Source organism: Levilactobacillus brevis ATCC 14869 = DSM 20054, assembly GCF_001433855.1.
Taxonomy (GTDB): domain Bacteria; phylum Bacillota; class Bacilli; order Lactobacillales; family Lactobacillaceae; genus Levilactobacillus; species Levilactobacillus brevis.
Genome location: NZ_AZCP01000002.1, coordinates 288,358 through 502,081 on the forward strand (window position 1 = coordinate 288,358; position 213,724 = coordinate 502,081).

General features: G+C 45.7%; 220 protein-coding genes, 2 tRNA genes and 3 riboswitches (1 of these 225 cut by a window edge). Of the genes, 78 read left to right on the forward strand and 144 right to left on the reverse strand.

The annotated features are described in order from the left end of the window. From FC61_RS04715 to FC61_RS04725, 3 genes are all read right to left on the reverse strand, one after another. Positions 1 to 801, reverse strand: the 5' portion of a protein-coding gene (locus FC61_RS04715) for an alpha/beta hydrolase (RefSeq protein WP_021741531.1). 15 nt of this gene lie to the left of the window's left edge; the window shows 801 of its 816 coding nt (coding positions 1-801); its start codon is at positions 799 to 801; its stop codon lies beyond the left edge, outside the window. Further along, entirely contained in the window at positions 798 to 2,075 is a 1,278-nt protein-coding gene (locus tag FC61_RS04720) for a PTS transporter subunit EIIC (RefSeq protein WP_021741530.1), read from the reverse strand. The genes FC61_RS04715 and FC61_RS04720 overlap by 4 nt, the downstream gene beginning before the upstream one ends. An 83-nt stretch (positions 2,076 to 2,158) precedes the next feature. Then, a complete protein-coding gene (locus FC61_RS04725; protein WP_035464410.1) occupies positions 2,159 to 2,980 on the reverse strand; it encodes an HAD-IIB family hydrolase in 822 nt (273 codons plus the stop codon). A 176-nt stretch (positions 2,981 to 3,156) separates the two neighbouring features. Here FC61_RS04725 and FC61_RS04730 point away from each other — a divergent pair, with 176 nt between their 5' ends. Genes FC61_RS04730 through FC61_RS04740 form a run of 3 tightly spaced genes read left to right on the forward strand, consistent with a single transcriptional unit; the run spans position 3,157 to position 4,919 of the window. Then, entirely contained in the window at positions 3,157 to 3,915 is a 759-nt protein-coding gene (locus FC61_RS04730) for a DUF2087 domain-containing protein (RefSeq protein WP_035464408.1), read from the forward strand. Beyond that, a complete protein-coding gene (locus FC61_RS04735) occupies positions 3,912 to 4,241 on the forward strand; it encodes a GIY-YIG nuclease family protein (protein ID WP_021741527.1) in 330 nt (109 codons plus the stop codon). The genes FC61_RS04730 and FC61_RS04735 overlap by 4 nt, the downstream gene beginning before the upstream one ends. Before the next feature lie 9 nt (positions 4,242 to 4,250). Then, entirely contained in the window at positions 4,251 to 4,919 is a 669-nt protein-coding gene (locus tag FC61_RS04740) for a chloramphenicol acetyltransferase (RefSeq protein WP_021741526.1), read from the forward strand. A gap of 45 nt (positions 4,920 to 4,964) precedes the next feature. Here FC61_RS04740 and FC61_RS04745 read toward each other — a convergent pair whose 3' ends face one another. Continuing rightward, positions 4,965 to 6,143, reverse strand: coding sequence for a serine hydrolase (locus FC61_RS04745; RefSeq protein ID WP_035464406.1), 1,179 nt, complete (start codon positions 6,141 to 6,143; stop codon positions 4,965 to 4,967). 221 nt (positions 6,144 to 6,364) lie between these two features. Further along, positions 6,365 to 7,288 (reverse strand): serine hydrolase, encoded by a 924-nt coding sequence (locus FC61_RS04750; RefSeq protein ID WP_035464404.1) that lies wholly within the window; start codon positions 7,286 to 7,288, stop codon positions 6,365 to 6,367. Positions 7,289 to 7,485: 197 nt separating this feature from the next. Continuing rightward, positions 7,486 to 7,577: riboswitch (TPP riboswitch) on the forward strand. An 89-nt stretch (positions 7,578 to 7,666) separates the two neighbouring features. On the opposite strand from FC61_RS04750, the gene FC61_RS04755 reads away from it, so the two are divergent. The 6 genes from FC61_RS04755 to FC61_RS04780 all read left to right on the forward strand — a co-directional run bounded on the left by FC61_RS04755 (position 7,667) and on the right by FC61_RS04780 (position 12,329). After that, a complete protein-coding gene (locus FC61_RS04755) occupies positions 7,667 to 8,230 on the forward strand; it encodes an ECF transporter S component (RefSeq protein ID WP_011668443.1) in 564 nt (187 codons plus the stop codon). Between the two features lie 24 nt (positions 8,231 to 8,254). Further along, on the forward strand, positions 8,255 to 9,664 hold the full coding sequence (locus FC61_RS04760) for an ABC transporter ATP-binding protein (RefSeq protein ID WP_021741523.1): 1,410 nt from the start codon (positions 8,255 to 8,257) through the stop codon (positions 9,662 to 9,664). Then, complete coding sequence (locus FC61_RS04765; RefSeq protein ID WP_021741522.1) at positions 9,661 to 10,314, forward strand: energy-coupling factor transporter transmembrane component T family protein; 654 nt, start codon at positions 9,661 to 9,663, stop codon at positions 10,312 to 10,314. Before FC61_RS04760 ends, FC61_RS04765 begins: the two co-directional genes overlap by 4 nt. Positions 10,315 to 10,338: 24 nt before the next feature. Next, entirely contained in the window at positions 10,339 to 10,992 is a 654-nt protein-coding gene (tenA, locus tag FC61_RS04770; RefSeq protein WP_021741521.1) for a thiaminase II, read from the forward strand. A 78-nt stretch (positions 10,993 to 11,070) separates the two neighbouring features. Further along, entirely contained in the window at positions 11,071 to 11,436 is a 366-nt protein-coding gene (locus tag FC61_RS04775) for a hypothetical protein (protein ID WP_011668447.1), read from the forward strand. A 701-nt stretch (positions 11,437 to 12,137) separates the two neighbouring features. Then, positions 12,138 to 12,329 carry an LBP_cg2779 family protein gene (locus tag FC61_RS04780; RefSeq protein WP_021741520.1) on the forward strand — a complete coding sequence of 64 codons (192 nt, stop codon included), beginning with the start codon at positions 12,138 to 12,140 and terminating at the stop codon, positions 12,327 to 12,329. A gap of 80 nt (positions 12,330 to 12,409) precedes the next feature. Here the strand turns inward: FC61_RS04780 and FC61_RS04785 are convergent, their stop codons facing one another. From FC61_RS04785 to FC61_RS04800, 4 genes are all read right to left on the reverse strand, one after another. Continuing rightward, a complete protein-coding gene (locus tag FC61_RS04785) occupies positions 12,410 to 12,652 on the reverse strand; it encodes a zinc-ribbon domain-containing protein (RefSeq protein WP_021741519.1) in 243 nt (80 codons plus the stop codon). Between the two features lie 15 nt (positions 12,653 to 12,667). Next, a complete protein-coding gene (locus FC61_RS04790) occupies positions 12,668 to 13,012 on the reverse strand; it encodes a hypothetical protein (RefSeq protein WP_011668449.1) in 345 nt (114 codons plus the stop codon). 54 nt (positions 13,013 to 13,066) lie between these two features. Continuing rightward, positions 13,067 to 14,230, reverse strand: a complete 1,164-nt coding sequence (locus tag FC61_RS04795) for a hypothetical protein (protein WP_035464402.1) — start codon at positions 14,228 to 14,230, stop codon at positions 13,067 to 13,069. A gap of 81 nt (positions 14,231 to 14,311) precedes the next feature. Further along, positions 14,312 to 15,295, reverse strand: coding sequence for an asparaginase (locus tag FC61_RS04800; RefSeq protein WP_275452875.1), 984 nt, complete (start codon positions 15,293 to 15,295; stop codon positions 14,312 to 14,314). 82 nt (positions 15,296 to 15,377) lie between these two features. Between FC61_RS04800 and FC61_RS12380 the strand changes: the two genes are divergently transcribed. From FC61_RS12380 to FC61_RS04820, 5 genes are all read left to right on the forward strand, one after another. Then, positions 15,378 to 15,533 (forward strand): hypothetical protein, encoded by a 156-nt coding sequence (locus FC61_RS12380; protein WP_011668452.1) that lies wholly within the window; start codon positions 15,378 to 15,380, stop codon positions 15,531 to 15,533. A 52-nt stretch (positions 15,534 to 15,585) separates the two neighbouring features. Further along, positions 15,586 to 15,684: riboswitch (purine riboswitch) on the forward strand. 128 nt (positions 15,685 to 15,812) lie between these two features. After that, on the forward strand, positions 15,813 to 17,186 hold the full coding sequence (locus FC61_RS04805) for a nucleobase:cation symporter-2 family protein (RefSeq protein ID WP_024526466.1): 1,374 nt from the start codon (positions 15,813 to 15,815) through the stop codon (positions 17,184 to 17,186). 117 nt (positions 17,187 to 17,303) lie between these two features. Beyond that, entirely contained in the window at positions 17,304 to 18,197 is an 894-nt protein-coding gene (locus FC61_RS04810; RefSeq protein ID WP_011668454.1) for an ABC transporter ATP-binding protein, read from the forward strand. After that, entirely contained in the window at positions 18,194 to 19,414 is a 1,221-nt protein-coding gene (locus FC61_RS04815) for an ABC transporter permease (RefSeq protein WP_021741514.1), read from the forward strand. Before FC61_RS04810 ends, FC61_RS04815 begins: the two co-directional genes overlap by 4 nt. Before the next feature lie 59 nt (positions 19,415 to 19,473). Next, a tRNA-Ala gene (locus FC61_RS04820) sits at positions 19,474 to 19,546 on the forward strand. Positions 19,547 to 19,877: 331 nt separating this feature from the next. Here the strand turns inward: FC61_RS04820 and FC61_RS04825 are convergent. After that, positions 19,878 to 21,227, reverse strand: a complete 1,350-nt coding sequence (locus tag FC61_RS04825; RefSeq protein WP_021741513.1) for a threonine/serine exporter family protein — start codon at positions 21,225 to 21,227, stop codon at positions 19,878 to 19,880. A gap of 102 nt (positions 21,228 to 21,329) precedes the next feature. Then, on the reverse strand, positions 21,330 to 22,196 hold the full coding sequence (locus FC61_RS04830) for a DegV family protein (RefSeq protein WP_021741512.1): 867 nt from the start codon (positions 22,194 to 22,196) through the stop codon (positions 21,330 to 21,332). Between the two features lie 216 nt (positions 22,197 to 22,412). Between FC61_RS04830 and FC61_RS04835 the strand changes: the two genes are divergently transcribed. The 4 genes from FC61_RS04835 to gad all read left to right on the forward strand — a co-directional run bounded on the left by FC61_RS04835 (position 22,413) and on the right by gad (position 25,628). Then, positions 22,413 to 23,219 carry an aldo/keto reductase gene (locus FC61_RS04835; RefSeq protein WP_035464400.1) on the forward strand — a complete coding sequence of 269 codons (807 nt, stop codon included), beginning with the start codon at positions 22,413 to 22,415 and terminating at the stop codon, positions 23,217 to 23,219. Positions 23,220 to 23,390: 171 nt separating this feature from the next. Next, positions 23,391 to 23,759 (forward strand): YbgA family protein, encoded by a 369-nt coding sequence (locus FC61_RS04840; RefSeq protein ID WP_024526462.1) that lies wholly within the window; start codon positions 23,391 to 23,393, stop codon positions 23,757 to 23,759. 11 nt (positions 23,760 to 23,770) lie between these two features. Beyond that, entirely contained in the window at positions 23,771 to 24,133 is a 363-nt protein-coding gene (locus FC61_RS04845; protein WP_021741509.1) for a TIGR02328 family protein, read from the forward strand. A gap of 94 nt (positions 24,134 to 24,227) precedes the next feature. Continuing rightward, complete coding sequence (gene gad / locus FC61_RS04850) at positions 24,228 to 25,628, forward strand: glutamate decarboxylase (RefSeq protein ID WP_042516765.1); 1,401 nt, start codon at positions 24,228 to 24,230, stop codon at positions 25,626 to 25,628. 90 nt (positions 25,629 to 25,718) lie between these two features. On the opposite strand, the gene FC61_RS04855 is transcribed toward gad, so the two are convergent. Continuing rightward, positions 25,719 to 26,405, reverse strand: coding sequence for a Crp/Fnr family transcriptional regulator (locus FC61_RS04855; protein ID WP_024855474.1), 687 nt, complete (start codon positions 26,403 to 26,405; stop codon positions 25,719 to 25,721). A gap of 205 nt (positions 26,406 to 26,610) precedes the next feature. Between FC61_RS04855 and larA the strand changes: the two genes are divergently transcribed. The 12 genes from larA to FC61_RS04920 all read left to right on the forward strand — a co-directional run bounded on the left by larA (position 26,611) and on the right by FC61_RS04920 (position 38,897). Continuing rightward, positions 26,611 to 27,891: a nickel-dependent lactate racemase gene (larA, locus tag FC61_RS04860; RefSeq protein WP_021742931.1), complete on the forward strand. Its 1,281-nt coding sequence runs from the start codon at positions 26,611 to 26,613 to the stop codon at positions 27,889 to 27,891. A 2-nt stretch (positions 27,892 to 27,893) separates the two neighbouring features. After that, on the forward strand, positions 27,894 to 28,655 hold the full coding sequence (gene larB, locus FC61_RS04865; protein WP_021742930.1) for a nickel pincer cofactor biosynthesis protein LarB: 762 nt from the start codon (positions 27,894 to 27,896) through the stop codon (positions 28,653 to 28,655). Beyond that, positions 28,652 to 29,884, forward strand: coding sequence for a nickel pincer cofactor biosynthesis protein LarC (larC, locus tag FC61_RS04870; RefSeq protein ID WP_021742929.1), 1,233 nt, complete (start codon positions 28,652 to 28,654; stop codon positions 29,882 to 29,884). Before larB ends, larC begins: the two co-directional genes overlap by 4 nt. 6 nt (positions 29,885 to 29,890) lie before the next feature. After that, positions 29,891 to 30,727 carry an ATP-dependent sacrificial sulfur transferase LarE gene (gene larE / locus FC61_RS04875; protein ID WP_021742928.1) on the forward strand — a complete coding sequence of 279 codons (837 nt, stop codon included), beginning with the start codon at positions 29,891 to 29,893 and terminating at the stop codon, positions 30,725 to 30,727. A 7-nt stretch (positions 30,728 to 30,734) separates the two neighbouring features. Beyond that, on the forward strand, positions 30,735 to 31,457 hold the full coding sequence (locus FC61_RS04880; protein ID WP_015639560.1) for an MIP/aquaporin family protein: 723 nt from the start codon (positions 30,735 to 30,737) through the stop codon (positions 31,455 to 31,457). Between the two features lie 86 nt (positions 31,458 to 31,543). Then, the gene (locus FC61_RS04885) at positions 31,544 to 32,527 is read left to right on the forward strand and encodes a HoxN/HupN/NixA family nickel/cobalt transporter (protein ID WP_021742927.1); all 984 of its coding nucleotides are present in this window, start codon (positions 31,544 to 31,546) and stop codon (positions 32,525 to 32,527) included. A gap of 141 nt (positions 32,528 to 32,668) precedes the next feature. Next, positions 32,669 to 33,415 (forward strand): alpha/beta hydrolase, encoded by a 747-nt coding sequence (locus FC61_RS04890; RefSeq protein ID WP_039106016.1) that lies wholly within the window; start codon positions 32,669 to 32,671, stop codon positions 33,413 to 33,415. Positions 33,416 to 33,591: 176 nt separating this feature from the next. Beyond that, positions 33,592 to 34,011 carry a GNAT family N-acetyltransferase gene (locus FC61_RS04895; RefSeq protein WP_021740899.1) on the forward strand — a complete coding sequence of 140 codons (420 nt, stop codon included), beginning with the start codon at positions 33,592 to 33,594 and terminating at the stop codon, positions 34,009 to 34,011. Between the two features lie 1,104 nt (positions 34,012 to 35,115). Then, entirely contained in the window at positions 35,116 to 36,228 is a 1,113-nt protein-coding gene (locus FC61_RS04905; RefSeq protein WP_011668542.1) for an ABC transporter ATP-binding protein, read from the forward strand. Further along, on the forward strand, positions 36,206 to 37,030 hold the full coding sequence (locus FC61_RS04910; RefSeq protein WP_021740902.1) for an ABC transporter permease: 825 nt from the start codon (positions 36,206 to 36,208) through the stop codon (positions 37,028 to 37,030). Before FC61_RS04905 ends, FC61_RS04910 begins: the two co-directional genes overlap by 23 nt. Then, positions 37,027 to 37,830, forward strand: a complete 804-nt coding sequence (locus FC61_RS04915) for an ABC transporter permease (protein WP_021740903.1) — start codon at positions 37,027 to 37,029, stop codon at positions 37,828 to 37,830. The genes FC61_RS04910 and FC61_RS04915 overlap by 4 nt, the downstream gene beginning before the upstream one ends. Next, on the forward strand, positions 37,827 to 38,897 hold the full coding sequence (locus FC61_RS04920; protein ID WP_021740904.1) for an ABC transporter substrate-binding protein: 1,071 nt from the start codon (positions 37,827 to 37,829) through the stop codon (positions 38,895 to 38,897). The genes FC61_RS04915 and FC61_RS04920 overlap by 4 nt, the downstream gene beginning before the upstream one ends. A gap of 42 nt (positions 38,898 to 38,939) precedes the next feature. Here FC61_RS04920 and pstB read toward each other — a convergent pair whose 3' ends face one another. The 4 genes from pstB to FC61_RS04940 form a co-directional block, all read right to left on the reverse strand. Continuing rightward, positions 38,940 to 39,743: a phosphate ABC transporter ATP-binding protein PstB gene (gene pstB / locus FC61_RS04925; protein WP_021740905.1), complete on the reverse strand. Its 804-nt coding sequence runs from the start codon at positions 39,741 to 39,743 to the stop codon at positions 38,940 to 38,942. A gap of 12 nt (positions 39,744 to 39,755) precedes the next feature. Then, a complete protein-coding gene (gene pstA, locus FC61_RS04930; RefSeq protein WP_021740906.1) occupies positions 39,756 to 40,646 on the reverse strand; it encodes a phosphate ABC transporter permease PstA in 891 nt (296 codons plus the stop codon). Beyond that, positions 40,636 to 41,589: a phosphate ABC transporter permease subunit PstC gene (gene pstC, locus FC61_RS04935; RefSeq protein ID WP_011668548.1), complete on the reverse strand. Its 954-nt coding sequence runs from the start codon at positions 41,587 to 41,589 to the stop codon at positions 40,636 to 40,638. Before pstC ends, pstA begins: the two co-directional genes overlap by 11 nt. Before the next feature lie 68 nt (positions 41,590 to 41,657). Then, positions 41,658 to 42,548, reverse strand: coding sequence for a phosphate ABC transporter substrate-binding protein PstS family protein (locus tag FC61_RS04940; RefSeq protein WP_011668549.1), 891 nt, complete (start codon positions 42,546 to 42,548; stop codon positions 41,658 to 41,660). 280 nt (positions 42,549 to 42,828) lie between these two features. Here FC61_RS04940 and FC61_RS04945 point away from each other — a divergent pair, with 280 nt between their 5' ends. Next, on the forward strand, positions 42,829 to 43,179 hold the full coding sequence (locus FC61_RS04945; protein ID WP_024526442.1) for a hypothetical protein: 351 nt from the start codon (positions 42,829 to 42,831) through the stop codon (positions 43,177 to 43,179). Between the two features lie 56 nt (positions 43,180 to 43,235). On the opposite strand, the gene FC61_RS04950 is transcribed toward FC61_RS04945, so the two are convergent. Continuing rightward, complete coding sequence (locus FC61_RS04950; protein WP_021741780.1) at positions 43,236 to 43,439, reverse strand: hypothetical protein; 204 nt, start codon at positions 43,437 to 43,439, stop codon at positions 43,236 to 43,238. Positions 43,440 to 43,509: 70 nt separating this feature from the next. Then, positions 43,510 to 43,773, reverse strand: a complete 264-nt coding sequence (locus FC61_RS04955; RefSeq protein WP_011668552.1) for an HPr family phosphocarrier protein — start codon at positions 43,771 to 43,773, stop codon at positions 43,510 to 43,512. Positions 43,774 to 43,925: 152 nt separating this feature from the next. On the opposite strand from FC61_RS04955, the gene FC61_RS04960 reads away from it, so the two are divergent. The 3 genes from FC61_RS04960 to FC61_RS04970 are packed head-to-tail and all read left to right on the forward strand — an operon-like array spanning position 43,926 to position 47,895. Continuing rightward, entirely contained in the window at positions 43,926 to 46,292 is a 2,367-nt protein-coding gene (locus tag FC61_RS04960; RefSeq protein WP_021741779.1) for an ATP-dependent DNA helicase, read from the forward strand. Continuing rightward, the gene (locus FC61_RS04965; protein WP_021741778.1) at positions 46,289 to 46,981 is read left to right on the forward strand and encodes a hypothetical protein; all 693 of its coding nucleotides are present in this window, start codon (positions 46,289 to 46,291) and stop codon (positions 46,979 to 46,981) included. Before FC61_RS04960 ends, FC61_RS04965 begins: the two co-directional genes overlap by 4 nt. Then, the gene (locus tag FC61_RS04970; RefSeq protein ID WP_021741777.1) at positions 46,978 to 47,895 is read left to right on the forward strand and encodes a sce7725 family protein; all 918 of its coding nucleotides are present in this window, start codon (positions 46,978 to 46,980) and stop codon (positions 47,893 to 47,895) included. Before FC61_RS04965 ends, FC61_RS04970 begins: the two co-directional genes overlap by 4 nt. A gap of 123 nt (positions 47,896 to 48,018) precedes the next feature. Here the strand turns inward: FC61_RS04970 and FC61_RS04975 are convergent, their stop codons facing one another. After that, on the reverse strand, positions 48,019 to 49,062 hold the full coding sequence (locus FC61_RS04975) for a lactonase family protein (protein WP_021741776.1): 1,044 nt from the start codon (positions 49,060 to 49,062) through the stop codon (positions 48,019 to 48,021). A gap of 143 nt (positions 49,063 to 49,205) precedes the next feature. On the opposite strand from FC61_RS04975, the gene FC61_RS04980 reads away from it, so the two are divergent. Continuing rightward, positions 49,206 to 49,652, forward strand: coding sequence for a GNAT family N-acetyltransferase (locus tag FC61_RS04980; protein WP_021741775.1), 447 nt, complete (start codon positions 49,206 to 49,208; stop codon positions 49,650 to 49,652). Positions 49,653 to 49,712: 60 nt separating this feature from the next. On the opposite strand, the gene FC61_RS04985 is transcribed toward FC61_RS04980, so the two are convergent. The 3 genes from FC61_RS04985 to FC61_RS04995 form a co-directional block, all read right to left on the reverse strand. Further along, a complete protein-coding gene (locus FC61_RS04985) occupies positions 49,713 to 51,302 on the reverse strand; it encodes an APC family permease (RefSeq protein ID WP_024526439.1) in 1,590 nt (529 codons plus the stop codon). Positions 51,303 to 51,386: 84 nt separating this feature from the next. Continuing rightward, on the reverse strand, positions 51,387 to 52,094 hold the full coding sequence (locus tag FC61_RS04990; RefSeq protein ID WP_021741773.1) for a VIT1/CCC1 transporter family protein: 708 nt from the start codon (positions 52,092 to 52,094) through the stop codon (positions 51,387 to 51,389). An 11-nt stretch (positions 52,095 to 52,105) separates the two neighbouring features. Then, positions 52,106 to 52,795, reverse strand: coding sequence for a VIT1/CCC1 transporter family protein (locus FC61_RS04995; protein ID WP_021741772.1), 690 nt, complete (start codon positions 52,793 to 52,795; stop codon positions 52,106 to 52,108). 269 nt (positions 52,796 to 53,064) lie between these two features. On the opposite strand from FC61_RS04995, the gene FC61_RS05000 reads away from it, so the two are divergent. Together FC61_RS05000 and FC61_RS05005 are read left to right on the forward strand one after the other, a co-directional pair. Continuing rightward, positions 53,065 to 53,556, forward strand: a complete 492-nt coding sequence (locus FC61_RS05000; protein ID WP_011668564.1) for a Fur family transcriptional regulator — start codon at positions 53,065 to 53,067, stop codon at positions 53,554 to 53,556. A 327-nt stretch (positions 53,557 to 53,883) separates the two neighbouring features. Then, positions 53,884 to 54,963: a peptidoglycan recognition protein family protein gene (locus FC61_RS05005; RefSeq protein ID WP_035464542.1), complete on the forward strand. Its 1,080-nt coding sequence runs from the start codon at positions 53,884 to 53,886 to the stop codon at positions 54,961 to 54,963. Positions 54,964 to 55,088: 125 nt separating this feature from the next. Here FC61_RS05005 and FC61_RS05010 read toward each other — a convergent pair whose 3' ends face one another. The 4 genes from FC61_RS05010 to FC61_RS05025 all read right to left on the reverse strand — a co-directional run bounded on the left by FC61_RS05010 (position 55,089) and on the right by FC61_RS05025 (position 58,601). Further along, positions 55,089 to 55,838: a hypothetical protein gene (locus FC61_RS05010; RefSeq protein ID WP_035464529.1), complete on the reverse strand. Its 750-nt coding sequence runs from the start codon at positions 55,836 to 55,838 to the stop codon at positions 55,089 to 55,091. A gap of 29 nt (positions 55,839 to 55,867) precedes the next feature. Beyond that, positions 55,868 to 56,650: a YibE/F family protein gene (locus tag FC61_RS05015; RefSeq protein ID WP_011668567.1), complete on the reverse strand. Its 783-nt coding sequence runs from the start codon at positions 56,648 to 56,650 to the stop codon at positions 55,868 to 55,870. Then, positions 56,647 to 57,762, reverse strand: coding sequence for a YibE/F family protein (locus tag FC61_RS05020; RefSeq protein ID WP_035464525.1), 1,116 nt, complete (start codon positions 57,760 to 57,762; stop codon positions 56,647 to 56,649). The genes FC61_RS05015 and FC61_RS05020 overlap by 4 nt, the downstream gene beginning before the upstream one ends. A gap of 413 nt (positions 57,763 to 58,175) precedes the next feature. Further along, complete coding sequence (locus tag FC61_RS05025) at positions 58,176 to 58,601, reverse strand: universal stress protein (RefSeq protein ID WP_024526433.1); 426 nt, start codon at positions 58,599 to 58,601, stop codon at positions 58,176 to 58,178. Positions 58,602 to 58,818: 217 nt separating this feature from the next. On the opposite strand from FC61_RS05025, the gene FC61_RS05030 reads away from it, so the two are divergent. From FC61_RS05030 to FC61_RS05045, 4 genes are all read left to right on the forward strand, one after another. Further along, positions 58,819 to 59,703 (forward strand): hypothetical protein, encoded by an 885-nt coding sequence (locus FC61_RS05030; RefSeq protein ID WP_021741768.1) that lies wholly within the window; start codon positions 58,819 to 58,821, stop codon positions 59,701 to 59,703. 285 nt (positions 59,704 to 59,988) lie between these two features. Then, on the forward strand, positions 59,989 to 60,621 hold the full coding sequence (locus tag FC61_RS12610) for a CPBP family intramembrane glutamic endopeptidase (RefSeq protein ID WP_420890109.1): 633 nt from the start codon (positions 59,989 to 59,991) through the stop codon (positions 60,619 to 60,621). Between the two features lie 275 nt (positions 60,622 to 60,896). Next, the gene (locus FC61_RS05040) at positions 60,897 to 61,400 is read left to right on the forward strand and encodes a MarR family transcriptional regulator (RefSeq protein ID WP_015474214.1); all 504 of its coding nucleotides are present in this window, start codon (positions 60,897 to 60,899) and stop codon (positions 61,398 to 61,400) included. Between the two features lie 136 nt (positions 61,401 to 61,536). Then, positions 61,537 to 63,492 (forward strand): M13 family metallopeptidase, encoded by a 1,956-nt coding sequence (locus FC61_RS05045; RefSeq protein ID WP_021741766.1) that lies wholly within the window; start codon positions 61,537 to 61,539, stop codon positions 63,490 to 63,492. Positions 63,493 to 64,453: 961 nt separating this feature from the next. Here FC61_RS05045 and FC61_RS05055 read toward each other — a convergent pair. Further along, the gene (locus FC61_RS05055) at positions 64,454 to 64,987 is read right to left on the reverse strand and encodes a cob(I)yrinic acid a,c-diamide adenosyltransferase (RefSeq protein WP_011668578.1); all 534 of its coding nucleotides are present in this window, start codon (positions 64,985 to 64,987) and stop codon (positions 64,454 to 64,456) included. 386 nt (positions 64,988 to 65,373) lie between these two features. Between FC61_RS05055 and FC61_RS05060 the strand changes: the two genes are divergently transcribed. The 4 genes from FC61_RS05060 to FC61_RS05070 are packed head-to-tail and all read left to right on the forward strand — an operon-like array spanning position 65,374 to position 67,984. After that, positions 65,374 to 66,165 carry a hypothetical protein gene (locus FC61_RS05060; protein WP_021741763.1) on the forward strand — a complete coding sequence of 264 codons (792 nt, stop codon included), beginning with the start codon at positions 65,374 to 65,376 and terminating at the stop codon, positions 66,163 to 66,165. Further along, positions 66,155 to 66,844, forward strand: a complete 690-nt coding sequence (locus FC61_RS12385; RefSeq protein ID WP_021741762.1) for a hypothetical protein — start codon at positions 66,155 to 66,157, stop codon at positions 66,842 to 66,844. The genes FC61_RS05060 and FC61_RS12385 overlap by 11 nt, the downstream gene beginning before the upstream one ends. A gap of 10 nt (positions 66,845 to 66,854) precedes the next feature. Then, positions 66,855 to 67,547 (forward strand): ATP-binding cassette domain-containing protein, encoded by a 693-nt coding sequence (locus FC61_RS05065; protein WP_021741761.1) that lies wholly within the window; start codon positions 66,855 to 66,857, stop codon positions 67,545 to 67,547. After that, positions 67,514 to 67,984: a hypothetical protein gene (locus FC61_RS05070; RefSeq protein WP_021741760.1), complete on the forward strand. Its 471-nt coding sequence runs from the start codon at positions 67,514 to 67,516 to the stop codon at positions 67,982 to 67,984. The genes FC61_RS05065 and FC61_RS05070 overlap by 34 nt, the downstream gene beginning before the upstream one ends. A 104-nt stretch (positions 67,985 to 68,088) precedes the next feature. On the opposite strand, the gene nrdJ is transcribed toward FC61_RS05070, so the two are convergent. The 10 genes from nrdJ to FC61_RS05125 form a co-directional block, all read right to left on the reverse strand. After that, complete coding sequence (gene nrdJ / locus FC61_RS05075) at positions 68,089 to 70,338, reverse strand: ribonucleoside-triphosphate reductase, adenosylcobalamin-dependent (protein ID WP_024526426.1); 2,250 nt, start codon at positions 70,336 to 70,338, stop codon at positions 68,089 to 68,091. Between the two features lie 471 nt (positions 70,339 to 70,809). Further along, on the reverse strand, positions 70,810 to 70,995 hold the full coding sequence (locus FC61_RS05080; protein WP_024526425.1) for a hypothetical protein: 186 nt from the start codon (positions 70,993 to 70,995) through the stop codon (positions 70,810 to 70,812). A gap of 1,047 nt (positions 70,996 to 72,042) precedes the next feature. After that, on the reverse strand, positions 72,043 to 73,053 hold the full coding sequence (locus FC61_RS05090) for a LacI family DNA-binding transcriptional regulator (RefSeq protein ID WP_111705399.1): 1,011 nt from the start codon (positions 73,051 to 73,053) through the stop codon (positions 72,043 to 72,045). A 22-nt stretch (positions 73,054 to 73,075) separates the two neighbouring features. Then, positions 73,076 to 74,539 (reverse strand): UDP-glucose--hexose-1-phosphate uridylyltransferase, encoded by a 1,464-nt coding sequence (locus FC61_RS05095; RefSeq protein ID WP_021741753.1) that lies wholly within the window; start codon positions 74,537 to 74,539, stop codon positions 73,076 to 73,078. A 3-nt stretch (positions 74,540 to 74,542) separates the two neighbouring features. Beyond that, positions 74,543 to 75,547 carry a UDP-glucose 4-epimerase GalE gene (galE, locus tag FC61_RS05100; protein WP_021741752.1) on the reverse strand — a complete coding sequence of 335 codons (1,005 nt, stop codon included), beginning with the start codon at positions 75,545 to 75,547 and terminating at the stop codon, positions 74,543 to 74,545. A gap of 77 nt (positions 75,548 to 75,624) precedes the next feature. Continuing rightward, positions 75,625 to 76,794 (reverse strand): galactokinase, encoded by a 1,170-nt coding sequence (locus tag FC61_RS05105; RefSeq protein ID WP_021741751.1) that lies wholly within the window; start codon positions 76,792 to 76,794, stop codon positions 75,625 to 75,627. Positions 76,795 to 76,953: 159 nt separating this feature from the next. Then, on the reverse strand, positions 76,954 to 78,378 hold the full coding sequence (locus FC61_RS05110; protein WP_021741750.1) for a glycoside-pentoside-hexuronide (GPH):cation symporter: 1,425 nt from the start codon (positions 78,376 to 78,378) through the stop codon (positions 76,954 to 76,956). Between the two features lie 51 nt (positions 78,379 to 78,429). Beyond that, the gene (locus FC61_RS05115; RefSeq protein ID WP_021741749.1) at positions 78,430 to 78,675 is read right to left on the reverse strand and encodes a hypothetical protein; all 246 of its coding nucleotides are present in this window, start codon (positions 78,673 to 78,675) and stop codon (positions 78,430 to 78,432) included. A gap of 288 nt (positions 78,676 to 78,963) precedes the next feature. Continuing rightward, positions 78,964 to 80,694: a phospho-sugar mutase gene (locus tag FC61_RS05120; RefSeq protein ID WP_011668588.1), complete on the reverse strand. Its 1,731-nt coding sequence runs from the start codon at positions 80,692 to 80,694 to the stop codon at positions 78,964 to 78,966. A 21-nt stretch (positions 80,695 to 80,715) separates the two neighbouring features. Continuing rightward, positions 80,716 to 81,738, reverse strand: coding sequence for an aldose epimerase family protein (locus FC61_RS05125; RefSeq protein ID WP_021741748.1), 1,023 nt, complete (start codon positions 81,736 to 81,738; stop codon positions 80,716 to 80,718). A 332-nt stretch (positions 81,739 to 82,070) separates the two neighbouring features. On the opposite strand from FC61_RS05125, the gene FC61_RS05130 reads away from it, so the two are divergent. Genes FC61_RS05130 through FC61_RS05140 form a run of 3 tightly spaced genes read left to right on the forward strand, consistent with a single transcriptional unit; the run spans position 82,071 to position 84,972 of the window. Further along, a complete protein-coding gene (locus tag FC61_RS05130; protein WP_011668590.1) occupies positions 82,071 to 83,189 on the forward strand; it encodes an acyl-CoA dehydrogenase family protein in 1,119 nt (372 codons plus the stop codon). A gap of 9 nt (positions 83,190 to 83,198) precedes the next feature. After that, a complete protein-coding gene (locus FC61_RS05135) occupies positions 83,199 to 83,993 on the forward strand; it encodes an electron transfer flavoprotein subunit beta/FixA family protein (protein WP_021741746.1) in 795 nt (264 codons plus the stop codon). Positions 83,994 to 84,006: 13 nt separating this feature from the next. Beyond that, on the forward strand, positions 84,007 to 84,972 hold the full coding sequence (locus FC61_RS05140) for an electron transfer flavoprotein subunit alpha/FixB family protein (RefSeq protein ID WP_021741745.1): 966 nt from the start codon (positions 84,007 to 84,009) through the stop codon (positions 84,970 to 84,972). A gap of 72 nt (positions 84,973 to 85,044) precedes the next feature. On the opposite strand, the gene FC61_RS05145 is transcribed toward FC61_RS05140, so the two are convergent. Then, positions 85,045 to 86,058: an NADP-dependent oxidoreductase gene (locus FC61_RS05145; RefSeq protein WP_021741744.1), complete on the reverse strand. Its 1,014-nt coding sequence runs from the start codon at positions 86,056 to 86,058 to the stop codon at positions 85,045 to 85,047. Positions 86,059 to 86,218: 160 nt separating this feature from the next. Between FC61_RS05145 and FC61_RS05150 the strand changes: the two genes are divergently transcribed. Both FC61_RS05150 and FC61_RS05155 read left to right on the forward strand, forming a co-directional pair. Then, entirely contained in the window at positions 86,219 to 86,557 is a 339-nt protein-coding gene (locus FC61_RS05150; RefSeq protein WP_021741743.1) for an ArsR/SmtB family transcription factor, read from the forward strand. Continuing rightward, the gene (locus FC61_RS05155) at positions 86,554 to 87,231 is read left to right on the forward strand and encodes a type 1 glutamine amidotransferase domain-containing protein (RefSeq protein WP_021741742.1); all 678 of its coding nucleotides are present in this window, start codon (positions 86,554 to 86,556) and stop codon (positions 87,229 to 87,231) included. Before FC61_RS05150 ends, FC61_RS05155 begins: the two co-directional genes overlap by 4 nt. 58 nt (positions 87,232 to 87,289) lie before the next feature. Here FC61_RS05155 and FC61_RS05160 read toward each other — a convergent pair whose 3' ends face one another. Together FC61_RS05160 and FC61_RS05165 are read right to left on the reverse strand one after the other, a co-directional pair. Further along, positions 87,290 to 89,008 carry a phosphoenolpyruvate carboxykinase (ATP) gene (locus tag FC61_RS05160; RefSeq protein ID WP_021741741.1) on the reverse strand — a complete coding sequence of 573 codons (1,719 nt, stop codon included), beginning with the start codon at positions 89,006 to 89,008 and terminating at the stop codon, positions 87,290 to 87,292. A 52-nt stretch (positions 89,009 to 89,060) separates the two neighbouring features. Further along, positions 89,061 to 89,963, reverse strand: a complete 903-nt coding sequence (locus tag FC61_RS05165; protein WP_021741740.1) for a LysR family transcriptional regulator — start codon at positions 89,961 to 89,963, stop codon at positions 89,061 to 89,063. A gap of 156 nt (positions 89,964 to 90,119) precedes the next feature. Between FC61_RS05165 and FC61_RS05170 the strand changes: the two genes are divergently transcribed. The 4 genes from FC61_RS05170 to FC61_RS05185 all read left to right on the forward strand — a co-directional run bounded on the left by FC61_RS05170 (position 90,120) and on the right by FC61_RS05185 (position 93,586). Next, positions 90,120 to 91,343 carry an MFS transporter gene (locus FC61_RS05170; protein ID WP_021741739.1) on the forward strand — a complete coding sequence of 408 codons (1,224 nt, stop codon included), beginning with the start codon at positions 90,120 to 90,122 and terminating at the stop codon, positions 91,341 to 91,343. Positions 91,344 to 91,362: 19 nt separating this feature from the next. Beyond that, positions 91,363 to 92,223, forward strand: a complete 861-nt coding sequence (locus FC61_RS05175) for a shikimate dehydrogenase (protein WP_042516718.1) — start codon at positions 91,363 to 91,365, stop codon at positions 92,221 to 92,223. Positions 92,224 to 92,237: 14 nt separating this feature from the next. Next, positions 92,238 to 93,056 (forward strand): SDR family NAD(P)-dependent oxidoreductase, encoded by an 819-nt coding sequence (locus FC61_RS05180; protein ID WP_035464462.1) that lies wholly within the window; start codon positions 92,238 to 92,240, stop codon positions 93,054 to 93,056. 86 nt (positions 93,057 to 93,142) lie between these two features. Beyond that, entirely contained in the window at positions 93,143 to 93,586 is a 444-nt protein-coding gene (locus FC61_RS05185; protein ID WP_021741633.1) for an ASCH domain-containing protein, read from the forward strand. Positions 93,587 to 93,654: 68 nt separating this feature from the next. On the opposite strand, the gene FC61_RS05190 is transcribed toward FC61_RS05185, so the two are convergent. Further along, the gene (locus tag FC61_RS05190) at positions 93,655 to 95,067 is read right to left on the reverse strand and encodes an MFS transporter (RefSeq protein WP_011668598.1); all 1,413 of its coding nucleotides are present in this window, start codon (positions 95,065 to 95,067) and stop codon (positions 93,655 to 93,657) included. Positions 95,068 to 95,246: 179 nt separating this feature from the next. Here FC61_RS05190 and FC61_RS12465 point away from each other — a divergent pair, with 179 nt between their 5' ends. From FC61_RS12465 to FC61_RS05200, 3 genes are all read left to right on the forward strand, one after another. Beyond that, on the forward strand, positions 95,247 to 95,420 hold the full coding sequence (locus FC61_RS12465; RefSeq protein WP_011668599.1) for a hypothetical protein: 174 nt from the start codon (positions 95,247 to 95,249) through the stop codon (positions 95,418 to 95,420). Between the two features lie 128 nt (positions 95,421 to 95,548). Continuing rightward, positions 95,549 to 96,346: a type I methionyl aminopeptidase gene (gene map, locus FC61_RS05195; RefSeq protein WP_011668600.1), complete on the forward strand. Its 798-nt coding sequence runs from the start codon at positions 95,549 to 95,551 to the stop codon at positions 96,344 to 96,346. 15 nt (positions 96,347 to 96,361) lie between these two features. Continuing rightward, the gene (locus FC61_RS05200; RefSeq protein WP_021742422.1) at positions 96,362 to 97,078 is read left to right on the forward strand and encodes a demethylmenaquinone methyltransferase; all 717 of its coding nucleotides are present in this window, start codon (positions 96,362 to 96,364) and stop codon (positions 97,076 to 97,078) included. A 506-nt stretch (positions 97,079 to 97,584) separates the two neighbouring features. Here FC61_RS05200 and FC61_RS05205 read toward each other — a convergent pair. Then, complete coding sequence (locus tag FC61_RS05205) at positions 97,585 to 98,439, reverse strand: helix-turn-helix domain-containing protein (protein WP_035464999.1); 855 nt, start codon at positions 98,437 to 98,439, stop codon at positions 97,585 to 97,587. Between the two features lie 53 nt (positions 98,440 to 98,492). Further along, the gene (locus tag FC61_RS05210) at positions 98,493 to 99,125 is read right to left on the reverse strand and encodes a DNA-3-methyladenine glycosylase (protein WP_015474233.1); all 633 of its coding nucleotides are present in this window, start codon (positions 99,123 to 99,125) and stop codon (positions 98,493 to 98,495) included. A 61-nt stretch (positions 99,126 to 99,186) separates the two neighbouring features. On the opposite strand from FC61_RS05210, the gene FC61_RS05215 reads away from it, so the two are divergent. Then, positions 99,187 to 99,579, forward strand: a complete 393-nt coding sequence (locus FC61_RS05215; RefSeq protein WP_015474234.1) for a DUF488 domain-containing protein — start codon at positions 99,187 to 99,189, stop codon at positions 99,577 to 99,579. Here FC61_RS05215 and FC61_RS05220 read toward each other — a convergent pair. From FC61_RS05220 to FC61_RS05245, 6 genes are all read right to left on the reverse strand, one after another. Beyond that, entirely contained in the window at positions 99,518 to 100,210 is a 693-nt protein-coding gene (locus FC61_RS05220) for a beta-phosphoglucomutase family hydrolase (RefSeq protein ID WP_035465000.1), read from the reverse strand. The two genes, FC61_RS05215 and FC61_RS05220, sit on opposite strands and share 62 nt — an antisense overlap. Positions 100,211 to 100,345: 135 nt before the next feature. Further along, positions 100,346 to 100,804, reverse strand: coding sequence for a universal stress protein (locus FC61_RS05225; RefSeq protein WP_021742650.1), 459 nt, complete (start codon positions 100,802 to 100,804; stop codon positions 100,346 to 100,348). 110 nt (positions 100,805 to 100,914) lie between these two features. Then, positions 100,915 to 102,495 (reverse strand): BCCT family transporter, encoded by a 1,581-nt coding sequence (locus FC61_RS05230; protein ID WP_011668608.1) that lies wholly within the window; start codon positions 102,493 to 102,495, stop codon positions 100,915 to 100,917. 401 nt (positions 102,496 to 102,896) lie between these two features. Continuing rightward, complete coding sequence (locus FC61_RS05235) at positions 102,897 to 103,505, reverse strand: sugar O-acetyltransferase (RefSeq protein WP_021742651.1); 609 nt, start codon at positions 103,503 to 103,505, stop codon at positions 102,897 to 102,899. 83 nt (positions 103,506 to 103,588) lie between these two features. Next, positions 103,589 to 104,068 (reverse strand): VOC family protein, encoded by a 480-nt coding sequence (locus FC61_RS05240; protein WP_021742652.1) that lies wholly within the window; start codon positions 104,066 to 104,068, stop codon positions 103,589 to 103,591. Positions 104,069 to 104,181: 113 nt separating this feature from the next. After that, the gene (locus FC61_RS05245; protein WP_021742653.1) at positions 104,182 to 104,976 is read right to left on the reverse strand and encodes a ribonuclease H family protein; all 795 of its coding nucleotides are present in this window, start codon (positions 104,974 to 104,976) and stop codon (positions 104,182 to 104,184) included. A gap of 273 nt (positions 104,977 to 105,249) precedes the next feature. Between FC61_RS05245 and FC61_RS05250 the strand changes: the two genes are divergently transcribed. Beyond that, entirely contained in the window at positions 105,250 to 105,729 is a 480-nt protein-coding gene (locus tag FC61_RS05250; RefSeq protein WP_011668612.1) for a hypothetical protein, read from the forward strand. A 43-nt stretch (positions 105,730 to 105,772) separates the two neighbouring features. On the opposite strand, the gene codA is transcribed toward FC61_RS05250, so the two are convergent. Together codA and FC61_RS05260 are read right to left on the reverse strand one after the other, a co-directional pair. Continuing rightward, positions 105,773 to 107,011: a cytosine deaminase gene (gene codA / locus FC61_RS05255; protein WP_021742654.1), complete on the reverse strand. Its 1,239-nt coding sequence runs from the start codon at positions 107,009 to 107,011 to the stop codon at positions 105,773 to 105,775. Between the two features lie 29 nt (positions 107,012 to 107,040). After that, positions 107,041 to 107,337 (reverse strand): hypothetical protein, encoded by a 297-nt coding sequence (locus FC61_RS05260; protein ID WP_024526399.1) that lies wholly within the window; start codon positions 107,335 to 107,337, stop codon positions 107,041 to 107,043. A gap of 208 nt (positions 107,338 to 107,545) precedes the next feature. Here FC61_RS05260 and thiD point away from each other — a divergent pair, with 208 nt between their 5' ends. Further along, positions 107,546 to 108,361 carry a bifunctional hydroxymethylpyrimidine kinase/phosphomethylpyrimidine kinase gene (gene thiD, locus FC61_RS05265; RefSeq protein WP_024526398.1) on the forward strand — a complete coding sequence of 272 codons (816 nt, stop codon included), beginning with the start codon at positions 107,546 to 107,548 and terminating at the stop codon, positions 108,359 to 108,361. A 105-nt stretch (positions 108,362 to 108,466) separates the two neighbouring features. Here thiD and FC61_RS05270 read toward each other — a convergent pair whose 3' ends face one another. From FC61_RS05270 to FC61_RS05280, 3 genes are all read right to left on the reverse strand, one after another. Continuing rightward, the gene (locus tag FC61_RS05270) at positions 108,467 to 108,646 is read right to left on the reverse strand and encodes a hypothetical protein (RefSeq protein ID WP_011668616.1); all 180 of its coding nucleotides are present in this window, start codon (positions 108,644 to 108,646) and stop codon (positions 108,467 to 108,469) included. Continuing rightward, complete coding sequence (locus tag FC61_RS05275) at positions 108,639 to 109,331, reverse strand: NAD(P)H-dependent oxidoreductase (protein ID WP_021742658.1); 693 nt, start codon at positions 109,329 to 109,331, stop codon at positions 108,639 to 108,641. The genes FC61_RS05270 and FC61_RS05275 overlap by 8 nt, the downstream gene beginning before the upstream one ends. 136 nt (positions 109,332 to 109,467) lie before the next feature. After that, positions 109,468 to 109,541: transfer RNA gene (locus FC61_RS05280), tRNA-Arg, on the reverse strand. A gap of 134 nt (positions 109,542 to 109,675) precedes the next feature. Here FC61_RS05280 and FC61_RS05285 point away from each other — a divergent pair. Next, on the forward strand, positions 109,676 to 109,993 hold the full coding sequence (locus FC61_RS05285; RefSeq protein ID WP_035465003.1) for a hypothetical protein: 318 nt from the start codon (positions 109,676 to 109,678) through the stop codon (positions 109,991 to 109,993). A 108-nt stretch (positions 109,994 to 110,101) separates the two neighbouring features. Then, complete coding sequence (locus FC61_RS12470) at positions 110,102 to 110,251, forward strand: hypothetical protein (protein WP_011668619.1); 150 nt, start codon at positions 110,102 to 110,104, stop codon at positions 110,249 to 110,251. A gap of 87 nt (positions 110,252 to 110,338) precedes the next feature. Here FC61_RS12470 and FC61_RS05290 read toward each other — a convergent pair whose 3' ends face one another. The 5 genes from FC61_RS05290 to mutY all read right to left on the reverse strand — a co-directional run bounded on the left by FC61_RS05290 (position 110,339) and on the right by mutY (position 113,495). Continuing rightward, positions 110,339 to 110,578, reverse strand: coding sequence for a cytochrome b5 domain-containing protein (locus FC61_RS05290; RefSeq protein WP_035465004.1), 240 nt, complete (start codon positions 110,576 to 110,578; stop codon positions 110,339 to 110,341). 381 nt (positions 110,579 to 110,959) lie between these two features. Next, positions 110,960 to 111,163 (reverse strand): cold-shock protein, encoded by a 204-nt coding sequence (locus FC61_RS05295; protein WP_011668621.1) that lies wholly within the window; start codon positions 111,161 to 111,163, stop codon positions 110,960 to 110,962. 189 nt (positions 111,164 to 111,352) lie between these two features. Beyond that, complete coding sequence (locus FC61_RS05300; RefSeq protein ID WP_042516717.1) at positions 111,353 to 111,961, reverse strand: alpha/beta hydrolase; 609 nt, start codon at positions 111,959 to 111,961, stop codon at positions 111,353 to 111,355. A 12-nt stretch (positions 111,962 to 111,973) separates the two neighbouring features. After that, a complete protein-coding gene (locus FC61_RS05305) occupies positions 111,974 to 112,294 on the reverse strand; it encodes a hypothetical protein (protein ID WP_011668623.1) in 321 nt (106 codons plus the stop codon). 61 nt (positions 112,295 to 112,355) lie between these two features. Continuing rightward, the gene (gene mutY, locus FC61_RS05310; protein WP_021741015.1) at positions 112,356 to 113,495 is read right to left on the reverse strand and encodes an A/G-specific adenine glycosylase; all 1,140 of its coding nucleotides are present in this window, start codon (positions 113,493 to 113,495) and stop codon (positions 112,356 to 112,358) included. A gap of 134 nt (positions 113,496 to 113,629) precedes the next feature. On the opposite strand from mutY, the gene FC61_RS05315 reads away from it, so the two are divergent. Then, complete coding sequence (locus tag FC61_RS05315; RefSeq protein ID WP_225366106.1) at positions 113,630 to 115,285, forward strand: peptide ABC transporter substrate-binding protein; 1,656 nt, start codon at positions 113,630 to 113,632, stop codon at positions 115,283 to 115,285. 50 nt (positions 115,286 to 115,335) lie between these two features. On the opposite strand, the gene FC61_RS05320 is transcribed toward FC61_RS05315, so the two are convergent. The 3 genes from FC61_RS05320 to FC61_RS05330 all read right to left on the reverse strand — a co-directional run bounded on the left by FC61_RS05320 (position 115,336) and on the right by FC61_RS05330 (position 120,511). After that, entirely contained in the window at positions 115,336 to 118,686 is a 3,351-nt protein-coding gene (locus FC61_RS05320) for a mucin-binding protein (RefSeq protein WP_042516716.1), read from the reverse strand. Between the two features lie 483 nt (positions 118,687 to 119,169). Beyond that, positions 119,170 to 119,481: a DUF7671 family protein gene (locus FC61_RS05325; RefSeq protein WP_021741615.1), complete on the reverse strand. Its 312-nt coding sequence runs from the start codon at positions 119,479 to 119,481 to the stop codon at positions 119,170 to 119,172. Continuing rightward, complete coding sequence (locus FC61_RS05330) at positions 119,471 to 120,511, reverse strand: lipoate--protein ligase (RefSeq protein WP_021741616.1); 1,041 nt, start codon at positions 120,509 to 120,511, stop codon at positions 119,471 to 119,473. The genes FC61_RS05325 and FC61_RS05330 overlap by 11 nt, the downstream gene beginning before the upstream one ends. A gap of 145 nt (positions 120,512 to 120,656) precedes the next feature. Between FC61_RS05330 and FC61_RS05335 the strand changes: the two genes are divergently transcribed. Then, positions 120,657 to 121,031, forward strand: coding sequence for a glycine cleavage system H family protein (locus FC61_RS05335; protein ID WP_021741617.1), 375 nt, complete (start codon positions 120,657 to 120,659; stop codon positions 121,029 to 121,031). A 102-nt stretch (positions 121,032 to 121,133) separates the two neighbouring features. Here the strand turns inward: FC61_RS05335 and FC61_RS05340 are convergent, their stop codons facing one another. Continuing rightward, positions 121,134 to 122,117 (reverse strand): aldo/keto reductase, encoded by a 984-nt coding sequence (locus FC61_RS05340; RefSeq protein ID WP_035464451.1) that lies wholly within the window; start codon positions 122,115 to 122,117, stop codon positions 121,134 to 121,136. Positions 122,118 to 122,321: 204 nt separating this feature from the next. Here FC61_RS05340 and FC61_RS05345 point away from each other — a divergent pair, with 204 nt between their 5' ends. Further along, a complete protein-coding gene (locus tag FC61_RS05345) occupies positions 122,322 to 122,537 on the forward strand; it encodes a P8 family protein (protein ID WP_011668632.1) in 216 nt (71 codons plus the stop codon). Positions 122,538 to 122,594: 57 nt separating this feature from the next. Here the strand turns inward: FC61_RS05345 and FC61_RS05350 are convergent, their stop codons facing one another. From FC61_RS05350 to FC61_RS05375, 6 genes are all read right to left on the reverse strand, one after another. After that, positions 122,595 to 123,581 (reverse strand): DMT family transporter, encoded by a 987-nt coding sequence (locus FC61_RS05350; protein WP_011668633.1) that lies wholly within the window; start codon positions 123,579 to 123,581, stop codon positions 122,595 to 122,597. A gap of 533 nt (positions 123,582 to 124,114) precedes the next feature. Beyond that, positions 124,115 to 124,756: a methionine ABC transporter permease gene (locus FC61_RS05355; RefSeq protein ID WP_176552748.1), complete on the reverse strand. Its 642-nt coding sequence runs from the start codon at positions 124,754 to 124,756 to the stop codon at positions 124,115 to 124,117. 39 nt (positions 124,757 to 124,795) lie between these two features. After that, on the reverse strand, positions 124,796 to 125,860 hold the full coding sequence (locus FC61_RS05360) for a methionine ABC transporter ATP-binding protein (RefSeq protein WP_035464453.1): 1,065 nt from the start codon (positions 125,858 to 125,860) through the stop codon (positions 124,796 to 124,798). A 64-nt stretch (positions 125,861 to 125,924) separates the two neighbouring features. Further along, positions 125,925 to 126,728, reverse strand: a complete 804-nt coding sequence (locus FC61_RS05365; protein ID WP_021741624.1) for a MetQ/NlpA family ABC transporter substrate-binding protein — start codon at positions 126,726 to 126,728, stop codon at positions 125,925 to 125,927. A 507-nt stretch (positions 126,729 to 127,235) separates the two neighbouring features. Beyond that, positions 127,236 to 127,784 carry a DNA-3-methyladenine glycosylase I gene (locus FC61_RS05370; RefSeq protein ID WP_035464455.1) on the reverse strand — a complete coding sequence of 183 codons (549 nt, stop codon included), beginning with the start codon at positions 127,782 to 127,784 and terminating at the stop codon, positions 127,236 to 127,238. Positions 127,785 to 127,871: 87 nt separating this feature from the next. After that, positions 127,872 to 129,512 (reverse strand): peptide ABC transporter substrate-binding protein, encoded by a 1,641-nt coding sequence (locus tag FC61_RS05375; protein WP_021741627.1) that lies wholly within the window; start codon positions 129,510 to 129,512, stop codon positions 127,872 to 127,874. Between the two features lie 497 nt (positions 129,513 to 130,009). Between FC61_RS05375 and FC61_RS05380 the strand changes: the two genes are divergently transcribed. Then, on the forward strand, positions 130,010 to 132,265 hold the full coding sequence (locus FC61_RS05380) for a glycoside hydrolase family 3 C-terminal domain-containing protein (RefSeq protein WP_021741628.1): 2,256 nt from the start codon (positions 130,010 to 130,012) through the stop codon (positions 132,263 to 132,265). Between the two features lie 47 nt (positions 132,266 to 132,312). On the opposite strand, the gene FC61_RS05385 is transcribed toward FC61_RS05380, so the two are convergent. From FC61_RS05385 to FC61_RS05400, 4 genes are all read right to left on the reverse strand, one after another. After that, positions 132,313 to 133,296 carry a choloylglycine hydrolase family protein gene (locus FC61_RS05385; RefSeq protein ID WP_035464457.1) on the reverse strand — a complete coding sequence of 328 codons (984 nt, stop codon included), beginning with the start codon at positions 133,294 to 133,296 and terminating at the stop codon, positions 132,313 to 132,315. 493 nt (positions 133,297 to 133,789) lie between these two features. Further along, positions 133,790 to 136,939 carry an AAA family ATPase gene (locus tag FC61_RS05390; RefSeq protein WP_042516715.1) on the reverse strand — a complete coding sequence of 1,050 codons (3,150 nt, stop codon included), beginning with the start codon at positions 136,937 to 136,939 and terminating at the stop codon, positions 133,790 to 133,792. Beyond that, positions 136,936 to 138,069, reverse strand: coding sequence for an exonuclease SbcCD subunit D (locus FC61_RS05395; RefSeq protein ID WP_021741989.1), 1,134 nt, complete (start codon positions 138,067 to 138,069; stop codon positions 136,936 to 136,938). Before FC61_RS05395 ends, FC61_RS05390 begins: the two co-directional genes overlap by 4 nt. 11 nt (positions 138,070 to 138,080) lie before the next feature. After that, the gene (locus FC61_RS05400; RefSeq protein ID WP_021741988.1) at positions 138,081 to 138,641 is read right to left on the reverse strand and encodes a DNA-3-methyladenine glycosylase I; all 561 of its coding nucleotides are present in this window, start codon (positions 138,639 to 138,641) and stop codon (positions 138,081 to 138,083) included. A 223-nt stretch (positions 138,642 to 138,864) separates the two neighbouring features. Here FC61_RS05400 and FC61_RS05405 point away from each other — a divergent pair, with 223 nt between their 5' ends. Next, a complete protein-coding gene (locus FC61_RS05405) occupies positions 138,865 to 139,791 on the forward strand; it encodes a matrixin family metalloprotease (RefSeq protein ID WP_021741987.1) in 927 nt (308 codons plus the stop codon). 144 nt (positions 139,792 to 139,935) lie between these two features. Beyond that, positions 139,936 to 140,886 (forward strand): GH25 family lysozyme, encoded by a 951-nt coding sequence (locus tag FC61_RS05410; protein WP_191976678.1) that lies wholly within the window; start codon positions 139,936 to 139,938, stop codon positions 140,884 to 140,886. 61 nt (positions 140,887 to 140,947) lie between these two features. Here the strand turns inward: FC61_RS05410 and FC61_RS05415 are convergent, their stop codons facing one another. From FC61_RS05415 to FC61_RS05470, 12 genes are all read right to left on the reverse strand, one after another. Next, a complete protein-coding gene (locus tag FC61_RS05415; protein ID WP_080664800.1) occupies positions 140,948 to 142,072 on the reverse strand; it encodes a family 8 glycosyl hydrolase in 1,125 nt (374 codons plus the stop codon). Positions 142,073 to 142,206: 134 nt separating this feature from the next. Further along, positions 142,207 to 142,527, reverse strand: coding sequence for a carboxymuconolactone decarboxylase family protein (locus FC61_RS05420; protein ID WP_021741984.1), 321 nt, complete (start codon positions 142,525 to 142,527; stop codon positions 142,207 to 142,209). Beyond that, positions 142,527 to 142,949: a cupin domain-containing protein gene (locus FC61_RS05425; protein WP_024526377.1), complete on the reverse strand. Its 423-nt coding sequence runs from the start codon at positions 142,947 to 142,949 to the stop codon at positions 142,527 to 142,529. Before FC61_RS05425 ends, FC61_RS05420 begins: the two co-directional genes overlap by 1 nt. Positions 142,950 to 142,954: 5 nt before the next feature. Further along, a complete protein-coding gene (locus FC61_RS05430; protein WP_021741982.1) occupies positions 142,955 to 143,383 on the reverse strand; it encodes a MerR family transcriptional regulator in 429 nt (142 codons plus the stop codon). 179 nt (positions 143,384 to 143,562) lie between these two features. Then, complete coding sequence (locus tag FC61_RS05435) at positions 143,563 to 144,132, reverse strand: TetR/AcrR family transcriptional regulator (RefSeq protein ID WP_021741981.1); 570 nt, start codon at positions 144,130 to 144,132, stop codon at positions 143,563 to 143,565. A gap of 433 nt (positions 144,133 to 144,565) precedes the next feature. Further along, positions 144,566 to 144,967, reverse strand: a complete 402-nt coding sequence (locus FC61_RS05440) for a MarR family winged helix-turn-helix transcriptional regulator (protein WP_021741980.1) — start codon at positions 144,965 to 144,967, stop codon at positions 144,566 to 144,568. A 362-nt stretch (positions 144,968 to 145,329) separates the two neighbouring features. Next, positions 145,330 to 146,571, reverse strand: coding sequence for a hypothetical protein (locus tag FC61_RS05445; RefSeq protein ID WP_035464679.1), 1,242 nt, complete (start codon positions 146,569 to 146,571; stop codon positions 145,330 to 145,332). A 361-nt stretch (positions 146,572 to 146,932) separates the two neighbouring features. Beyond that, positions 146,933 to 147,775: an aldo/keto reductase gene (locus FC61_RS05450; RefSeq protein ID WP_021741978.1), complete on the reverse strand. Its 843-nt coding sequence runs from the start codon at positions 147,773 to 147,775 to the stop codon at positions 146,933 to 146,935. Between the two features lie 59 nt (positions 147,776 to 147,834). After that, positions 147,835 to 149,019, reverse strand: a complete 1,185-nt coding sequence (locus FC61_RS05455; RefSeq protein WP_021741977.1) for an MFS transporter — start codon at positions 149,017 to 149,019, stop codon at positions 147,835 to 147,837. Between the two features lie 25 nt (positions 149,020 to 149,044). Then, positions 149,045 to 150,238, reverse strand: a complete 1,194-nt coding sequence (locus tag FC61_RS05460; protein ID WP_035464699.1) for an MFS transporter — start codon at positions 150,236 to 150,238, stop codon at positions 149,045 to 149,047. A 185-nt stretch (positions 150,239 to 150,423) separates the two neighbouring features. Next, on the reverse strand, positions 150,424 to 151,392 hold the full coding sequence (locus FC61_RS05465; RefSeq protein ID WP_225366107.1) for an oxidoreductase: 969 nt from the start codon (positions 151,390 to 151,392) through the stop codon (positions 150,424 to 150,426). A 24-nt stretch (positions 151,393 to 151,416) separates the two neighbouring features. Beyond that, on the reverse strand, positions 151,417 to 151,683 hold the full coding sequence (locus tag FC61_RS05470; RefSeq protein WP_021741974.1) for a EutN/CcmL family microcompartment protein: 267 nt from the start codon (positions 151,681 to 151,683) through the stop codon (positions 151,417 to 151,419). A 277-nt stretch (positions 151,684 to 151,960) separates the two neighbouring features. Here FC61_RS05470 and FC61_RS05475 point away from each other — a divergent pair, with 277 nt between their 5' ends. Then, complete coding sequence (locus FC61_RS05475) at positions 151,961 to 152,884, forward strand: helix-turn-helix transcriptional regulator (RefSeq protein WP_021741973.1); 924 nt, start codon at positions 151,961 to 151,963, stop codon at positions 152,882 to 152,884. A gap of 80 nt (positions 152,885 to 152,964) precedes the next feature. On the opposite strand, the gene FC61_RS05480 is transcribed toward FC61_RS05475, so the two are convergent. The 8 genes from FC61_RS05480 to FC61_RS05515 form a co-directional block, all read right to left on the reverse strand. Further along, positions 152,965 to 153,672: a DUF4430 domain-containing protein gene (locus FC61_RS05480; RefSeq protein ID WP_021741972.1), complete on the reverse strand. Its 708-nt coding sequence runs from the start codon at positions 153,670 to 153,672 to the stop codon at positions 152,965 to 152,967. 25 nt (positions 153,673 to 153,697) lie between these two features. Next, entirely contained in the window at positions 153,698 to 154,747 is a 1,050-nt protein-coding gene (locus tag FC61_RS05485; protein ID WP_021741971.1) for a hypothetical protein, read from the reverse strand. Between the two features lie 14 nt (positions 154,748 to 154,761). Continuing rightward, positions 154,762 to 155,400 carry an ECF transporter S component gene (locus FC61_RS05490; protein WP_021741970.1) on the reverse strand — a complete coding sequence of 213 codons (639 nt, stop codon included), beginning with the start codon at positions 155,398 to 155,400 and terminating at the stop codon, positions 154,762 to 154,764. 59 nt (positions 155,401 to 155,459) lie between these two features. Further along, positions 155,460 to 157,112 (reverse strand): ABC transporter ATP-binding protein, encoded by a 1,653-nt coding sequence (locus FC61_RS05495; RefSeq protein WP_021741969.1) that lies wholly within the window; start codon positions 157,110 to 157,112, stop codon positions 155,460 to 155,462. Next, entirely contained in the window at positions 157,100 to 157,993 is an 894-nt protein-coding gene (locus tag FC61_RS05500) for an energy-coupling factor transporter transmembrane component T (RefSeq protein WP_021741968.1), read from the reverse strand. Before FC61_RS05500 ends, FC61_RS05495 begins: the two co-directional genes overlap by 13 nt. A 412-nt stretch (positions 157,994 to 158,405) precedes the next feature. After that, positions 158,406 to 158,816, reverse strand: coding sequence for a prenylated flavin chaperone LpdD (lpdD, locus tag FC61_RS05505; protein WP_035464674.1), 411 nt, complete (start codon positions 158,814 to 158,816; stop codon positions 158,406 to 158,408). Positions 158,817 to 158,818: 2 nt separating this feature from the next. Then, positions 158,819 to 159,382 (reverse strand): UbiX family flavin prenyltransferase, encoded by a 564-nt coding sequence (locus tag FC61_RS05510; RefSeq protein WP_021741966.1) that lies wholly within the window; start codon positions 159,380 to 159,382, stop codon positions 158,819 to 158,821. 14 nt (positions 159,383 to 159,396) lie between these two features. Continuing rightward, entirely contained in the window at positions 159,397 to 160,863 is a 1,467-nt protein-coding gene (locus FC61_RS05515) for a UbiD family decarboxylase (RefSeq protein WP_021741965.1), read from the reverse strand. A gap of 117 nt (positions 160,864 to 160,980) precedes the next feature. Here FC61_RS05515 and FC61_RS05520 point away from each other — a divergent pair, with 117 nt between their 5' ends. The 4 genes from FC61_RS05520 (at position 160,981) to FC61_RS05535 (ending at position 164,844) form a co-directional block, all read left to right on the forward strand. Continuing rightward, positions 160,981 to 161,862, forward strand: a complete 882-nt coding sequence (locus FC61_RS05520; RefSeq protein WP_011668667.1) for a LysR family transcriptional regulator — start codon at positions 160,981 to 160,983, stop codon at positions 161,860 to 161,862. 91 nt (positions 161,863 to 161,953) lie between these two features. Next, a complete protein-coding gene (locus FC61_RS05525) occupies positions 161,954 to 162,364 on the forward strand; it encodes a peptide deformylase (protein WP_021741964.1) in 411 nt (136 codons plus the stop codon). Between the two features lie 270 nt (positions 162,365 to 162,634). After that, the gene (locus FC61_RS05530; RefSeq protein ID WP_021741963.1) at positions 162,635 to 164,359 is read left to right on the forward strand and encodes a phosphatase PAP2 family protein; all 1,725 of its coding nucleotides are present in this window, start codon (positions 162,635 to 162,637) and stop codon (positions 164,357 to 164,359) included. Between the two features lie 140 nt (positions 164,360 to 164,499). Then, positions 164,500 to 164,844, forward strand: coding sequence for an iron chaperone (locus tag FC61_RS05535; RefSeq protein ID WP_021741962.1), 345 nt, complete (start codon positions 164,500 to 164,502; stop codon positions 164,842 to 164,844). Positions 164,845 to 164,928: 84 nt separating this feature from the next. Here FC61_RS05535 and FC61_RS05540 read toward each other — a convergent pair whose 3' ends face one another. The 25 genes from FC61_RS05540 to FC61_RS05660 all read right to left on the reverse strand — a co-directional run bounded on the left by FC61_RS05540 (position 164,929) and on the right by FC61_RS05660 (position 186,697). Continuing rightward, positions 164,929 to 165,717 (reverse strand): tyrosine-protein phosphatase, encoded by a 789-nt coding sequence (locus FC61_RS05540; protein ID WP_021741961.1) that lies wholly within the window; start codon positions 165,715 to 165,717, stop codon positions 164,929 to 164,931. An 18-nt stretch (positions 165,718 to 165,735) separates the two neighbouring features. Beyond that, on the reverse strand, positions 165,736 to 166,179 hold the full coding sequence (locus FC61_RS05545; protein ID WP_035464671.1) for a EutP/PduV family microcompartment system protein: 444 nt from the start codon (positions 166,177 to 166,179) through the stop codon (positions 165,736 to 165,738). A 14-nt stretch (positions 166,180 to 166,193) separates the two neighbouring features. Continuing rightward, a complete protein-coding gene (gene eutJ, locus FC61_RS05550; RefSeq protein WP_021741959.1) occupies positions 166,194 to 167,039 on the reverse strand; it encodes an ethanolamine utilization protein EutJ in 846 nt (281 codons plus the stop codon). A gap of 49 nt (positions 167,040 to 167,088) precedes the next feature. Beyond that, positions 167,089 to 167,412, reverse strand: coding sequence for a BMC domain-containing protein (locus FC61_RS05555; protein ID WP_197712737.1), 324 nt, complete (start codon positions 167,410 to 167,412; stop codon positions 167,089 to 167,091). Between the two features lie 74 nt (positions 167,413 to 167,486). Next, complete coding sequence (locus tag FC61_RS05560) at positions 167,487 to 167,930, reverse strand: cupin domain-containing protein (RefSeq protein ID WP_021741957.1); 444 nt, start codon at positions 167,928 to 167,930, stop codon at positions 167,487 to 167,489. Next, entirely contained in the window at positions 167,920 to 169,056 is a 1,137-nt protein-coding gene (gene eutH, locus FC61_RS05565; protein ID WP_021741956.1) for an ethanolamine utilization protein EutH, read from the reverse strand. The genes FC61_RS05560 and eutH overlap by 11 nt, the downstream gene beginning before the upstream one ends. 31 nt (positions 169,057 to 169,087) lie before the next feature. Continuing rightward, positions 169,088 to 169,363 (reverse strand): EutN/CcmL family microcompartment protein, encoded by a 276-nt coding sequence (locus tag FC61_RS05570; protein ID WP_021741955.1) that lies wholly within the window; start codon positions 169,361 to 169,363, stop codon positions 169,088 to 169,090. Positions 169,364 to 169,384: 21 nt separating this feature from the next. Beyond that, positions 169,385 to 169,996, reverse strand: a complete 612-nt coding sequence (locus FC61_RS05575) for an ethanolamine utilization protein (RefSeq protein ID WP_021741954.1) — start codon at positions 169,994 to 169,996, stop codon at positions 169,385 to 169,387. 9 nt (positions 169,997 to 170,005) lie between these two features. Beyond that, a complete protein-coding gene (gene pduL / locus FC61_RS05580) occupies positions 170,006 to 170,641 on the reverse strand; it encodes a phosphate propanoyltransferase (RefSeq protein WP_021741953.1) in 636 nt (211 codons plus the stop codon). Next, a complete protein-coding gene (locus FC61_RS05585) occupies positions 170,642 to 171,292 on the reverse strand; it encodes a hypothetical protein (RefSeq protein ID WP_035464668.1) in 651 nt (216 codons plus the stop codon). A 38-nt stretch (positions 171,293 to 171,330) separates the two neighbouring features. Then, complete coding sequence (locus FC61_RS05590; RefSeq protein ID WP_021741951.1) at positions 171,331 to 171,639, reverse strand: BMC domain-containing protein; 309 nt, start codon at positions 171,637 to 171,639, stop codon at positions 171,331 to 171,333. A gap of 28 nt (positions 171,640 to 171,667) precedes the next feature. Then, complete coding sequence (locus FC61_RS05595) at positions 171,668 to 173,143, reverse strand: acetaldehyde dehydrogenase (acetylating) (RefSeq protein WP_021741950.1); 1,476 nt, start codon at positions 173,141 to 173,143, stop codon at positions 171,668 to 171,670. Continuing rightward, a complete protein-coding gene (locus FC61_RS05600; protein ID WP_021741949.1) occupies positions 173,140 to 173,733 on the reverse strand; it encodes a BMC domain-containing protein in 594 nt (197 codons plus the stop codon). The genes FC61_RS05595 and FC61_RS05600 overlap by 4 nt, the downstream gene beginning before the upstream one ends. A gap of 14 nt (positions 173,734 to 173,747) precedes the next feature. Continuing rightward, complete coding sequence (eutL, locus tag FC61_RS05605; protein WP_021741948.1) at positions 173,748 to 174,401, reverse strand: ethanolamine utilization microcompartment protein EutL; 654 nt, start codon at positions 174,399 to 174,401, stop codon at positions 173,748 to 173,750. A 35-nt stretch (positions 174,402 to 174,436) separates the two neighbouring features. Then, entirely contained in the window at positions 174,437 to 175,360 is a 924-nt protein-coding gene (eutC, locus tag FC61_RS05610; protein ID WP_021741947.1) for an ethanolamine ammonia-lyase subunit EutC, read from the reverse strand. A gap of 16 nt (positions 175,361 to 175,376) precedes the next feature. Beyond that, positions 175,377 to 176,741, reverse strand: coding sequence for an ethanolamine ammonia-lyase subunit EutB (locus FC61_RS05615; protein WP_021741946.1), 1,365 nt, complete (start codon positions 176,739 to 176,741; stop codon positions 175,377 to 175,379). Between the two features lie 32 nt (positions 176,742 to 176,773). Continuing rightward, complete coding sequence (gene eutA, locus FC61_RS05620; protein ID WP_021741945.1) at positions 176,774 to 178,207, reverse strand: ethanolamine ammonia-lyase reactivating factor EutA; 1,434 nt, start codon at positions 178,205 to 178,207, stop codon at positions 176,774 to 176,776. Positions 178,208 to 178,323: 116 nt separating this feature from the next. After that, positions 178,324 to 179,763 carry a sensor histidine kinase gene (locus FC61_RS05625; RefSeq protein WP_021741944.1) on the reverse strand — a complete coding sequence of 480 codons (1,440 nt, stop codon included), beginning with the start codon at positions 179,761 to 179,763 and terminating at the stop codon, positions 178,324 to 178,326. Beyond that, entirely contained in the window at positions 179,763 to 180,332 is a 570-nt protein-coding gene (locus FC61_RS05630; RefSeq protein ID WP_021741943.1) for an ANTAR domain-containing response regulator, read from the reverse strand. Before FC61_RS05630 ends, FC61_RS05625 begins: the two co-directional genes overlap by 1 nt. 118 nt (positions 180,333 to 180,450) lie before the next feature. Beyond that, positions 180,451 to 181,587 carry a 1-propanol dehydrogenase PduQ gene (locus FC61_RS05635; RefSeq protein WP_035464665.1) on the reverse strand — a complete coding sequence of 379 codons (1,137 nt, stop codon included), beginning with the start codon at positions 181,585 to 181,587 and terminating at the stop codon, positions 180,451 to 180,453. A gap of 259 nt (positions 181,588 to 181,846) precedes the next feature. Next, positions 181,847 to 181,998: riboswitch (adenosylcobalamin (AdoCbl) riboswitch) on the reverse strand. A gap of 39 nt (positions 181,999 to 182,037) precedes the next feature. Continuing rightward, the gene (locus FC61_RS05640; protein ID WP_035464662.1) at positions 182,038 to 182,598 is read right to left on the reverse strand and encodes a cob(I)yrinic acid a,c-diamide adenosyltransferase; all 561 of its coding nucleotides are present in this window, start codon (positions 182,596 to 182,598) and stop codon (positions 182,038 to 182,040) included. Positions 182,599 to 182,777: 179 nt separating this feature from the next. Continuing rightward, positions 182,778 to 183,428 carry an MIP/aquaporin family protein gene (locus FC61_RS05645; protein WP_011668671.1) on the reverse strand — a complete coding sequence of 217 codons (651 nt, stop codon included), beginning with the start codon at positions 183,426 to 183,428 and terminating at the stop codon, positions 182,778 to 182,780. Between the two features lie 230 nt (positions 183,429 to 183,658). Continuing rightward, entirely contained in the window at positions 183,659 to 184,273 is a 615-nt protein-coding gene (pcp, locus tag FC61_RS05650) for a pyroglutamyl-peptidase I (RefSeq protein WP_021741940.1), read from the reverse strand. Between the two features lie 93 nt (positions 184,274 to 184,366). Then, positions 184,367 to 186,136, reverse strand: coding sequence for an ABC transporter ATP-binding protein (locus FC61_RS05655; protein WP_035464660.1), 1,770 nt, complete (start codon positions 186,134 to 186,136; stop codon positions 184,367 to 184,369). A gap of 27 nt (positions 186,137 to 186,163) precedes the next feature. Beyond that, positions 186,164 to 186,697, reverse strand: coding sequence for a MarR family winged helix-turn-helix transcriptional regulator (locus tag FC61_RS05660; protein ID WP_021741938.1), 534 nt, complete (start codon positions 186,695 to 186,697; stop codon positions 186,164 to 186,166). A 307-nt stretch (positions 186,698 to 187,004) separates the two neighbouring features. On the opposite strand from FC61_RS05660, the gene FC61_RS05665 reads away from it, so the two are divergent. Beyond that, positions 187,005 to 187,718, forward strand: coding sequence for a sulfite exporter TauE/SafE family protein (locus FC61_RS05665; RefSeq protein ID WP_035464657.1), 714 nt, complete (start codon positions 187,005 to 187,007; stop codon positions 187,716 to 187,718). Between the two features lie 65 nt (positions 187,719 to 187,783). Here FC61_RS05665 and FC61_RS05670 read toward each other — a convergent pair whose 3' ends face one another. The 4 genes from FC61_RS05670 to FC61_RS05685 form a co-directional block, all read right to left on the reverse strand. Continuing rightward, the gene (locus tag FC61_RS05670) at positions 187,784 to 188,566 is read right to left on the reverse strand and encodes a tyrosine-protein phosphatase (protein WP_021741936.1); all 783 of its coding nucleotides are present in this window, start codon (positions 188,564 to 188,566) and stop codon (positions 187,784 to 187,786) included. Between the two features lie 165 nt (positions 188,567 to 188,731). Then, complete coding sequence (locus FC61_RS05675) at positions 188,732 to 189,487, reverse strand: hypothetical protein (protein WP_021741935.1); 756 nt, start codon at positions 189,485 to 189,487, stop codon at positions 188,732 to 188,734. Beyond that, positions 189,480 to 190,190: an ATP-binding cassette domain-containing protein gene (locus FC61_RS05680; protein ID WP_021741934.1), complete on the reverse strand. Its 711-nt coding sequence runs from the start codon at positions 190,188 to 190,190 to the stop codon at positions 189,480 to 189,482. Before FC61_RS05680 ends, FC61_RS05675 begins: the two co-directional genes overlap by 8 nt. Continuing rightward, positions 190,183 to 190,557 carry a GntR family transcriptional regulator gene (locus tag FC61_RS05685; protein WP_011668679.1) on the reverse strand — a complete coding sequence of 125 codons (375 nt, stop codon included), beginning with the start codon at positions 190,555 to 190,557 and terminating at the stop codon, positions 190,183 to 190,185. Before FC61_RS05685 ends, FC61_RS05680 begins: the two co-directional genes overlap by 8 nt. Positions 190,558 to 190,768: 211 nt before the next feature. Here FC61_RS05685 and FC61_RS05690 point away from each other — a divergent pair, with 211 nt between their 5' ends. Beyond that, a complete protein-coding gene (locus FC61_RS05690; RefSeq protein ID WP_021741933.1) occupies positions 190,769 to 191,731 on the forward strand; it encodes a serine hydrolase in 963 nt (320 codons plus the stop codon). Positions 191,732 to 191,796: 65 nt separating this feature from the next. On the opposite strand, the gene FC61_RS05695 is transcribed toward FC61_RS05690, so the two are convergent. From FC61_RS05695 to FC61_RS05725, 7 genes are all read right to left on the reverse strand, one after another. Next, on the reverse strand, positions 191,797 to 192,270 hold the full coding sequence (locus FC61_RS05695; RefSeq protein ID WP_035464654.1) for a glutathione peroxidase: 474 nt from the start codon (positions 192,268 to 192,270) through the stop codon (positions 191,797 to 191,799). Between the two features lie 88 nt (positions 192,271 to 192,358). After that, positions 192,359 to 193,111 carry an HAD-IIB family hydrolase gene (locus FC61_RS05700; RefSeq protein ID WP_021741931.1) on the reverse strand — a complete coding sequence of 251 codons (753 nt, stop codon included), beginning with the start codon at positions 193,109 to 193,111 and terminating at the stop codon, positions 192,359 to 192,361. Between the two features lie 73 nt (positions 193,112 to 193,184). Further along, the gene (locus FC61_RS05705; protein ID WP_035464651.1) at positions 193,185 to 194,360 is read right to left on the reverse strand and encodes a multidrug effflux MFS transporter; all 1,176 of its coding nucleotides are present in this window, start codon (positions 194,358 to 194,360) and stop codon (positions 193,185 to 193,187) included. A 217-nt stretch (positions 194,361 to 194,577) separates the two neighbouring features. Beyond that, complete coding sequence (locus tag FC61_RS05710) at positions 194,578 to 195,384, reverse strand: Cof-type HAD-IIB family hydrolase (protein WP_024526348.1); 807 nt, start codon at positions 195,382 to 195,384, stop codon at positions 194,578 to 194,580. A 120-nt stretch (positions 195,385 to 195,504) separates the two neighbouring features. Continuing rightward, complete coding sequence (gene map / locus FC61_RS05715) at positions 195,505 to 196,293, reverse strand: type I methionyl aminopeptidase (protein ID WP_024526347.1); 789 nt, start codon at positions 196,291 to 196,293, stop codon at positions 195,505 to 195,507. A 141-nt stretch (positions 196,294 to 196,434) separates the two neighbouring features. Next, on the reverse strand, positions 196,435 to 197,139 hold the full coding sequence (locus FC61_RS05720) for a hypothetical protein (RefSeq protein ID WP_021741927.1): 705 nt from the start codon (positions 197,137 to 197,139) through the stop codon (positions 196,435 to 196,437). A gap of 537 nt (positions 197,140 to 197,676) precedes the next feature. Further along, positions 197,677 to 198,405 (reverse strand): SDR family oxidoreductase, encoded by a 729-nt coding sequence (locus tag FC61_RS05725; RefSeq protein WP_021741923.1) that lies wholly within the window; start codon positions 198,403 to 198,405, stop codon positions 197,677 to 197,679. Between the two features lie 135 nt (positions 198,406 to 198,540). On the opposite strand from FC61_RS05725, the gene FC61_RS05730 reads away from it, so the two are divergent. Continuing rightward, positions 198,541 to 198,903: a winged helix-turn-helix transcriptional regulator gene (locus FC61_RS05730; protein ID WP_021741922.1), complete on the forward strand. Its 363-nt coding sequence runs from the start codon at positions 198,541 to 198,543 to the stop codon at positions 198,901 to 198,903. A gap of 110 nt (positions 198,904 to 199,013) precedes the next feature. On the opposite strand, the gene FC61_RS05735 is transcribed toward FC61_RS05730, so the two are convergent. The 5 genes from FC61_RS05735 to FC61_RS05755 are packed head-to-tail and all read right to left on the reverse strand — an operon-like array spanning position 199,014 to position 200,883. Next, positions 199,014 to 199,424 (reverse strand): Asp23/Gls24 family envelope stress response protein, encoded by a 411-nt coding sequence (locus FC61_RS05735; protein WP_021741921.1) that lies wholly within the window; start codon positions 199,422 to 199,424, stop codon positions 199,014 to 199,016. Positions 199,425 to 199,435: 11 nt separating this feature from the next. Further along, positions 199,436 to 199,855, reverse strand: a complete 420-nt coding sequence (locus FC61_RS05740; RefSeq protein ID WP_015474303.1) for an Asp23/Gls24 family envelope stress response protein — start codon at positions 199,853 to 199,855, stop codon at positions 199,436 to 199,438. A gap of 16 nt (positions 199,856 to 199,871) precedes the next feature. Further along, a complete protein-coding gene (locus FC61_RS05745; protein WP_021741920.1) occupies positions 199,872 to 200,054 on the reverse strand; it encodes a hypothetical protein in 183 nt (60 codons plus the stop codon). Between the two features lie 13 nt (positions 200,055 to 200,067). Then, on the reverse strand, positions 200,068 to 200,613 hold the full coding sequence (gene amaP / locus FC61_RS05750; protein WP_015474304.1) for an alkaline shock response membrane anchor protein AmaP: 546 nt from the start codon (positions 200,611 to 200,613) through the stop codon (positions 200,068 to 200,070). Positions 200,614 to 200,625: 12 nt separating this feature from the next. Continuing rightward, positions 200,626 to 200,883, reverse strand: a complete 258-nt coding sequence (locus tag FC61_RS05755) for a GlsB/YeaQ/YmgE family stress response membrane protein (protein ID WP_024526342.1) — start codon at positions 200,881 to 200,883, stop codon at positions 200,626 to 200,628. 253 nt (positions 200,884 to 201,136) lie between these two features. On the opposite strand from FC61_RS05755, the gene FC61_RS05760 reads away from it, so the two are divergent. After that, the gene (locus FC61_RS05760) at positions 201,137 to 202,051 is read left to right on the forward strand and encodes a hypothetical protein (RefSeq protein ID WP_021741919.1); all 915 of its coding nucleotides are present in this window, start codon (positions 201,137 to 201,139) and stop codon (positions 202,049 to 202,051) included. 94 nt (positions 202,052 to 202,145) lie between these two features. Here FC61_RS05760 and asnS read toward each other — a convergent pair whose 3' ends face one another. From asnS to FC61_RS05775, 3 genes are all read right to left on the reverse strand, one after another. Further along, positions 202,146 to 203,537: an asparagine--tRNA ligase gene (asnS, locus tag FC61_RS05765; RefSeq protein WP_024526340.1), complete on the reverse strand. Its 1,392-nt coding sequence runs from the start codon at positions 203,535 to 203,537 to the stop codon at positions 202,146 to 202,148. Between the two features lie 377 nt (positions 203,538 to 203,914). Continuing rightward, positions 203,915 to 205,456, reverse strand: a complete 1,542-nt coding sequence (locus FC61_RS05770; protein WP_021741917.1) for an MFS transporter — start codon at positions 205,454 to 205,456, stop codon at positions 203,915 to 203,917. Further along, positions 205,453 to 206,019 carry a helix-turn-helix transcriptional regulator gene (locus tag FC61_RS05775; RefSeq protein ID WP_021741916.1) on the reverse strand — a complete coding sequence of 189 codons (567 nt, stop codon included), beginning with the start codon at positions 206,017 to 206,019 and terminating at the stop codon, positions 205,453 to 205,455. The genes FC61_RS05770 and FC61_RS05775 overlap by 4 nt, the downstream gene beginning before the upstream one ends. A gap of 222 nt (positions 206,020 to 206,241) precedes the next feature. Between FC61_RS05775 and FC61_RS05780 the strand changes: the two genes are divergently transcribed. Then, entirely contained in the window at positions 206,242 to 206,643 is a 402-nt protein-coding gene (locus FC61_RS05780; protein WP_021741915.1) for an aggregation-promoting factor C-terminal-like domain-containing protein, read from the forward strand. A 97-nt stretch (positions 206,644 to 206,740) separates the two neighbouring features. Here the strand turns inward: FC61_RS05780 and FC61_RS05785 are convergent, their stop codons facing one another. The 7 genes from FC61_RS05785 to FC61_RS05815 form a co-directional block, all read right to left on the reverse strand. Further along, complete coding sequence (locus tag FC61_RS05785) at positions 206,741 to 207,451, reverse strand: B3/B4 domain-containing protein (RefSeq protein ID WP_035464683.1); 711 nt, start codon at positions 207,449 to 207,451, stop codon at positions 206,741 to 206,743. Between the two features lie 93 nt (positions 207,452 to 207,544). Continuing rightward, on the reverse strand, positions 207,545 to 208,225 hold the full coding sequence (locus FC61_RS05790; RefSeq protein WP_024526337.1) for a Crp/Fnr family transcriptional regulator: 681 nt from the start codon (positions 208,223 to 208,225) through the stop codon (positions 207,545 to 207,547). Between the two features lie 76 nt (positions 208,226 to 208,301). Then, a complete protein-coding gene (gene arcC / locus FC61_RS05795) occupies positions 208,302 to 209,246 on the reverse strand; it encodes a carbamate kinase (RefSeq protein WP_021741912.1) in 945 nt (314 codons plus the stop codon). Positions 209,247 to 209,273: 27 nt separating this feature from the next. Further along, the gene (locus FC61_RS05800) at positions 209,274 to 210,383 is read right to left on the reverse strand and encodes an aminotransferase (RefSeq protein WP_011668701.1); all 1,110 of its coding nucleotides are present in this window, start codon (positions 210,381 to 210,383) and stop codon (positions 209,274 to 209,276) included. A gap of 10 nt (positions 210,384 to 210,393) precedes the next feature. Next, complete coding sequence (arcD, locus tag FC61_RS05805; RefSeq protein WP_011668702.1) at positions 210,394 to 211,806, reverse strand: arginine-ornithine antiporter; 1,413 nt, start codon at positions 211,804 to 211,806, stop codon at positions 210,394 to 210,396. Between the two features lie 76 nt (positions 211,807 to 211,882). After that, on the reverse strand, positions 211,883 to 212,914 hold the full coding sequence (gene argF, locus FC61_RS05810; RefSeq protein WP_011668703.1) for an ornithine carbamoyltransferase: 1,032 nt from the start codon (positions 212,912 to 212,914) through the stop codon (positions 211,883 to 211,885). 42 nt (positions 212,915 to 212,956) lie between these two features. Next, the coding region (locus tag FC61_RS05815) for an arginine deiminase (RefSeq protein ID WP_235803830.1) at positions 212,957 to 213,724 on the reverse strand (768 nt) is incomplete at its 5' end.

Genomic DNA, 213,724 nt, shown 5'->3' on the forward strand with positions numbered 1-213,724 from the left:
TTGGCGAATGAGGCCGACAATTTGTTTGTTCTCAGGCAGATCTGCATGATTGGCGTTAGCGCCCGTCACCGTGATCTGCGTAAAGTTTTTCACGCGCCCCTGAAAAATAAATTTTCCACGGTTCACGCTATCAAACGGCACAATGCCATCGCCAGCAAAGGTTTGACTACCCGCAATCGAGTAGACCAATAAGCGCTTGGGGAGCTGGTCACGCTTAGCCACCAATTGTTTAAATAACGGTGTATCAACTTCTGCATCGGACTCCTCTAAATTGAATGGCGAGGCAATCGTCATTAACCGGTCGGCCTTAGCCTTAGTCGCCGCTAGGTCTTGTTCCATAAATAGCGTCAAAATCAACCCACCATTAGAATGCCCCATCGCCGAAAAGTGATTAAATTGATACGTTTTCTGCAGTGCCTTAAAGGCGATCGTAAACCATTGCGCTTGCTTTAAAATATTGGCATACCCGTCATGATGATTTTCAAACCCCACCACAATAAAGGGACGATTATCACCGTGGCGCAAATGACCACTATAGTGTAAATGCCCATTCGTTAATACTTCCACGCGAATCAGGCTATGAGGCTTAGGCGTTTCGTGATTCAGTTCTTTCACTAAGGCGTTGAATCGATTCTGCGTGGCACTCGATCCCGGTACCAAGAACACAGGGGCTAAGGCACTTTGATAATGCGCACGGACACTCGCTGCTTGGTGAGGTTGCCACCAAAAGCCTGGTATGCACAATAGGACCAACAACCCAACGATTAGAAGAACGGGTGACCCCTGCAATCGTCGCTTCATTTCTCATCGCCTCCCTGTGCTTCAGCCAGCCATAACCATTTCAAGAAAGGCCAATAGATGGCGGTACTAATCGCCAAGTCGACTAGTGCTAACGCGAACGCTCGCCAATTACCACCGGTCCCTAAATAGGCTAACAGTGGTGCTAGTGTCCCAGCAGCCAATGGATAAGCAACTGCCGGAACCCAGTTTAAGTGTAAGCATATCCAGCTCACTGTAATCGTCGCTAATGGTGCTAATAAAAAGGGAATGCCTAATAATGGATCTAAAATTACCGGTAGCCCCGTCATCAATGGTGCATTTAAATTGCCTAAAGTCGGCAACACACTTAACCAGCCAATTCGCCGTTGTGCTCGCGGCGGCCGCGTCAGGAACAAAGCCAATAATAACCCTAGCACCATCCCTGAACCGCCAAAATTCGCATAAACACTGATTACCGTATGGACTGTCAGTGGATAAGGCAGCTGCCAACCATGATGTAATAACACCGCCGCCAAATTTTGGGCCGTCTCAACGGTTTGACCAGTGGTCGCTAATAGCCCCAACATGCCTAACCACGCAAACACTCCGGTAAGGGCACTGAACCCCCACAGCCCAACAATAAAATGTGACAGCCTAAAAGGCCAACGCAGTAATCCGATAAGGGTCGCATTAAAACTCACCGTCTGCGCACTAACCCACAACAATCCCACCGCGGCCGTTCCTAGGGTCCAAATACTGGTTAGCCACAACGACTGAGTTAACTGTTCTTCTTGCGTGGTCCGCCGTTGAACCACCCAACGAAAACTATTGCCAACTAAGACCCCCATTAAGATTCCCAATAAAATCCCCGATAAGCCTAAGTTGTTAGCCGACCACTTGATGGATTGTACCTGTAAGACGGTTCCGCGATCGACATTAAAAAATTTCATCCCAATAACCGCTGTCACACCGGCTAATAACCGGTCAGTAGGATGCGCCGTTTTGTCTGCAACTAAATAATAACTGACCGCAAACGCCACCATGATTCCCGAAAACCCTAAGGTACCCGCACTAACTAGCCGAACATAACGCTTCAATAACGTTAGTTGCAACAACCAATGGTTAACGTGAAGGGTTTGATAATAGTAGCCCGTTGTTTGTAGCCACGCTTGGTCAATAAACGTGGCGAGACTCCCCAAGAAAACGAGTGGAAAGGTTAATCGTAACGCGTGCCGAATTGCCCGAACTTGTTGGTGTCGTTGCCAAGCCAGCTCAAATTTTACAAGCCGCTGGCCCCAAACTGTTAAACTTGGCATGACTCTCGCCCCCTATTTCCCACCATTGTAAGCCCAACGGCCACCAGAACAGGTCTAAACTATTCGGTTGGAAAAACCATTGCTCAAACCAGCCAGGTCGCGATCTGTGTCAAAACAGCGGCTTGATTATTTGTTCTCGATAACGGCCATGTTACCTGACGTCTTACGATTGGATTGGCATTGGCAACTGCAAAATCTTGCCCGACAAAGGTCAGCATCGTTCGGTCATTACCGTCATTGCCAAACGCGGCCATTTGTTGTGGCGTAATCTGCCAGCGACGCCCCAAGCTCTGCAATGCCGTCGCTTTATTGACCTGCGGCAGGGTGATATTCATGCCACCCATTCCAGCATCCGTCGCTTGTAATTGGCCCGCAAATTGGTCATTAAAGTGCTGCACCAATCCTGCCACATTTGTATGCGAATCAGTCCACGTAACGTCAAGCTTTAGTATTGGCGTCTTGATCTGGTTGAATTGCTTAATTGTCCGTAAGCTCGGGTAAAACTGTTGCGATGCTTGAAAACGGTTGGTGGTTGCTAATAAGGTTGTATAAGCCCGCTGGCGACCGCAGGCAATGATGAAGCCATTCCTCAACTGCGGCGTTCGCTGAATCCACTGAATCGCTGCTTGCCACAACATAACTGGTATCGCCGAACTTTGCAGGACGTGACCACTTGCCGTACAAATTAAGGCGCCGTCCTCGACGATATACGTTAATCGCTGGCGCTGCTTAAGCGGTGCAAACAAGTGTTGCACATAATCTAACGGATCACCGGTGGCAATAACGACGCGAATCTGCCGTTCCCACAGCGCGGCCAGCTGCTGATCAAAGCGTTGCTCCTCGTATTTACCTGCATCATCTAGTAGCGTCCCATCTAAATCGGTCGCAATTAATCGCGGTATCACTTTTTCATCCCCCACTCTGCTTAACTGGTCTCATCATACTTGGCGTCATTTAGACAGACAACGAATTTGACTTACAAATTTTTAAATGAAAAATGTTTATTTTATAGAGACACTAAAAAAATAATGTTGACTGTTTCAGTAAACAAATGTACACTGTTGCTATTGGAGGTTATCCCATGACGCAAATTGATCTAACACTTACCGAATTAGAGCAAGGCTGGCATCAATCAGCCGGCTACTTTAGCTGTAATTACTGCGATGCGCACTTTGCTTGCGATCAAGTCTTTCCAGTAGACGACGCTTTTTATCCAGCTGAGCGGATGATTCAACACCACTTACAAACGGCCCATCCTGATGCTACTCATTTATTAATCCAAACTAAAAGTAAATATAACACCCTCACGGCCAAACAACAGGATTTACTTGCGGCATTCAGCCAAGGAACCAAAGATGCTGAAATTGCCAAACAAATGGGGGTCGCCGCTGCAACCATCCGCCATCAAAAATTTACATTTCGCGAAAAGGCTAAACAGGCCAAACTTTATCTGGCCATTTACAACCGTGTCTTCCAGACGACACCCGCTGCAGAGACGTTTATTTCTTTACCTGAACAGACCGGGGCAGTCGATGATCGTTTTGCCATCACGACTCGGGACTACCAACAACTAACTGCCAAATATTTCACCAGTACGACCCCCTTACGACTGGCCCGTTGGCCTAAGCAACAAAAAGCAATTTTAGTGGTTCTAAAACAAGTTGTCGCGGTCTTACCTGCCGATCAACACTTCGATGAAGCGACGTTAACCCAATATCTCAAGCCAATTTACACCGATGTTCCTCGCTTGCGGCGCTATCTCGTGGACTACAATTTCTTAAAACGTACGGCCGATGGTCGCGACTACTGGCGCAACCCCAACTATAAGGAGCTCTCATGAACAAAAAGGATCTCATCCAACAATACAAACTAACGCCAACATTCTATGGCGTGATTCAAATTAAAAATAACCAGACTGGTCAAACATTTATTGATGCCGTTCCCAACATTCACAATCGTTGGGGGTATTATCAGGCGAACTTGAACAATCATTTTTATCACGATACCGCCCTACAAGCTGATTGGGACCGTTTAGGCGCTGATGCTTTTAGTTACAGTGTCCTCTGGAAAAAGGACACTACTGACGTCATCAACCTGCGCCACAAGCTCAAGGATTTAAAACAAGAATGGCTGGAAAAATCCCAGCCTGCTTATAACCAGAATTAGGAGAATAAAATGACTGAATTAAATACCCAGGCCACCCCGATCGATCAAGCAACTTGGGCTCGACGTGAATACTTTTACTACTTTACAAAAATGATGCCCACCGGTTTCACCTTGAATGTCGATATCGATATTACAGCTACCAAAGCATGGCTCACAAAACACGACCGCAAATTTAACCCAGCCTACTTGTACCTGGTAACTAAATTGATAACCAAACACCCTGAATTTCGGGTGGGACAGGTAGACGGTCAACTGGTCGAATACGATGTATTACATCCATCGTATTCAATCTTTCACGGCGATGATCTATCCATCTCTAGCTTATGGACCGCTTATGATCCTAGCTTCGAGCAGTTTTATCAAAACTACCTCGCTGATCAGACAACCTATGGCGATCACCATACCCCCATGCCCAAAGCGCCACAAAGTGCCAACACCTATATGATTGGCAGTATTCCGTGGACACATTTCACCAGCTATACCCCACTGCCCTTTACGCCATTAAATACGTTCTTCCCCGTGATTCAAGCCGGACGTTTTACCTTTAAGGACGGTCAATGGCTCATGCCCCTATCCTTTACCATTCACCACGCGGTAGCAGACGGCTATCACGTCAGTCAGTTTTTTAACGAACTTCAGCGGGTCTTTGACCACCCTGAATTGTGGTTGACTGCTTAAGGCTAAGTAAAAAGGCTCGCCGCTTAATTGCGACGAGCCTTTTACTTAGTTGTTCATACTGCTGTAAGTGTACGCGTGATTCATTAATGAACGTGTTTCCGTGAATTCATTGATGTCATGTAAGACCACCGTGATGACCCGATGCTTACCTGACTTTTGCCCAGTCCCCACAAAACAGTACCCGGCTAGTGGCGTATAACCGGTCTTCAAACCATTGACCTTCAGGGATGACTGATAGTACTTCCGGCCCTTCAACAGGTTATTGTAGTTATAGCATAGTTGACCGTCCACGTTCTTAGAACCAACGGCACCATCAGTCAGAATTCGAGGATAATCCTTGATCAAATGGCGGGCAATCAAGGCAACATCTTTAGCCGATACCATGTTGGCATTTTTACTCCCGTAGGCGTAGCCGAACGCTTTTAGATCATCATTTTCGAGTCCGGACGCCGAAACAAAGCTGGCCTTACCCAGGTTCCAACTCTTAGCCTGCGCATTCATCTGCTTAATAAATTTCGCATTACTACCGGCTACCCACTTACCCAATGCAATGGCCGCGTTATTTGAGGAGTCTAGCAAGGCTGCATCATAAAGTTCCTTGACCGTGTACTTGTGTCCGGTCTTAAACAGGAAGCCACCACAAGCTGAACTCTTGCCCATCGCAATTAAGCCCTTACTACTGGTATCAACGACCTGATTCCATTTCGTAGCGCTCCCATCAACCTTCTTCAATACGAGGTATAGCGTCATCAGCTTTGAAACGGACGCAATTGGTCGCGCAGTATTCGCGCTCTTTGACCACACGGCTTTACCCGTTGTATAATCCAATGCAATCGCATTCTTCGCATACTTCAACCCAAATGGCGCTTTCCCCTTTTTCAGGTAGCCATGCCAAATCCAGCCCTTGACCGAGCCTGACTTATTCTTAACGTAATAGTAAATGCCCTTTGAGTTACTATGCTTTAATGTCGCTTGCTTGGTCGCATACCAGGTGGTGTTGGGGTAAGTTTTTAGTGCGGCCACCTTCTTGGTATGTGTCTGATTATAAAGCGCACCAGCCGTACTCTTTTTGTGATAAGCGGTCTTCGTCAACGTCTTCGTGGAAACCGTTTTGTACGCCGTTGCCGCCTGTGCCGTAGCTTGTGTGCCAACCAACACACCACTACCAATCGCCGCCGTCAATGCCACTGCCATGATTGCGCGTTTGGCTTTCTTCAATCCCATAATTACATTGTCCTCTTTTCTCAGATTAAATCTTCCAAGGATTACCCTAACACGGACAACAATGACCAAACAAGGATAGCCATCGTTTTGTAACTTGCTTGTTGGGGACGTAACGGTATCGTAATCCATCGTTTCTAGGCTTAACTAACTTGTTGACGAAGGACAATTTCCACAAAAAAAGACGCCACTAACCCGTATTCGTTAGTGACGACCTCGATTCATTAAGCATCCATACCGGCTAACTGATAGGCATAATTCATCAGAGAACGCGTCTCCGTAAATTCATCCTCATCATGCAAGACAACTGTGATGATCCGGTGTTTACCCGCCATCTGACCGGTTCCAACAAAACAGTAACCGGCTAATGGTGTATAACCGGTTTTCAAGCCATCAACATTTAGACTAGCCTGATAATACTTCCGGCCGGCCAAGAGGTTGTTGTAGTTGTAACACAACTGACCAGCAACCTTTTTCGATCCTACTTGTCCATCCGTTAAAACCCGGGGATAGTCCGTGATTAAGTGCCGGGCAATCAACGCGACATCCTTGGCAGAAACCATATTGGCATTCGCCGTACCATAGCGATAACCGTAATATTGCAAGTCGCTATTTTCAAGACCTGAGGCGGAAACAAAATGGGCTTTCCCCAATTTCCACGCTTTAGCTTGGGTGTTCATTTTCTTAATGAACTTCGCATTGCTGCCACTAACCCATTGACCTAAAGCAATCGCGGCATTATTCGATGAATCCAAGAAAGCTGCATCATACAACTGTTTAACCGTGTATTTATGACCCAGCTTAAACTTAAATCCGCCGCAGGCTGCACTTCGGCTCATTGAGACCAACCCGCGGCTAGTGATCTTAACCTTATGGTTCCAGTTACTTTGCTTCCCATTAACCTTAGCTAAAGTTAGATAAAGGGTCATAATCTTGCTCACAGAAGCAATCGGTCGGGCTGTATTTCCAGCCTTAGACCACACCACTTTCCCCGTATCTGCATTCATGGCAACCGCTGCTTTGGCCTTAGCCAGTTTAAACGTTGCTGCGTGTGCCTGTACTGGCGCAGTAACCGCTGTTGTCACACCGCTTAGTGAGATCGTCGCCATCACCAGCAGGCCCCACCGTTTTAACTTCATTTTTTTCATTCCGCCGCTTCTTTCTACATAATTAAAATAACCTATGAATTTTAGCATAGGTGATCCCCACTGGTCAAAACTATCTGGTTACTGATTAACCCGTCTTTTCCCTGAATGGTTGTGCCCCGTGACCGGTCATCCTTTGGTTACGATTATTCTCGGTAACGGTTGCAATTTCTGAACAAATTGGTTAGGCTAAAGTTAATCACATATGACTGGGGTGCCATTATGGCTGAGATTAAACCCATTGAACCTGCTCTGGTTAGAACCAGCGAAGGGAACGCGTCTAATTTAGACTTATCAATGAACCCCACTAGGCATGACTTAGTGGGGATTTTTTTGTCATTTGGTCGCCACAGTTAATGAATTTTTAGGAGGTTTCATCTCATGAAAAACTGGCATTTACGCGATATTATCTTGGTTACCATTCTGGCAATCTTTATGGGCGTTATTTTCTGGGCCCTGAACCCGGTCTATACCCTGTTAGCAGCAGCATTGGCCCCCCTTGGCTTACAACCGCTCGCCAATGAAATCCTACTGGGAGTTTGGGTGATGGCCGGTCCCTTAGCGGGGTTCATCATTCGAATTCCTGGTGCCGCAACCCTCGGGGAATTTCTCGGCGCCGTCGTCGAAATGTTTCTCGGCGGCATCTGGGGAGCTAGTACGTTAATTTCCGGAGCGATCCAGGGACTTGGGGCTGAAATTGGCTTTGCAGCGACTGGTTATAAGCGTTTTGGTTGGGGAACATTAGCCCTCAGTACTTTAACCACCACCATCGTTACTTTCGCTTGGGACTTACTACGTAGTGGTTATGCCACTTATCACCTTAACTTCTTATTGCTATTATTTGTCGTTCGCTTGCTATCTGTCTTCTTCTTTGGCGGTGTCTTAACCAAGCTGATTGCCAATTTATTAATCCGGGCCCACGTCTTACCTACAACTAACCGTTAACCTTAACTGTTTGGAGGAATTTGTTTGACCACCGCTATTCGCAATTTAACTTTTACCTATCCCAACCAAGAGCACCCGGTCTTAGCTGACTTGTCAGCGACTTTTCCCGATGGCAGTTTTAACTTACTAACCGGACCCTCCGGTGGTGGAAAATCAACGTTATTAAAACTCATTGCTGGACTGCTGCCTTTGCCAACCGGTTCCCAGATAATACTCGCCGGCCAAGCACTACAGGAGTTACCAGCTACCCAACGTGCCAGTCAAGTCGCTATGCTATTTCAGGAACCCAGTACGCAATTTACCATGGATACCGTCCTTGACGAACTGCGCTTTGCTTTAGAAAATCAGCAGATTTCGGCAGCCGAGATGCCAGCTAAAATAGCGGCTGCCTTGGACTTTGTGGGCATTACCAGCCTTAAGAATCGCCATCTCACACACCTCTCCGGTGGTGAACAACAAAAAGTTGCCTTGGCTGTGATTGTGGCAATGGATAGTAAGGTGATTCTATTGGATGAACCCTTTGCTAGCATTGATCCGGCTGCTCGTTTGGACCTATTGCAGAACTTGGTTCAGCTCAGTCAGGCTCATGGTAAAACGATCATTCTAGCAGACCATGACCTGAGCCTTTATGAGCGGTGGATTGATCATCTCTCCGTCCTTGAAGCCGGTCATCTGACCACGTTGTCTCCAGAAGCGACTCAACAACGCTTGGCGATCTTTAGCGCACCACAACGCCAACTGACTCACGTTACCTTACCCGACCGTCAGCTCCCCGTTATTCTCCAGGGACAAGACCTCGGCTTACGACAAGGCACGCGACAACTCATCAATCCGCAAGATTTAAGTCTCTTTGCCCATCAAATAACCTTGATTACGGGCCCTAATGGGAGTGGCAAATCCACTCTCTTACGCGCGCTCGTCCGGCTAACCGATTATCAAGGCACCCTGACTTATGACGGCATTAACATTCAAAAACGCCGGCGCAAAGCTTATGCGCGCCAAGTTGCCCTCATGTTTCAATCGGCCAGTGCACAATTTCTCAACGTTACCGTTGCTGAAGAGATTGCTTTATCCCATAAGTACGGTCGGCAGACGTACTTTACGCCTGAACGTGTGGATCAGTTACTCGCGCAACTTAACCTTACCCAACAGCGTGATCAAATTATTTACACGCTGAGTGGCGGTCAACAAAAAAAGGTCCAGCTCCTGTGTATGCTAATGATGGCTCCGCAAGTCTTACTGTTAGATGAGCCTCTAAAAGGCTTAGATTATGACTCAATCCAAGCTGTGCTGTCGATTCTCAAAACCGTTCAGCACGACTTGCAGTTAACGTTAATCATGATTAGTCACCAACTCAGTGGTCTCGATGGGTTCGTTACCCTACATTTGCAGTTAGCCGATTGCCAATTACGTTATCAGGAGGCCGATCAATGAATCCCACAATAAAGCTCAGTCTCGTTATTCTAATTGCTTTTGAAATTTCATTTACACAGGTGTGGATGGTCAATCTGGCCTTATTGATCGTGAGCTTGCTATTAATGATTTATGCCCATGTCTCTTTCAAGCGATTGCTTTGGCTGACGGCAGTACCACTCTTTTTCGCCAGTGCCTTAGTCTGGTCACTAAAACTCCAGGGAAGCACCACACCCCACTTCTTAGGCGTCATTTTCACTCGAATCTTTGTGTACGTTTACCTTGGTGGCTGGTTTAGCCAGACCACACAACCACTCGCTCTCGCACGTTCGTTAGAACAAAACGCTAAGTTACCGGCTAAATTTGCTTATGGTTTTCTAGCCGCCTTCAACCTCATGCCCAAAATTCAAGCGGAAGTTGCAACTATCAAAGCGGCGGCCTTAATGCGCGGCCAAGTACTCCATATTTGGTCACCCCAGCTTTATTTTAAAGTTATCCTTGCCGCTATGAACTGGTCAGACCAGTTGGCCGCGGCCATGACGTCTCACGGTTTTGTAGAAGGGGCCCCACGAACTTATGCCACCACTATCCCACTCCGCCACCGAGACTGGTGGTTACTTGGACTTAGCTTACTGCTAGTCCAATTGGGACTGTTCTGTGGGTTGCCTTAGCTCAATTTGAAGGGAGTTTCACTGATGTTCACCGATCAAGCACACGCAGCCACTCAAAAAAGTTGGGCGGCCTCTAAACACCATCCATTTATCCAACAGCTCCAAGCGGGAACTCTTCCGTTAGCAACATTCCGTTACTACCTGATTCAGGATCACTATTATTTGCAAGAATTCGCTAAAGTTCATGACCTCGCCGCCGATCAAAGTCAACAACCCCAAGTTATTGCGCAACTACGGGCTAACGCTGCACAACTACGAGCCGGTGAGATGGCTGTCCGGCAAGGGTTCTTTCAAGAATTAGCCATTACCGATGACGATCTTGCGGCAACCCCCATGGCGCCTAGTGCTTATGCTTATACGAGCCATCTATATCGTGCACTGATGACGGCAGGATCAGCCGGTGCCATTGCTGGTTTACTCCCCTGCTATTGGCTATATGCTGAAATTGGGGCGATGCTGGCACAGGTTGGTTCACCCGTTCCGATTTACCAGGCTTGGATTGATAGCTATAACGCCGATGATTATACCGACGAAATGACCGATCAACTGGCCCTCGCTAATCTGGTGGCCACGCCACAAAACACGCCTGAGCTGTTAACCATCTTCAAAAAAAGTAGCTGGTATGAACTTAACTTCTGGCAAATGGCATTAGACCACGAAGATTGGTCTGTTAACTAACGCGGCCAGTGATCACTTCTCCAATGCTAGTGTTGTGCGTTATAATAAGGCTAGCATTTGGGGAAAGTAGGTGGCAAGATGCAACGAATACAACGCTTGACGTTTGTCCAATTTTTTGGCTGGTTAGCCTTGGCGCTAGGCCTGCTTATTGAGGGGTATGCCCTATGGGGGAATTTTGGTAGTCGTGCTAGTGGCGATGACATGTTTGGTGGCGCCGTTGTTTTAGCGCTGGCCGCTATCTTCATTCACAGCCAACACTTATTGATTAGCCTTGCCGTCATTTTATTAAGCACTTTAGGTTTTGCCTATTTTACCTTTATCTATACCCAAAGTTGGTTCTGGACAGGAATCATCGCTATCGCCCTGATTGCCTTCCTAATTGCCATTTTGGGGATTCGGACTGATATTCATGACCGCAAGAGTGACTGGCACCATGTTCATTAATCTTTATTAGAGTCCGGGGCTTGTGCCTCGGACTCTTTGTGTTTTAGTTAACTGAAATAGACGCCAATGGATGCGGGCCCACACTTTTGGCAAAAAGAAACGGGCCAACCCGAAGGCCGACCCGTTTCCCTGCTTGATAAACTACAAGTGACTGTAGTCATGTAATCATTATGATTACCGTTGATTAAAGTGAAACAACTGGGCAAACCCAGCTTCGGGGCGAACATCCTCATCCTGTTCGCAGTTATTTAAGCGTCGTACGAAAAGCGCGCACACGCGAGGAATCAACCATTGCTGGTTGCGACCTTACTTGAGTGGTTGTCCGCTTTCCCATCATAAACCAGGAAAGCCCACTAACAAGTGCCAACACAACCACTGCCGTGATGAGCCAATAGATTGTTCGCCTTAAGTTCATCAGGTCACCTCACTAGTCGCCGTCTATGACTATCCACCGACTAGCTTAATCAAGAAGTGTTGCAAGACTGTGACGGCCATGCAAAAATCCGCTAACAAATCAGTAACACATCACATTAGCATGTTAAGAAACATCGTATTGGGTATAAGTTTACGCAATTTTGCGTCGTTCATCAAGTAGAATCCAAAAAAATTTCCAGATATTGAGACTTATCCTGCCGCTTTTGCCAAACTTTAGTATAATGAACCTAAGCAGTCATTACGATTATCATTTGGAGGGATTATGAATGAGTCAAGAATTAACCGATTTGGCCGAAGCAATCATCACCTACCAAAAGAAATACGATAAAACAGATGGTGAAATGGCTTTCGGCTCAAGAATTTCAGTCGAACGGTTCCATGCTATTAAGACTGGCGAACTAAAACCGACTAGCGATGAACAGCGTTCTTTGCAAAGTTTCATCACAACTAAGCCATAGTTAGCTTACTTTTTGAACTTAAAGCTAAAAGATCCGCGTCAGCTTAACTTAACTGACACGGATCTTTTTTTGCCATTAATTTATTTGGACCATGGCCAATGCCACTTTCTGGGCTTATCCGGTGTCGCTTCTCGCTTACGTAACCGTTTCATCCCCTCACGGTAAGGATTGGCATATAGCGCGCCCAGATTCAGCTTCTGCGACGACGACGCCGGATCATTCGTTCGATAGGGGCGCAGATCCGTCTGACACTTCGGGCAACTATCATCTGTAGCTGTCACCGGAGCGCCACAATGCGGACAAAACTTTAAATCAGCTGCCATTCAACTGCCTCCCCTCTACTCGTGACGGTGCTGCTGGTGAGCCTGATTACGCGCCAAATTGCGTTGACGAGCAACCGCCGCCTCTTTAGCCGCCAACGCTTGTTGTTCTTGTCGCTGTTGTTGACGCTTCTCGGCGGCCGCTTTCTTCTGCGCCTCCGCCAATTGACGTTTTTGCTGACTCCGGTAACTGAAAAAACTCCAGACGCCCACCGCTAGAAAGGCAACGACAATCTGTAAGGGCACTAACGCCCAATTAACGTGCTTAGCGAAAAAGGCATCGTAAATCACTAATAACACCGACATCGCTACAACAACTGAAATTGTATCGCGTAGCCAACGCGGAATTTGTTTCCATTTCATCCTAAAAACTCCTTATGTAGCGCAACGGGAGATAACCCTCCCGTTGCGTAATCGTTACAGATCGCCTTCTACTCGCAATTGGCGCTCTACCAGATACGCATCCAAGTAGCCAAAGGCCACCTCATCGACATCGGCTAACCGATAAACTTGACCAACTTGGTCGACCTGCTGGTCATCAATCTCATGGAAGATAAATCGTTGACCACCTACCTGGCTTGGGAAACCGAGCAAATCCGTGCCATCATGCAGTTTTAAACGAATAATCGTGCGAAAGGCGGCTGCCTGGCTAATTCGGGCACCAAACTGGTCAACCGTAGCATCGAAGAGTCGCTCATCATTAAGCACCGGCTGAATCGGTTGTTGCCGCGCACGATTGAGTAACGCAAACAACCGCATAGTTTGCAAATAATCAGACTTCAAAACAATCTCGTGTAGCTCGCTAAGTCGCATCAGTGTATAGCCGCCAAATTGGCCGGTCATATCTAGTAGATTCATGATCACCCCATCAGCGGTCACCGTATTAATTCGTCCTACGAAGAATAGCTCGCGATTATGCTTTGGTACCAAGGCCACCAACGGTTCTTTACCGACTAGCTGTTGCAAGGTTGGCGCAAACTGATCAGCATCAGTAACCGTCGTTGGCGCAACGTGACTTAACTTTTGCAGATGCGGTAACGCGATCCCTTGCAAGGTCAACTCTTGTCCCTGAAATTCAATGACCTCAATGTCTTTGGGCGTCAGCGTTAATAACGGTTGATCCGTATAGTCAAACTTGTTAAGCAACTGTAAGCTCACCTGTTCGGCGGCAACGCTGGTCACGATTCCCTCGTAAAAGTGTTCGTCATCTTTCAACACCAACATCAACACGAGATGGTCCACCCACGCATGACTGAGTACCTGCCGTTTCAAGTCCCGGTGCCCATCAAATTGTAGGGTCAACCCACCAGCTTGAACAAACTGCTCATCTTGAGCCGTTTGAATTCGAAAGGCCATATTATCTAAATCATCACTTGAAAACTCAACTTCATCAATGGCGGTTAAGTCCAGGAACACCGCACCATCTGGAATCCCATAATCATCATAGGTTGCCAGAATAATCCCAGTGTCACTGACTGTCGTCACGTAGCCGGTATAAACGACCTCTTGATTCGTTTGGTAAACGTTGACCAGCAGGTGCTGGGCCAAGGCCCGGTTTAAATCATTCACAATTGAATTCACATGACGACCCCCTTGTCTATTTATTTGAAAATCTTACCATATATTGCCTAAAATAGCCCGTCAAGTCGGTTGCCATTTTACTTAAGAAACGGCTGTGCTTAAAAACTGACGGAGTGCGTCGCCTTGCAAACCAGCGCTCAAACCAACTAATAGCTTAATGCGGGCCTTTTGTCCGTTTAGGCCTTGACACAGCGTTAAGCCCATCTTGCGTAGTTCAATACCGCCGCCTTGATAATCGTAAATATCCTCGGCGACCCCATTGTAACACCGTGAGACTAAGACAATTGGAATCTTGCGGTCGAGTAGTCGTTGAATTGCCGGTAACGTTTGGGGTGGTAAATTACCGGCGCCTAACCCTTCGATGACTAGACCAGCCGTCTCATCGTTACCAAGGAAGTCAAACAAACTACCGTCCATCCCCGCGTACGCTTTAATCAAGTAAACGTGATCGACTACATGGTCAATATCACACGTATCTTGGCGAATGAGCTTTTGGAAGTAAGCTGCATGATCCTTAGCAACAATCCCAATTGGACCAAAGGTTGGTGTCCGGAAAGTGGCCACATTGGTCGTGTGCGTCTTGGTCACATAACGGGCCGTATGAATCTCATCATTCATCACGACCATCGCCCCATTCCCTCGTGAGGCATCATCTGCGGCTACTTCAATCGCCGATTGGAAATTATACAAGCCATCAGATCCTACTTCGTTAGAGGACCGCATCGCGCCAGTAACGACGACTGGAATGGTGCTGGGTAATGTCAGATCTAGGAAGTAGGCAGTCTCTTCTAACGTATCCGTCCCATGAGTAATCACGACACCATCAATTCCGTCTCGTTCGGCCTGATCAATTCGTTGCTTAATTTGTAACATTTGAACCGGTGTCATGTGGGGTGAAGGCAGGTTAAACATTTCATCCGTAAACAACTCCACTCGTCCGGCCAAAATAGTTTCTTGTTGGGCAATTGGATTCTGCGCGTTAGGGACCACTTCCCCCTTGTCATTTTGCGACATGGAAATCGTGCCGCCAGTGTGGATGGCTAAAATCTTCTTCACTCGTGTCAACTTCTTTCGAAAAATATTGGTATCCACATTGTACCCTACTTGCAGTAAAATTAAGTTAGAATTCGGAGAGGATGATCATCAAATGGCGAAAAAAGATGAAACTGATCCATACTACCACCCAGGGCCACACGTCCATCCCAAAAAGTATAGTTCTTCGGGTGGTTTAGCTGATTGGGGGCCGTTGTTGAGCTGGTTCAGTGACGGTATCAAAAAACTCTGGCATCGTTTCAAAAAATGACTTGTCGTGTTGTTTTTTTCATTTTGCCGTGGTAAAGTAAGGAACATTCAACCAATTAAAATAAGTGATTGCCTATATAATGCCATAATAAGGTTGGCGAGTTTCTACCCAGGACCGTAAATTCTGGACTATAAGCAAATTGAGATGAACTCTTTTTGCCGATGAAAAGTGTTCATCGGTCTAAGTTTTCAGTGGCTCTCTTTTTGCAAGGGAGCTTTTTTATTTTCAAAAAAACCTATTAGGCGGCGTATGGACAATCGCGAGAAGGAGGAACTTTTCTTGCAGTCCACAAAATCCGCAACATCTTCGTCTTCAGAAAATGGTCAATCACTTTCCACTTGGAAAGCCGCCATTCTAGGTTTTCAACACTTACTAGCCATGTACTCTGGTGACGTCTTAGTCCCCTTACTGATCGGGGGCGCTTTACATTTCAATGCCATGCAAATGGCTTACTTAATCAGCGCGGATATCTTTATGTGTGGGATTGCAACGCTCCTACAATTGAAACGCACCCCACTGACTGGAATCGGCCTCCCCGTCGTCTTGGGATGTGCTGTTCAGGCGGTTACCCCGCTCGAAGCCATCGGTAGTAACTATGGTGTCGGGGCCATGTACGGGGCCATCATTAGTGCCGGAATCTTTGTTTTTCTCAGCGCCGGCTGGTTTTCTCGGATTAAGAACTTCTTTCCGCCAGTAGTCACGGGGTCGCTCATCACCATTATCGGGTTCACCTTAATCCCCGTGGGCTTTCAAGACCTTGGTGGCGGAAGTGCCACGGCTAAAAATTTTGGGGATCCCAAATTCTTGTTAATTGGGTTTTTGACCATGGCCATCATTCTCGGTTTAAATGCATTTGCCAAAGGGTTCATGAAATCCCTCGCCATTTTAGCGGGTATTCTGATCGGTACCTTGATTGCTGGTGGGATGGGAATGGTCTCACTGGCTCCCGTTGCTCAAGCTAGTTGGTTCCACTTACCACAGTTCTTCTACTTCGGCACACCCAAGTTTGAATGGTCATCAATTCTCACCATGATTCTGGTATCCCTCACCACAATGGTCGAATCAACTGGCGTATTCTTCGCCTTGGCCGATATCACGGGTAAAAAGTTAGAAGAAAAAGATCTGAAGCGCGGCTACCGGGCAGAAGGTATTGCCGTTATCTTAGGCGGGCTATTTAACACCTTCCCCTATTCGACATTTTCTGAAAACGTTGGGGTTGTCCAACTATCCGGTGTTAAAACTCGTAAACCACTGTACTTTTCCGCAGCATTTCTGATCTTATTGGGTATGTTACCTAAAATTGGCGCATTAGCAACTGTTATTCCCAACCCCGTATTAGGTGGCGCGATGATCGTAATGTTTGGAATGGTCGGCGTTCAAGGCATCCGGATGCTTCAACAAGTCGATTTTAAAGATAATAATAACTTATTGGTCTCCGCCATTTCGATTGGTTTGGGGCTAGGCGTTACCGTTTACCCTCAAATCTTCCAAGCATTTCCCCAATCGCTCCAAATTATTTTAAACAATGGCGTTGTTATTGGGAGCTTCTCCGCTGTGATCTTGAACATCATCTTCAATATGCGGCCACATCGGGCTATTTCACCAGCTCAGGCCCAAGTCAACAGTAACGCGCAATCGCAGAATAGAAATTAAATTCATCAACCAACCGCGAGTTATCAGGTTCCTTTGCCTTGATAACTCGCGATTTTTTTGGCTTCAACGCGTGCTTCGCGTATAATAAAGTCATCAATTTATAGGGGAGCGTACATGATGCTTAGCATTCAGCACATTAGCAAGGTTTTTGGCCCCGTCAAAGCGCTAAATGACATTTCATTTGACGTCCCACAAGGCCAAATTTTGGGCCTCATCGGGCAAAACGGTGCCGGTAAGTCCACAACCTTTCACAGCATTTTAAACTTCATTCACTACGAGGGACAGATTCAGTGGCAGGGTCACGCCATCACAGCGACCGACTTCGATCAAATTGGCTATCTACCCGAAGAACGCAGTCTGATGACCAAGCTCACCATCGAACAGCAGATACTTTACTTGGCCCGTCTCAAAGGTCAATCTGCCAAAATCATTCGGCCACAGATTGATGACTGGTTGGCCCGCTTCGCCGTTAAGGGTACCCGGCGTAGTAAAATTAAAGACCTATCTAAGGGGAATCAACAAAAGGTGCAGTTAATCTGTACCTTGATCCATCACCCCCAACTGCTAATCTTGGATGAGCCCTTCAGTGGATTAGATCCCGTCAACGCTGATTTATTAAAACAGGCAATTCTCACCGCCAAACAAGCTGGCGCAGCGATTATTTTCTCTAGCCACGATATGGAAAATGTCACGGCTCTATGTGATCAATTGGTGATGTTACGTAAGGGCAATATCGTCTTGCATGGAACGCTAGAAGACGTCCGTAACCAATTCGGCAAGACCGAACTGTATGTCACGACGGACTGGACCTCTGAACGTTTAGCAACACTCCCACACGTTACACAAGTCACTTCACGACACGCCAACCACTATCTTCTGCATCTAGATGACGCTAATGCTGGCCCCGCCATCTTTGACGCTTTGACACAAGGTCATTATATTGAAGAATTTAGCCAACAGCCGCCAACCCTTGATGAAATTTTCCGTTTGAAAGTGGGGGAAGATCAATGAAAAAGACATGGATTGTGACCCTCGAAACCTACTTACGCCAAATTAAATCCTGGAGCTTTTTCTTCATGGTAATTAGCCCCTTCTTGATGATCGCTCTAACGGTAGGCATTAGCTACGTCAGTGCCGATAGCGCTGCCAGCAGTAAGCAAATCGCTGTGATTAGTGATTCGGCTACCCTACGTCAGAGTTACCTGAAACAGCATGCCACTGGCGTCAACCGTAAAATCACCCAACCAACGCAGGCAAAAAAAGCCATGCGGGAAAATCATTTGGCGGGTTACTTGACCCTTTCCACTACTACTGATCGGGTTCGCGCCGACTACCACGGCAACAATTCTCTTTCCAGTGGGACACAAGCTCAAGTACAAAACTTTCTCAGTCAGTACCAACAGGCGCAAAACTATCAAGATGCCAAATTGACGGCCAAGCAACAACGTTTGTTAGCTCGAACACCTGTCTTTAAGCAACATATTGCCACTAAGGCTGGCACGACTAACTTAACTCGAACCATCTCTTTTTGGATTTTAATTACCATGATCTATATCATCCTTATCACCTATTCGTCGATCACGGCCCAGGAGATTGCTTCCGAAAAAGGCACGAAGATTATGGAAATCATCTTCTCCAGCACCACGGCAACGAGTTATTTTGTTGGTAAAATTGCTGGGATCATGTTGGTTATTTTGACCCAAATTGGCATCTACCTACTAGGTGGTTGGGCCGGCTATTCCATTGCCGTGAACAATGCCGCATTGAAGCCACTGTTGGCCGATAACCAGGCCCTCATTAATGGCGTTATCCATAACCTCTTTAATATCAACCTGCTCTTCTTGTTCTTAGGCGTTGTGATTTATACCATTCTCGCCGCTTACAGTGGCGCACTGGTCGCCAAAGCAGAAGATGCTTCCAAGGCTGCCCAACCGGTCGTTATGCTGAGTATGCTCGCTTTCTTTGCAGCCTTCCCTTTTCAAAATAACTTAGACGCCTTGGCGGTTAAGATTCTGTCGTACATTCCTTTCTTTTCGTCCTATTTCATGCCCATGCGGATTATTAACAACACGGCCAATTGGGGTGAACAACTCATTTCACTGACTATCTTATTGGCTACAATCGGTCTCTTTGCCTTGTACGTGGGCCGTCAATATCAACGGCTCATGCTGCAAACGGATAGTCAAAATTTATGGCAACACTTACTCAAGCGACTTCGGCATCAGTAAGCTGCCGATTTACCCATTAACATTTAGCAGTAAAGTGCTATACTTAATGGGTAAGTTTTGGGCCCTTAGCTCAGTTGGGAGAGCGCCTGCTTCGCATGCAGGAGGTCGTCGGTTCAAATCCGGTAGGGTCCATTGGTGATATATCATAGGCGTCCATAAGCTTATCAAATCAACGTTTTTATTTTTTTAGTTTTTCATACAGACTCATAAAATGGCATTCAGTTTCTAAAATGGCATTTACTTTGGGTTCAAAATAAATAGCGGTGGTAGGGATTGAACTGTTAGCTTTCTGGCTAGCAGTTTTTATTTTATCTTTTTCCTCATAAAAAGAGACGCCTATAATAGACGTCCCTTGATGATTGAACTATTTTTTTGCTATTAATATCCTAGTACAGAAAAATATCTTTGACTGAATGTCTAAAACATTCCCTTAAGTAGCATAAGCCCTTTTGCTATACCAATCTTAATCAAAGTGGCGCCACTCGCGATCCAGAATAGCACGTGCGACAAACAGGCCAATTGGCAAAAACATAATAATCAATACGGCCTTCGTTAGCCATAAGGCTCCCGTTCCAATTTCGTTGATACCGATGTTATAGATACCGCGATAGATGTATAATCCTGGCACCATAATCACAATTGAAGGTACCGTCAAGGTTATTCGGGGAAACCCATTATAGTGGTTGACCAGTGAGGCAATCAGACCAGCTAACAGCGCGCCAAAGAATGCTGCCGCGGCTGGTGGCATCGTCGTTAACTGTACCAGTTCAAGCCGCAAAGTGTTAGCAACCGCCCCAATACAGCCGGCAACGATCGCCATTTTCTGTGAACTATTAAACATCAACGAGAAGCCATACACCCCACAAAAGCTAGCGGGTAATCGTAATAATAACAGTAATAATGGCGATAATCCCAACGGAATGAAATTCTCAGGGTGATAATTGAAGAGTAACGCAACGAGCCAGCCGACTAAAGTCGCAACCGTGGTAATCGTTATCGCATAAGCTAGCCGCTCCAGCCCTGAGCGCATATCTAGCTTAGAAATATCCAACATGCTGGTGATAAAGGGAAAGCCTGGAATAACGAAGAGCATGGCACCAATATATCCAGCTTCATGTTGGGCCGAAACTTGGAATGCCACCTCTAAGATCCTAAAGCACGCCATGTACGTTAAACAAGCAATGGCGACCCCCACAGCAGTACTGGCCAGTGTCGTGATTTTTTGTTTGCCCATTTTGGCCCGAGTGAAGTTACCCAAGCCTGCGCCAACAAACGAGCATATCATCTCCGGCCAACCCCCGCCTAAGAGAAAAATAAAGGCGCCACAGGCCAATGCCGCAGCTGCTCCAGAAACAAAGGCCGAGTATTTTTTCGGTCGACTCTCAATCTTATCAATCAACTCATAGATCTCATCGACGGTTAGAAAGGAAAAGTCTTTTTGAAAATTCCCAACTAGTTCTTCTAAAATATTTAATTTATCTGTATTAACCCCCGTATTGGGCAGCGACAAGACCTGCGAATAGCTGCCTTGCCGGCTAAAACACGTAAAGGATAGTGAAATCAAACCAATATCGGCGGAACACGTTAAATTTAAACTCCGCGAAACCTTATCCATCGCATCACGAACTCGCCAAGCACCGGTTCCACATGAGAGCATGAGAATACCAATTCTTCCCACAATTGAGGCACGATCCTGCAAGGATGCCTCTCGCGCTGGGACCTGTTCATCTTTTACAAATGCCCCCCAAGGAATCTTCATATGATGTTGATTCGATAAATGAAAATCTAGGGCTTTTTCATCATTTTTCGTCATCTATGCCTTCTCCATTCGTTAAATATACCAAATATAGATTTATTATAGCCCAATTTTTATAGGCTAACCGAAGCTCATCTTGATTACTAGAATTATCTGAGCCTATTGCCGCGGTGTCTTTCCCATAGTGAAGACGCCTAAGCAACCATAACCGGTATGACTCGCAATTGTTGGCCCAATTGGCGTCACCATGAGTTTAAGTTTGGGAGAGGCCCCCTGAATTTGCTTTCGGACCATCTCGGCGGCTTCCCAGTCCCCACTGGTTGAGATTAGAACCGTCTGATCATCGGCCTGAATATCCGCTAGAATCATATCGGCTAACGTTTTAAACGCCCGAGAACTCGTTCTAACTTTCTTGATCACGCGTAGTTTGCCCTGGGCATCCACATCTAAAATAGGTTTTATATGCAACATATCACCCAAGACTGCATCCCGCTTAGATAGGCGCCCGCCTTGATACAAGAATTTAAGATTGGCCACCGTAAAGAAATGGTGCACCTGCAAGCGACAAGCATTGAGCTGCGTCATCGCCTTGTCTAGTGATATCCCAGCCTGACGCAATTGGACGGCTTTAATGACTAATAAACCTTCCCCAGCACAAGCTGCCAAAGTATCCACTATCATTAACTGGGCATCCGGATACTTTTCTAACAGAATATCTCGAGCCTGATTGGCACTATTAAATGACCCACTTAACCCCTTTGACATGCCGATAAAAACAATCGGTATGTGCTGTGCAATAATCCCTTCAAAAGCCGCGATGTACTCGCCGATGCTGATTTGTGAGGTCGTTGGATGCCCCCCATGCTTTAACGTGTCGTAAAAAGCTGCTGTGTTTTGTTGATTATAAAAATAGTCGCCAAACTGATGATCTTCAAGCTGCACAAAAGATCTGACGACCCCCACCTCATGCTGATTTAAAAAAGCCTCCGGTAATCCGCATTCAGAATCCGTCATAATTTTATACATATCTCTCGCCTTCCTATCTGCTAGTGACGCCCAGCGTCCCCATAGCCTTCCATGTTTTCCTTTATACGCGTGCTCCTATAACTAAAACTATACACCCTCCCCCTAACTATTCGCTACCTCTTCACAATGAAGCACCATCCATGAAACTCCCTGCACACTGGTGTATCATGAACTTATGTCATGGAATTCAAAATATTGAAAGAGCGAGGTAATTACATGGAAACGACACAATTAAGCAACGGCGTTACCATCCCGATGTTAGGCTTCGGTACTTACTTAATTGACAGCAAGGACGTTCCAGCAGCAATAAAGACGGCCTTAGATGCCGGCTACCGGCATCTCGATTGCGCACACATTTACGGCAATGAACCAGCTGTTGGTGAAGCAATCAAGGCCTCTGGGATTGACCGCTCTGATCTGTTCATCACCTCCAAAGTTTGGAATGCCGATCAGGGATACGATAAGACCCTAGTCGCTTTTGACCAAACACTTAGCGACTTACAATTGGACTACCTGGACTTATACCTGATTCACTGGCCAAATGAAGACGACTTCGAGTTAACTTTAGATACGTGGCGGGCGCTAGAAACTCTGTATCAACAAAAGAAAGTTCGCGCTATCGGTGTCTCTAACTTCTCTGAAGATCAACTAAAACAGGTCTTTGAGATGGCAACCGTCAAACCTATGGTCAATCAAATCGAACGTCACCCATACAAAGTTCAGGCTGATTTAGGTCAATTTGATACGGATAACGATATCGTTAACGAGGGTTACTCACCAATTGGTCACGGTCATTTAATCCTCGAAGATCCCGTGATTACTAAGCTCGCAGAAAAGTACGGTAAGTCACCGGCACAAATTGTTTTGCGGTGGCAAATTGATACCGGGTTTGTCGTTTTTCCTAAGTCCTCAAAACCAGCTCGTGTTAAGGAAAACTTCGAAATCTCCGGCTTTAACTTAACCGCTGATGAAATTGCTGAAATTAACGGTCTAGATCAAGATAAACATTTAAACTACGATTAAAGTTGATCGACATTAACCGCAACTAAAACTATTAAGGACTTCCGATTAATTGGTTCGGAAGTCCTTATTTTGATATCACCAGTTGGGGGCTTTTCTTCAGTTGCAGAGTCGCTAACTTCCCCCAACTATGATTTAATACAACTAGCCATTTAACTGAGGAGATGACGGCCATTGACAACCTGGCAAACCACTTGGGCTATCAATAAATATTGGCTGATGGCTCGATCACAGCATCTATATAATCAAGGCCGAGCCTTAGCTAAAAATAACGCTTGGAACGCCGATAAACAACGAGCGTTCTCGCAATTGCTTGCGACTGCTAACACATTAACGCCCACAAAACAGACGCTAACCACGGCCTACCAACATGTCTGGGGGTATTTCAAGAAACGCTGTACCCCAGCAGAACGGGCCACCTATCTCCAATTACTCGCAACTTTAACGCCTGATAACGACCAGTTAGGGCCCTTTCTGAAACAACTTGCGCACACCTACCAAGTTGACTACCTGTTAAACTCTCGACTCATTCAAGAACTCTAAGGAGGCTGGCTATGCGCCTATGGCATGAATACTTAATTCCCCAATTACCGCGCCAACAACTATTGGGACAACACCGTGAGCTCGCAGCATTGCGCGGCAACGGTTGGGGCCGGAAACACGCGACCGTTGATTACGTCTTCGACCACTCCCCCTACAAATTATATCAATTTCACTTACTCGTCTTGCATACTATGCAAGAACGCGGCTATACCCCCGATCATCACTGGTTTGATCCCACCTATCGCGGCAAACACTGTGCACCGTACACCAGCCTCATTCCGGTTCCCTTAACCACCCCCATTTATCCAGAACACGACGACGCCTACCTCCAAGTCTGCCGCTCTAATTTACAGGCTAAAGGCATCATCCTTTAATAGCTTAATGCCTGACTAATTAATCGCCAATCGATTTACCCCCATTGCCAATCATGCTATACTCGCTCTAAAGAAAGGGTGACTGACTATGGCTATGTTGTATGGAAAACACACGCATGAAACAGATGAGACGCTCACACCAATCTTCGGGGCCACCGCTGAACGCCACGACCTCCCCAAATATAAATTGGCGAAGCACGCGCTCGAGCCCCGTGAAGCCGATCGGTTGGTTCGCGATCAACTGCTAGATGAAGGAAACTCGCGGCTGAATCTCGCCACGTTCTGTCAGACTTACATGGAACCGGAAGCTGTTGAACTCATGAAGGATACACTGGAGAAAAATGCCATCGATAAATCCGAGTATCCTCGGACCGCTGAAATTGAAAATCGTTGCGTTAATATCATTGCCAACCTCTGGCATGCTCCGGAAGCTGAGTCGTTCACTGGCACCTCAACGATTGGTTCCTCCGAAGCCTGTATGCTGGCCGGTTTGGCGATGAAGTTTGCTTGGCGTAAGCGCGCCAAGGCGAACGGTCTTGACTTAAATGCCCATCACTCTAATATTGTCATCTCAGCCGGTTATCAGGTTTGTTGGGAAAAATTCTGTGTCTATTGGGACATCGACATGCATGTCGTTCCCATGGACGATGACCACATGTCCTTGAATGTCGATCACGTGTTAGATTACGTGGATGACTACACCATTGGTATCGTTGGCATTATGGGCATCACTTATACTGGACAATACGACGATTTAGCCCGATTAGATGCCGTTGTAGAGCGGTATAATCGGACGACTAAGTTCCCGGTATATATCCATGTCGATGCCGCTTCCGGCGGATTTTACACGCCGTTTATTGAACCCGAGCTCAAGTGGGACTTCCGTTTAAACAACGTGATTTCCATCAATGCCTCCGGCCACAAATATGGCTTGGTTTACCCCGGAGTCGGCTGGGTAATCTGGCGTGACCAACAGTATCTACCAAAAGAGCTGGTCTTTAAGGTCAGCTACTTGGGTGGTGAACTACCTACGATGGCCATCAACTTCTCCCACAGTGCCTCCCAATTAATCGGTCAGTATTACAACTTTATTCGTTTTGGTTTTGATGGCTATCGTGAAATTCAAGAAAAAACTCACGACGTTGCCCGCTATCTCGCGAAATCGCTCACTAAATTAGGGGGCTTTTCCCTCATTAATGACGGCCACGAGTTACCGCTGATCTGTTATGAACTCACTGCCGATTCTGATCGCGAATGGACCCTCTACGATTTATCCGATCGGCTATTAATGAAGGGCTGGCAGGTCCCCACCTATCCCTTACCAAAAAACATGGCGGACCGCGTGATTCAACGGATTGTGGTTCGGGCTGACTTTGGTATGAGTATGGCCCACGACTTTATTGATGATCTAACCCAAGCCATTCACGATCTCGACCAAGCACACATCGTTTTCCATAGTGATCCGCAACCTAAAAAATACGGGTTCACGCACTAATCATCAATCGTTCATTTCATCACAAAAAAGGCTACCGTAACCATCCATGTCAATCGACGTGAATGGTTGTGGTAGCTTTTTTTACCAAAATTAATAGGCAATGTAGTCGTCTAATTTTTTCATATTGGTAATGATAATTCGGCGTTTGCCATCATTGCTCATGCCAAAGTCAATGATATCTTCAAGCTTAAGTTTACGCATCATACGGCTAACACTGGTTTGATTAGCAATGCCACAGAACCCAGCAATATCTTCATTCGTCACGTTAAAGTCAATCAACACGCCGGCCTCATCGGGAAGATCCCGACCAAACTTCTCAGCAATGTCATGTAAGAAATTAGCCAGTGCCCCCATCTTACCGTTCATGGTGAGTCGTTGAATCCGGGCAAAGGTTTCTGATAATCGGTGTCGATAATACTGTTTAACGTAGTTCTGTAACTCTGAATTGGCATTCACGTACTGCCAAAATTCTACCCGATTAACCTGATAAAAGGTCGCCGTCTCCGATTCAATGCGGACGTTAAAAGGTTGCTCATCATATTGCAAAGCTTCGTCATGTAACAGTGAAATAACGTCAGGTTGGTTGATATAAGAAATGTTAAATTCACGTCCGTCTTGCAAGATAACGGACGTCTTAATGATGCCTTCTTTCAAAATAAAGACATTAGCGGCCTTCAGACCGTGGAAGGTTAAATAACTGTGATACTTCTTCGTAATCGTCGAAATCTGTTTGTCCTTTAAGAAGCGGACCAGATCATCAATATCTTTATTCGGCAAAAGCGGTACTCCTTCCAAAATTAATTATCGTTAGCAAAGTCCTATCTTAGCGAAAAAGGATACCCCTTCGCCTTAACATTTGGTAATGACACTGGCTATTGATATCCGATTATTCACTTTCATAGTGAGGATTGTCAATGAAAACGAAAATGAAACGTTTATGATTGCTAACTGTACCTTTGAAAGAAAGAAGATTGATTAGATTATGGCAGACATTAAGCTCCCTTATGACCACGGATCGGTCACGGCACACATCAACGATGCCAACCTAGCCGGCACCTTGGTATCCAAAGCAGCGACCTATCAAGCCAGCCTCTCTGAAAAAAACTTGGTTGAACAGTCGTTAGACAACCCTATCGGTAGTCCTTCCCTAGAAGAATTGGCTACGGGAAAGAAAAATATTGTGATTATCAGCTCTGATCACACCCGGCCCGTTCCTTCACACATCATCACGCCAATCTTACTTCGGCGCTTGCGCTCAGTAGCACCAGAGGCGCGGATTCGCATTCTCGTAGCAACTGGATTCCACCGACCTTCAACGCATGCCGAATTAGTCGCCAAATATGGCGAAGAGATTGTGGCCAATGAAGAAATTGTTATGCATAAATCTCAAGTTGATGAAGACATGGTGAAAATTGGTAAGCTTCCTTCTGGCGGTGACCTCATTATCAACAAGGTGGCCGAAGAAGCCGATCTATTGATCTCCGAAGGCTTCATTGAATCCCACTTTTTCGCTGGGTTCTCTGGTGGGCGCAAGTCCGTCTTGCCGGGTATTTCTTCTTACAAGACAATCATGGCTAACCACTCCGGTGAGTTTATCAACGACAAGCACTCTCGAACCGGGAATCTTCACCACAACATGGTGCACCATGATATGGTCTACGCCGCCAGAAAAGCTGGTTTACAGTTTATTTTGAACGTGGTTTTGGATGAAGACAAACACATCATTGGCTCCTTTGCCGGTGACCTTGAAGCGGCTCATAAACAAGGAACGGATTTTGTTGGTGAGTTAGCTGGTGTTAAGGCCATCAAGAGCGACATTGCCATCACCACTAATGGTGGTTATCCACTCGATCAAAATATCTATCAAGCAGTTAAAGGCATGACGGCCGCTGAAGCCACCAATAAGCAAAATGGGACGATTATCATCGTAGCTGGCTGTCGTGATGGTCATGGTGGTGACGGCTTTTATCACAACATTGCTGACGTCGCCGATCCCCAAGAATTCTTGGATAAGGCGATTAACACACCGCGCTTAGAAACGGTGCCTGACCAATGGACTTCACAAATTCTGGCCCGGATCTTGGTTAACCACCACGTGATTGTGGTTTCTGACTTGGTTGAACCCAGTCTCATCACAAACATGCATATGGAACTGGCAACCTCAATCGATGACGCACTCGCCAGCGCCTTCAACCGTGAAGGAACTGCGGCCCAAGTGACGGTCATTCCCGATGGTCTTGGCGTAATCGTAAAGGATGAATAATAATGGCATCAACTGATTTATTAACTTGTCTCCAACAAGTTGCTAACCACCAACTCACACCAGAACAAGCTGCCAAACTGGTCAGCGATACCGGGTTTGATGACCTAGCCTACGCCAAGATTGATACGGCGCGGACACAACGAACTGGTTATCCTGAAGTGATCTATGGCGCTGGTAAAACCGCGCAACAGATTGTGGGCATTGTTCAAGCTATGGAGAAACGCCAACAACCCATCCTCGTGACACGAGTCGATCTTGAAAAGTCAGCGGCGGTCCAAGAAATACTACCTGAATTGGCCTATGACCAAACCTCACAGACGTTAGTCCGAACTGCCCACGCCTTACCTGCGGTCGGAAATATTGCCATTGTCACGGCCGGCACTTCCGACATGCGAGTGGCTGAAGAAGCTGCTGTGACTGCAGAACTCTTTGGCAACCAGGTAACACGCGTCTATGATGTTGGCGTAGCCGGAATTCATCGGTTATTTGCCAAATTACCCCTCATTCGCCAAGCCAACGTTGTGATCGTCATCGCCGGCATGGAGGGCGCTTTAACTAGTGTCGTCGGTGGCCTAGTCGATCGGCCAGTGATTGCCGTGCCAACCAGTGTCGGTTATGGCACCCATCTGAACGGTCTCACACCACTTTTGTCAATGCTCAATAGCTGTTCGGCCGGTATCAGTGTCGTTAACATCGATAATGGCTTCGGCGCGGCTTACAATGCCAGTATGATTAATCATCTCGTGAAGGAGGAGCAGCCATGAAAACATTAGTGTTAGATGCTTTTTCGGGCATCAGTGGTGACATGTTCCTAGGGGCGCTATTTGATCTCGGATTATCTCAAACAGACTTTGAAACCGAATTGAAGAAACTACCAGTGACCGGTTACCATTTGACCATCACCCCTAGTAGTCGCTCAAGCATTCAAGGCACTGACTTCGATGTCATCTTAGACGACCACCAGGTTAAAGACAATGGCATTACAGAACATGGTCACCATCACGGCCGGAGCTTTGCAACAATCAAGCAACTCATTGCGCAAAGTACATTAGCCCCCACCGTTAAGCGGCGGGCCACTGCGCTGTTTGAACAGGTCGCAATTGCTGAAGGCCACGTTCACCATAAGTCTTTAGAAGACGTTCACTTTCATGAGGTGGGCGCTATTGATTCCATCGTCGATATGGTCGGCGCGGCGATTGCCTTGGAACTGATGGGCATTGACCGCGTCATTGTGAATAATCTGGCTGACGGGAGCGGCACCATCGAGATTGCTCACGGCACCGTTCCCGTCCCAGTACCGGCTGTCATGCAGATGCGGATTGGAACTGCCATTTCGATTCATCAACGTTTCGATGTGCATACGGAGCTGATTACCCCCACCGGCATGGCCATTGTCAAATGCTGTGCCACGGCCTTTGACACGACCAGTGACGGCGTTATTGAACGGACCGGCTACGGTTTTGGTAAACGTGAGACTGGCAGCCTAAATGCGTTACGGGCCACACTGGTAAATTCCCAGTTAAGCCAGCAAACGGTCAATCAAGAACAGGATCACGTCACGCTGTTAGCAACTAACCTTGACGATATCACCGGCCAACAACTAGCCGATACGATTGCGGGACTGTTAGATCGCGGCGCAAAGGATGCTTGGAGTGAACCCATTGTCATGAAAAAAGGACGCCCGGCTTACAAACTTTGTTGTTTGATTACTCCCCAACAACAAGCCGCCATTGTGACCTATCTGCTAACAACCACCCCAGCGATCGGAATTCGTTACCACCACGTTCACCGTGCCATCATGGATCGCCAGGTTAAGTTAGTCACGACTAGCTACGGACCGATTCATGTCAAATATCTGCGCTACCATAACACAACCAAGCGTACCTTAGAACATGATGATTTGCGACAATTGGCAACCACTCATCAGCTGACTATGGCTGACTTACAGGCCAAGATTTTAAATGAACTTACCACTATGGAACAGAAAGGATAATCAATTATGATGACTTTAGCTGATAAAGAAACAACTTTACAAAATACCTTAAAAACTTACAACCGGGTCGTAGTCGGTTTCTCTGGCGGAATTGACTCGACCGTTGTTTTGAAAGAGGCTTTAGATGTTTTAGGCCGCGATAATGTCCTCGCAGTCGTTGCCAACTCCGAACTCTTCTTAGATGCAGAATACGAAATGGCTGGTCAACTAGCCAAGGACATGGGCGCACAAGTTACCGGTATTCAATTAGACTACTTGGCTAATGATCAGATCAAGCACAATACCCCTGAATCTTGGTACGCCATGAAGCAGATGTTCTACCAAGCCATGACACAAGTAGCGACCCAATTCAATGCTGATGCCGTATTAGATGGCATGATTATGGATGATAACGCTGACTTCCGGCCCGGTCTGCGTGCACGTGACGAAGCCGGTGCCGTCTCTGTACTTCAAACAGCCAACCTCTATAAACGCGAGGTTCGCGAATTGGCTCAAAGCTTAGGGCTAACTAATTGGAACAAAGTGGCCTCTTGCTCTGTTTCGTCTCGCTTCCCGTACAACACAGACTTAACGAGTGAAAAGCTCCAACGCGTCATGGCCGCTGAAACTTATTTACGCAGCTTAGGCTTTGCTACCGTTCGGGTTCGGGTCCACGATCAAATTGCCCGTATTGAAGTCCCAGTTAACCAACTTTCACAATTAGTTGCTCAAAATGAAAAAGTTTCTGAAAACTTGCGCCAGTTGGGGTATGATTATATTACTGTTGATTTACAAGGGTTCTCCAGTGGTCGGATGAATCAAACGCTTTCGGCAGCACAAAAAGAGAAAGTTTTAGTGGGGTAGAATTTACATGCATTATTCTTTATTGGTTCGTTGTATCGCAGAATTTATTGGGACGGCTATCATGGTTGCCTTGGGTAACGGTTCCGTCGCTAACGTTGAATTAAAGGGTACCAAAGGTTATCACGGTGGTTGGGTCTTAATTGGCTTTGGCTACGGTATTGGGGTCATGATCCCCGCCTTAATGTTTGCCACCGTATCGGGTGCGCAAATTAATCCTGCCATGACGCTGGCTATGGCCGTTACGGGTAATTTCCCTTGGGGCGAAGTAGCGCCCTACATCGTGGCGCAAGTCTTGGGGGCCATCATTGGTCAACTCACTTTGGTATTGGCTTACAAGCCTTACTACGACAAAACAACCGACGCAGAAGCCATCCTGGGAACCTTTTCCACGATTGATGCCGCTGACAGCAAGTTAAATGGGTTCATTAACGAATTTATTGGAACCTTTTTACTTGTGTTGGGGGCCATCAGTATGACGGCCGATAAACTTGATCCACGGGCGGATTTTATCGGCTTAGGCTTCTTAGTCATGTGTTTAGTCATTTCCTTTGGGGGACCAACTGGTCCAGCGTTGAATCCCGCCAGAGATATTGGCCCACGGTTACTCCACGCCATTTGGCCATTTGAGCATAAAGGCAGCTCCCAATTTGGGTATAGCTGGGTGCCAATCGTCGCGCCAATTGCTGGTGCGATTGCGGCAGCCGTCCTCTATCAGGGCGTCTTCCAATAAGCTCTAACTCGTTATTTTTGAAAAAGTAGGTCGCCCGGCTTTATCAGGCAACCTGCTTTTTGTTTTTAGAAAGGACGTTTCTTTCAATGAAAAAGCTGATCTTTACCGCAGCGCTTCCCTACTATCTTCTCTCTTTTTTGCTACATGCCATCGCGCTTCTTTGTCTGTGGCTCGCCGCTAGCCAACAGCCAACTTTCTGGGGCCTCGGCTTACTGGCTTACACACTGGGCCTCCGCCACGCCTTTGACGCCGATCACATTGCCGCCATTGACAATACCGTTCGCAAGCTGGTGAATCAGCGCCAACCCGCAACGGGAGTGGGCTTTTACTTCTCGCTGGGCCATTCCACGGTAGTGTGTCTCTTAATCTTAGTCGTCAGCATCTCGATGCCTTTAGTTAAGCAACACCTACCGATTTTAGAAATTCTGGGTGGTCGAATCGGTGGCTTGGTATCTGGGAGCTTTTTGTTAATCTTAGCTTTTGCAAACTTGTTAATCTTTATCAACTTGTATCGAACAACTCGTCAATCGGCTACCACCACGGACGAGCTCTTACAACAACGGGGCTTCCTAACACGAATCTTAGCGCCACTCCTCCGCTTGATTAATCATAGCTGGCAAATGTATCCGATTGGCTTTCTTTTTGGCCTCGGCTTTGATACGGCTACGGAAATTGCCTTGATTGCCCTCTCGGCAGGCCATGCGCAAACGGCGGTTGGTTGGGGCGTGGCTGCCTTTCCGCTGCTCTTCGCTGCCGGAATGAACCTCATGGATACCACGGACTCTGTTATGATGACTGGTGCTTACCAGTGGGCATTTGCCACACCGGAACGCAAACGACATTATAACTTGACCGTTACCGCGATTTCGGTCATTGCCGCCTTTATGATTGGCAACATCGAATTGCTCCAAGTGGGCGTCAGCCTCATGAAGAAAGCCAGTGGGATGTGGCTATGGCTGGGAAACTTGGAATTCGGTCAGGTGGGTTATTATCTGGTCGCCCTACTGCTGATCGTGTGGGCCGCAGCCTACTTGAGTTGGCATCGTAAAACACATAAACTAGCAGAATAGAACTGGAAGACACTACTCGGTAAGTTAAGACTGGGTGGCGTTTTTTGGTATTTTCAACTATAAAATAAATGCTATTTAGACTAACTTCAGTTATGCTGATCCTGTTCATACAGCTCGTCTAATTAAGAAAGGATCTTGAATATGGAATTTAACGTCCAACGTGACGGTCTCACTTTGGCTGGCATTTACGAACCGGCTACTCAGCCCAATGGCACCATTGCTATCTTAATGCATGGGTTTACTGGGAATCGCGGCTATGCCCCAACATCCTTGTTAAATCAATTGGCTAACCGGCTACGAACGGTGGGGATTAGCACCGTACGGTTTGACTTTAACGGTCATGGTCAAAGCGATGGGGATTTTGTGCATATGACCGTTCTCAACGAAATCGCCGATGCCCAAGCCGTGCTCACCGCGGTTCACCACCGATTAGAACCTAAACACATTGACTTACTAGGCCACTCTCAGGGCGGCGTAGTGGCAAGCATGCTCGCTGGGTACTATCCTGACTGGATTCATCGGCTAGTACTGTTAGCACCAGCAGCTACGCTTAAAACCGACGCTTTAGCTGGTCAAACGCGTGGCCTCGTCTACGATCCCGATCATATCCCGGAAAAGCTGCCATTAGATACCACCCGCGTGCTCGGCGGATTCTATCTGCGTACGGCACAGGCCTTACCGATTTACGAAACGGCCCAACGATTCACCGGTCCCGTTTGTCTGATTCACGGGACTAATGATCAAGTTGTCAGTGATACTGCCACCAAACGTTATCATGCTAGTTATTCACAAAGCGACTTACATTTGATTCCTGGTGCTAGTCACGGATTAGACGGCGCTGCTCGTCAATCGGTGTTGGCATTAACGACGAAATTTCTATTGGAATAAAGCACAACGATCATCCTAACTCACCATAGCCGTCACGTTTTCTCATCTTCTTTTAATTTTTGTTGTTTCATCTGTAACCCGCGTGTATACTAGGGCATCAAAGAGATGATAGCTGATGACAAAAAAACGTTTTGATCCTTTCTGCTAAGTTAATGCCAAGGAAAGGTTAAAATAAAATGATAAAATACACGCAATCACGTCCCACTGAAGTAACGAATGATGACCTCCTAGCACTTTACCGAAGTGTCGGTTGGTCGGCTTATCTACAACACCCAGCCAATACCTTAGCGGCCTTTGACCATTCGACTGTTCTCTGGGCGACCGAACAAGGTCACTTAATCGGGCTGATTCGCGGAATCACTGATAATCACACCATTCTTTACATTCAAGATATTCTGGTGATGCCGGCTAAACAGCGCCAACAAGTTGGCACGACCCTAGTTCACTGTTTCTTAAACCAACATGCAGCGATCGGTCAAACCGTACTAATCACTGATCCCGAACCACGAACACAGGCTTTCTATGCGTCATTAGGCTTTCGAGAAGTCCTACCGCAAGATTACGGACGCGCATTTGTCTTGGATCGCCGTTATTAACTGACTAGTAAAAGGACGAGAAAAGCGAATTTTCTCGTCCTTTTACATGGCGTTATTCACCCCTACCTAGTCATGAACGCTACCGATTAATGTACTGAAGGTTTGGTCACCAACTGTATATCGACTATAGTATTCAATTGGCATATCATCATCCGTTTTCCCGGAAAAGATGAACGGTTTGTGCTGGTTGACGATGCTTTCCTGAATACCACAGTCGCTACCAAATTGGTGGCAAACAATTCTTTACCAAGATTAACCTTCTTGAATTGTAGCAGGCTACACTCAACCATCATTACCTATTAATTAAAAATGGACGCGGCCCTCATACCAGGACCGTGTCCATTTTTAGTTGGTACGTTCTTCTTACTCTTCCGATTTATAAATGTATCCGGCACATTGTCTATTCATTAGTTCTACTTGATTCCCTATAATTGAGCCGTTTGCCATATCCCTTAATTATCTCGATGGAGGACGTAAAATATCTTGTGTAAACGTTGAATCATTTATGTATTAGAAAGGGGCCGTGACATAGCTCTCCGAATACTACTCCCTAACAAAAATCCCCACTATCAAGTTTATAGTCCCGAAAATTGCATTGACAGTACTTATAATAAAGTCAAAACTGTCTTGTGCTCCTTGAAATCCTATTACTGCAACCAATAAGATAAATACACCAATCCAAAAGTGCCCCGCCTTAAAAAATCTTTTTTTAATCCCAATTTCATAATGCATTCCTCCCCTTTCAAACATCAATTCATAACTAAGCAATTCCATATCACCAGCTTAAGCACTTCCAAATAAAAACTATCTTTATTTGTATCAGTATGTTTACTAATTATCCAAATTAAAATTCTTTTCTCCTTTAATTTATTAAAGGGTCATTATGGAATAGTTTCCATCATCCGCGATTTCTAAACGTATCCGGCACATTGTCTATTTCATTAGCGCCACTTGATTTTCTATAATTAGGCCGTTTGCTATGCCCCTTAATTATCTCGATCCTTAGCATCTTTTTTCGTTCCTTTTTCCCGGTAAACCCGCTATAATCAGTAGGGTTATCATCGTTTCATCCCACACTATTTAATCATCTAAAGGAGGCGCCTGATGACTCAACCAATCATTGAACTTCATCAAGTTACAAAACGTTATGCTGACAACACCATTTTGAGTAACATTAATCTAACGCTCGAATCTGGTAAATTTTATACGTTGCTTGGGCCGTCGGGCTGTGGTAAAACCACCATTTTACGGACCATTGCCGGCTTCACTGATGCTACCACCGGTGACATTTTATTTGCCGGGAAACGAATCAATGATGTACCTGCGAACAAGCGCAATGTCAATACGGTCTTTCAAGACTACGCCCTCTTTCCACACATGACTGTCGCCGAAAATGTGGCCTTTGGACTCACCTTACAGAAACGGCCCAAATCAGAAATTGCCGAACGGGTTAATCAGGCGCTACGTCTCGTCCAACTGGCCGACTATGGAGATCGCGCTATTAGTGCACTGTCTGGCGGCCAGCAGCAGCGAATTGCCATTGCCCGAGCCATTGTCATGCAGCCACAGGTTCTGTTGCTTGACGAACCCTTGTCTGCTCTGGATGCTAAATTGCGGCGGCAAATGCAATATGAACTCCGCGACCTTCAGCAACGACTGGGTATTACCTTTCTCTTCGTCACCCACGACCAAGAGGAAGCGCTCGCGATGAGTGATGAAATCTTTGTCATGAATCAGGGCGAAATCCTCCAAAGTGGCTCGCCAGTGGACATTTATGACGAACCCATCAATCACTTTGTGGCAGACTTCATTGGCGAGAGTAACATCTTACCCGGTAAAATGATTGATGATTTTCAAGTCGCCTTTGGGGGCCATCAGTTTGAATGCGCAGATGCCGGAATTCCGGTCAATGAACCCGTCGAGATTGTCATTCGACCAGAGGACTTAACTCTGACGGACTTGGCCCACGCCAAGTTGACGGTAACCATCAATACCCAGCTTTTCCGTGGGGACTACTATGAAATTGCCGCTACTGATGGCTTAGGAAATGATTGGCTCATTCATTCAGTCAATCCCGCCGAAGACGGCGACCAAATCGGCCTAACTTTCCGACCACAAGACCTCCATGTCATGCGCTTTGGTGAAAAGGAAGCTGAGTTTGATGCCCGACTTGAGACTTATGAAGGAACGGAGGATGATCGCTTTGACGAAACGTAAAACCTGGCTGTATTTCATCCCCTACGGTCTGTGGCTGGCGCTCTTTGTGATTGCGCCAGTCGCGTTAATCATTTACCAGTCTTTCTTTGATCTGGGTCATCACTTCACTCTAGCTAATTACAGCACTTATTTTGCCTCAGCGACTTATCTTAAAATGACGGTGAATTCAGTCTGGTACGCCCTACTAATCACCCTATTTACCGGTCTCATTAGCTATCCAACTGCCTATTTTCTCCACCAATTAAAACACCGCCAATTCTGGTTATTATTGGTTATCTTGCCCACTTGGATTAACATCTTGCTCAAGGCCTATGCGTTTATCGGTATTTTTAGCCAAGCTGGGTTAGCCAATCAATTTCTAACCTTCATCGGCATTGGCCCGCAACAAATTCTGTTTACCAATGCCAGCTTTATCTTTGTGGCAACTTACATTCAGATTCCGTTCATGATTCTGCCCATTTTTAATGCCTTAGATGACCTCAACCCCGCGTTTATCAACGCCAGTCGGGACCTCGGCGCCAGCAACTGGCAAACTTTTCGACGTGTGATTTTTCCATTAACACTGCCAGGGGTCAAAGCTGGCGTTCAGGCTGTCTTTATTCCCTCTTTATCACTTTTCATGTTGACGCGGTTAATCGGTGGCAATAAAGTCATTACGCTCGGAACAGCGATTGAAGAACATTTTCTAACCACGATGAACTGGGGAATGGGCTCAACGATTGGGGTCGTCTTAATTATTGCCATGATTATCGTCATGACACTAACTGGTGACCAGAAGCCGAAAGGGGGCGCTCCCCGATGAAACAAAAATTCACCCAACTTTACCTCATCGTGGTTTTTATCATTTTGTACGCTCCCATCGTCTTCTTAATCGCCTACTCCTTTAGCCAAGGCGATACCATGACCAACTATCACGGCTTTACGTGGCGACACTATCAAACGTTATTTAGCGACTCCCGAATGCTAGCAATTGTTGCCAACACCTTACTAGTCGCTCTGCTCTCCTCGCTAATTGCGACGTTAATTGGAACGCTGGGCGCCCTAGGGATCAACCGCACCACCAAACGGGTTACTCGTGAATCTCTACTGACCCTCAACAACGTACTCATGGTCTCTCCCGATGTTATTATTGGGGCTAGTTTCTTAATCTTCTTCACGATGCTTAAGATTCCATTGGGGTTTGGGTCGGTACTGTTAAGCCATATCGCCTTTGAAATTCCCATTGTTGTCCTGATGGTCTTGCCTCGTCTCAGAGAAATGTCTGCCTCGATGCTTGATGCCGCTCAGGACCTCGGCGCAACAACCCGCCAATTACTTTCACAGGTCATCATTCCCTTTATTTCTCCCGGAATTTTTGCCGGATTCTTTATGGCATTAACTTATTCACTAGATGATTTTGCCGTGACCTTCTTTGTCACGGGTAATGGCTTTTCTACCCTATCAGTTGAAATCTATTCCCGTGCCCGTCAAGGCATTAACCTGGAAATCAATGCCTTATCGGGTGTTATGTTCCTCTTTTCTCTGCTACTTGTCGGTGGTTATTACTGGATTCAGCAGGTCAGTCAAAAGCGCAAACAACGTAAACGGGGGGCGATCTCATGAAACGACTACTCAGTTTAGCAATTGCCCTAATCGCCATTTGTGGTCTGCTCGCCTATTCGAGTCAGTCGTTGGAACGCTCTAGTGGGAGCACTGGAAGTAAGGTGCTTAATCTTTATAATTGGGGCGACTACATTGATCCCAGCCTACTGACAAAGTTCCAAAAGGAAACTGGCTACCACGTCAATGTCGAAACCTTTGATAGTAACGAAGCAATGTATACTAAGATTCAACAAGGCGGCACGCATTATGATCTGGCCGTCCCTAGTGAATACATGGTTGCTAAGATGAAACGCGCCCATCTTCTTCGACCATTGGATAAGTCGAAGCTCACCGGGTGGGCAAACTACGATCAACGCTTCTTAAATCAATCATTTGACCGCGATAACCGTTACTCCATCCCCTACTTCTGGGGCACATTAGGCATTGTTTACAATGATAAGTACGTCAAGGCCAGCGAAGTGCAACACTGGCAAGATTTGTGGTCACCCCGGTGGAAAAAGCAAATTATGTTAATCGATTCAGCACGCGATATCATGGGTATGGCTCTAATCACACTGGGAAAGTCCATGAACACGACCAATCCACAAACATTGCTAGCGGCTCAAAAAAAATTGGATCAATTATCACCTAACGTCAAAGCCATTGTCGCCGATGAAATTAAAATGTACATGATTCAAGATGAAGCACCACTGGCCGTCGACTGGTCCGGTGAAGCAGCCGAAATGCTGGCCGGTAATTCACATTTACACTACGTGGTCCCACGTGAAGGCAGCAATTTGTGGTTTGACAATCTAGTTATTCCCAAGACGGCCCAACACACTAAGGCCATCTACGCATTCTTAAACTTTATGAGCCAACCGGATAATGCCGCCCAAAACGCGACCTATATTGGTTACGCGACACCGAACCAGCGGGCTAAAGAACGCTTACCACAGGCCATTCGCAATGACCGCCAATTTTATCCCGACGAGCAAACACTCCGACACTTACAAGTCTATCGTGATCTGTCACCCACTAAGGTTGAGTTATATAACGATCGCTATCTTGAATTTAAAATGCATCATTAAGTACACGAAAAAGGCTGTGGGCACTGCCCACAGCCTTTTTGACTAACCAAAACTTCCGGCCACGTAATCCTGCGTTACTGGAATCTGTGGATTACTAAACATCGTTGTCGTCGGTGCGTATTCCATGACGTGTCCCAAGTGGAAGAACGCACACTGGCTACTAATTCGTGACGCTTGTTGCATGTTGTGCGTCACAATCACAATCGAGTATTTTTTCTGCAACTCTAATAGTGTCTCTTCGACTTTAACGGTTGAAATCGGATCTAACGCGCTACACGGTTCATCTAGGAGTAAAACATCCGGCGCCATCGCAATCGAGCGGGCAATACACAACCGCTGTTGCTGCCCACCAGATAGCGACAGGGCACTCTTGTCCAGATTATCCTTAACCTCATCCCACAAAGCGGCCCCACGCAAGCTTTGTTCAACCCGCTCATTCAATTCGGCCTTACGCTTAATCCCGTTGGCCCGTAGTGCATACACAATGTTCTCACGAATTGACTTAGCAAACGGGTTTGGCCGCTGGAAGACCATCCCAATATGTCGCCGTATCTCATAAATGTTCACATCTGGTTCGTTGATATCAACGCCATGGTACCAAATCTTTCCAGTGACCGTCGCAATTCCATCGTTCATCCGATTCAGTGACCGTAAATAAGTTGACTTCCCCGAACCAGAAGCCCCAATCAATGCCGTAATCTGATTTTTAGGAAAAGCCAGATCCGCGTCGTGCATGGCATGGTTGGCACCATAGAACACCTGTAAATCTTCGGTTCGTAACGCTAACGGTGTGTTGGCCGCAAAGGATTGAACCGCCGTTTTGTCAAATGAATACTGTTTTAACATTGCCGTCCCCTCCTACTTATTGCTAGCCGTCACACGCCGATATAGATACATTCCCAGCACCCGCGCCCCCAGATTAAAGATCAGTACCGCAATAATCAGTACTGCTGAGGCTGCTGCCGATAACTGTGCGGCATTGCTGGCTAAACCTTCTGTGTTCACCTTCCAGATATGGACGGCTAACGTTTCGGCTGGTCGTAATGGATTCAATGGACTAGCTGCATCCATTGGATTCCAATCCGCAAAATTCGTAACGGGTGCACTTTGCCCCGCTGTATAAATCAAAGCCGCGGCTTCACCAAAGACCCGGCCGGCACTCAATACCACACCAGTAACAATTCCCGGTAGTGCTACTGGTAAAATAATCCCAATCTCAGTCTTCCACTTAGATAATCCTAGTGAAAGCCCGGCCTCACGTTGGCTACGAGACACCGCACTCAACGACTCTTCAATGTTTCGGGTGAGCAATGGTAAATTGAAAAAGGTCAACGCAATCGCCCCTGAAATCACTGAGAAACCAATCTTGAATTGCACAACGAATAGCAGAAAGCCAAACAGCCCGACGACAACTGAAGGCAGTGAACTTAACACTTCAATGGCTGACCGGATCAGACTCGTTCGCCAATTATCTTTCGCATACTCGGCCAGATAGATTCCGGCGCCCAATGAAATGGGGATAGAGATAACCATGGTTAAGACCAATAGATAAAAGGAATTAAACAGTTGGACCCCAATTCCGCCAGCACCACTAAACGCATCTGTCGTTCCAGTTAAGAATGACCAACTAACGTGTGGCAAGCCAGAAATCAAGATATAGGCCAATAGGAAGACCAAAATCCCAACGACAACCGCTACAATCAAATTAATCATGATCGTAGCCAGAAAGTCTTTCCGTTTAGCGTTCATGCTTTAGCTGCCCCCTTTTAGCAATGATCCGAACTAATGCATTAAAGACCAATGACATCAGTAATAAAATAAGTGCTAACGACCATAAGGCGTTGTTAGGTAAGGTTCCATCAATCGTATCGCCAATTCCAGAAGTCAACTGACTGGTCAGTGTAGACGCCGGTGAAATTAAATTCTTAGGCATGATGGCTGCATTACCAATGACCATTTGAACGGCCAAGGCTTCCCCAAAAGCCCGCGCCATTCCAAAAATCACCGCCGTTAAGATTCCTGGTGTCGCTGACCGGAGAATTACCCGCGAAACAGTTTGCCAGCGGGTCGCTCCCAATGCCAGTGACGCTTCCTTGTAATAGCGCGGTACTGACCGTAAACTATCAACGGTCATCGACGTAATGGTTGGTAAGACCATGACGAATAAGACGAAAGTCGCTGAGATAATCCCAAATCCTGAACCGCCGACTAAATGGCGCATAAAGGGCACTACCACCGCTAAGCCAATGAAGCCATAAACGACGGAGGGAATCCCCACCAACAGCTCAATGACTGGTTGCAATAATTTTCGTCCTCGATTTGGTGAAATCTCAGTCATAAAAATGGCGGTTCCTACTGCAAACGGTGTCGCCACGAGTGCGGCGGCAAAGGTCACCGCAAACGAGCCGACAATCATGGGCAGCGCGCCGATTTGGCCTTGGTCGGGCGCCCAGTTCGTTCCCGTTAAAAACTTGCCTAAGCTGACATGATTTTGCGTGAACGTTGCAATCCCCTTAGATGTAATGAACCAGAGCATTGACGCCACCACCAAAATAATCACGCCAATACATAAGTAACTAATGGCTTTCCCCAACCAATCTTCCCGAGTTGCCCGGGTGGCATGGTGTAAGCGCACAGCCCATTCGTTAGGCTGGGCATCTGGTTTACGTAATTGTGAATGTGTTTGTTCCATCAGGTTGACCCCCCTTTAAAAAAATGAAGATGCGCTAATTGCACCTCCACCCGTTGCCTACTAGAAAATTAGTTTTGGGTAACAACACCCTTGGCGTTCTTAGTTACTTTCATGTCATGAATACTAATGTAACCCATGTCTTTAACTAAGCCATTTTGCACCGTCTTGGAATTCATGTAAGACAAGAATGCGGCGGTTGCTTTGTCCGGTGTTCCCTTGGTATACATGTGTTCGTATGACCAAACTTTCCATTTGTTCGTTTCAACATTGTTGTCCGTTGGCGTCACGTTATCAATCGAAACGGCTTGTAGCTTGTTGGTGAAGTATGAAAAAGCAAGGTAGCTAATGGCGCCTGGTGTCGTTGCCACAATCTTTTGAACGGCTCCGTTAGAATCTTGTTCTTGGGATTTAACGGCGGTAGCGCCCTTCAAGACAGCATTTTCAAAAGTTGCCCGGGTGCCACTACCTTGCGCGCGGTTGATGATGACAATCTTTTGGTTCTTACCACCGACTTCTTTCCAGTTAGTAATCTTCCCCATGAAGATCTGCTTTAACTGCGCCATCTTCAAGTTCTTAACACCCGTATCTTTGTTCACGACAGGTGCCATCCCCACAACAGCGACCTTATGATCCGTTAGCTTGTCGGCCTTGATACCGTCTTTTTCCTCAGCGAAGATATCAGAGTTACCGATTGATACCGCGCCAGATTGCACTTGGCTCAATCCCGTACCTGAGCCGCCCCCCTGGACTGTCAGATTAACTTTGCCGTTCTTAGTCATAAAGTTCGACCCCGCTTTAGCTGCTAGTGGTTGTAAAGCGGTCGACCCCACTGCGGTAACTTTCCCCGAGAGTGCTGCACTGCTACTCTTACTACTCGTGGAGCTCGTAGCTTTCCCACAACCTACTAATAACAAACTAATTGCTGCAATCCCCATTGCTAACTTTGATCCCTTATTCATCTCTGTCACTCCATGTCTTTTAAAATAGTTGAACCACCACAATGTAAGCTAAGTGCTAGGCTCGTGGTGCTTCCCCTTAACTTACAATCCCGATTCTAAGGGATGAATATGTATTCTTCGTCGCATTCGTGTAAATTTTCGGTAAATGTTACCAAAATGGCAAAATACGGATTGATCCCTAGTTAGTTAATCCCCAAACACGATTATTTTATAAACGGTCGGTCGATTAATTGCGTCATTTGCCGAAAGTGGCTAGAATGAAACTAAGGAGTGACTAATTATGGCAAAGAAGAATGAACGCGCGGCTCGCCACGCAATTATTGTTGATATGAATGACTTTCTGATGGATTATGCGGCAGCTAAATTGGGGGCTCAACCTGATCTCGCCCAACAAGTAGCCGCGGCTGCCCAACCCGATTTAACGGGATTAGACACCTTATTAAAAGACGATGGCGTTGGTCGTCGCACCAAATATCTCGATGTTGCCGCCGGCTTTTTACGTGATGAAGCGGATGCTGATGAGGCGGATACCCCCCATGACTTCACTGCTGCTAGTGAAGCATTGGCTCACGAAGCAATAACGTACCTCGCCCAACATGCCAAAGACTTCGATCGGTGGGAAGAAGCTTAACAGACAAACACAAAAAAGACGTGAGGGCAGCCCTCACGTCTTTTTCGTTTCACTATTTATTGCCACTGCCACAAATCGGCTTTCATTTGAGTTGCAATAATTTTGGCCAACAAATCAACAAACTGATCCGGCATATATTTGCTCGTATCAAAGGTTGTCGATTGTTGGTTAATCTTAGTAATAATCAGGCCTTCATGCGCTAACGTTAACCCATATTTCGGCGCGATAGCGCACAATCGGGCAACCTGCTCTTCATTCATCTACGTTGCGCCTCCCCACTAGTTTCTCATTAAGTCGAGCATATCGAACTAGTTGAAAAGCGTCAAGCAGCTAATAACAATACTTATCTTTCACAAGTTGTTGGTGAATGGCTGCTACCAATTGCGCCTCATCTGGGCCGTCAGCCACGATTCGGATAAAGTCGCCCCCGTGCTCACCTAATTGGGCAACCTCGGCCGCCAACTGCGGATTCAGTTCAGTATCACGCACAACAATCTTAGCCGTTCCCGTATAGCGTTGACAGATCTGCTGCAGTGCATTTGTCTCATCAATCTTCGGGGTTGTACCATATAAGGGAATACCAATCGTCTTCATCTAAATCACCTCTGGCTTCATTGTAAGCAATTACACAAGCTTTGCCAATCCCTAACAACCACTTTGCCAAAATTGGCTAACTTCGAACACGCGTTCAATCTCCTAATGAAATATGGTATGATATTGCCATAATATGGAGGCGTTAGTGGCTTATGACAATTAAACTTGGGGTCCGTGAGTTAGTCGAATTTACTCTACGTACCGGCGATCTCAGTGCCACATCTGGCAGTCAAAATACGGCTCAACTAGGGGCCCGGATTCATCGACGACTACAAAAGCAGCGAGACAGTAACTATCAAAAAGAATACTATCTTGAGCTGCCCTTGACCCTCAACAATCAAGACTATCTCCTTCATGGTCGCGCAGATGGCGTTACTTTAAGCGACACGCACGCCACCATCGAAGAAATTAAAACATCCGAAACGGTCTTTGACCAACTTAAGGACAATACGTTGACCTTGTACTGGGCCCAAGTAAAACTCTATGCCCACCTCTTAATGCAAAAGTTCCCAGCGTTAGAACAAGTGACCTTGACGTTAACTTATTTTCAAACCAACACGGAAACCACAACACAAACAGAACAGGTCATCACCAAAGAAGCTGCTAAGACCTTCTTTGACGAAGTCATTGCTGAATACGTCACTTGGTTAAAATTTCGCGCCGATCTACAAGAACGCCGCGACCCGACCATTCGACAACTCACCTTTCCCTTCGATCACTACCGCCCCGGGCAGCGCGAACTAGCCGTCGCTGTCTACAAAACCATCGTTACTAGTAAACGGCTCTTTGCCGAAGCCCCAACTGGTACGGGGAAAACCATCTCCACGCTTTTCCCCACCATTAAAGCAATCGGCGAAGGCCTGATCCAACGGATTTTTTATTTAACTGCCAAACAAAGTACGCGGCGGGTGGCCGAAGAAGCTATTACACTTATGGCTTCTCAGGGCCTCAAACTGAAAAGTATTACGCTCACCGCCAAGGATAAAATCAAGTTTCCCGAAGAAGCAGACCTAGCACCCGAAGATAACCCCTACATGCTGGGTTATTATGACCGTTTAAAGCCGGCATTGCTCGATTTATTGGAACATCATGACCAACTAACACGACCGGTTATTGAGCAAGTCGCCCGCAAACATACCTTAGACCCCTTTGAATTTCAGCTCGATGCAAGTCTGTTCTGTGATGTTATCATTGGGGACTACAACTACTTGTTCGATCCCCAAGTTCATTTGCAACGGTTCTTTGCCACTAGTGATCCCGATAATTTCTTCTTAATTGACGAAGCCCACAACTTGGTAAGCCGATCACGTGACATGTACTCCGCTGCGATGAGTAGTCATCCCTTAGATCATCTAATCGCTCTCAGTCGCGATACTGAGCAGGCTACGCCTAAGCTTCGTCGCCGGTTGCAGGACTTACGGGCAACATTTGACGATATTTGTGCGCCCTTAATTGACGCCGGCCAAACCGACAGTACTTTCATGACCCCACCCGAAAATTTTGAACACGATCTGGGACGGCTAGTTGAAGCCGTCCACGACTGGTTAGTGGACCAACCACAGACACCGTTCACGCAAGCCATCCTCGACTACTACTTCATGGCCATTAGCTATCAACGGATTGCCGATTATTATGATGACACCTACCGCATGCGCCTAACCATTGATGACGGTCAAATCACCTTAAAACAGCTCTGTCTAGACCCCAGTGCTTTTTTAGCTGATAGCCTGGCTCTAGGACACGGTGCCGTCTTGTTTTCGGCGACCTTATCGCCACTTGATTATTACCAAACTGTTCTGGGTGGTGACCAGGATAGTCTGGCCTATCAATTACGATCACCATTTAAACCGACCAATCAAGCAATTCTTGTCACGAACTATATTCAAACCACCTACAATAAACGCGATGCCAATTTGGCTAATATTTTATTAGCAATCAAAACATTGGTCGATGGTAAGACGGGCAACTACCTCATCTTTCTGCCATCTTACAGCTATCTCCTCACTGTCAGCCAAGCCTTTCAATTGGCCTACCCCCAAATTCAAACCGTTTGTCAGCAAGCTCAAATGGCCGAAGCAGATCGCAGTCGTTTTCTCGCTAGCTTTACGGCCAACCCGACAACCACACTGGTGGGCTTTGCCTTACTAGGGGGCATTTTTTCCGAAGGGATCGATCTAAAAGCCGACCGGCTAATCGGCGTCGGCATCGTCAGTGTTGGCCTTCCCGGCATCAATCCGGAAACCAACCTCTTGCGTGATTACTTTGATGAACGCTCACATCAGGGCTTTGCCTTTGCTTATCAACTTCCGGGACTCAATAACGTCTTTCAAGCTGCTGGACGACTGATTCGTGGATCACATGACGTCGGCGTTATCTTACTTATGGATCAACGCTTTGCGAGTCCCCGCTACACCCAACTTTATCCAAGTCACTGGCAGCACTTCCAGCGGCTCTATCGTCCTGAACAATTAAGCTCTGCTATCCATGATTTCTGGCACCAGGAGGCCCTATCTGAATGAAAACCAAACTAACACTGGCTTTAGAACGTACCCTTTACGATTACTGTCGTGAGACCGGTACGATGGCCGTCGAAGAGGTCACCATGCCTAACGATGCTGGTATTGTCGATACCCTCAGTTATCAAGAACTACCTAGCGGCGATATTGAGTGGCGCTGTTACGAACTGAAAGTGACCAAAAGCGACTTTCATTCTAAAGCCAAACTCTCCTTTGTTGGCCACTATAATTACTTCGTCTTGCCCTTAAAGCTGTATCAAGCTGTTGCCACTGAAATTCCCGCGGGGATCGGTGTGCTGATCTATCGGCCGTTTACCAAAGAATTGCTAGCGACTGCGACTGAAACACCCACGGCACCGGGCTATCTAACCGTTATGCGACCACCACGTCGTCGCGAACTGGCAGTACCAGCTAGTCAGCTCACCACCCGGTTCATTGCGGCACAAGCTCGAGAAGTCCATAAGGCCAAGCAGATGGCAACTGGGCTCAAAACTTTCAGTACTGAACGATTGTATCAGGAACTCAAAAAACGCCATCAACACTATGACGTCTATGATCCAGAAGCCAATTTTTATGACCAGTTTATTGAGGACACCCAAACAACGGCAGTAACCGCCCTGCAAGACGAATTAGACGCCCTTAATCTGGAACACCACCAGTTACTTGAACAGTTAAGGAGTCAGCGCCCATGATGTATTTTCCTTATTTTCGCGGTCGTCAGTACGATTTACTCGCCCTCAAAGACATTGCTGAACAACGCTGCCTACCACCTAATATTATTCCCATCATTGAGCCCGTCCGAGATATTCGGGCATTGCCACAAACCGTTGCGGCTTTCATGGCAGCTAACCATCCGCTCGTCGTCATCGCTAACCCGACCGTTAGCGACTATGCCTTAACCCAACAAAAGCTCCACGACTGGCATGAGTGGGCCAATGATCCCAACTTGATTGTCGGACATATTCTCACGCCCACAACCCTTCCCGACGATGTCACGCCTAGCACTGATCAACCAACCTTGCTTATCGCACATCACTATGACGAACTAGTCGCCGTGCAACATGCTGGGTGGCTGGAAACCCCCACCTATCTGCTGGTTCCGCCCGAGGCTCGCGTACGTCAGTTAGTATCCCGGTCGAGTATCAGCCTCTTCGATCATGCGTGGTTACCCGATCATGACCAAACCTACGCGAACCTCGTTGATGGCTTCTTCAGTGATGACTGGGTTCTCGCGGATCTTTTGGGCTATCAAGGGGTCAGTGACTACACCATTGGCGGTCACTATTATAGTGAACATGGCTATCCCGCTAAAGCCGTCACCTTACATCTCACTTACTTTGCCGGTGAACAACTACGTATTCATCGGTTTGTGTCTGACGACCGCACTGATTTTAGCCACCCCAAGGAAAAATTCTTTCAGGCTGTTGTGAAACTCGCCGCTTGGTTACCGCAACAGCCAACAGCCGTTCAAACACCGGCGGCCAAGCAACTAGCAGCTTATCACGAACAACAGCATTTTCCGGGTCTCGGCGTCGTTAAACGTCTAAGTCTCGTTCATCATTTACAAACGATGGCGGCCTACTTTACCCAACACTACCCAGCTTAAACAACGAAACAACATAACTCGCCAATCGGTAAGCGGATAACTTCCACATTCTCCCCTTGACTAAACGTAAAAAAGCCCGAGACGAATGTCTCGAGCTTTTGGCGTAACTATCTTGTACACGCTTTACTTAGCGGGTAAGACACTGACACCTTCTGGCACCATAAAGTCTTTTTGAACTAACGTTAACTTGCCGCTTTGCGCATCACGTTCAAATAACGAAGCATTATCCGAGTTTTGGTTTACCACTAACACTAGTCGCTGGTTGGCAGTCCAGTTAAAGTCACGCGGGAAGTCGCCTTCTGTTGAAATCCGCTGAACCAACGTCAACTGACCAGCCTCATCACTGGCAAACACCGCTAGCGAGTTATTGCCACGGTTAGATACATAAACAAACTTACCGTCAGCACTTAACCGAATCGCTGCTGCCCCATTATGGGCCGTCCAATCGTCTGGAATCGTTGAGACAATGGTCTTTACCGTAAACGTTCCCGTTGCCGCATCGTAGCTTAATGTTGCCACGTTGCTGCTCAACTCACCAACTAAGTAAGCCACACCCTTTTTAGCATCAAAAACAATGTGCCGCGGGCCATAGCCAGCTGGTAAGTCAAGGTGACTAACCGCTGACAACTTGCCAGTTGTGGAGACATCGTACACGTAAACCCGATCAGAGCCTAAGTCACACACGACTAATCGGTCATCTGGCGTTAAATCAGCAAAATGGGGATGGGGCCCATCAGCCTGTTCTGGTGCCGGGCCGACCGGGTCCTGATCGATTACTTGATCTGTCCGCTTCAGGGTGCCATCCGGATTGATTGCGTAGACGTCAACCGCAGCCGTGTGGTAATTGGCCGTATAGACTAATTGCCGGTCTTCATCAACGGCCACATAAGCTGGTGACGAACCCAAATCTAAGAGTTGTTGAATCGCTCGCGGCTTGTCTTCCGACATATCATAGATAATCAGACCACCATGTGTTTGACCATCAGTTTCTTTCTTATTGATAACGTATAACCGCTTGGCGTTAGACTTCGCGATGTAGGTTGGGCTTCCTGCAGAAGCTAACCATTCGCAATCCATCAGCTTGGGTGTGGTCGTATCCACACTTACCCGATAGATCCCGCGACTGATCCGTTTGGTATAAGTCCCAATATAAAACTCTTCCGTCATATTGTGCTACCCCTTTCAACTTACCAATGTTACTTTCAAGTATAGCACAGCTCCCAGTCAAACAGCGATTAAGTCACTGGCTCAACGAGCAAAAGACCGGTACAATATGATTAATGAACTGAAACGGAAAGGATGCACCAGACATGTCTAGCTTTGAAGGGTATCACCCGCTACTAACCCCCATTTTTCGCTTTGATTGGCTAACCCAGTTTAAGCTTAAAAATGTCGCCGAATTGACCAAACAAGATCTGGCCGAAACGGCTGACTGGGTAAACGCAACCATGCAACAAACGATGGGCCAAACTGCCCTGACTTGGGGGATTGAACGCCGCCAAACACACAAACTAATTGGCTGGGGTGGCTTTACACACTTAGATCTCAACACACGCACAAGTCAGCTGACCATTCAAGGACGACGACTAACAGCTGTGGAACAACAAGAGATCATTGACCGTCTCGTGCACTTTGGTCAAGACGAGTTACAACTCAAAACCATGACCCTCAGTCAAAGTGCCCACGTTGAACCAACGGTGTTAGCTGCGGCCGGTTTCACCACTCAGAATAACGACTGGATTTGGCAACAACATTAAAAATAGCCACCACCCTCGGTAGACCCACTACCGCAGATGGTGGCTATTTAATTGCATGGATTAATCTTCATTAACTCGCTTGTTCAGATCAACCGCAATCTCAAAAGACTCACTGCGGTAAGCGTCTCGTACCCCTAAGTAGTAGCACACCAGACTCCCGATGACCACCAAAACAAAATCTAGGGGATAAGTCACCCAACCGGTACCGCCAAATTCATGGCTTCCAATCAAGGACATGACGGTTAACCAGATCATCTCTAACAACAGCCAGCGACTGCCCCGCAGACTTGCTTGCAGCGCCTGCCAACCAGCTGGACGACGAATTTCATAGTAAATATAGAAGATCAGGCCTAACGCAATGACGCCAAACACCTCAATCGTCGTGGGCCACTTTGCCCAGTAAATTGCTAGACTCGCTAAAACGTAAGCGAGTGGTGCCCACCACCGTAAACCGGCTAAGCGAAAGGGACGACTAAAATTGGGCGCTTGTCGCCGTAAAGCTGTCACCGTCACCGGCCCCGTTAAATACGCAATCAGCGTCGATGTCGAGATAACATTCGACAGCGCACTCCAATTACGAAAACCAGCCACCAACACAACCCCCAGCAACATGTTCACAACCATGGCTCGTCGTGGCGTTTGGTATTTACGATTAACTTCACCTAACTTTGTCGGCATGTGCTTACTACCAGTCATCGCGGCGAGTGCTCGACTCGTGGTCGCCACAAATGAAACCCCAGTACCAAATGGTGAAACAAAGGCATCTAGGTACAACAACGTTGACAGCCACCCTAGATTCAGCAAAATCGCCAGGTCAGCAAACGGTGACTCAAAGTTCACCCCTTGCCACCCGTGCTGCAGTGCACTAGCTGGCACGGCACCAATAAAGGCGACCTGTAGCAACGTGTAGATCACCGCACTAATCCCAAAGGCAATCACAATTCCCCATAAGATGTTGCGTTCGGGATGCGCAATTTCATTGCCCATGTTGATCGTGGTTTGAAAGGCGTTATATGAAAAGATAATGCCGGCCGCCGTAGTTGCCGAAAAGATTGCTGCCGTGCCGCTGGGCATAAACCCGGCCGCATGACCAAAATTTTGCGGCTCAAATCCCGTCCCGATCAGTACCAGAATCGTTAACGTAGGAATCGCTAATTTAAAGATCGAAATAAAACTGGTAAACCGCGTGAGCAACTTGACGGACCAAAAATTCAGCAGGGTAAACGCCAGAATAAATAAGAAAACAATGACTAACCCTTCATTAGTGATGTCCCCGTGCCGCAAAAAGCCGCGGGTCCAATTGGCCCACGCCCACGGCCAAGAGCTCATGTACTGCACAGCAGCTACGGCTTCAATGGGGATAATGGTCAGTAGCGATAGCCAATTAGACCACCCCGCAACAAACCCCAACAGCGGACCGTGTGAAAATGCGGCGTATTGACTCATCCCGCCACTCGTGGGAAACATCGTTCCCAGTTCAATATAATTTAAAGCAATTAAGCCAATAATAACGGCACCCAAAATCCAAGAGATAATCGCCGCTGGTCCGGCGATCTGGGCTGCCATCCCCGCGCCAAATAACCATCCAGACCCGATGATAGCACTCAGCGTTAGCATGACTAACGAAAACAAACTCATCTTACGCTTCAAGCCAAATTCCTCATTTCCAAAAGATATTTGACTAATTTTACACTAGCTTTCTGACATTGCAATAAGAAAAGAACAATAGTTTTGTTAGAAGAACTGACCCACGTAATAGTGAATAAACATCGTGATAATTCCCACGATAACGTTTCTGATAATTGCGGTTTTCACGAGTCCATGACCCAATTTGGCACTCAAATACCCGGTTAATGTCACGGACAATAATACGGCTACAATCGTTGCCGGCCACTGGGTAGCTGCTGGAAAGAGTGACATGGCGACTAAAGGAAAAGTTCCGCCCAAGGCCGCGGCAAACAGCGAGGAGAAGGCCGCGTTCCACGGATTCATGTAGTGCCCTAATTGAATATCTTCTTTGACGTTAACGACCGTTGCCAGGGCATCCTTAGCCATTAAGTCATTAGCAATAGCTAACGAGGTTTCCGCGGTCACACCCCGATCTTCATAGAATTGCTGCACGGCGGCCAGTTGGTCGGCATAGTTGGTCTTTAACAGCCGTTCTTCCTTAGCAACGGCCGCCTTTTCAGTATCCTTTTGTGTACTGACTGAAGCATATTCCCCTGACGCCATGGAAAACGCACAGGCTAGTAAGTCGGCTAGCCCCGCAATAAAAATCGTAAACTGATCGGTCGTTGCGGCGGCCACACTGAATAGCACACCAACGACCGTTAAAATACCATCATTTGACCCTAATACCCCAGCACGCAGCGTGTTGAGCTTCTCATCCATCGTCTGGTGTTGCTTAACCTTCTTGATTTGTACCTGTTGATTTGCTGCCATTTAACTGCCCCCTAAGCAAATAAGTGCCCGATGCCGTAAGTCACTAGCATCGTCAAAATTCCCGCAATGACGTTCCGCATCGTCCCATTCCGTCGGTTGGCTTTTCCCAATACCGCCGCAATATAGCCGGTAATCGCTAAGGCCACGACCACCGCAATGAAGGTCCCCACGATCCGATAGTCTTTAGGCAATAATGTAATTGAGACCAATGGCAGAATAGACCCAGTTGGAAATGAGATCATGGATGCAATCGCCGCAGAAAATGGATTGGTATATTCACCAACATTAAACCCAAAACGCTCGCGTACCGTGGTTTTCAATGGATCGCGGGTCATCATTTCTTTAGTCGCCTGCTCTGCCAATTCCGGCTTAATCCCACTGGCAACATATTTATCGCGCACAAAGCCAAACTCCGCCTCATAGTCATCGTCTAAAGCGGTGGTTTGCGTCTCAATCGCCTTTCGCTGGGCATCCTTTTGCGTATTAACTGACACATACTCCCCCATGGCCATGGACACAGTCCCGGCAATCATGCCAGCGATGCCAGAAATAAAAATCGCAAAACTACTGGTTGCCGCACCCGCAACCCCAACAACAATTCCGGCAACCGACAAAATCCCGTCATTGGCCCCCATGACACTCGCCCGCAAGACGTTGATCCGTTGTGCCAACGTTGCAGTCTTCTTCACTTTTGTTTCCATTCTTACGCCACCCCATCTGCAACAATCCCCATCTAATCAGCTTTACTTTCAAAAAGTTAGGGATAGTCAATTTTTATCTCTCTTTAGAATAATTCTTATCTGCTACTGAATCCATTGTACTCTATCCGTCATAAAAGTAAACCTCTCTAGATTTTATTTTTCATTTTTGTGACGATTTATTCTAAACTAGAGCTTTCTGCTGGAAGTCCTGTTAAAATGTGTTTTAATAGACTTAAACTAGAGTGATTCTTAGAAAGGAGACTTTAGATTTGGCAACGCAACAACAAGAACTTAACGCGGCCATTCAATTACTGCGGGAACATCAAGTACGGGTCACCCCGCAACGCCAGATTATCTTAAAGTACCTGGTCGCACATCACAATCACCCTTCAGTGGAAACCTTATTTCACGCCTTAGAGGATGAACTGCCTAATCTCAGCATGGCGACCGTCTACAACACATTAAATCTCTTTGTTGACCTGGGCATCGTCATTGCCCTCCCCAACGATAAGGGCGGGCTGCGTTATGATTTTTACGGCCGACCACACTACCACATTATTTGTGAAAATTGTGGAAAAATTACCGATGTTTTTGCCCCTAATATCGCCGCAGTTGAGGCTAACTTAAACCACCAAACGCGAGAACAAACCCACTACTTGGTCACTAGCAATCACGTTGAACTTCACGGGATCTGCCCTGAATGTCAACGAAAGCTGCACATCGATCCTGAACAACAGGGATGGACCCAACCAACTAAGTAACCATTACGCACAGGTCGCCGACGCAACGGACGATCTGTTTTTTGCGTGCACTACGACTCGCGAACGGGAACAAACGGCGCCATGTCAATGTTACAGATAGGTTACGTCCTGTCGTGAAGTTTTAATCTATTTGCAAACACGCTAGGTAAATGCTGTTACCACCGCGCGTTCCCGCGTAATATTACGCAGAAAGCCTGATTTGACGCTTGTCGTTAGCGTCTAACATGTTATAGTGGATAACGAATCGTACAACCACCGACTGAGCAACCAATTTATTGGTTGTCGTAATTAATGACTAGAAAGATTTGAGGGATGATCAGGGTGAACATGCACAAAATCGTTTTAACCACACTGGCTACCCTTGGTGCCGCCGGAATTTTTGGATTATCAACGTCCACAACGACCGCTTCCGCAGCGACTTCCAAGGTTAATAGCTATATTTCAAGTAAAAACATCACGCCAGCTAAAATTACCAAATCAATTTGGAGTGGCTTCCCGAAGTACAAGTATCGCCACGGTAAGGGTAAGCCAGAAGGGGTTGTTGTTCATGAAACGGCTAACCCCTCATCAACGATCTATAATGAAATTGCCTATATGAAGAATAATTACCAAAACGCTTTCGTGCATAGCTTCGTTGATGGTTCCCGGATTATTAATATCGCTAATACGGATTACCTGGCTTGGGGTGTTGGTTCCCCTGGTAACTCTCGTTTCGTTCAATTTGAACAAGTTGAAGTCCACAGTAAGTCTGCCTTTGCACACGAAGTTGCTAACGCTGCTTGGTACACCGCCTACTTGCTGAAAGAATACAACCTTAAGCCTAACGATGCTGCTTATGATGGCAAAGGTACCGTATGGTCACATGGGTCCGTTGCCAGTCACTTAGGTGGCTCAACGCATACTGACCCCGTTGGTTATTACTCAGCAACTGGGAAGAAGTATTTTGGCCAAGGCTACACGATGGCAATGTTCTACCAGATGGTGAAAAAGTACTATAACGGTTTCAGTACCTCACACACCAAATTGGTAAACGCAACCTACACGTCAGTGAATAAACAAGCTAAGTTAAGTAGCAAGTACAAGAGCTACTACCTATACAACCACGTCAAGGGGTCCAACAAGAATGCCACTAAACAAAGTTGGTCCAAGATTTCACCTAAGGTTGGTAAGACTTACTACATCGACATGACGGCTAAGAAGAGTACTGGGTCCATGTGGTACCGTATTCGGCCATCTAAGAACAGTACGAAACGTTACTGGGTCTACTCTGGTAACTTAACCAGCATCAAGGATGTCGCTACCACAACGGCAACGGCAACATCTGCTAGCGTCGAATCATCCAATGCTAGCAGCTCAAGCACCAGTGCTGCTAGTTCAAGTATTGCAAGCTCAAGCAGCAGTAACTAATAATGACCGTCTAACGATTGCGTTAGGCGGTTTTTGTTTGGATTATTAGTTCACCAATTTTCTAATTCCACATAAAAAGCGTTAGGACGTGTATCTCCTAACGCTTTTCGTTTACGATAATCTTGTTATAGATCATTCGCATCTACAAACTCATCAAATTCGTCTCCCAACAACTCTCGAAATTCGAAGGTCATATCAGCGTGATAACTATTGTCTGGTAGTCGACCAGTCAAATGGCACTTATTGCCGTCCCTGCTTAAGCTTGTCAAAATATTACTAGCATCAACCCAACGTGGTTTTGCAAAATCCAGAGTTCCTTCATCTTCTGTTCCATCCTGAGCAAACATAATTGTATTAGCTGCTAATTCCCACAAAGGCCTAGTAATATTTTCAAACATTTCAAATCCTTCGGCCTTATTTCCTTCATCGTCAAACGTGTAAGTCTTGTCCTTATCAGTAATTACTGCATGCAGATTCTTCATATCAAAGGCGTAAAGACCTACTCTTTTTTTATCTAAAGTAAACCAGATTTGGTAAGTCGTAGCTAAAGATTTACTAGTACAACACAATAAGTATTTAGCAGCATTTCCATGATTTAATAATGCCAAGGTTGGCGGATAAAAATCACCATCTTCCCAAAATCTTCCTTGAATACGAGTTGCCGTTTTGTCTATCTCGTCATCATTATCTTCAATTTCAAAACCTTCTGGTATAATTTTCTCTTTAAAAAGTCGCCACATAAAATCAGCCAATCGATCATAAGCCGGAAATTCCCCAGCAAGCTCGTAATTCGAAAATATAACCTCTGAATCCATTGAACCTAAATTTCTTGTTCTCATAATTCTGATATTTTTAACCGTACATACAATGCGCACAACTTTTCACTTCCATTTTTAATGAGTCTTCACTTGGGAGTCTCTTCTTTCGCCGCTCGTTTTCGTTTACCAGCTACCGCGCGAGTCATGACCCAAGTCGTAATTGGCACCGTCAGAATCACGCTGACCATTGCGTACAAGATCATGAGAATCTCTGCCACAAAAATTTTATCATTCAGAATTTCCCCAAATGAGTAGTGCACGCCGGTAAACCAAATGAATAGTGCCAAGAAGCCACCAAAGAACCCAAAGAATAGCGTATTAAAAGTCGTTCCAATAATTTGTTTGCCGACATCGATACCATCTTTTAACAAGTCATTTAATGGGACCTGTGGGTGCTGCTCGAGGATTTCACTCAAGCCCGCAGCAATTGCCATGGCTGCCTCCGCAATCGCCCCTAGCGTGCTTAAAATGGCTGTGGCGGTGCTTACCTGAATGAAGTTAATCCCCACTAAGACCGACAGCCCTTCTAAGTCCTCACTATCTTCGGGACCGAACCCTTGGACCAGTGCCCAATGCTCAACTGGGACAATCAAAGCAATTAAGACCACTAACACCACCGCCGACGCAATAAAGGCAACCGTGCTCGACAGATCATCCCCACTACTCATGAAGATGGTCAGCGCTAACACTAACATTCCCACGACTAACGTCACAATCAAGGGTGAGAAGTGAAACGCCACCAGCACAATAGCGAGATACAAGAGCCCAAAGTTCAAAATGAGGGCTAGAAATGATTGGGCACCGGCTTTGCCCCCGACCAGAATCATCAGCACTAGCAGGACTAATCCTAACGCCGTAATTGTACTCATGCCATCACCTTCTTTTCCATGAACCGACTAGCCAAAAAGCTCGCCAGAGGAACGGCCAAGACAATGCCAATCCCACTAATCAAGCTTTGAACAACCCCCATCGACATGTTCATCGAAAAGGTGTAGCCCCAACTGTTCCCATTTTTGAGGTACAACATCGCCATAGGGAATGTATCCGCCACAAAAATGAAGAAGAGCACATTAATCAGTGGCCCCATAATCGTACTGCCAATTTGGCGACCAGACTTAAAGACTTGAGTAGCTGATAATTCGGGACGCTCTCGTTTTAAGGCAAATAATGACGAGATGATATCAGTCGACTCATCCATGACGGCTCCTAGCGACCCAAGTAAGGTTTCTGCCAAGAACAGTGGTCGTGGCAATTGCGTCACATACTGCATGGATTCATAATACATGCCCTTTTCGTGGGTGAAATGAAAGACGAGTAAGGCCACGATAATAGAGAACGCCGTTCCCCCTAACGTCGTCGCTAAGGTAATCACCATCTGGCGATTGGCCCCTAACACCAACCATAGTGTCAGTGCCGCAAAAACAACGGCCAAGCTGCCAAAAATCCATAAGACCTGTGCCCCTTGCGTCGATCCATTTAGTAAAATCGCCAATAAGAACAAGACCCCATTGGCAGCCACACTGAGAAAGGCCATAAATCCACTAAATTGCATGATGAGCAGTAATAGCCCCACAACTAACCACAGCATAAAGACGAGTGGTGTATCACGCTTTATATCCTTAGCCGTCGCACTAAGGTGACCATCCGCATGCGTATGTAGGACCACGAAGAGCTGACTCCCCACATGGTATCGCTGGTCCATAGCCCCCGATTGCGAATAGGTATTCGTAATTATCAGTTGCCGTCCCCGGTGAGAACCATTTAAAAGCTTGCCGGTTAAGGTCTGCTTAGTCTGGCGATCGACATTATGGAAATCATCGGTCTCCTTAGTTGGTGTCCCCGTCTTAACCTGGGTCACTTGTAAGATCGGATCATGATAAATGCGAGCATCGTGCTGCGTTCCCCAAACCAATAGGCCACCAATGAGTAGCGTGACTAGCCAGGCCCACAGGCGTCCGCGCTTCGTTGTCAAAAAATGCATGTTGCCCGTCCCTTCCTTACCTGTTGCTGAATTGTTCCCAATATACCACTTTCTGACGGGGGCGTTGACCCGTAACAAAAATTTTAAGCAAATTGCAGTAAACCGCGTGCCAGTAAGCTTGAACATTCATTGATTTACATAGAAACTCCGTAGGCCCTTGCTTTTTCCGTAAATATCCAGTAGAATGACAGTCGATTGTTATTTTAGTTAAGCGAGGGTTTTTACAATGAGAAAAGCACATCCAAATGGCGTTCAAGGCCGGCGGAAGGTTAACCGTAAAAAGGACCGGAAGCGGCGCGACGAAATTTCAGACTTACAACGTTGGTTAAAGAACAAAAAGTAAGTTTGACGCCATATACGTAAAAATGCACTGACAAGTTAATTGCCAGTGCATTTTTGTTTGCATTTAAAGTTTAATCAACGACTAGGACACTACTCTTAGAGTTGTTCACCACATAGGTCGTTGTTGATCCCATAATGGCCCGACCTAGTCCGTGAACCCCTGAACGACCGATTACGGTAAGATCCGTCTTTAATTCATTCGGGAGGGTTTCGGCAATCGTCGGTTTAGGCAAGCCAACCTTGAAGCTGGTTTCTACAGGTACCCCCTGCGCCTCAACTTCCTTGACCGCGCTTTGTAAAAACTCAGCCGCTGCATCTTTAAAATGCGTGACAATCTCACTGCCAAATTCCGCGCCGTAGTGGGCATAGGTCTGATCACTAGCGACGGAAACGATGAACAGTTTCGATCCCAATTCCTTAGCGAGTTTGGTGGCCTCCATTAATGCCGCATGGGCATTCTTGCTACCATCCATTGGTACTAAGATCCGTTCATACATAATATCCCGTCCTTCCCATAATAAACCATCGATGTGGTCTGCTTTCAACACTTTTATCATACCAATTCTTTTCCTCACGTAAAAGAGATTTGCACACGCTTTCACGAGATTTTTAGGTTCACCGCTAAAATGTTAGCCAATTCTCATACTCGCTTCCCTAGAAGAATGTGGTAAGATAAACCAAGTAAATTAATCATTGAGGGATGAATATAAAATCATGAAAAAGTTACTGTTGAGCGCCCTGGGATTATTAGCCCTAACCTTAGCCGGCTGTTCAAATAATGCTTTAACCACTAACAAAACCGATTACCATCCAACGGCCTTAACGGCAGTTATTAAGGGTGACGCCAAGACTAAGACGGTCCACTATCGGATCAATAATGGGGCTACTCAGACCGTCAACGTGAAAAGCGGCACTTATTTCTTCCAGGTTCCCGCTTCCACTAAGACCCAAACGGTCAAAGTTAGCGCTGGAACGACCCATAAGACCGTGACAGTTCATCGGGTCAAAGCACTTGGCAACTACCGCAAGTTAGCCGCTAAGTATAACCAAATGACCATTGCTAGCCATTTGCCAGCTAAGGTTCAAAAACAACTGCAAGCCGCACAGAAAAATCAAGCGACGACGCAAAAGAAGCTGGCCGCTTTAGCTAAGACCAACCCGACAGCCGCGGCCGCAGCAGCGCAAAAACAGCAAGCAGCAGCCAAACAACTGCAAGCCAAGATGGCAACAGCTAAAAAACAGGCTAAAGATGAGTTACTCCCGACTAGTACATCCGCTGGTGTTAAGAACCTAGTTGTCACTAAGGATGTGACTATTCGGGGCAACGTTCAAAACGGTCAACTGATGGGATTAGCATTAATCACCCCAACCAAGCAAATGAAGACAACGGCCGGCAAGAAACAATTTGGGACGACCTTCGCTCTGTTAGGTACCTCGCTAGACGCCAAACCTAAGTACGTGATCAAAAAGTTTGAAAAGGTACTGAAGGACGCTAAGAAGAAGAGTACCTCCACGACAACTAAGACCATTTACTCAAATGGTGTGCGCTTCAATACTGGTTTCTCTACCGATCATTTGTATATTTATATGACGAAATAAGATTATCTGAGGCACTAACCCATTACCCATTGGCTGGTGTCTTTTTTGTCGTTTTCCCACGTGAATAGCAATCCTGATAACACCATCACAGCTGGTATTGAACTGAAACACTGATATATCATTATTACCAATGAACAATTAGCGCTAAATTTGAAAGAAGATTATTTCAAAATGAAGAGATCATATACATATAAATTAGCCGTCCTGTATTTGGTAAATATTCTTATTATGTTCGCAATTTCAGCAATTTGTGCGTTATGCCACTTTTCCGATCAGCTTACTATGATGGTCGAAGTCTGTGGCGAGTTTTTATTTATCTATACACTGAATCACTTCTGGGTAAAATCTCAAATATTTTTAAAATCTAACATTCCGTTTCGCTCTCAAATCTCGGTCAACACTGTTTCTTTTATTTTGGTTCTATGCTATCTGATCGCCATCGTAGATCATGGGACTTTTAGTGAGAAGTTTTTGCTGTCCATTATTTCGGCACTATTATTTGCTATAACAGAAGAGTATTTATTTAGGGGAATCATTTTAGGTAGCTTTCTGCGACAGTTTAATTTTTCTGTGTTTACCTCGGTAATATTCTGTAGTTTATTATTTGGTATGACCCATTTAATGAATCTCACATATCAAAGTTTAACTCTTACAGTGGGCCAGATTCTTTCAGCAACCGCGTTAGGCATCATCTTCTGCTGCATCTACTTACGAACACGGTCTTTACTTTGGCCAATCGGACTTCATTTTGTGGTCGATGTGAGTGCTGGAGCTTCTTCCTTAGCTAAAGGAACTTATAATATCCCCGTCTCACCCTACTACTCAATCATTCCCCTCCTCTTGAGCGTATGTTTAATGCTATTCTTATTGCGAAAGAGCAAACAAAGTCAGGTTAAAGCATCATTTCGTCAGAACTAAATTTAATCCAGAATAAGTGGTTCTTGAGGTGAGTCAGCGCGACTAAGCAATTATCAAAAATTGTTTAGTCTTTTTTTAATGCATTTCAAAATCCACGCCACCTTCACTTAGAATACAAGGTGACCTATCTTAGTGACGATGGTCGAGTTCAATTATTTTCATCCCTACCCGTTAGGCCGCATAATAACGGTAGTCTGAGGTAGTGAAGGACCCGACGCGTTGGCGCCGCGTCATTTGCTAAATCGGCTGAATTCGTTTTCCAAGGGGGAGTTATTATGCAAAACGAGGATAGAGTATTTGAAACATTTCTGCGGCAGTACCGTGGTATCTTCCGAGTACTGATCAATGCAGCTGAACAGATCACCAGTCAGTATGCCGTCAGCTTTGAACAGTATCTGTTGCTTAAACAGATTCATGAGCAACGTAATATCACACTGAGCGAACTGGCGGATTCAACACGAACGACCCGTTCCGCTGCCGCTCGGAAGTTACGGGCCCTACTGCTAGATGGCTTTGTCGAACAAGAAGCCAAGCTTGATGACCGCCGTGTAAAATACCTGCGCTTAACCGATAAGGGGACTGACGTTGAGCACGATATTCGGCAAGCCTTTTTGCAAAGCGCTCAGACTTGGGAGCAAATCCCAACCAGTCTGACGCCCGCTGACATTACCAGTTTCTTCACCCAGTATCAACAAAGCATTGCCGTTTGGGATCGCAACCGTCCCAAGTTTCAACGCCCCGTGTTACGGGCTAAGAAGGACGAACTAAGTGGTCACTAAAGCTTGGAGGGCTGAGATTCAACTCAGCCCTCCTTTTCGTGTCAGTATTTTGATGAGATTTCGATGATAAAACAATTCCCTTTTGTCGCTGAAAGGGTTAATCTGTTGGTAATCACTAATTTGAGGAGGATTCAGTATGCGACTTAATCATTTTACATCTGATACACCAGCCGGTGGAGCAGCCACCTATCCGGTTGACGAAACCAAGCTCACGCAAGATTTCTACGATGCCGTGAACGGCCAATGGGCTGAACACGCTGAGATTCCCGGGGACCATTCCTCTACCGGGGGCTTCATGGATCTGGTCGATAATATCGAACACACGCTGATGGCTGACTTTGCCGACCTCTTAACTGGCAAACTCACACCAGCCAACCCTGAGATGGCTGAATTCAAAAAGCTCTACACGTTAGCGCGTAACTTTGCTAAGCGCGAACAAGACGGCACCGCGCCACTCAAGCCATTTTTGGATAAAGTAGCCGGGTTAAAGGATTTCGACGATTTGAACGCCCATTTAGCTGAATGGTACCGATTAGGTCTGAGTACGCCAGTAGAACTTAGTGTTGAACCGGATATGAAAGATACCAGTCAATACGCCTTATACGTCGATGCCCCTAGCCTAATTCTACCGGACAAGACGTACTACGAACCGGGTAACGAAGCAGCTAAACAGCTCCTCCCAATCTTTACCCAAACAATCACGAAGCTACTACAACTAGCTGGTTATGATGCAGCCACTGCTGCCAAGATCGTTGACCAGGCCAAGCAATTCGATGCCTTGATTGCGCCACACGTCAAATCAGCAGAAGAATCAGCCGATTACGTGAAGATGTACAATCCCTATCCGTTAGCTGATGTCGATAATAAGATTGACCATCTCGACTTGACGGGAACCATCACCGAACTACTTCACGACACTCCTAAGCAAGTGATCTTGCCACAACCGACCTACTTTGACGCCGTTAATGACTTACTCACTCCCGAGAACTTTAAGCTCTTGAAGAGTTGGATGTTAGTCGGGGTAGTTTATGATGCGACCGGCGCTTTAACCGAAGAGTATCGCCAAGTCGGTGGCACCTATGGTCGGGCATTATCTGGTCAAAAGCAGGCCCGCTCTCGCGAAAAAGCGGCTTACTACCTGGCAACCGGCACCTTTGGTCAAGTCGTGGGTGATTACTACGGCCGCAAATACTTTGGTGAGGCCGCTAAAGCTGACGTGCGCCAAATGGTTTTGAAGATGGCTGGCGTCTATCAACAACGTTTGAAAACCAACGATTGGTTGAGCGCTGCTACACGTGATAAGGCCATCGTTAAACTGCAAAAGCTCACGATTAAAGTAGGCTACCCAGATGAAATCGATCCACTCTACAGCCAGTTCAAGATTGACGAGAACAAATCGCTCTTTGATAATCTTCAGGCCATTAGTGAAATCATTATCGCTAACCACTTTGGTCACTGGGGTCAACCCGTTGATCGTAAACGGTGGGACATGAGTGCTCAAACGGTTAATGCGTACTACTCGCCGTCAAATAACGAAATTGTCTTCCCGGCTGCGATTCTTCAAGCACCCTTCTATAGCTTGGAACAATCAAGTAGTGCTAATTATGGTGGGATCGGCGCCGTCATTGCGCATGAGATTTCCCATGCCTTTGATAACAATGGTTCTCAATTCGACGAGTTCGGGAACATCAATAACTGGTGGACCGAAGCGGACTTGAAACACTTCCAAGAACTCGCGCAAGCGATGATTAAGGAATTTGATGGCATCGACTTTGCTGGACAAAAGGTCAATGGTAAACTCACCGTTTCCGAAAACATTGCCGATGGCGGTGGACTTAGCTGCGCCTTAGAAGCTGCTAAGTCTGAACCAGACGTTGATTTGCGGGCCTTCTTTATTAACTGGGCCAATGTTTGGCGGATGAAAGCTACAACCGAATATATGCAACTCCTATTGTCCATTGACGTTCACGCACCAGCCAAATTACGGGCCAACGTGCAGGTCAAAAACTTGGATGACTTCTACACAACCTTTAACGTTCAACCAGAAGATGCCATGTATCTGGCACCTGATGAACGGGTGAAAATCTGGTAATTAGGATACGCTCAATATAAATTAGGCTGTGACATAGTTAGTCACTGTATAGTGAAATAGGACGAGAAACCGAATTTTGGTTTCTCGTCCTATTCTTTTACCCTTTATATCAAAAGGCTGTCCCATGAGAATCCAAAGGTTCCCATTGGACAGCCTTAGTTATAGCGACTTATGCCACAGCCCCATTTATTTCCACAAAAAACAAGGATAAAATGTGCTACATTCAATCACGAAATTTTAAAGCACTTCATAATCTGGATTCGTATCGTTTTTCAACTTCTTTTGATAAAGAGTCACTTTATTTTACGGTATAATTTCCAAATAACATAAGCGACCCCCACTACCAAAAGAAAAAGAATTAATATGCTCACAATGACGTATATTGAATCAAATACGTAAAATGTGCTTAAAGCGTTCATAATTGTCAATTCCCCACTCGTTCTGTTTGATTCAGTGTAGCTGTAGCATTCCTATATCTATTTGTTCAAGGCTTAATCCGGTTCCTCATTGCCTTAAAAAGTACCTAATTAGTGCTCCCCATTCAATGCTCTCATACAAATATTATTTGATGGCGTAATCTTTGTAAGTCTCATATGCGAAAAAGAGACAGATGACCACAAGGGACAGAATTTGAATCCAAGAAAAATACTTGATGTAAAAATTAAAATATATAAAAAGTGCCGTCCCAAGTATTCCTAATGTTAACAGAATCCAATTTGGAATACGTTTAATAAGAATTAAAGTCCCCCACAATATGTTTATCCATGCTTGAACATTGACAATAGTCCACTTTATTCCCCAAGGGCTTGACCCCGCCCCCCCGTTGCTTCCTAAGATATCCAATCCATTCCCTAATGCAATGACTAGTACCAAAAAGCCAAGTATGACGTTAAACCATGTAGCAATAGTCCTCTTCTTATTCATATTATCCCCCTAATCCATAAGTCGACACTAGTGGGGGTTATTTACGTTTACTAGGCACTTCTTGATAGTGGTCTTGGTGATTGACGTAACGTGCTAGAGCAAATAAGTAATCGGATAAGCGATTGAGGTACGTCATGATGGCTGGTTCCAATGTCTGTTCCGTATTGAGCGCCACTGCCGAACGTTCTGCCCGCCGTGCCACTGTCCGGGCATACTGTAAGCGTGCACCAGCCGCCGAGCCACCAGGTAAGATGAACTCTTTTAGCTCTGGGGTTGCCGCCATGTATTCATCAATCTTACCCTCTAGCCATTCGGTGTCAGCGGGCACCATAGTCTGGTGTCGTTTCACACTAATATCAGCCTGCAATTCATAGAGCTTGCGTTGAATATCACTCAGTTCTTCTGCAATTGCCGTTTGCGTGGGTTGTAAGCTCGCTACAACCACACCAAGATAAGACTGCAATTCATCGATGTCGCCGAGCGTCACGATTTGAGCGTCCGTCTTCGCCACCATCTTGCCACTAATTTGTTTGGTCATCCCTTGATCACCGACCCGGGTATAAATCTTCATACTACCAGCCACCTTCTTTAGTTAAGTGTCTTTATCATACCTGATTCTGACGAAAACGTCATTTGTTTTTAAAATTATTTATAGGCAAAAACTATCTTACTCGACGCTTATTGACTGATCACACTGGCAAAACTTTCAACCAAAATACATCTTTAAAAATCCTTTTAAACTACCCGGAAAGATATCAAAGCTTGTGAATTATCACTTCTTTTATAGTCTCCAGCGTTATTTAGCCTGGTTTGTTCGGTTAACGCTACCAAAAGGCATCACAAACTATATTAGTTTTTTAATATAGTCATCACCAAGACTATTCAACAGGGTGAATTTATTTTCTTTATCTGTTACAGTGGCCCTATATACTTATTGCTTTTATCTGGGAGGTTGAGATGACCCAATTTTCACGCCACTTTACCCCAATTTTCCTATTGGGCTTAACGCTGAGTTTCGTTCCAATCTTGTTTCACATAATACTGTATATTCTACCAGTTGCTACTCATCTACCCGTCAGTGATGTCGACACAACAACCACTACCGAATGGCTCGGATTTACACAACAGCTCAAGTTCACTTATATCTTCTACCTAGCATTACCTTTCGTCTGCACACTGGGTTGGAACCTACTAGTCTTTGACGAGATTCGCAGTGGCTTTTTAATTACCACCGTTTTCTACCGATCCATCCGGTCATATTGGTTAAATCGTCTATCGATTAGCTTCCTTAGCGGCTTTTTAATTGTCACATTCCCCTTATTAACTGACTTACTGGCCAGCTTTACATTTCTACCACTACTTCAACCAGATTGGATGGTTAATCAACTTCTGGCCTTGCCCAAATTAACCTATTTCCATATGTTATTTTATACCCATCCCATTTATCTTATCCTTCTCTACATCCTCATGGGAGGCATTCTTGGCGGTCTATGCGCCATGCTTAGTGCTGGTGCCGCACTTTTCTTTACACGTCGACTAGTGATAATCAGTCTTCCCTTGGCGATTTGCTTATTCTTTGCCATTTTAGCGACCCTTTTCTCACAATTATTCTTCGATCCAGCCACTATCGTTATTGCCTTTAGCCCAAATTATCTGCCACCAATTCAGTATCCCTTAATTGTCACTCTCTTAACGGTTTGGGTAATCTATATCAGTGGTATTGCGAGGATTAAAAAAATTGTTAGTTAACCGTAACGTCCTACTTCGTGCACCCCTGTACTGTTTAGTACTGGCGGTTTGCCTATTCGCACTTATCTATTCCACAGGAATTAATCCTACTGGACAGATTGATGCTTGGCAGACGTTCTGGGGAACTTTACTCGCCGAAACCTACAATTTCTACAAAATAATTCCAATTTTAACACTGACCTTTTTGCTATGGCTCAAGACACCCCATCCTTATTACCTGTTTACTCGGCTAATAACGCCTAGCAGATCACTAACTTATTACTACCGACAGCTGCTAAGCTTTATGCTAGTCGTCTTAATCGCATGGAGTCTTATCTTCGGTCTACTCACACATTTACTAGCGGTTAATCCACAAAATACCCCCTTCGGTGTCATTCTTACCGGCACCTACCTATTGAACTTGACCGCTTTTCTCTCCGTCTTATTACTACTTTCGTTACGTTTTAATCGCGTAAGTGCAGCCATCATCATTACCGGATTACTATATCTTGATCAATGGCTGTACATGCATTTCAACCAATCGATTTTGTTCTACCATGGATTGATAACAAGCACCTTGCCGCGCGGTACCAACTTAGCAACCGTTCTTTATGATGTCGGATGGTGCACCGCACTTATTGGCGTATGCCTGTTCCTTAACTTCCTAACGCTTCGTCACTCACGTCTGATTAACTTCTAGGAGAAGACTTATGACAACGACGCTTTCCTTGACCCACATCTCAAAAAAATATCATCGCAAACCTGTACTGACAGATGTCTCACTGCAAGCAAATACTGGCGATATCATCGGAATTTCAGGCACTAACGGTTCTGGTAAAACGACTCTGCTGAAGACGATCTTAGGCTTCACCATCCCTGATTCCGGACAAATCATCGTGTTGAATCACCCCCTATCAGCCCGTCAACATTTTGCGACCAATACTGGCTTTGCCTTAAAGGATTGTGGTCCCTTGCCAAATTACAGTGGTCTTGCCAATCTTCAATTGATGGCTCAATTGTTGAAAATGACAGATATGACCCATTTACCTGAATTACTGGATTTAGTAGGCCTCACCGCAACTAATACTACCAAGGTCAAGCATTATTCCTTAGGCATGTACCAACGACTTTGTTTAGCAATGTCTCTGGTTAACGACCCTCAGTTAGTTATTTGGGATGAACCAGAAAATGCCCTCGATGAAGCGGGACTACGACAGTTACAAGCCTTACTGGCACGCCTTGCCGAGATGGGCACAACAACGATTCTAACCAGCCACAATCCCACTCTATTAGCACACCACGTTACCCGTCGCGTTCATCTTGAAGCAGGCCGACTCCTTGAACTACCACACTCACCGGGGGGGCACCCATGGCTAAGATTTGGCAAGTGCTCCTATTATTGAGTATCCCCTTACTGATCGTCATTGGTTATCACCACCATCAGCACGTCCAGCAGAGATACGCTGACTTCTCAATTACCAAGCAGAGAATCACGCAACCCACGACACTTCCCATAGCTGACCAACCCGTTAAGCTTCACCATTACCACCAAACACTCACCCACGGAAAACTATGGAGCTATCTTGAAGTTACCTCGCCCGTAAAACAGCAACTCAATCCACACCTGTTTAAGTTATACCAAAGTAAAACAACAACCCCCAATATTTATTTTAGCGAAAATATCCACGTAAATGCTAAAAACTCACGCCAGCTACAGCCTGGGCGCAATCGAATTTTGATGTATACTGAAACCGCGACTACTGCGGCAAAGCATCATCTAGTCATCGTCACACATCGTCAAAATCGCTATCAACAAATGTGGTTACGCCAATCGTTTTGAATTTAGCAAAAAAGCTAGCACTTCCCAGGAATCAAACTGGAAAAAGTGCTAGCTTTTGTAATTATGACTCAAACTCATCTTATTGGTTATCTACGAAAATAGCTTTACCGGATCGGGCAAGCACCACTCTCACAGTCAGATTGATCCACTAATTCAATGTCCTTTTGATCATGATTCCCAGTCATTGCCGCAAACTGTTCCGCCACGTCAGCAGTAATTTCTTGGCATTTAGCGTCATAAGTTGCTGCATCAATTGGTTCCTTAGGTGCTTGCTTGAAATCAGCACCACTATAAGGTAATAGTGACGTTGACTTAATCGTATGCCGATATTGTAACAACAAGTCGCTAATATCTTGGCCCTCTTCGGGTTGGAACGTTACCGTACAACTAACTGCATTATCAGACCAATATGTCTGTAAGAACGCCTGCGTTGCAAACTGTTCCGCCATGGACACCTCACCGGCCGAAGCAAAGGCCGGTTCATCTGCATGGGCCGCTTTAACTGGAAATTCAACACACATCGTATTTTGACTGTAAACATCGGGTTCAACTTTATACCCACTAGCCTTCAAAGCCGGTAGCAACGGATCACTATCTTGGAACCGAATTCGCTGAATCAGGTACCGGGCGTAGTGGAAGTGCATCCCTTCGGAAACACCTGCAAGCTTGGCCACCGTCCCAGATGGCTTCACCGTTGTGTGCTTAATCGATGGTTGACAGCCAAGGGTGTCAGAGTAATCCTGGTCCGCTTTAACAACCGCTTGGTAAAGCGCATTGAAGCGATTAACCGCCGCTTGATTATAGATAGGTTGCATAAAAGTCTTACCCGTTTCGGCGTCATGCTTAGCTTCAAAGCCCGTCACAACCCGTTGCTTAAAGGTCTTTAAAATCCAATCTTGAATACCAGACATAGAGACCCCAATCCGCCGATTCTTTTGAATAGCCTTACGAGAGACCTCCCAATCGTAATGGCTAAAAGTAACCCGTTTGGTATACCGGGCGCCCAAGCCAAAGGCATCTTCCAACTGCCAGCCCTGTTCTTCGGCCACACTCGGAAAAACTTCAAACAGGTTGCAAGGCTCACCATTACTTAACGAAATTTCACCACAAGGATTGGTACCTTCAACAGCCTCATCGATACCTTCTTGGCGACCATCAATTAAGCGCCCGTAGTTACGTGACAATCCCAGATTGACAATACCAGGCTCGCCATTGTGTTGAATAGAGTCCGCAATCGGCGCATAGTCCGTGAAGTCACTGTCAACGGCCACACTGTTATTAGACGCCCATCGGTGATGGTATAGCTGGTCCTTATCCTGCTTCATCGTAATGAACGCATCATCTTCAGCGCCGCCTAAGGCCAATTCTGCCGAACGGCGAACGTTACCAGCGACCACCGTTTTACCAATCATATTCCCCATATCGGTACAGTCCACAGCGGTTAATTGCCGACCAACGGCATTATTTAAAATCTGATTAATATCAAACAACATTTCAACTAAAGGCATTGGACCAGAAGCGGTGCCACCGAACCCATGAATGGGCGCGTTCTTCGGCCGAATATCGCTAATGTCTAAGACAACCTTTGTCTTTTTCTCAGGATTCGTTGAATTGAAGTGGGCATCCATCATGTTGGCATTGGCTAAGACCCAACCTTCACGGGTGTCTGGGAGCCGATAGAAGCGCACGTCAGCTAAGGAATTGTCATGCATCCATTCGGACCGGTTTACCGCCCCCAAGGCTACAGAGTCCGCGTAAGACGCACTCTCAGGGTCAATAACGATAGTTAAATCAACGGTCTGATCCACAACTGGCATTTGGTGCACGTTATTTGGCGTCACAGAAAAGCCAACGCCGCCGCCCTTCATCAATTGATCAAACATGAAGGAGAACGGCATGGAAACCGCCACCTGATCTTGTGTCAGGTAGCTCGGCAGGATATGGCTGTCACCATACGCTTGCGGCCGAACGGCGATGAACCAGCAGTTATTTAAGGCATCCCCATTGCGGTGTTGGTAATCCGTCCCTGAAATCCACAAGTTCCGGCCAGAAGGGGTGGCAGCTAAGCCATAAATCAACCGGAATAGGCTCTGGGCTTCAGTAGTTAATTCAGTCAACACTTCTGGAGCCACTGTATCGGCTTGTAACCGGGGGTCCAAATTAATATTTCCCTCAACGACCCGCTTCACTGTTTCCGGCCATTCTTCATTACGTTGTTGATCTGGTAACCACCGGGCATAGGTTCGTTTGTAAGTCACCCAACCCAATTCACCCCAATGTGGCGTAATTTCCTTTTCAGTTGCTGCGATAAATTCTGGCGTCAAGCTCACGGACGCTTGGGTTGCTGTGTTCATCATACGAATCTCTCCCGTTCTTCAAGACTATGCTATATATGGTAGCTGATTCCTGGTTAAAATACAATATATAGTTATTTCAAATTGTCCCTAGACTTTTTTATGAGACCCGCTAATAACAAATTCTCCTCAAAATGCAACTGATTTTGACTGGGCAGTTAATTGTAATTGGACAGATTCTCCCATTCGTTATGAGCCACGACCCACAGCATCCAGCAACATTGAACACCTTAGGTAGTAAATGAACTTGGACGGACGCAATTTAGCTATAAAAATATCGTGCTCGTTTTAAAAAAATAAATCATCTGCGGATTAACAGTTGTATAGTCAGTGACCACCCCCTATATCTTGGGGCAGTCGTCGTAAACCAAAAACCGCCACAAGCTGGTGATATTGCCGACCTGTGGCAGTTACTTTCGCGACGCTTGATCTTTTGAATATCCAACTAAAAAAGATGACCATTATAGTCATCTACCGGGTTTCATCTTGTCTATCTTTAATCAGTTGTGCCAGTGTCGCCAGATCCTCATCACTTGCTATCTTAATAAAACGCTTTGCCGTAGCTTTATAGCTAATATAACGCCGCTGTTCTCTATGATTCTCGGCCCACTTCCTACTGGCTTTCAGTTGTGCTTCACTGGTCTTCTTTTCTGTCATCTTAACCACCGCAGTAGTAACCCAATCACTGCAAACCCTAGTAAGGACTCCCAGAACTCCCATCTGGTTGTCCGACGTACACTTATCGTGATATGTTTCTTATCTACCAGCTTCATGCTAATACCTCCCAATATATTTAGTTGTATGTATGCTATAACTACCACTTTAAAACAAGCGTAAGACTCATTGCAATCAAGTGTATCTTAATCGTTACACTCACTTGTGTGGGCTTTTTATTTTAAAGTGCCTCAAGGTTGAGCTGGTCACATGAACCACCTTGCTAAACAAAAGATGGTGTCCAGTCGGACGATCACCGTATGTCCGTGAGTCTAGACACGATATATTGCATTCTATTGTCTCCCGTGCTACTATGTTCATATAAAAAGTGAGGACTGCCGTTACAGTCCCCACAAGTTCGCAAGTTCAGGTGCGGTAAAAGGTGGTTAAAAGCTACTTCTTAATTGAAGTGGCTTTTTTGTATATCAGATATGCCTTTGCTAGATCAATCGCTAATTTACCAATTGCCCTAAGCATAACTGATACCCCTAACAGCATCGCCGTTATGGTCCACCTTTCCGCGTGGCCGATACGTGCAATACTCCCACCCCCGCTAATTCAGGTTGAGAAAGTGTAGCGTCGCACTAACTTGCTAAGCCTCGCTTCGGGTAATTACTCCGTTGCTTAACTGTATGCCCATTGTATGCCAGATGACTTATAACATAAAGGCTTTTATTGAAGATCTTTTACCCAGTCAACGAATCAGAACACCTATACGTAATCACAAGTTTAAACGCCCAACAGTACAGAAATCGCAATATACAACAAACACAATGCGACAATTAACCCTAAGATCCCTATTATCATTCTCATCAGTCCCCTTTGCCTTAACTTAAGGACTATCGTGCCCCGCTTAATTATAGTGAACGTTATCACAACGATTATCAAGAAAATTATGATATCCATAGTCACTAACACAAAAACGACACCCTTCCCAACTAGGAAAGGGTGCCGTTTTCGCGTTAATTCTCATAAACTAATCGGTTCTAGTTACTTCCCCGTGCTCTCCCGGAGCATGAGTTCCGTTCCGACCGTCACCAATTGTGGGGTTTTCCGGCCACTTTGAATCCGATTCTCGACCAGATCCACTGCCGTTGCCCCCAACAGCTCCGTATGCACATGCACACTGCTGAGCTCTGTGAACACATACTTCGCAATGGTTGTGTCATTGAAGCTAAACAAGTTCACCCGACCCGGGACATCCAAGCCGTTCTCATGTAAGGCTTTCAACGCCCCCGCAGCCATCGGGTCATTGCTAACGAAGAACGCTGACGGGAGATCATCGCCGAGTTGAGCAATGGCCGTTTGCATCTCCTGATAACCGGAATGATTGGTATAGTCGCCCGCAAAGACCAACTTAGGATCAAAGGCCAGCCGAGCTTCCATTTCCTGCCGAAAGGCTTTGTACCGGGGGTCGATGACCTCCAATTGGCCATCCGTCGTCCATTCCGTACCATACAACAGGCCAATTTGTTTTTGCCCCCGTTGCATGAAGAACTCAATGACTTGGTTGACCGCAAAACGGAAATCGGTGACCACACTGTCAAATCCATGACAGAGTTGGTCCTGATCCACAAACACCAGGTTCGGCGTCAATTGCGCCATCGTCGTCACCTGTTGATTGCTGAACTTACCAATGGCAATAATGGCGTCCACATCGTCCTCAATCGCCTTGAGGTCATTTTGAAACGTCTGCGACACCTGAAACCGCTGTGCCTCACACCGTTTCTCCAAGCCCATCCGGATCGACATGTAGTACAAGTCATCCAGCTCTTTGGTCTTAGAATACCATTGGACGATGGCAATCTTTAACGGCTTCGTAGACGCGGGGGCGTGGCGTTTGAGCTTGGTATAGTTCAGTTCCTCGGCAACCTCAAAAATCTGTTTTCGCGTCGACTCGCTCACTGACAAGGTTCGATCATAGTTTAAGACCCGTGAGACTGTCGCCAGGGACACACCCACTGCACCCGCAATATCCTTTAACGTCGCTGCGATTACCATCACCTCCTAACATCTATGTTGCTTAAATCTGAGCAATGAATTTATCTAACGCTGCTTGACCAGCAGGTGTCCGCTTAAAGACCCCGGCGTCAGCCAAGACCCGTGCAAAGACATTACCAATCGCTTCATGCACAATTGCGGTGACATTCTCAGCTGTCACGTGATTGGCCTGTTTCAAGCCATCAGCCCAAGCCTGATGCATCGCTGCCATCTGATTCGGTTGATCTAACAAATACTTTTCCACTTCGGCCATTTCCGTCTTTAAGCGGGCTGGTAAAATCGCTCGTCCCATGACTTCGATCAGTCCGATATTTTCCTTTTTGATATGCTGAACGTCTTGATGCGGATGGAAGATTCCATCTGGATAACTGGTGGACGTCTGGTTATCCCGCAGAACCAAGTCAAGCACGTAATCGTCGCCCCGACGGTATGCAATTGGGGTAATCGTATGGTGCCGCGTACCGTCCGTGTAAGCCCGCACATCCACCTGCTCATCAGAATAATCAATCCAACTGTTAAGCACTTTGGTTGCTGCCGTAATCAGTGGTTCTGGTTGGCTTCCAGTTAACCGAATATCTGTCATCGACCACTGAACAACCCCCGCCGTCACACCGGCAATCCCTAAATCAATCGACCGATCAATTGGCGCTTTCATCATCGGGAAGGTGTGTTTTCCCCCCTGATAATGATCGTGCGTCAACATGGACCCGCCAACAATTGGCAAGTCCGCGTTGCTACCAACAAAATAAGTTGGTAACTGACGAACAATTTCCAATAAGTTCGTAAAGGTATGTTGATTAATCACCATTGGTCGATGAATCTGCGATAAGAAAATCGCGTGCTCAGAGAAGTAAGCGTATGGCGAATATTGAAATCCCCACGTCTCACCGCCGAGCATCATCCGAACAATCCGGTGATTGCTACGGGCTGGGTAACCTAATCGCCCCAAATAGCCTTCGTTTGTCATACACAACTGATCTAACGGGTAACTAGTCTTCTTCTGGGTAAGTGCTGCCGCAATCGCCTTCGGGTCTTTTTCTGGTTTGGACAAGTTAATTGTAATTTCCAATTCACCAGCCGGTGTTTTAGCCGGAAAGACCACGTTCTTTGCAATATTACGGGTCTTAATATAGTTATTGACCTGGCTGAGTTGATAGAACCAATCGGTAGCCGCACTAGGACTTTGTTGATACCGATCCCAGAATCCACGATTCAACGCGGATGGTAGTGGCGTCATCAAATCCATCAATTGCGCCTCTAAGATGTCCTTAGGACTAGGTGCATCTTCAATTTGACCGTGGTCAATGGCCGCTTGGACTAAAGCATTAACCAAATCAATCGGTTCATTTGCCGCAGCAGTTGGTACGGAATCCTCGCCAATCAAGGCTAGAATCCGATTCGTCACGTATTGCCGATCCAGCTCCGTATAAGGCGCTGGCGAGGAAACAATGTGATCAATGAATGTTTGAATGGTATCTTGGGTCATGCGTTACTTCTCCTCGTTCCGATCGTTATAGCCAGCTGGATGCGTTTGCTTCCAGTTCCAAGCCGTCCGAATAATATCTTCTACATTATCAAACCGGGGTTGCCAGTTCAATGTCTTGCGGGCCTTATCACTAGCCGCAATCAACGTGCTGGGATCACCAGCCCGGCGTGGTGCCATCTTTGCTGGGATTTCCTTACCGGTAACTTTACGAGCGGCTTCCAGCATTTCCTTGTTAGAAAAGCCCGTGGAAGACCCCAAGTTAAAGGCATCACTGTCATGACCAGCCTTAAGATATTCCAGCGCTAAAATGTGGGCATCGGCCAAATCAACGACGTGGACGTAATCCCGGACGTTGGTACCATCCTTAGTTGGATAATCATCACCGAAGATGGCTAATTGATCTCGTTCGCCAGCAGCGACTTCCAAGATGATAGGTACCAAGTGGGTTTCGGGATGGTGATCTTCACCAATGCTCCCGTCTTCTTTGGCCCCAGCCACGTTGAAGTACCGCAGAGCAACGAATTTAATCCCGTAGGCTTCATCAGACCAACGCATGATCTTTTCCATCATCAGCTTGCTTTCACCATATGGATTGGTTGGCACTTGCGGATCCGTTTCTTTAATGGGGATCTGCTTGGGTTCACCATACGTTGCCGCCGTTGAAGAGAAGACAATCTTTTTAACGTTGTGCGTGTTCATAACTTCCAGCAAGGAAACCATCCCGGCCGTATTGTTGTCAAAGTACTTCAACGGTTTCTTCATAGATTCGGGAACCACGGAGAATGCGGCAAAGTGAATAACCCCTTCAATGTCTTCCTTATCAAAGACACCGTCTAGAAAGGCTTGATCCCGCACATCACCTTCGTAGAACCGAGCTTTCGCATTAACTGCGGCCCGGTGACCCGTTACCAAGTTATCGACAACGGCCACATCATAACCCTTTTCTACTAAACGATCGACGGCGTGAGAACCAATATAACCGGCACCACCTAAGACTAAAACTGTCATTGATCAATTCCTCCTCTTATGTTTAATTCTCTAAAATTCATTTTACACTAATCAATCGGCCTAACGGCAACCAATCCTTACTTTTGTAATTCAGCTGGACCGTCAGCAATCTCGGCCACGTAGAATTCAGCCGGGTGACCAATGGTTTCTTCGTAGGTCTTGCCAACCTGTGCTTCGAAATCAGCCACGTTGTCTTTCTTCACAATGGCAATGGCACAGCCACCGAAGCCAGCTCCCGTCATCCGAGCGCCTAAGACGCCAGGTTGTTGCCAAGCTGTTTCAACTAACGTGTCTAATTCCTTCCCAGTAACGGCAAAGTCGTAGTTAAGCGAAATGTGAGAGGCGTTAACCAAGTGACCGAAGCGTTGCAGATCATTCTTTTGCAGTGCGTCAAAGGCCTTCAAGGTCCGTTGATTTTCAAAAACAGCGTGGCGCGCCCGCTTGATCAGTACGTCATCATTAATCAGATAAGCATTCTCATCGAATTCGTCTTCGTTCAGGTCACCTAATGTCTTAATATCCAACTTCGTTTGGAGCCGACGTAAGGCTTCTTCACATTGAGCTCGCCGTTCATTGTACTTGGAGTCGGTAAGTTCTCGGCGCTTCTTGGTATTCATAATAACCACCACATAATCGCCAAGAGCTAGTGGTGCGTACTCGTAATCCATCGTGTTAGTATCTAGCAAGATGGCTTGGTCTTTCTTACCCATGCCGATTGCAAATTGATCCATGATTCCCGTATTCAACCCGAAGTAATCATTTTCAACCTGTTGGCCAACCTTAACCATTTCGACTTCATCAAGCTTCATGCCATAAGCGGCGTGAAGAATTTCGCCCATCAACATTTCCATTGAAGCGGACGAAGATAAGCCAGAAGCATCTGGTAAATTACCATGGACAAACAAATCAAACCCATGATCGATGGTCAAGTCTTGCTTCGCCAGCTCGAACAGCATCCCTTTCAGGTAGTTCGCCCAGTTATCGGCTTTATCAAAGGCCAAGTTATCCAGTGAGAAGGTTAAGACCCCGGCGTCTGGTACATTGGCCGAGTACACGCGGAATTGCTTATCATCACGTGCTGAGTAAGCGGCGTAGGTCCCCATGCTGATGGCAGCGGGGAACACATGCCCACCATTGAAATCGGTATATTCACCGATTAAATTAATCCGACCAGGTGAGAAGAACACCCGTTGTGGGGCGACATCAAATTTTTCTTGGTATTCTGTTGCTAAGCTGGCGAAATCCATGGCAATTAGCTCCTTAATAAAATTTTTAGTAAAGTTTTACTCTTAATCATCATAGTCGCTTTATGCGACCGTGTCAATTAAATATAAAACGTTTTCATTAGCGTCATTAACAACAATAGGGCTAAGGCGTTTTCCACCCTAGCCCCATTGAATTTGTTTCTAATTTTCTTTTTTAGCTTCTTGTGCTTCAAGTTTGGCTTCAATTTCTTTAACGATTTCAGCATGCCGTTTTTCTGACAAGCTAATCTTGAATTGATAGATCAAAGCAGCAACGGCAATCAAAACAAGTGGAATATAGAAAATAAATGAATGGAAGATGAACAGTCCATGCGCAGAGATTTCACTCGGCTTCGTGTTTCCAGTCATCCCGGCATTAACCGCAGCGAGCACCACAATCCCCATGGAGAAGGCACCGGCTAACTTATCGATTAATGGCCGCACAGCCAAGGTAACGGATTCATTCCGGACTCCGTTTTTCCATTGCCCGTATTCAACACTATCTGTGATCGTCATCAAAGCAGCCAAGAAGATCATTGGGTATGGGAAGAAGAAGATGGCATCAGCAATCAGAATCATGGCAACATTCGTTCCAGAAAGCATGAATAAAATATAGCCAATGATCATCATGGCAATTCCGCCAACATAGATTCCCTTACGGGTTACTAACCGAACCAGAACTGGGAATAACGGCACGGAGATGACCCCTAAAACAGCTGTGATAACCCCAACAATACTGTATTCATTTGGCTTACCGATTACATAACGGAAGTAATAAACTAACAATGAATTCGTAACCACATACCCTAAGGCAAACAGGAAGTAGGATAACGATAACCACATTAATTGATCATTTTCGCCTAACACCTTGAAGACATCCCGGAGGCGCGTCTTTTCAGTGTTTTCCCGAATAAGGCTAGACTTTTCTTTAGTTCCAAAGAAAGTTGCCAAAGCCCCTAACAAGGACACGGCCCCAATCACAACGGCAAAGCCTAACCAGCCGGCACGTGTTTGCGTATTACCATGTGTACCTGAGAAGGTCTGTGAGAAGAAGATTACCAATGGCATAATAACAATGGCAACCCCTTGTGCACCCAAGGTAGAACCAAAACGGGCAATTGTCCCAAAGCGGTTCCGGACACCTGAATCAACACTCAATGCAGGTAACATGGACCAAAAGGCGATATCTTTAAACGAATAGAAAATATCCAAAATTACGAAAACAATAGCAAAGATAATGAAGTACAAAGTGGTATTAGAATCAGCTAAACCGAAGAAACTCGTAAAGATAACAATCAGGCCGACGGAACTAATAATGGCCCCCCAAAGAATCCAAGGCTTAAATTTCCCCATCTTCGTCTGCGTGTTATCAACGACCCCACCAATCATGGGATCAAACGCAATTTCAATCAAACGAATAACCATAACCATCGTGATTACGATACTAGCTAACTTAGCATCTGTTGCCGCGCCTTGACCCACAAACAACACACTGGTAACAAACATCGCGAAGTAAGTATTCAATGCTGCATAGAACGCATCATGCCCGAAGGCCCCTAACGCGTATGATGTATACTGCTTAAACATCTGTGTCACACCTTTCAGCGGGAATCCCGTATTTTTAACTCAGAATAATTTCTAGTGATAACGCCGTTCAATAATCTTCGAGAGCACATCTTCTCGTTGCTGTGAACGGGCCATATCGAATTGCGTTTCTTCAAGATTATTGAAATCTTGTGCCAACAAGGTTGCTTCCAAGTACAAGGTCAATTGCCGCTTGATATACAGCTTATTTTCCTCATCTGGACGTTGCGCGTTACCACCCAACACCGCGGCCGCAAACTCTGCCGGATCCAACGTAATTTTGTCATTTTTCTTAGCCATCTGAAACACCCCTTATCTGTTTTCAACATTTATCTAAGGTTAGTAAAACGTTTAGTATTGTTTTACTATATGTAAGCGCTTTACAGTAGCCATCATAAGGTTATTTCGTTAAATAAGCAACCACTTAATTTGTGTAATATTACACTATACATAGTGATACAGACTGAAATACCGGTATTGCAACCGGTTGTATTTTACTAAGTAAAAATTTAGTAAATCAATAAATAAATTTGTAAAAAGGGAACGGCCATAAAAAATCTATGGCCGTTCCCTTTTGATATTTATCGCCTAAATCGACGCGACATATTGTTTTAACGCACTTTCATACGTTGCCAGCCGTTGTTGCGCGGCAGCATCAGTCTCATCACTAGTCCCAATATAGAATTTCACTTTAGGTTCCGTTCCTGAGGGCCGAATACAAATCCAAGTTCCATCACTTAACCAGTATTTCAAAACATTTGACTGCGGCAGATCAATCGAACTGGTCGTTCCGTCTGCCAATGTTTTGACACTCGTTGAGAAGTCTTCAACGGCTTCAATTTGATTGCCGGCAAAGGCAGTCGGGGCGTTTTCCCGGAATTCACTCATTAAGTGGGCCATTTGGTCCGCACCGTCAACACCAGGGAATTCCTCAAACGTGGTCTTTTCCGCAAAGTAACCATAAGTTGCGTAAAGTTCTTCGATCCCATCATACAGGGTCATTCCCCGTTGTTTGTAGTCTGCTGCTACTTCTGCCAACAGAACCGTTGATTGAATGGCATCCTTATCCCGAACAAAGGGCTTAATCAGATAGCCGTAGCTTTCTTCAAACCCAAAGAGGAAGGTATGGTCATGCGCCGTTTCATACTGATGAATCTGCTCGGCAATAAACTTAAAACCAGTCAAGACGTTCTTCATCTCAACACCATAAGCGGCGGCAATCTTAGTGGCCAATTCGGTCGATACGATCGACTTCACTACCCGACCATCGCTTGGCAACTGCCCCGCTTGCTTGCGGGCCTTCAAAATGTAGGCCAACAGAATGGAGGCAATCTGGTTCCCCGTTAGTAACTGGTAATCACCATTTGGCTGGCGAACTGCGGCACCTAATCGATCGGCATCTGGGTCGGTGGCGACTAATAGGTCAGCCCCCTCTTTTTTACCAAGCGCGATCGCCATGTCAAACGCTTGTGAGAACTCAGGATTTGGGAATGGCACCGTTGGAAATTCAGGATCGGCAATGGCTTGTTCGGGAACCATCGTAAAGTTCTCAAATCCGGCCCCCCGGAGTGCCCGTTCGCCGATAACCTTTCCTGTGCCGTGAAGTGGTGTGTAGATCAGCTTCATTGTCTTACCGACACTGCGGATTAATTCAGAATTAATCGTCACACTTTCAACGTTCTGCAGATAAGGTTGGTCGACATCTTCGCCAATAATGCGTAACAATTTGTTGGACCGTAGTTGCGTCTCATCAGCTACATCAATGGCAAAGACGTCTTTAGCCGAACGGACAAAATCGGTAATCATATCGGATGCTTTCGGTGGCATCTGACCGCCATCCGGGCCGTAAATTTTAAACCCATTATATTGCTTGGGGTTGTGGCTCGCGGTAATCATAATGCCCATGGCCGTCTGTAAATGGCGAACCGCAAAGGACAACTCTGGCGTTGGTCGCATATCGTCAAACACATAGCTTGGAATATGGTGCGCACCCAAGACGTGCGCGGCTTCGTGGGCAAATTCGCGGGAGTGGTAGCGAGAGTCAAAACTAATGGCAACCCCCTGTTGTTTCGTCGCATCATCGAGCGTGTCCAGATACCGGGCCACACCTTCAGTTGCTTGGCGCACCGTGTAGACATTCATTTGCCCAATGCCGGGGCCCATCACACCACGCATTCCGGCGGTTCCAAAGCTCATGGGTGCAGTAAATGCAGCCTGCTTAGCGGCATCGTCTGTAGCGATCGCATCTAGTTCTTGCTTGATGTAAGGAATCAGGTCAGGTTGTTGGGCCCACACCTGGTAATTTTCTTGCCAACTCATATCTAATCTCTCCTCTTAGACTTACTTACGCGTATATTGATAACTAATTGTATGTTCCACTGGTTGGTTAGCCGGCAGAACCACATCGCCGAAATCAGCATGGTGAATCGCGTCAGGTAACGTTTGTGCTTCCATTGCTAAGGCATTGTAATCCCGAGCATCGGCCCGTGCATCATCGGTTGGGTTGGCGGTAAAGACCACTAACCCATTGCGATCAGAATAAATGGAAACTTCCCGGTGTCCCGTGGTATCCCCGATTGTCGCAATTGGGGTGTCCTTGCTAGGTTCTACGACAAAGGCATCGTCATATTCAACTTGGCCCGTTTGGTGAAGTTGATCCAACCCATCCTTAACCGTTCGTGGCTGACTAAAGTCGTAACCCGTCCCGGCCGTTGGCACCATCTCACCAGTCGGAATCTTCGCCTGATCCAAGACCAACCGCTTGTCGCCACTTAGTTTAACCCACTGCTGGTCTAAATCGTGTTGATCATCAGTCACATTAAAGTAGGTGTGAATCGTTGGGTTGAAGAGTGTTGCCGCATCACTTTGAGCATCGAAGGTGATGTCTAAGCGATTTTCTTCCGTCAGCGTGTACGTAATCGTCGTCTCCAAGTTACCCGGATAACGGTCATCGACCGGCGTTGACGTGTGCGTTAACACCACGCTAGCGGTATCGGCAGTCTGATTGGTCGTCGCATTCCAGTTCACAAAGGTGAAACCATGAGAACCCCCATGACTCGCATTTGGTTCTTCATTGGCTTCCAAATGTATCGTCTGACCGTCTAACTCAAATTGAGCGCCGGCAATCCGACCCGCAACACGACCTAAGGCTTGGCATAAGTAATACGGATTATGGTCATAACCTGCTAAATCAGGCTTATTCACAATCAGTGAATGACGCTTGCCATCCTCCACCACACTAAATTCTTGCAGCGTAGCACCCCAGGTTAGAACCGCAACCTGCGTCCCTTGTTGATTCGTTAACACATATTTTGAGACATCCTGCTGGTTCAACGTACCAGCCGCACTCTTCGTAATTTCCATCAAAGTACACCTCCAAAAAATAAAGAATCCGGTTTCATTGTAACCTAACCGGGGGTTGAGTACCAAATTTTTTACTAAAATTCGCCTAATTATTTTACGTTGAACAATTAAAAGCCACTTTACGATTAACCTTATTTGAGTTTAGACGAAGGTGTTTACTCCGTAAAATTAAATCAATACCATTATAATATAATTTAGGAATTCAATATATTCTATATAGGAATAGCAAATATTCTCTATTTGCTATTTGCCCCTAGACTTATCATTTGATAATCCGCTATACTCACGTTATTCGCTCACATATGCACAAACAACTTCAAGGAGGCCCACTTATGTCAACAACGACTGCTGCTGAAAAATTACTATTGCAAATGGTGGATGATTATACGCAAAAAGAGATTGCGCCCCAAGATATGCCGATGGACGCGGCTGGTGACTTTCCCGCCGGTTTCATGGAAAAGTTGACAGCGACCGGCTTCTTAGGACTCATGTTACCGCAAGAATTTGGCGGCGCTGGCTTTGGTCCTGAAATTACGGCAACGGTGTTGAACCACATTGCCCGCGGAAACGCCAGCACAGCAGTGACCCTTGAAGGTCATTTCAAAACTATTGATCAACTCTTAAAGTATGGTACACCAGCTTTACAACAACAATTACTACCAACGGCTACCGACCGGATTTTTGCCTTTTCCATGACCGAAGCTAGTGGTGGTTCTAATCCAATGAGTATTAGTTCAACGGCCACTCGTGAAGGAAATCACTGGGTACTCAATGGCGATAAAATTATGATTACGAATGGTGGTCTGGCTGAGGTTTACTGTGTTTTGGTCAAAACCGCCCCGACAGAGCTTTCCGTCTTCGTAGTCGATCAAGACATGCCCGGCTTTTCTTTTGGTAAACGTGAAGACTTTATCGGTTTACGGGGAACGCCAGTCGGTGAAATCGTCATGGACCATATCGTTGTCGATGACGACCACCTCCTTGGAAATCTCGGTGACGGTGGCCTCATCGGTGACTCTGCTCATGACGACGCTCGGGTGTTAATGGGTGCCGTGCTCACCGGTATTATGGAACACGAATTAAAGATTGCAACCGATTATGCTAAAGAACGCAAGGCCGGCGATCAACCACTAACGGCCCTTCAAGTTACCCAACGCAAAGTTGCCGACATGGCAATCCGCAAGGAAACCACCAAATTGCTCTACCAACAGGCGGCCCATCTCAAGGCGCTTGGTCAACCCTACAGTGAACTCGCCGCTATGGCTAAAGCTCATGGTTCTCGTGCCGCAGTTAGTGCTGGCGATGATGCCCTTCAAATTCTAGCCGGCTATGGCTACAGCCGTGAATATCCAGTTGAACACCTGATCCGTGATGCCCGCGCACTAGAGATTGCGGAAGGCACCGTTGAGAAAATGCGTTCAGCTATTGCCCTCGCCGAATTTAACCACTAGGAGGTTCTCATGAAAATTATCGTTTGTCTAAAACAAGTTCCGGAAACCAATAACGTGACGATTGACCCCATCACACATAACCTTGATCGTCGTGGGCTGGCCGGTGTCATGAATCCATTTGATAAACATGCCATTGAGCTTGCCTTGTCATTAAAAGATACCGCCGACACTGACGTCACTATTACGTTACTCACGATGGGGCCCGATGATTACGCGGATTCACTCCACGAAGGCCTCGCCATGGGCGCTGACGAAGGGGTTTTACTTTCCGATCGCGCTTTTGCAGGTGCCGATACACTTGCTACCGGTTATGTTTTGGCTCAGGCCATTAAAAAAATTGGTAACGCCGACTTGATTCTATTCGGTCGCCAAGCCGTTGACGCTGATACTGGACAGGTCGGTCCGATTGTCGCCGAGTTCCTCCACCAGCCACAGATCACTTACGCGGCCAACTTACGTTTAAGTGGCCCCAATGAAGTTACGGCTGAGCGTCTACTGGAAGACACCAAACAGACGCTAGTCGCTCAATTACCCGCTGTGGTCAGTGTCCGCAGTGAGTTGAACACGCCACGTTACCCCACCCCGCGACAAATTCAGCTTAGCTTCGCCAAACCCCTGACTGTCTGGCATCACGATGATTTAGAGCTGGACGACCAACGCCTCGGCCAAGCTGGTTCACCCACAATCGTCACGAAAGTCTATGCGCCGGCACCCGTTAAGCGCGAACTAACGCCACTAACCGGAACACCACGCGAAGCCGCCAGTCAACTGATTACGGCCCTAAAAGACCGTCAGCTCATTTAAGGAGGAAATCGGTATGTCACAACCAGAACTATGGGTCATTTCAGAGCGTCGTTTAGCCCACATCGAACCAACTACACAACAACTGATTACTAAGGCCAAATCAATCGCCGGCACCACTTTTAAAGTGGTCACGATCCTGCTAGAAGCACCGACTGACCATTTGGAAGACGAACTGACTCCGTACGCCCCAGATGAAATTCGGATCGCGCGCGATGAGCGCTTCCCAACTGCTACCGATGCGGAGCAAGCCGATGCACTGGCCCAACTCGTTGCTGCTTATCACCCCAACACGATTTTATTTGGGGCCACGATTACCGGCCGCTCCATTGCCCCACGACTCCAAGCAAAATTGCAAACAGGATTGACTGCCGACTGTTTGGACCTACGCTTTGACGACGACACCCTCGTTGCCACCAAGCCCTCATACGGTGACAATATTATGTGTGAAATTATTTGTCCTGACCGTCGCCCACAGATGGCTAGCGTTCGGCCCAATACCTTTGTTGCCCACCCGGCAACGGGCACCCCAACGCTGACAGCCGTTACGGTCACTTTCCATCCAGTGGAACGACTACAAATCACGGCAACGACACCAGTCGTCAATACCGCTACTACGGTGAGCGATGCCAGTCGGGTAATTGCGCTGGGTCGTGGTGCTGCAAGTGAAACCACCATCACAACTGCCACTCAATTAGCTGAAAAACTGGGCGGGCGGATTGGGGTCTCGCGGCCACTAACCGACCAGGAACGGTTCACCCATGACGACCAGATTGGTCAAAGCGGCAACACCATTCATCCCGAACTCATCTTAAACTTCGGGATTAGCGGTGCAGTTCAGTACCTCGTGGGCATGCAAACGGCACAGACCATCGTCGCAGTCAATGCCGATGAACACGCCCCGATCTTTGACGTCGCCGACTACGGCTATGTTGGCGACGCACCAGCATTTATGACGGCCTTGTTAGAACAATTTAACTAGGAATCAATCGCAATTATCAAAAATCTCGACAGTAAAGAACGGATAGACAGTTAAGTTGTCTACCCGCTCTTTTTATTCTGTCATGGTCACAATAATCTTGCCATGTGCTTTACCCGAACGTGAGTAAGTCAGGGCGGCCGCAATTTCCGTTAACGGATAGATCCGATCAATAACGGGGACCAGCTTGTTCTGCTCAACTAGTGTGGTTAGTTCGGCTAGCTGTTGACCACTGGGCTGCATAAATAAGAACCGGTAGCTGACGCCCGAGACCTTTTCCAATTGGGCCAATCGTCGCGTTGCTAGCCGCAACACCCCTCGTTTCCACAATGGCAGACCATACGTCTGAGCAAATCGACCATTGGGACGACCACTGACGCTAACGATAATCCCACCCGGCTTGACGACTCGAAAAGCCCGTTCTAAAGTATTTCCACCTAACGTATCAAACACGGCATCATAGTCTTTGAGGACCGTTGCAAAATCTGTACGATGATAGTCAATGACTTCATCTGCTCCCAATGATTGGACAAACGCGGTATTGGCGGCACTTGTCGTGGTTGCTACATACGCGCCCAACTGCTTAGCTAACTGGATGGCCACAGTCCCAACACCACCAGACCCAGCCTGAATGAGAACCTTTTTCCCAGGACGAAGAGCCATCAAATCATGTAAGGCTTGGTAGCTCGTTAGACCCACTAGTGGCAGGGCTGCTGCTTGTTCATAACTTAGATTAGTCGGCATTAGTGCAATGTCACCAGTGTCTACCGCTAAATAGTCTGCGAACGTTCCAATTCGGTCCTTTTGCGGACGACCATACACCGCATCTCCCACTTGAAACGCAGTCACCTGACGCCCCACAGCAATCACATCGCCAGCAAAGTCACTACCCAAAATAAGTGGCATCCGGTAGCGGAGTAGTAATCGCAGGTCTCCTGCCATCGTTTTGGTATCAATTGGATTAACGCTGGCCGCCCTAATCTTAACGAGAACATCATGGGGGTGGATTACGGGTTGGGGAACCAACCGAATCTCCGGGTCAACTTGGTGGTAGTGGTCAATGACGGCAGCACGCATTTTATCTGTCATTTTTATGCTCCTAACGGTTTATTATTTTAAACGATAATGATGGCATCGTAAACTATTGGTTCAAAATTGTCAACGAATGAATTCTATAGTTTCAGAGTTGACAGTAACATTCCATCGTGGTTTAATGGTTTAAAATAATCAACGAAGAAGATGAATATCGATGTCCGACTTAACTAAATTAAAGCATGAATTTGAAAAATCCAGTGACTTTTTGGTGGCGCTAGGCGACCAGAAGCGTCAAGCCATCATCCTCGCCTTGCTCGACAAGCAAGTGGTTCACCGGGGATTACGGGTCAGTGAATTAACCGACGTTACGGGTTTATCCCGTCCAGCAGTGTCGCATCATCTTAAACTACTGCGGGACGTTGCCCTGATCGATTACCGGCGAGACGGCACCAAAAATTACTACTACCTCACCCATCGCACGAAGCGTATCCAACAACTACAAACGCTGCTCACCCACGTCACCACCGTTATGGAGGAAAACGATCAATTATGAAAAAGATCTTGATTGTCTTAACCAACGTTACCCGCTATGCGCACACCACCGATGCTACCGGCTTGTGGTTAGGCGAAGCCACCGAATTTGTAGAAATAGTTCAAGCTGCCGGATACCAGGTCGACTATGTCAGCCCTCATGGTGGCTTCGTTCCCTTAGACCCACGCAGCATGCGCTATACCGATGAAGCCAGTCTCACCCTCTATGAAAGTACTGATTTTCAGCAACGAGCCTTAACCCATTCTCTACGGCCACAAGACGTGCAGGCCAGTGATTACGCCGCCATTTACTACACCGGAGGCCACGGCGTGATGTGGGATTTTCCTGAAAATACTGACCTCCAGACGCTGTCACTCGCAATTCTTCAACAAGGTGGCTTTGTCACCAGCGTTTGTCACGGAATCGCCGGATTACTTAATATTCAAGATCGGCCCGGTCACTACCTCATTGCTAACCGCCGGATTACCGGGTTCACCACAGCCGAAGAAATCCTTGCGGGCAAGAAAAAAGTGGTGCCCTTTCTCAACCAAACTGTCGCCACGAACCACGGCGCGCACTTCGTTCACAAGCGCGCCTACAAATCATTTGCGATCCAAGACGGCCAGTTGATTACAGGCCAGAACCCCTTCTCAGCTAAAGCCGTTGCTCAGCGCTTACTGACTAATTTAAAATAATCTCATAGCAAAAACCACGACACACCAATTTCTAATGTGTCGTGGTTTTTCACTTGTCTTACAACGCCAACAGTTCTGTCAGTAAAGCCCGCGCTGACGCGTTGAGTTTTTCTTGTGATTTGTCGTTACCCAAGTGCGTATAGATTTCACCGATATACACATCGTCAGCAAATAACTGGTCAAAGACCGCATCGATAATTGGCCGCGTAGCCGCTTCTTCTTGCACTGGACCAAATGGATTGGCAAAGAAAGTGGTACTCATTCCCACCTCGTCCGTGGTGCCTAAAGCCCGACGTTTACCAGCGATAAACGTCTCTTTGGCAAGTACTTGGTCCGCGAACCGTTGCACGCCAACCGCATCATCATAGTTATTGGCGTAGACCCACATATCAATCTCATGGTGGGCCACCACACGTGACCACGTATTAGCCGGAATAATTACCCGCGCATTCTTCTGTTCAGGGTTCATATAAACACCCCGGTCCATGTTGTTGAACGCCACTTCACTACTGAGGTCATCCAAACGGACAAAGGCCCCCGTTTCAGTCCCCTGTGCATACAGATGTCCATCGGCCAAAGTAAAGCTCCCCATGTCATCGAAGATCGTTTCAATATTAGCAATCTGATCATCAGCGACCGCTTGAAGCGCCTCAATAGATTCTGACTTACCGGCCCCCGAGTCACCAAAGAAGACCACCGTCTTGGTTTGTCCATTCGTAAAGGTAATCTTGACCATTGAGCCATGAATTGGGAGGCGTTTTTCCGCAATCATGTGGAGATTGTGCAACGTCAAGCACATCTTCTTCATGTAGCCGAAGTAAGTCGTCTGGTCATTGTACGGCACTTGCCCCACATACACACCATTAGCTTCATCGTAGAAGTAATGCCCATTTTCTGGTTGCTCATCCCCAGCGGCACTGGGAGAACCAAATAGTAAAATCAAATCGGGCTTCTTGCCGGCAACCGCTTGGCTATCCGCTAATTGGAATAGATTAGCTAAGGCAATCCCTGACGCTAAATAATCCCGATGGAAATAAATATAAGCTAAGCTCTCACCGATCATAGCCGGATAGCAGTACCAATCCGTTGCACTCCCCGTGAAGTTAGCGATCGGATTGGTTGCTGACGCCGTGAAGTGTCCCTTTCGCTTATTACTCTTCGTGTGCACCATCATTGGTGGTCGCAGCATCAAGCGACTAATGAACGGAATATCCTGTAAGCTTGTATATTCGGTTGGTGCGGGCCACGCAATTTGCTGGAGTAGCATGCAAGCACTCGACCCCGCATTGACCTGGCGATATACCTGATTGGCATGCCCCTGTAATTTTTCTTCAATTGTTCGGTACAACCGAATGACCAAATCATTGAAACGCTGGTCAATGGTCATAAATTCACTCGCCATCACGTCATTTTGTTGGCTCGTCATCGTTGCCACTCGCAAGAAAGTTCGGTAATACGAGTAGAGGTCTTCAATGCTAGCCAAAATCTCGACTGGTTGGAACCGCTGGTAAGCATCTGGGCGATCAGTCAAGATAGCCTTAATCGTCGCCAAGTAAACCGCGGGCGTCGCCAGATTAAAGGTTGTGGTTGCATCGGCTTCTGCTGGCACCTTAGTCCGTTGATCGGCTAAGAACACCTGAACGAAACTCGCGAGCTCATCGCTGTTAACCAAATCAAAAATACTGGTAATAAACCGGGCATTGTAGTTCAGAACCGCAACGCTCCGATCTGGATTGGCATAAAACGCGGCTAAATCAACTGTTGCTGGTGTTGGCATGAAAAAACCCCTTTCACGTTATCTTAATATGCCATTTTAGCGTAATTCATCGTCAGTTGGAAGCGTCTTCTGTCGTTGTTCGCGAATTAAATAGCTGAAAGAGCTGTTGAAGTGCGGCATGTTGCGGATTAGCCGCCCGATACATCGCATAAATCACCCGTAAGTCTTCGGGAACCGTCACCGGAATTTTGACCAGGTCAAACGCGGCTAAATAAAGGGTATCTGCTACCAGCCCCACCGCCAGAGATGATTGCACCATCCCCGCAATTGAGAGTTCATCGGGATAAGCCGCCCGTAGTTTTAGCTGCGAAGCGACGCCCTGCCGTTGTAATGTCCGCTGAACCTTTTGCCCAATTAATAGCTCTGGTGAATAGGTTAATACGGGATAGTCGGTTAGGTCAGCTAAATCTAACTGACGACGATTCGCTAGCGGATGCGTTGGCGCCACAATAACAATAAAGGGTTGCTTAAGCAGTGGCTGGTAGTGCATACCTGCCTCGCGCGTATCTGCGGCCGCAATCCCCAAATCAAACGTCTTAGCCGCTAGTCCCGACTGGACTTGTTCAGTGGTCACACTATGTAGTTCAAAAGTCACTTGCTGCGGATGAGCTTGTTCAAATTCATGCAAAACTTGGGGCAAAAAAGTCCCAATAACTGTGGGAATACAACCAACTCGTAGCTTAATCGGTTGCTGACTATTGGTCGCTATCACCTGGGCTACGCCATCATCTAACGTCTGTAAGCTCTGTTGAACGACCAACAACAGTTGCTGTCCTGTGCTAGTCAACACAATATGCCGACCTTGCTTCACAAATAAGGTTAATTTGAGTTCGGCTTCTAGCTTATGAATGGCCGTTGTCAGACTGGGCTGACTCACGTGTAATTCCCGGGCTGCTCGCGTATAGCTCTCCAATCGACCCACACATTCAAAGTAACGTAATTGATTTAAGTTCATGACGACCTCCTCGTTCTATTATTCACAATCTATAGTCGGTCGCTATAGATCCACTAAAAATCGGTATTGGTATTCTCTCAACTTCCAGCCTATCATAAAAATCATAGAAAACGTTTTCTAAATTTTGCACTTATCCCTAGTTAGGCGGTGTTTCATATGGAAGCAACTCATGTCCCCACAGTCTCCGGTCATCGGCGGCTCATCTTTACCGCAGCTTTTATCATTATCTTTTGTTGTTCAGCCTCCGCTGCTTTCTCTGTTTTTGCCGATACATTGGTCAAGGCAACGCGTGCCACGGCCTCGCAAGTTGCCCTGACGTTAACCCTTTATCAATTCTTTATGGCGGCCTTTGGCATCATCTCCGGTCGGGTCATTGACCATGCATCGCCGAAACGGTTGATGTACGTTGGTGGCTTTATCTTCGGTCTCGGCTGGTTCTTGGGCGCATTCGCCCACAATATCTGGTTTTTATACTTTGCTATTGGGCTACTCGCTGGTAGCGGCAATGGTCTGCTCTATAACCCGGCATTACTGACGACTCTCAAATGGTTCCCAGAAAAACGGGGCACCATCTCCGGACTATTACTTGGTGCCGCTTCGCTAGGTCCGCTGGTCTTAGCGAAAGTGGGGGCTTGGCTCTGTGCTACGATGGGCGCCAACGGCCTGATGCCGATTGGTGCCGCCTACCTGATCTTAATCTGGCTAGTTGGCTGGCTGATGGCCTCACCAACAGCACCGACATCAACGACTGCAACTCCCGTCACAACTGGCAAATCACCCAAGGAAATGATGGGTTCACTTAATTTTTGGTTGCTACTACTTCTCTTCGCAATCGCCTGCACGGCCGGAATCATGCTAATTGGCTCGCTATCATCAATCGCCCAGATTCAACTGCAACTGACCCCCATCGTGGCCGCTAACTTTGTCGTCGTCAATACCCTAGCTAATTTCTTTGGCCGGATGATTACGGGTCGGGCTGTGGATAAGCTCGGCGAAACCCGTACCCTACTGGTGATTCTTACCTTAACGATCATCGGGCTGGCTGGGTTACGTTTTGCTACCAGCATTGCCATGTTTACCATTTTCCTGATTATTCTTGGTGCCTCATTTGGCGGCGTGCTGGTGGTTTTCCCCACTTTAACGGGGAAAACATTCGGTCAAAAATTTTCTGGTACGAACTACGGCATCATGTTCTTCGGCTATGCCATTGGTGCCTTGATTGGTCCACAGATTGCCACCTTATCTATGAATCAGGCGGCTGAAACCCAGGCCTATAATGGGTCTTACCTTGTCGCAATTGGCGTGGCAGTTATCGGGATCTTAATTGACTTATACTTAATTCACCAAGGCATCGGTCGCCATACAACGGCGACAGATTAATCGTTAGGAGGAATATTTTATGGAAATTGATGGTCATACCAAATTAGTCGGGCTAATCGCCCACCCCGCGGGACATTCACAATCCCCCGCCATGCACAACTTAGCTTTTGCTCAGGCCAAGATTAACGCCCGCTTTTTAGCCTTCGATGTTGCCAATTCCCAACTGCCCGCTGCTATTGCTGCCATTCGGGCCTTTAACATGTTGGGGGCCAGCGTATCCATGCCCTATAAACAGGCCGTGATCCCCCTGCTTGACCACCTCGACCACACGGCTGAATTGGTTGGCGCAGTCAATACTATTGTTAATCACGACGGCGAATTGACCGGCTATACCACTGACGGGCTTGGTTTCGTCGATGCTTTAGCGGACGATGGCGTCCAATTAACTGGCAAAACAATGACGCTGGCCGGGGTTGGTGGGGCCGGAACACCCATCGCCATTCAAGCCGCCCTTTCCGGCTTGAAGACCTTAAACGTCTTCAACATTAACGACCCTTCGGTTAAAAACGCCCAGCAAATTGTCCAAATCATTAATGACCAAACAGCCTGTCACGCAACCTTCTATCCGTTAGAGGATCGCGACCAGTTCCAAGCAGCTATCGCGACTAGTGATGTTTATACAGATGCCACTGGCCTCGGGATGGGCAAATTAGTCGATCAATCGTTAGTAACTGACCCCACTTGGTTTCATACCAACATGACTGTCTTTGATACGGTCTACGCACCCAGTGTGACTAAACTCATGACAATCGCCCAACAGGCCGGGGTCGCGCATGTTATTAACGGTCAAGGAATGTTACTCAATCAAGGAGCCGCCGCATTTAAGTTGTGGACGGGACAGTCAATGCCGTTGGCTCCCGTTAAAGCTGCTATCTTTTAAAGGAGCGTGTTATGATGTCAGATTGGTTAGGATTAAAGGATAAGGTCTGTGTTGTTACCGGAGCCGTTGGTGGTATGGGCGTCCAAATTTGTCAGGCTTTGGCCGCCCAGCAAGCGACCGTGGTAGCTCTTGATATGGATCAGGCTAAGGTTGCCGACCTGGTCACGCAATTGATTAACGAAGAACACATTGCTGGGTTGGCTGTCAGTTGCGATGTCACCAAAGAAACCAGCGTTCAACATGCCGTGGATCAGGTCAAGGATACATTTGGTCATGTGGATGTCGTCATCAACACCGCTGGCATTTTAAAATTCGATCCACTAGAAAACCTTGATTACGCAACATGGAAACAGGTACTCGACGTTAATTTGAACGGCTATTACTTAGTTACCCATGAATTCGGTAAGCTAATGATTACCCAAAAACACGGAACCTTCGTCCATATCTCGACCGTTGCCAGCGATATCCCCGAAACCTATAGCGGCGCTTACAGTACCAGCAAAGCGGGGGTCAATATGCTGTCCAAGCAAGTCGCAGCAGAATGGGGAATGTTTGGCATTCGGAGCAACGTCTTAGAACCTTGTCTGGTTAAGACGCCAATGTCGGCCGCCTTTTATGCCGACCCACAAGTTGAAAACGGTCGTAAGACCTTGACCGCTAGCAAACGCATCGGCACAACAACGGATATCGCCAACGCCGTTCTCTTCTTGGCTAGCGACCGCTCAAGTTACATCAACGCTACTGGTCTCGTGATCGATGGCGGCTTCAGCGTCATGATGCAAAATCAAATTCCTAAGCCCGGTGGTCGCCGCGGTTTCGCTGAAACGCATTAGTCATATAACGTTGAGCTGTTAAATCGTCTTGTCAGTTAAGCCACTCTGGTGTAAGCTAACGCTAAGTCATCAAGGAGGCGGCATCTATGGACGTAAAGACCTATTGGCAACACTTTAAAGCCCATCACCCAGAAATCACCACCGATCATTATGACGCCTATGCTTTTGGCAGTTCAGACGCAACCGCTGATTTGCTAGCGCACCTCGTCAAGATTGGACAAAAAACCGCAACCACTTCAGCAGTCGAGTTGTATGAAGCCGATGAACCCTTTCCGTTCGTTGGCGAATACAATATCATCTTAGATGCGCAAGGAAACCCGGTCTGTGTCACGCAAACTAAGGTCACCGAAACGGTGCCTTTCGACCAGGTCAGTCAGGAACACGCCTACCATGAAGGCGAAGACGATCGCACGTTAAACACTTGGCGCAAAGAGCATCGCGCCTTCTTCACCCGTGAATACCAGGTGGCTGGACAAACATTTAACGACCAAATTCCCTGCTTCTGTGAGGTCTTTGAAGTGGTACGATAACTCTCAGTTAGAAAAAATAAAAGCTAGGTTCAACCAAAAAGTGGTTGAACCTAGCTTTTTTTGACAACTTATGACTTGGTCGACTGACGACCATCACGCAACATGGCGGCAAAAATCCAACCAACTACGGCGACCGCCAAGAATGTCAGGAAAACCGCCTGATACCCAGCCAGACTCGCTGCCGTTCGCGACATTCTCGGCAAATGACTACTGGTGACCAGTGCCAAAACAAGCGTTGCCACCGCCACACCAGTTGACCCTAAAATTTGTCGCACAGTGGTAATCACTGCGGTTCCATGTGAGATTAACTGATCTGGTAGCGAGTTGGCGCCTAGCGTCACTGCTGGCATCATCACGAAGGCATTGCCCCCTTCAATTAATGCCGCAATCACCATCATGGCAACCAGTGATTGCCGCCCACCGACTAAGACTAACCATAACCACCCCAAGACAATCATGGTCATCCCGGTTAGCATGGTCGCCTTAAACCCAATGCGATCGGCTAACTTGCCAGTTAAGGGATTCAGCAAGCTCAAAACCACGGCCCCAGGAACTAAGGCCATCCCCGAAGCAAATGGCGAAATTCCCAAAACCTCTTGATAATACAATGGGAAAATGATTGTCACCACAATTAACGCAATATAAGACGTTCCCGTCAGTAATACGGCAAGATCAAAGTTAACGGTCTTGAGCACCCGTAAATCCAATAGCGGCGTTGCCACGTGAAATTGTCGCCAAACAAAGTACGCCACCGCCAATAAACTGACGATAAGTAGGCCGCTCATCCAGCCCCAATTGACAGCCGTTTTACCAATTTGGTTTACCACATACAACAACCCGATAAACCCGACGCTACTTAGAACCGACCAGTAGTCTAAATGGGCCTTGTGTTGGGGCATCACATTCTTAATCGTCTTGAGGGCCACTAGAAAGACCACCGTAACAACTAACATAAAGACCACGAATAACCCTTGCCAACTGGTGTACTTCAACACAATGCCGGAGATAATCGGCCCCACGGCTAATGCGGACCCCATGACTAGACCTGCCATGCCCATAACACTCCCCCGCTGGGTTTCTGGAGTGATGCGCAACATGACCGTTTGATAGGACGGAAACATGATTCCCACGGCCATGGCTTCCATCACCCGCCCGACCATCATCAAGGGAAAACTGGTGGCTAGGTAAATAATAAAGGTCCCCACATCGAATAAGGCCAAAACACTAACAAATAAAATGGGAAACTGAATGTTATTTAAGAGCCACGGACTAACGGGCATCATGACCACCATGACTAACATAAAGCCAGTCGTCAGCCACTGCACCGTAGATGCTGGAATATTAAAATACTGCATCAACGTTGGGTATGCCGTTGACAGTGATGATTGACTAATCGACATGGTAAAGGTTCCCGCCAGTAACGTCCAAATAAAGGCTAGGTGGCTATACGGCCGCCCTTGTAAATCAACTGCTTCTTCCATCACAACCCACTCCCTTATGCCACTTTAGAAATATTCTTAACTAGAGTTTAGTTTAGTCCATTTTTCTTGGCCTGTAAACCATCCCGCAAGCACAATGACATAATCCGGTTACTTCTGGTTTAATCTTTGGTACAATGAACCTAGTTAACGAATACACCGTTAGGAATCGAGGATAGATCATGGACTTAGTCAGCTACTTAACCGATGAAATTAGCTTTTTAACCGAACAAATGGATCGCGCGGAAAATGAGAAGGATAACGCCATGCATTTCTTATGCGATGCGCGCATCACCGAAGCCAAACGCGTCTTAGAGCAGGTTAATGCGGGAAAGATCACCAGTTTAAAAGCTTAAATCGTCAACGGGCCCAGGCAGCTTGCCGCGGTCCGTTTTTTACTTTTAAGATTTAACCACATCTATTCGCCGAAAGAGCAGAATTGGTGTACATTAGAACTAGTCAAAATTTTTGAGGAGGTAACACGTTGATAACCATTAAATCAGCACGTGAAATTGAAAAAATGGCAGCCTCAGGCGCTGTCTTAGCCGGTGTTCACAAGGGTTTACGAGACATTATTAAACCCGGTATCTCAAGTTGGGAAATCGAACGCTTCGCGAACAAATACATTGAAGAACACGGGGCAACCCCTTCAGAAAAGGGCTTTGAAGGCTACAAATATGCCACCTGCGTCAGCGTTAACGACGAAGTCGCCCACGCCATTCCTCGTAAGGAACTAATCTTAAAGAATGGCGATATCGTTAAAGTCGATATGACGGTCAACTTAGACGGGTTTGAAAGTGACTCATGTTGGACCTACGCGGTCGGCGATATCAGCCCCGAAGCAAAGCATTTAATGGACGTCACCAAAAAAGCCCTTTATCTGGGGATTGACCAAGCGGTGGTTGGTAACCGTATCGGTGATATTGGTCATGCCATTCAGGCCTACACAGAAGGTCAAGAACACATGGGTGACGTCCGGGAGCTGATTGGTCATGGTATTCAACCAACCATGCACGAACAGCCTAACGTCCCTAATTATGGAGAAGCTGGCCACGGCTTGCGTTTACGCGCCGGTATGACCATCACCATCGAACCCATGATTAACTTGGGAACTTGGGAAATCATCACCAAAGAAGTCGCTGATAAGTCTTGGAACTACTATGCCACGGCCGATGGCTCCTTATCTGCCCAGTATGAACACACGCTCGTCATCACGGACGATGGTCCTAAGATTTTGACTTCACAAGATCCTGAATTCGATAAAGACTACCTACTGTCGTAAAAAGGAGCGCCGACCATGCCATTGACCAACCACACGCCCGAAGATCGGGTACAGGATATTTTTGATCACATCGCACCACAATATGACCAAATGAATAGTGTCATTAGTCTCGGTACCCACCATTGGTGGCGTCAGCGGGTAATGCAGGCTATGACGTTACATGCTGGTGATTTTGCCTTAGACGTGTGTTGTGGTACCGGTGACTGGACCATTGCTTTGGCCCAAGCCGTTGGCCCGGCTGGACACGTTGTGGGGCTCGACTTTAGTGGTGTGATGCTACAACATGCTACCACTAAGGTTCGCCAAGCCCAGCTTGACGATCGGATTACCTTACGCCAGGGAGACGCCATGCAGTTACCCTACCCTGATAATTATTTCAATGTGGTCACGATTGGCTTCGGCTTGCGCAACGTTCCTGATGCCACTCAGGTGCTACGAGAAATGGCACGCGTGGTGAAGCCCGGTGGTCAGGTGGTTTGCCTTGAAACCTCCCAACCAACTAATCCACTGGTCCACGCCGGTTGGCAGGTTTACTTTGGCCATGTCGTTCCTTTAATGGGTCGGCTAGCCCACCACTACCAAGCCTATAATTACCTGCAATCATCCACGCACCACTTCGTTTCCGCAAAAGAACTCAGCCGGTTATTCACGGCTGCTGGTTTAACTCAAGTTCATTACGACTTATTTAATCTGGGAGCCGCGGCCGTCCACTGGGGACGAAAACCATATTAAACTTACTTCTAATGAAAACAGCGACATCAGAATTTTTCTGATATCGCTGTTTTCATTAGTTGCATCTGCTGTGGGTCATGTGGCTCCTCACTGACGCCTGTCAAACGTCGCTGTCGGCACGACTGGTTGAAATCAGCTATAGCCACGAGTAATGACCAACACGAAAATATCAATGTTCACAAACAGTGCGATTAAAGAAGCTAAAATAAAAAATGGAATTATTCTAATCGGGTTTAAAGGTTAACCAACGCGATCGACCACGCCACACACCACAGTAGCCCGGCGGGAAGCGACAAATGGGCTCAGTACCGTCGTTATCCTTGGCGCGCGTTTTTAGCGCGCTTAGGATAAGACCGAGCTTTAAGACAAGCGAGTTACTTGGCTTAAAGTCGTGTCCGGTACGTTCCAGCCCATTTTCCGCGACCAAAGGGCGGACAATTGAGACTAAAAAGTAATTGCTTTAGCCGCCCTAACCTAGTGGGACAGACGATTTCATTAGCCGTTACCTATGCCCCCGCATTGAAAGCCGCAATCTGGGCTAGTAGTTTTGTGTTGCGGTTCAAACGAGCGAACGCCGCCGCATCCTGAATGTCTTGCGTAATCTGGGCAGTTGCGCCATTGGTCTGCCGATAATTGCGCGCTCGTTGATACAAAATCCGTGCCAAATAATACGTCACATGGTAGTCCTTACAGATTTCGACGCCATAGCTAAGTAGATCGTTACTACGTGCCACCTCACCCGTTTCGCCAAGGAACTGGCCAGTGTAATAGATAATGTTCAGCGTTCGCCAGATATTGTGGCGGTTTTTAAAAGTGGTCTGGTGAATTTGGCTAGCGCCCTTATTAAAGTAAAAGGTCGCTGCATCCAGATCCCCTTCTTGACTGTAGGCCAGTCCCATTCCCGTATAAGCCAGCAGCGTGTACATTGAATGATGACCTTCGTCCAAGCGATTTAAAATTTGGGAAAAATCGTAGAGCGCATCCGCAATAGTGCCGCCACTCAATGCGGTCACATATCCTCGGATAAAGTAAAAACGGAGTTGAAATGTCGAGGTTCCCTTCGTGGGATCACCCAATTTGGCCAAGTTGGCTCTTACCTGATCGTACTCCTCAACCAGTAGCTGAAACTCGGCTTCCTCTAGCGTCCGCGACCGCACCGAATCTTCATCATGATTCAACGGAAATAGGTCATTGAGCGTCAATTCCAAACGATCACATAGTTGCAGTAAAATTTTGAGTGATGGCACCTTGCCGTTACGCTCAAACTTACTTAGCGTTGCCTGCGTACAGATTCCAGTAGCTAATTGGTTTTGTGATAGGTGAAGCCGTTTACGCGTTTCAATGAAAATATCAATATTCATGAAGTCAGCCATCCCTTAAACATTATCGGCCTATTATAACAAATTTCGTGAGACTAATGGGGCATTTGCCAGCCATGATTTTCTCGATCCCAATCCCGTTTCCGACTATCAGAAACAAACGGATTCCCCGCAACAGTATAACGGAGTGGCTTGTCCTGCCAACTCCCAGCACTGACCCCTACTCGTGAGGTAGCCATAACCTGACGTGGGTGCCGCGTAACCGTTGGCGTAATCGTTAGATTCTGTGCACCCAACGGTGTCCGATTCAACGCTTTAGATTGTAAACCTAAGGCCGCCGTTAATTTTCCCGGCCCATTGGTCAGATCAGGTAACGGTTTATCTCGGTGGGTCTGCATCAACTCAATCCCGCGGTTCGGTTCAATCCCCCGAATTAAGATTCCTTGGGGAATACCATTCGCTTGGGTTGCCACATCTAACATGTAATAGCCCCGTAAGACATAAATGTAGATGGTCCCAGGATCATCGTACAGTGCCGCATTTGCGGCCGTATACCGGCCATTAAACGCATGCGCCGCGGTATCCTGTTCTCCCAAATAAGCTTCTGCTTCTACAATCCAGCCGCTCATGATTCCAGCTGGTGTTTGATAAATTAATTCATGCCCCAACAACTCTTGTGTAATTTGTTCAGTGGGCCGCCCGGTAAAAAAATCGGCTAATAAAGACATTGTCGCAGTCGCTCGCTTTCTTTTAGACTATGGTACACTAACCGTATGGAGATGATTTTAAATGGCAATTAAGTGTGAACGAATCTACACGAAACCTGCTGACTTAACTGGATTTCGCGTGCTAGTTGATCGATTATGGCCACGGGGCATCTCAAAAGTTAATGCCCAACTTGATACTTGGGAGAAAGCGATTGGTCCGAGCACCGACCTACGGAAATGGTTTAATCACGACCCCGAAAGGTTTGCCGCATTTCAGACCAAGTATCGCGCTGAGTTACAAGCTAACCCAGCACTTCCGGATTTCTTGAAGGTCATCGCAACCCAAGTCGCCAAACAAGACGTCATCCTTCTCTTTGGGGCCAAGGACGAGACTCATAACCAAGCAATTGTGCTTAAAGACTTTTTGAAGACCCAATTGGCTGGGAAAGTACCCGCCGAACGGTTACAAGACTAAGCTCCTGAGTACTCGTCAGCTGTGCGGTGACGCCTGGAAGTGGCTGCGAATTGATTCCAATCGTTAAGCACCCCGCTGCCCGTGCGGCTTGAACTCCCGTCACGGTATCTTCAAAGGCCACACACCGTTCAGGCGGCAATCCTAAGAGACCGGCGGCCGCAAGGTAAACATCCGGCGCTGGCTTACTGGCTTTAAGACTCCCCGCCGGAACAATGTGCGTGAAATAATCCGTTAAGCCGAGGTGGGCAATCTCTGCTGGCGCATTCGTGGAGGCGGACGCTAACGCCATCGGATACCCAGCAGCCACAATTTCATCCAAAAAAGCGGTCACACCCGGCAAGCGGTTAGCTGGTGTCAGCTCAGCCACGTACTGTTTGTACAAAGCATTCTCATGATCGGTCAGTGACTGACGCTGTGCCACCGTAAATGCCGTCTGTTGCTTTCCCGCTGCCAAGATGGTCTCTAGCGAATCCGCCCGACTCATTCCGGGTAGGACCGCTGTCAAATGGTCGGTCCACGGGATATGCAACTCATCAGCAATTGCTCGCCATGAGGCTAAATGATATTGCCAAGAGTCAGCAATAACCCCATGTAAATCGAATAGAAAACCCTGAACGACTGGCTGTTTCATCGACGTCTCCTCCTTTTGAAAGCGTTTCATTTAGCTTACATTATACACCAAATGACCCACTGACCAAACGAGTTGGTCGCATCAAAAAGGCTCCGTGAAATCCATTTAGATTTCGCGGAGCCACTTTTTGCAACCCTAACGAATGACAATGACCGAAACGTCGGCCTTTTTAGTCAACCGCAAGCCAATGGCACCTGGATGACCATGACTCGCAAAGTCCACGTCAGCACCACACACAATCAAATCTGGTTGGAAATCTGGGACAATCTTTTGCAAGATCACATCATCCACATCGCCGCCCTCAGCAATGATTGGTCGAACATGCTCAACCCCAAATGCCTCGGCCTTCGCCGCATATTCTTGGACAATTGTTTTGAGATGCTCCCGCTTTTCATTTAACTTAGCCGGCATCAATGATTCATAAATACTAATATCATTACTTTCTAAAACTGACGCAATACCCAAGTGGGCCTGGTAATCATGCGCCAACGTCAAAGCAAACCGGAATGCCCGGCTGGTTGACGGTCGGTCGTCTTCATCAATCGTAATCAAAATCCGGCGAAAGACTAATGGACTATCACTTTCATCTGCCATAAATTAAATTCCCTCCATCTGGATGATTCGGCTTAATTGTATCATATCTCATTTGAAAATTGGGACACAAAAGGCCGGTTAAACCGGCCTTTTTTTACCGCGATTCATGATTAATTAGCATGGTCGGGTGATAAAATCATCGGTCCACGCACTGCCCGGGGTAATTCAACTGTAATCCGGCGAATAACCACCGGTTGAGGAACCACCACTGGTACTGGCTTGGGCTTTGCCGCTAACATGTGCCAGATGGAATGTAGTAACAGTAAGCAGACTACCATGAGTGGGAAGCCCGCAATCGTTGAAACCGTCTGGACTGTCTTGAAGCCACCGACCATCACAATACCGAAGGAGAAGAAGATGAACACAACCACCCAAATCATTCGATTCCAACGACTTGGTTCTTGCCCGTCATCCAAATGTAAGCTGGTGAAGGAAGAAACAATGAACGCTGAAGATGAAATGGTTGTAGCCAAGAAAATAAAGCAAGAGATACAATACAAGGCTAAGATAATCATCTTAAATGGCAAGGTCGCAATGACTGTTGCCACAACGGCAGCTTGGCCCTGTGTATTTAAGATATGTACCAGGTTGACGGCACCTGTCCGTTGTAACCACAGTGAGTAGCCACCAAAGATGGCATAAAAACTCATGCAGCCCAAAGCTCCGTAAGTTAACATTCCTACTAAAACCTGACGGATGGTCCGCCCTTTAGAAATTCGGGCGATGAACAATCCCATAACTGGCATGTATGACAACCACCAGCCCCAATAAAAGATGGTTTCTTGTTGGGCAGTACTCCCGCCGCCACCATTAGGCAAGGTGTTCGTTGACATTGAAACAAACTTTTGAGCCATCAAGCCCAAGCTATTCGTTTCTGAATTTAAAATATAAATAGTGGGTCCTAAGACCAAGATAATGGCTAATAAGCCCAGTGCAGTCCAAATATGGGCAGAGCTTAGCCGGTTAATTCCACCGTTTAAGCCATGGAATACTGTGACTGCAAATAAAATAAAGAGAATCACGAAGAGTTCAATCTTTAGCATTAAATTATCTTGAACACCGGTAAGTCGGCTTAGCACCTTAGAGATAATCGGAATTTCCATTCCGACAGATGAGCCAATCCCGCCCATGATCCCAAAGACCACGAGGAAGTCAATGACATGGCGTGCCACAACTTTTCCTTTGCTATCGCCTTGCAGACTAGTAATTGCCGCACTGACACGTTGAACCTTCCCATGCTTCACATATAACACATAGGCAATCGCAATGGTTGCTGGCGCAAACATCATCCACGCCATCGGCCCCCAATTAAATTGGCCCAACATGTGAGCAGAGCTATACGCCGCACTCGAAAATGGCTTGGCGCCAAAAGCGGGGTGCTGCACATATCGCAACGGATCAACAATCGACAGCATCAAGATACTGGCATCAATCGCCGTGGCGAACACCATGCTTCCCCACTGAAAGTTACTGTAGTGGGGCTTGTCATCGGGATCGCCCAATTTCACTTTACCAAACTTACCAAATGCCAAATACATAAAAAATAAAAAGTTGACGACGTACACCATCAGATAAGCCCACGACATGTTCGTATCGATCCAGTTCAGTAATGAACTCAAAGTGGTCTGTAATTGACTACCACCAAAAATAAAGATAGCTGACGCGAGAATAAATAACACGATGGTTGGCACGAATACTAACTTATCAATATTTTTACGCGCTAAAATAAATAATCCTCCTCATTTGTTTCCTGAAAGTCAAACTTTCAGCGGATGAATCGCGGCGCAGACGGTACAAAAAAAGCGCAGTTCCAGGGTCGTTAGCCGAGCCACCTGTACAGCGCATTACCGTTAAATACAAATTGCCTGCGAAATCTTTTAAAGCGATATCCATGTCTTATTATACGCAGGCTCATCAATTAGTAAAATCTTGCTCATGGATAAGTTTTTTCTATTGAAAATAAACCGGTTACATAGCCAGTTATCATAGGAATCTAAGAATTCAATGAGAATTTGTCATTTCCCGCAGAACGTCCAGTTTCAAGTCAAATTATTCATCACTAATCGCAACTTTTTAAATGACCATTGCCAAGTTAATGACCCAATTGATCCGGCCATTGCTGACGTGCTTGTGCGTTACCCATTTCACTGTTATCAATTTCTTTAATCACTCGAGCTGGATTACCCGCAATCACCACATTATCCCCAAAGGACTTCGTTACAACCGAACCAGCGCCTACAACCACGTTGTTCCCTAACGTCACGCCAGGTAAAATGGTCACGCGACCCCCTAGCCAAGCATTATCCCCAATTGTGATTGGGGCACCCATTTCGACATCCGCATTGCGGGCCATCGCGTTCAAAGGGTGAACTGGCGTATATAAGCCAATGTTGGGGCCAAAGTAACAGTGACTACCAATCGTAATCGGACAAGTATCCAAGAACGTCATATCGTAATTACCATAAAAATGATCACCGATGTGAATATTCCAGCCGTAATCAAACGTAAAACTGGCCTCCACAAAGAAATCTGGACCAACATCTGGTAATAATTGACGGTAAGCCGCCATACGAGCATCGTTATCTGCCAGTTGATTAGCCGTTTGCAACGTTTTTCGGGCCAAGACGCGCCGGTTGATCAGTTCTGGATCAAATTGATTATATGGTTGCCCAGCCGTCATTTTTTCCCGTTCTGTTGTCATTTATCAATCACTCCTCTGTAATCATCATACCACTTTGCTTTTGTGGACAAAAAAAGTGACGGAACAAGCCCGTCACAACATCCCTAATTAATCTGATTGGTAATAGTTGCCGTTTCCAGCGGTGGCGTCATGGGTTGTTCACGTAAAATCCACGTAATCCCGTAAGCGTCCACGATTTGCCCCATCTTGCCCCCAACTGTTTGCCCAGTAAAGGGGCTAATAACCTTCACATCTGATTTGACTAGCCTTTGATAGAGCGCGGCCAATGCCTTAACGCTGTCGCTGTCATTCTCATCCACCGCCAGCATCAGTGAGATTAGTGTCGAAGATGTGGGTTGCCCCATTAAGGCGTCGGCACATTGAATATCCAATCCCATGATCCGAAAACCGCCGCGCATTGTCATCTTTTCTAAATCTACCGTGGGTTCTAGGCCAAACCGTTCCGCTTCAGCCGCGGTTGGGCTAACACGGTAAACATCGGTTGCACCAAAGACGGACTGATAATACACGATCGCCTCTTTGGCATTTTCAAATTCCAAATATGGAATTAACTTTGCTTGCATCGTTGGTACCCCATTCGCATACTAAATTTTTGAAACTCGCCTGATTCTCTAAAAGTTGAATCAGTACCCCCACGAGACAACACCGCATTTAATCTCTAGTCGCTATTATACCCTTAATTATCGTCAAGTGGTAGATCTTGCAAGCTCCGGGCAATGTCTGCAACTGACTGATCCGAGTATTGATGACGGCCGGCCGCCGACTTTCCCGTTGGTTCGTCAACCGTCATTTGGTCCATCGTCTGGTTCAATAAATGATCGACAAAGACATTACCTTGATTCGTAGCGTGCCCCTTAGTCCATTGGTAACTTAACTGTGAAAACTGGGGGAGCAGTCGATCAACGTCTTGCCACAACTCTGCATTAGCTAATGGTCCCGCACTCCGCCGCCAGCCACGCCGTTTCCAACCAGCCAACCAGCCCTGTGTGACCGCATTGAGGACGTACCGTGAATCTAAAATAAATTGAATTGATTCCTGTGTCTTTTCTAATGCAACTAGCCGCTGTAAGGCATTGCGAAAGGCCATAATTTCCATTCGGTTATTGCTAGCCCCAAATTCACCAGCAGATCCCGTCACTACTTGGTCGGGTAGTTCAATGCGGTAAGCCCAAGCGGCCTTATCTCCGGTTTTCACGTGACCGCCAGCCACGTTTCCCGTATTCCGGGAACCACCATCGGTATAGACTGTAATCGTTGCCGCTGTCACAGTAGTCGTTGCACCGACTGACTGGGCTGGCTTGGAACGCTGAGTCGTACTCTGCCCGTTCATGAAGGCCTCTGCCTCGGCTTGGGTGGTAAAGCTCTTATATTGGGCGCCAGAAAAACCACTAACTTGACGTTGGGTTTCCGGCCAAGTCCGATAGATTCCTGGCTTCTTTCCTTTTCTGACTGCATAGTATTTTTGTGCCACTTATACCCCTGCTTTCAACTTAATCTAAATTAGTTTACCATATTTTAAAGTTAATACTGGCCCATTTTTCATTACACATTTTATGAACTCGATGCCAATCGCGTCACTGAGTCTCCCAGTTTTTTCAAAAAAATTAAATTATCTAGAAATTCTGCCATTTCAAGGGGTAAATTGTTTCCATAACTTTTCGATTATGCTAACCTAGAAGGTGTGGATTATTGACCGGAAAACATCATTATGACCATTTTTTTCAATTTTTAGAGGGGGTTTTTCATGAAGAATCCGATTCAAGCAACCATCATAACCGTCGATCAAGCCCGGGCCATGCTAAAGGACCAGCGCGACCAACGCGACGAACGTTTTCCGCAACTAGCCAGTTCCGGTCAGTACATCTTACCAGACTATCGGCTAACCCGTAAGCGTGAGGCCTTTAAGATTCGTCGCCATACGTTCTTGAAGAAGCATTTCCGCTCCTACGTTGCCTTTGATTCTGACAACGGCCAGACGCTGTGGATTCATAACTTTCCCAGTCTTTCTGAGGCCTGTTTTTGGTTGAACACTGGGTTAAAACCCAACGATACTGATTCAACCAGTACCTATCAGGAATGGAAAACCGAACATATGGCCGAGATTGATGTTTTAAAAGAACAACTACGAACCCAGCATCATGAACACAAAAAGCCAGTTGCTGCGGCTAAGCCGGTTAGTGTAACGGCCGTCAAGAAGGTCAAGCACGCTAAAAAGAAGAGTTAAAAATAATGAGCCAGAGATTATAATCTCTGACTCATTTTTATGATTAATTCAAATGTAAGTGCACTTGCTTGGGATCAGTATTGACGATTACTCGACCCTGATGAATGGAATAAAGCACTTCTGACCGTTGGTTTAAGGCATTGTAGAAGTTGTCATTGTTCATCACAACTAAGTTGGCGGGCTTGCCGACCGTTAAACCATAATGGTCCGTCACGTGCATGGCCTTGGCACCGTGAGTGGTCACGAATTGATAGGAATTTAAGATATCATCATAACCCATCATCTGTGTCACGTGAATCCCCATGTGTAAGGCATCCAGCATATTACCATCACCCATTGGGTACCAAGGGTCCTTAATATCGTCCTCACCAAAGGCCACATTGACGCCGGCCTCATTCAATTCCTTAACCCGCGTTAAGCCCCGACGCTTAGGATACGTATCAAACCGACCACCCAAATGCGTGTTAATCAACGGATTAGAAATCATATTGATGTGAGACATTTGCAACAACCGCATCAGCTTGTAAGCGTAGGCGTTGTTGTAAGACCCCATGGCAGTGGTATGACTGGCAGTCACTTGATCGCCTAGTCCCGTTTCCAAGGCCAAAGTCGCCAATGTTTCCAAGCCCCGTGAGGCTGGATCATCAATTTCATCACAGTGGGCATCGACTAATTTGCCATACTTTTGCGCCAATTCAACCGCAAAATGTAGGGACGCTACACTGTACTCTCGCGTAAACTCAAAATGCGGAATGGCGCCAATCACATCAACGCCGAGTTTCGCAGCCTGCTCCATCAATTCCCTACCATGTGGAAATGATAAAATTCCCTCTTGCGGGAAAGCCACTAACTGAAGTTCGATAAAATCTTTAACCTCATCACGAACCTCGATTAAAGCCTTCAAGGCTGTCAAGTTGGGGTCGGTCACATCAACATGTGACCGAACAAACTGAACCCCATGAGAAGCTTGTAGCTCCAATGCTTGGCGTGCGCGAGTCTTAACGTCTTCAATACTCAACGTCTTCTTACGTTCTGACCAAATCCGAATACCATCAAATAATGTCCCGGACTGGTTCCATTCTGGGTCCCCTGCCGTCATGGTACTATCTAAATGGACGTGCGGATCAACGAATGGTGGCAAAATCAATTTACCCGTTGCATCGATCACCTGTTCATGATCTTGCGGCGTTAAATGATCGGCAATCGCCGTAAATTTGCCATCTTCAATCCGAATATCCTGTGGCTGCGTTGCATTTTCAATGAGCCCTTGTTGAATTAACATGCGCGTTAACCTACCTCCTGTAAGCTTCACTAAGAATAAAATCCTGGTATCGTTAGTCCCAGTAACAACAGAGTGCTGTCGGTGATCACGCCAGCAATGACGGCTATTGCCGCCACCGTCGCCGGTACCAGACACCACCAGGGTCCCCGCCGCGCTGAATGAACGATCCCTACTAAGCTTATCACAGTTAAGCCCAATCCGAACGCTAAAGTCAACGGTTCAGACGGAATGACCCGATAAATTTGGTCAAGACACCCGACTAACGCCACCCAACTTGCCACACCACCGAAGATACTCCACCCAATTACCGCCCAGCCTGCTTTCACGTTGCTCCCCCCAGTCTCTTTACTAGCGACTATACCACGATTAGACAGGTTCTGGTAAATTGACCGGTTCAATTAACGTGGTTATGGTGGCCTGATAAAGTTCCCTAACTGCCATCATAAATATCTTTGTACTCGCTCCATCAACACTTTTTATGAGACCTATGCTATGCTGAGGCTATCTAAATTTTATCTGGGAGGCCCTTTACTCATGACAAACGAATATCCTCAAGCGCTCACCATCGCGGGTTCTGATAGCGATGGTAGTGCTGGCATGCAAGCCGATTTGCACACCTTCTTTGCACGGCAAGTCTACGGTACATCAGTCATTACCGCCTGTGTCGCTGGTAACTCTTACGGCATTCACGCCAGCGTCGCCATGCCCAGCGACTTCATCGACCAAGAATTTGCTGACCTAGCGACTGATTATCACATTCGGGCGGCCAAGACTGGCATGTTGGCCGACTCGACGCTAATTAAAACCGTTGTCAAAAACTATCGGGCGGCCGACTTTGGTCCCCTAGTCGTTGATCCCGTGATCATGACCAAGCATGGCAACCAACTGCTAGAAGAAAGTGCCTTTACCACACTTCGCCAAGAGCTGCTCCCCCTCGCAACGGTACTCACCCCCAACTTCTATGAAGTACAAAAGATTGCCGAAATGTCGATTCATTCCGATCAAGATATGATGGTGGCTGCTAAAAAAATGCAGAAAATGGGGGCCAAAAATATTGTTGCCAAAGGCCGTCACAACCAAACCAATCAGACCACAGTTCGTGATTACATTTTGCTAGAAACCGGCGAAGATTTTTGGCTGAGCGAACCTTATCACCCAACCGACCGAGTCAACGGGACGGGAGACTCCTTATCTGCCTGCATTACGGCCGAGCTTGCCAAGGGCACGCCCATGAAGCGCGCAATTGAAATTGCGAAACAATTTGTCAACACCGCCATTGGTCAGCCCATCGAAGTTGGTCATAAATTTGGTCCCATTAATCACTGGGCTGCCCAGAAACGCAATTTCTAGTAAGGCTTCGGTTAAACAACATTAAATTATCTGCTAAAAGTGGCGGTCGAAGATAACGGCCGCCACTTTTGATACTTTTATCAATAAGTTCAACTAAGTCTAATTCTACCAGCGATCGGGGCGCCACGTACGCCCATCAATTTCCCCTTCCAATTGTTCCTGACGCCGACCTTGCTCTTGAACGAGCCGGCTGAGTGCCAACCAAAAAGCGCGATCGGTGAATTGCGACTGGCGCACTGCTAAGTCTTCAATCTGTTCGCGTAACCATTGCGATTGTTCAGTCATCTTCTTGCTCCTTAATCAAACCTAAGGTGTCTGTAAGGGCTTCTAAGTCCGTTTGCTGCTGCTCAAATGCCGTTAGAATCAGTTGCCCAGCCTGTTGCTGTTCTAGCGGCAACCGTTCAATCATGGCTGGTAAATGTTGGGCAAACCACGCCTGCTTATTTTGCAAACTATCCGGTTGCGTTTGCGTCAGATAGCGCTGGTAATCGACAACCAGTTGTAGCTTTGCTGGTTCATCTAAGTAAGCAAACTGGTGAATGGCAAAAGTTGGTAACCACTTCATCCTTGCCCGGTTAGCTACAGCGGCTAACGGTGCCAAGGCCGCATCTAACGTAATCTGCTCAGCCCCGCCGCGTTGAAACGCCTTGGCCGGCATTCCAGTGGTTACGACTATTCCGAGTTCCTTACCAGCCAAGGGATAACGATGATCGCCGTACACAAAGGTCCGCGTTAGTACCGTATCTTCCCACTGCTTCAATCCGGCCGGTGCGGCATACCAGTATAACGGGAATTGTAAAATGATTCGGTCCGCTTGACGCAACTGCGCCTGTTCTTTTTCAATATCTATGGTCGCTTGACTCTCGATGTGTTCCCACAGTACCTCATCACTGTTGATACTAGCCTTTAAAAATTGTTGACTAGTCGAATCTGCTAAGTGTGGGTGCGATACTAAGACTAACGTGGTCACGTTAACACACTCCTTTTTTGGTTAAAATTGTCCTTTCTACTGTAGCATACTCAGCCCGCAGACGGCAGAAATTGGCATGCGTCTAATCATAAATTCAACAAAAAAGGCGTCAGCATCACTGCTAACGCCACCCTTATGTCGCAAGAGAGATTCGAACCCTCGACCTACGGTTTAGAAGACCGTTGCTCTATCCAGCTGAGCTATTGCGACCTCATCTGGTCTAAGACCAAGAACTCTTTAATTATAGAGAAGCAGTGAGAACGTGTCAATCACAGATATTGTTCAGTTGACACCCTTTAGTGCTTCCAGTACAGTTAAGCTACTATCATAAAGGAGGGTTTCCCTTGGGAATCGTTCATATTGCCGCAGAAATTGTCGTCTTTTTTGCTGCCATTAGTTTAATCTATTATTTTTTCCAAATCACTCAGGCATTGGGTGAACGTAAGCAAAATATTAAGTATCTAATTATTGCCGCTGTGGTTCTGCTTATCGCCTACCCCGTCTCCAACCTGTCTGGCAAGAAGACCGTTAGTCCGACTAACCAAGTCTCCAATCAAGTCCGCAAGGCACAGAAAAAGCACCAGCAAAAGAAAGAATCCGCCAAAAAAGCGTCCGAGTCTAAGGCATCTCAGTCTGTCACTCATCAAAGCAGCTCTAAATAACCCTCAAAAATTATCAAGAATTTCTAATAATTTGAGCATTCGTCTTGCAATCTGTTTGTAACATTAGGATAATATATCTGTAACCTAATGTTAACGGGGGGAATTGCTATGTATGCAGTCATTGCCATTTTAATGATTATTTTAATTGCGGGTGTGAGTCAACTTTACTTAGATAATCGCGATGCCTTTCGTAAAAAGAGCAAGCATCTGGCAACCGGTGATAAATTCCATGATGAATCTAATCGCCGATTAAGTTAACTTTTGGTGAACGCTTAGCCACGGCTAGGCGTTTTTCTTTTGCACAAAAATAGGCCAAGGCATCTACCCTGACCTCCGATAATCCAATTACGCTTCATATTTCCCGACAACCGGCAACTTAGCCAGCACTTTACGTCCATGGGGTGACTTCCCATCAATAACTGCCGTTAATTCTTGACCAGCTAAATTACCATGATGCTTGCCACCAGCCCAAGCTTCCACGCCCGTAACATCGTAGACAACACCGTCCACTGCTACATAAGCGGGTTGCCCCTGTTGCCCATCATACTTTGCTAACGTTGCTTGATTAAATACTCGTTCACTCACATCAGCCACCACCTTAAATATTTATCTTAATAATAAGCTGACTGGTGCCGGAACACAACTAATTCATCTTTCAAGTGATAAATAAGCTGCCATTATTTACCACTACGCTAATCTTGGTCGACACCAAAATTACCTAATACCTCGTTATAAGACACGATGTATTGCCGGTTGACCCATCCCTTTAAGTGGTGGTTATCTTCTGAAACAACCAAATAGTATTTGTCACTTTTTCCCTCTCCTCCAATGACTTTCCTGACAAACACTAAGGGTCAACCTTGTACTTTTAACGAACGACTAAGCATTAATTAAAATCTACGACATACAAAAAACCCACCATCCGAAGATGGTGGGTTTTTATAACGACTCAAGTTGGACTAAAAATTAGTCAACAACTGATACGTTAGCAGCTTGTGGGCCACGGTCGCCTTGTTCTACATCAAGGGATACGTGTTGGCCTTCTTCAAGAGTCTTGAAGCCTTCACTGTTGATAGCAGAGAAGTGAACGAAAACGTCTGAGCCGTTTTCCAAAGTGATGAAGCCGTAACCTTTATCAGCGTTGAACCATTTAACAGTACCTTGTTCCATAAGAATGAAACCTCCATGCGCATAGCGCAATAATATTTGCATTTGAAAGCTGGGGTAAAAAGGAGCCATTCTTAAAGAACGTCGAGCCTTTAAAACTTCCGAACCATAAATACATTAACCATAGGATAACAGGTATTTCGCAGAATAGCAAATACAAAGTTTTAAAAAAGTAGATGATTTTAGCGTACCCTATAAAGCGTTTACCATTAGCCAAGTCCGTGCAGCCAAGACTTCTTGCGGGGTTAGCTGATGTGTCCCACCCGTCATTTCTAGGGTCGTGGTTGCCCCAATTTTTTGACAGGCCGCTGCAACTCGTTGGACGGTGGCGACAGTCACCAGTGGATCATGTTTGCCTGCTGATAACCAAACTTGATAATCCGTTCGGTGCTGTGGTTGCGGCGCCGTCAGCCACAAAGGTCGAAATAACACAGCTGTTTTTCCCGGGAGGTGCCCCGATTGGAGACCGTAAGCCGCCATTGCTGCACCATTAGAGTAACCGACTGTAATTAATCGCGTGGCATCCCAATGTCGTGACTGGCACACTTGCTGCACCGTCTGTCCCAACCATAATGATTCCATTTGGACTTGTTGGTCATCCACGGGGCCCGCAGCCGTTTGCGAAAAATATTGTCGCTGTTGGCCTTCACCCTGTCGCCCGGCAATTGTGATTAACGGACTTTGCGGGGCTAATCGCCGGCCAAAAGCCAGCATTTCTTGATTAGTCCCCCCCGTTCCCTGTAGTAACAACACCGGGGGCTCTGTATTCGCACCAGGCATCGTTTCAATCAGCTCAGCCATCCTGCGCGCCTCCTAACGATGGACGATTAATTCAATTTTGCCCTTCTGTGGCGCAAAATTAAGCCCATAACACGGCTCTGATAAGATTTTTTGGTACTCAGCCAGCACATCGGCTGGGAGTGGTGTGTGCGTCTCTAAACGGGCAATCAGCTCATCGGCTGAGGCCAGGTCAGCCAGCGTCACAAATAATAAGGCATTGTTGATCAAGTCATGCAATAGATCCGTCAATAGGCCATTAGGCTTGCCAGCTTCATCCGTCACAACTACCTGTGGGCTCTCTACTTCTTGATGATTAATGGATACGTGCTTTAACACATCAAAAATCGTTTGCACGATAATCCCCCCTCGAATTCTCGTTTACCTTGATGATACTGCAAAACCACGGTCAGGCAAACTAGTTCTGCTTAAAAGCCGCCGGATGCCCCTGATTTTGGTACCGCGTCATCAGTTTCTCCTGAACTTTAGGCAAGGGCAACGTCTTAATGGTCGATGCCGCTACCCATTTTCCAGGATAAAACGTCAAATCCGCTGCTGATGACAATTCAGCGACCAGTAGTTTGACCTGCCACCGTTGATGCGTATAGGTATGACTCACCGGTTGACCGCTCAAGGGTGTCAGTGTGATGGGCAATTGATAGTCGGTCATAAACCGTTGTTCCAGGTGCGCTATATCAGTCTGGAGCGTCGCCGGTTGCTGGTCAGTTGCGTCTTGTAAATCCGCTTGCTGAATCAGCGGAAACGTCCAGTACCCCGTGAGCATTTGTGTTGCATCCCGTTGCACCATCAAATACCCAGCGGGTGACGTCACAATCAAACCATAATAAGGAACCGGTCGTGGCCGTGGTGCCTTAGTCTTTACTGGAAAATCAGCCACGCAATTTTCACGATACGACGCATCGAATGCCCGCACGGGTGAATGCGCTGGGTCAGAATTCTTAGCCGTCATATAACTTGATCCTAAATCCATAATCGCCTGATTAAAGGCGCCCGGACGTTGTGGGTCAACGATCGGCTGAATCACCTGTTCAAAGAGCTTTCGCGTTTGCGGTTTAGCAATATCAGCATCAATCAGTAATAATCGGGAAAAGACCCGAAAGGCATTGCCATCCACTGCCGGCACGACTTCACCAAACGCAATGCTGGCAATAGCGCCTGCTGTATACGGACCGATACCGGTTAAATCTAGCAATTCAGCCGCCGTTTGGGGCCATTCTCCCCGGTAATCATCGACTAACTGCCGCGCCGCCCGTTGAAGGTTACGGGCCCGTGAATAGTACCCCAACCCTTGCCAGGCCTTTAGCAGTTGTTCCTCTGGTGCTTTGGCCAGATCAGCTACCGTCGGAAACATCGCCATAAAGTTTAGATAATACGGAATCACCGTTTGAACCTGTGTCTGCTGAAGCATAATTTCGCTTACCCAGACGTGATACGGGTCTTGATCATGTCGCCACGGCAGATCCCGACCTTCACGATCGTACCAAGCCAGTAGCGTTTGTCGGAACTCGCGAATGGTCGCTGTCGACCACTTTTCCATGTTGTCGTCCTTCTTTTCTCAAAGTATTTTCCTTATTCTAGCGAATTCTATCATTGACCACAAGTAAAGCTTGACGCGGTCGCTGGCGTCCCCTATTATCAGGGAAGAAATAAGCTAAATAACGGAGTGGTAAAGTGAAACGTTGGGGATTCTTTTTTATATTAGCCGTGATCTGCAGTGGCCTAGCCGGCTGCACGATGGCGCAGGAAACCACCTCAAAAAGTGATAGTAAAGGCGTTATGACGAAACGACAAGTGCTGAATTTGTCGACATTCCGGCCATTAGCTACCTTAGATACGGATAAAATGGCTGAATTCGGTCGGTTAAACAATACAATTGAGGGACTCTATTCGACTACTGGTGAGGGCCAAGCTGAATTAGCACTCGCCAAAAAGGTAAAAATAAACGCCCGCAAGACAACCTATACCTTCACGTTATGGAAGGACTCTTATTGGAGTAACGGTGACGTCATTACCGCTAAAGATTTTGTCTTTTCCTGGCGTCGGGCCCTATCACCGCGGACTAAAGCTCCCAACGCGGATCTATTTGTCGGTATTCACAATGCTCGGCAAATTCTCGATGGTCAACTTCCAGCGCGAAAACTTGGCGTCAGTGCGCCGAATAAGTTCACTCTAGTCGTTCATCTCGACCATCCCATGGCCGAACTACCACAGCGACTGACCTATCCGTTATTTGGACCTCAAAACGAACGGGTCGCCCATAAATTCGGAAAAAAATACGCCACCAAGCCACAATATCAAGTCTACGCTGGTCCCTTCATGGTTTCAGCGAAAGGAAATACCGCCAAACACTGGCACATGGTTCCCAATCCCCACTATTGGGATCGAGAACACGTCTACCTCCAACGGATTAATGTGACCGTTTATCGTAACTGGCAAAAGACCTGGGATGATTACCGCAACGGCCGTTTAGATGAAGTTCGCCTTCAAAGTGCAGCGAATATTAAGCTCTACGAAAAGCAAGCTGCCTATACGGCACGGCCATACTCGCGAATGGTCCTCATCAGTTATCGTAAGCAAGGATCGCGGTCTCAAGTGAACCAACTGATTGCCCAGCGAAATGCGCGCTTGGCCATTTCTCACGCGATTAATCGCAAGCGACTAAGCCAAAAATCTTACGGCGCAACCTCATTGACAGCCCAAGGCGTGGTCCCGGCCGGTCTGAGTCGCGGACAACGCGGTACGGCAGACTTTGCGGCGGCACAACCGGAACAAGAAACACTCGCCTATAATCCTGCCCTCGCCAAACGCGAGTGGCAAGCGGCACTTAAACGGGCTCATCTCAAACGGATCACCTTGACCTTAGGCTATCTAGATGCCGAATACAGTGGCAAAATTGCCCGATCTCTACGACAACAATTGATGCGTCAACTTCCGGGCCTGACAATTAAGTTAAAGAAACGTGGCTGGTCATATGATCAAGCTACCCCACCAGCCAAAACGGATTTGTCATTGACCACCAAGTACGCCCAGTACGCTGACCCGTTATCGATGCTTGCCCTCTTTACCAGCACAAATACCGCCAACGCCGGTAGCTGGTCTGATCAGACCTATGACCGTCTGATTGCCCAGGCTAGCAATGCCCCTGCTTTCAACAACCGGCGCTGGAATACCCTGTTGAAGGCTGAGGGTGTGCTCATGAAGAATCAAAGCGTCACCCCACTACTTCAACCCGCCAGCACCTATTTGATTAATCCTAAGCTTAACGGCGTACAATACAATACCGTCGGCACGCAATCGAACTTCAAGGGCGCTTACTTTGTGAAGTGACACCAAAAGAATGCCACTCATCAGCTGGTGAGTGGCATTCTTTTTAATGCTTAATCTTCTTTTCGCCGGTTACGGCCTAACCCCAGCCCGGCTAACAATGTCGCTAGGCCTAATCCAATTAGTCCCGCCGTTTCTGTATGAGATTGTGCCTCACCAGTTTGTGGCAAACGCTTAGTCTCGGTAAGGTTAACTCGGTTTGCATCTGCTTGTGTCTTGACCGGCTTGACTGACTTGGCCGCCGACAGCTTAACTGTCTGTTTGCCAGCAGTTCGAACAGCAGCCCCCGCTTTAACTACCCTTTGCTTATTAACTGATTTAGCCGTATCGCCCGTTTTTACTTTTTTAGTTCCGTCAAACGGTCCATAGGGTTCTGGTTCGGCTATTGGGTCACCTGGATTTTGGGGATTAATCACATCATACCCAATACCAGACGCCTCAGCTGAATACGTCACGGTCTGAACATCATCGGCACTAGCTGGTGTGACTATTACAGCCTGCGTCGCCGCTGTATCTGGCTGATAGCCAGAAATGTTTGGCGCCGAGACAACATCAAAAGCATTACCGTTCTTGCTGGATGACCACTCACTATAAGTAACTTCACCGGTAACCCGATCCGCCACTTTAGTCCGGGTAAAGGTAATCGTGTTGACCGTATCCGCGTGTAGTGGTTTGCCCGTACTATCCTGATAATGCACTGTCTGCGTAACCGTCTTAGTCTCTGGTGTTACGTCAGTCGCATGAGCTAACCGAACAGTATAGTTAGTACCATCTTTGCTGAAAATAGTACCTGAAGTTGGATAGTCATCGCTCACTAGTACGTAGCCTTTCTTCACATAATTAGCAATCGTATCAGCCGTTTGGTAACTGGACTGCGTATCAAGCATGCCTGTCAGATTTTCAGTATAAAGGACGCTACCAGTCGTGGTATCAATATACGTCACCGTCGCCGTTGCATTCTTGGCTAAATAAAGATATGTCACGGTCCCACCCTGATCAGTTAACGTGCCATTATAGGCTAGTCCAGTATTGGGCGCTAACGTATAGCCCGTCTTGGGTTTGGCTGCCGTCGTGTAGGTCAAATAGTCCGTGGCCGTTGCGTCCGTAGCATGTGTCGCCGTACCAGTTTCCGTAGCATCTACTTGAGTCTCACCGTTAGCATCGACATGTTCGTAAACGTACTTAACCGCAATATCCCCAATGGTCAAGGTGCCGGGAATGACTGAGATTGTATAGTTTTTATTCACCGAATCGTTGGCGTCAGGAGTGGCCGTGATTGTCTTAGTTCCAACCGCACTCATGCCGTCAGTCACACGATACTTCAAAGTCTCGCCATTAACAGTCCCGGTAACCACCGCCATCAAATTCTTTTGCGTTCCGTCAGCCCAATAGACCTGGTTGGAAATCGTAATTGTTGCTTTGGCAGGATCAACTGTCAACGTCCCATTGACATACGAGATTTGATAATTACTGGTATCAGCCGCCGTGATCCCGGTCATGGCATACGTACCAACCTTTGTATAAGCCGTCGCACCACTGCCATCTGCCGCAACGGCAGTAAACGCTAAATCATCGTAGTTCGTCCCACTCGTAACAGTGGCAGTCGTTCCCTGTGCTCGGCCGTCATAAATCACATTATTATTGTTGACCGTGACTGTCAGATCTGCCGGCGTAATCACCAACGTCCCATCCGTCGTGGCAACGTTGTAATTCTTAGTTAAAATTGCTGCTTGCGTAGTATCCGTTAAGGCGTAAGTCAGGTCGTCATAGGTACCGACGTCTTTGCCGTTCGTCGTGGTAAAGTCAAAGTGATCATACGCGGTTCCGTTCGTTACAGCCACAGATGTTCCCTGAGCCTGACCATTATAGGTCACTGTATCACTGGCTATCGTTAATCCGAGATCAGCGGCTTGCACCGTACCGGTCGTGGTGAAAGTTGCTGTATCATCTAGAATATAATTTGACCCCAATGCAGCTTGAACTGCCTTCCGACCAGCGTTATTAAGGGTAATTGTATATTTGCCAGTGTCCGCCCCGGTCAAGTTAGTTTCGGTACCTTGATACGTATAAGTAAAGTCTGCCGGCGTTAAAATACTTTGACCGGCCTTGCCAACAACGTCTTCGGCGGCATAGTCAATTTCGCCGTTGCTAATTTGAAGGACATTTTTCTTTTCTGAATTTTTAACGGTGACTAACGGTATCATTGTTAATGATCCCGTATACGCTTGTGATGGCCGAAGCATAGTTAACCCGTTCACACCAGTGGTGGCTGTGATCTTTATGGGGACAATGTTAACTGTAAAGCTATAATCGGCGGCCCCAGTTGAAAAGGTGGGGACAAAGTTATTCAAATTACTGGTCGTGGTATCGTAAGCATTATAGCCTTGCATAACCTGGCTCATCGCAGCTTTTCCCGCATCATTAATCGTCACTGTATAGCTACCAACTTGAGTAAGCGTTGAAAGGTCCACATCTCCGGAATACTTCGTGACCTGCCCCTGTTCATCAGTATACACAACATCAACGTAATCATTGACCTCAGTAGAATCCAAAAAAAGCGCATATAGTAAATTGACCCTGTTTCCGTTCACATCTTCTAAGTAATTGCCCGCTGCATCTTGAATATAGTAAGCGACGTCATTAGCCGGCGTCTCAGCTGGAGAACTAATATGAGATTCTAGATCCGCCAGCGACGCATCGCCATAGTTCATCGCCACAGTCCCCGTAGTTACTAACGATACGGTGGGCTTTGCCTCAGCTTCACTAGCCAAAGCTGCGGTCTTCATGGTTCGGCTAGTGATACGATTCGTCATTGGCATAGCGTTCGTATTCGCCGCTGTGGTAACCGAAGAAGCAGCGTCACTATCGGCATTATCAGTAGTTCCAGCAACTTGCTGACTTTCCTGACTAGCAGCTGCCTGACTGGTAGTATCACTTACCGCCGACCCACGGGTGTTCTCTGCACTTTGACTATCCGCATTTGAGGCCGTTGGTTGTGTTGCTGCCGAGTCAGAGGCAGCGGCTTCCGTAGCAGCCCCTGACACTGCACGACTGGTTGAAGCTGCCGAAGTTGCTGTCGATTGACTATCTCCAGTAGTTATAGCGGATGTCGCCACAGCGGCATCATCTTTACTAGCTGCAGTGGCTGTTGCGGCCGCACTGCTGGCGTTCAACACGACTGTATTTTTAGTTTCTGTCGGTGAACTAGAACTGACAGTAGCACTATTTTCGACCTCATCAGCACTTGTATTAGTTGCTGCTTGTACCTGATCAGTTTGGCTAAAGGCCAAACCCATCCCAACTGAAAATACAGTGATACCAGCAGCTATCCAGTTTCGCCCCGATTTATAAAGTTTATAGTGCGTCTTACCTTCTAGTCCCATCTTATTTAAACGATTCCGCATGATTCTACCTCCAAAATTCAAACCTGTAATAGATATAAGTTAGATAGATTAGTTAGGCCAAAAATTTTTGTACATATGACTAACACTAAATCGATTGCTTTTTAGCCCGTGTTCAACATGATGAGAATAATAAAAATATAACTAGTCAACTTATTTTCTCAAAAATAAAAATCGAATGAAAATGTTCCCAATAAACATCCATCAATTATTGAACTATTCAATAAGTATTATATCACTTATATTTCGCTTTAACATGTTATTCAGCATGTTATTTAACATATCGTTATTTCACTACTCATTACCCGCCCAGAACCCCTTGCCTAAAGCAAAAGGATCGTGTGCCCAGTCGTAACTGAGTACACGATCCTTTTATAATGGCTGCTTTTGATTAGACCTGTTTTTAAAGCTTACCTAAATATCCTGCTACTAATTTCACTTTTTGTAACCACAGCCAACCCATCTTTACGGGCTTCACGAGCCCGATTAATTCAGATGCGTTTGGGCCATCTGAATTAATTCGTCACTGACCCGTTCGCTGGTCAAGCGCTGCATTGGCGTAAAGTTATGACGTTCCTTATAAGCGACGGGGGATGCCGCCACAACGGCGACTTTCAAATGATTTTCCGTTAAAAAAATTTGACCAACCCCCGTGAACTTACCCTTGCTGTGACGTCCCGTTCGCCAAGAATGGAGCTTAAAGTCCCCGTCCGGTTCACGTTTGATCTCATAAACACCTGAGGCATTCGCCTGGACTGGTACACCAATATATTGATTCACCTCGTACTTAGCCTTCATGTATATCCTCCGTTAACACTTGTATCAATGGTTCAACAGCTGGTCCTAAAATAGCCGTGATCGCTGGCGTCATCAGAACTGCTCGCACTGCTGCTGAAGTTGTCGCTGTCCCTACTAATTGTTCGGAAATTTCATGTAGGTCCGTTGGCGTCCCCACCGTTCCAAATAACGCAACTGCTTTTAAGTGCCCAGCTTGTCGCGTAAAGTTTACGTGCAGCTGTCCAGTTGGTAATGATAGGGCACGGTAATCACGAAAACCAGGATTAGCACCGTAATTCCACGCATCCGTGCGGTACTTTTCATCTAATCGCTGATCAATAATCGCCCAATCCTGCGCACTTAAGTGATAGGTCTCAATCTGATCGAGTCGATCAACCTCAAAGACGTGGCATAACAGGGCCTCACGGAAACTTTGAATATCCAAATCTTGATAGGCCGGCGCTAAATACTGACGCAGGTTTGTAATGGGGACCCGATTAGAGGCCACACCACGATGCGGCCGATCACTGGCTGGAATTAACGCCTGTTGCGCAGCCGCCACATTCAAGTCATACATGATCGTGCCACCAGCGGCGTAACCATCACCACTCTTAAACATCGTCATCCCTGAGAACTTCTTACCGTCAACCGTCAACGCACTCTTATTACTAATTCCCAGGTCTGCTACACCCATAGCCGTTAACGCGCGAAGAATCGGCTGGGCAAACACTGTGTAATCCCCAAATTTTGACCCATCTTGGGGATCGCCATTAACAATATGTTCAAAGATCAAGTTCCGTTCGTCATGATACACGGCCCCACCACCGGACGTTCGCCGGACTAACTGCACGTGATGCGCTGCTAAATAGTGAAAATCCACCTCAGCCGCCACCGTTTGGTTGATGCCGACAATGACAGCTGGCTGATTGACATACATCATCAGGCCATGCCCTGGTAGCTTTAAATCATTGACTAGATAGTTATCAATTGACTGATTAACCACAGCATCCGTAACCACCTGTCCTTGCCGACTTGTATCGATTAAAAACATGGCTGTTGCTCCCTTCTAATCACACTAATTTGCATTAAGTTTAGCATAAGGTCTAGCCCGCAACAACTTAAGCAAGTTGTTGTCAGTCACCAATAAGAAAGCGTATACTAAAGGGTATTAAGTTGATGTTTGGGAGGAATTCACCATGACGCAAGCAACCATTTGGCAACGTCTCAGCAACTGGCTTCACGGTCGCCACACACCGGCCCCCACGCTAACGGTTAAAGATGGGGTCTGGCTAGAACAACGAGATCAAGGCCATTATCGACTGGGCTTGGCTAGTGACGCTTTAGAACAAATTGGTGACATTAGCTTTGCTGACTTACCTATTATGGTCAACGATGTCTTGGCGGCTGGTGATGACATCTTGGAAGTCGAAAGTGACAAGGCCGTCGAGAACTTTAAAACACCTTACGCAGGAACCGTTGTGAAAGTTAATGATGATCTGATTAACGATCCCGCTAAACTCAATCAAAATGCCCAACCGGATAACTGGGTATTAGATTTACAGGTTGCCTAGGCGTAAGTTCCAGTAACCGACCAAAATTCATCATTTACACCAAATAGACCTTTCAATCGCCGTTAAGCGCTTGAAAGGTCTATTTTCATGTAGGATTTTCACCTACCACTTATATTGAACGGGATTCTTTAGGTACTTTTCATAGACATCACGGACAATTGCCATCTGGTCAGGTGTAAATGCTGGCAAGTCGGCTGCGGCAACATTCCGTGCGATTTGTTCGGGCTTTGACGCGCCCGGAATAACTGTGCTGACTGCATCGGCCATTAAAATGTAACGTAAAGCCAATGGCGCTAACGGTGTTGCCAAACCCAACCGCTCGTGGAGTTCGTTAGCTGCTTGAACACCAGTCGCGTAATCAACACCAGAGAATGTTTCACCCTGGTCAAAGGCTTCACCATGGCGGTTAAAGCTACGGTGATCGTCCTTACCAAAAGTGGTATCCAACGTATACTTACCACTCAACAACCCACTCGCCAGTGGTACCCGCGCAATGATCCCGACATTTTTGGCTTGGGCCATCTTGAAGAAATTCTCGGCCGGTCGTAGGCGGAACATGTTATAGATAATTTCCACTGCTGAGATGTCATAATCCAGGGCCTTCATCGCTTCTTCGACCCGTTCAACACTGACACCATAATTCTTAATCTTGCCAGCCTGCTTCAACTGATCCAGCGTGAAAAACACTTCGGGATCGTAATAAACAGCGGTTGGTGGACAGTGTAAGAGCACATTATCCAAGGCATCCACCTCTAAGTTCTGTAAGCTGGCTTCAACAAACTTGGTAATATTGGCTGCTGTATAACCACTAGCAACGTGTGGATCTAGCTTCCGCCCCACCTTCGTGGACACGAAGACCTTGTCCTTCTTATCTTTAATAAACTTGGCTAACGCCTGCTCACTGGCACCGCCTTGATAAATATCAGCGGTATCATAAAAATTAACGCCAGCATCGTAAGCCGCCGCCAACGTATTCTGCGCGTCGGTGGCATCAAAGGGGTCGCCCCACTTGGACCCCAATTGCCAAGTACCCAAAGAAACTTCACTAACTTTAAAATTGGTTTTACCTAATTGACGATATTTCACGTTTATCCCTGACTTTCTCGGCCAAAGGTGGCCGGTCATTGCTCCTTTATTCTGCCGGTTTTACCCCTAAACGTCAACGGACAATGCTGATGAACAAAATATTTACCATTTTTGCTGAAAAGGACTACTATGAGAAATGAAGCCGGTGGTCTCCATGCCAATCACAGACCCACTGACCCCAATATTTTTTTGGAGGTAATGGTTATGGCTGTTGTAGAAAAGACTGCTTTATTGGATGAAAAAATGAACGAAGTATTTGATTGGTCTGATTCAAAGGAACCCGTTCGGGATGCCCTTTGGAATCACTTCATGGAATCCAATGGTCACAACACCGATGAAACTGAAGCTTCGATGAAGGAAATCGACGCTAAGAGCGATGCTGATGTTCGTTCTTATGTTGAAGACAACCTTAAGAAGTAACCGGCTGTTTTAACCTAAAAAAATCTCCTTGCCAATGGGCAGGGAGATTTTTTATTTCTAAGAAACTTCATCAAATGGTGTTTCAATTTTCCGACGCCCACGTTGTAGCAGATAAATGGCTACCACGACAAGTACTGACCCAATGACTTCTGCGACCGTAATCTTCAAACTCAAGAAAATAATTGACAGAATAAAGGTCATGACTGGTTGGGTCGCATCCACAATACTAATCACATCTGATGGCGCAAAATGCGTGCTATAGAGCACCAGTGAGAATGGGAGAATGGTTCCGACCAAAATAACCGTACTCATTGACGCAACCAAGCCGCCAGTAATTGGGGGGGTATTCAGGAAAAATGGATGGTAAAGGTTGAACACAATGCCTGAAAGAAACATGCCCCAGCCCAAAACCACAATCGGCGCATGCCCTTCATCCTTAACCAACGGTCGTGGCAACACCACGTAACAGGCCGCCGTAATCCCGGAACCAATCCCCCACAGGAGCGAATTCAAGGGAATCGCTAGTTGGGAGATATGTCCCCGCGTAATCGCCAGAAAGACCCCGACCATCGCGACGACGAATGCAATCAAATCACTGCGTAAGGGCCGGTCATGTTTGAAGACCAGACTCCCCACCACAATAAATAGTGGACTCAGGTATTGGAGAATGGTTGCCGCGGCAGCATTCCCAGTTTGCACAGCGATATAGAAGGTCAGTAAGTTGGCCCCCAAACCAAAAATGGCATACGTTAATAACCACATAATTTCACGACCACTACGAAAAACGGCGAACGTTTTTTTGCCGTACATCACTAAACTAACCACTAGTAGCACAATTCCAGTACCCATGGTTCGCGTTGACAAGAACCAACTGGCTGGAATATCTTGACTCTGTGAAATAAACTGTAAGACTGTCCCAGAAATCCCCCACATGGCTGAGGCCATTGTGGCCCAAAAGATTCCCTTCATGACATTTTCAGTCGTTGCTTTTGAATTTTCCAAACCCTGATAATCCTTTCTCTCCCACACCACTGCGGTATGCATCATAATCCTCATATTCTACCGAAGGAAAATGAAAATTTAATGGTAAAATCGACAGAAATGCTGAAATGACAAAAAATATTTAGCCAAATTAGTAGCTGTTAGCGACCCGTTCAAGTCTAATTTAAAATTGACTTACCAACTTCCAAACACGCGTCTCATGTGAGTTACTGTGGGCACGAGTAGTAACCAACACACCAATGCTGACACTCACAAATAATTAAGTTAATGCTTCCAAAACAACAAAATAGTAATGCTTAACCAATGTTACCGTGCCACACCAGTAGCCTGTCGGGAAGCGGCAAATGGGTTCAGTACCGTCATTATCCTTAGGACGCGTCATTGGCGCGCTTAGGATAAGACCGAGCTTTAAGACAAGGGATTTTCTTGGCTTAAAGTCATGTCCGGTACGTTCCAGCCCAGTTGACGCGACCAGAGGGCGGACCATCACAACTAAAAGTAACTGGTTTAGGCGCACAAAACCCTAAAAGAAACGGTGTTCCCTAAATTCAAGGAACACCGTTCTTCATTTAACATTAGTTATGGTCCACTTTACGGGCCCACAAATCACCAATCAATTGAATGGCAAAGACAATGACTAGGATAATCAACATCGCTAGGAACGTTACGTCGCTTTCAAATCGACTGTACCCAACGTTAATCGCCAAGTTACCTAGGCCACCCCCACCGATGGCACCAGCCATGGCGGTTAAATCGATCAGACTAATCAGCGTTAGGACCGACGAGCGGATAATATCTGGTAAGCCTTCACGCAGGTAGACCCGAAAGATAATGGCAATCGGACCAGATCCCACCGATTCAGCGGCCTCAATCACGCCGCGATCCACCTCAGCCAACGCATTTTGAATCTGCCGCGCATAAAACGGCGCTGAACCAATGACTAATGGCACAATAGCTGCTGTCGTTCCAATTGCGGTTCCCACAATGATCCGCGTTAATGGGGCAATCACGGCCAGTAAGATCACAAATGGAATTGACCGACAGAGATTAACCAGCTTATCCAAGATGTTGTAAACGACACGGTTCTCTAGAATACCGCCCGGCTGCGTCACAATCAGTCCGATACCAATGGCCATCCCAATAATACCGGCGACAACCGCCGTAAAGAACGTCATATAAAGGGTTTCACCAGTTGCCTGAACAAAATCACTCTTCATCGTGACCGCATTCGGGAAATATTTTGCAAATAAATTCACTTAGGCCACCTCCGGATCTGCTGGCTGTAGATGCGTCACGGTAATTCCCGCTGATTGACAATACTGCCAAGCAGCTGCCAATTTATCGGGCGCACCAGTCATAACAACAATCAGATTGCCGAGCGGTGTGTCTTGCAAAATCTCAACGTTACCGTACAGAATATTTGAAACCACTTCAAACCGCTTATACAATTCCGTAATCAGTGGTGCATCCGTACTGGCCCCCACATATTGAAGCTGAACCAATTGTTGGTGATCATCCAAGCCTAACGTTTGCGCTTGCTTGTAAATCTTCGCCAACGCCTGATTAATCTGGGTTGCCGTATTAATAAAGTCCTGCGTTAATTTCTCATGTGGCTGACTAAAGATCGTAACTAGGTCACCCCGTTCGATAATCTCGCCGGCATCCATCACCGCCACTTTATTACAAATTTCTTTGACGGCTTCCATTTCATGCGTAATCAGAACAACTGTCAAGCCCAACTCTTGATTCAAGCGTTTCAGTAATTCGAGAATCGACGAGGTAGTCTTCGGGTCCAACGCACTGGTGGCTTCGTCACTAATCAAGATTTCTGGATCATTCGCCAATGCCCGGGCAATCGCTACCCGTTGCTTTTGACCACCGGACAGTTGTGCCGGGTAGTCTGTAGCTTTTTCCGTCAAGCCCACCAGTTCTAGTAAATGTGCGACTTTCTTTTGCCGCTCTTCTCGGGTTAAGGTGCTACCTTTGAGGGGGTAGCCCACGTTGTCGGCAATCGTTCGTGACGCCATCAAATTAAAGTGTTGAAAAATCATTCCAATCTTGGTGCGAGCCACCCGTAATTCTCTAGATGGCAAGCCCAAAATGTCTTGGCCGTTAACTTCAACGGTACCAGCAGTTGGCTGCTGAAGCCGGTTAATCACGCGTACCAGGGTACTTTTCCCAGCCCCCGAATAACCGACGACCCCATAGATGTCACCACGGTTGACCGTTAGTGAGACGTTTTTCACGGCCGTAACCGTCTGCCCTTTATTATGGAAGGTCACGTCGATATCTTTTAACTGAATAATCGCTTCATTAGTCACAGACTTCATTCTCCTTACTCGCCTATGCTGGCAAATTCATTTTCTCTACTTATGTTCTGACACTCTACCAAGCCGGAATGGACAAGCCATGGTAGTACTTCTTCAATAACTTCTTCGTTTCGGCCGTTTGGTAAGCCTTAACGATCTTCTTGTAAGTCTTGTTGTTCTTATCAGCCTTGTTGGTGGCAATGATGTTGATATAAGGAATTGAAGCCTTGTTCAACTTCTCTTTGTAGATACATTCGCTATCTGGTAACTTCGCTTCAGAGGCAAATTCATTGTTCACAATTGCAGCCGTGGCATCCGTCAAAGAACGTGGTGTTTGCGCAGCATCCACTGGCGTAATCTTCAACTTCAATTTGTTTTCGGTAATGTTCTTAGGTGTTGGTAAGGACACCTTGTTGTCGACCTTGATCAGGCCAGCAGATTGTAAGAGATGTAATGCCCGACCTTCATTCGTTGAGTCATTAGGGATCGTAATCTGATCACCCTTCTTAATGGCTGAAACATTCTTAACTTTCTTGGAATATAACCGTAGCGGTGCGCGGACCGTCTTCCCAATAGAAACGATATTCGTCTTGTGAGCCTTGTTCCAGGTATTCATGAAGTACGTGTGTTGGAACGAGTTCAGATCAATTTCATGGTTGGTCAACGCTGCGTTCGGTTGATTGTAGTCAGTGAAGGTCACTAACTTAATGTTGATACCTTCCTTTTTCAACTTCGTTTGGATTGGTTTCCAAATCTTTTCGTCGGACCCCATGATCCCGACCTTAACCGTCTTGCTGCTGGACTTACCACAGCCTGACACAATCAACAATGGGATCAATAACAATAATAGCCAACTAAAATGCTTAAATGATTTCTTCATCCTCAAAACCCCTTTGATTTAATATCCCTAATAGAAACGCCACGATTGAAAACAGTGACCAAAAGAAAAAGTCCGCTCCTAAATTAATAGAAACGAACTTTGTCGTGGTACCATTCTAATTCAAGTCAGGCAAAAATGTCTGGCCCCTCATTAACACTCGCCAGCTCGCGCCTTGAAGTGCGTGCACGGTAATGAGTGCCAAACATTATCACCTCATCAATCAGACTCAGTGACACCAATTCATTTCAGGCCATCTTCACCCCGCCGTGGGTTATTCGCTTGCAGCAAATCACGAACTCTCTACGAACCATTGACGGTGGTTACTCTCCTGATCACATTGTTTTCAATCGCTTAATTTATCAGTAAGTCTAATGCAACTTTAATCCGGTGTCAAGACAAACCGCTAATAAATTTATTCATACAAACGGGTGACTGGACTGGTATCGGCTTATTAATGTGAGCGTTAAACGGCTTAATCATCAAATTAATTTCTCACCTAAATTTCACTTACGCATCAATAACTTGCTCACGTAAGATGCCCGCTGCCAATAAAAACATATGGGTCACAACTGGGCCCACAAAGCTGAACCCCCGGCGCTTTAGATCCTTCGCTACTGCCGTTCCAATGGCCGATTGGTTGGTCAGCTCATCGCGAGTCACTGCTGGTAACATCAATGGCGTCCCATTAACAAACTGCCATAAATAATCTGCAAAACTCCCAAACTCGCGTTGAACTTTGGCAATGCCCCGAGCATTGCGAATCACCGCACGAATCTTGCGACCGTTCCGAATCATATCCGGATCATTGGCAATCCGCTCACCGTCCACCTCTTCATCAAACCCGGCCACCACTTGCGGGACCATTTCTGCAAAGAGACGTCGATAAACCGGCAACTTACTCGCGGCCGCTTGCCAGCTCAACCCCACTTGGAAAACACCAACTGTCAGTAATTCAAACAACACATGGTCATCATGCGTCGGTGTCCCAAAATAGGCATCGTAATCTGCCGTCCCATTACTCGTCCAGTCACGGCCATCTTGTGGTCCAATTGCCATGTTGTCATCCCCTCTTGCTTTCAATATACCAAGGGGACTTTCCCAGTTCAACCGAAAATAACCGTTGTGATGACTTATCCCACTGATTTATTTAATATAAGCGTACTTATAACTCCACTGCGTCCCAGCTGTATTATGAATAATTCCTTTAACACCTGGTCGTTGCAAGTAAGCATAGTCGGCTTGGTAGAACGGTGTAAAACTTTGGGTCTTGTTGATTAATTGTGAGGCCTTCACCATATCTTGCCAACGCGCTTCTGCATTCCCAGCATCTGCGTTTTGCGCCCGGTCAATTAATTTGTCGTAAGTTTGATTAGACCATTTACCATAGTTCAATGAATTGGAACTAACTGGAATCTGCATGAAGGAAATCGGATCGTTAAAGTCCGCGCCCCAGTGTGAAAGGTAAATATCAAAATCACCATTTTGTGACCGCGATTGTGCTACGGACGCTGGAACGTTTTGAATATCTAACGTAAATCCAGCAAGATTCTTTTCTAGCGTACTCTTCAGATACTGCGTCACCGTGCTAGATGATGTATCATCATTGCCGGCTAAGATATTCAATTTGACCTGCTTAATCCCCAATTGTTTGAGTCCCGCGGCCCACTTTTTCTTAGCCAACGTTGGGTTGTAGGTCGTGGTATTCTTCACGGCTTGCTCCTTGGCAAAGTCCACCCCAGTTTTTGGATTCTTCGCTAAACCGCTGGCAACAAATCCCGTTGGGGTCACAGACCCATCACCTAGAACCTTCTCCGTTAATTGTGACCGATTCAATGACAATGAAATAGCTTGGCGAATATTTTGGTTCGCTAAGATCTTACGCTTCTGAGTATCATTGTCCTTAAAGTTATACTTCAAATGAATCACAATGGAGTAAGGATACTGCTTAAAGGCTTTATTATTTTTGTAATTTTTGACCTGTTCATTAGACAAATGTGCAAAGTCCAGCTTGTTATTCTGGTACAGGCTCAATCCAGTTTGTGGGTTCGTCACAACTTGATACTTGATCTGATGTAGCTTCACCACGTTCTTATCCCAATACTGATTATTCTTCACAAACGACCATGTATTGCTTGTCCCGTTCCATCCAGTAATCTTAAAGGGCCCACTGTAAACCATGTATTGTGATTTTGTCGCGTACTTCTTACCATACTGGTCGACAACCTTCTTATTCTGCGGGGCAAATAGCGGATAGGCCATTAGAATTTTAAAGTAAGCCATGGGTTTATCCAATTGAACCACCACGGTCTGCTGATTTTTGGCTCGAATCCCCACTTTATCAGGACTCATTTTCCCGGCAATAATCTTGTCTGCATTCTTAATTCCGGAGAAAAGATACGTGTAGGTTGACTTGGTTGCGGGCGTTAAAGTTCGTTGCCAGGAGTAGACAAAGTCCTGGGCGGTAATCTTATCACCGTTACTCCACTTCGCATTGTCGCGAATGTGAAATGTCCAAGTCTTTTTATCTTTGGACACTTTAGCTGAGTCAGCTAATCCCGGCGCAACTTTCCCATCATTTCCCAAACGATAAAAGCTTTCAAACACGTTTCCTGTCTGACCATAGCCGGTTGCCTTAGCCAAGTCGATCGTATCTAACGCCGCCGTTGCTGGCAGCCGCAAGACCTGCTGCGGTTTGCTAGCCGACGTTGATTGTCCACAAGCAGCCAAGCCCATCCCTAATGCAATAACTGCCGCAACTAGTCCAATTCCAGTCCATTTTTTCATGTGTTCTTGACTCCTTTTCTTTCTCAAATTTGTGGTGTGCAATCCGCAAAATTCAATTTAAAACACGAAAAAGCGGGTTATCCCTTCACTCGCATCGTGAAAGGATAACCCGCTACACTGACAACCTGCGTTGTCGTTATGTACTGCTACGGTTTAGCCGGAAAATCACGATTTTGAGCAACACAAAATGGCACGTTACATTCGCAACATGCAGCAGAGATCATCTTCATTTGGGTTGTCATGTTCATCATCGTGATTTTCCTCCTTACTTTTTGTTATTAATTGGATTGCACAAACCTAAAGTTACCTTAAGCCATTAAATTTGTCAAAGAAAAACTTTCAGCAGGGACACCCGGGCACCCCGAAACTCCCCATCTACCGCGCCTATCTCTCGACAAAATAATTAGCTCCGTAAAATTCACAACGCCACGCTAACATCTACTAAATGAAAACGGTATACTAGAGGTAAGTTGAACAAAAAGAAAGGATTTGAACGTATGGACATCGAACGAACGCTTGCTGAACTCACATTACCTGAGAAGGCTGCTCTGGTTTCCGGTAAAAATAACTGGTACACCGCAGCAGTTGATCGCCTAGATTTACCAGCGCTAATGATGACGGATGGTCCTTCTGGATTACGGAAACAAACTAATTCTGGAACCACCAATATCAATGACGCCATTCAGGCCATTACCTATCCGGCTGCTGCGTTAAGCGCCAGCACGTGGAATGAATCCCTTATGCACCAGCTTGGGGAACACTTGGGAATTGAAGCGCGCGCCGAACAGGTCAGTCTCTTACTCGGACCCGGTGTTAACATGAAGCGCTCACCCTTGGGTGGTCGTAACTTTGAGTACTTGGCTGAAGATCCGCTCGTTGCTGGGAAGCTTGGCAGCGCCTACGTTCAGGGGGTCCAATCCCAACACGTTGGGGTGGCCGTTAAGCACTTTGCGGCGAACAACCGGGAAAACCAACGTTTCACCGCCTCTAGTGATATGTCAGAGCGAACACTACGTGAACTCTACTTGCGTACCTTTGAAATCATCGTCAAATCAGCCTATCCGGCAACCATTATGACGTCTTACAATAAAATCAATGGTGTTCTCAACTCACAGAATGAACGCTTGTTACGGCGAATCTTACGGGATGAATGGGGCTTCCATGGCGCTGTTATGTCCGACTGGGGCGCTGTCGCCAATACGGTTCAAGCCTTGAAAGCTGGTCTAGATCTCGAAATGCCTGGGAAGGGCCAGGCTTCAGTTAATGATATCATTCGCGCAGTTCACACCGGCGAATTAGACGAAGGGACTTTAAATAAAGCGGTACGTCACCTCTTACACGTCGTTGATGATTGGTTACCGGCCGACCATGCGCAACCCTACGATCACGCTGCTCACCACCAATTTGCGCGAAAATTAGCGGATGACGGTATCATCTTACTAAAGAACCATGAAGATGAACTTCCTTTAGACCCACAAACAACTGGCAAGGTTGTGGTGATTGGTGAGCTGGCTGAAAATCCGCGTTTCCAAGGATCTGGCAGTTCCCATGTTAATCCAACTAAATTAGTTTCCCCATTAGACGCACTAGCTGATAGTGGGTTAAAAGCCGACTACTACCCTGGTTATCGTCTCGATCAAAGCGAAACCAACGGCGACCTCGCTGAAGCGGCCTTAACCGCTGCTAAGACCGCCGATCATGTCATTATTTTTGCAGGTTATCCAGAGACGGCCGAATCAGAAGGCTTTGACAAGGCCTCCCTCATGTTACCCGAAAATCAGTCAGACTTAATTGGCAGTTTGGCCAAAGCCAATGTCCATACCACTGTGGTGTTACAAAATGGCTCTGCGGTTGAAATGCCATGGATTCACAGCGTAGCAGCCGTTGTTGAAACTTATCTGGCCGGAGAAGCTGTTGGGGAAGCGACTTGGGATATTATTACTGGCGCCGTTAATCCTTCCGGTCATTTGACCGAAACTTTTCCTCGTCGGCTCACTGATACCCCAATGGCTCCCACATTTGGTCAAGACCCCCATCACGAATACTATACCGAGGGCATCTTCATGGGGTATCGCTACTACGATACACACGAAATGCACGTGCTATTTCCCTTCGGTCACGGTCTCAGCTACACCACGTTCGAATATACGAATCTCAAGTTAACTCAAAACGAACGCGGCGCCACCGTGACGTTTGACGTCACCAATACAGGTGCGCGCTCAGGACAAGCCGTACCGCAACTCTACATCGCTAATCACGCTTCCCACGTTCCCATGCCAACCAAAGAGCTACGTGCCTTCACCAAAGTTGCCATTGCTCCTGGCGAGACTGAAACGGTCACCCTAGCGCTTGATCGACGTGACTTCAGTTGGTGGTGCGAACCCAAAGCTCGTTGGCAAGCTGATTCCGGCGACTACGAAGTCATGATTGGCGAGTCTTCTCGCGACATTCGTCTGCAAGTTAAACTCACGATGGATTTCAAAAATTCACCGGCACCAATCACGACCGAAACCTATATGGCAGCCATTGTTAAAAATCCACAATTACGCGATCTCTTCAAGCAGGTTGTTTTAGCACCAGAATATGCTGGTCCAGAAAACTTCTTAGCCACCACAGATGACCAAGGAAGCCTACAAATCTTCCAGGATCGCATGTTCATGAACATGCCATTGCGAGCTGTCGTCGCTTTGGGTGGTCCCCAAGCGTTGATTACAGACTTTATCACACGGGCAAACACCTTATTACGTCAATAATCTCAAAAAAGCGTTACACGGAAATTTCCGTGTAACGCTTTTTTAGGTTAATTTAAATGCTTCACATGTGGTGTATGATCCAAGGGGTACTCTACGGGCATATCCCAATCGTTTAACATCTCATCGGTCAAGCGAATCCCTTGTAGTTCTTGATTATCGTAAGGCTCCATGTAATAGGCCCGATCGTCTAAACAAGCATAGCCCCGATATTGCGTATAATCACTGGTGCCATCTGCCATTAACTTAACCCCTTTAGGGATAGTAACGCCATCTAATAAATGTTGCAGAGTCGTCAGCGTGCTTGGTGTATCGGCTGCCGCTTCACTGTAGTGCTTATTAAATACCGTACGGACAAAACGTGATGGTGAGGTATAGTCACCGGGCAAGCCTAAAGCTCCGGTTCCTGGTCCTTGGGTTGGTAGCTGATAGCCCAAGCGATCTTGCAATGGCCGTTCGGCCGCTTGTAATGTGCCATAAGTACTCAAATTTTGCAGATGCCAACTTAATTCGGGCGAATTGGCCATTACCCCTACCGGATCATCAATCAGATGCAGATCCGCACTTGTTGCCTCCAACACCGCTGTATCACCCGTTGGATCACTAAAGATAAAGTGCATCGGTGTTGTCAGCCCCAAAAGTGACACCGGAACGTCTAAAATTTGAATGTGCTTGACCAATTCCCGTAAATCGGCCACACTCTGAGCGTTGCCTAAGGCCCAAGCAACAACGTCATGGGGAGCAATTGCCAGTTTGTCGGCTGGTGCCGACTGTTGATATTTGGCATAGCCGCGGAAATACAAGGCCGCAGCACCTAAGCCAAACTCATTAACACCATCTACAAAGATATAGTGACTTAAATTACGACCGGCACCAATGAATCCATACTTCGTCGTAAACGTACCAGCATCCCCATCAATCTCCTGTTGCCGGGGCATAAAGATCGGTTGGCCACCCAGTTCAAAGGCAAAATCCATTGTCCGTGCCAAGAAGTGATCGCCACGACTGTTTTCATAAGTCAAACTCGTGCACATTAAAAATCATCCCGCTTCTCATTTAATTACTCCCCATTCTAACGCTTCTACTGTGATTCTGCACGAAAAATCGTTGAAACTATGTGCGATTTTTTAAAACATTTATCAACAACATGATGAAAGCAAACGATGGTTTAAACATCCAGTCATCTTGCCGCCAAAAGATGGGCTAGCAAAATTAGGTCACTGTCGCAAGCTGACTAACTAAATTAAGATAAATCCCTTAAAATCAAAGCATCTGGCTAGTTATTCGTCACCAAACTGCGTATTCTCAGAGGTGAAAAGAAGCAACCATCCTCACCCGAATTTTGAGTGTCAGATTGTCTAGCCATCCCCCTAAAACCATCCTAAAATAAAACTGTTATCAGCAGTTAATATACAGCTGTCCACTGTTAAGCTCTCCCCTTTGGTCCCGGTTAGGATGCGTTCACTCCTTTTTAAAAGCGTTCACGGCTTTCGCCCTGAACGCTTTTTTCGGTTTCAAATCATTAAATTAATCCGCTGCATGATAACGAATCGTACTTTCCCCGTTGCCATTCGCAACCACTTGTAGTTGATTGGCAACTTGGTCACGAAGTTCGCTCACATGACTGATAATGCCGATCATCCGGTGGCGTCCCTCAATCGTTTCTAATGATTCCAACGCTGTCATTAAAGCATCCTCATCTAAAGAACCAAAGCCCTCATCAATGAACAAGGCATCCACATCTACACTCCCTGTCGTTTGCTGGATGACTTCACCTAACGCCAAGGCTAATGCTAGGGACGCGATAAAACTTTCGCCCCCCGATAACGTATGCACGCTTCGCTGTTCGCCAACATGGTCATCATACACATTGATTTCCAATCCAGAGCGTTTCTTAGACGCAGCAGGTGTTTCATCAATAACAAATTGATACCGGCCGTTAGTAAGTTGCTGGAATCGCTGATTACCAACGGTAAGAATTTGACGCAAATATGTCTGTAAAACATAGCGCTCTAATCCCAATTTGCTATTTGGTCCATCACCATTGACCACACCCGCTAATTCCGTCAGCTCTTGGGTTTGTTGAAGTGCCGCTGCTTGCTGGTCTAGTACCGCCCGTAATCGCTGCGTCGTTTGCTCATTTTGCTCTAATAAGTTTTTCAATTGGCGCTCTTGCTCCCGTAAGGTAGTGACCGCCTGGTTGGCTTCGATTAAAGCCGCCTGCGTTGCTTCACGATCTGGTTTGGCTTGCCCCTGAAGGCGTTTTGACAACGTTTCAATCAGAGTCGCCAGGCGGGCCTGTTGGGCCTGAAAGGTTTGTAATTGCTCTCGTTTAGCTGGCAAGGTCGCAACCTGAGGCAACCAATGGGCAACTTGTGCTTCCGTATCCGACGCTAACGGCGCGACCGGATGAGCAAGCTGTGCGGCCAAATCAGCTTGCGCCCTTGCCACCCGCTGATCACTTTGTATGACTTCCTTAGTTGCTGTCGCCAGTCGATCTTGGGCCACAAGAACAGTCTGTTGGGCAGTCTGGTGTTGCTGCTCTATGGCCGTCCACATTTGCTGATCCGCCGCCAATTGATCCTGTAATTTCTGGACCCGCGCTAAATATTCTGTTCGAGTCGGCGCATCAGCTGGCAATCGTTGCTGTTCCGTGGTCAAAGTGGTGGCGAGTTTATCAACCGTCGTGGTTTGTTGTTGCATGGTCTGTTGGGCTTGTGTCACCTTTTCCTGAAGTTCCACGGCCGCTTCAGTTAACTGCGTGATCTGTGTTTGTGCTTGTTTCAAAGCGGCTCGTTGCCCCTGATTGACTCGTTCAGCCTGTTGCTGCTCCTGGCAACGCTGCGTTAAAATCGCCGTCATTGCGGCCAGATCCATCGTATCTGCCACTGATAGTTGGGTCCGTAACGCTTGCAACGCCGTTTGATGTTCCTGCTGGTTAGCGTTCAATTGTTGTTGCAACGTCGTCAACTGTGCGGCCAGTTGATCAGCCTGCTGCGTCGCGTGTGTCGCTTGATCCTGTGCCCGTTTGACATCATCCTCGGTGGCTGTCTCAGTCACCGTTGCCTGTGCTGGTTGCGGGTGGGTTGTTGATCCACATACTGGACACGGGGTTCCGGGGGTTAATTGCGCACTCAAGGTAACAATTTGATGCCGAAGGAAAACCTGGTATCGGGCTGCTGCCCGGTCATGTGCCGTTTGGGCGGCTGATTGGGCTGTCTGTAAACGTCCCGTTATTTGCGAAATTTGCTGAGTTAAGTCGGCCTGTTGCGCAACTTGTTGCTGTAAGGTTGCTGCTTGACTTTGAGCATCTGCTAAGTCATTTGCTTGTTGCAGTAGTTTCGTCTGCCGCGCATAGATCTCCGCTTGTTGGTCTAAAATCGCCCGTTGCTGCGTTTGCGCTTGTTGATTCGTCGTCCAAGCCGTTTGCGCCTGCCGATAAGCGATCTGCCGTTTTTCGGCGATTTGTTGAGCCTGCTTGAGCTCCTGTTCTAAGGTGGCTACCCGCTGATAAATCGGCTCTAAGGCACGCCACTGGGCCAAGGTCTCCGTAGTTGCGGTTATCTTTGCTGATAAGGTTTGATGCTGCTCGACTGCCGCTTGAGCCTGCTTGAGTGCCGTCTGGGCAGCCATCAAGTCCTGCTGTGCTTGTTGCTGGTCAGCCTGTCGTTGCTGTTGGGCCCGTTGCGCCTGCTCGCGTTCTTGCCAAGCTGGTTGGCGGGTTTGAACCCACTCCAACGCGGTTATCGTCGTTTGCAAGTCATCCATGGCTGGTGCTTGCTGTGCGAGCTCGGTTACCTGCTGACGGTACTGCGTCAACTGTTGGCGATCTTTTAACAGGCTTTGCTCCTGTTCATCTTGGCGAACCAACCGATCTACGGTCGCCTGAGCCGTTGCCAACCGCCGTTCTAATTGTGCTTGTTGTTCTCGGGTTGTTGCCTGCTGGGCCGCCATTAAAGTCACTACCGGCTCTGGACGTTGCGCAGCGATTAGAGTCTGGGCAGCTTCTTCATTTTCAGAAGTCCACTGCAGGCTCGCCAATAATCGGGTAACTTCTGCTGCGGTGGTCTGACTGGTGGCTTGATCTTTCTTTAGTTGCTGCTTGAGTTGTTCCGTCCAGCGGGCAAAAATTTCAGTATTAAAGAGTTGTTCTAAAACCGCCGCTTTTTCTTCACTAGGTGCAATTAAGAATTGACGAAATTGGCCTTGAGGCAACAAAACTATCTGGGAGAATTGTTTGCCGTCCATCTGTAATAACTCTTGCAGATAGTCTCTGACTTGGTTGGTTTTTGTCAGTTGCGTGACTTCCCGATCATCAGCATAGACTGTCAGCGTCACTGCCGCCGCCACATCTGTTAACCCCTGACCACGTTTTTTGTTCAACGTCTGGGCGGGCTCACGAATAATCTCATATCGCCGATCACGATGGGTAAACGTAAAGGTGACACGGGTTCGATCCGCTGCGGTAGCAAAATCCGATCGCATAGCCGGAGCCTTGCGATCGGTACCTGAAGTCTGGTCAAACAAGGCATAACACATGCCATCGAAAATTGTGGTTTTTCCGCTCCCCGTTTTTCCGCTGATTAAGAACAGTGGCGTCGTCATAAATCGGGTGAAGTCGATTGTCGCATCCCGATACGGGCCAAAATATTCCAAATGTAAAGTTACTGGTGTCATTGGGCATCCTCCTTTTGTGCGGCCTGCAGGGCCTCACGCGCCCACTTTTCCTGAGCAGTAGTCAATGGATGTTGGGTCACTTGTTCGAAGAAGGTGGTCATCAGGGCCAGCGGATCACGTTGAACTTGCTGGATATTTAAGTCAACTGGAGTGACCGTGAGTTGTTTCGTACGATTCAATTCAATAATTTTTGGAAAACGCGTTTTTAAGCGCTGCATCACGTTGGTAATCGGTGTCGTATCCGTTAAGGCAATCGCAATAAAATCATCACAGGATACGGGATAATGACGCTCTGGATCCATTAGATGAGCAAAACTATCGGTCAAAACAATGAGGTCATGCAGCGGTTTCAGCGGCTTAAACGTCACGGTCACCGGAGTGGTATCCGTATCAATGAGCCAGACCCCCTTGGTGTCTTCGGCTTCACTCGTCGAAAATTTCAGCGGTGATCCACTATATTTCATCGTTGGTACTTGTTGCAACGCCTCTTTACGATGCAGATGCCCCAAAGCAACATAATCAAATGGGGCCAACAACTCAGTAGGAACCGCATTCAGGCCCCCAACCTGCACCAATGTTTCGGAATCACTGTGCTGACCACCAGCCGCGAAAAAATGCGCTACTAATACATGCTTTTTGTCCGGTGCAAATTTAGCTTGCATCGCTTTAACCAACCGTTCCATGGCCTGATTAACCGTTCGAATCTGGTCATCTTCAAATAGTTGTCGTGCCTGAATCGGCTCAAAATAAGGCAATAGGAAAAATTGTGTATCCGCCAAAGTCACTGGCTTCAAAGCTTCTGCCAACCGTGTACGCATGAAGAAGTTCGTACTGGCAAACCATTCCTGCCCATACCCCAATCGTGTCGCTGAATCATGATTGCCACTGATCGCCAGTACTGGAAAGTGCTGCTGGCGATTCAAATCAACCAGCATCGTGTTCAGCGTACCAACTGCCGCTTCACTCGGCAATGCCCGATCATAGAGATCTCCGGCAATCACTACCGCATCGACTTGTTCTTTTTCGGCAATTTTTTTAATCTGCTCATAGGCATCACGTTGTTCGTCTAATAACGAATATCCGTGCAGCTTCTTTCCAATATGCCAATCCGCTGTATGTAAAAATCGCATGCCATTTCCTCCTATTGGTTCTCTGGTGCCCAATCACAAGTCAACAGGTGATCGTTGACCAGTCCTGCTGCTTGTAGAAACGAGTAAACTGTTGTTGGCCCCACAAACTTAAAGCCCCGTTTCTTCATTTCCCGGGAAATATGCCGCGCTAGATCCGTGGTAGCGGGAACCTGATCCGCACTGGTTACTGCATGGCGAATGGGTTGATTCCCTACAAAGTCCCAAAGCCACGTACTAAATTGCCCCGGTGCCGGCCAATTGACAATTACCTGCGCATTATTAATCGTAGCCGCCAGTTTTAGCCGATTACGGATAATCTCTGGATCAGCTAACAAACGGGTTAGGTCGGCCGCTGACATGGCTGCCACTTGCGTCAAGTCAAAGTGGTAGAAATCCCGCTGAAACGCGGCCCGTTTATTCAAAACTGTCTGCCAACTCAGTCCCGCCTGATAGGTTTCCAAACACAATAATTCAAATAATTTTTGCTCATCATGCTCTGGTCGACACCACTCTGTATCATGATACAGTTGCATTGCCGGCGTCTGCGTTGCCCAATCACACCGTTTTACCATTGGGATTCCTCCTCTTTTTTAGCTAATTTCTACTATACCAGAATCTACCGTCTTGCCCAAACGAACGTTCTACTTACAATTATTCAGAAAGCGATACCATGACTGGTCTAAACCACTATCGCCAATAAATATTTACAAGTCTGGATGACTTGACCCTGCCGAACGAAAAGGCTATGCTATTGTAAATATTAAATGTTTTGGGGATTTGAGGGAGGTTAACATTATGCGGAAGCTACACCATTTAAAAGCGCAATCACTGATTGCTGCTGCAACAGTTACCTTATTGGCAACACCAGTGGTAACCAGCATCACAACTGCACAAGCTGCTAGCGTCACACCATCTTCGGCACTACTGAAGAAATCTAACGGTTACTACCGAACGCATGCCCGCGCACTGGGGAAAAAGTATAAGCTCGCCTTTGACGCGCAAAGTGCTTTGAAAAAGAATGGTAAGGCTGTCGTTTACGTTAACACGAAAGATAAGACTTTGAAGCAAAGCGTCAAGCTAGCCATGGCTTACTGGAATAAAAAACTCGGTAAGACTGAATTCACGCAAGGTTCTAAGAAAAATCACACGTTGACGTTTGGCGTGTCCAAGGCTGCCGCTTCTAAGAGTGATCAAAGTGATGCTTGGTGGACGCCCATGACCAAGAAGCTAGATGTTCGTTGGTCCTACTACACTGCTGAGAAGCAAAATATTGGGATTTCTATGACCAATCAACTCAATAATGCTTTTTATAAGCAATATGCCGACACGATCGAAACTAAGGCTAAGGCCAACTTGGCAGCTAAGGGGATCACGACATCTGACAAGGACTATCAAAGTCTTTTTAATCAAGAAGCCAGCAACGTTGAAACTAGTTTACCTGCTTACACCACGCTAAAGAAAGATGTCGGCTTAGTCAAATCAACTTTAGCCAACGAAGGACGTAAGTATGAATACGCTAGCACCATCGCCCATGAAATGGGTCATGTTATGGGGCTCAATCACTCGCCAAACAAGCAAGATCTCATGTATTTTGAAAGTGGCAATAACAACGTTTACAGTTATAAGAAGGTCAAAGCCGGATTATCTAAATACAATCCCATTACAACGACCGATAAAAATCGCGCTAAGCTAGCGCTTAAGATTTATGTCGCTGCTCATTAACTAAATCCGTTATGAATTGGCATCTGCTTGCGTAGGTGTCAATTTTTTATTTGCAATCGAACTGTAACTAAATGTAAATTGTCCGTAACCTCCCTGTCCCGCTTCCCGTGTACAATGAAACCAAAGACTGAGGAGGATATTTTCATGAAAATTACGTTACATAAAGTGGTTGCCGGATTAGCAGCTATGGCCGGTGTTATGGCAGTTGGTGTGGCATTGAACACAACCACAGCGAGCGCGGCTGGCACCAAAGTTGCCGATATCTCACAATATCAAGGCAATATTAATTGGTCCAAGGCATCTAAAGATTTGAAATACGCCATTATTCGCGTCCAACACGGGAGTAAAGGTGATGCCGGATATATGGTTGATTCCAAACGAAATGTCAATGCCAATGGCGCCTATAAATATGGCGTGCCGTTCGGTCAGTACATGTTTGCCGAGTTCACTAGCGTCAAGGATGCCCAACAAGAAGCTAAAGACTTCTACAAACGGAGCAACGCCCACACGAAGTTCTTCGTACTTGATGAAGAAAAGCGTATGAGCTCAGCTAAGAGTAGTGAACAAACCTACATCAATGCTTGGTTGAAGACGATGCGTAGTCTGACCGACAAACCACTCATCATGTATGCCGGTGAATATTATGCCAATGCCCACAATTTGGATTTCTCTAAATTTGATGGTTCATGGATCGCCAAGTATAGCTCTACCAAGCCATCCGTTTCAGGAACGTCGATTGATCTTTGGCAATACACCAGTTCAGGCTCTGTTTCCGGAATCAGCGGTAGTGTTGATTTGAACAAAACGTTAAATAGCAGCGCTGTTAAGAGTTGGTTTAACGGTACGGCAACTTCTTCAACAACCTCTACCAGTTACTACAAGAGTGTGAGTGGGGTAACTGGCGTCAAGGTTAAAAAGGCCATCTATGAATACAACTCAACACTGTTCACCAAGAACAAGCGGAGCACGAAACTCGCTGCTGGGAAGAAACTGGCAGTCACAGCAATCGCTAAGAACAGTAAAAATGCTTACCGGTTCCAATTAAGTAACGGTAAGTACATCACAGCTAATAAGGGTTACGTTTCAACTTACTAATCCATTGATTTAAAAAGGCAGCGCCACAGAGACTATCTGTGGCGTTGCTTTTTTCGTCTCACTATTGCAACGCCGTTAATACTTGGATCGTTGCCGAGTAGTAATTCTTCTTTTCAATCAACTTCGGTAATTGTTTAGCCGTCTTCGTTTTCAAGGTCGTTTTTTTCAACGTCCGGGCTCCAAAGTTAACTGGCGCCGTAAAGGCCGTATTAACATACTGATTAACTGCTTTGCCGCCCAAAGTGTAGACCGCCGTCACTTTCTTTTTCTTGTTAAAGAAGGTCAATTGCTTGGTCAATGCTCGCTTGGTCACAGCGTCTTTGCTCATCTTATACGTCTGAGCTAATCGCCAGGGCACGCGACAAGCATTATACCCGTATTGATTATCGGTCCCCGATTCGATCGCATAGGGTTTAACCGCCTTAAGCTTAATACCACTCCCCGTTGCGTAGATGAAGTCTGGAAAAAGCCCGGTCTTATGACGCGCACTTAATTTCTTAACCGCGATTTGACTACGTTTTGCGACCGTCGTCCAACGTTTATCCTTCGTATACTTCGCAAAGGTTTTGAAGTACCCCATAAGCAAATCAGACGTCCGTAACTTGCTACGATCATACGAACTGGTTGCCCAATTGCCCATTGTTGGTAGCGCCGTTGTTGGATTAATTTCTTTAGCTTTAATTGCTGCCAGTAACTTCTTAGCGGCTTGCTTGTAATTAACCTGCTTGCTCCCCCACTTTTTGTCAGCCAAAATTAAGGCATAAGCAATATCTAAGTCACCGTCCGTAGCACTATTCTTTTCAGAACCCACACTTGTCATCTTGCCGGCCCGCTTCGTTTGCTTCCATTGCATTAACGGCAGACCGCTTGAAATCCGGTGAGCACGATAGTACTTGTACAACTGATTAAACGTCGTCCGTGTATTGGCACCCTTTTTAGCTGCCAATACAGCTGCCAGCATCCCATAACCTTGACCTTCAGAAAATGCGGTGGTTGCTCCTTGCCCATTATTAGCCTTCACATATTTTTGTGATTTACCCGCAACATAGGCCTTTTTCCATTGATTATATGTGGTGACGGCCTGGCTAGCCTGTGCTTGACTAATATGTAAATTCGTTAGGCCCCATGCCAGCCCACTCACCAATACAATGAGGGTTAAACTCCCCCAGATGCCTTTTCTTTGCATCTTCATCGACTCCTTCTTTTTCAGCTTTACTTAATAGATAGTATGCACCTCTTAATAAATCTTGTCGTTCAAATTAACCCACTGTGAATAAATTGACGACAAAAAGGCTGCGATTTTCGCAGCCTACTCACAATCTAATCATTAAAAATATCCTTAGCTAAATTGAATGCTGACCAAGCTTTCGGCCAACCAACATAAAAGGACAAGTGGGTAATCACTTCAGCAATTTCGTCCTTGGTGATCTCATTTTCCTTTCCAATTTTTAGATGCGCCGGTAATTGTTCGAAATTTCCCGCCGAGATCAACGCAGAAATCGTAATCAAACTCCGTTGGTGGGCCGGCAACTCACTTTCACGCGACCAAACTTGACCGAATAAAACATCATCATTAAGTTCCGCAAATTTTGGGGCAAAGTCGCCGAGATTATCGCGACCGGCCGTTTGTTTTTTAACCATTACTTTTCCTCCTCATCCAAGGCAGCATATTCAGCATCGCTAACGGGTTCCAACCATTCAGGTGTCCCCGCAGTGATTGCAATATGGCTAAACCAGCTATCCTTGGTGGCACCGTGCCAATGCTTAACCCCATCCTTAGTGACAACAACATCACCGGGATGTAGCCGACGAGCTGGTTGACCAGCCTCTTGGTACCACCCTTCACCACCAGTGACCAATAGTAACTGAAAACCGTCATGATGAATGTGCCAGTTATTCCGACAACCAGGCTCAAAGGTTACGTTCCCCACGCCAACGCTAACATCTGGATCACTAACTAGGCCCTGTAAGTAACTCTGTCCAACAAAGAAATCTTGATAAGCAACATTTTTATCCCCTACTGGAAAAATCACACCATTTTTAACTTGTTCATTTTTAGCCATTAAACTCATCCTTTCTCATCATTAAATCGTTGTAAATAATCGTGGAAGCTCTCTGAATCAGCAATTGTGTGGTCCACTTTACCGTCATACCAATCAATTTTGTGCCCGAGAACCTGCAGATGCATTTGTAACTCGGCAATATCCGCCTCCGCATTATCCTTAACTTTCTGCAACATTTCTCGCCGTTCAGTAATCGTGGTATCACCCATGGCACGCAACTTAACGTAACGTTTTAACTCATTCAATCGCATACCGGTGCCCTTCAAATGTAAAATGAAACCAACCCGCCGAATATCTTCTTCTGTATAAAACCGTACGCCATTTTCATCACGCTGCGCAACGATTAGGCCTTGATCCTCGTAATAACGTAGTGTGTAGGTCGACAGTCCTACCAGCTTAGCAAAATCACCAATGCGGTATCGTTTCTCTGCCACTTAAGCCCACCTCCTTTACTTGCTTACATGTTCTAGTAAACACCTTCGAGTGTACTCGAAGGCAAGAACAAACTAAACTATTTTGAATAGTAATCTAAAAATGGTACTTCTAACGGTTAGACCCCGCTGGAAGTACCACTTTTATTTTCACCTATTGAGAAAAGCACCATGATAACTCATTAATCGATTGTCGTGAATTGGTCAATTGCTAATTGCATCGTCCGTTCAAAGCGTTCATCAATCTGCGCTTCTGGTAGTCGAATAAATCCACCAATTTCTTGAACGATAAATCCAAACAAAGCTGATCGATACAAAGTCGATTCAACCAGTCCTGTTGCACCCTTTTCATCTAAATGCAAGCTCGTAAACATCTGCTTATATAAATCAATCAGTGCGATGTGCGTGCGTTCTAGATGACGCAAATCATCCGGATTCATTAATAAGGGGGCCAAATAATCTTGTTGTTTACAACCCCGGCGAAACTCGCGCGCAAAGACAAATAATGCTTCTTTACCTGAAACACCTACCAGGCGCCGCATAAGGGCATCGTTCAATTCATTGACAAAACGAAGACCAACCTGATCCAACAAATCATTAAGACTATTCACATAATTGTAAATTGACTGTGGTCGCACCGATAATTTTGTTGCTAACGCTCGGATCGTTAACTGGTTAAGACCATGATCGGCAATCAATTCATTTGCTTGATCTAACACTTTTTCGCGTGTCAGCGTTCGTCGCTTTACCATATTTTTCGCTCCCCCATCACTACTATGTTACCTAATCTGAAGCCTAGTATAGCATACGAGCAGCCTCGCGCCCATACCATTTTGGCTGCAACAGGTGGCAAAAATACGGCAGTGTTTGTACAGTCGATCTGGTAACTTGAATACACGATAAAAAGTCTATCAGATTTCTCGTTATTGAAAGATTATGGATAGTGTTGCTAATCCTCAAACCAACTCAGCCTTCACTAAAATGATCATCAAATTTTCTGGGAAATTAGCTTCGCTCATTCGTCAAAAAGCATATCGTGGTCATTAAAAATAATCATTTGTTTAAGATTCATAGTGCGCAGTCTATACATTAACATTTCTATCTCTGATTGGCTAGCTAACCGCCTGATTGTATCAGTAAATGTCACTGTCTGGAATACAAACTACTTTGATAAACTGACTTATTTTATTTTGCAGAATCTTTGACGTGCTGAGAACTCATAATATCTTGAAGCCCATCATAGGCTACTTCAATACTGTTAACTACACTTTCCATAGCATCATCGTGAATTTCCTTGCCGGATTCGGTTAACTTTAATACGTGCCGGCGATGATCCTCCTCACTGATCGCAGTGGTTACCCAACCACGCTTCATCAAGTTCGTAATCCGCACTGAGATTGATGAACGAGACACCCCGGCCCGTTCAACAAAGTGTCCCGGATCAAACGTGTGCTGATCAATTTCATGCAGAAGCTGGAACTGTAGTAATGTCACCTTCTGTGAGGTCATCTCCACAACGTTTAGATTCCGATCGATGTTTCTTAATTGCGTTGTCCATTTCAATAATTGATTTATATTTTCACCCATTTTTCCTACCACCTTACTCTTTTGTTAGCCATCAACGCAAAATTAATGCCATTTACTGCAAAATTCATAATGAAAATAAAATTATAGTATCACATATTATTATCGAATCATTATTTGACATAGTGAACATTATTCGAAACTGATACGCGTTCAGCATGCTAGGAACGGTATCAGCTTTTTAGCCTTTCTAAGGTCGTCGCCAGTGTATGTTGCTGCGGCACTATGAATAAAAAGCTGTTGAAAGGACTATTTAAGACCCCTTTCAGCAGCTTTTTAACAATAACACACCATAGGTTTGGTGACTACAACCAAAGACTTTATAGAGTTACTTGTTTGGAAGAATTATGCAAGAAATTATCGGTTTATTGGTAAAGTAGTCCCCAAAGCGTATTCATTGCATTCAATTGTACAGGTAATGCAGCGTAACCGTCGGCGTTAGTGTTTGTCAAACCACCTAAGGAAATAACTGGCTTGTAGTACAAGTTAGTGTTGTCCAGCTTGTAAGCTAACTTCAATTGATCACCGTAGTGCGTCGTCGTTGGAATGTTATCCATATCCAAGTCAAACTTCATGTAAAGACCTGAGTAACTATCGATCTTATCAAGTAAGCCACCAGGAATCCGAGCTAACAATGTTGGCGTTACCTTCATGTAAACAGTTGATAAGCCGCTGTTCTTGAATGCTGTAGCCAAGGTATCAGCTGGTACGACATCCTTCTTGTCACCCTTAACCGTTGCATCACTGTTAAACTTCTTAACAGCTGTCGTCCAGTTAACATTAGAACCACCAGAAGTCCCAAGTAATGGCAAGTTTAAGTTGTCAAAGCTGTAAGCCTTAGTCCCAGTCGCTGGGTTGTAGAATTCACGTTGCCAGTTCTTAGTAACTGTCGTTTGGTCATTCCCAACAGAAACTGGTGCCTTAGGAGCGACGTAATCAGTTAATTGTGAAGCCAAAACCCAACCACTAGCATTTGTTGGTTCGGTAACATCAGATACATACAACCACTTTTGGCCATCCATATCATTCATAGCGGCTTTAGAAGCAACTAACTTATGTCCCTTGTAATCAGTCGTATCCTTAACGGCTGCCCCAACTTTATACTGAGAACCCTTTGGCGCTTTGTAAATTTGTGTGTCAGTACCTGGCTTAGCGAAAGACAGATCCTTTTTATCGTTGTTCGTTAAACTAGTTGAAGTCGTCGTTGATAAGTATGTTAAGCCGCCGCCAACTTTCTTGAAGTTGTTGACTGGATTCTTTTTACCAACGTAAATGTAACCACGGTAGCGGCCATCAAATGAGACCACTTTCATGTAGTAAGACTTGTTGCTCAGCTTAGCAACTTTGTAACCACGAAGCACTGATTGAGCCTTAGCAGTTGATGCAGAAGCGACAACTTTTGAACCACTCAGTTTGCCGGGTTTGTTGTAAATTGCGTTTGAACCCGTTGCCTTGTAATTCCGAATATAAGCTGTTGTTGGTTCGAGATTGGTTGACCCAACTTGCTTAATTTTCGAGGCAGATGCACTCATAGCAAGGCCTGAAGCTGACATGAACGATAGTGCGGCCGCAGAAATAGTTAACGTCCGCTTTAATGAACTACGCATGAAAAATCCCCCTAAATATTGTTTTATTTACGTAACATTTATGCTACAACGATATCTTATCACAATTAATTTAAATTGCAAACACCTACAACCAAAAAATGATTTATTTTTTTACAATGGAAAACAATTATCAATGATATATGTTTACGTGTTAATTACATGCAATCGTTACATATTTCTATAAATAACTTTTTGAAACCCTTTATTCACAAGGGTTTTATCGAATCATTAGTTAGGTGTTATGGTGGGCTCCATTTAAGCTTGGCTATCATGCGCACAAAAAAAGCGCAATAAAATCATAATAATTTTATTACGCCATTATTTTTTATTTAATTATTTTACTGCTAAATATCTCAGCAACCTATTCAAATTCCTCATATTCATTTGGATCTTGATTATCAATTCGACCATCAGTTTTACTTAACCCATTAATGGCCTTAATTTCCTCTGAGGTCAACGAGAAATCAAAAACAGCCAAATTGGCCCGTTGATGAGCTAGGTTACGTGACTTTGGGATCGGTACAATTCCGCGCTGGACATGCCACCGCAAAATGATTTGTCCCACATTCTTTTGATACTTTTGGGCCAATTGCTGAACGACTGATTCCGTTAGGGCCGAACTTCCACGCCCTAATGGACTCCACGCTTCAGTCACAATACCACGTTGAGTGTCTTCTTTTAGCATCCGTTCTTGCACCCAGTAAGGATGTACTTCAATTTGATTAACCGCCGGCGTCACGCCTGTTTCATTAATCAGCCGATCTAAATGCTCTGGTTCAAAGTTAGAGACCCCGATTGACCGGATAAGGCCCCGCTTTTGCGCATCAATCATTGCTTGCCACGCTTCAACGTAATGATCTCGCTTGGGCAATGGCCAATGAATCACGTATAAATCAAAATAGTCTAATCCTAATCGATACAGCGACTCCTGAATCGCCATCGTCGCATCGGCGTAACGGTGATACTTACCTGGCAACTTGGAGGTGACAAAGAACTCAGCACGCGGGATACCGGAACGACGAATAGCCTCACCAACTGCACCTTCGTTATCATAATTAGTGGCAGTATCTAGACTCCGATAACCATCTGTAATTGCGGCCAAGATTTGATTAACACCGGCACCACCACGAATCTGGAACGTGCCTAAACCAATGGCCGGCATTTGGTAACCATCATTTAACGTCACTACAGGAACTTGTGTCATCTGATAACCTCCTACTTTTAAATTAATTTCACCTTACTGCTTTCGACTAGCGATGTGAACTAATCTGCTTTGAGTGCCGCTTGGTGTTGCTTAATGACCCGATTCAACATAACGGCCAGCACCAGCGAAATGGCCGCATAACCTGCTGCTCCCCAACTGATATGCGTTAAACCAACTGTGCCCAACATACCTGAAGCAGTGGCTGAACCCAGCGAAATCCCAAAATTAAAGAAGATCGAATTGAGTGATGAGGCCAATACGGCTGATTGTGGATAATCCTGCTCCGCAATATTTAAGAAATGAATCTGAATGGGCGAATTTAAAATGGTGACAATCAAACTTAACGCTAGCAACACACCCAATCCGATAATCTTACTGTTCAAGGCAACCGGTAACAGGGCGAGCAGACACACATCCGCCACGTAGAATCGTGGCATCACGCGTAACCCATTGCGCTCTGCCAACACACCAGAAAGACGGTTGCTAATAATACTCATAATCCCAATTAGGAAGAGTAACCAATTTAGGCTGGTCGTACTAAACCCTAGCGCCGTAGTCAATAGTGGCCGAATATACGTATAATAAGCGTACATCGTGACCGCCGTGAACAAGACTAACGCAATCCCTACATAAATCCGCCGATCCTTTAGCAACACCAATTGATTTTTGATACTGCCCTGCACCTGTTCGACCTTTCGGGGAAGCAGCCAACCTAAGAGCACGCAAGTAATGGCACTGATAATCGAAATTAAATAAAAGGCATCATGCCAACTGTAGCTGGTACTAATCGCAGTACCGATGGGCACCCCGAAAACAGACGCAATACTAAAACCAGCAAAGATCCACGAAACCAATCCAGCCCGCTTCTCCCGTGGCGCAATCGCACTTGCAAAGGTCATGATTAACGAAATTATGGCTCCCGCGACCATCGCCGTGACCACTCGCGATAACAATAAAACGCCGTAGTTCATCGCAAAGCCACTCAACGTGTTCCCAATCAGGAAAATAACCATCAAGGTCATTAGCGTTTTATATCGGCTAAACCGATTTGTTAAAATCGTGATAAATGGCGTACTAATCGCATAAATCGTAGCAAAGATTGTCACTAAGTACCCGACTGTTGCCACGGGAATTTTGAACTCGCGCGCAATATCCGAAAGTACCCCGACAACAATAAATTCATTACATCCCAACATAAAGGCAACCAGTACAAAGACAATTGCCTGCCAACGATATTTCTTCACAGTTTTTTATCCTCCTATTAGCCAGTTATTTCGACTCATTAACCACTACGGCTGCTTTTTTAGCCGCAATTGCTCGATTCAATCCAATGACAATCACTAACGAAATTACGGCAAACACAGCCGCGCCCCAGCCTAAATAACCTAAGCCAACACGTGTTAACATGACCGATGCGGTCGCCGACCCTACGGAAATACCAATATTGAAGAAGATAGCATTTAGTGAGGAGGCCAACGCAACCGATTGCGGATAACTGGCTTCCGCTACATCCAGAAAATGGACCTGAATCGGGGAATTAACGGCCATAATGATCAACGTCAAGACCAAGAAAACGCCGAAGCCCGCCACCTGACTCTGCATCGCTACGGGTAAACACAACAGTAGGCCGATATCCATTATATAAAACCGGGGCATCGTGGTTAAACCATGACGTTCGGCAATCTTACCTGATAACCGATTGCCTAAAATACTCATAATCCCTAGGACAAAGAGCAACCAATTTAGCGCTGTGGTGCCAAACCCCAGACCAGTCGTTAGTAATGGACGAATATACGTGTAATAGGTATACATCGCCGCGGCTGTGAATAAGATTAGCGCGGCCCCCAGATAAATACGCCGATCCGTTAGCAACACCAACTGGTCTTTAATCGTGCCGCTCACATGCTTAATATGACGGGGTAAAATTCCAACCATCACCATACACGTCACTAAGCTAACCACTGAAATCAAATGAAAAGCAACATGCCAACTGTAGGCCGTGCTAATGGCCGTCCCAACTGGCACACCAACCACCGATGCAATGCTAAACCCCGCTGCTAGCCAAGAAATCAGCATCGCCCGTTTCTCCCGTGGCGCAATATCGTTAGCAAAGACGATAATCAGAGATTCAATGGTGCCGGCTACAGCGGCGGTTATCATTCGGGTTAATAAAAACCACCCGTAGCTACTAGTGAAGCCGCTCCAAGTATTCCCAATCAAAAAAATAATCATCAATGTCATCAGTAGCGGATAACGGCCAAACCGATTCGTTAAAACTGTAATGAGCGGCGTACTCACCGCATACACAACCGCAAAAATAGTCACCAAATACCCGGCTGTTGCGACCGTTACCCGCAGTGAACGCGCAATATCTGATAAGACGCCCACCACCATAAATTCATTACATCCTAGCATAAATGCGACTAGGACCAAGGCACTGGCTTGCCAGCGATATTTCGTCACCATTATCACTCCTTAACCGAATTTGCTTCTCTTCTACTAGAGTACCTTACCTAATGCTAAAATGGCAGGCTAGATTAAAAATTCTTGTTATTTATAATTGTTTTCATCATTGCACGTCCCATCATCCCCTCTAACCACAAAAAAAGCACCGCCAAGCGCCGAGCTTTAGCGATACCTTTTACTTTTCACGACTGTACCCGACGCGGCCATTGTGGATCTCGAAGTAACGCCCGACCAACACCAACCAACTCAATCTGCCAGTCAGCCAGCTGGTTTAGATCGCGGCGGCTGACGACTTTTCCGGCTACCATCAAAGGGACTTGCGGAATGAATCGCTTAGCTAAAACAGCTGTTGACCGCGGACTCTTTAATGTTAAGGGCAACTGCCAATAATGATGTAATGATAAACTAAGATAATCGACCGGTAATGTTGCCAAACAGCGCATCAAGAATAACTGATCACTTAATTCTAGGCCCCCAGTGAGCCGCTCTTCAGGAGATAAACGATAACCCACTACAAATGGTCGCTGACTACTCTGAGCTTCCTGTAAAACTCGCCGGACAATTTGAATCGGTAAACGTAAACGATTCACCAAGCTACCACCATAACTATCCGTTCGCCGGTTAGTCAATGGTGACATAAATTGCTGCAATAGAAAATGATTGGCACCGTGGATCTCAACACCATCAAAGCCCGCAGCCATGGCGCGACGGGTCGCTTGTCCAAACTGCTCGATTATCATTGCCAATTGTGCGACCGACAAAGCGTGAGTTGGTGGCGTTTTGCTCGAACTGGGCCCCCTCGCAACCCACTGATCATCAGGCATTACAGCGATCGCTCGCTGCCCAGCATGAACGAGCTGTAAAATTGCCCTTGCACCCTGCTGATGAATCGTTGTCGTCAGCCGCTGTAAGCCAGAAATCATATCGTCACCTGCCACGCTTAACGAGCCTCTAGCGGTACATCCCCGTGTAGACACATAAGCTGAACCCACAATGTCTAGACCAACGTAGCGGGCGTGTTGACGGTGAAAATCGCAATCCCACCGACTCACTGCACCATTGGCCAGTCCCCATTGCCTATCTATCGGGGCTGCACAAATAGAATTGCGAATCATTAGGCCATTAGCAAAATAATACGGTTGTCTAGCCACATCTACCCCTCCGAATTCACTCATCTAACGGTCAAACCGATCAATAATCCCTACAATTGCACAATCATTAACATCTCGCGCTTCGCCTTGATGAACCTGTCGTGCCCCTGCACCACGCACTAACAAAACATACTCGCCAACACCAGCCCCAATGGCGTCCGCTGCAACTTCTTGGTGACGAACAGCCTGGCCGTCAGAATTGATCGGTTGAACGATCATTAGTTTGCGACCAATTAATGACGGGTCTTTAACCGTCGAAACAACACTACCAACTACCTTTGCCATATACATCGTTTTGCCTTCTCATTGATTATTATTTTAAGTCCATTATACCGTGACACGTAAGCGCTTTTATCGATCTAAGATTGACTCTCCTATTTTTTAATAAAAGTCATCAAATTTGTCACAGGTCCTAGAAATATTGGCTGATGGCACCGCCAGTTATTACCAATCCAACTGTGATTCTTGAAATTCGCACAAGAATTTACTACAATTGGCTTAGATGTTAACGGATACATCACAGGGTCAACGGGGACTCTAACAAATCTTATTTGTGGAGGCTCCCTTTATGCCCTTTTTTTCGGCAACAGCTAAAAATAATCACGACTTGGCCCATGGTCTGGCACAGTTCACTGGTCTGACACAGATCAAGACACTTTTTTACAGCTTTACTGGTGTCCTTATACAAGACGACACGGTGGCTACCGACGTAACCACCAATCAACACCAGCTAACAACATTATCGCTAACAACGACCGCACTCTTCCCGGTGGGCATTGACCATCGCTTGTGGGGCGTCATTTTGTGTGATACTACAAACGTTTCAGCTCAGCAACTTCGCTTTGCGCGCACCTACCTAATTGATACGCTACGGCAGGTCTTCGCAGAACACGCTAATGACACGATCCAAGTTTGGGCGGCACTAGATTCTACCCAATTAAACCAAATTAGCCATTTCTATCAGCTGTTAGTACACGCTAATGTAGCAACCACAACAAAGTCGTCTCTAGTACCGCTCAATACACCACTCATCAACGATGATGCCTACCGTAGCATGAATCAGGCACTTCATTTCATTCATGACCACATTCACCAATCGTTGTCTCTCGATGAGGTGGCTAAGGTCGCCTACTTATCCCCCTCATACCTTAGTCGATTGTTTAAAAAATATTTACAAACAAATTTCGTTTCCTACGTGAATACCAAAAAAATTACATTGGCTCAAAAACAGTTAGCCACGACGCTGATCCCAATTCACCAAATTGCCACGCAACTAGGCTTTTCCCAAACTAGCTACTTCACCAAAGTCTTTAAACAAACCTTGGGAATAACCCCGTCACAATTTAGACAACAAAATCGAATTAGCCAGATTAATCAGTTGGTCTCCCAAAACACCTGGGCTGCCGAATCATCACATATGGCAATCAACCACCCGACTGACCACTGGGTCTACACAGTTAGTGGCCGTTTTACTTCAACGCCCACTGATTAAACTCACCAACCTTAATAAAAAGCGGTATTCTCAGAATGTTAGTTTCTGAGAATACCGCTTTTACTTACATACAGATAATTTTAATAACCAGCCGTCGTAAAGTACCAATGAACCCGATCGCCTGCTGATACCCGCTTTAAATTGGCCGCTTTATCAATGAACTTATTATTCACTTTATATTTCCAACCGCTCCCGACTTTGACATCGTTTTGCGCTAATCCATTGATGCTGCTGACATAGACGGACGCACCATTTTGATAAACCACTTTTAGTTTAGAGGCCTGTAATACGGAAAACGCAGTGGCACTGCCGTGAATGACCACATTGCCTTTAAAGAACGTCTTCTTATAGCCACTAACTACTAAATAAACCTTCTTTTCTGCCACTGCTGCCTTTGTCGACTTAGCTTTACGTGCCGTCTTAGAAGCCGTCACTGCTGATTGCTTCGTTGCTCGGCGTTTCTTAGTCGACGTGGCCGTTGCTGCAGACGACTGGGTCTTCACTTGGGTCTTAGACGAGTGATGACGATCATTAGTCGAACTGGTACTATTCTTGGGCTTCGTCGCTGATTTGTGGGCCTTCTTCGTTGCTGACGAAGACTGGTGCTTGTGGTTAACTCGACTTTGACTAGTTGCACTAGCCGCTTGTGATGAAGATGTCACCGACTGGCTGGTCGCCGTCACGTTCTCACTGGCCTGATTGGCGTGATTTTGTTGAAATGTCAACGCTCCACCAATCAGCAAAATGGTGACAATAACTGCCGCAATAATCCCTTTCGTTTTCCTCATGATCGTCGCTCCTGACTAGGTAAGATTACTTGAACGTGTAAGCTAATTTACTCGTGTATGACCCGTTATGATAAGCATTAGTGGCCACACTCACTTGCCCGTAAGCTAAGACCATACTGTAAGCCCCTTTGATTGAGCCATCGGACTTCACGTAACTGAACATGGCCTTCAATGGCGTTGCCGTTTGACCGCTCTTGATGGCTTTCTTGTTGATAAAGCTAAAGGCCGTCTTGTTCGTGGCCAAAGCTAGAATCCCTTCAGCCGTTGAATTGGCATTTGGATTTTCCTTACCAGCATACGTGTAGCCAAAGGCCCCACTCTTGTAAATATGTTTCTTCAAGTAGCTCCGACCAGCCTTCGTTGCAGCCGTAACGGTCTTGTTTTTACTCTTGCTCATTGTCAACGCATTAACGACAGTTGACGTGGTATCACTATCAACACTAGCCGCCGTATTATTGTATGCCCAACCGTTATTGGATTGTTTATTTTTGGCAATCTTTAAGCTAAGTGAAGACTTGGAGAACTTCGCTTTGCTTGGTTGCTTAAACGTCTTATTTGAAGACACGGCTACTAAGGCCTCACTTTGAACATTAACTGTTTGCTTGCTCATAGACGTTTTGTATAACGTGCTGACCAAGTTCAGACTCTTTTTGGCGCCAGCTGGCGTGTACTTAGTTGGGTTGACCCCAATGGCTTGTAATCCGATGATTGCGTTCGCCAAGGTTGCCGGATCGCTCTTGCTAGAAACGACTAAGTTTTTCTTAACCAACTTCTTGTTGGCACTCGTAAACTTATAGCCTTGCTTCTTCAAGCCCAACAAGAAGTCAGAATAACCGGATGCCGCCCCAGTCGTTGGGAAAGCAGACTTACTGAAAATCTTAGCTTTGCTGGAAAGTCCATCTTTGTTTTGCTTCAACATTTTCTTTGCGTATGTATAGAGGGCCTTTTGCTTACTCTTTTGTGAGCTCTTAGATGCCACTTTAACACTCGCAGCGTTAGCGTCGACCATTGGAACAACTGCCCCTAAGGCCATGACCGTGGTTAATGAAACTGCAATTACTTTATTCTTAAACATAATAGAATCCCCTTTTATAAAATAGTGTATTTGGTAATCAAACGATCCATCACTTTGCGCCAAGGTACATACAAAAACAACAAACTTATCGCATTGGTTGCCGCGTGCATGGCATCAAACACTAAACTAGCCGTAAACGATAGAATGAAGCTAGCCGGTCGCAATGGCCGCACATAAGCCAAGGCATACCACAAATCCATGATCCAGCCGAACCAAAAACCCCATAGTGCCCCCCAGATAACCATCACCCATAGTTGATTTTTGAGTGACGTCCGACCAAGTAACCCCGTGGTCAATCCCATTAGCCCCCAGGCTAGCATCTGCCAAGGTGTCCATGGCCCTTGACCCAAAAACAGGTTAGACACTAAAGCCATCATCGATCCTGATACAAACCCTAACTCAGGGCCCAAACTAACGGCACTCACAATGACAACGAAACTGGTTAACTGGACGTTGGGAATTGCCGCCAATGGGACGCGCCCAATTACGCCCAAGGCCACAATTACCGCTAAAAAAACCAATAATCGTGTGCCAAGTTGGCGCCTTTCAAAATGCCAATAGGCGGGAAGTAGACTGCAAACCAAACATCCAAAACTAAACCATAAGAAGTGATGTCCTTTTAGTAGCAACATCCCCGCCAATAAGCCGAGCATTAACCCGACCGGGATTAACCAATTCCAGTTTTTCTGCCACCATCCATGCTGTCCGATTGTTACTCACCTCCTTTATCGGTTCTAACCACATCTTGACTAAATAACGCTTGTGGTACTTGTTGCCGTAACAGCCGATTAACCGCCGTCGTTGCTAAAAAGTTCTGTGTGAAAAATAAACGCGTTGCTTGTGGTGGGTTCACCCGACCGTTAAACATAAACGTACACGTGTCCGCAAACTGTGCCGAAAAATCCATATCATGACTCGCCATGATGATCGTCAAACCTGTTTCGTGAGCTTGCTGGAGTAACTGACCGATTCTTAATTTGGTATCCGGATCTAGTCCTTTGGTTGGCTCATCTAGTAGTAAAACTTGCGGTTCCGTCATCAGCGCCAAGCCTAACCCCAACAATTGTTGTTGACCACCACTCAAATCAAACGAATTTTGATCAGCGACTGCGGTTAGATGGCAACGAATCAGCATTTGGTCCACCCGCTGGGCAACGGATGTGCCTCGTAATTGTGCCTGTGCGGTGAGTTCTTCACGCACACTATCACCGTTAAATTGTTCTGTGGGGTTCTGAGAAAGGTAGCCCACTTGTAAGACACGATCTTGATTCTTCATCCGCCAAATAACCTGCTGATTCAAGCGAACCTTACCGTGCTGTGGCTTCTGCAATCCCGCCAAAACAGTCAGCAACGTTGACTTACCTGAACCATTCTTGCCAATAATTGCTAACCAATCCCCAGTCGCTACTTGTAACTCAACCTGGTGTAAAATATCACCGGTTGTCGGATAACGGAAAGAAACACCGGTAGCGACCAATACAGACTCACGTGGCCCCGATTGTACTGGCTGCCGCGTTGTCACGGCTTGAAACCGCCAACTAGACTGTCTTAACGCTCGCCGTCCCATCGTTACACTAAGTGGTAGTGGCGTAACAGCTAGATTGTGATCAAGAAAAAAATGGGGAACCGGCGGCACAAAAGCTTGCAAGGCTGGCGTTGCCGCCATCTGTTGTAACGCCGGTGTCGGCTCAGCAACCGTTAAGACTTGTCCATTAGCCAATAAGGCAACCCGATCAGTCAGCGCCATCACTCGACTCAATCGATGTTCTGTCAAAACAATGGTTAAGTCCAACTCATCATGCACTTGCTGTAAGATATTCAAAAATTTCTGAGCGGTCGTGGGATCCAACTGTGCCGTTGGTTCATCCAACAGAATCACTTGTGGTTTCAGTGCCAGTACTGAAGCCAAATTAACCAATTGTAATTGGCCACCCGACAACGTTTCAATCGCACGCTGTAACAGATGATTCAAATCTAAATAGTTCGCAATTTCGGCAATGCGATCATTAATTGTTGCCGTCGGATAACCTAAGTTTTCTAATGGGAAGGCTAATTCTTCCATGACGGTCGCCATTATCGGCTGTACTTGCGGATCTTGGGCAACATACCCAATCTGTTGGGCACTCTCGACTGGCGATAATGCCTGAATAGCCGTATCCCGAAAAGTTAAACCACCAGTCCGCTCACCGGCCGGCCACAGCTCATGTTTGAGCTGTTTAAGCAGGGTTGTTTTTCCACTGCCGGTCGCCCCCACTAACGTTATAAATTCACCTGCATGAATTGTCAGTGACACGTCCTTCAAGGCGGGAGCTGCTTGCCCAGTATAGGTAAAGGTCAGATGAGTCACTTCTATTAATTCTGACATAATCGATAACCCACCTCTCCAATAACGGGCACGCCTAAGAAAATCGCCAGCGGTAAGACAAACCACCCATCCGTCTTCTGCCACCATAAGAATTGTCGAACGTCAGTGGTCCACCCCCAGCCCAAGAATCGCAAATACAAGCTAATTGCAAACAAACCGACACTTCCCACCGTAAATACCGTATCGACTGTCGTCCACCGAAAAGTACGGTAATGGCTTCTTTTATGTGCGCCAAATCCCCGGGCCTCCATCAACACAGCGGTTTCCATAGCTGAGGACACCGAGTCAATCAATAAAATGCGTAAAAATTGTCCCGTTTTTTGTAACCGCTGGCGCCACGAGCCTTCGCTGACAACAACATTACGTGTCTTTTGAAGCATCACCAATCGTCGAAACTTCACAGTAAAGAGGTGCACCATGCGTAAGGAGATGGTCAGCAGCATGGCCAATCGCGGTACGACTGGAAACAAGAGATAGCTTAGTTTTGGGGTGGTCATAATCTGATTAAACCAGACAAATGCCAGGATCATTCCGCCCAGCGACAACGCCATTGTCCCACCATACAGCACCGCCGTTTTAGTTAGTCGAAAGGTCAAGGGACCAACTGACCACTGCCACCAGACCGGGCCCGTTTGATTTAACAAAACATTAAATCCCCAGATGAGTATCATCAACGAACTGACTCCCTTAAGTAGCTGGCCAATCCGGTGCCGTCCCAAATACCAACGACACAGTCCGACTAAACTTGCAAATAGCAAAACCGTCAGCAACAAGTGGTTGATGATTAACAGCAACGTAAATACTGCCACGAAGTAGATTAAGGCAGCCAGAGGATGCAGTTGACTCATGAGCTTTGATTCGGTCTGAATTCCCACGCGCATCTCTCTATTCACCCCATCTTTTGCAACCGTTTTCCAACGCTTATCATAGCATGTTCACTATTTTACGAGCCCCAATATCTTGTTGAGATTATGCTTTTTTCTACTACCCGTGGTGTTTTATTGCGATTTTTTCACTTTCTTGCTCTGCTGGTAAGAATTATACCAGCCTTCCGTATCATTTCGCTAACCCATAATTCGAAATGTGAGTCCTTGACTTGTCCTTTTTCGCATTTTAAATTCTCTTTTCACGCTTCAACTACCAAAAAACGCGTATCAATAGGATAGACCAACTGATACACGCTTAAATAATATTATTTGTTTATAATTGAGCATCGATCCCTCGTTCAGAGGCTAGATGGCACCATAACTTAATCACGTTTGATTAGGGATTACGCCGGCTGATTACACAGTTTCATAGCGGCTGTTCATCGTCACCGTAATACTGCGGTGCTGGCGCTTCAATTGGGTGATCTACCAACCACGTCACAATTTGGCGGCCTAGCGCTTCACCCATCAGCGCCGAAGCGGCAATCTGGGCCTTGGTGATCTGATTAACGTGAATCCCCGCCGTCACAGTACAGCTCCCAACTAAACTGGGCCGTACCACTCGCGCGACCCGTTCGCCTACAAAGTTATCCTTATGGAATCGTCCGTCATGGCTAGGATACTTAATTGTTTGAATGGGGGTGTCCCTTGTCAACGTTGTTACATCGCCAATATGTGGGTTACTGCCACCCGTGACCACGATTAATAGGTCTTTGCCAATAACCGTTAGTGTTGCTTCAATCGTATAGCCCGCTTGCGTCACACTGAAAACTGGCACGGCTAATCTCCCTCCCAACGCTTAGCGGTCACTTGCTGAATGCCAAATGCATCCAGTATCTTCATAGTCTGATGATCCACTAAGTCTTGAATGGTTTGTGGCTGATTATAAAAGGCGGGAATAGGTGGAATAATTTGCGCGCCTAGCTTGGCTAGTTTCGTTAAATTCTCTAGATGAATCACACTCAGTGGCGTTTCCCGTGGGACAATGATCAATTGTCGGCGTTCCTTAATAGTTACATCGGCAGCCCGCGCAATTAGATTATCACCAAACCCATAGGCAACACCCGCCACCGTTTTCATGCTAGCGGGAACAATAACCATCCCATCGTGTAGGAATGAACCGCTAGCAATCTTAGCCCCTTGGTCCCGATCACTGTACGTGTAGTCGGCCAACGCTTTAACTTGGGCTAATGTATAACTTGTTTCTAATGCCAAGTTTTTGGTGGCCCACGGACTCATTACCAAATGTGTTTCAACGTCTGGCTTATCCCGTAACTTTTTTAACAAATCAATCGCGTAAATCGTACCGGACGCACCAGTCACCCCAATCACAATCCGTTTCATCAGCCATCACCCTTTTATTTCAAATATTTTTCCCAGTCAGCAACTGGCTTAAACTTCGCGCGTTCAAATTGTTCCCTCATATCAAAGGGTACCGTGCCATCAATCACCAACTTCGATGACATGCCTCGCGTTCGAATAGATTTCGGATCATACTCTGGTCGTTCCGACGGGTCCAGTGGGTGATTCCGCATCCCCGGTAATATCATTAAATCCTGATCGGCCTGGAAACGCGTATTCACGGTCCACATCACATCGTTCATATCAAAAATATCAACGTCTTCATCCACCACAATAACTGTCTTCAACTCTTTGAACGCCGAAAATGCCAGCAGTGCTGCTTGCCGCTGAATACCTTCATCGGCCTCATCATCCTTATGGATCTGCATAATTGTCATCAGTTTCCCTCCGCCTGCAGGTGGATTATAAACATTTAAAACTTTACCCGGAATAGCGCGATCTGTTAATTCTAAGATGCTCGCTTCGGTGGGAATTCCTGCCATACTGACATGCTCTTCGGATGGCCCAATCACACTTTGCATAATTGGATGCTTCCGGTGAGTGACAGCCGTTACTTTAATGACCTGTACGGCTGGATTAGCATCACCGTCGTAACCCGGAAATTCAGGCATCGCCTTACCTGTCTGGGTATTGATATCCTCTTGCATCCGTTCGTTGGGCATGATATACCCTTCCAACGTGAATTCAGAACGGGCAATAGCATTTTCATCAACGGTTAGCGCTTTGGTCAGACCCACAGCTTCTTGTCGGATCGCACCAGCCACCCCCAGCTCGTTATACCCCAATGGTGTAGTTGGTGGCTCAAAGGTGCACCCAATCGTAATGGCCGGATCTAACCCAATATTAATCGTGATGGGCATCGGCTTATTAGCGGCCTCGTATTCTTTAGCAAAGGCACCAATATGCCGACCACCAGGCATAATGTAAATCCCTAACTTGTCTTTATCTTCTAGAACCATTCGGTGAATCGTCACATCCGACATAGTCTTGGCCATGTTAGATCCCAACACGACACCCACTGTAATGTAAGGCCCCGCATCTTCCGGTGTATTCGTAGGTGCTGCAACGAGTTTACGAATATCAAAGTCCGGATCAGTGGCCTTGTGAACCACCTCGTGGGTAGGTGCGTCAGTAACCATCACTGGGGGGATTGGTTTTTCAACCGCTGTATTTAGAAATTTTCCCAGGGTTTGGTAATCATGATGGAACATGAGTCCCACTCGTCGCCGACTTGCCATTAATCCCATTAGGACTTTCGTATCGGAGAAGCCTTCAACGTTATTAAACATCATTGCTGGACCTTCTTGCGTCGGCCGTTTTACCGTCCCTCCAGCACCAATATAGCGGTAAACACCAGCCAATTCAGCATTTGGATTCACAGCTACGTTCGTCTCATGGTACTGGTTGGCATGGGTTTTTAGCTCGGCCAATACTTTTCGTAAATCATAAGGATCATTTACCATCAGATTACCTCCTATAAGTTGCTTACAATCACCACTTTAAGGCACAAAATCCTTGCGAACAACTCAACTTTCGACTAATGTTATGCCTAAATGGAATAATAGGAAGAAGGTTCTCCAATGACTATCGACGATTTTTACAGTTTCATCACACTTTATAAAACGCGCAATATCTCTGATGCTGCTATTGCCTTAAATATCACACAATCTGCGCTATCAAAACGATTACGGAACATGCAACAAGAACTAGATACCGCCTTAATTTCGACACGTAACAAACGCCAATTAACCATTACGGAAAGTGGTGAAGTCTTTTTTCGTTACGCGCAAACGCTGACTGCACAGTATCAATTACTCCAGCAAGAACTACTAGATTACCGTGAACTTCGGCGTGGTACGATTCAGATTGGCAGTGTGCCCGTCATGGCTCAGTACGGTCTGGCCAGTAAGATGAGTCAATTCATGCAAGACTATCCTCAAATTAACTTTTCTTTGGCAGAATTAGAGGGGGCTGACCTCTTAACTCAGCTTCAGCACCAATCGTTTGATCTCGGTATTCTACGCGACGTTCAAAGTCAACAACTGAACCACTCACAGTTCGATGCTGTGACTTTAACCGATGACGAACTTAAAGTCGTTCTCCCTAGCGATCATCCGCTGGCCCACCAAACCAGCATTCAACTCCCTGACTTGCGCCCCTTTGATGTGGTAACACTCAGTCCCGGTTCCGGTGTTTATGAACGAATCAGCGAGCGCTATCAACAAGCTGGCTTCACGCCTAATATTCGTTTTTCCACACCGCATATTGAAACACTGCTGGCAATGATTGCCCACACAGATCGTGTGACTTTCCTTTTTGCCAAGTCAGTTGCCCCCTTTATGACAGCGGATTTTGTCATGCGCCCGTTCACTGATCCCATCATTAGCCACTTACAATTAGTTTATCCGCATGGTACTCTATCACCAGCAGCACAGCGGTTCATTCATTATCTAACGGACTGACCGCCACGTTATCGCGCAGACTTTCATGCTATACTAAGATAATAATTGACGCACGAACAGCTCAAAAAATATCATTTATTGGAGGATTCCCATGATTAAATCCGTTGTTCACGATGAAGCACGTCTAGTACAACGCTCGCAACCAGCAACCCAAGCAGACGGCCAAACAATCACTGATCTAATAGATACCTTACGAGCGAATCAGGAAAATTGTGTGGGAATGGCGGCCAATATGATTGGGGTTAACCGTCGAATTATCGTCGTTGATATGGGTATCTTACCAGTAGCGATGATTAATCCAGAGATTACCAAAATGGCTGGGCCCTACGATACACAAGAGGGCTGTCTTTCTTTGTCAGGTGAGCGACCAACCCACCGATTTAAAACGATTGACGTTACTTTTTTGAATCAAAACTTCCAGAAACAACGTCAGACTTTCACCGGATTTGTCGCCCAGATTATTCAACACGAAGTCGACCATTGTAATGGCATCCTGATTTAGGCCCCGTCAAAAAGCGTGCTACGTCTGAGCGTAGCACGCTTTTTGACTACAAACATCGCGTGTCATATCTATTATAACTTGGCTGGATCACTTATTATTTAAAAATTAATGAACCCGCTTTTTCCGGCTATTACCGATTGATAATGTACTATTTATGTATGGTTTGTGTATCATTTTCATTAACCCCACTGACAATTCCGAAAAAGTTTGATACATTGATCTTGTACCTCGATGTTAACCTCCCCAGACGGATGAAAGGCGGGATTCTTTATGAAAACGAATCAGCATTCTTGGTTTCAAAAGGCTCTGGTTACCGTTTCTATCGCGGTAGTAACCTTGCCGTTTGCTATTCAAAGTGCCCAAGCAAAGACCACTGATGAGTTAGCACCTCACGCAGCCGCTTACGGCTACTTTGTCGATCATTATCGCCAAAATATCGCCGGCCACACAACCGTGCAAAACAATCCGGTCGTTGGGGAAATGAGTCCATTTTCTACATACTGGTCTAGTGGTCAGGCCCATGATCCCGATATTCTTAATCAAAATATCGTTCAATCAGCCATAATTACCCAACATCGTACAGACGCCGAGGCAACCCGATCCTATTTGACCGATCGTCGTGATCTACGCTACAACCTAATCTCCGGTTTAGGGCCGTACGCTACCACCTTCATTAAAAATGCTAACGCCCAGACAGATTTCACTACCATGCCAACCACTCCTCTACCGGCCAACGCTCCTTATAGTAAGGTTGAGTGGGCCGATCCAACTTCAACGCTGGGATCGCTGGTAAAACTGGTTAACACAACCGCGCATTCCCCATTTTCTGGAACAGGTGTCGTTAAGCATGTAGTCAAATACATTCGCCCCTACCGGCAAAATCCCCAAGTTAAAGTACTACCAGCCCTGTCAAATGTGATGGCCGCGGCTAAAAGTGACGATTACGACTTTCCAAGTGGTCATACAACTGCGGCGTTTGAAACCGGCTTAACGTTGGCCTACGCCGTACCAGAACGTTTCCAAGAGCTCATTACACGGGCTTCGGAGGTGGGCTACGACCGCGTACTGGCCGGTCGGCATTCACCATTAGCGGTTATCGGTGGTCGTCTGGTTGGAACCGCTATGACCGCCGCCGTATTGAATGACCCTGAAAATCAGGATCTCAAACAACAAGCCTATCAAGTTGCCCACACAAGCGCTCTATTAGACAGCAAAGCGGCTACCGCTGGAGATGATTTCAGTAATTACCAAACTAACCGCACAGCCTACCAATCACGACTGACTTACGGTTTTAAACCAAGTGGTGATACTCACCAAGCCATGCGAGTGCCTAAAGGAGCCGAGGTTCTATTAGCTTCACGGTTACCGTACTTGTCTACTAACCAACGGCGCGATGTCCTCTACACGACTGGACTACCCTCAGGATATCCTGTACTCGACGATACAGAAGGCTGGGGACGCTTAGACCTTTTCTCTGCTGCCAACGGTTATGGTGCCTTAAATCAGCAGGTAACCATCACCATGGATGCTAAGCGAGGCGGCTTTAATGCCCAAGACACTTGGCGTAATAATCTGACTGGTCAAGGTCAACTTGTTAAGAAGGGGACCGGAACACTAACCCTAGCCGGCAACAATCAATTTACTGGCGGCGTACGGCTTAAAGCCGGAACGCTGAATCTAGCTAGCCCAACAGCCGCCGGTAAGGGAACTATTATTCTCAATGGTGGTACACTACAGGTTACTAAAAACTATACCCACTTGGGCGGTCAATTCCGCCAGTCAGCTGGACGATTAGTCGTCACACCTAGTTCCCACCTAAAAATAAAACATACTGCTAAACTGGGAGGAACGTTAGCACTCACGAAAGGACATTTAAAAAACGGCACCAAACTGATGACCTTCCAAGCGCATACTGGCAAATTTAAACAGGTTACTGGACTTCCTCATGGTTGGCACGTTCACTATACAAAACACGCGGTATCTTTAGCAAAATAGGTTGCGCGTGCGATATTGCTTAAAAATAACGCCCCCGGCAATTTTAGTGCCGACAGCGTTATTTTTAATTACGCGCTCATGAAAATTACTTTACGTTTGCTATACTGAAATTAATTCATTTGGGAAACGGAGAGCTCATCATGACAATTAATGACTATTTAATCGATATTGATTCAAATCATCAAGCCGACTTCACCGCTCTATATCAATTACTTCAAGATTTATTACCAAATGCCAGTCAAAAGATTAGCTATGGCATGCCAGCTTTTTATTCTGGCAAGCATCCCATCATTTATCTTGCGGCCGCTAAAAATCATCTGGGACTATACCCCACTTCCGGACCTATTAAACATTTTGCCGCCGCACTCAGTTCATATCGAACATCCAAAGGTGCCATTCAAATCCCATATAACCAGGCACTGCCGGTACAACTGATTACAGATATTGTACAATTCCGATTGCAAGAGTTGAAGACGGCTGATTAATGATACCTACCGAGTGCTATGGTCTTATTTCATTCAGATATAAAAATCCCAATCGATAATAATTGGGGTTTTTATGCCTGTAGATCAATTTAGATAGATTTCTTTCAATCGGGTCATCTCTGCTATCGTTATCCCTACTACTTCATTTAAGTAGTTTTGCATGCCACCATACTCAACCTTAATTTTATATAACGCTTGATACAAGTAACTATCTTGAACTACGGATAAATCTCGAACCGACTGGACAAAAGCATCACTCACTTCTGCCTTTTGGGCATCATAAACCCGTGTTGCTATCCGTCTTTGAGACACCCGATTCGTTAACAAATAATCCGCTAATATTTGTCTCGGTTGAACACCCAACAGTGACAATAGCAAAACAGTTAAAAATCCAGTGCGATCCTTGCCGGCCGAACAATGGAATAAAATCCCTGCATTTTCTCCATAGCGTAAAAGATATTTAAAAAAGCAGTGATAGGCTTGTTGCACTTGCTTCTGATCGGCTAAGCGTTGGTATGCCGTCAACATTTGCCGATAACCACCCATTTGATCCGTCGCATACTGTCTGCGTAATTTTTCTGTGGCTTGTATACTTTCCGTTTCGTCATCATCAAGGATAGGGAGATGTTTAAACTTAACCCCATTGGGCAAACAATCTGGAAATTGAGCGAGTTCTGCTGTAGAACGCAAATCAATATCTACAGTAACGCCTGCTTCAATTAATTTCTGTTGGTCACTCATGTTTAAATTTGCCAGATGACCGGCTCGAAAGACTTTATGCCACTTGATTGTATGTCCATCCTGCGTCTGATAACCGCCCAGATCTCTAAAATTATCACCATTCACCACGGGAATAATACGATTATTTCTCATCTCCTCATTTCCTCTCCCTTAGTGGCTAACTTCCAAGTAGTCAGCAATTGCTTGAACGCCTTGATTATCTTTAGCCGATAAACAAAACACTTGATCGGCACCTGCACTTTTTAATTGATCAATGGCCCAATCAATTTCAGACTGATCTTGAGCTAGGTCCAGCTTAGTCACAATCCCTACTTTAGGTTTGGGAAACATACTGCCAAATCCCGGTGAAAAAGTCTGTCGATGATCCGTCACACTTTGCACTAGTATAATTACATCTGCATCAACGGCCGTTACAGTCAGCGCACTGTAATACTCACGATGTTCCATAAATTCACCGGGTGTATCAATCATTCGATTATGTCTATAAAACTCAATAACTTGTGTTTTTTTATAAGCGATTGCGCGTCCCATTAATCGCTGGCACAAAGTCGTTTTTCCACAGGCCACGGCGCCAATAAAAATAGGCTTCTTCATCCAGGCTCCTCCTTTCAATCATGATCGTACATGGCAATTCCTAGTGGCGTCACAAATTGAGGAAACTCAGGCTTCTGAGCTAACATCTTTAATGTCTTACTAAACGTTGTCACAAAGTCCGTAAAGTTAATTGCCCCACCAACAACAATAACAGGTTCATTAGTCGGTATTTTTGTAGCATTTAACACAATCATGGCCATCTTTTCAACGACAGGTCGCACAATTGAGAACACCTCCGTCTCACGTTTGGAGTCTCGTTTTAACGCTTCTGCTTCTTCAGAAGAAATATGAAAATATCCGGCCAAAACTAGTGTCATATGAAATCCACCAGTCGCTTCATCCAGAACTTCCATCAACTTTCCTTGGCTAAAAATACTGACTCCTGTTGTTCCTCCGCCAATATCAATCACTGTTCCGGATTCTATTTGCAGAAATGTTGCCGCTGCCGTTGGCTCATCCACGATCTGTCGACAGTCAAACCCTGCGGCTTCAATAACATTGCCAACAATTTTAGTTGCGCCATCCCCAGTACCCGGAGGAATAGCACCACAAGCCGTTTTTAGTACCGTTCCTAAAACTTTCTCTGCCTTTGTTTTTAAGCGTTTTAAGATCTCAACTGATTCCATAAAATTTACAACAATTCCGTCTCGGACTGCATGATCATATTCAAATGCACCATATAAGGGTCGATTTTCAGTATCCAGAACGGTTAGAACAATTGATGACGTTCCCAAATCAATACCAACGCGTAAATGTTCTCGCGAATCTATTTGACGCACTGCATGATCTGTATTCACCACCGTAGCAAATTGTCGTAATTGTTGATTAGCATCTTCTAGATTTACCTGTCTGGTTTCCATTAAATTTCATCCCCGACCCTATCGTGTTTTTACCACCGGTTACGCCATCCTACGTTCGTGTGATCTTACAAACTGAAAAATCCAATATGTCATGTAATTGTTCCACAATTTGATCCAATGAGGCTTCAACCTCAGAAACTTCTCCGCACAACACAACTGAACCGCTGAATCGATCAATAAACCCCAGGTCAACACTTCCCGATTTGGTGGCTATATCACTGGCAATAATTGAAGCTTCACTTGGAGTAATCGTTAAGATTCCCAATGCCGTGTTTGTTTCATCTAATCCAAGTTTTTTAAAAACATCCTTGTCAGGATTAGCAATAACGTGGGCAAGCGTAATTTGCTTACCAGGAACATACTCTTGGATCATCCGCTCGGGCTCTGTACGGTGCTCACTTGTGCTGGTTAATCCCATGATGTCTTAGCCTCCTTTCCCACCATCACTTAGGCCTGATTAGCCCAATCAGCTGGGTATGTGATATAGATAAATCGCGCTGATGTTTCTGCAGAAAATTTAATTTTGCTGCCCTTTGGAATTAAAATCAATTGACCTGCATTGGCGGACGCTGTACCATTCTGACCAATGACCTTTAATGTTCCGTCTATGACATAATCAACCTCATCATAGTTTAAGGTCCAATCAAAAGTACTATCCTTCATCACCATCAATCCCGCTCCCAGACGTGGACTTTCTGTTAAGTCAAAGAAGTCTTTCGTATAAACTTGGTCGGACGGGTTTCCAGTATCCATCCGATCATCTTCGGATACATTCCACGCTGGTAGATCTATGGAGACTAACCCATCTGGGGTAAGCGTTTTTTTAATACTCAATTTTTCAGTCACAATCTGTCGTACAAGTGCTTCAATTTGCTCTCGATCAATGTTCATCCGTTATCCCTTTCCCTTCTGTTACCTGTTTTTCTGGCTTCTCTTGTTTTCCTAAAACTCTATTGGCCATAAACATCGCAACGAAGATGGCTGTAATACCTGCAACCAACTTACTAACAATCATTGGAAAAATCATTTCCTTAGCAACACCTGCGGTAAAACCGAGGTGATCTCCAAAGACAAAAGCTGCTGATACGGCAAAAGCAACATTAATAATCTTGCCACGGTCATCCATATCCTTCATCATTTCAAACATAGGAATATTGTTCGCCAATGTGGCCACTAATCCAGCAGCAGCTGTCTCATTCATTCCCATTGCCTTTCCCAATTTAATTAAAGGTCTGCGAAAGACCTTGGTAATCACGTAGACCAATGTAAAAGCTCCGGCCAACGTCATCGCAATGCTGCCGACAACCTGAATACCGCCCCGAACATCAGCAATTCCCGGTATCACAGTTACGCCAACCATGGATTGAATTGCTCCTAATGCAAGTCCAAAAGTACCAATCACGATAATCGCCTGACCAAATACCGAGAATCCCTTAATCATCGCTTCTGGTTTAAACCATAACCCCATGGCAATTAAAACGGCGAATAAAATGATTGGAACAATATTCTTCAATACCGAAATAATTGGCATGCCCATCATTAGTCCACCAACAAAACAGCCAATTGGAATCGTCACCATTCCAGAAAGAACCCCCGTTGCTAAGAAACGATGATCTTTCTTATCAATAATGCCAAGCGCAACTGGAATCGAAAATACAATTGTGGGACCCATCATTGAACCCAGAATCACCCCAGCAAATAGACCGGCCTGTGGATCTAGAGCCATCTGTTTTGCTAACTGAAAGCCCCCCATATCAATCGCGATCAAGCTTGTCGCAAACATAGATGGGTCTGCTCCTAAAGCCCGATAAAGTGGGACAACGACTGGCGATAATAATTTGGCCAAAATCGGTGCTAAAATAATAATTCCGACCATAGACATCGCTAAGGAACCCATCGCCATAATTCCTTCTTCAAACTTCTCTCCCAAACCAAATTTATTGCCAATCATTTTATCGAGAGCACCCAAACACATAAAGAGCACCATGACGTACATAATAATTTCATTAATTCCCATAATCAAATGACCTCCTTCCTAAATTAAACCATCATCGTTCATCAATCGAATCGATAATTCCGATAACCGTTGCATCAATTGGTGCGCGGCTCTTCTTTTCAACAACTCGCGCACCAGATCCTTCAACCACCAGTACTTTTTCGCCAAAACCAGCACCAACTATATCGCACGCAACAATTTGTCTAGTCTGCCAATTTTGATTATCCACCCGTTGATCTGTTACATTAACCAGTAGAAAACGAGCACCCGACAAGGAATCGACCTTTTTGGTTGACCATAGGTTACCTACCACTTCGCCAATCACCATGTTGTCAATCTCCTTTCGTCGTTACTTACGTCGCTGTTTATTAGCCCAGTCGGCCGCTTCATCCGTTAGTATTTCATTGGGGGCCAAGAGCTTTTTTCCAACTTGCCAACGCTGCTCTAACTCTAAACGACTAATAAACTTTCGCTTAATACTCGTTTTAGTCTGACGCTTTTGTATGATTTGAAATTGCCGACTAAACACATGGTCATCACTTATAAAGTGCACATTCATTGTTTCAAGTGTCTGTAAGGCTGCTTGAATTTGCTTCCAGACGGTAAACTTTGCTTGTCGCCGATAACTGGTTAAATCAGGGAAACGACTAAAAATCCAAATTGGTTTTCCTGCTAGTAAAAAGTCGATTGCCATCCCCGTCACTTCATCAATTGTAATTAGTCTAACAATCGCTAATAGTTGGGAAACCGTCAGTTGACGAAGACAAAGCAGGATAGCATCGCTATCCTGCTTTGTCTCTAACATAAAATGATCGTCAGCTGAAAGCTTTTTCACATAAGGCGCAGGATACGTTTCAATTTCTCCTTGGAAGAGAATTTTACTTTTCGTAACGTCTCCGAGTCGCGCTACGACTTGATTCGTAATTACTTGAATAAGCTCTTCTAATTCAGCAGACTGCATTTTTAAAACCTACTTTTTATAAATTGTTCCACGCATGCCTTTAGTCAACCCACAAGCATTGGCCTCATCAAAGTCAATATGCATTCGTGTTGCAAATCGATCACTAACCCGAATAACCACATTTCCAAAGATTAATCCTCGGTCACCAGTCGTTTGAACCTCCACAATATCACCATTTTTAACACCGAACAGTCGAGCATCATCGGGGCTCATATGGATATGCCGCTGAGCAACAATGACACCTGATTTAATCTCAGCGGTTTGACCGTTGGTACTTACTAATGTTATGCCCGGTGTTTGTTTCAAATGGCCACTCTCACGCAGTAATGGCTTAATACCTAAAACTCTAGCATCCGTCATCGAGAGCTCGACTTGCGACTGTTTACGTGCTGGTCCCAATACAGCAACATTTTCAATTTTACCGTTTGGGCCCACCAAGGTTAACCGTTCTTTGGAAACGAATTGTCCTGGTTGCGACAATGGCCGCGTAGGAGTTAATTGATACCCCACCCCAAACAACATTTCAACTGTTGCCTGATCCAGATGAATATGCCGAGCAGACGCTTCAATTTCGAACGACGTTTTGTTTCGCAACTCTGAAACAATTGCCTCTACCACTTCATTTAAATTGTCCGTCTCTGTCACCTACCTTTCTAAAATCTTTTGTGTCCAAGCTTGAATCTGATTTTGCCACTGAATGATTGCGCGACAGTAAGTCGCTTGGCGTAATTCTGGTTGAACTTGAATATAATCACCTAAACTAAATGCAACTTGTCCCACACTACTCTGTAACTGTTGAACCAATAGTAATGGTGCTTTGCTAAGATCAAAATCGGTTAACTTAACTTGATCTATTGGATAATCTTCATTAGCCAGAACTTGATCGAACGATTTCGTTAACAATTCATTTACAAATTCGGCCATGGTCATCATCTGAGATTGATCAATAACTCCGATCTGTTTATCTATTACGGTTAATAAGAGTAGAAATTGCTCACGTAGTGTCTGCTGTAACCGAATTAACGGTGAACTTTCTTGTGCCAGTTGACCAAAATTAACAGTTCGTGTGGCTACCCGTAATGTCTCTAACCATGAATTAGGGGACGCTGTTTTCTTAGACTGGACATCTATGGATGACCCATTTGTTTGTTTAATCTTAACGCGATGTTCACCTAGAAAGCTTCGCGCAGCTGGGGTTAAAATAGTACCCCTTGGTAAGGTTAATTGATCTTGATTAGCTAGTTTATTTTGCCGCATTAATTGTCTAACCGAATCTTCAGTTAATAATTTTTCCAAGAGGCACCTCCTTTCACGAATCTAATAAAGATTATTCACTAATCTTCATTTAGGTCAGCATTGTCACCCAACATGTGTGGTAAGATTGCGTCTACTTCATTGTGTGGCCGTGGGATAACATGAACCGAAATGAGTTCACCGACCTTTTCGCTGGCTGCAGCGCCCGCGTCGGTAGCTGCCTTAACTGCCCCAACATCACCACGAACCATGACCGTGACTAATCCAGCACCGATCTGTTCCTTACCAATTAACGTTACATTAGCTGCTTTAACCATTGCATCAGCTGCTTCAATTGCACCAACTAAACCTTTTGTTTCAATCATTCCTAAAGCATTTGTGTTCGACATAATATTTTCCTCCTAAATTTAATTAATGTTATTGAATTTTTGCTAATACCTGACGTACCAATTCTTCGACGAGTTGTTGTTGGTTATTTTCTGATATGGCCGATGTGTGGGCCACACCTGCAGCTGCACCACGAATATCTTCCAGTTCTCGCACGCCGATCGCAACTCGTTTCAAATTCAGTAAGTTTAATGGGCTAATGTTATCCGAACTGGCACTGCCGCCGATAGCGCCGCACCCAAGTGTCAACGCCGGATTCAACCCGGTCGTTGCCCCGATACCGCCTAACGCTCCCGGTGTATTAACTAACACACGTGATGCCGGTACCATAGCAGCATATTGGCAAATCAATTTATGATTTTCGGAATGCACGATTGCCGTATGGCCTGCGCCTTCATTCAGTAAAAGCTTGTTAGTTAGATCAGCAGCAGCCTGCATATCCTTAACTTCAAAATATGCCATAATTGGGGTTAACTTTTCTCGAGAAAACGGATCGTTCTTGCCAACATTTTCGGCAGAATCACGAGCAATTAAAACCCGAGTTTCATTTGGCACCTCAATTTTTGCTAAATTGGCAATAACTTGAACTGACTTTCCGACAATTTGAGGATTCATCGTCCCATCAACACGTAGGATAAAGTGCGACACTCTTTCTTTTTCTTCATCACTTAGAAAATAGCCGCCCTGTTTTTCTAATTCTCTTCGGACTTCTTCCTTATTAGCATCCTCAACAATCACAGATTGTTCAGAAGCACAAATCGTTCCGTTATCAAATGTTTCTGAATCCATGATTCGTTTGACAGCCAAAGATGCATCCGCACTCTTTTCAATATACGCAGAACCATTACCAGGCCCTACACCTAAGGCTGGTGTACCTGAAGAATATGCAGCATGGACCATAGCAGTCCCGCCAGTTGCTAAAATCAACTTAGTTTCTGCATTGTGCATTAATTCATCAGTACCTTCTAATGTTGGTGCTGTCATGCCAGAGATAAGACCAGCTGGTGCTCCTGCCTGGTAAGCCGCCTCACTGGTTACACGAATGGCTTCCAAAATGCATTTTTTAGCATTGGGGTGGGGAGAAAAGACAATTGCGTTTCCAGCCTTAACAGCAATTAGTGCCTTATAGAACACAGAAGATGTCGGATTAGTTGAGGGAATTAACCCAGCAATAACACCAACTGGAACGGCCATATCAATCGTCTTATGTTCTGAATCTTCGCCCAGAATACCAATGGTCTTTAGATCACGATATCGGTCATTGACGGTCTTCGAGGCAAATTTATTCTTAATGACTTTATCCTGCCAAATGCCAAATCCGGTTTCTTCTTGCGCCATTTTTGCTAAGCGCTCCGCATTGGCAACACCCGCATCCGCAATAGCCTGACAAATTTCATTAACTTTCTGTTGTGAAAATTGGCTAAAAATTTTTTGGGCCTTAGTTGCTTGATGAAGTAATGTTCTTACTTCTTGAATGGATAGTAAATCAGCATCTGTTAAACTCAAGACTCATTCCTCCTTTGTAAATCATCAAGGATCGCTTGAACCAAGGTTCGTTTGGTCCCCATTTTGATTTGTTTCTTCGTGAGCGTCTGAATATTCATGCGATAAGCCTGCTTACGCAGGTCGACAACCCGCATTTGCTCTAACGCCTCTCTATCAGTTACCCAGTTCTCCTGCGAATCAACCGATTCAATTGCCACATGTGACTCCACAAGATTATCAGAATCGTGACTGGCTTCCGTTTTTGGGGAGTTAATATTATCGATTTCCTGTTTGCTTTCTGGGAACTTGGACATCACTACTTTTTTTAATTCTGGTGTTGGCGACTGAATCATCGCATTAGTTTGACCATCCATACGAGCAATCACATGCTCAGATATCAAACAGTCAAATTGATCAATACTGGCAATACCAGCATCAACACCTGCATTAACAGCTGCAACATCTCCCGTAAGTAAAACCGTCACTAAGCCTCCCCGTGTAATCCGAAGATCTCGTAAGTCAACTTCTGCTGCTTTTAACGCTGCATCTGCTACCACTACTGCTCCCAGAAAGCCTTTAACTTCAATCATGCCCAGACTTTCAACCGTCATTTCTATTCACGTCCTTAGCCAACAGTGGGATTGTCAGCAATTTCTTTTACTGCTGTTGCAAATGCATCACAGGCAGCCTTACAGGCGGACTGACTTCCGGTTAGTAAAGCTCCACCAAAGTTAGTTTCCGAAGGTGGCCCATAGAGCACGCCCAGTTGTACATCAGCCGCTTTCATCGCAGCATCAACCGCATAAATTGATTCTAACGGCGGAGCAATCAAATAGGCAATTGCCTCTCCCTCAGGTGTATTGGCTACTTTTGACAGATAACTACCCGTCCGTGAAATTGTATGGGCAAAATAGACAATACTATCGTCTTCATTGGCACTAATAAAGTGTGCTTCATCTTCAATTACACGAATACAAGCATCTAAGCCACTGCGCACCTCTGCTGGACTTGGCCCACCTAGAATACCAATAACTTCACCAGCTAATTTAGTTGATGCATTCTCAGCGCCAGCATACATACTCTTTCCGTAAACAACCTCAACATCTGCTGTTTTGGTTGCCTCGTCTAAAGCCACGTAAGTTACATCATCACAATCTGCTGTGATTAATCCCAAACTTTTAATATGATTAGGTAAATTTAAGGACTTTGCCAACTCACTATCCACATTGGGAATTAATCTAGTACTAAGTACATTAGCCTTGATCGCACTATCCTTCACTGTGTCATTCCTCCTTTCAACGCTAGGGCATTAACCTAAGCACCGGCGTTTTCAGCGGTCTTCAGGTCAATTCCTGACTTCTTCAACCGCACCATCTTATCAAGCAATTCAGCGATATAGGCACCCGCTTCTACGGCCGGCAAACCACCATCGTGAATATTAGACACAACGGTCCGATTAGCTTCTGGCATGCCAATAGTTGGCTTATAGGCAATGTAAGCACTCATCGAATTAGCCGTCACTAACCCCGGCCGTTCACCTACCAACATGCAGACAACATCAGCACCTGTCAGTTCACCAATTTGGTCTTCGGCACCAACCCGGGCGTATTTTACGAAAATAACATCTTTAGTTTCAAAACTAAGCCCGTAGACTTTCAAGCCTTGCTGAATAGCTGGAATAATCTCTTTAACGTTTGCTTCAATAGCAGCGGAGCTTAACCCATCGCCAACTACCATCTGAATTTTTGGATTGGGAGTCACCGATTGTTTGATTTTATCGGCCGTTTCATCAGAGAACTTTCGACCATAATCAGGACGGGTTAAAAACTCATCTTTAGAAGTACAAGTCGTCTGCGTTTCCAAGAAGCCCATATCCTTTGGCAACTGTGGATCTACGTCACTAAACACAGCATCTTGTGCCGCAGCATGATCAGCGCGGAAGCGTAATACTGAGGCCGTCTTATAGCGGGTACCCACACGGCCCATTCCCAAACGCGCTGGCGTAAAGGATTTAATCTTCAAATAGCCATTCCGGTCATGCGGATTATCCTGCAAAAATTGTTTTTTTAAATCAATCTTCGTGATATCTTCAAGAACATCATCTGTAACAGTCGATCCATTAGTCGGGGCTGATTTCACTGGATTGGCATCTGCTATTGCAGTTGTGTCCGACTTTTTGTCTTCCGTCATATCCGCTAAAATATTTTCGATCATTGATTTTAAGTCTTTTTCATCCATGTTGAGTCACTTCCTTTTAGTTTAAGAAAATCGAAGCATCACCCGCACGAGCCGTCAACTTACCATTTTCAAGAATTCCCATGTTTTCCATCCAGTCTTCAAATTCTTTAATTGGATGGTAACCAAAGATATCACGAATCGTGGCCGTTTCTTGAAAACCAGTCGATTGATAGTTCAACATCACATCATCTGCGTGTGGAACCCCCATGATATAATTACATCCGGCGGCACCCAATAGAACAGCTAAGTTTTCACCGTCATTTTGATCAGCTTTCATATGGTTGGTGTAGCAAACGTCACACCCCATCGAAATGCCCTGTAGTTTACCCATAAAGTGGTCTTCTAGTCCTGCACGAATAACCTGTTTGGAATTATATAAGTATTCTGGTCCAATAAATCCAACCACTGTGTTGACAATATAAGGATCATATTTCTTAGCAAATCCATAACAACGCGCTTCCATGGTTAACTCATCGGCCCCAAAGTTCGCTTCAGCCGATAGTTCTGAACCTTCACCCGTTTCAAAATACATCACGTTAGGACCAGCCGCCTGTCCTTCATGTAAACCCAAATCGTAGGCTTCGCTTAACATATCAGCATTAATACCGAAGGCAGTATTTCCTTTTTCAGAACCTGCGATTGATTGAAAAATCAATCCAGCTGGTGCTCCGCGACGAATGGCTTCCATTTGCGTCGTCACATGTGCCAAAACCGAACACTGCGTTGGTACATCCCATTGAGAACGGAACTCCTCAAATTTGTTCAAAATTTTGGAAACGCTATCAACCGAGTCATCATTAGGATTCAATCCAATCACTGCATCCCCGACACCCCAGCTCAATCCTTCCATAACCCCTGCCATAATCCCATCAATGTTATCCGTCGGATGATTTGTTTGCAGACGGGATGAGAACGTTCCTGGCCGTCCAATAGTTGTATTAGCCGTTTTTTCCACGTGGATTTTTTTAGCAGCAACAACTAAGTCCATATTTGTCATTAATTTAGTCACAGCCGCTGCCATTTCTGATGTCAATCCGCGACGAATCCGCTTAATATCATGATCTGTTGTCTGATCTGATAAAATCCATTCACGTAAATCAGAAACCGTCCAGTTCTTAATTTCATTAAAAATTCTTTGATTAACCCCATCGATGATGATACGCGTCACCTCATCATCGTCATAAGGAACGACTGGATTATTATAAATATCATTCAATGATAATTGTGCCAATACAACCTTAGCAGCAACTCGTTCTGTCGCATCCTTAGCAGCAACTCCGGCTAACTCATCCCCGGATTTCAATTCATTGGCCTTTGCCAACACTTCTTTAACCGAACTAAAACTGTATAACTCGTCAGATAATCTTGTTTGTAAAATCATTCTGTTGCCTCCTTTGCAAATAAGTTTCCTCTTTATCCAAATACTAGTGTCTTAACAATTACTGGCAAAACCTCCCCGCCCGCTACCGGCTCGCCAAGATCAATGTAATCACCATTTTCTACCCTGACGCTATCAATACATACAAACGGATAACGTTCTGGAAGCTGTGAAAATAAACTATGTCCCAATGCTTTTGCCATATCTTCGTGAACCATAATAATTAGAGGTTCGTGTTTGTTAATCAATTCTTGGGCACCTTTCACAATTCCAGCAGCATACCGTTGAATATCTTGAAAACTTGGATTGTGTTTTCCAGTAAATGCCAAAGCCACATTGCTCAACTCATTTTGAACCTTATACCAGTTGATCCGTTCCTCAACCGTCTGAGCTAATTGTGTCTCAGTAACATCTTCATCACTCTTAGCTATCTTTAAAATTGGTAAGTTACGCAAAGGTAAGATATCATCGGTATAAGCAATCGTACTGCCGGTCACATCAGTTGTATGTGAGCCTGCTCCAACGACCGTTGCGCGAATTGTTTCTACTGACGGATAAACCGTTTGCTTCTTGAATATTTGTGAATGCCGAACGCCGTGGCCTAAAAGCAATCCAATGTCTCCATACCGAAATACATCGGCCGGGAGCTCTTCATTTAAACAATCGGCAACACCTCCCGAAAAAGTAATTCCATCAATCGTTTTATCTAAATGGAGATCATGATTGGTGATAAAGCGCTCGAAGTATGGATTCTTTTCACCGAGGCCAATACTATTTTCTAAGATATTAACTAATACATCGATAATCGGTTGTAACTGTTTTGGTGTCACAGTCATTCCTTTATGGATGCCCAGCCCTAAGTCTTGAATCAATTGCATAACTTTAGGAGAAATATAAGTTACTTCTTTTGTTTGAGGTGATATTTTAATTAGACGTCCACCGACATCAAAACAAGCTGTGTCCAAAATATCCTCATCACTAAAGAGTCCTAAATTACTAGTGCCTCCACCGATATCCATATTAACCACGTTGCAACGATGTTCCTTAGCTGTGACGTTGGTTCCCGCACCCTTTCCGGCAATAATGCTTTCTAGATCAGGACCTGCGGTTGCCACCACAAAATCACCAGCATAACCACTTAAAGCCTGAGTTACTGCACTCGCATTCTCTTTTCGTGCTGTTTCACCTGTGATAATTACAGCGCCCATTTGAATATCATGCTTATCAATTCCCGCAGCTTGATACTGATCTGCAACAAACTTAGTAATCGCGGCCGCATCAATCTCGGTTTGGGTCGCCAGCGGTGTAAAAATAATATTACTTTTGAAGATAACCTCTTTTTTCGAAATGTTAATTCGAGGCACTGAAAAAGCAGAAGCAAAATTTTTCACAGTCAACCGTGATAATATTAATTGCGTTGTCGATGTTCCCAAATCAATACCGACACTCAAAATCTGGTCGTCTGGCATATGTTCCCCCTCCCTTCAAAAATAAAGAGCTTAAAACCAAAGTATCTTCTCAACAAACCTATTGCTAGTTTTGCAAAGAATACTTTGATCTTAAGCCCCATTGCTTTAACGCAACCTCAATGTCGCGTCTTTTGATCAAATGAAAAACTAATATCCGTCCCTCGTGATGATGATTCAATTTTTAATCGGCCTAATAACTTGTCTTTGACGTAGCTACGTATAATCGTTAAGCCCAAACTGCCCGCATGAGTCTGATTCACATCAAATCCCACACCATTATCAGTGACGCGTATTGTAATAATTCCCTGATTAACAATCCCCTCGATAGTAACCTGTCTCACTCGATTTTCTATCCTAGGGTATGCATGAGAAATCACGTTCTGCAGTAGCTCATTAACAATAATCGATACTGTCACAACTTGTTCACTATCTACTGTAATCCTTGGGTCAACATTTAAGTTAACAGTTAATTCATGACTATCATCACTCAATTGCTTAAAATGTGCGACTAGTAAATTTAAAGCCGACTGTAAATTTGTATAATCATCAAGTTGTTTAGACATCAATTCGTATGTTGATGAAATTGCCATAATCCGGCTGATGCTTTCATCTAATGCTTGCTTAGCTTCAATCCCATGCAACCTTCGCTGTTGAATCCTCAGTAGCGAAATAACCGATTGTAAATTATTTTTCACGCGATGATTAATCTCTCGGATAGCTACCGACTTAGAAATAATCTCGGCTTCTTTACGTTTTATATCCGTCTTATCCTGAATCAAAACGACCAACTGTTGATTTTTTTCATTCCAGAACTTTCGAACTGTAAAAAAGTAATTCAAATAATTAAAATCCGTTGTAATAGGTCGATGATTGGTTTTTACTTTCTGTAATGCTTTTAAAACATCATGAAAACGTGAACCATCTAAAGATAGATTCTCATAATCCAAGCCAAGAATGTTACCGATATAACCCACTTTTTTATATAACGCAATTGCCGTACGGTTAGCTAGAATCAGCCGACCAGTTTGATCGAATCCTAAAATAGCATCCGCCAATTGATCCGTAATAGCACTATCAAAACGTCCAAACATTTTAATTGTGGCCGACACATCGGTGTATCTAGACCGTGTATTTTCACTTTGAAAACTTTCTAGAACATCTCGTGAAACGTCTGCCTCAACTATCGTTACGCCAATAGTACGTTCTCCACTAACAATTGGATAAATTTTCTGGCGAATTAACCGTTTCTCCTGCGTTTCGGCCAATAATCCTACCGACGTTAACTGCGTTTCTAGTGTGTGAAAAACACCAGGTTCATTGGTCCGTAATGCCGCCTTTCCAATGACTTTACGTCGATACAATGACAAACCTTCTACCGGCAATTTGTGATAAACAACAACTGCCTGATTATTGAATTCATTACGAACATCAATGAACACATCGAAACCGCGATAAGCTCGTGCCTGTTCAATTTGCTTGGTCTGCTCGACTAGAACGTTAATATCAGCCTCACTTAAACTCGTATACTGTTGACATAATTCCTCTAACTCGCCCATCAATCATCCACCACAATCAGCTTCGCAATATCACTCATTGACTGTCGCTTACTCATGCTTAAATTCCGTAACATTTTATAAGCTGCCTCTTCTGACAAATTATTTTCTTGCATTAATACCCCCTTGGCTCGTTCAATTAGCTTCCGTTGTTCGAGCTTGGTATCCAATGCATTTACTTTATCAGTTAGCTGTTGATCACGTTTACCACTGGCTAAGCCAACTTGTATAGTTGTGAGCAAGGACCGCTCTGAGAGTGGCTTTACTAAATAACCAACGGCTCCTATCTTACTGGCCATATCCGTATCTTCTTCATCACTATATGCTGATAAATAAATAATTGAATGTGTCAGTCGATCCTCTAAGATCTTCTTTCCAGCCTTCAATCCATCCAACAATGGCATACGAATGTCCATGATCACCAAGTCAGGCTTCTGTTTTTGACAAATTTCAATTGCTTCAAATCCATCTCCACCTTCACCAACGACCTCATAACCAGCTTGTTCAACGATATCCCGAATATCCATTCTAGTAATCGGTTCATCATCTATAATCGCAATACGTTCATTCATGATAAATAACTCCTTATCCTAATAATTATTCTTCTTACATAGTAGTTAAATATAAAATGAATTACACTGATTATGTGGCTAATTATAGATCGGATCGCCGAACAGAATGCATACGTTTTTAAAAGCTCTCTTCCAAAATTGCTTCAACATCCGCTTGTGTTGGCACTCGCGGATTAGCTGTCGTTGTCCGGTCTTTTAAGGCTGCCTGGGCAACTGATATCTTTGTTGATTTAAAGACCTGCTCATCAAGCCCATACTCCTGAAAGCTAGCCGGCATATTAAGTCGTTTCCGCAACTGAATTATGGTATTGATTAGATTACGCACCGCAATTTTAGGATTAGCCACATTAATACCAATTAATCTCGCCAAATTAGCATATTTAACGGCTGCCCGATTGGGTTTTTCCATCACACCTGATGACATATCTGCGTTATAAGCAATGATATGTGGCATCAGAATCGTATTTAAGCGTCCATGTGGTATGTGATATTGAGCGCCTGCAGCATGAGCGATACCGTGATTCAACCCCAAGTTAACCATGTTAAATGCCATTCCGGCGATGCATGATGCATCATGCATTTTCTGTCTGGCTTCCATGTCTTTACCATTATCACTAGCACGTTTGAGATATGTGAAAACCATTTGAAATGCCTTTTCTGCTAATGCGTCTGAAAAATCATTAGCATTGACCGAAACATAAGCTTCCAAACAATGAGTTAGTACATCCATTCCTGTATCTACCGTGATGTTTTGCGGCGCGGATTCTACTAAGCTGGCATCGAGCAGTGCAACCTTAGGCAAAATATCATCTGTTACTAGTGGATATTTAATTCCTTTATCACTGTTGGTAATAACCGCAAAATTTGTCACTTCGGATCCAGTTCCACTAGTCGTTGGAATAGCAATCAAATCCAAATCAGTTTCATTCTTAGACATTTTTTTGAGGATGAACTTCATCGCTTTGGTCGCATCAATGGCTGATCCACCACCAACTGCCACTAAAAGGGTGGCTTTAAACTTCTGTAACTCTTCAATTCCCGTTACAATTTTGGTAATTGGAGGATCCGGTTGAATGTCGGAAAAGATATCAAGCTCATTTTTTTCAGCTAAATGATCTGTAATCTTATCAAGGCTTCCCGACTTCACCATAAATGGGTCAGTTACTACAAAGATCCGTCGACCGCTAATACTTTCTAATTCTTCCAATGAATCAGCACCCGTCCAGATCTGAGTTTTAAACTGTATTCTCTCCAATTTTCCAACCTCCTTCACAGCATCATTATAAATAAAAATCAAAAGGTGCTTAAATCCACACAAATAAAGTGTGAATTTAAGCACCATTGCTTTTATGTACGCCATTGTACGAGAATTTAATTTTTATTTACAAGATAAATGTAGCGCTTACATAAGCGCTTGTCAATACTAATAAGAAAAAAGCCGTACTAAAAGTACGGCTAAGTAAACACCATCGTTTACACATACCATGCACGCCTTTGTGCATCTTAATTGAACTTAAAGACATTTCGTCTAAACCTCGAGACGAAATGTCGCACAAGCCACTTAATAGAAAGACCTGACTTATAGTAGCTACCTACTAATTACAGTGGCGGGACCGTACCGGATTCTCACCGGTTTCCATCTATTGAGTACTTCTTATCAATTATTAGTTGTAGCTTAGCATAGTTTCTAAAACAATACCACCCTTTAGTGAAAAACGGTCTTGCCGTGCTCATAAAAGATTTCAGGCATCTTTAACCGGTAATTGATTACTCGCGCCAATGCATAAAAATAATCTGATAACCGATTGACAAAAATTAGTAACTCTGGCGGAAGTTTAGTTGACCAATTAAGCGTTACAATTTGCCTTTCTGCTCGCCTCGTGACGGTACGACAAACCTGAAATAAGGCCGATGCTTTACTCCCACCTGGTAAAATGAATCGTGAGATCTCCGGCGGCTCATCCTGATAAACATCAATCCTTTTCTCAATCCAATCAATGTATTGCGGATTAAATCGCATATTATCCCAATTTAATTTAGGATTAGCTAGGTCTGTCCCTAGATCAAACAAACAGTGTTGCAACTGTGTCAGCTCCTTTATCAGAGATAATTCCTGAGAATCCAGCTCTGCAATTGCCAATCCCACAAAAGTATTTAATTCATCTAACGTGCCATAGGCCCATACACGATCCGAATCTTTGCTAACCTTTCCACCATCCACCAACCTTGTTAATCCTTTGTCACCGACGCCTGTATACAATTGCATTGAAATTTCTCCTTTCATACAAAAAACAACGCCAAATAATCCACTCACCAATGAGTGTTTTATTTGGCGCCGTTGCCATACTCTACCGGTAGTATAGCGCTTACATATAATGGATTCAACTACCCCTAAAACAATTCTATACAAAAAAAGGATTGACCAATAGCCAACCCACTTTTAAGTTACTCTTCACTACCCATCACACGAGCGACCAAAGCCGCAAGAATCGCACCAACTTCCGGCGCTAGGATGTACAGCCATAGATGTGATAAGGCACTTCCGCCGGCGAAAATTGCGGGGCCAAATGACCGGGCTGGATTTAAAGAACCGCCAGTCAAGTTCAACGCTACAATAATCAGGAAGGCTAGTGTTACCCCAATCGTCAATCCCGCAAAGTCACCATTACCGTGCCGATCACTCGTTACATTTAAAATAACCAGCAAGAATAGGAAAGTCACCAGTACTTCTACTAAAAAGGCTAATCCCGTCGAAATCTTAGGGAAATCGGTTTGCCCCAATTGGTTAGTCGCTAATCCCAATCCACTTACAAATAATTTCATAAAAGCCGAAGCAACTGTCGCTCCCAATACCTGAGCAATCACGTACCCTAACGCATCACGACCATTAATCCGCCGATTCATCAGCATTGCTGTAGTAACTGCCGGATTAAAATGGCCACCGGAAATTCCACCAAACGCGTACGCAGACACGGTAATCGCTAACCCAAAGGCTAACCCAATCGTTAACGTATTACCCGCGGCAACGGTCACCGCACCAGTCCCTAAAAAGACCAGCATAAACGTGCCGAAAAATTCGGCTAAGTATTTTTGCATCAATTCTTCCTCCATTCACATCTTATAAAATTCATTATAAAACAAAATGAAAAATCATGGTATCGAAACACCCCGCACCAAGTGGCATTTGTATCAATTCGGCTAATTAGTTGTATGGCTTATCCATTATTATGCTTGAAGTATACCTGCCCCGGGTAATCATTTAGCTGCCCTCTTAATGCCAACGACCCCGATATACAGCCAATAGCCTTCGTATAATCGTATAGTAATTAATCCGCACGAGCTATCACAATTGCTCTAATTGCCGCCGTTAGCCCGCGAACATCATCTGTCAAAGACAACGAAGGTACTCCAGATCGTTGCACCACTTGTTCCGGCAAAAAAGGAATATGGATAAATCCTGCTTGCAGTTGTGGAAACTCCGTCGCCCGCAAATGCTGTACCTGATACATAATATGATTGCAGACGTACGTCCCTGCCGTCGTTGAAACATGGCTAGGCAGACCTACCTGGCGAATTGCCTGGGCCATTGCTTTCACCGGCAACTGGGTAAAATAGGCCGCTGGTCCATTCGGTTGAATTGGCTGATCTACCGGCTGGAAACCAGCATTATCTGGTATCCGCCCGTCATCTAAATTGATCGCAATCCGTTCCGGCGTTAATGCCGATCGGCCATCGGCTTGGCCCACACTTAAGACAACATCAGGCCGTTCAGTTATGATAGCTTGCCGAACGACTTCCGCACAAGTACCAAACACCGTTGGGATTTCCAACGGTACCACCGTCGCTCCAGCAATCGCCGCCGGTAATCGTTTAACCGCTTCGATAGCCGGATTCGTCTTTTCGCCACCAAATGGATCAAAGCCCGTTATCAATAGTTTCATCCATATCCCCACTTTTCTTTGTATTGCCAGTTATTATACGCGTTCCTTTACTCCCCAACTCAAAAAGTCCTCCGCATTGCGAAGGACTTTTTTCTATTCTTTAAACTGAATCCGGACGTAATCCCGATAAATTGGTAAGCTATTTAGCAACTCTTGATGTGTCCCATGACCACTCACATGACCATTTTCAATAAAGTAAATGTTATCCGCATCCACAATCGTACTGAGACGATGAGCAATAATTAAGGTCGTTCGTCCCTTCATTAATTTCGTCAATGCTTGTTGCACCATAGCTTCCGATTCAGAGTCCAAACTAGCCGTTGCTTCATCCAACAATAGAATCTGCGGGTCACGAAGAAACGCACGTGCAATCGCCAGTCGTTGTCGTTGACCGCCACTAACCTTCACTCCGCGTTCGCCAACTTGCGTGTCTAGCCCATCAGCCATCTGGTGAACAAACTGATCTGCTGAGGCCAACTGAAGGACATGCCACAATTCGTCATCAGTATAGGTCTTCTCGGCACCATAGGTTAAATTATGCCGAATTGTCCCCGCCATAATAGCCGAATCCTGACTAACATAGCCTATCTGTGAACGCCAATCATTTAGGTTAAGGGTCGCCACATCTTGACCACCAATCGTCACCCGTCCATGCTGGGGTTGATAGTATCGTTCAATCATTCCAAAAATGGTTGACTTCCCCCCACCGGATGGTCCAGCGAAAGCCACGACCGTATTAGGTTTGGCTTCAAAGTTAACGTCATGCAAAACTGGTTGCCCATCATCTTCATAAGCAAAGTCAACATGCTCTAACGCTAATGTTTGCTCATTAACCGATTGGTTGGGTCCCGCAGTCAGGGCCTCTTCAGGTTCTTGCAAGAGATCGCGTACGCGTTCCGTAGACCCATTAGCCTTTGACAGATCCGTGAAGAAACGGCCTAAGGTTCCGACTGGTCCAATGATCTGAAACAAATACATCAGAAAAGAAAACATCGTCCCAATCGACATCGTTCCGTTAGACACCCGGACTGCCGCGTAAGCCAAAACACCCACAAACACAGCTAACATACTAGCAGTCATAACGGGGCCCGCAATGGCATCATAAATGGCTTCTTTCAGTCCAATATGATACAATGTCTCGATTTGCTGTGACCCATTTTTACTTTCATAGGTTTCGGCATTAGAAGACTTAACTAAACGAATTTCACTCAGCGTTTCATCGGTTGCCCCACTAAAGGTGGCCATTGCATCTTGCCGTTGACGACCGATCTTACTAGATTGTCGCATAATTGGAAACATCACAATCATGACCAATGGTACCGCAATGAACATAATTAAGGTCATTCGCCAGTCCATCAATAACATAATCACTAACGCCCCTAGAAGTTGGAGCAATGACGTGACCATTTGTGGAAATGAATTAGCCAAAAGGTCTTTAATCTGCATCGTATCATTCACTAATCGTGAAGTCATTTCGCCGGTCTTCACATTATCAAAATAGCTAACCCGCAACCGAATCAATTTATGCCACAAGGTTTCACGCAAACGTGCCACAACATTTTCACCGAAGAAACCTAACAATGCGCCAGAAACAGCGCTAATCACTGCACTTGCCACAAATAGAACAATGACTGTAATCAACAACGACTGATTCATGGCATGACCAACCCCGTTGATTAACGATTGGGCTAATTTAGGAACTGCCAGTTGGGCGCCGGTTGCCAACATCCCCAACAGTAAGCCCACTGCAAGTTGCCAATACTTAGGTTTAGTCTGTCGAATTAATCGTAAAAATGCTTTAAAATCAAACTTTCCAGTCGGCCGTTGTTGTGCGGTCGCTGGTGCTGCCATTCTTCGTGCCATTTCTCTTTGCCTCCAGCATGCTCAAACTCAGAAATGAGGACGTCCCATCCCCATACCACCCATTCCGTGGTGAGGCCAATGGTGATTATCTGGCATCATATCATGCCAGTTCACATCATCTACGTGGTGGTTCAATTTCGTCAATAGGTGTTCTAATTGTGCCTGTTCCTCAGCCGACAAATCACCAAATAATTTATCCGACCAGTCATCGACCCGTTTGTCGTACTGATCAAACATCTCTTTTCCACGATCACTTAACTTCACAATCACTGCTCGCTTGTCAGTTGGATTAGGCAAGCGTTCAGCTAGCCCCATGTCAACCAAGCGACTAATTGTGGCACTCACCGAGCTCGGCCGAATATCCAAAATCTCGGCAATTTCAGCATTGGTCAACCCCGTAGTCGATTGCGATAATAGCTGTAATAACCGCATTTGTCCTCGGCCACCACCCGGCCCGCCATGTTCACCCATTCCAGGTTGATGACTGACGGCCATTAAAAATGCCCGATTTTGCAATAATTTGCCAAAGCTTTTAAGTAAATCTCGACTTGACTCTGTCATGCGTGTGTCCTCCTTGAATACTTAATGGTCACTATATTAGCACTTTATTTAGCTTTTGCAAGTAAAAACTAACTAAAAAGCTAACTATTTTCAAAAAATAACTAGCTTTTCCCCCATTGACTCAGATAAATCAATTAGATTTTATTTTTCTCTGGCTATTCTGCCCCAAAACAGGTATGCTTATTTATGCAGGTTTGCGCCTGCCTAGTTGCTCTGTACATTCCAGATGTAACCTATGGATCAACTAGTGCCCTCATCTCGGATTGATGAGGGCTTTTTTATTTGTTCATTCATAGGAGGCGACCACATGACGTGGTTAATTGTTGCCCTTGCCGGCCTATTGGGCGGCACTGTCCAAGGACTAACTGGCTTTGGTGCGGTCATCATGATGATGATTCTTTTGCCCAATATCTTACCTATTGACCAGAGCGCGGGGGTAGCGGGGGTCATGATGTTGGCCAGTGTCTCAACACTGGTTTACCGTTACCATCATGCCATTAAGTTCAGGCAAATTATTTTACCATTTCTAATTTATGCCAGTGTGGCGACAGGGTCCGTTCATCTGGGACATGTTCTCGATGTCCACTTATTACGACTGCTACTGGGCGGCTTACTCGTCGGCTTATCACTTTATTTCACCCTTAATCACCGCGGGAATACGCAACCTTTTCCTTGGTATGTCGCCGGTTGCTTCATGATAGTCTCCGGATTCTTTAATGGTCTATTCGGTATTGGTGGCCCTTTAATGGCCCTCTACTTTTTATCACTAGCACATTCAATGCCGGAATACTTAGCTAACCTCCAAACTTTTTTTCTAATTGATACGTTTTACATCACCAGTATCCGCGTGGCTAACGGTATCCTTACCATGCAACACATCCCGTTAATTCTCATTGGGATGGTGGGGGCCGTTACTGGCACCATTATTGCTAGCCACGTCGTTACTCGACTCAACATCGCCACTATTAAACGTATTATTTATGTTTTCATCGGCCTTAGTGGCTTGTATTATCTTCTTTAGTCATGCTTGAGAGGAACAAATAGGCCTGCCTTGCCAGTTAACTGGTCAGGCAGGCCTATTTGTGCTTAATGCGGTGCTTTCGTTAACAGGTTTGTCTTAATGGCTTTTATCTGAGCCGGACTCAGTTTCAGTCCGTGTTTAACATACTTATCCATCGATCCGTATTGTTGATTAATTTGCTTGTAAAAGGAATTCAGCAGTGTTGGCTTGGCCCAAGTTACGCCTAATTGCGTGTTCGACAACAAATAATCTCGTTGAATGTCTCGTTTGCTAACACCTAAGATACTATATAAAATGGCCGCCGCGGTCCCGGTACGATCCATGCCGTGTGAACAATGGAATAGTAACGCCCCACGCTTGTTTTCAGCAATCTGAATCAGCAGACTACGATAACTCCGTTTGGCCGCCGCTTTATGGGCCATATCATCATACATTCCTTGGTCATCATCATCATAGTTCGAGCGAGTCCCTAGAACCGAGGCCTGGAGGTATTTGACACCTTCAATAACCGGATCAGGCTTTTTCATGATTTGCTCTGTTGTTCGCAGATCAACGATCTCGGTGAGCTGATGGTTGACCTGTAAGTTGAGCACATCGGTTGCCGTCATTTTCTCCAATGAGGCACTTCGTAAAACCTTCCCCATTTTCACCCGTTGGCCGGACTTGGTTCGGTACCCACCAAGATCACGCATGTTTTCCCCGCCCTCTAAGTGAATGGGCCGATTAACCTTTTGTGAAATTGCCGGCTGAAGTTGCGAATCTTTTGCGGTTGCGGCGTAGGCTGGTGTCACCGCAGTGGCCATAATAGCGGCACACCCCAGTGTTGTCAGTACTGTCTGAAATCGCATATATCTTATATCCCCTTTCTGAATAATTTCAGCATACCAAGTAGGTGTAAAGAGCGAATAAAGATGCTGTAAGAATTACGTATGGGTTCTATTGATTTCGTAATACGACGACCGACAAAAAACTTGGTCATCAACTTTGATGGCCAAGCTTTTTGACTGCAACTTTTAGTTGGCGATAGTTTCGCCCCATTTTTTAAGTAAGAAAATATTAATGATTGCTTCAACAATGGCTAATCCCAAGAAAATCGAAATCATGAAAATAAATGGACTGTAGTCCCCCTGAAAAGAAACACCAAAGTGCGAAACCAGTTCAATGAGATAAACTAATACCCGCACCACTAGATAGATAATTAACAGGTATAGAATCGCATTAACAATTCGCCGGCCAATATTCGGCAAGAAGCTCCCGGTCGTTCGAACCACTAGGTGTGCAAAAGAAATGGTCGTCCAGATTAAGATCATCAAAACCAGAACTAAGATGATCAACAAACCCGTTACGATTAAAGCCTTCTGTATGGGAACATTTCCCACACCGTGTGTCAAATCCATCAAAAATTTATGATCGATTCGCGCTGAAATTCCCATTAGAACTAGATGAATTAGCCCGAAATACACAAAGGCACTTAATGAAGCCAGTAAGTTGGTCAGATAGAGCTTCATATCACTGACTGGGATTAATCGGAATGTATCTCGCGTATAGACATGTTCATTATCAATAGCTAGCAAGATCCAGACTACCATGGATGCCGAGCCTAACCAACTTTCCGTGACGCTAAAAACTTGTCCACTGCTAATTCCAGTAGTAAACCACGACCACAGTAAGGACACGAAGATAGCAGCCAGACTCAGACCAGCCACGTAGTTCATCTTCCGGAAACGTTGCATTCCCAATACTTTAAATAACGATCCAAAACTAGTCATGACTGACGCCCCCCTCATATAAGCTCTCGTAGTAAGCCTCGATACCGATACCGTAATCTTCTCGAATCTCGTCACTTAATTTATGAGCGTAAATGGCTTGATCCTTGACGATCACCACTTCATCCAGAATTGGTGCAATCTCTGAGACGTAGTGATCACTAATGACCATCGTGGCATCTGTTGGTTTCCATTTCAAAATACTGCTGATGATCTTCTTCCGACTCATGCTATCAATCCCACTGAATGGTTCATCCAACAAGTATAGCTGTGTCTGACGTGCCAGAGTTAACGCAATAATAACCTTTTCCTTCATCCCTTTAGACAGCGCCGACAACTTCAATGTCGTATCGATTTGTAAGAAAGTGACCAGTTCTTCAAACCGCTGCCCATCAAAATCTGGATAGACGGTTCGATAGAAATTAACAACCCGTTCTACCTTGGTGTTAGCTGAAAATCCCCGCAACTGTTCCGTAAAACTCACGTGACGTTTGTGCTGGGCCATAGCCGTATCACCACAAACCGCAATTGACCCTTGCCCCTTGGCACTTCCAGTGATCAAACGCATCAAGGTCGTTTTACCAGCACCGTTTTCACCCAATAATCCGACAATTTTTCCCGTCGCTAATGTCAGATCGACCCCTTGTAAAATCGTTTTTAAATTTCGCTTATAAGATACTTGTTCCATAGCCAATACATTAGTCATGCTGTTGCCCCCTCTGTGCAATGTAGCGCTTCAAACTCGCGATGATTTCCTCATCGGTTAAATTCAATGCGTGTAATTGTTCATAAACGCGCTCCAACTGTTCCATGACTAACTGCTCCTTTAAATGGGTAATTCGTTGCTCATCCATTGTGACGAAGTTCCCCTTTCCCCGTTTAGATTCAATAATCCCCTCCGTGATCATTTCCCCGAGTGCCCGCTGAACTGTATTGACGTTCACCGTCAAGTCTACCGCCAGTTGGCGAACAGCCGGCAATTTATCCCCTGGTGCCAGCTGACCGATTATCATTTCATGATAAAGATACGTTTTAATCTGATAGTAAATTGGAACTTTATCATCAAACTCCATCCGTTCTACCTCCCTAGTGTTATATTTTACTATTACACTATAACATGAATGCATTTGTATCGCAACCCGAAGTAACGACTAATTCGGACCGATGATAAGTCGCTAGTTACCTGTCCACCGTAATTTTCCATGTACGCCATCTTCATTTGGGCGTATACTGTCAAGTGTTAAGTTAACCAACAAACTCTTTTGTAAAGCGAGTCCTGACACGATGAAACCCCACCAAGTCCCCCAATTTTTGTTTAAATACCGGGTCGTTGTGATGGCAGCCGCTATTGTTGTTCTCGGGCTAACTGGTATGTTCAGTGTCCACGCCCATCAACAACGACTGACGCAAGCTGATACGGTTGCTGCCAATCAAGCAGCTACGCCACACCAAATTAAACAGCAACAGCGCCATCTCAAAACCCGCCTAAAAACATACTTAACCCACATCACCGCCGATGGCACGACCAGTGTGAGCTTCTACAACTTAGGACCAATCGCGGGTAGTTCGGCCGCCAAATCTCCGCTTGCCCGTCAATTTTACCGCCGCGGTCAATTGGCAGTTTCTGCCAACGCCCATACCCCCGTTGTTTCGGCTAGTACATATAAACTATTCATTGCGGCCTATCTGTTTCATCTCAATCATCAGGGCCAATACACGTGGGACACGACCAGCCAAGATGGCTTTCATCGGATGATTGTGAACAGTGAAAATGACTTTGCTGAGGGCATTTTAGATACGTACGGCTTAGCTGGCATCGATAATTATATCGGTAGTCAAGACTATTACGCACCGATGTTCATTGCCAATCAAGAAGCTATGACAACCGCCGCGAGTCTAACCAAACTCTTGGTCCGCTTAGATCGTGCGCAAGCCCCCTTTAATCATGCCCACGATCGGTCGTGGCTACTGTCTCTCATGAAACAACAGGTTTACCGGACTGGGATTCCAGCAGGCGCCAGTGCCGCTAAAACCGGCACAACCGTTGCTGATAAAGTTGGGTTTCTCGGCGATACCAACAACGATGCCGCAATTGTAACCTTGCCTAACGGGCAGCGTTACGTCCTTGTGATCATGACTCATGGTCACGGGCAAACTGGCTTTAGTGGCTTCCCTCGAATGGCCAAAATCACGACGCACATTCAGAAATTAATGTATGGGACCACTGCTACTCAAAAATTGCATTAGCGACTATTACCAAAAAGGACCTATCACGTTCAACACGTGGTAGATCCTTTTTTAATACACCTATTCTAATCGGGCTGTAACGCCGTCACAATCGCTGGTTCAATTTTCTCTGGCTTGGTTGTGGGGGCGTACCGTGCAATGAGCTGTCCGTCACGATCAATAAGAAACTTCGTAAAGTTCCATTTGATTCGACCGTGACCCGCTGTTTCCTTGAGGTACGTGAATAACGGATCTTCATCTGCCCCATTGACTTGAATTTTTTTCGTCATGGGAAAGGTTACCCCATAATGAACCTGACAAAAATCACTGGTTGCCTCATCCGAGTCTAGTTCCTGATGAAATTGGTTGGACGGCAAGCCCAAAACTTCAAGACCCTGACTATGATATCGCTGATACAAGTCTTCTAGCCCCACCAGTTGTGGTGCCAGTCCACATTTACTAGCCGTATTCACAATCAGTACGACTTTTCCCCGATAGTCTGCCAAATTGAGCGGTTGACCACTCATTTCAGTTTCTTGGAAATCGTAAATCATCGTCATTAGCACCCAGTCCTTTCTACAATTCATGAGTTGCTTACGACATTATCATACACGTTTCTTTTCGTTCTGGCTTGTCATTTGCTGCTAACTATCTTATGGCATCAATCTGCTCGACAACAGCGGCAGCGGTGGGGGCACACTGAATCATCATGGTCCGCCCCAAATCCGCTAAGGCTGGCTTACTAGTAACCCATATGCTCAGTTGTGCTTGTGCTAACATGGCCAAATCATTTTGATCATTACCAAACGCTGCATATTTTCGAATCCCTAAGCGCGCTAATGTCGTTGCCTTATTGATTCCTGCCGCCGTAATATCTAGATTAGCTTCCCCAGTATGTGCAATCACTGTCAGCCCCGACTGATCCTGTAAGCTAGTTGTCAGATCGGCAAGGTGGGTTAACGGAATATTTAGTAAAATAATTTTAATTGCTGATGTAATCATCGACAATTCCTGTTTTTGAGCTAAATGAGCAGGATCTAACTGACGTAAAATTAGGTTATCAGTAGTCACCCGTGCCGCATAATCCCACTCACTATCAACGACATAATCTAACTGGTAACGATCAATCATAGCCGTTAGTTGTTTCAAATGGCTGGATGATAATGGCGCCATAATTTGAACTTGCCCCTGATTAGCGACTAAAGCACCATTCGCACCAATTAGTAGTTGATCGGTAAATGCCGGAATAATAGGTAACAGATCCCGAATTGGCCGCGCCGAAGCAAAAATAACGCGTTTCCCCCGGGCTTGTAATCGCCGAATCGCTGCCACAATCGGTGCTTCAATTACCTGCCCATTAAAACTCAACGTACCATCCACGTCAAAGACGACTGCTTCCATCACTAGTCACTCCCCTTCAAAATTGGAGTATACCATTATTGCATGCATTCATGCAAGATCACAATTTGTTAGTTTAGTGTTGTCGTCTGATTAACCACCAAAACGCCAATCCCATCCCCAAACTCAGCACCAAAAGATAGAGTGGCAGCCGGTTGATAGCACCATTGTGCCACCAACTCATTCCGTACGTTACTGCACTGACTAAGAGATAATACCCTAGGCTAAACCAACCACTGGCGCTTCCCATCACTTGTTCGTAGCCCACTAACGCGCGATTCAAGGCGTTCGGCAAGGTAATATTGAATCCTAAAAAGGTTAAAAAAATGCCGATAATCATCAAGGTAGCCTGATGCAGTGCAGCAGCACCCACTAAGCCAGCACTCATCACCATACTCACAATAAGTCCACCGCCGGTCACCTGTTCGGGCGTCCAACGATTCAGTAGTCGCCCGACAATGAGGGCCCCTAATAAGCTCGCTGTAGCTAACACGAGTCCCAACCAGCCGTAAGCCACTGCCGAATAGCCAAAGTGGGTCATAAAAACAAATGGGGCTTCGGCGTAGTAACTAAACAAGGCGCCGTTAATCCCCCCAATTAATAGACCATAACCCCACACAACCGGGTCCGTCAATAACCGCTGCACCACTAGGCGTTGCTTAACGATGGGGGCATGGGTTGTTAATTGACGGGTCTCCGGCAAACCTGCTTGCGCGAGTAATCCCACGACGATTGCCATCGTCACCAGCGTTGCAAAGACACCTCGATAACCGCTGATGGTTTGCATGATCCCACCGATTAACGGCCCCAAAGCTGGTGCCAAGGCCATAGCCGCACTGGTTTTGGCAAAGACTTTGGCCCCCCTCACACCCGTAAAACTTTCGCGCATGATTGTCTGGGTGACGACCGACCCTGTACTAGCACCAAAGGCCTGAACTAGTCGCCAAATCAATAATGTCGTGAAATGCGTACTAACCAATAGGCCGACATTGCCAACTAAATAGACGCCAATCCCAGTCAACATGGCTGGGCGTCGGCCCCAGTAATCGGCCAATTGACCCCAAACCAAGACACCAATGGCAAACGCAACAAAGTACGTGCTCATGGTCAGTTGGATTTGATTGGCACTCACGGCCAACACATGTTGTAACTGTGGCAGTACCGGTGTAAAGATTGACTCACTAATTTGGGGAAACCCCACTAAAACAATTACCAGTCCCAAAGAAGGACCTGATTTTTGGACGCTTTTCATCATATTTCTCCTTAAAATTTACTCTACGGAAAAACGTCCGACACCATTTACGGGGGCACATACCATGATTTGTTCGATTCTCACAGGCTCATCCACCCCTTTCGCTTAAGTATTCCCTTACCCTACTGGAAGGCGGGGGACTTGTCAATCACCAGCTCTGTTTAAGCCACCGCTCAAAAATGCCAGAACGCAACCGTCCTGGCATCTTGGTATCTACTTATAAAATAAAGGTTTCAATTGCATCAGCAACCCCGCGCTCGTAATCATGGGGCGTTACAAACTTAGCCACTTGCTTAACGTCATCAATGCCGTTAGCTACCGATACGGGTAATCCCACCTTGGTCAGCATGCCTAAATCATTCGCGTTATCACCAATTGCCATAATTTCATCAGCCTTAATTCCCAGCTTGTCACCCAGGTCTAAGATCGCCCGCCCCTTATCCACACCGGCATGGTTGACTTCCATGTAAATTCCCGATGAATACGTACAATTAATTTCTGTAAACGCGGCTTTGATTGCCGCATAAACCCGTTGCCGGACCGTCACATCCGGATTCATAACGATAACCTTCATAATCTGCGCATTTCTAAACTGGTCAAATGCGCCCGTCATCTCAGTGAAGGTCACCCCACGGGTTTGCAGGTAGGCGCGATCATCTGCTCGTGGCCGATAAATGAACAGATGGTCCAGTGTATAAATATGAATATCCACATCAAACTCGCTCATGATGGCAAAAGCCTTGGCCGCTTCTTCATAGGGCATTTCATTGCTGACAATAACACGATTGTCCTGATTTTCTACAACGACACCACCATTGTACGAAACGACATACTCGTTTGGTCGTTGGTAGAGGTTTAACGTCTTTAACAATGGTTGAATGGATAGAAAACTCCGTCCGGTGTTCGGTACGAACTTGACCCCACGTTTAGAAGCTGCCGCAATGGCGGCGACGTTTGCCGATGAAATACTCCCATCCTGTCGTAACAGTGTTTCATCGAGATCACTGGTAATTATTTTGTACACGCGACTCGCTCCCTTGAATTCGTTTACACCCACTATACCATAGACAATCTTTGGAAACGAACGACGGCTTCATTTTCTAAAACCAAATAAAAAGCGCAGCCGCAGCTCCGCTCATCAACTCTATTTCAATAAATACGGTGCATCCATGACCGGATCAACTGAGGTCAAAATCTTTGGCCCATCATCTGTCACCACTAACGTGTGCTCATATTGACAGCTAAGACTACCATCTAAAGTACGAATCGTCCACCCATCATCCGCTGGATCGCCACAACGCCAATCACCAATATTAATCATCGGTTCGATTGTAATCGTCATGCCTGCTTTCAATCGCGTACCATGTCCGGCCTTGCCATAGTGGGGAACATCGGGTTCCTCATGCATAGTGGGCCCAATGCCATGACCAATGTATTCACGAACGACTCCATAGCCCATTTGATTTTCAGCGTAATCTTGGATGGCAAACCCAATATCACCAATTCGATTGCCAACGACGGCTTGATCAATCCCCAGATACAAGGCTTTAAGGGTCACATCCATCAGCTTTTGCACGGCAGGACTTGCCGTGCCAGCAACAAATGCATGGCAGGCATCGCTTAAATATCCATGATAATCGATGACCGTATCGACCTTAATTAAGTCACCATCATGAATTAAGATATCCTTACTGGGACAACCGTGACACACCATATCGTTGACACTCACACACGTTGAATACTTGTAGCCTTCAAAGTTTAGCTCACCAGGTGTCGCATCATGATCAATAATATATTGGTAACTAAAATGATCAATGTCCCACGTCGTCATCCCTGGTTTGATGTAGGTTGCTAATTCATGAAACAGCCCCGCCAAAATATCACCAGCTGCCTGCATGCCATCAATTTCCCGTTGCGATTTAAGTGCTATCATGAGTCCTCCTGAAAATTCCATTCGTTTCTTTCTAGTATACCCTTATTTGCCGAAAATAAAAAAGCACCGATCACCTCCCGGATGACCGATGCTTCACTCCCCCTATCTCAATGACCATATCAATGCTGGTTAATTCCCCAATTAATCAGCATTCATGAATTGGCCATTAGTCAAATCACGTTGCAGCACCCAGCCATGGCCGGATACGTAGCTAAAGGCTACGGTCTTCTTAGCAGCGTTCTTCAGCTTAGCTTGCTTCGTCACTTTGTAAGTCGTGGCGGCCTTCAGTTTGCCGTTCGTCGTTAACGTCATCGTTGGCCGATCAGCGGCAACTGCGGCTTTATATACGACTGGACGGGCATCCTTGGTATGTACCGTCTTCGCTTTTTTAAGCGCCGTCACTGAGACGATCGTATACTTGGTTGCTGTCTTCTTAACCCCACTAGCGGCTTTAAACTTGCCAGCCGTTAGCTTGCTAGAAACAACCCAGCCTTGGCCTTTAACATAACTGTACTTCTGACTCTTCTTAGCGTTGATCTTTACCTTAACTTGCTTGGTAACCTTGTAAGTTGTCCCGGCCTTCAGCTTCCCCTTAGCTGTTAACGTCATCGTTGGCCGATCAGCACCCATAACGGCTTTGTATACAACTGGCTTAGCGTCCTTAGTATGGTACGTCTTCGCCGTCTTATAAAAACTGGAAGATAAAATCGTATACGTTTGTTTCTTAACACTTGCCTGCGTGGTCGTTGCTGTTGTCGTCTTCGCTGAAACTGGTGCAGCAACTGCCAATGGTGCCATCAAGGCTAATGCGGTCAAAACTGTTAGTGTCTTTTTCAAAATATCCACTCCCCTAAATCAAAGATTACATTTATTTTAGTTATATTACAGCAATGTGTCAATAGCGTTTTAATTGTAATATTTTTAAAATATTCTAAAGCTCGCCTGCCATCATCAGCATGCTGGTTGCCACTAATCATCGAAATCCACTAAACTGCCAGTATTCATTTAAAGGAGGAATCATGATGGATGGTACTTAGCAAACAACTGACCGGAGCATTGATATTCTACAGCTTAAACACACATTACCCACACACAGAATCCCTTTGGAAATTTGATTCTAATTAATATTTCCGGCTTGTCTTGGAATGAATTGCAAGGATTCACACCCCAAAGATTACCGCACATTATTGGCTATGGCTTTGCGGGCATCGTTTTGGAAGGTTGCCTAGTATAGGTAGTCCTTGTTATCGTTAAATTTCGTTACTTTTTTTACTTGGGTAGCTGGGATCGGCCTCGCCATTCGGCTGGTTAAATTCGGTTTGATGGTCTGGCTAGGTTCATCAACAATAAAAAAAGGACGGCGCTAATCGCCATCCCACCAGACTAAGCATCCTGCTTAGTCGCTGCAATATCTACTTCACGAATATTAACCTCTTGGGGCATGTCATACATGAACTTAACGGTTTCAGCGACATGCTTAGGATCTAAGGTGATTCCACCCATCGTCGCCTTCCACGCTTCATAATCCTTCAAGGCTGTGTCACTCGTAACGTGGGTCAGCAGTTCCGTTTCGGCCGCCCCAGGTGCGACGAGCATGATCCGAACATTTTGTGCGGCATTTTCTTCACGTAAGGTTTCAGATAAGCCATGTACGCCAAATTTAGACGCAACGTAGGCTGCATGATTTACAAATGTCTTCTTCCCCGCCAAGGAAGACATGTTTAAAATCGTCCCATGTTGACGCTCACGCATGCCGTCCAAGACGATTTGGGTGCCATTCAAAACACCCATTACGTTAGTATCTAGCATGGTTTGCCATTCTTGTGGATCTTGATTTTGAACATTACCCAGTAACATAACCCCGGCATTATTCACCAATAAATCGGTCGGGCCATATTGCGCTTCTGCCTTATGAATAGCAGCCGCAAACTGTTCTTGATTAGTCACATCCACCTCAGCAACCATAGCGTGGTCAAAGGTCTCCGCTAAGGCTGTCAGTTTCTCTAGTCGACGGCCAAGTAATAAAAGCGGGAAACCGTCAGCGTTAAAGATTTTGGCAATCTCCTGGCCAAATCCAGAACTAGCCCCCGTAATCACAACTAATTTTTTCATAATGTACCTCCTAAAAGTTTTTTCATAATAATCTCTGTATTTCTCAACAATTCTCAGTATAATGGGAAGCGAACTAAAAACAAGTACGCACTTTGGGGTAACTACGCCTGACCGTTTCCCCCGAAAGGACCCTTTATGGATAAGCAACCACTCATAGCACCACGCTTTTTAAATGAATTTGACGCCACCATGCAACTGATTCAGGGCAAATGGAAGATCATGATTCTTTATGAACTAGACGAAGATGACCATTGCCGATTCGCTGACTTACAACATCACATTCAAGCTGTCTCCCACAAAACACTCACGAGTCAATTGCGTGAATTACAAGCGGATGGGTTGATTACCCGTCACGACTTTCATACCGCTCAACCCCATGTCGAATATGCATTAACACCCATGGGCCAATCACTAATTCCGATCTTAGATGCCATCTGTACTTGGGGCACAACACACATTGATCCGGCATTGATGGCCCGAACCTTGTGTGATGAATAAACCTAGTAGGCCGACTACCATTTAATCAAGTAAAAAGGACTCTTTCAGAACTGACAACATTCTGAAAGAGTCCTTTATTTAGTAGAGCACCAGCGCTAGCTAGCTATTGGCTAGTCGTCCTTTTTCTTTTTACTACGAGATGACTGTTGTCGTTGCTGCCATTCGTCTTTGGTCAGCATATCTTTGACCCGAAGCTTAACCTCGGTCACTCGATAGCCAGTCATGGTGGTCACCGCACTGGTAATCTTACTCGTCACTTTGGTTAAAATTTCTTCGGCACGTTTCCCATATTCTAGGATGGCATCCAGCTCAATTGCCACGGTCTTTTGTTGATCATCCAGTTCAATATCGACGCCAGATTGCGGTCGATCACTCTCTGTTAATCGATCCGATAAATTATCAATCAGGTTGCCTTGTAAACTCAGCACACCATCGACTTCGCTCGCCGTCTTACCCGCAATCTTTTCTAACACCATATCATCAAAAATAATTGTTTGCGTTGCTTCAGGTTGTTTGTCCATGAGGGCCTCCTTTATTTGATCTTGTCGTCAGTATCAACGGTAGAATTAGGCTTACCAGCCGCCTGTTCTTGCCATTCTTGCTTACTCATGACGTCATTAATGTGAACTTTAATATCAACAACTTCTAAGCCAGTGAAACGCTCGATGTCTTGTTGTACCCGCTGGCAGAGTTGATTAAAAATCTGGCGCATATCCTTACCATATTCAACGGTAATCGTCATGTCTAAAGCAGCTTGCTGTTCGCCTACCTGTGCTTCCACCCCTTGGGTTGGATCAGAATCACTGCGGAATCGGTTCGTGAGATTGCTAATCATCCCACCTTCTAATGCGAGAACGCCATCAATGTTACGTGATGCCAGTCCAGCAATCTTCTTGATCACATCATCTTCGAACGTTAACTTCGTGGTTAATGTTGGTTTTTCTGTGGTCATAAGACCCCTCCTTTAGTTATCTCGATAAGAGTTGTTCAATCCGTTTACCTAGGGCCGAAAGATCTACGCGGACAAACCGACCAATTCCCCAGCCCACTAGGCCAAACACAGCAACTAACAACATTGCGGGGAAGCTTTGGAAAACCCATACGAGTCCCAAAACGAGACCCCACAGTGCGCCATATGCGCCATTACTCATGCCACTCCCTCCTTTACACGACTGACACGTGACGTTGCCGATCAACTGGTGATAACCGGACAACCGGTTTGACGGCCGTCAAATCTAATTGTTGCTGTAAATAAGCATCAATCACTTGGCTAGCCTGTTGTGCCAGCGGATCAATCTGATCCGTTGCACTGACCTGAGCGATGGCGGTCACTCGGGCACGCCGGTGGCGTAACAATTTCACCGTTACTCGGGGGTCAACTAAACCCACCTGTTCAACCAGTTGGTGACGTAACGCTTTTTCTAGCGCCGCCTGTGGCACTTCCAACATACCAAGCTGATTGGTGAATTGCCATTGCTTCTCGCGTATTGGTTTGAAGATACCGATAACCACTAATCCCAAACCAACGATGCCGGTAATAATCACGGCCCCGGCTAAAACATATTTTAACCAAGCCATTTGGGTATAGCTCATTTCTAAACTCCACGCTGAAAGTCCCGGAATCGGCAGCCACCAGCCGAGCTGAAAGATGGCCAAAGCTAGTAGAATCAGTCCTAGAATCGTCAAAAGTCCTTTGTTGCCTCGTCGCATCGGATCACCGCCTTATTTGGCCTTGCCGCGAACACCAAAGATTGCTGAAACAATCAAGATTAAGATGATGGCCCCTAAGATTGAAGGGACTAATGCCATCCCGGCTAAAGCTGGACCCCAAGAACCTAATAGTGCTTGTCCTAACCAAGAACCAATCAAGCCGGCTAGGATATTGGCAATCCAGCCCATCGAACCGCCGCGATTAGTAATTGCGCCTGCCACCGCACCAATAATTGCACCAACGATTAATGACCATAACCATCCAAACATAAGATAACGCCTCCTTTTCATATTAGGTGTTTCCTATCGTTATCATCATAATAACCGATTAGTATTTCCGATTGCAACCTTTACGCTCACCTGTGAATAATTCTCCAACAGGTTATTTACGCACAATGATCACTCGGCTTATCACTAGTTAATCTGCAGAAAATAGTTCACCTGAATCTCATCGACAAGTATGTTACAATCGAAAATGCTTGTGTTTTCATCGGAATAATATTTAGGAGGCGCCTCGTTACTTATGAAGTTTATGACTCACGTCAGTCGTGACTATTTGATTGGCTTCGCTTTAGTCCTTCTGATGGTCGCTGGAGCAACGTTCTTGGACGATCAAGAAATTATCTTGCCGGAAATTGCTGCATTAACCGCTGGTATGTGGATTTATCACAACCCACGCTGGCTCCATCAACCTTACAAAATTTTTTTAGCGCCTTCCGGTACGGCGGTTATTGGCTTTTTAATCAACCAGCTTCCGGTTAACTACCCCATTAAAATTTCGCTAACTTTAGTGGGCATTCTCGTGCTCTTGCGTGAATTACGTTCTCCCTTAGCACCGGCCTTTGCCACCGGACTTTTACCAATTATTGTTAATGCAACCCACTGGTCATTTATCGGGGCCATTTTCTTGTTTACGCTAATTCTTATGATCGGTGTCTTACGACAGGGCCACTATCGCCACGCGATTGCCAGCGATCCGATTCATTTTCAACATATTTTAGGCTTTGCGGCAGTTGCCACAGTCTGGATTATCGGTGTTTGTCTAGCGGGACAGCCTCAGATGGCCGGAATTCCTCCAGTACTAGTGGTCTTCTTTGAAGTCCTCCAGCGTCCAACCTACTCGAGTAAACTAGCACTCAAACAGATTGCCGCACTCAGTGGCGCAGCAACCATTGGGGTTGTTGGACACTTACTGGTAACCTCATGGCTCCTAGCAACCTTAATTAGCTTGCCACTCGTTTTACTGCTGCTGACTTTGCTCAACCTAAAACTGCCAGCGGCCTATGCGTTTCCACTCTTGGCACTCGTCTTGCCACCAACCATGTTCATCCATCTCCCGATTGCGGCTACATTAGCCGCTAGCTTCTTTCTAGGAACCGTCCTAGTTTACCGTAAAATCACGGCTGCCATGACGACGAGCATTACTGAAGAAAATTAAAAGGCAGGTTCACCGGTATTTTCCGTTGAACCTGCCTTTTTGATTGTTTAACATTGTCTTCAAGATTTTATTTAAAGACTATGCTTCTAATGTCTTAGAATTCAGCGTTACCCGGTGTCCGTGGGTAAGGAATCACATCGCGAATGTTTTCCATTCCAGTCACATACATCAGTAACCGTTCAAAACCAATACCATAGCCAGAATGTGGTGTTTCACCATACTTACGTAGATCCAAGTACCATTGATACTCTTCGGGTGGCAAGTTATAATCCTTAATCTTCTGGGCTAATTGGGCCTGACGTTCTTCACGTTGACTGCCACCGATTAATTCACCGATTCGGGGAACCAACAAATCAGCGGCCGCAACCGTCTTCCCGTCTTCATTGTCGCGCATATAAAAGGCCTTAATTTCCTTAGGATAATCCGTCAGGAAGGTTGGACGTTTATACACTTGTTCACACAAATAACGTTCATGTTCTGCTTGTAAGTCAAGTCCCCATGAAACGGGCACGTCAAAATCAACTGGCGCTTTTTTCAGCTCTTCGATCGCTTGTGTGTAAGTGATTTGCGCAAACTTTTCATCGCAAGTCTGGTGCAACCGGTTCAGCAAGTCATCATCAACAGCACTGTCTAGAAAAGCCAACTCGTCTTGCGCATGATCCAATAGGTATTGGACCACATACTTCAGTAAGCCTTCAGCCTCATTAATAGTGTCCTGCAGGTCAGCAAAAGCCATTTCTGGTTCAATCATCCAAAATTCAGAGGCATGCCGAGATGTATGCGAGTTTTCTGCCCGGAAGGCTGGGCCAAACGTGTAAACGTTCCGTAAAGCTAAGGCAAACGCTTCAACTGGTAATTGCCCACTAACGGTCAGATTTGTTTCCTTCTTAAAGAAGTCCTCATGGTCATCCACTCGACCATCTTCAGTCTTTGGTAAATGGTTCATGTCTAACGTTGTCACCCGGAACATTTCACCAGCACCCTCACTATCGCTACTGGTAATAATTGGCGTGTTAACGTACGTAAACCCATGTTCCTGTAAATATTGATGAATAGCGAACGCTGCCAAAGAGCGAATCCGGAAAACCGCATAGAATGTGTTCGTCCGTGGCCGCAAATGGGCCATCGTCCGCAAGTATTCGTAAGAATGCTTTTTCTTTTGCAGTGGATAATCGTTATCTGAAGCCCCTTCTAACACGACTTCTTGTGCATGAATTTCCAACGGTTGCTTGGCATCCGGTGTATAAACAACCGTCCCAACAACTTTAATCGTCGAACTCAAAGGTAATTTCGTCATTTCCGCATAATTCTCGAGATCACTTTGCATCACGATTTGTGCGTGCTTAATCGTCGAACCATCACTTAATTCGATGAAACCAACCCGCTTGGACCCACGGACCGTCTTTACCCAACCGTGTAATGTCACCACTTCATCTTCAGCAAAATGCCGATCGCTAAATAAATCTTTAACTAAAACGTCTACCATGACCTTATTTCTCCTTCCATGAATCACCGCAACACCAAAAAAAGACCCATCATCCCTATAACAGGGACGAAAGATCTTTCCGCGGTACCACCCAAATTGTTTTAAATTCAAAACCAACTTTAATAACGTACTATCATACGCTCCGTTTGATAACGTGTCGGTCACGGCGTAGCCTACTTTAATAATTTCAGCCAGCAACAGAAACGGGGTTATCCCCAATTGGTGATACACTAAGCTCCCACTATCCTTAGTTCGCTACGCCATCCGACCAGATGGGACATTGACCATTTCTCTTGTTTTTGTCTATTCAACTACTGTCAGATTATCACAAATCACGGTATGTGACAATACCTGACGACTTCAAACGCCATTATGATTTAGTGAGCTTTTCGATTACGCATTAAGAATGCCGCACATAAACCACCAGCAATTACAATTCCGGCAGCAGCTAATGAAACGGCGCGAGTTCCATTGGCATATGCTTGCCAAACAATCTGCTGTACCGCATGTCCAAATGGCGTCTGACTCAAACGCGAACTAAAAGCAATGCTGTGACCAGAAAATGGACCGGCATTCACTAATGCTTGATGGATGGCCTTCGCAGCTGCATGTGGCATATTGACTCGACTGAAGTGCTGAGTTAAATAAGTTTCGTAAACCTTGTTTTGGACCAACCCCAGGCACACAATACCTAGCGTGACCCCGATTTGACGAAAGACATTGATTAACCCGGAGGCCATTCCCATTTCGCGAATGGCAACGCCCTCCATCCCAGCACTATTCAATAACGGATTAACAAGCCCATTCGTAATTCCCATTAAAACCATTCCTGGCCAGAGGGCCATGAATGATACTTTGACCGTCATTGCATTGGCTAACAGTAAAAATCCGATGCCACCTAAAAATAGGCTACCGCTGATCATCCACTTCTTAGAATATCGATTTCCCAGATAGCCGGTAATTGGTCCCAGCAGTAATGACCAGATGCTAATCGTTAACTGTCGAACACCAGCACCTAGCGCAGAATATCCCATGTAATTTTGCATAAGCGCCGTGAGATACGTATTGTATGAATAAATTCCGGCTCCCAACGCCAGCGCAACCATAACGGTTCCTACAAAGTGGGGATTTTTAAACATCGTCAGATTAATCATTGGTTGACTAATCCGTGACTCGACCACAATAAATACGATGAAGAATAGAATAGCAGCGCCAAACCAGCCAATCATCTGGCTACTCAGCCAGCCCCAGTGCGGATGACTTTCCTTTAAAATCAATCCATAAATCAACGTAAACAAGCTCGCGGCCGACAGGAACATCCCGGCAAAATCAATCTTTTGGCTACGACTGATGTCCGGTACTTCATCCACATAAATGAGTGTCAGAATAATCGCCACAATCCCAATTGGAATATTGACGTAAAAGATTGACCGCCAGCCAAATTGGGCAACTAAGTAGCCCCCAACTAAAGGACCTGAAGCCGATGACAACCCAATAACAGATCCCAAGATACCTAAGGCGACTCCCCGCTTACTACCTTTAAAGCTTATCGCAACTAGAGCCATTGCCAGCGCGTTCATGCCGGCACCGCCAACCGCTTGCACTCCCCGACCAATATCTAGCACTAATAGTGAAGGGGCAAGGCCGTTAATAGCTGAGGCCAATACGAAAATCCCTAACGACAACACAAATATCTTTTTCAGGCCATACATATCACCAATCTTAGAAACAATTAGCAAAGTTACACCCAATACCAATGAGTAGGCGTTTAATACCCACTGCACGTTATTAAACGATTCATTAAAATCACGCACCATCGTTGGCAATGCCACATTGACAATCGTAACATCCAGCAAAGCCATAAAGACGCCCAAAGATAGGGCAACCAGCCCTATCCATTGACGATATGTCTTAGTCATAATTTACCTCCACGAGAATCAGTTAACCGTAAGTCCTGTAGTTGCTGATTACTCCATTTAATTTTAGTTTCACTTTCCGCAATTTGAAGTTCTAACGTACGAATGCTCCAATTTAACGAAGCAAGCCTATCCATCGAGGCCGTTGCGAGTTTCTCCTTCAAATGCAGATAAACCTGTTGATAAATTTGTAGATCGGTTAAAAGCGCTTCTTTATATTCATTTAGGATCTGGATCTGCACGGCAACCGGCTCAGTTGCCATTCCCTTAAATTTAAACCGATATAAAGATTCCCGTTTAGCGTCAGTTGCTACTGGTGTCATTAACATGTCATGTAAGTGCGCGCGACCGGTAGTCGTTAAATGCGCCACTTTTTTCCCACGCGCATCCGTGGTATCCGTCACGAACGTAATATCTCCTGCAGCCGCTAGTTTATTTAACAAGGGATACATGACGCCATTAGAAATTTTTCGTCGCGGAACCAAAGCGTTACCCAAGACCTGACAAAGTTTATAGCCAGACATGTCCCGCGAAAGTAACGAACCTAATACCAACAGTTCATACATATTTTGCCTCCATTCAACCCGTCTAAACGACTTATCAAGTATAGGTCTTTCCGACTGGTTGTCAACAAACTTTTAAAAATAATTGCCCAACCATCAACATATTTCATCAATGTGACGCGCTTTTAATTACAAAGTAACTGCGCGTTAACACGATTGCAACACTTCTCGCGTATATTACTAGATATCAGATAAATTCGATTAGAGAGAGTGTTTAAAAAATATATGTCAAAAATGAAACTTAAAATTGCATCCATTTTGTTGGTATTCGGGTTTTCTTTCGGCATGGTGACCGATGTCACAACGAACCTCTTACCCCAAACAACGACAACGGCCCAAGCTTCGACTAAGCTGACCGCTAGTCAAAAGAAGCAAATCGCTAAAATTAACGCTTCCTTATCTAAAAAACAAATGGCCGCTAAGAACTGGATTGCTTATCACGAATCAAGTTACAGTTATCGTGCGGTAAACGGAAACTGTTATGGTCGTTATCAATTACTAAAATCTTATCTACATGGCAACTTATCTCCAGTCAATCAGGAAAAAGTGGCTAATTCGTACGTCAAGGGACGCTACGGAACCTGGACAAAAGCCAAAAAGTATTGGCAAAGTCACCATTGGTATTAATATAAAAAACATCTCTGCCCAAGCATTACTTGTGACAGAGATGTTTTTTATATGCAAAGAAACCGCCGTCTCAATGACAGCGGCACTCGTTTTATCGTTAGTCTACAGTTGGATGGTCCTTGGTTAAAGTTTTAATTTCTCCCGGTTCAATCCCAAAGTAATGCTGAATCAGTTGTCGTAACTCAGCCATAGCGGTAGTTGCTCGTGCTGCTTGGTCAGCATTCATTGATTCCATCACCACAATACCGTTAGTCGTCTCTTCTGTTAGCATCGTCCGTTGTGCCTCTCGCCAATTCAAGCTTCGGCAAACAGCGCCTTCGTCATCATAATAGATCATCTCACCTTCACGAGCAGGATCATCAGCTTCAGCCCCCAATGGGAAAAATGATTCACCACCTTGGGCCAGGCCTAAATGTAAATCCCCCGCAATCTTATCACGATCTTCGATGCCCAGCGGAACACCATAACGTAAGGAGATACTATTATAGACGTCCACTAGTGGTTCGATCGGGGTAAACTCATGACCTTGACTAGCTCGTTTTAATAATGCCTCGATTGATGAACGGGCACCCTTCCGCTTCTTAAACTGTTGATAGGCATCCCGCCATTCTGCCACCACAGGATTATCACGAAACGGATCAACTTTTGTAAACTGCTCGGAGGCCACAGTAGCATCGTGCAATAATTGTTGCCGCTCTACCTTATTCTCATCCGTATCATGATTATCAAAATCACTAATCCACATCAAGTTAATCTGAGCATCTGGAAAAGTTGTCCAAAAGCTCTTATCAATTACGACCTGTTTCATTGTCATGCATTCAACACCCTTTCATCTTTGACCAAGTTAAAACCTTGTCTCTATCATAATGCTTTTTGTTGAAAATGCAACATTACATCAAATTTATTTGGTAAAAATCGTAAAATGCTTATGCTCATAAATAATCTGCCCGTCAGCTTCTAGGCGTTGAACCACTTGACTAGCCGTTTCTCTTGTCGTTCCAGCCATCTTGGCCAACTCGATCAGCGTAATTGCATACGGGACGAACCAGCGATCATCTGCTAACTGGTTGCCCAATTTACGTCCGAGAATCTTGAGCGCATTTCGTACACGATCACTTGCACTAGAGGTAACCATCTGCTGCAACTGATCTTCATTTTCATTAATAATTTGTCCCATCTCAACGACAACTCGCTTCATCATTTCCGAATTGCGCGTCAATAGATTCTCAAATTCCGCCATCGGAAATGAAGCCACTACTGCTGGGGTCATCGTATTAACGGCATAAGCATATTCATGGTCATGAAATAGTCCCCGATACGGGAAGCCTTTATTCTCTGCAATGAATGAATAGAATGAGAAATCTCCGGTTTCATCGATTCGTTCTGATCGTAATAAGCCCGAAATGACAAAATAAAATCGCGAACGCGTATCTGCCTGGTCAAAAAGCAATTGACCCTTAGGATATTCTTTGATTCGCATCTGCTGTTCCAGTTGGTTAAACTCATCGGGAGTGAACCCACTGAACTCCGGCCGCCGTTTTAACATTTGAATATAGCGTGGATAGTCACTTTTTTTTATCACAAAAAGAGTCCCCCTATTTTAAGCTTACTTATACAGTATAGCTTAAAATGGACGGACTCGTTTGGTGTTTATTTACCTATTTCGTAATAATTGTTCCATCGCCGTTCTTCAAGAAATTACCGACATTTTCCAATGAGGTAACCACGGCCTTACCACCTTCACTATTATTAACGAAGTTGATTGCGGCTTGAACCTTAGGCAACATACTCCCCTTGGCGAATTGGTCTTGATCAATGTATTCTTGTAACTCAGCCACACTGACCGTTTCCAATTTCTTTTGATCTGGCTTATTAAAGTTAATGTAAATATTATTCACCGCTGTCAGGATAATCAATAAATCAGCGTGAACCAATTCAGCTAATTTTTCAGAAGCGAAGTCTTTGTCAATCACTGCTTCACGACCAACTAATCGATCGCCTTCTTGAACAACCGGTACACCACCGCCACCAACAGAGATTGGCACAATTCCGGCGTCAACCAAGGCGTTCACCACCTTGTATTCTTTAACACCAGTTGGCCGTGGTGATGGCACAACCCGCCGATAACCTCGTCCAGCATCCTCAACGTACGTGTATTCTGGATGAGCTGCTTTAATATCCTTAATCTCAGCTTCTGTGTAGAACGGACCGATTGGCTTGCTTGGATTTGTGAACGCTTGATCATCAGGATCAACTTCAACCTGTGTCACCATGGTCGTAACGTCCTTGTCTAACCCAGCTTTAGTAATTTCTTCACCTAAAGCATTTTGCATCCAGTAACCAATGCTGCCTTGGGTCATGGCTACGGCCGTATCCAATGGCATTGCAGGGTTTTTATCCGTACTCCCAGCGGCTTGTTGCAACAGTAGATTACCAACTTGTGGTCCATTACCGTGGGAAACAATCAGATCGTCTCCTTGCTTGATGAATTGTACCAAGTATTTTGCAGTATCCCGTAATGCTTGTTGTTGTGCTTCAGCAGAAGCATCCTTTGATAAAATTGCGTTACCACCCAGGGCAACGACGATACGACGTTTTGCCATAATCAATTTCTCCTTTAGTAGTTAAATTTAATGCTCTTCCAAATATTGGCCTAAAATTTCCAGCCCTTTTTCAAGGGTTTCCGTTGGGGCACAGTACCCCAAACGCGCATGCCCAGGCACATCGAAAGCTTCTCCTGGTACTAGCAAGACACCCGTATCGGCTAACAAATGCCGACAGAAATTCTCACTAGACTCATTTGTTTCCATTTTGATAAATGAGGTAGAAACCCCATTAGGGAAAACACAGCTAACCTTCGGTGTTCGTTCAACCCAATCCTTGAAAATTTGCAAATTATCCAAAACGATTTGCCGATTACGAGCCAAGACCTTCTCTCGATTCTGTAAAACTAAACAGGCCGCTTGATCGCTGAACACACCGGCACAAATCATCGTGTAATCCCGATACTTTCGGAAACGTTCAGCTAATTCAGCATTAGTTGCCGTCCAACCAACTCGAATCCCCGGCATTGAATAGGTCTTTGATAATGAATTCGTCGAAATTCCTTTATCATACAAGTCGATAATTGGTGCAAAATCAACGCTATCATCAAATGGTAAGTAAACCTCGTCCACTAAAACATAAGCATCAACCGATTTAGCAACCGCAACGACTTGTTTCATAAAGTTCCGGTCTAAGATTGTTCCCGTTGGGTTATTTGCATTATTGATACAAATCATTTTAGTTGTCGGTCGAACCAATCGTTTTAGTTCATCAATATCCGGATACCAATTGTCTTCTTCTCGTAGCTTCCAGAAGCTGACATCTGCTCCCAAGGATCGCGGAATATCATAGAGCTGTTGATAACTCGGATAAACGCTAATGACATGATCTCCCGGTTCAATCAATGAGTAAAGTGCTAACATATTAGCCCCTGTGGCCCCATTGGTTTGTAACACATTATCCGGATCTACATGGTCATAGAGCTTACTAACTTCTTGCTTAAAGGTTGGTGATCCCTCAATCCAACCGTAGTTCATCTTTTGTTGATCCAGTTCAGAATAGGTCTGATCAGCTTTAGTTAATGAAACTAATTCGTTCATTGAAAACGATGTGATGGTACTCTGAGCTAAATCATACTTGGCTTCTCGCTCATGAACGTTAAGCCAGCCTTCGACCCCAAATTCATCAATTTCCATGGTTTACCTCCTAAATCTGGATAGCACCCATCGCCACCATTACAATACTAATAATGGCAAAGGCCACAATGGCAATCGAATACAAAATTTCCATTTTAGTCAACTTACCACCATCGAGACTATAATCTTTCTTAGCGCGATAATAGAAGTAAATCCCTGGTAAGTAACCGATACATACCAACATTAAGAAGTGTAAACCGGCTAAGGTAATCGCAACAACCTGGAACAAGAGTGCGAAGAAGCCAATCCAAAATTGCTTCATGTCTTTGTTCTGATAAGAGAACTTCACTTGATAGGCTCCAACGAAGATGTAGCAAACCACAATAGCAGCCGTACACAAGGATAATGCAAAGTTATAAGCTTCTTCGGAGAATAGAAGAACTAACAGGAAAATTTGGATCAAAGCCGCCGTCAAGACTAGAGAAAAGGTTGGCGCACCATTTTTATTCTTCTTGCCAAAGTAAGCTGGTAAGAGTTTTTCTTCTGCCATTAACATCGTTGTATCAGCAGGGAGCATCGTCCAAGATAACCATGACCCAAGGATAGCAATGATCAGGCCGACACCAATGAAGGCCCCACCCCAAGTACCAACCATGTCTTGGAAAATATATAACATTGCTGGCTGGTTGATCTTAGCCAAAGCGTCTTGACTTAAGTAACCGTATGGCAAAACTGAAGCTAATACATAAATAATCAGTAGGCAAATGATCCCAATGATCGTGGCCCGACCAGCTTCACTCTTACTCTTGGCCCGAGAAGATAGCATGCTGGCTCCTTCAACCCCAACGAAGACCCACATCATAATCATTAAACAAGACTTGAATTGTGTCCAAATATTGGCGCCACCTGCTACACCGGAAGATACATTTGACCAGAAGTGAGCGGTGAACATACCACCTTTGAAGACAAAGATACCAACAACAATGAAGGTAAACAGTGGAATTAACTTACAAATTGTGATAATCGTATTCATCGCTGCCGCAGATTCAACCCCGCGATTAACGATATAGGTTAGTCCCCACGAAACCACACTGGCCAAGATAACTGATGGGACATTTTGACCACCTTTGAACAGCGGGAAGAAATAACCCAGTGAACTCATCAGAACTGTCGCAAAGGCCACGTTACCTAACCAAGCGCTAAGCCAATATCCCCAGCCACTGACAAATCCAGCAAAATTACCAAATCCGGCTTGTGCATACGCCTGAACACCTTCAGCTTCCGGATTCTTTTGAAGTAAATTATTTAAAGATAACGCTAACATTAAGATCCCGAAACCAACGACTAACCAGGCCAGCAGTACTGGCCCAGCAGCTGCCCCGCCGGCTAATGAACTGGTCAGTGTGAAGACCCCAGAACCAATTGAACTGGTAACAACGGCGGCGGTTAGCGCGCCCATTGATAAGCCTTTATTTTCATCCATAATTTCTCACACTCTCTATCGAATTTAAAATAAAAGAGGGTTAATCAGCACGATTAACCCTCTTCGACCCTTCAGATTAAGCTCGTGGAATGAATAAGTTACCTAAGGTAGCAGCCATCATTGCCTTAATTGAGTGCATCCGGTTTTCTGCTTCTTCAAATTGACGAGCATATTTGCTGGTGAAGACTTCATCAGTAACTTCCATCTCAGTAATACCGTACTTTTCCTTAATGTCTTGACCATATTGGGTTTCAACGTTATGGAAAGCAGGCAAACAGTGCATGAAGATCAATTCATCATCAGGAGTTCCCGTCATCTTCAAAGCTTCCATGTTAACTTGGTAAGGCTTCAATAAGTTAACGCGTTCTTCCCAGTTGCTTTCACCCATGGATACCCAAACGTCAGTGTAAACGACGTTAGAACCACGCATACCTTCAGCTAAGTCGTCGGTAACAAGTAATTTAGCACCAGACTTCTCAGCAAAGCCCTTAGCCAAGTCTTGAGTTTCTTTCGTAGGGAACAATTCCTTAGGCGCAACGATGTGGATATTCACACCCAAGATTGCACCAGTAACCAATAGTGAGTTAGCCACGTTGTTCCGGCCATCACCCATAAAGGTTAACGTCAAGCCCTTCAGCTTGCCAAAGTTTTCTTTGACCGTCATGAAATCAGCCAACATTTGCGTTGGGTGCCATTCATCAGTTAAACCGTTCCAAACAGGAACACCAGAATCGCGAGCAAGGATTTCAGCATCAGATTGCTTGAAGCCCCGGAATTCAATCCCATCAAACATACTACCTAAAACCTTGGCAGTATCAGAAGTGGATTCCTTCTTACCTAATTGAATGTCGTTTTGACCCAAGTATTCAGGGTGAGCACCTAAATCAATTGATGCTGTCGTGAATGCAGAACGAGTCCGAGTTGAGGACTTTTCAAACAGCAAGGCAATGTTCTTACCTTCAAGGTAACGGTGAGGAATATGGTTCTTCTTCAGTGTCTTCAAATGTAACCCAAAATCGATCAGGTATTCCAATTCTTCAGCAGTAAAGTCCTTTTCAGCAAGAACACTCCGTCCTTGGAATACATTTTCCCGAAAATCCTTAGTCATAATTCATGATCTCCTATTCTCTTGTGTTTTAGTATTTTAAAATTAAAGGTCTTCTCGAACTAATGGCATACTCATGCAACGAGGACCGCCACGGCCTCGTGACAATTCGCTTGATAAGACATCAATCACTTTTAGACCATGCTTACGTAATAATTCATTAGAAACGTAATTCCGGTTGTAAGTAACTACAACACCGGGTGCAATTGCCAAAGTATTGGAGCCGTCATTCCATTGTTCACGGCCAGCAATGATTGGATCGCCGTTACCCGTTGGAATCAAATCCAAATCGTCAAGGTTCAAAGCATCCTTCAAGACCTTCTTCAAATCGGTTTGGTGATCAAGGCTTAATTGACCATCTTTACCTGGCGTAATCGTCCAAGTATCGATATGACCACCTTCACCTAAGATACCTGGGTGAACCGTGAATTGATCGGTATTAATCATCGTGAAGACCGTATCCAAGTGCATCATGGCATGGTTATGTGGAATCTTAATGGCAATAACCTTGTCAAAATGACTCTTGGCAAACAGGTTACGGGCAATGTCTTCAATCGCATCAGCAGAGGTCCGTTGAGAAACCCCAATTGCCAAGACATGATCGGATAAGACTAATTCGTCCCCACCTTCGATTCGTGTATCGTGGTTTCGGTCACGCCAAACATTGAGACCCTTATTAGCAAATCGATGATGATACTTGATGATTGTTTCCATAAAGAGTGATTCCCGTTGCCGAGCGGCGAATGTCATATGGTTGATACTCAACCCATCACCGATTGAAGCGGCAGGATCCCGCGTGAAGTATAAGTTAGG

Excerpts from the sequence above, each read along its gene's own strand:
- arcC (WP_021741912.1), bottom strand. The coding sequence starts at position 209,246 with ATGGCAAAACGTCGTATCGTCGTTGCCCTGGGTGGTAACGCAATTTTA.
- FC61_RS04975 (WP_021741776.1), bottom strand. The coding sequence starts at position 49,062 with ATGACGGAAGAGTTTTATATTGGGACTTATACCAAACGGATCAGTCGC.
- mutY (WP_021741015.1), bottom strand. The coding sequence starts at position 113,495 with ATGGAAAAGTGGTCGACAGCGACCATTCGCGAGTTCCGACAAACGCTA.
- FC61_RS05130 (WP_011668590.1), top strand. The coding sequence starts at position 82,071 with ATGTCAACAACGACTGCTGCTGAAAAATTACTATTGCAAATGGTGGAT.
- FC61_RS05740 (WP_015474303.1), bottom strand. The coding sequence starts at position 199,855 with ATGACCACAGAAAAACCAACATTAACCACGAAGTTAACGTTCGAAGAT.
- FC61_RS05425 (WP_024526377.1), bottom strand. The coding sequence starts at position 142,949 with ATGGCTAAAAATGAACAAGTTAAAAATGGTGTGATTTTTCCAGTAGGG.
- FC61_RS05335 (WP_021741617.1), top strand. The coding sequence starts at position 120,657 with ATGACGCAAGCAACCATTTGGCAACGTCTCAGCAACTGGCTTCACGGT.
- FC61_RS04895 (WP_021740899.1), top strand. The coding sequence starts at position 33,592 with ATGATAAAATACACGCAATCACGTCCCACTGAAGTAACGAATGATGAC.
- pstA (WP_021740906.1), bottom strand. The coding sequence starts at position 40,646 with ATGAACGCTAAACGGAAAGACTTTCTGGCTACGATCATGATTAATTTG.
- FC61_RS05015 (WP_011668567.1), bottom strand. The coding sequence starts at position 56,650 with ATGAGTACAATTACGGCGTTAGGATTAGTCCTGCTAGTGCTGATGATT.
- FC61_RS05180 (WP_035464462.1), top strand. The coding sequence starts at position 92,238 with ATGTCAGATTGGTTAGGATTAAAGGATAAGGTCTGTGTTGTTACCGGA.
- FC61_RS05490 (WP_021741970.1), bottom strand. The coding sequence starts at position 155,400 with ATGCTCGGCTTATTGGCGGGGATGTTGCTACTAAAAGGACATCACTTC.
- FC61_RS05165 (WP_021741740.1), bottom strand. The coding sequence starts at position 89,963 with ATGAACTTAAATCAATTACGTTACTTTGAATGTGTGGGTCGATTGGAG.
- FC61_RS05135 (WP_021741746.1), top strand. The coding sequence starts at position 83,199 with ATGAAAATTATCGTTTGTCTAAAACAAGTTCCGGAAACCAATAACGTG.
- FC61_RS05390 (WP_042516715.1), bottom strand. The coding sequence starts at position 136,939 with ATGACACCAGTAACTTTACATTTGGAATATTTTGGCCCGTATCGGGAT.
- FC61_RS04950 (WP_021741780.1), bottom strand. The coding sequence starts at position 43,439 with ATGAATGAAGAGCAGGTTGCCCGATTGTGCGCTATCGCGCCGAAATAT.
- FC61_RS05090 (WP_111705399.1), bottom strand. The coding sequence starts at position 73,053 with ATGGTAATCGCAGCGACGTTAAAGGATATTGCGGGTGCAGTGGGTGTG.
- FC61_RS05060 (WP_021741763.1), top strand. The coding sequence starts at position 65,374 with ATGACCCAATTTTCACGCCACTTTACCCCAATTTTCCTATTGGGCTTA.
- FC61_RS04730 (WP_035464408.1), top strand. The coding sequence starts at position 3,157 with ATGACGCAAATTGATCTAACACTTACCGAATTAGAGCAAGGCTGGCAT.
- FC61_RS05640 (WP_035464662.1), bottom strand. The coding sequence starts at position 182,598 with ATGCAATTGTATACAGGCGTCGGTGACAAAGGATTAACAAGGTTGGTG.
- FC61_RS05685 (WP_011668679.1), bottom strand. The coding sequence starts at position 190,557 with ATGGAGTTTGATGATAAAGTTCCAATTTACTATCAGATTAAAACGTAT.
- eutC (WP_021741947.1), bottom strand. The coding sequence starts at position 175,360 with ATGGATGAAAAAGACTTAAAATCAATGATCGAAAATATTTTAGCGGAT.
- FC61_RS05520 (WP_011668667.1), top strand. The coding sequence starts at position 160,981 with ATGACTATCGACGATTTTTACAGTTTCATCACACTTTATAAAACGCGC.
- FC61_RS05730 (WP_021741922.1), top strand. The coding sequence starts at position 198,541 with ATGGATAAGCAACCACTCATAGCACCACGCTTTTTAAATGAATTTGAC.
- FC61_RS05145 (WP_021741744.1), bottom strand. The coding sequence starts at position 86,058 with ATGACAGATAAAATGCGTGCTGCCGTCATTGACCACTACCACCAAGTT.
- FC61_RS05775 (WP_021741916.1), bottom strand. The coding sequence starts at position 206,019 with ATGTATGAACTGTTGGTATTAGGTTCGTTACTTTCGCGGGACATGTCT.
- arcD (WP_011668702.1), bottom strand. The coding sequence starts at position 211,806 with ATGGATGAAAATAAAGGCTTATCAATGGGCGCGCTAACCGCCGCCGTT.
- FC61_RS04815 (WP_021741514.1), top strand. The coding sequence starts at position 18,194 with ATGAAAAAGACATGGATTGTGACCCTCGAAACCTACTTACGCCAAATT.
- FC61_RS05240 (WP_021742652.1), bottom strand. The coding sequence starts at position 104,068 with ATGCAAGCAAAGTTAATTCCATATTTGGAATTTGAAAATGCCAAAGAG.
- FC61_RS05110 (WP_021741750.1), bottom strand. The coding sequence starts at position 78,378 with ATGTTTAAGCAGTATACATCATACGCGTTAGGGGCCTTCGGGCATGAT.
- FC61_RS05190 (WP_011668598.1), bottom strand. The coding sequence starts at position 95,067 with ATGGAAGAAGCAGTTGATTTACAAGGGCGGCCGTATAGCCACCTAGCC.
- FC61_RS12470 (WP_011668619.1), top strand. The coding sequence starts at position 110,102 with ATGTATGCAGTCATTGCCATTTTAATGATTATTTTAATTGCGGGTGTG.
- FC61_RS04890 (WP_039106016.1), top strand. The coding sequence starts at position 32,669 with ATGGAATTTAACGTCCAACGTGACGGTCTCACTTTGGCTGGCATTTAC.
- FC61_RS05675 (WP_021741935.1), bottom strand. The coding sequence starts at position 189,487 with ATGACTAGTTTTGGATCGTTATTTAAAGTATTGGGAATGCAACGTTTC.
- FC61_RS05420 (WP_021741984.1), bottom strand. The coding sequence starts at position 142,527 with ATGGTTAAAAAACAAACGGCCGGTCGCGATAATCTCGGCGACTTTGCC.
- FC61_RS05690 (WP_021741933.1), top strand. The coding sequence starts at position 190,769 with ATGAAACCCCACCAAGTCCCCCAATTTTTGTTTAAATACCGGGTCGTT.
- FC61_RS05350 (WP_011668633.1), bottom strand. The coding sequence starts at position 123,581 with ATGCATACCGCAGTGGTGTGGGAGAGAAAGGATTATCAGGGTTTGGAA.
- FC61_RS05680 (WP_021741934.1), bottom strand. The coding sequence starts at position 190,190 with ATGACTAATGTATTGGCTATGGAACAAGTATCTTATAAGCGAAATTTA.
- FC61_RS04990 (WP_021741773.1), bottom strand. The coding sequence starts at position 52,094 with ATGGCAGCAAATCAACAGGTACAAATCAAGAAGGTTAAGCAACACCAG.
- FC61_RS05250 (WP_011668612.1), top strand. The coding sequence starts at position 105,250 with ATGAAGAATCCGATTCAAGCAACCATCATAACCGTCGATCAAGCCCGG.
- FC61_RS04920 (WP_021740904.1), top strand. The coding sequence starts at position 37,827 with ATGAAACGACTACTCAGTTTAGCAATTGCCCTAATCGCCATTTGTGGT.
- FC61_RS05435 (WP_021741981.1), bottom strand. The coding sequence starts at position 144,132 with ATGGTAAAGCGACGAACGCTGACACGCGAAAAAGTGTTAGATCAAGCA.
- FC61_RS05175 (WP_042516718.1), top strand. The coding sequence starts at position 91,363 with ATGGAAATTGATGGTCATACCAAATTAGTCGGGCTAATCGCCCACCCC.
- FC61_RS05535 (WP_021741962.1), top strand. The coding sequence starts at position 164,500 with ATGACAATTAATGACTATTTAATCGATATTGATTCAAATCATCAAGCC.
- FC61_RS05045 (WP_021741766.1), top strand. The coding sequence starts at position 61,537 with ATGCGACTTAATCATTTTACATCTGATACACCAGCCGGTGGAGCAGCC.
- FC61_RS04845 (WP_021741509.1), top strand. The coding sequence starts at position 23,771 with ATGCGCCTATGGCATGAATACTTAATTCCCCAATTACCGCGCCAACAA.
- FC61_RS05515 (WP_021741965.1), bottom strand. The coding sequence starts at position 160,863 with ATGGTAAATGATCCTTATGATTTACGAAAAGTATTGGCCGAGCTAAAA.
- FC61_RS05405 (WP_021741987.1), top strand. The coding sequence starts at position 138,865 with ATGCGGAAGCTACACCATTTAAAAGCGCAATCACTGATTGCTGCTGCA.
- FC61_RS05140 (WP_021741745.1), top strand. The coding sequence starts at position 84,007 with ATGTCACAACCAGAACTATGGGTCATTTCAGAGCGTCGTTTAGCCCAC.
- codA (WP_021742654.1), bottom strand. The coding sequence starts at position 107,011 with ATGTTAATTCAACAAGGGCTCATTGAAAATGCAACGCAGCCACAGGAT.
- FC61_RS05395 (WP_021741989.1), bottom strand. The coding sequence starts at position 138,069 with ATGCGATTTTTACATACAGCGGATTGGCATATTGGAAAGAAGCTGCAC.
- FC61_RS05445 (WP_035464679.1), bottom strand. The coding sequence starts at position 146,571 with ATGCGTAGTTCATTAAAGCGGACGTTAACTATTTCTGCGGCCGCACTA.
- FC61_RS12610 (WP_420890109.1), top strand. The coding sequence starts at position 59,989 with ATGGTCGAAGTCTGTGGCGAGTTTTTATTTATCTATACACTGAATCAC.
- FC61_RS04720 (WP_021741530.1), bottom strand. The coding sequence starts at position 2,075 with ATGCCAAGTTTAACAGTTTGGGGCCAGCGGCTTGTAAAATTTGAGCTG.
- FC61_RS05065 (WP_021741761.1), top strand. The coding sequence starts at position 66,855 with ATGACAACGACGCTTTCCTTGACCCACATCTCAAAAAAATATCATCGC.
- FC61_RS05055 (WP_011668578.1), bottom strand. The coding sequence starts at position 64,987 with ATGAAGATTTATACCCGGGTCGGTGATCAAGGGATGACCAAACAAATT.
- FC61_RS05540 (WP_021741961.1), bottom strand. The coding sequence starts at position 165,717 with ATGAGAAATAATCGTATTATTCCCGTGGTGAATGGTGATAATTTTAGA.
- FC61_RS04955 (WP_011668552.1), bottom strand. The coding sequence starts at position 43,773 with ATGAAGACGATTGGTATTCCCTTATATGGTACAACCCCGAAGATTGAT.
- FC61_RS05485 (WP_021741971.1), bottom strand. The coding sequence starts at position 154,747 with ATGTTTAAGAATAAAGTAATTGCAGTTTCATTAACCACGGTCATGGCC.
- FC61_RS04960 (WP_021741779.1), top strand. The coding sequence starts at position 43,926 with ATGACAATTAAACTTGGGGTCCGTGAGTTAGTCGAATTTACTCTACGT.
- map (WP_024526347.1), bottom strand. The coding sequence starts at position 196,293 with ATGATAGCACTTAAATCGCAACGGGAAATTGATGGCATGCAGGCAGCT.
- FC61_RS05510 (WP_021741966.1), bottom strand. The coding sequence starts at position 159,382 with ATGAAACGGATTGTGATTGGGGTGACTGGTGCGTCCGGTACGATTTAC.
- FC61_RS04995 (WP_021741772.1), bottom strand. The coding sequence starts at position 52,795 with ATGGAAACAAAAGTGAAGAAGACTGCAACGTTGGCACAACGGATCAAC.
- FC61_RS05300 (WP_042516717.1), bottom strand. The coding sequence starts at position 111,961 with ATGGCTGAGCTGATTGAAACGATGCCTGGTGCGAATACAGAGCCCCCG.
- FC61_RS05105 (WP_021741751.1), bottom strand. The coding sequence starts at position 76,794 with ATGGATTTCGCCAGCTTAGCAACAGAATACCAAGAAAAATTTGATGTC.
- FC61_RS04755 (WP_011668443.1), top strand. The coding sequence starts at position 7,667 with ATGAAAAACTGGCATTTACGCGATATTATCTTGGTTACCATTCTGGCA.
- FC61_RS05575 (WP_021741954.1), bottom strand. The coding sequence starts at position 169,996 with ATGCAGTCTGCTGAATTAGAAGAGCTTATTCAAGTAATTACGAATCAA.
- FC61_RS05150 (WP_021741743.1), top strand. The coding sequence starts at position 86,219 with ATGTCCGACTTAACTAAATTAAAGCATGAATTTGAAAAATCCAGTGAC.
- FC61_RS12465 (WP_011668599.1), top strand. The coding sequence starts at position 95,247 with ATGGACTTAGTCAGCTACTTAACCGATGAAATTAGCTTTTTAACCGAA.
- FC61_RS04905 (WP_011668542.1), top strand. The coding sequence starts at position 35,116 with ATGACTCAACCAATCATTGAACTTCATCAAGTTACAAAACGTTATGCT.
- FC61_RS05270 (WP_011668616.1), bottom strand. The coding sequence starts at position 108,646 with ATGACTGAACAATCGCAATGGTTACGCGAACAGATTGAAGACTTAGCA.
- FC61_RS05570 (WP_021741955.1), bottom strand. The coding sequence starts at position 169,363 with ATGGTGATTGGCGAAGTGGTAGGTAACCTATGGTCAACCAAAAAGGTC.
- nrdJ (WP_024526426.1), bottom strand. The coding sequence starts at position 70,338 with ATGAACACAGCAACCCAAGCGTCCGTGAGCTTGACGCCAGAATTTATC.
- FC61_RS05745 (WP_021741920.1), bottom strand. The coding sequence starts at position 200,054 with ATGAGTAATGGCGCATATGGCGCACTGTGGGGTCTCGTTTTGGGACTC.
- FC61_RS05755 (WP_024526342.1), bottom strand. The coding sequence starts at position 200,883 with ATGTTTGGATGGTTATGGTCATTAATCGTTGGTGCAATTATTGGTGCG.
- asnS (WP_024526340.1), bottom strand. The coding sequence starts at position 203,537 with ATGGTAGACGTTTTAGTTAAAGATTTATTTAGCGATCGGCATTTTGCT.
- gad (WP_042516765.1), top strand. The coding sequence starts at position 24,228 with ATGTTGTATGGAAAACACACGCATGAAACAGATGAGACGCTCACACCA.
- FC61_RS04785 (WP_021741519.1), bottom strand. The coding sequence starts at position 12,652 with ATGGCAGCTGATTTAAAGTTTTGTCCGCATTGTGGCGCTCCGGTGACA.
- eutH (WP_021741956.1), bottom strand. The coding sequence starts at position 169,056 with ATGGGAATTAATGAAATTATTATGTACGTCATGGTGCTCTTTATGTGT.
- larB (WP_021742930.1), top strand. The coding sequence starts at position 27,894 with ATGGCATCAACTGATTTATTAACTTGTCTCCAACAAGTTGCTAACCAC.
- eutA (WP_021741945.1), bottom strand. The coding sequence starts at position 178,207 with ATGCCAGACGACCAGATTTTGAGTGTCGGTATTGATTTGGGAACATCG.
- FC61_RS05325 (WP_021741615.1), bottom strand. The coding sequence starts at position 119,481 with ATGAAGGCTAAGTACGAGGTGAATCAATATATTGGTGTACCAGTCCAG.
- FC61_RS05155 (WP_021741742.1), top strand. The coding sequence starts at position 86,554 with ATGAAAAAGATCTTGATTGTCTTAACCAACGTTACCCGCTATGCGCAC.
- FC61_RS05655 (WP_035464660.1), bottom strand. The coding sequence starts at position 186,136 with ATGGCACGAAGAATGGCAGCACCAGCGACCGCACAACAACGGCCGACT.
- FC61_RS05400 (WP_021741988.1), bottom strand. The coding sequence starts at position 138,641 with ATGGTAAAACGGTGTGATTGGGCAACGCAGACGCCGGCAATGCAACTG.
- FC61_RS05030 (WP_021741768.1), top strand. The coding sequence starts at position 58,819 with ATGAAAAAGTTACTGTTGAGCGCCCTGGGATTATTAGCCCTAACCTTA.
- thiD (WP_024526398.1), top strand. The coding sequence starts at position 107,546 with ATGACAAACGAATATCCTCAAGCGCTCACCATCGCGGGTTCTGATAGC.
- FC61_RS05480 (WP_021741972.1), bottom strand. The coding sequence starts at position 153,672 with ATGAGGAAAACGAAAGGGATTATTGCGGCAGTTATTGTCACCATTTTG.
- FC61_RS05170 (WP_021741739.1), top strand. The coding sequence starts at position 90,120 with ATGGAAGCAACTCATGTCCCCACAGTCTCCGGTCATCGGCGGCTCATC.
- FC61_RS05070 (WP_021741760.1), top strand. The coding sequence starts at position 67,514 with ATGGCTAAGATTTGGCAAGTGCTCCTATTATTGAGTATCCCCTTACTG.
- FC61_RS04775 (WP_011668447.1), top strand. The coding sequence starts at position 11,071 with ATGCAACGAATACAACGCTTGACGTTTGTCCAATTTTTTGGCTGGTTA.
- FC61_RS04880 (WP_015639560.1), top strand. The coding sequence starts at position 30,735 with ATGCATTATTCTTTATTGGTTCGTTGTATCGCAGAATTTATTGGGACG.
- FC61_RS05770 (WP_021741917.1), bottom strand. The coding sequence starts at position 205,456 with ATGACTAAGACATATCGTCAATGGATAGGGCTGGTTGCCCTATCTTTG.
- FC61_RS04980 (WP_021741775.1), top strand. The coding sequence starts at position 49,206 with ATGTCTAGCTTTGAAGGGTATCACCCGCTACTAACCCCCATTTTTCGC.
- FC61_RS05630 (WP_021741943.1), bottom strand. The coding sequence starts at position 180,332 with ATGAATGAACGTATTGCGATTATAGATGATGAACCGATTACTAGAATG.
- FC61_RS04945 (WP_024526442.1), top strand. The coding sequence starts at position 42,829 with ATGGCAAAGAAGAATGAACGCGCGGCTCGCCACGCAATTATTGTTGAT.
- FC61_RS05660 (WP_021741938.1), bottom strand. The coding sequence starts at position 186,697 with ATGACAGAGTCAAGTCGAGATTTACTTAAAAGCTTTGGCAAATTATTG.
- amaP (WP_015474304.1), bottom strand. The coding sequence starts at position 200,613 with ATGCGACGAGGCAACAAAGGACTTTTGACGATTCTAGGACTGATTCTA.
- FC61_RS05725 (WP_021741923.1), bottom strand. The coding sequence starts at position 198,405 with ATGAAAAAATTAGTTGTGATTACGGGGGCTAGTTCTGGATTTGGCCAG.
- FC61_RS04830 (WP_021741512.1), bottom strand. The coding sequence starts at position 22,196 with ATGTATAAAATTATGACGGATTCTGAATGCGGATTACCGGAGGCTTTT.
- pstC (WP_011668548.1), bottom strand. The coding sequence starts at position 41,589 with ATGGAACAAACACATTCACAATTACGTAAACCAGATGCCCAGCCTAAC.
- FC61_RS04765 (WP_021741522.1), top strand. The coding sequence starts at position 9,661 with ATGAATCCCACAATAAAGCTCAGTCTCGTTATTCTAATTGCTTTTGAA.
- FC61_RS04970 (WP_021741777.1), top strand. The coding sequence starts at position 46,978 with ATGATGTATTTTCCTTATTTTCGCGGTCGTCAGTACGATTTACTCGCC.
- FC61_RS05080 (WP_024526425.1), bottom strand. The coding sequence starts at position 70,995 with ATGACAGAAAAGAAGACCAGTGAAGCACAACTGAAAGCCAGTAGGAAG.
- FC61_RS05545 (WP_035464671.1), bottom strand. The coding sequence starts at position 166,179 with ATGAAGAAGCCTATTTTTATTGGCGCCGTGGCCTGTGGAAAAACGACT.
- FC61_RS05785 (WP_035464683.1), bottom strand. The coding sequence starts at position 207,451 with ATGAAACAGGTCGTAATTGATAAGAGCTTTTGGACAACTTTTCCAGAT.
- FC61_RS05005 (WP_035464542.1), top strand. The coding sequence starts at position 53,884 with ATGCACAAAATCGTTTTAACCACACTGGCTACCCTTGGTGCCGCCGGA.
- FC61_RS04735 (WP_021741527.1), top strand. The coding sequence starts at position 3,912 with ATGAACAAAAAGGATCTCATCCAACAATACAAACTAACGCCAACATTC.
- FC61_RS05235 (WP_021742651.1), bottom strand. The coding sequence starts at position 103,505 with ATGACAACAGAACGGGAAAAAATGACGGCTGGGCAACCATATAATCAA.
- FC61_RS04910 (WP_021740902.1), top strand. The coding sequence starts at position 36,206 with ATGATCGCTTTGACGAAACGTAAAACCTGGCTGTATTTCATCCCCTAC.
- galE (WP_021741752.1), bottom strand. The coding sequence starts at position 75,547 with ATGACAGTTTTAGTCTTAGGTGGTGCCGGTTATATTGGTTCTCACGCC.
- FC61_RS04790 (WP_011668449.1), bottom strand. The coding sequence starts at position 13,012 with ATGAAATGGAAACAAATTCCGCGTTGGCTACGCGATACAATTTCAGTT.
- FC61_RS05025 (WP_024526433.1), bottom strand. The coding sequence starts at position 58,601 with ATGTATGAACGGATCTTAGTACCAATGGATGGTAGCAAGAATGCCCAT.
- FC61_RS04965 (WP_021741778.1), top strand. The coding sequence starts at position 46,289 with ATGAAAACCAAACTAACACTGGCTTTAGAACGTACCCTTTACGATTAC.
- FC61_RS04835 (WP_035464400.1), top strand. The coding sequence starts at position 22,413 with ATGGAAACGACACAATTAAGCAACGGCGTTACCATCCCGATGTTAGGC.
- FC61_RS05345 (WP_011668632.1), top strand. The coding sequence starts at position 122,322 with ATGGCTGTTGTAGAAAAGACTGCTTTATTGGATGAAAAAATGAACGAA.
- FC61_RS12380 (WP_011668452.1), top strand. The coding sequence starts at position 15,378 with ATGGCGAAAAAAGATGAAACTGATCCATACTACCACCCAGGGCCACAC.
- larC (WP_021742929.1), top strand. The coding sequence starts at position 28,652 with ATGAAAACATTAGTGTTAGATGCTTTTTCGGGCATCAGTGGTGACATG.
- FC61_RS05695 (WP_035464654.1), bottom strand. The coding sequence starts at position 192,270 with ATGACGATGATTTACGATTTCCAAGAAACTGAAATGAGTGGTCAACCG.
- FC61_RS05590 (WP_021741951.1), bottom strand. The coding sequence starts at position 171,639 with ATGTCGAACACAAATGCTTTAGGAATGATTGAAACAAAAGGTTTAGTT.
- FC61_RS05200 (WP_021742422.1), top strand. The coding sequence starts at position 96,362 with ATGCCATTGACCAACCACACGCCCGAAGATCGGGTACAGGATATTTTT.
- FC61_RS04750 (WP_035464404.1), bottom strand. The coding sequence starts at position 7,288 with ATGAAAAAAATGAAGTTAAAACGGTGGGGCCTGCTGGTGATGGCGACG.
- FC61_RS05125 (WP_021741748.1), bottom strand. The coding sequence starts at position 81,738 with ATGGAAATTACGAAGAGTGCGGCTGGTACGTTGAACCAGCAGGATGTC.
- FC61_RS04780 (WP_021741520.1), top strand. The coding sequence starts at position 12,138 with ATGAGTCAAGAATTAACCGATTTGGCCGAAGCAATCATCACCTACCAA.
- FC61_RS04740 (WP_021741526.1), top strand. The coding sequence starts at position 4,251 with ATGACTGAATTAAATACCCAGGCCACCCCGATCGATCAAGCAACTTGG.
- tenA (WP_021741521.1), top strand. The coding sequence starts at position 10,339 with ATGTTCACCGATCAAGCACACGCAGCCACTCAAAAAAGTTGGGCGGCC.
- FC61_RS05115 (WP_021741749.1), bottom strand. The coding sequence starts at position 78,675 with ATGGCTAAGAAAAATGACAAAATTACGTTGGATCCGGCAGAGTTTGCG.
- FC61_RS05555 (WP_197712737.1), bottom strand. The coding sequence starts at position 167,412 with ATGATCCAAGAGTATGTTCCTGGTAAGCAAATTACGCTTGCCCACGTT.
- FC61_RS04915 (WP_021740903.1), top strand. The coding sequence starts at position 37,027 with ATGAAACAAAAATTCACCCAACTTTACCTCATCGTGGTTTTTATCATT.
- FC61_RS05530 (WP_021741963.1), top strand. The coding sequence starts at position 162,635 with ATGAAAACGAATCAGCATTCTTGGTTTCAAAAGGCTCTGGTTACCGTT.
- FC61_RS05225 (WP_021742650.1), bottom strand. The coding sequence starts at position 100,804 with ATGGCAGATGAAAGTGATAGTCCATTAGTCTTTCGCCGGATTTTGATT.
- FC61_RS05020 (WP_035464525.1), bottom strand. The coding sequence starts at position 57,762 with ATGCATTTTTTGACAACGAAGCGCGGACGCCTGTGGGCCTGGCTAGTC.
- FC61_RS04940 (WP_011668549.1), bottom strand. The coding sequence starts at position 42,548 with ATGAATAAGGGATCAAAGTTAGCAATGGGGATTGCAGCAATTAGTTTG.
- FC61_RS05330 (WP_021741616.1), bottom strand. The coding sequence starts at position 120,511 with ATGTTTTTAATCGATACAAGTCGGCAAGGACAGGTGGTTACGGATGCT.
- FC61_RS05370 (WP_035464455.1), bottom strand. The coding sequence starts at position 127,784 with ATGGCAATTGGACCACAAGATGGCCGTGACTGGACGAGTAATGGGACG.
- FC61_RS05495 (WP_021741969.1), bottom strand. The coding sequence starts at position 157,112 with ATGTCAGAATTAATAGAAGTGACTCATCTGACCTTTACCTATACTGGG.
- FC61_RS05320 (WP_042516716.1), bottom strand. The coding sequence starts at position 118,686 with ATGCGGAATCGTTTAAATAAGATGGGACTAGAAGGTAAGACGCACTAT.
- FC61_RS05215 (WP_015474234.1), top strand. The coding sequence starts at position 99,187 with ATGGCAATTAAGTGTGAACGAATCTACACGAAACCTGCTGACTTAACT.
- FC61_RS05700 (WP_021741931.1), bottom strand. The coding sequence starts at position 193,111 with ATGGAAGCAGTCGTCTTTGACGTGGATGGTACGTTGAGTTTTAATGGG.
- FC61_RS05470 (WP_021741974.1), bottom strand. The coding sequence starts at position 151,683 with ATGTATATGGCAAAGGTAGTTGGTAGTGTTGTTTCGACGGTTAAAGAC.
- eutJ (WP_021741959.1), bottom strand. The coding sequence starts at position 167,039 with ATGGAAACCAGACAGGTAAATCTAGAAGATGCTAATCAACAATTACGA.
- FC61_RS05500 (WP_021741968.1), bottom strand. The coding sequence starts at position 157,993 with ATGCGCGTGGGAATTCAGACCGAATCAAAGCTCATGAGTCAACTGCAT.
- FC61_RS05375 (WP_021741627.1), bottom strand. The coding sequence starts at position 129,512 with ATGAAAAAATGGACTGGAATTGGACTAGTTGCGGCAGTTATTGCATTA.
- FC61_RS05415 (WP_080664800.1), bottom strand. The coding sequence starts at position 142,072 with ATGCAAAGAAAAGGCATCTGGGGGAGTTTAACCCTCATTGTATTGGTG.
- FC61_RS04885 (WP_021742927.1), top strand. The coding sequence starts at position 31,544 with ATGAAAAAGCTGATCTTTACCGCAGCGCTTCCCTACTATCTTCTCTCT.
- FC61_RS05160 (WP_021741741.1), bottom strand. The coding sequence starts at position 89,008 with ATGCCAACACCAGCAACAGTTGATTTAGCCGCGTTTTATGCCAATCCA.
- pcp (WP_021741940.1), bottom strand. The coding sequence starts at position 184,273 with ATGAAACTATTGATAACGGGCTTTGATCCATTTGGTGGCGAAAAGACG.
- FC61_RS05185 (WP_021741633.1), top strand. The coding sequence starts at position 93,143 with ATGGACGTAAAGACCTATTGGCAACACTTTAAAGCCCATCACCCAGAA.
- FC61_RS04825 (WP_021741513.1), bottom strand. The coding sequence starts at position 21,227 with ATGACGAAAAATGATGAAAAAGCCCTAGATTTTCATTTATCGAATCAA.
- FC61_RS05295 (WP_011668621.1), bottom strand. The coding sequence starts at position 111,163 with ATGGAACAAGGTACTGTTAAATGGTTCAACGCTGATAAAGGTTACGGC.
- FC61_RS05560 (WP_021741957.1), bottom strand. The coding sequence starts at position 167,930 with ATGAACATTGATCGAGAGCAAATTGAAGCACTTGTACGACAGATTGTG.
- FC61_RS05380 (WP_021741628.1), top strand. The coding sequence starts at position 130,010 with ATGGACATCGAACGAACGCTTGCTGAACTCACATTACCTGAGAAGGCT.
- FC61_RS05800 (WP_011668701.1), bottom strand. The coding sequence starts at position 210,383 with ATGGAAATTGATGAATTTGGGGTCGAAGGCTGGCTTAACGTTCATGAG.
- FC61_RS05220 (WP_035465000.1), bottom strand. The coding sequence starts at position 100,210 with ATGAAACAGCCAGTCGTTCAGGGTTTTCTATTCGATTTACATGGGGTT.
- FC61_RS05780 (WP_021741915.1), top strand. The coding sequence starts at position 206,242 with ATGTCAAAAATGAAACTTAAAATTGCATCCATTTTGTTGGTATTCGGG.
- FC61_RS04810 (WP_011668454.1), top strand. The coding sequence starts at position 17,304 with ATGCTTAGCATTCAGCACATTAGCAAGGTTTTTGGCCCCGTCAAAGCG.
- FC61_RS05645 (WP_011668671.1), bottom strand. The coding sequence starts at position 183,428 with ATGCAAAAATACTTAGCCGAATTTTTCGGCACGTTTATGCTGGTCTTT.
- FC61_RS05205 (WP_035464999.1), bottom strand. The coding sequence starts at position 98,439 with ATGAATATTGATATTTTCATTGAAACGCGTAAACGGCTTCACCTATCA.
- FC61_RS05475 (WP_021741973.1), top strand. The coding sequence starts at position 151,961 with ATGCCCTTTTTTTCGGCAACAGCTAAAAATAATCACGACTTGGCCCAT.
- FC61_RS05355 (WP_176552748.1), bottom strand. The coding sequence starts at position 124,756 with ATGAAGAGTGATTTTGTTCAGGCAACTGGTGAAACCCTTTATATGACG.
- FC61_RS05735 (WP_021741921.1), bottom strand. The coding sequence starts at position 199,424 with ATGGACAAACAACCTGAAGCAACGCAAACAATTATTTTTGATGATATG.
- FC61_RS05665 (WP_035464657.1), top strand. The coding sequence starts at position 187,005 with ATGACGTGGTTAATTGTTGCCCTTGCCGGCCTATTGGGCGGCACTGTC.
- FC61_RS05670 (WP_021741936.1), bottom strand. The coding sequence starts at position 188,566 with ATGCGATTTCAGACAGTACTGACAACACTGGGGTGTGCCGCTATTATG.
- larA (WP_021742931.1), top strand. The coding sequence starts at position 26,611 with ATGGCAGACATTAAGCTCCCTTATGACCACGGATCGGTCACGGCACAC.
- FC61_RS05120 (WP_011668588.1), bottom strand. The coding sequence starts at position 80,694 with ATGAGTTGGCAAGAAAATTACCAGGTGTGGGCCCAACAACCTGACCTG.
- FC61_RS05625 (WP_021741944.1), bottom strand. The coding sequence starts at position 179,763 with ATGGGCGAGTTAGAGGAATTATGTCAACAGTATACGAGTTTAAGTGAG.
- FC61_RS05525 (WP_021741964.1), top strand. The coding sequence starts at position 161,954 with ATGATTAAATCCGTTGTTCACGATGAAGCACGTCTAGTACAACGCTCG.
- FC61_RS05705 (WP_035464651.1), bottom strand. The coding sequence starts at position 194,360 with ATGAAAAGCGTCCAAAAATCAGGTCCTTCTTTGGGACTGGTAATTGTT.
- pstB (WP_021740905.1), bottom strand. The coding sequence starts at position 39,743 with ATGTTAAAACAGTATTCATTTGACAAAACGGCGGTTCAATCCTTTGCG.
- FC61_RS04745 (WP_035464406.1), bottom strand. The coding sequence starts at position 6,143 with ATGGGATTGAAGAAAGCCAAACGCGCAATCATGGCAGTGGCATTGACG.
- FC61_RS05095 (WP_021741753.1), bottom strand. The coding sequence starts at position 74,539 with ATGACCCAAGATACCATTCAAACATTCATTGATCACATTGTTTCCTCG.
- FC61_RS05600 (WP_021741949.1), bottom strand. The coding sequence starts at position 173,733 with ATGACGGTTGAAAGTCTGGGCATGATTGAAGTTAAAGGCTTTCTGGGA.
- FC61_RS05440 (WP_021741980.1), bottom strand. The coding sequence starts at position 144,967 with ATGGGTGAAAATATAAATCAATTATTGAAATGGACAACGCAATTAAGA.
- FC61_RS05385 (WP_035464457.1), bottom strand. The coding sequence starts at position 133,296 with ATGTGCACGAGTTTGACTTATGAAAACAGTCGTGGCGATCACTTCTTG.
- FC61_RS05450 (WP_021741978.1), bottom strand. The coding sequence starts at position 147,775 with ATGACACAAGTTCCTGTAGTGACGTTAAATGATGGTTACCAAATGCCG.
- FC61_RS05615 (WP_021741946.1), bottom strand. The coding sequence starts at position 176,741 with ATGATTTTACAAACAAGATTATCTGACGAGTTATACAGTTTTAGTTCG.
- FC61_RS05210 (WP_015474233.1), bottom strand. The coding sequence starts at position 99,125 with ATGTCTTTATTAGCCGATTTTTTTACCGGGCGGCCCACTGAACAAATT.
- larE (WP_021742928.1), top strand. The coding sequence starts at position 29,891 with ATGATGACTTTAGCTGATAAAGAAACAACTTTACAAAATACCTTAAAA.
- FC61_RS05365 (WP_021741624.1), bottom strand. The coding sequence starts at position 126,728 with ATGAAGAAATCATTTAAGCATTTTAGTTGGCTATTATTGTTATTGATC.
- FC61_RS05410 (WP_191976678.1), top strand. The coding sequence starts at position 139,936 with ATGAAAATTACGTTACATAAAGTGGTTGCCGGATTAGCAGCTATGGCC.
- argF (WP_011668703.1), bottom strand. The coding sequence starts at position 212,914 with ATGACTAAGGATTTTCGGGAAAATGTATTCCAAGGACGGAGTGTTCTT.
- FC61_RS05760 (WP_021741919.1), top strand. The coding sequence starts at position 201,137 with ATGAAGTTTATGACTCACGTCAGTCGTGACTATTTGATTGGCTTCGCT.
- FC61_RS05040 (WP_015474214.1), top strand. The coding sequence starts at position 60,897 with ATGCAAAACGAGGATAGAGTATTTGAAACATTTCTGCGGCAGTACCGT.